The 200626-nt window shown below is 57.0% G+C and carries 164 protein-coding genes and 1 tRNA gene; 88 read left to right on the top strand and 77 right to left on the bottom strand.

Annotation, left to right across the window (positions count from 1 at the left end; translation table 11 throughout):
- The first annotated feature begins 571 nt into the window (after window positions 1-571).
- From Q4P78_RS06045 to Q4P78_RS06025, 5 genes are all read left to right on the top strand, one after another.
- Window positions 572-1309, top strand: a complete 738-nt coding sequence (locus tag Q4P78_RS06045; RefSeq protein ID WP_303339461.1) for a DsbA family oxidoreductase — start codon at window positions 572-574, stop codon at window positions 1307-1309.
- Between the two features lie 131 nt (window positions 1310-1440).
- A complete protein-coding gene (locus Q4P78_RS06040; protein WP_303339460.1) occupies window positions 1441-2136 on the top strand; it encodes a YigZ family protein in 696 nt (231 codons plus the stop codon).
- 357 nt (window positions 2137-2493) lie between these two features.
- Window positions 2494-3129 carry a hypothetical protein gene (locus Q4P78_RS06035; protein ID WP_303339458.1) on the top strand — a complete coding sequence of 212 codons (636 nt, stop codon included), beginning with the start codon at window positions 2494-2496 and terminating at the stop codon, window positions 3127-3129.
- Window positions 3130-3532: 403 nt separating this feature from the next.
- Window positions 3533-5686 carry an excinuclease ABC subunit UvrB gene (uvrB, locus tag Q4P78_RS06030; protein ID WP_303339457.1) on the top strand — a complete coding sequence of 718 codons (2154 nt, stop codon included), beginning with the start codon at window positions 3533-3535 and terminating at the stop codon, window positions 5684-5686.
- A gap of 296 nt (window positions 5687-5982) precedes the next feature.
- Complete coding sequence (locus Q4P78_RS06025; RefSeq protein WP_303339456.1) at window positions 5983-6711, top strand: hypothetical protein; 729 nt, start codon at window positions 5983-5985, stop codon at window positions 6709-6711.
- A gap of 395 nt (window positions 6712-7106) precedes the next feature.
- On the opposite strand, the gene Q4P78_RS06020 is transcribed toward Q4P78_RS06025, so the two are convergent.
- The gene (locus Q4P78_RS06020) at window positions 7107-8399 is read right to left on the bottom strand and encodes a hypothetical protein (protein ID WP_303339455.1); all 1293 of its coding nucleotides are present in this window, start codon (window positions 8397-8399) and stop codon (window positions 7107-7109) included.
- Between the two features lie 195 nt (window positions 8400-8594).
- The gene (gene pepN / locus Q4P78_RS06015; RefSeq protein ID WP_303339454.1) at window positions 8595-11243 is read right to left on the bottom strand and encodes an aminopeptidase N; all 2649 of its coding nucleotides are present in this window, start codon (window positions 11241-11243) and stop codon (window positions 8595-8597) included.
- 230 nt (window positions 11244-11473) lie between these two features.
- Between pepN and Q4P78_RS06010 the strand changes: the two genes are divergently transcribed.
- Window positions 11474-11560, top strand: a tRNA-Leu gene (locus tag Q4P78_RS06010).
- A 370-nt stretch (window positions 11561-11930) separates the two neighbouring features.
- Here Q4P78_RS06010 and Q4P78_RS06005 read toward each other — a convergent pair.
- A complete protein-coding gene (locus Q4P78_RS06005; RefSeq protein WP_303339453.1) occupies window positions 11931-12704 on the bottom strand; it encodes an MBL fold metallo-hydrolase in 774 nt (257 codons plus the stop codon).
- A gap of 105 nt (window positions 12705-12809) precedes the next feature.
- Here Q4P78_RS06005 and Q4P78_RS06000 point away from each other — a divergent pair, with 105 nt between their 5' ends.
- From Q4P78_RS06000 to Q4P78_RS05950, 11 genes are all read left to right on the top strand, one after another.
- A complete protein-coding gene (locus Q4P78_RS06000) occupies window positions 12810-13490 on the top strand; it encodes a 1-acyl-sn-glycerol-3-phosphate acyltransferase (RefSeq protein ID WP_303339465.1) in 681 nt (226 codons plus the stop codon).
- A 275-nt stretch (window positions 13491-13765) separates the two neighbouring features.
- Window positions 13766-15772 (top strand): excinuclease ABC subunit UvrC, encoded by a 2007-nt coding sequence (uvrC, locus tag Q4P78_RS05995; RefSeq protein WP_303339452.1) that lies wholly within the window; start codon window positions 13766-13768, stop codon window positions 15770-15772.
- Window positions 15773-15927: 155 nt separating this feature from the next.
- On the top strand, window positions 15928-16827 hold the full coding sequence (gene rapZ / locus Q4P78_RS05990; protein WP_303339451.1) for an RNase adapter RapZ: 900 nt from the start codon (window positions 15928-15930) through the stop codon (window positions 16825-16827).
- Window positions 16827-17858: a uridine diphosphate-N-acetylglucosamine-binding protein YvcK gene (gene yvcK / locus Q4P78_RS05985; RefSeq protein ID WP_303339450.1), complete on the top strand. Its 1032-nt coding sequence runs from the start codon at window positions 16827-16829 to the stop codon at window positions 17856-17858. Before rapZ ends, yvcK begins: the two co-directional genes overlap by 1 nt.
- A gap of 191 nt (window positions 17859-18049) precedes the next feature.
- The gene (gene whiA / locus Q4P78_RS05980) at window positions 18050-19012 is read left to right on the top strand and encodes a DNA-binding protein WhiA (protein ID WP_303339449.1); all 963 of its coding nucleotides are present in this window, start codon (window positions 18050-18052) and stop codon (window positions 19010-19012) included.
- A 496-nt stretch (window positions 19013-19508) separates the two neighbouring features.
- Window positions 19509-20513, top strand: coding sequence for a type I glyceraldehyde-3-phosphate dehydrogenase (gap, locus tag Q4P78_RS05975; protein WP_303339448.1), 1005 nt, complete (start codon window positions 19509-19511; stop codon window positions 20511-20513).
- Between the two features lie 243 nt (window positions 20514-20756).
- On the top strand, window positions 20757-21980 hold the full coding sequence (pgk, locus tag Q4P78_RS05970; RefSeq protein ID WP_303339447.1) for a phosphoglycerate kinase: 1224 nt from the start codon (window positions 20757-20759) through the stop codon (window positions 21978-21980).
- 259 nt (window positions 21981-22239) lie between these two features.
- Window positions 22240-23016 carry a triose-phosphate isomerase gene (tpiA, locus tag Q4P78_RS05965; RefSeq protein ID WP_303339446.1) on the top strand — a complete coding sequence of 259 codons (777 nt, stop codon included), beginning with the start codon at window positions 22240-22242 and terminating at the stop codon, window positions 23014-23016.
- A gap of 415 nt (window positions 23017-23431) precedes the next feature.
- Window positions 23432-23935, top strand: a complete 504-nt coding sequence (locus tag Q4P78_RS05960) for a hypothetical protein (protein ID WP_303339445.1) — start codon at window positions 23432-23434, stop codon at window positions 23933-23935.
- A 96-nt stretch (window positions 23936-24031) separates the two neighbouring features.
- Window positions 24032-24289: a preprotein translocase subunit SecG gene (gene secG, locus Q4P78_RS05955; protein ID WP_303339444.1), complete on the top strand. Its 258-nt coding sequence runs from the start codon at window positions 24032-24034 to the stop codon at window positions 24287-24289.
- A 176-nt stretch (window positions 24290-24465) separates the two neighbouring features.
- Complete coding sequence (locus tag Q4P78_RS05950) at window positions 24466-24729, top strand: hypothetical protein (protein ID WP_303339443.1); 264 nt, start codon at window positions 24466-24468, stop codon at window positions 24727-24729.
- A 180-nt stretch (window positions 24730-24909) separates the two neighbouring features.
- Here Q4P78_RS05950 and Q4P78_RS05945 read toward each other — a convergent pair whose 3' ends face one another.
- The 6 genes from Q4P78_RS05945 to tkt form a co-directional block, all read right to left on the bottom strand.
- Window positions 24910-25806 carry a DUF3800 domain-containing protein gene (locus Q4P78_RS05945; RefSeq protein ID WP_303339442.1) on the bottom strand — a complete coding sequence of 299 codons (897 nt, stop codon included), beginning with the start codon at window positions 25804-25806 and terminating at the stop codon, window positions 24910-24912.
- Between the two features lie 293 nt (window positions 25807-26099).
- Window positions 26100-27182 carry a 6-phosphogluconolactonase gene (locus Q4P78_RS05940; protein WP_303339441.1) on the bottom strand — a complete coding sequence of 361 codons (1083 nt, stop codon included), beginning with the start codon at window positions 27180-27182 and terminating at the stop codon, window positions 26100-26102.
- On the bottom strand, window positions 27175-28161 hold the full coding sequence (locus tag Q4P78_RS05935; protein WP_303339440.1) for a glucose-6-phosphate dehydrogenase assembly protein OpcA: 987 nt from the start codon (window positions 28159-28161) through the stop codon (window positions 27175-27177). Before Q4P78_RS05935 ends, Q4P78_RS05940 begins: the two co-directional genes overlap by 8 nt.
- On the bottom strand, window positions 28158-29696 hold the full coding sequence (gene zwf / locus Q4P78_RS05930) for a glucose-6-phosphate dehydrogenase (RefSeq protein ID WP_303339439.1): 1539 nt from the start codon (window positions 29694-29696) through the stop codon (window positions 28158-28160). The genes Q4P78_RS05935 and zwf overlap by 4 nt, the downstream gene beginning before the upstream one ends.
- Window positions 29697-29887: 191 nt before the next feature.
- On the bottom strand, window positions 29888-30994 hold the full coding sequence (tal, locus tag Q4P78_RS05925) for a transaldolase (protein WP_303339438.1): 1107 nt from the start codon (window positions 30992-30994) through the stop codon (window positions 29888-29890).
- Window positions 30995-31077: 83 nt separating this feature from the next.
- Window positions 31078-33183 (bottom strand): transketolase, encoded by a 2106-nt coding sequence (tkt, locus tag Q4P78_RS05920; protein ID WP_303339437.1) that lies wholly within the window; start codon window positions 33181-33183, stop codon window positions 31078-31080.
- Between the two features lie 380 nt (window positions 33184-33563).
- Here tkt and Q4P78_RS05915 point away from each other — a divergent pair, with 380 nt between their 5' ends.
- The 4 genes from Q4P78_RS05915 to Q4P78_RS05900 are packed head-to-tail and all read left to right on the top strand — an operon-like array spanning window position 33564 to window position 38895.
- Window positions 33564-37388, top strand: coding sequence for a hypothetical protein (locus Q4P78_RS05915; RefSeq protein ID WP_303339436.1), 3825 nt, complete (start codon window positions 33564-33566; stop codon window positions 37386-37388).
- A 1-nt stretch (window position 37389) separates the two neighbouring features.
- Window positions 37390-37818 (top strand): hypothetical protein, encoded by a 429-nt coding sequence (locus Q4P78_RS05910; protein WP_303339435.1) that lies wholly within the window; start codon window positions 37390-37392, stop codon window positions 37816-37818.
- Complete coding sequence (locus tag Q4P78_RS05905; RefSeq protein ID WP_303339434.1) at window positions 37818-38489, top strand: hypothetical protein; 672 nt, start codon at window positions 37818-37820, stop codon at window positions 38487-38489. Before Q4P78_RS05910 ends, Q4P78_RS05905 begins: the two co-directional genes overlap by 1 nt.
- A 1-nt stretch (window position 38490) precedes the next feature.
- Window positions 38491-38895, top strand: a complete 405-nt coding sequence (locus Q4P78_RS05900) for a hypothetical protein (RefSeq protein WP_303339433.1) — start codon at window positions 38491-38493, stop codon at window positions 38893-38895.
- Window positions 38896-39439: 544 nt separating this feature from the next.
- Here the strand turns inward: Q4P78_RS05900 and Q4P78_RS05895 are convergent.
- Window positions 39440-40453, bottom strand: coding sequence for an ABC transporter permease (locus tag Q4P78_RS05895; protein ID WP_368660897.1), 1014 nt, complete (start codon window positions 40451-40453; stop codon window positions 39440-39442).
- On the bottom strand, window positions 40450-41550 hold the full coding sequence (locus Q4P78_RS05890; protein WP_303339432.1) for an ABC transporter ATP-binding protein: 1101 nt from the start codon (window positions 41548-41550) through the stop codon (window positions 40450-40452). Before Q4P78_RS05890 ends, Q4P78_RS05895 begins: the two co-directional genes overlap by 4 nt.
- 393 nt (window positions 41551-41943) lie before the next feature.
- Here Q4P78_RS05890 and Q4P78_RS05885 point away from each other — a divergent pair, with 393 nt between their 5' ends.
- From Q4P78_RS05885 to Q4P78_RS05865, 5 genes are all read left to right on the top strand, one after another.
- Window positions 41944-42723 carry a metalloregulator ArsR/SmtB family transcription factor gene (locus Q4P78_RS05885; RefSeq protein WP_303339431.1) on the top strand — a complete coding sequence of 260 codons (780 nt, stop codon included), beginning with the start codon at window positions 41944-41946 and terminating at the stop codon, window positions 42721-42723.
- Window positions 42724-42830: 107 nt separating this feature from the next.
- The gene (gene sufB / locus Q4P78_RS05880) at window positions 42831-44288 is read left to right on the top strand and encodes a Fe-S cluster assembly protein SufB (protein WP_303339430.1); all 1458 of its coding nucleotides are present in this window, start codon (window positions 42831-42833) and stop codon (window positions 44286-44288) included.
- Window positions 44288-45562, top strand: coding sequence for a Fe-S cluster assembly protein SufD (sufD, locus tag Q4P78_RS05875; RefSeq protein WP_303339429.1), 1275 nt, complete (start codon window positions 44288-44290; stop codon window positions 45560-45562). The genes sufB and sufD overlap by 1 nt, the downstream gene beginning before the upstream one ends.
- 16 nt (window positions 45563-45578) lie before the next feature.
- Window positions 45579-46337, top strand: coding sequence for a Fe-S cluster assembly ATPase SufC (gene sufC / locus Q4P78_RS05870; RefSeq protein WP_303339428.1), 759 nt, complete (start codon window positions 45579-45581; stop codon window positions 46335-46337).
- Window positions 46338-46419: 82 nt separating this feature from the next.
- Window positions 46420-46746, top strand: a complete 327-nt coding sequence (locus Q4P78_RS05865) for a metal-sulfur cluster assembly factor (protein ID WP_303339427.1) — start codon at window positions 46420-46422, stop codon at window positions 46744-46746.
- A 209-nt stretch (window positions 46747-46955) separates the two neighbouring features.
- Here the strand turns inward: Q4P78_RS05865 and Q4P78_RS05860 are convergent, their stop codons facing one another.
- Together Q4P78_RS05860 and Q4P78_RS05855 are read right to left on the bottom strand one after the other, a co-directional pair.
- Entirely contained in the window at window positions 46956-47480 is a 525-nt protein-coding gene (locus Q4P78_RS05860) for a phosphohydrolase (RefSeq protein WP_303339426.1), read from the bottom strand.
- A 199-nt stretch (window positions 47481-47679) separates the two neighbouring features.
- Window positions 47680-47805 carry a hypothetical protein gene (locus tag Q4P78_RS05855; RefSeq protein ID WP_303339425.1) on the bottom strand — a complete coding sequence of 42 codons (126 nt, stop codon included), beginning with the start codon at window positions 47803-47805 and terminating at the stop codon, window positions 47680-47682.
- A 69-nt stretch (window positions 47806-47874) separates the two neighbouring features.
- On the opposite strand from Q4P78_RS05855, the gene Q4P78_RS05850 reads away from it, so the two are divergent.
- Together Q4P78_RS05850 and Q4P78_RS05845 are read left to right on the top strand one after the other, a co-directional pair.
- Complete coding sequence (locus Q4P78_RS05850) at window positions 47875-48108, top strand: hypothetical protein (protein WP_303339424.1); 234 nt, start codon at window positions 47875-47877, stop codon at window positions 48106-48108.
- Entirely contained in the window at window positions 48092-48361 is a 270-nt protein-coding gene (locus tag Q4P78_RS05845; protein WP_303339423.1) for a type II toxin-antitoxin system RelE/ParE family toxin, read from the top strand. The genes Q4P78_RS05850 and Q4P78_RS05845 overlap by 17 nt, the downstream gene beginning before the upstream one ends.
- A gap of 95 nt (window positions 48362-48456) precedes the next feature.
- Here the strand turns inward: Q4P78_RS05845 and Q4P78_RS05840 are convergent, their stop codons facing one another.
- The 3 genes from Q4P78_RS05840 to Q4P78_RS05830 form a co-directional block, all read right to left on the bottom strand.
- The gene (locus Q4P78_RS05840; protein WP_303339422.1) at window positions 48457-49206 is read right to left on the bottom strand and encodes an energy-coupling factor transporter transmembrane component T; all 750 of its coding nucleotides are present in this window, start codon (window positions 49204-49206) and stop codon (window positions 48457-48459) included.
- A gap of 2 nt (window positions 49207-49208) precedes the next feature.
- On the bottom strand, window positions 49209-50114 hold the full coding sequence (locus tag Q4P78_RS05835; RefSeq protein ID WP_303339421.1) for an energy-coupling factor ABC transporter ATP-binding protein: 906 nt from the start codon (window positions 50112-50114) through the stop codon (window positions 49209-49211).
- Window positions 50115-50198: 84 nt separating this feature from the next.
- Window positions 50199-50810, bottom strand: coding sequence for a biotin transporter BioY (locus Q4P78_RS05830; RefSeq protein ID WP_303339420.1), 612 nt, complete (start codon window positions 50808-50810; stop codon window positions 50199-50201).
- Between the two features lie 530 nt (window positions 50811-51340).
- Between Q4P78_RS05830 and abc-f the strand changes: the two genes are divergently transcribed.
- Window positions 51341-52939, top strand: a complete 1599-nt coding sequence (abc-f, locus tag Q4P78_RS05825) for a ribosomal protection-like ABC-F family protein (RefSeq protein WP_303339419.1) — start codon at window positions 51341-51343, stop codon at window positions 52937-52939.
- An 809-nt stretch (window positions 52940-53748) separates the two neighbouring features.
- Here abc-f and Q4P78_RS05820 read toward each other — a convergent pair.
- On the bottom strand, window positions 53749-54471 hold the full coding sequence (locus Q4P78_RS05820) for a metal-dependent hydrolase (RefSeq protein WP_303339418.1): 723 nt from the start codon (window positions 54469-54471) through the stop codon (window positions 53749-53751).
- A 349-nt stretch (window positions 54472-54820) separates the two neighbouring features.
- Here Q4P78_RS05820 and lepA point away from each other — a divergent pair, with 349 nt between their 5' ends.
- The 14 genes from lepA to Q4P78_RS05750 all read left to right on the top strand — a co-directional run bounded on the left by lepA (window position 54821) and on the right by Q4P78_RS05750 (window position 74661).
- Window positions 54821-56671 (top strand): translation elongation factor 4, encoded by a 1851-nt coding sequence (lepA, locus tag Q4P78_RS05815; RefSeq protein ID WP_303339417.1) that lies wholly within the window; start codon window positions 54821-54823, stop codon window positions 56669-56671.
- 161 nt (window positions 56672-56832) lie between these two features.
- Entirely contained in the window at window positions 56833-57906 is a 1074-nt protein-coding gene (gene trpD / locus Q4P78_RS05810) for an anthranilate phosphoribosyltransferase (protein ID WP_303339416.1), read from the top strand.
- A gap of 230 nt (window positions 57907-58136) precedes the next feature.
- Complete coding sequence (locus Q4P78_RS05805) at window positions 58137-58307, top strand: DpnD/PcfM family protein (protein ID WP_303339415.1); 171 nt, start codon at window positions 58137-58139, stop codon at window positions 58305-58307.
- A 341-nt stretch (window positions 58308-58648) separates the two neighbouring features.
- Window positions 58649-59614: a DUF6318 family protein gene (locus tag Q4P78_RS05800; protein WP_303339413.1), complete on the top strand. Its 966-nt coding sequence runs from the start codon at window positions 58649-58651 to the stop codon at window positions 59612-59614.
- 295 nt (window positions 59615-59909) lie between these two features.
- On the top strand, window positions 59910-61115 hold the full coding sequence (gene metK / locus Q4P78_RS05795; RefSeq protein ID WP_303339412.1) for a methionine adenosyltransferase: 1206 nt from the start codon (window positions 59910-59912) through the stop codon (window positions 61113-61115).
- Window positions 61116-63689 (top strand): primosomal protein N', encoded by a 2574-nt coding sequence (locus Q4P78_RS05790; RefSeq protein WP_303339411.1) that lies wholly within the window; start codon window positions 61116-61118, stop codon window positions 63687-63689.
- 251 nt (window positions 63690-63940) lie between these two features.
- The gene (locus Q4P78_RS05785) at window positions 63941-65356 is read left to right on the top strand and encodes a hypothetical protein (protein WP_303339410.1); all 1416 of its coding nucleotides are present in this window, start codon (window positions 63941-63943) and stop codon (window positions 65354-65356) included.
- A gap of 174 nt (window positions 65357-65530) precedes the next feature.
- Window positions 65531-65875, top strand: a complete 345-nt coding sequence (locus tag Q4P78_RS05780; protein WP_303339409.1) for a helix-turn-helix transcriptional regulator — start codon at window positions 65531-65533, stop codon at window positions 65873-65875.
- On the top strand, window positions 65876-66190 hold the full coding sequence (locus Q4P78_RS05775) for a hypothetical protein (protein ID WP_303339408.1): 315 nt from the start codon (window positions 65876-65878) through the stop codon (window positions 66188-66190).
- Window positions 66191-66658: 468 nt separating this feature from the next.
- The gene (locus Q4P78_RS05770) at window positions 66659-69625 is read left to right on the top strand and encodes an FAD-binding and (Fe-S)-binding domain-containing protein (protein ID WP_303339407.1); all 2967 of its coding nucleotides are present in this window, start codon (window positions 66659-66661) and stop codon (window positions 69623-69625) included.
- Between the two features lie 630 nt (window positions 69626-70255).
- Entirely contained in the window at window positions 70256-72289 is a 2034-nt protein-coding gene (gene thrS, locus Q4P78_RS05765) for a threonine--tRNA ligase (RefSeq protein WP_303339406.1), read from the top strand.
- 236 nt (window positions 72290-72525) lie between these two features.
- Window positions 72526-73407 (top strand): potassium channel family protein, encoded by an 882-nt coding sequence (locus Q4P78_RS05760; RefSeq protein ID WP_303339405.1) that lies wholly within the window; start codon window positions 72526-72528, stop codon window positions 73405-73407.
- Between the two features lie 98 nt (window positions 73408-73505).
- Window positions 73506-74039: a hypothetical protein gene (locus tag Q4P78_RS05755; RefSeq protein ID WP_303339404.1), complete on the top strand. Its 534-nt coding sequence runs from the start codon at window positions 73506-73508 to the stop codon at window positions 74037-74039.
- Between the two features lie 70 nt (window positions 74040-74109).
- A complete protein-coding gene (locus Q4P78_RS05750; protein WP_303339403.1) occupies window positions 74110-74661 on the top strand; it encodes an HIT domain-containing protein in 552 nt (183 codons plus the stop codon).
- A 338-nt stretch (window positions 74662-74999) separates the two neighbouring features.
- Here Q4P78_RS05750 and Q4P78_RS05745 read toward each other — a convergent pair whose 3' ends face one another.
- Window positions 75000-76274, bottom strand: a complete 1275-nt coding sequence (locus tag Q4P78_RS05745) for a DUF349 domain-containing protein (RefSeq protein WP_303339402.1) — start codon at window positions 76272-76274, stop codon at window positions 75000-75002.
- A gap of 405 nt (window positions 76275-76679) precedes the next feature.
- On the opposite strand from Q4P78_RS05745, the gene hisS reads away from it, so the two are divergent.
- From hisS to Q4P78_RS05590, 31 genes are all read left to right on the top strand, one after another.
- Window positions 76680-78038 (top strand): histidine--tRNA ligase, encoded by a 1359-nt coding sequence (gene hisS / locus Q4P78_RS05740; protein ID WP_303339401.1) that lies wholly within the window; start codon window positions 76680-76682, stop codon window positions 78036-78038.
- 220 nt (window positions 78039-78258) lie between these two features.
- Window positions 78259-80034, top strand: a complete 1776-nt coding sequence (aspS, locus tag Q4P78_RS05735) for an aspartate--tRNA ligase (protein ID WP_303339400.1) — start codon at window positions 78259-78261, stop codon at window positions 80032-80034.
- Between the two features lie 1786 nt (window positions 80035-81820).
- On the top strand, window positions 81821-82255 hold the full coding sequence (gene dtd, locus Q4P78_RS05730; RefSeq protein ID WP_303339399.1) for a D-aminoacyl-tRNA deacylase: 435 nt from the start codon (window positions 81821-81823) through the stop codon (window positions 82253-82255).
- Between the two features lie 208 nt (window positions 82256-82463).
- Window positions 82464-83930: a replication-associated recombination protein A gene (locus Q4P78_RS05725; protein WP_303339398.1), complete on the top strand. Its 1467-nt coding sequence runs from the start codon at window positions 82464-82466 to the stop codon at window positions 83928-83930.
- 121 nt (window positions 83931-84051) lie between these two features.
- Window positions 84052-84852: a bifunctional pyr operon transcriptional regulator/uracil phosphoribosyltransferase PyrR gene (gene pyrR / locus Q4P78_RS05720; protein WP_368660896.1), complete on the top strand. Its 801-nt coding sequence runs from the start codon at window positions 84052-84054 to the stop codon at window positions 84850-84852.
- Entirely contained in the window at window positions 84849-85847 is a 999-nt protein-coding gene (locus Q4P78_RS05715; RefSeq protein WP_303339397.1) for an aspartate carbamoyltransferase catalytic subunit, read from the top strand. Before pyrR ends, Q4P78_RS05715 begins: the two co-directional genes overlap by 4 nt.
- A gap of 72 nt (window positions 85848-85919) precedes the next feature.
- Window positions 85920-87221, top strand: coding sequence for a dihydroorotase (locus tag Q4P78_RS05710; RefSeq protein ID WP_303339396.1), 1302 nt, complete (start codon window positions 85920-85922; stop codon window positions 87219-87221).
- Between the two features lie 15 nt (window positions 87222-87236).
- A complete protein-coding gene (locus tag Q4P78_RS05705; RefSeq protein WP_303339395.1) occupies window positions 87237-87788 on the top strand; it encodes a hypothetical protein in 552 nt (183 codons plus the stop codon).
- A gap of 79 nt (window positions 87789-87867) precedes the next feature.
- Window positions 87868-89049 (top strand): glutamine-hydrolyzing carbamoyl-phosphate synthase small subunit, encoded by a 1182-nt coding sequence (gene carA, locus Q4P78_RS05700; RefSeq protein WP_303339394.1) that lies wholly within the window; start codon window positions 87868-87870, stop codon window positions 89047-89049.
- A gap of 2 nt (window positions 89050-89051) precedes the next feature.
- Window positions 89052-92357 (top strand): carbamoyl-phosphate synthase large subunit, encoded by a 3306-nt coding sequence (gene carB, locus Q4P78_RS05695; RefSeq protein WP_303339393.1) that lies wholly within the window; start codon window positions 89052-89054, stop codon window positions 92355-92357.
- Window positions 92357-93214, top strand: a complete 858-nt coding sequence (gene pyrF, locus Q4P78_RS05690) for an orotidine-5'-phosphate decarboxylase (RefSeq protein WP_303339392.1) — start codon at window positions 92357-92359, stop codon at window positions 93212-93214. Before carB ends, pyrF begins: the two co-directional genes overlap by 1 nt.
- 373 nt (window positions 93215-93587) lie before the next feature.
- The gene (gene mihF, locus Q4P78_RS05685; RefSeq protein ID WP_303339391.1) at window positions 93588-93947 is read left to right on the top strand and encodes an integration host factor, actinobacterial type; all 360 of its coding nucleotides are present in this window, start codon (window positions 93588-93590) and stop codon (window positions 93945-93947) included.
- A gap of 9 nt (window positions 93948-93956) precedes the next feature.
- Window positions 93957-94520, top strand: a complete 564-nt coding sequence (gene gmk / locus Q4P78_RS05680; RefSeq protein ID WP_303339390.1) for a guanylate kinase — start codon at window positions 93957-93959, stop codon at window positions 94518-94520.
- 161 nt (window positions 94521-94681) lie between these two features.
- On the top strand, window positions 94682-95134 hold the full coding sequence (gene rpoZ, locus Q4P78_RS05675; protein WP_303339389.1) for a DNA-directed RNA polymerase subunit omega: 453 nt from the start codon (window positions 94682-94684) through the stop codon (window positions 95132-95134).
- Window positions 95135-95257: 123 nt separating this feature from the next.
- On the top strand, window positions 95258-96682 hold the full coding sequence (locus Q4P78_RS05670; RefSeq protein WP_303339388.1) for a phosphopantothenate--cysteine ligase family flavoprotein: 1425 nt from the start codon (window positions 95258-95260) through the stop codon (window positions 96680-96682).
- Window positions 96683-97139: 457 nt separating this feature from the next.
- The gene (locus tag Q4P78_RS05665; protein ID WP_303339387.1) at window positions 97140-97748 is read left to right on the top strand and encodes a hypothetical protein; all 609 of its coding nucleotides are present in this window, start codon (window positions 97140-97142) and stop codon (window positions 97746-97748) included.
- Between the two features lie 121 nt (window positions 97749-97869).
- Window positions 97870-98178, top strand: a complete 309-nt coding sequence (locus tag Q4P78_RS05660) for a nucleotidyltransferase family protein (RefSeq protein WP_303339386.1) — start codon at window positions 97870-97872, stop codon at window positions 98176-98178.
- Complete coding sequence (locus Q4P78_RS05655) at window positions 98175-98519, top strand: DUF86 domain-containing protein (protein ID WP_303339385.1); 345 nt, start codon at window positions 98175-98177, stop codon at window positions 98517-98519. Before Q4P78_RS05660 ends, Q4P78_RS05655 begins: the two co-directional genes overlap by 4 nt.
- Before the next feature lie 160 nt (window positions 98520-98679).
- The gene (locus Q4P78_RS05650) at window positions 98680-99354 is read left to right on the top strand and encodes a hypothetical protein (RefSeq protein ID WP_303339384.1); all 675 of its coding nucleotides are present in this window, start codon (window positions 98680-98682) and stop codon (window positions 99352-99354) included.
- Between the two features lie 147 nt (window positions 99355-99501).
- Complete coding sequence (gene pafA / locus Q4P78_RS05645) at window positions 99502-100959, top strand: Pup--protein ligase (RefSeq protein WP_303339383.1); 1458 nt, start codon at window positions 99502-99504, stop codon at window positions 100957-100959.
- A 125-nt stretch (window positions 100960-101084) separates the two neighbouring features.
- Complete coding sequence (locus Q4P78_RS05640) at window positions 101085-102152, top strand: FKBP-type peptidyl-prolyl cis-trans isomerase (RefSeq protein WP_303339382.1); 1068 nt, start codon at window positions 101085-101087, stop codon at window positions 102150-102152.
- A 73-nt stretch (window positions 102153-102225) separates the two neighbouring features.
- A complete protein-coding gene (locus Q4P78_RS05635) occupies window positions 102226-102621 on the top strand; it encodes an FKBP-type peptidyl-prolyl cis-trans isomerase (protein WP_303339381.1) in 396 nt (131 codons plus the stop codon).
- Between the two features lie 195 nt (window positions 102622-102816).
- Window positions 102817-104988, top strand: coding sequence for a WYL domain-containing protein (locus Q4P78_RS05630; protein WP_303339380.1), 2172 nt, complete (start codon window positions 102817-102819; stop codon window positions 104986-104988).
- Between the two features lie 226 nt (window positions 104989-105214).
- Window positions 105215-105553: a hypothetical protein gene (locus tag Q4P78_RS05625; protein ID WP_303339379.1), complete on the top strand. Its 339-nt coding sequence runs from the start codon at window positions 105215-105217 to the stop codon at window positions 105551-105553.
- 24 nt (window positions 105554-105577) lie between these two features.
- Window positions 105578-105814, top strand: a complete 237-nt coding sequence (tatA, locus tag Q4P78_RS05620; RefSeq protein ID WP_303339378.1) for a Sec-independent protein translocase subunit TatA — start codon at window positions 105578-105580, stop codon at window positions 105812-105814.
- 108 nt (window positions 105815-105922) lie between these two features.
- Complete coding sequence (gene tatC / locus Q4P78_RS05615; RefSeq protein WP_303339377.1) at window positions 105923-106801, top strand: twin-arginine translocase subunit TatC; 879 nt, start codon at window positions 105923-105925, stop codon at window positions 106799-106801.
- 453 nt (window positions 106802-107254) lie between these two features.
- Window positions 107255-108529 carry a hypothetical protein gene (locus Q4P78_RS05610; protein ID WP_303339376.1) on the top strand — a complete coding sequence of 425 codons (1275 nt, stop codon included), beginning with the start codon at window positions 107255-107257 and terminating at the stop codon, window positions 108527-108529.
- A gap of 28 nt (window positions 108530-108557) precedes the next feature.
- Window positions 108558-111614 (top strand): RNA helicase, encoded by a 3057-nt coding sequence (locus Q4P78_RS05605; RefSeq protein WP_303339375.1) that lies wholly within the window; start codon window positions 108558-108560, stop codon window positions 111612-111614.
- Window positions 111615-111880: 266 nt separating this feature from the next.
- Entirely contained in the window at window positions 111881-113035 is a 1155-nt protein-coding gene (locus Q4P78_RS05600) for an amidohydrolase (RefSeq protein ID WP_303339374.1), read from the top strand.
- Between the two features lie 304 nt (window positions 113036-113339).
- The gene (locus Q4P78_RS05595) at window positions 113340-114074 is read left to right on the top strand and encodes a polyprenol monophosphomannose synthase (protein WP_303339373.1); all 735 of its coding nucleotides are present in this window, start codon (window positions 113340-113342) and stop codon (window positions 114072-114074) included.
- A 114-nt stretch (window positions 114075-114188) separates the two neighbouring features.
- On the top strand, window positions 114189-115682 hold the full coding sequence (locus Q4P78_RS05590; protein ID WP_303339372.1) for an NAD-dependent succinate-semialdehyde dehydrogenase: 1494 nt from the start codon (window positions 114189-114191) through the stop codon (window positions 115680-115682).
- Window positions 115683-115874: 192 nt separating this feature from the next.
- Here Q4P78_RS05590 and Q4P78_RS05585 read toward each other — a convergent pair whose 3' ends face one another.
- The 3 genes from Q4P78_RS05585 to Q4P78_RS05575 all read right to left on the bottom strand — a co-directional run bounded on the left by Q4P78_RS05585 (window position 115875) and on the right by Q4P78_RS05575 (window position 118156).
- Entirely contained in the window at window positions 115875-116225 is a 351-nt protein-coding gene (locus Q4P78_RS05585) for an RNA polymerase-binding protein RbpA (RefSeq protein ID WP_303339371.1), read from the bottom strand.
- A gap of 173 nt (window positions 116226-116398) precedes the next feature.
- Window positions 116399-117565: an SPFH domain-containing protein gene (locus Q4P78_RS05580; protein WP_303339370.1), complete on the bottom strand. Its 1167-nt coding sequence runs from the start codon at window positions 117563-117565 to the stop codon at window positions 116399-116401.
- 105 nt (window positions 117566-117670) lie between these two features.
- Window positions 117671-118156 carry an NfeD family protein gene (locus Q4P78_RS05575; RefSeq protein WP_303339369.1) on the bottom strand — a complete coding sequence of 162 codons (486 nt, stop codon included), beginning with the start codon at window positions 118154-118156 and terminating at the stop codon, window positions 117671-117673.
- A gap of 560 nt (window positions 118157-118716) precedes the next feature.
- Between Q4P78_RS05575 and Q4P78_RS05570 the strand changes: the two genes are divergently transcribed.
- Window positions 118717-119595 (top strand): DUF3097 family protein, encoded by an 879-nt coding sequence (locus Q4P78_RS05570; RefSeq protein WP_303339368.1) that lies wholly within the window; start codon window positions 118717-118719, stop codon window positions 119593-119595.
- Between the two features lie 178 nt (window positions 119596-119773).
- A complete protein-coding gene (locus Q4P78_RS05565; protein ID WP_303339367.1) occupies window positions 119774-120175 on the top strand; it encodes a DUF4870 domain-containing protein in 402 nt (133 codons plus the stop codon).
- 678 nt (window positions 120176-120853) lie between these two features.
- Here Q4P78_RS05565 and hemW read toward each other — a convergent pair.
- The 5 genes from hemW to Q4P78_RS05540 all read right to left on the bottom strand — a co-directional run bounded on the left by hemW (window position 120854) and on the right by Q4P78_RS05540 (window position 125847).
- A complete protein-coding gene (hemW, locus tag Q4P78_RS05560) occupies window positions 120854-122119 on the bottom strand; it encodes a radical SAM family heme chaperone HemW (protein ID WP_303339366.1) in 1266 nt (421 codons plus the stop codon).
- 297 nt (window positions 122120-122416) lie between these two features.
- Complete coding sequence (locus Q4P78_RS05555) at window positions 122417-122938, bottom strand: hypothetical protein (RefSeq protein ID WP_303339365.1); 522 nt, start codon at window positions 122936-122938, stop codon at window positions 122417-122419.
- A 256-nt stretch (window positions 122939-123194) separates the two neighbouring features.
- Entirely contained in the window at window positions 123195-123587 is a 393-nt protein-coding gene (locus tag Q4P78_RS05550; protein WP_303339364.1) for a hypothetical protein, read from the bottom strand.
- Window positions 123588-123838: 251 nt separating this feature from the next.
- Window positions 123839-124192, bottom strand: coding sequence for an iron-sulfur cluster assembly accessory protein (locus Q4P78_RS05545; protein WP_303339363.1), 354 nt, complete (start codon window positions 124190-124192; stop codon window positions 123839-123841).
- A gap of 260 nt (window positions 124193-124452) precedes the next feature.
- A complete protein-coding gene (locus tag Q4P78_RS05540) occupies window positions 124453-125847 on the bottom strand; it encodes a M20/M25/M40 family metallo-hydrolase (protein ID WP_303339362.1) in 1395 nt (464 codons plus the stop codon).
- Between the two features lie 153 nt (window positions 125848-126000).
- Here Q4P78_RS05540 and Q4P78_RS05535 point away from each other — a divergent pair, with 153 nt between their 5' ends.
- Window positions 126001-126612 (top strand): DUF3043 domain-containing protein, encoded by a 612-nt coding sequence (locus tag Q4P78_RS05535; protein WP_303339361.1) that lies wholly within the window; start codon window positions 126001-126003, stop codon window positions 126610-126612.
- An 85-nt stretch (window positions 126613-126697) separates the two neighbouring features.
- On the opposite strand, the gene Q4P78_RS05530 is transcribed toward Q4P78_RS05535, so the two are convergent.
- From Q4P78_RS05530 to Q4P78_RS05460, 15 genes are all read right to left on the bottom strand, one after another.
- On the bottom strand, window positions 126698-127777 hold the full coding sequence (locus tag Q4P78_RS05530) for a quinone-dependent dihydroorotate dehydrogenase (protein WP_303339360.1): 1080 nt from the start codon (window positions 127775-127777) through the stop codon (window positions 126698-126700).
- Window positions 127778-127813: 36 nt separating this feature from the next.
- Window positions 127814-128632: an isoprenyl transferase gene (locus tag Q4P78_RS05525; RefSeq protein ID WP_303339359.1), complete on the bottom strand. Its 819-nt coding sequence runs from the start codon at window positions 128630-128632 to the stop codon at window positions 127814-127816.
- A gap of 110 nt (window positions 128633-128742) precedes the next feature.
- Complete coding sequence (recO, locus tag Q4P78_RS05520) at window positions 128743-129516, bottom strand: DNA repair protein RecO (protein ID WP_303339358.1); 774 nt, start codon at window positions 129514-129516, stop codon at window positions 128743-128745.
- Window positions 129517-129633: 117 nt separating this feature from the next.
- Window positions 129634-129909, bottom strand: a complete 276-nt coding sequence (locus Q4P78_RS05515) for a hypothetical protein (protein WP_303339357.1) — start codon at window positions 129907-129909, stop codon at window positions 129634-129636.
- Between the two features lie 40 nt (window positions 129910-129949).
- The gene (locus Q4P78_RS05510) at window positions 129950-132331 is read right to left on the bottom strand and encodes a bifunctional (p)ppGpp synthetase/guanosine-3',5'-bis(diphosphate) 3'-pyrophosphohydrolase (RefSeq protein WP_303339356.1); all 2382 of its coding nucleotides are present in this window, start codon (window positions 132329-132331) and stop codon (window positions 129950-129952) included.
- A gap of 373 nt (window positions 132332-132704) precedes the next feature.
- Window positions 132705-133823, bottom strand: a complete 1119-nt coding sequence (secF, locus tag Q4P78_RS05505; RefSeq protein ID WP_303339355.1) for a protein translocase subunit SecF — start codon at window positions 133821-133823, stop codon at window positions 132705-132707.
- 1 nt (window position 133824) lies between these two features.
- A complete protein-coding gene (gene secD / locus Q4P78_RS05500) occupies window positions 133825-135528 on the bottom strand; it encodes a protein translocase subunit SecD (RefSeq protein ID WP_303339354.1) in 1704 nt (567 codons plus the stop codon).
- A gap of 84 nt (window positions 135529-135612) precedes the next feature.
- Entirely contained in the window at window positions 135613-135978 is a 366-nt protein-coding gene (gene yajC / locus Q4P78_RS05495) for a preprotein translocase subunit YajC (protein WP_303339353.1), read from the bottom strand.
- A 319-nt stretch (window positions 135979-136297) separates the two neighbouring features.
- The gene (gene ruvB, locus Q4P78_RS05490) at window positions 136298-137344 is read right to left on the bottom strand and encodes a Holliday junction branch migration DNA helicase RuvB (protein WP_303339352.1); all 1047 of its coding nucleotides are present in this window, start codon (window positions 137342-137344) and stop codon (window positions 136298-136300) included.
- A gap of 9 nt (window positions 137345-137353) precedes the next feature.
- The gene (gene ruvA / locus Q4P78_RS05485) at window positions 137354-137974 is read right to left on the bottom strand and encodes a Holliday junction branch migration protein RuvA (RefSeq protein WP_303339351.1); all 621 of its coding nucleotides are present in this window, start codon (window positions 137972-137974) and stop codon (window positions 137354-137356) included.
- Between the two features lie 244 nt (window positions 137975-138218).
- Entirely contained in the window at window positions 138219-138872 is a 654-nt protein-coding gene (gene ruvC, locus Q4P78_RS05480) for a crossover junction endodeoxyribonuclease RuvC (RefSeq protein WP_303339350.1), read from the bottom strand.
- Window positions 138873-139166: 294 nt separating this feature from the next.
- Window positions 139167-139925: a YebC/PmpR family DNA-binding transcriptional regulator gene (locus tag Q4P78_RS05475; protein WP_303339349.1), complete on the bottom strand. Its 759-nt coding sequence runs from the start codon at window positions 139923-139925 to the stop codon at window positions 139167-139169.
- A gap of 285 nt (window positions 139926-140210) precedes the next feature.
- Window positions 140211-141248, bottom strand: a complete 1038-nt coding sequence (locus tag Q4P78_RS05470; RefSeq protein ID WP_303339348.1) for a tRNA (adenine-N1)-methyltransferase — start codon at window positions 141246-141248, stop codon at window positions 140211-140213.
- 181 nt (window positions 141249-141429) lie between these two features.
- Window positions 141430-142755, bottom strand: a complete 1326-nt coding sequence (gene mshC / locus Q4P78_RS05465; protein ID WP_303339347.1) for a cysteine--1-D-myo-inosityl 2-amino-2-deoxy-alpha-D-glucopyranoside ligase — start codon at window positions 142753-142755, stop codon at window positions 141430-141432.
- 229 nt (window positions 142756-142984) lie between these two features.
- Window positions 142985-143830, bottom strand: coding sequence for an undecaprenyl-diphosphate phosphatase (locus Q4P78_RS05460; RefSeq protein WP_303339346.1), 846 nt, complete (start codon window positions 143828-143830; stop codon window positions 142985-142987).
- Between the two features lie 352 nt (window positions 143831-144182).
- Between Q4P78_RS05460 and Q4P78_RS05455 the strand changes: the two genes are divergently transcribed.
- The 3 genes from Q4P78_RS05455 to Q4P78_RS05445 all read left to right on the top strand — a co-directional run bounded on the left by Q4P78_RS05455 (window position 144183) and on the right by Q4P78_RS05445 (window position 148628).
- Window positions 144183-146078 (top strand): class I SAM-dependent DNA methyltransferase, encoded by a 1896-nt coding sequence (locus Q4P78_RS05455; protein WP_303339345.1) that lies wholly within the window; start codon window positions 144183-144185, stop codon window positions 146076-146078.
- A 20-nt stretch (window positions 146079-146098) separates the two neighbouring features.
- Complete coding sequence (locus tag Q4P78_RS05450; RefSeq protein WP_303339344.1) at window positions 146099-147181, top strand: restriction endonuclease subunit S; 1083 nt, start codon at window positions 146099-146101, stop codon at window positions 147179-147181.
- An 85-nt stretch (window positions 147182-147266) separates the two neighbouring features.
- The gene (locus tag Q4P78_RS05445) at window positions 147267-148628 is read left to right on the top strand and encodes a hypothetical protein (protein ID WP_303339343.1); all 1362 of its coding nucleotides are present in this window, start codon (window positions 147267-147269) and stop codon (window positions 148626-148628) included.
- A gap of 630 nt (window positions 148629-149258) precedes the next feature.
- Here Q4P78_RS05445 and Q4P78_RS05440 read toward each other — a convergent pair.
- The 12 genes from Q4P78_RS05440 to arc all read right to left on the bottom strand — a co-directional run bounded on the left by Q4P78_RS05440 (window position 149259) and on the right by arc (window position 164775).
- Window positions 149259-149798: a hypothetical protein gene (locus Q4P78_RS05440; RefSeq protein ID WP_303339342.1), complete on the bottom strand. Its 540-nt coding sequence runs from the start codon at window positions 149796-149798 to the stop codon at window positions 149259-149261.
- A gap of 359 nt (window positions 149799-150157) precedes the next feature.
- Complete coding sequence (gene leuA, locus Q4P78_RS05435; protein WP_303339341.1) at window positions 150158-151891, bottom strand: 2-isopropylmalate synthase; 1734 nt, start codon at window positions 151889-151891, stop codon at window positions 150158-150160.
- A 273-nt stretch (window positions 151892-152164) separates the two neighbouring features.
- Window positions 152165-153598, bottom strand: a complete 1434-nt coding sequence (locus tag Q4P78_RS05430) for an LCP family protein (RefSeq protein ID WP_303339340.1) — start codon at window positions 153596-153598, stop codon at window positions 152165-152167.
- 188 nt (window positions 153599-153786) lie between these two features.
- The gene (locus tag Q4P78_RS05425) at window positions 153787-154911 is read right to left on the bottom strand and encodes a GTPase Era (RefSeq protein WP_303339339.1); all 1125 of its coding nucleotides are present in this window, start codon (window positions 154909-154911) and stop codon (window positions 153787-153789) included.
- Between the two features lie 36 nt (window positions 154912-154947).
- Entirely contained in the window at window positions 154948-156294 is a 1347-nt protein-coding gene (locus Q4P78_RS05420) for a hemolysin family protein (protein WP_303339338.1), read from the bottom strand.
- 9 nt (window positions 156295-156303) lie between these two features.
- On the bottom strand, window positions 156304-156825 hold the full coding sequence (gene ybeY, locus Q4P78_RS05415; RefSeq protein ID WP_303339337.1) for an rRNA maturation RNase YbeY: 522 nt from the start codon (window positions 156823-156825) through the stop codon (window positions 156304-156306).
- 58 nt (window positions 156826-156883) lie between these two features.
- Window positions 156884-158035, bottom strand: coding sequence for a PhoH family protein (locus Q4P78_RS05410; protein WP_303339336.1), 1152 nt, complete (start codon window positions 158033-158035; stop codon window positions 156884-156886).
- 279 nt (window positions 158036-158314) lie between these two features.
- On the bottom strand, window positions 158315-159118 hold the full coding sequence (locus Q4P78_RS05405; protein ID WP_303339335.1) for a 16S rRNA (uracil(1498)-N(3))-methyltransferase: 804 nt from the start codon (window positions 159116-159118) through the stop codon (window positions 158315-158317).
- A gap of 164 nt (window positions 159119-159282) precedes the next feature.
- Window positions 159283-160422 carry a molecular chaperone DnaJ gene (gene dnaJ / locus Q4P78_RS05400; RefSeq protein WP_303339334.1) on the bottom strand — a complete coding sequence of 380 codons (1140 nt, stop codon included), beginning with the start codon at window positions 160420-160422 and terminating at the stop codon, window positions 159283-159285.
- A 191-nt stretch (window positions 160423-160613) separates the two neighbouring features.
- Window positions 160614-160811 carry a ubiquitin-like protein Pup gene (locus Q4P78_RS05395; protein ID WP_303339333.1) on the bottom strand — a complete coding sequence of 66 codons (198 nt, stop codon included), beginning with the start codon at window positions 160809-160811 and terminating at the stop codon, window positions 160614-160616.
- A 114-nt stretch (window positions 160812-160925) separates the two neighbouring features.
- Window positions 160926-162692, bottom strand: coding sequence for a depupylase/deamidase Dop (dop, locus tag Q4P78_RS05390; protein WP_303339332.1), 1767 nt, complete (start codon window positions 162690-162692; stop codon window positions 160926-160928).
- Window positions 162693-162876: 184 nt separating this feature from the next.
- Window positions 162877-164775, bottom strand: a complete 1899-nt coding sequence (gene arc, locus Q4P78_RS05385; RefSeq protein WP_303339330.1) for a proteasome ATPase — start codon at window positions 164773-164775, stop codon at window positions 162877-162879.
- A 207-nt stretch (window positions 164776-164982) separates the two neighbouring features.
- Here arc and Q4P78_RS05380 point away from each other — a divergent pair, with 207 nt between their 5' ends.
- On the top strand, window positions 164983-166275 hold the full coding sequence (locus tag Q4P78_RS05380) for an McrB family protein (RefSeq protein WP_303339329.1): 1293 nt from the start codon (window positions 164983-164985) through the stop codon (window positions 166273-166275).
- A 2-nt stretch (window positions 166276-166277) separates the two neighbouring features.
- Window positions 166278-167612, top strand: a complete 1335-nt coding sequence (locus Q4P78_RS05375; protein WP_303339328.1) for a hypothetical protein — start codon at window positions 166278-166280, stop codon at window positions 167610-167612.
- Window positions 167613-167648: 36 nt separating this feature from the next.
- Here Q4P78_RS05375 and Q4P78_RS05370 read toward each other — a convergent pair whose 3' ends face one another.
- The 10 genes from Q4P78_RS05370 to Q4P78_RS05325 form a co-directional block, all read right to left on the bottom strand.
- On the bottom strand, window positions 167649-168137 hold the full coding sequence (locus tag Q4P78_RS05370; RefSeq protein WP_303339327.1) for a GNAT family N-acetyltransferase: 489 nt from the start codon (window positions 168135-168137) through the stop codon (window positions 167649-167651).
- Between the two features lie 245 nt (window positions 168138-168382).
- Complete coding sequence (locus Q4P78_RS05365) at window positions 168383-169144, bottom strand: type 1 glutamine amidotransferase (protein ID WP_303339326.1); 762 nt, start codon at window positions 169142-169144, stop codon at window positions 168383-168385.
- On the bottom strand, window positions 169144-170418 hold the full coding sequence (locus Q4P78_RS05360; protein WP_303339325.1) for a Mur ligase family protein: 1275 nt from the start codon (window positions 170416-170418) through the stop codon (window positions 169144-169146). The genes Q4P78_RS05365 and Q4P78_RS05360 overlap by 1 nt, the downstream gene beginning before the upstream one ends.
- Window positions 170419-171630: 1212 nt before the next feature.
- Window positions 171631-173343 (bottom strand): formate--tetrahydrofolate ligase, encoded by a 1713-nt coding sequence (locus Q4P78_RS05355; RefSeq protein ID WP_303339324.1) that lies wholly within the window; start codon window positions 173341-173343, stop codon window positions 171631-171633.
- 349 nt (window positions 173344-173692) lie between these two features.
- Entirely contained in the window at window positions 173693-174724 is a 1032-nt protein-coding gene (locus Q4P78_RS05350) for a zinc-binding dehydrogenase (protein WP_303339323.1), read from the bottom strand.
- A 216-nt stretch (window positions 174725-174940) separates the two neighbouring features.
- Window positions 174941-175915 carry a class 1b ribonucleoside-diphosphate reductase subunit beta gene (gene nrdF / locus Q4P78_RS05345; RefSeq protein ID WP_303339322.1) on the bottom strand — a complete coding sequence of 325 codons (975 nt, stop codon included), beginning with the start codon at window positions 175913-175915 and terminating at the stop codon, window positions 174941-174943.
- 171 nt (window positions 175916-176086) lie between these two features.
- Window positions 176087-178261 (bottom strand): class 1b ribonucleoside-diphosphate reductase subunit alpha, encoded by a 2175-nt coding sequence (nrdE, locus tag Q4P78_RS05340; protein ID WP_303339321.1) that lies wholly within the window; start codon window positions 178259-178261, stop codon window positions 176087-176089.
- Window positions 178234-178758: a class Ib ribonucleoside-diphosphate reductase assembly flavoprotein NrdI gene (nrdI, locus tag Q4P78_RS05335; protein WP_303339320.1), complete on the bottom strand. Its 525-nt coding sequence runs from the start codon at window positions 178756-178758 to the stop codon at window positions 178234-178236. The genes nrdE and nrdI overlap by 28 nt, the downstream gene beginning before the upstream one ends.
- A 39-nt stretch (window positions 178759-178797) precedes the next feature.
- Window positions 178798-179022 carry a glutaredoxin-like protein NrdH gene (nrdH, locus tag Q4P78_RS05330; protein ID WP_303339319.1) on the bottom strand — a complete coding sequence of 75 codons (225 nt, stop codon included), beginning with the start codon at window positions 179020-179022 and terminating at the stop codon, window positions 178798-178800.
- Between the two features lie 815 nt (window positions 179023-179837).
- Entirely contained in the window at window positions 179838-180950 is a 1113-nt protein-coding gene (locus Q4P78_RS05325; protein ID WP_303339318.1) for an App1 family protein, read from the bottom strand.
- A gap of 204 nt (window positions 180951-181154) precedes the next feature.
- Here Q4P78_RS05325 and Q4P78_RS05320 point away from each other — a divergent pair, with 204 nt between their 5' ends.
- Window positions 181155-182225: a polysaccharide deacetylase family protein gene (locus tag Q4P78_RS05320; RefSeq protein WP_303339317.1), complete on the top strand. Its 1071-nt coding sequence runs from the start codon at window positions 181155-181157 to the stop codon at window positions 182223-182225.
- Window positions 182226-182313: 88 nt separating this feature from the next.
- Here the strand turns inward: Q4P78_RS05320 and Q4P78_RS05315 are convergent, their stop codons facing one another.
- The 3 genes from Q4P78_RS05315 to Q4P78_RS05305 all read right to left on the bottom strand — a co-directional run bounded on the left by Q4P78_RS05315 (window position 182314) and on the right by Q4P78_RS05305 (window position 183384).
- Entirely contained in the window at window positions 182314-182514 is a 201-nt protein-coding gene (locus Q4P78_RS05315; RefSeq protein ID WP_303339316.1) for a hypothetical protein, read from the bottom strand.
- Window positions 182515-182612: 98 nt separating this feature from the next.
- Window positions 182613-182978, bottom strand: a complete 366-nt coding sequence (locus tag Q4P78_RS05310; RefSeq protein WP_303339315.1) for a hypothetical protein — start codon at window positions 182976-182978, stop codon at window positions 182613-182615.
- Window positions 182979-182997: 19 nt separating this feature from the next.
- Window positions 182998-183384, bottom strand: coding sequence for a hypothetical protein (locus Q4P78_RS05305; protein WP_303339314.1), 387 nt, complete (start codon window positions 183382-183384; stop codon window positions 182998-183000).
- A gap of 66 nt (window positions 183385-183450) precedes the next feature.
- Here Q4P78_RS05305 and Q4P78_RS05300 point away from each other — a divergent pair, with 66 nt between their 5' ends.
- Together Q4P78_RS05300 and Q4P78_RS05295 are read left to right on the top strand one after the other, a co-directional pair.
- On the top strand, window positions 183451-183705 hold the full coding sequence (locus tag Q4P78_RS05300) for a hypothetical protein (RefSeq protein ID WP_303339313.1): 255 nt from the start codon (window positions 183451-183453) through the stop codon (window positions 183703-183705).
- Between the two features lie 74 nt (window positions 183706-183779).
- Entirely contained in the window at window positions 183780-183947 is a 168-nt protein-coding gene (locus tag Q4P78_RS05295) for a hypothetical protein (RefSeq protein WP_303339312.1), read from the top strand.
- 501 nt (window positions 183948-184448) lie between these two features.
- On the opposite strand, the gene Q4P78_RS05290 is transcribed toward Q4P78_RS05295, so the two are convergent.
- From Q4P78_RS05290 to leuS, 10 genes are all read right to left on the bottom strand, one after another.
- Window positions 184449-184688 (bottom strand): hypothetical protein, encoded by a 240-nt coding sequence (locus Q4P78_RS05290; RefSeq protein WP_303339311.1) that lies wholly within the window; start codon window positions 184686-184688, stop codon window positions 184449-184451.
- A gap of 268 nt (window positions 184689-184956) precedes the next feature.
- Window positions 184957-185244 (bottom strand): hypothetical protein, encoded by a 288-nt coding sequence (locus tag Q4P78_RS05285; RefSeq protein WP_303339310.1) that lies wholly within the window; start codon window positions 185242-185244, stop codon window positions 184957-184959.
- Window positions 185244-185858, bottom strand: a complete 615-nt coding sequence (locus Q4P78_RS05280; RefSeq protein WP_303339309.1) for a hypothetical protein — start codon at window positions 185856-185858, stop codon at window positions 185244-185246. Before Q4P78_RS05280 ends, Q4P78_RS05285 begins: the two co-directional genes overlap by 1 nt.
- A 76-nt stretch (window positions 185859-185934) precedes the next feature.
- Window positions 185935-186198, bottom strand: a complete 264-nt coding sequence (gene rpsT / locus Q4P78_RS05275; protein ID WP_303339308.1) for a 30S ribosomal protein S20 — start codon at window positions 186196-186198, stop codon at window positions 185935-185937.
- A gap of 141 nt (window positions 186199-186339) precedes the next feature.
- Window positions 186340-186963, bottom strand: a complete 624-nt coding sequence (locus Q4P78_RS05270) for a type II toxin-antitoxin system PemK/MazF family toxin (protein WP_303339307.1) — start codon at window positions 186961-186963, stop codon at window positions 186340-186342.
- Between the two features lie 42 nt (window positions 186964-187005).
- Window positions 187006-188013 carry a DNA polymerase III subunit delta gene (gene holA / locus Q4P78_RS05265; RefSeq protein WP_303339306.1) on the bottom strand — a complete coding sequence of 336 codons (1008 nt, stop codon included), beginning with the start codon at window positions 188011-188013 and terminating at the stop codon, window positions 187006-187008.
- Between the two features lie 29 nt (window positions 188014-188042).
- The gene (locus tag Q4P78_RS05260; protein WP_303339305.1) at window positions 188043-189920 is read right to left on the bottom strand and encodes a ComEC/Rec2 family competence protein; all 1878 of its coding nucleotides are present in this window, start codon (window positions 189918-189920) and stop codon (window positions 188043-188045) included.
- A 125-nt stretch (window positions 189921-190045) separates the two neighbouring features.
- Window positions 190046-191383 carry a helix-hairpin-helix domain-containing protein gene (locus Q4P78_RS05255; protein ID WP_303339304.1) on the bottom strand — a complete coding sequence of 446 codons (1338 nt, stop codon included), beginning with the start codon at window positions 191381-191383 and terminating at the stop codon, window positions 190046-190048.
- A 218-nt stretch (window positions 191384-191601) separates the two neighbouring features.
- Window positions 191602-192510 carry a DegV family protein gene (locus Q4P78_RS05250; RefSeq protein WP_303339303.1) on the bottom strand — a complete coding sequence of 303 codons (909 nt, stop codon included), beginning with the start codon at window positions 192508-192510 and terminating at the stop codon, window positions 191602-191604.
- Between the two features lie 205 nt (window positions 192511-192715).
- On the bottom strand, window positions 192716-195202 hold the full coding sequence (gene leuS / locus Q4P78_RS05245) for a leucine--tRNA ligase (RefSeq protein ID WP_303339302.1): 2487 nt from the start codon (window positions 195200-195202) through the stop codon (window positions 192716-192718).
- Window positions 195203-195525: 323 nt separating this feature from the next.
- On the opposite strand from leuS, the gene Q4P78_RS05240 reads away from it, so the two are divergent.
- From Q4P78_RS05240 to Q4P78_RS05230, 3 genes are all read left to right on the top strand, one after another.
- Complete coding sequence (locus Q4P78_RS05240) at window positions 195526-196524, top strand: alpha/beta fold hydrolase (RefSeq protein ID WP_303339301.1); 999 nt, start codon at window positions 195526-195528, stop codon at window positions 196522-196524.
- A gap of 1 nt (window position 196525) precedes the next feature.
- A complete protein-coding gene (locus tag Q4P78_RS05235) occupies window positions 196526-197665 on the top strand; it encodes a glycosyltransferase family 1 protein (protein WP_303339300.1) in 1140 nt (379 codons plus the stop codon).
- A gap of 75 nt (window positions 197666-197740) precedes the next feature.
- Entirely contained in the window at window positions 197741-199144 is a 1404-nt protein-coding gene (locus Q4P78_RS05230) for a glycosyltransferase 87 family protein (RefSeq protein WP_303339299.1), read from the top strand.
- Between the two features lie 117 nt (window positions 199145-199261).
- On the opposite strand, the gene Q4P78_RS05225 is transcribed toward Q4P78_RS05230, so the two are convergent.
- On the bottom strand, window positions 199262-200221 hold the full coding sequence (locus tag Q4P78_RS05225) for an L-lactate dehydrogenase (protein ID WP_303339298.1): 960 nt from the start codon (window positions 200219-200221) through the stop codon (window positions 199262-199264).
- Between the last annotated feature and the right edge of the window lie 405 nt (window positions 200222-200626).

Raw genomic sequence — 200626 nt, 5'->3', positions numbered from 1 at the left:
GGCCGCGATTGCTGCGGCGGTGTATTTTAGGTAGGTTTTCATTTCATCCTTTGGTGATCGTTATCAGCGGCTATCCCATGATTATCGGCTCTATGATTCTCTCACATACCCGCTGAATCATGCCCCCATTTCCGTCACCGTTTCCGACCGATTGTATTTCTAGCGTTGGATATTGCCGTGAAGAAGAGTAAGAATCCACACATACGACCTGCTGAGTGCGGAGGAGCGGTTGAAATTTTTCCTATAGAGAGGTGGGAGTGAATGCTTTAGCGCGTCCATCTCCACTTCTTTAGTATTACGAGCTCCTGGGAGATACTTTCCCGGATTCGCTTGCATCTCAGCCTTTCCGGGTCGTCAGAGGCTCATCCCATGTGGGTGTTTTAGCCGTAGCCTTGCCGGATTGCTGACCGTAGCCTTGCCGGATTGGATAGTAGGGGCTAGATTGAGATTGTTCAGGCAGATAACCGTGATCTGAGCAGATTGAATTTAAAAAACTGGGAATAAATCGAGTCACAGCACGTTGTAGAGTGCGTAGACGATAACCATTCGATAAGAAAAAGGATTAGTACCTATGCGTATTGATATTTGGTCTGATGTTGTGTGCCCTTTCTGCTACCTGGGCAAGCGTAATCTTGAGCTGGCTTTGGCGCAGTTTGAGCACCGCGATGAGGTTGAGGTTGTGTGGCATAGCTTTGAGCTGGATACGACTGCTCATGAGGATCCCGAGATGTCTCTGGCTCAGAAGGTTGCTTCCAAGTATGGCATGACCTTGGAGCAGGCTGAGGAGAGCCAGCGTGATATTGCGCGTCGTTCGGCTGAGGTTGGTCTGGAGTTTAATTGGGAGATTGCTAAGTATGGCAATACCTTCAACGCTCATCGTTTGATTCATTTGGCGACGAGCCAGGGTTTGGCTTCTGAGGCTCAGGAGGCTTTTAAGAAGGCGTATTTCACTCAGGGTCGTTCGGTTGAGCATCTTGATTCTTTGCGTGAGATTGCTTCTGAGATTGGTCTGGCGAGCGCTGATGTTGAGCGTGTGCTCTCTAGCGATGAGTTCGCGGAGGCCGTGCGTGCTGATGAGCGTACTGCGCGTGAGCTGGGTATTAATGGTGTGCCGTTCTACCTGTTGGAGTATAAGTGGGCTATTAATGGTGCGCAGCCGGTGTCGTCGATTTTGGCGGCATTGAATCAGGTGTGGGATGAGTTGCATCCGGCGCAGCGTTTTATGAAGCCTGTGGTGATTCCGCCGCTGCCGGGCACTGAGGATGCTGCGGCGTGCGGCCCGGAGGGTTGCGAGCCCGCCGCATCCTAAAATGATGTCGCACTAACTATATAAGGGAGCCCCCGGTACCGCCGTGTAGGTGCCGGGGTTTTCTTGTGCCCGTGTTCGGTGTCCTTGGGTGTTTCTTTTTGGGGATTTAGGGGAGGGGATACAATACCTATATGTCTATTGATGAGTCGCGCGCGAACCGCTATGTCACGTTGGCGGGTACTGAACCCTATGAGAATTTATTGGAGATTAAGCGTAGCGAGTTTATTGGGCATGTGAAGCGGGTGAGTTCTCAGGAGGAGGCTCGCGCGTATATTGAGTCTTTGCGTAAGACGTATCATGATGCGCGTCATGTGTGTTCGGCTTTTATTGTGGGTGCGGATCGTGATGTGCAGCGTTCTAGTGATGATGGTGAGCCGGCGGGTACTGCGGGTATTCCAATGTTGCAGGCGCTTTTGGCGCGTCAGAGTCGTGAGGACGGCACCACGGATTTGAGCGATATTGTGGCTGTTGTGGTGCGCTATTTTGGTGGTATTAAGTTGGGTGCGGGCGGTTTGGTGCGTGCTTATACGGATGCTGTGGTGCAGACTCTGGATGCTGCGTCTTTTGTTTCTCGCGAGCGTTTACGTGTGGGTGTGATTGGAGTATCTCACGCTCAGGCGGGTCGTTTGGAAAATGATATTCGTACCGCCGGTTTGCAGGTTTTGGGTACAGAATATGCGGATCAGGCCCTTATTTCGGTGGGTGTTTTTGACCGCCCGGAAAGCCTGAGAGAAGCGGAAGAAACAATTATTTCTATTACCTCCGGTACGGGCTCTATTGTTTGGGGCGGTACCGAATGGGTGGATATTCCATTAGCGGGTCACTGACACTCTGTCGACTGTTATTTGACACATGCTGAATTTAAATCACCAACATCCCCATGTGACCTTACTAGCACTTTAAATATCTGCGCCTCTCATACGCGCCCGGATGCCCGGCACCTAACCGGTATGCGGGGCAATAATCTACGTCTGGACGTTGATTAAAAGAGAAGCTGAACAGTGTATCCTCAGTGCATGTCTCAAGCGCCCCTTGAGAGTTTGCTGATGCACACCATGAGGTTTTGAATTTCGAGTGTGTCACGCGTATTTTGCCCGGTCAGCGCGTGCGATAATTGAACTATCTCGCTACGGCAGCGCGGTATCCACTCAAATACAAAACTCTATATAAGGACATTGATTCTCATGTTGCGCGATCTTGCACCCGCAATGCCGGGTGTCCCCTCGGCATCCACTTCTGGCGCCTTCGACCTGACGGCACCTACCCCGGAGCTACCCTCCTTCAATCAGCCCCTACGTGTTGAGCATGCTGGTGGCACTATTGTTCCCGTCCCCGTCTCTGCTCGCGGTGCTGATGCTCTGCTGGTTCAGCTCTCTTTGCGCCATAGTTCCCAGACTCTGGGCAACCAGTTCGCTCGCTCCACCGAAGAGCTGCCCGCATCCGATGGCTTGAGTGTTCCCGCGAATACTTCTGTGCGCATTGTTGTTCAGCAGTGCTCGGGTTCTATTCTCTATTCCGAGGCGACCGGCGCTAAGCTGCCCGTGCTGCAGCTCTCTGATGAATCGGTCTGCACTATTCAGTCTCGTGCTGAGCGTGTGGCTGAGCTGGATGGCTTTGCGGGCGAGGAGCTCTTTAATGGCACCGGTTACCCGGCGTGGCAGTGGCGTATGGTTACCTCTCGTGATTTGGGTTCTGATCGGGCGTTGGCTCAGCTACGTTTTGCTTTGCGTTCGAGTCTGGGTGTGAAGGATCCTTCCGCTTCCTATACTGTGACTTTTGAGTCCACCTGGGGTACTGTGGTGCACTCTGTGCAGCTTTAGCCTTTGAAGTACCCGGTGTATATACCCTGATACCATTCGGCACTAAATAATCTCAGTTCATTATCATGTTGGGCGGTGCGCTATACTCTCAGCGCACCGCCCGACATTTTAGTATATACACCCTATGTATAACGTTTTGATAACGATTTTTAGGAGAGCTGGACATCACACCCGTCTATTCGATAGGGTGGAAGTACCCCCTAAACCGGGGGATACAGTTGACTGCTTTGCAACTATATTCACCGCAACATATTCACCCCAACCACACCCAAGCTGCAGCTCGGCGCCCACAAAAGTGCCGGGCTGCCTTTATATCTGCCGCTCTACCCGTCCCTGCACGCCCATAACGAAAACCCGCCCGCGCATCCACCCCGAAAACACCTCTCGGGGTACACTTAAATCTATGAGTCACGCACCGCAGATTAACCGAACCGTTGCCCCCTTTGAAGTTATTAGCCCCTACCAGCCTGCGGGCGACCAGCCCAAGGCTATTGCCGAGCTGAGCGAGCGCATCCTCAATGGTGAAAAAGACGTGGTGCTCATGGGTGCCACCGGCACCGGTAAGTCGGCAACCAGCGCCTGGCTGATTGAGCAGCTGCAGCGCCCGACCCTGGTCATGGTGCAGAATAAGACCCTGGCGGCTCAGCTTGCCAATGAGTTGCGTGAGCTGCTGCCTAATAATGCGGTAGAGTATTTCGTTTCCTACTACGACTACTACCAGCCCGAGGCCTATGTGCCGCAGACCGATACCTTTATTGAAAAGGACTCCTCGATTAATGAGGAGGTGGAGCGTCTGCGCCACTCGGCGACGAACTCCCTGCTGACCCGCCGCGATGTGGTGGTGGTTGCGACTGTGTCTTGCATTTACGGTTTGGGCACACCTGAAGAGTATATTGAGCAGATGGTTACGGTGCGCCGCGGTGAGGAGATCGACCGCGATAAAATGTTGCGCCGTTTTGTGAATATGCAATACGCCCGCAATGATGTGGATTTCCACCGCGGTACTTTCCGTGTGCGAGGCGATACCGTGGAGATTATCCCCATGTATGAGGAGCACGCGGTCCGCATTGAATTCTTTGGTGACGAGATCGAGGCGATTTATACCCTGCATCCGCTCACGGGTGAGATTATCCGTGAGGAAGAGGAAATGTATATTTTCCCCGCCAGCCACTATGTTGCAGGTCCTGAGCGTATGGCAAAGGCGATCGAGTCCATTGAGGATGAGCTGCAGCATCGCCTGGAGAACCTGGAGGCTCAGGGTAAGCTGCTGGAGGCGCAGCGCCTGCGTATGCGCACCACCTACGACCTTGAGATGATGCAGCAGATGGGCTTCTGCAATGGCATTGAGAACTACTCGCGCCATATTGACGGCCGCGCGCCCGGTAGCGCCCCGCACTGTCTGCTGGATTATTTCCCGGATGATTTCCTGCTGATTATTGACGAATCCCATGTGACGGTGCCGCAGATTGGCGCCATGTATGAGGGTGACGCCTCCCGCAAGCGCACCCTGGTGGAGCACGGTTTCCGTCTGCCCAGCGCCCTGGATAACCGCCCGCTCAAATGGGAGGAGTTCCTGGATCGTATTGGCCAGACCGTGTATCTTTCGGCGACCCCGGGTAAGTATGAGCTTGCCCAGTCCGACGGTGTGGTGGAGCAGATTATTCGCCCGACCGGTTTGGTGGACCCTGAGATTATTGTTAAGCCCACCAAGGGTCAGATTGATGATCTGCTGGAGGAGATTCGCCTGCGCGTGGAGCGCGATGAGCGCGTGCTGGTCACAACCCTGACTAAGCGCATGGCGGAGGATTTGACTGAGTACCTGTTGCAGCACGGTGTAAAGGTTCAGTACCTGCACTCTGATGTGGATACTCTGCGCCGCGTGGAGTTGCTCAGTGAGCTGCGCATGGGTACTTTTGATGTGCTGGTGGGTATTAACCTGCTGCGTGAGGGTCTGGATTTGCCCGAGGTGTCCCTGGTGGCGATTCTGGATGCTGATAAGGAGGGCTTCCTGCGCTCGACTACTTCGCTGATTCAGACGATTGGTCGTGCGGCGCGTAATGTTTCCGGTCAGGTACATATGTACGCCGATAAGATCACGGATTCTATGCGCGTGGCGATTGATGAGACGAACCGCCGCCGCGAGATTCAGCAGGCGTATAATGCTGAGCATGGTATTGATCCGCAGCCTTTGCGTAAGAAGATTGCCGATATTACTGATGTTTTGGCGCGCGAGGAGGAAGATACTCGCGAGTTGCTTGCTCAGCGTAATGCTGCCCACCGTAAGGCGGGTAAGAAGGGCACGAAGAGCCTGGACGGTTCGCGTTCTGCGGTCTCGAATCCTGAGGCGGAGGCGGTGCTTGCGGCGGCGGCTGCGCGTTCGCGTGAGGACGGCCTGGTGGCTGAACCGGCTCAGGATTTGGAGGAGCTGATTGAGCAGTTGAGTGAGCAGATGCGTTCGGCTGCGGAGAATCTTCAATTTGAGTTGGCGGCTCGTTTGCGTGATGAGCTGGCTGATTTGAAGAAGGAGCTGCGCGCTATGCGTGAGGCTACCTCTTAGGCCCGGCTTATCAGGGGCGGTGCGAGCCCGCTCGACTGAACAATTCTCATTGATATATGTGATGTGCGCGGTATGCATCCCGGTGGGGGTGGGTGCCGCGCGCGTCATATATGCGCAGATTTGCCCTTTTGGAGCCGTGACTTGGGTAAATGTCGTATACTTATCATCGTAAAGTTTTCGCGCTGACTGGGAATAAACGCTCAGCTCGGTGCGTTATACTGTATCAGCACCCACCGGTGCGACTCACTCACCCTGTCTGGATCTCAGGCAGTTTTACTCCGGAGGAATATACATCTGTGAACGATACCCCGCGCGTTAGCCGCCGCTCCCTGGCCAAGGGTGCTGCTTGGGCTGCACCCGCTGTTGTCGTCTCTAGCGCAGTACCCGCGCATGCAGCGTCTCCCAACTGTGAACCCGTTGAGGAACGCCTCTTCACCGAACCCAACGCATGGACCATCACCAGTGAAGGTAAGTTTGTTCGTGCAGCAAGTAACGGCCCGCAGACCATCGGTGCCTCGCAATACTATAGCTCCATGACCAGCGCCTACGGCGCACCCTACGGCCAAGGCAGTGCAAAGATTACCGCGACCGCCGTGTACGTGGCCAACCAGGGGTCCGGTTCGTCCTTCGACTCCCGCTGCGGCAAGGACGGCAATAGCATGTACCAGATGTCGTTCAACGTTTCGGCCGTGAAAAGCCGTGTGAACGGTACCGGCGACCCGGTGCACCCCAAGGTTACCGTCAAGCTTCACGCACCCGACGGCACTGTCTACGACTTCTACTTCAGCTCCCAGCAGGGCAACGGCAAGTACAACTACGTAGAACCCAGCGAAGCCGGCACAAAAATCGGCACGAAATACGTGACCAAACGCTACAACTTTAAGGTGATTCCCGGTATTTACCGTTTTGAGGTGACGATCGATATCGCCTCCTCGGGTGAAACCAATAGCGCCTCGGTGATCAATAAGCACCCCGCTAACGGTATCGGCTTCACCCCGCCCACCTTCACCCCCGTCTGGTGGTAAAACGGCGCGAATAAGCCATACATACAATTCAAGGGCCAGGAAAAGAACACACGTTCTTCCTGGCCCTTGAGCAATGAGCGAATGCTATAGCGGGCGGGTCGGTCGGCAGGATGCGACTCGCGAGTTATGACAAACCCCGCGGCATAAGTACTAACCACGGCCAGCCATCTAGCCGATTGAGAGTAATTGGCTCCGCCGTCCCGCGCAGGAGATGAGGCGCGCACCCAGAGCCCGGGAGCCGATACCCGCGACTCGCGAGTTATAAAAATCCCCGGATATCTTACACATCTATCTGTATATGATGTCCGGGGATTTTTAGTGTCTGAGCTGGAGCGGGATATCGGTCCAAGGGCTCGCAACAGAACCCACAGCCCAACCAAAACTCATAAACTCAATTACTTATCTTCAGCCTCAATATACTCAACCGTATCAAAAGTACCGGTCTCAGCCTCAGGCTCATGCTGTTCATCGTCGTCCTCGTAGTCGAGGTAGTCTTCATCATCGAGCCCCAGCAGCTGGCGACCGTAGTATACGGTGACCATGAGCAGCGCGGCACCGGCTACGGCGACCAGAATACCCAAGAAAGGCATGAAGAAGATCAGAGCGATACCAACGAGCAGCACCAGGGCGCTGACTACCTTGAGCAGGGTGAGTACTCGCTGGCTTTCGTCGGGAATATCGGAGGAGGGCAGCAGCTCTTCGGCTTCCTGCGTGACGGGGGAGTCGTGACGTTCTGCCTCGGTGTGCTCGTGCTTCTCCTGCTTTTCTGCCTTGTCGCCTCCGCCGAACATGCCGGCAATAATGCCGCGCTTGCGCACGGGTGCGGGCTGTTCGTCGCGGTGTTCTTCGGCGACGGTGGGGGAGAATGCGTTGGGCACCTCGTATTCTTCGGCGACCGGCAGCAGTTCGGGCACGTTATTGGGCAGGGTCTGGTACCATTCCTGCGGGATTTCTTCGGCGCGTACTGCCTGTACGGTTAGGGAGAGTTCCAGACGGTTGCCTCGAATAGTGCCCCATGCGCTAGTCAGGCGGTTCTTGGAGAAGGCGTAGCGGATCACGGGTGCGAGCTGCTGGGACATTTGGGTGCTTAGGCGACCCACGAGCTTACGATCGTGCAGCACGTCCACGGAGTCGACTACGGTGCCGTCGGAGAGCTTTGCCTGGTTAGCTTCCAGGGTGAGGATTACTCGACCTTCGCCGCTGGGCGGCAGGATGCTGTGCAGGTATTCGGAGTGGTGCTTTTCGTCGAGCACCTTCATGGAGGCACCCTGGGGCAGTAGGGTTGCCTGGGTGGGTGCGTTGTTTAGGGGGAAGAGGGAGCCGGGGGCGGAGAGTGAGAGTTTGCCGTGGCTTTCAATGTAGCTGCCGTTTTCTCCGCGGCGTGCGGTTGCCGAGAGTTGCAGGTTAGCTACGGGTACGTAACCGGAGGCGACCACACGGGTGATGGCGTTCCAGTAGGCGGCGGAGTCTTCGGGGGACATGCGGCCGATTTTGAATTCGTCAATGTAGACGGCGATACTGCGAGGCTCGTAGGGGTTGTCGGGTTCGGGAACCAGATGTGCCGGTCCGTACCAGATGCGCTCGCGGTCGATTTGGAGTTCTTCAAAGACCTGCAGGGTCTCTGCTTCGTAGTAGTCGTCCGTGATGATGTCGACGCTACCGCGGTCGCCTAGCGCGTAATCAGCCATAGAATAACTCCTTGAGTCCGCCAAAAAAGTCGTCTTTTCTATTCTCTCATGCTTTGGGGTGTGCCGCGAACCAAAACGGCGTGATATTACACTGTGTGACATGAGTCTATAGTGGTGCAGTTTAGCCCGGTCAAACTCAGCTGACCGGGCTAAACATCCGCGATATACGGGGTCTAAACCCTCACATTACGGGGCTTAGAGGGATGCGTTATATACCTGAGCTAGAAGGGCACGACGAGCGTGATCTGCCAGTTCAAGCATCAGGCGGCGCAGTGCGCTCGGTGCCTGCTCGTGCTCATCCAACCAGGTCTGAACGGCGAGAATGACCGGGTGAGATGCAATATCTTCACCCTGTGCCTGCACGCTGGGGAATAGGCCGCGCACCACGCGCGATGCCATACCGATCGAACGCTCAGCCCAGATGCGCTCCAGAGCCTCAAAGTAGGGCTCGGTGTACGCCTCGTGCAGTTCCACACCGCCACGCTGGAAACCGCCCGCGGTGGAGGAAAGCACATCATTGGACAGGTTGGTGTCGTTCATGACCTGCTCAAATGCCTGAGCCTTCGCCTCGGGGGTGGGCAGCGCAGCGGAGGCAAAAGCGAAACCATTAGAGGAAATGGAGGAGGGGCTGTAGGCAGAAGCACGCTGCAGATCGTCCAGGCTCACGTGAGCGCGGGATGCCAAGGAGCCCAGAGCCGCCCAGCCAAGGTTCTGATCGTAGGAGATGCCGGTAGCATCGGCAATATCGCCGGTGGTGTCTTCAAAGGCGCCGCGGGAAATATCCTGGCACAGCTCCATACCCGAATCGGTGTGAGCCGAAACGGAAATCAGGGCGCGCAGCAGAATCAGCTGCTGGTCGCTACCGGGAGCCGCGGTGGACAGCGCCGCGCTAAAGGCGGAGTACAGGGTCTCGTAGAGGTCTTCACGCTGGGAGATTGCCGCGAAATGAGCGGTTGCGTACTGGGCGTTGGAGACCATGGAGCTGAGCAGGGATGCGCTGGGTTCCAGACCCACATTGCGTGCCACAGCATCCACAAAGGTGGTCACGGGCAGGCGAGCATCGCGCACGCTATCCCAGAGGGAACCCCAGATTAGACCGCGCGAGAGAGCAGACTTAACGGTAGAAACGCCGGCAATAGCGGCCTGTAGACCGTCGGCTTCACCCAGGCGAACCTTGGCGTAGGTGTGGTCTTCAGCGTTGAGCAGCAGCAAATCAGCTTCACCCACTAGGCGGCGCTGCTCATCATCCAGCGGCACGGTGTAGGAAGGTACCGGCTCGCTCGGGTATTCCAGGGAAATCAGACCGGTGGAAACCAGCTGATCACCCATGAGCTTGAAGGTCTCCAGCTTGAGCTGGTGCGGGCGGCCCAGGCCCTCAGACAGACCCACGGGCAGTTCCTGAACCAGCTTGAGTTCCTTGAGCTGACCGGCATCATCGTAGATACGCTCGGTACCCAGAGAGGACAGACCGGAGGTCTGCAGCCAGGCGCGCGACCATGCCTGCATATCGCGACCCGAAGCCTCGGAAAGAACCGCCAGGAAATCATCCAGAGTGGTGTTACCCCAGGCGTGGCGCTTGAAATACAGGCGCGCAGCCTCAATAAAGGTGTCAAAACCAACGTAAGCAACCAGCTGCTTGAGAGCGGATGCGCCCTTGGCGTAGGTGATGCCGTCAAAGTTCTGGCTTGCCGCCTCCAGGTGGGGGATGTCGGCAACAATGGGGTGGGTGGTGGGCAGCTGATCCTGCAGGTATGCCCACGCCTTGCGGCGGTTTGCGAAGGTCACCCAGGAATCCTGGAAATCATTGGCTTCAATAGCACCCAGGGAACCCATGAAATCGGCGAAGGATTCCTTCAGCCACAGGTCATCCCACCACTTCATGGTGACCAAATCGCCGAACCACATATGAGCCATTTCGTGGCAGATGGTGTTCGCGCGGCCTTCCAGGTCGCTATCGGTGGCACCAGAGACGAAAATATAGTCTTCGGTGAAGGTCACCAGGCCGGGGTTTTCCATGGCGCCCAGGTTGTACTCGGGCACGAATGCCTGCTCGTACTTGGGGTAGGGGTAGGCGTAATCGAAGAGGTCCTGGAAGAAGTCCAGACCGTTCTTGGTCACGGTGAAAATATTGTCGTAGTCAAAGTGCTGCTTGAGCGAGTGACGGCAGTACGCGACCAGGGGAATGGTACCCGAGTTAACTTTGGCGTGCGGCACGTAGGTATCGGTTGCCACGAAGTATTCACCGGCGAGGATTGCGGTGATATAGGTGGAGATACGCTCGGTGGGGCCGAAGACACGCTTGGTAATGGAGGAGTCGCTCGGGTCGACAATGGTATCTACCAGCACGCCATTGGAGCTGACCACCCAGTCCTTGGGTGCGGTCACGCGGAAGTTAAAGACAGCTTTGAGGTCCGGCTGCTCAAAGTTCGGGAAGACACGGCGGCAATCGGCGGGCTCATACTGGCTGTAGAGGTATACGCGACCATCGCTGGGGTCGAAGTAGCGGTGCAAACCCTCGCCCGAGCGGGAGTAGATGGAGGATCCGTGAATGGTCAGCTCATTGTACGCCTGCAGATTGGGCAGCAGGATGCGCGAGCCCTGAACTACATCAGCAAGGGGTAGCAGGGTGCCGTTGAGCTTCACGCGATCCACCGAGTGGTGAATATAATCGATAAAGGTGGATGCGCCCTCGGTGGCGGAGAAACGAACGGTGGTGACAGTGGGGTAGGAAGTGCGTGCAGAGTCTTTTGCGTGCGTCAGGTCGATGTGCACATCGTAGCTATCGACCGAAATCAGAGCTGATCGTTCAGCTGCTTCTTCGCGGGTTAGGTTCTCGTTGTTCATACTCTTAAGTTTACGCGTGTGCGGGAGTTTTATCCTCTTAAAGGCGGAATATGGTTCTTTGTGACGGATAATGACACGACGGGGTGGATTATGACGGTCTTGGGGTGTCTCCACTGGGTGCTTATAGCACGATTATGTGTCGAGGAACACTCTCATATGGTTTGCACTGGAGGTATGGAACCCGTATAGTAGTACCTGTTGCTTCGAATGAAATACTTCGAAAGTCACCTGCGCGGGTGGCGGAATAGGCAGACGCGCTAGCTTGAGGTGCTAGTCCTCGCATTTAGAGGGTGGGGGTTCAAGTCCCCCTCCGCGCACAGACAACCCCGGTTCTTCATGAACCGGGGTTTTTCGTATTTTCCGGCGTGTTGTATCGAAATCCGGGTGAGCACCCAAACCAATCAGGCACGCACAAGGGAAGCTATACGCAGTAATTTTCGCGATTATATTCAATGGGCTGCTGACCATGTAACCAGCAATAATGAGTTTGAGCGTCTCTTGGCTATGCAGATCATCAATAAATATGATGAGGATCTTGAGATAGAACCTGAAGATAAGAAGATGGTCTATGCTCTCAATCAGAAGCTGCATGAGCTCATCTTGAATCCGGACTCAGATGACCTTGAAGCCCGCGCGGGAATCCGCGCGGGCAATACCTTCACTATTCAATGGAAGGAATCGGCGACTCTACCAGCCGCGCTCGCCCCACTCCTCCAAATGAGGACGTTCCGCACCCAGGGTCGTAGACAGGCCGTGACCGGGCAGGACAATCGCCTCATCATCAAAAGCGCCAAAGAGCTTCTCCAGTACATTGGCAAAAAGCTCACCGAATTGCTCGCGAGACTCGGTCTTACCCACACCACCGGGGAAGAGAGAATCGCCGGTAAAGAGCAGGGTTACCGGAGAACCATCATCCCAGGTGCTCTGCAGGGACAGAACCACAGAACCGGGAGTGTGACCGGGTACCGAAATAGCGCGCAACACCGTATCGGACGCGTAGAAATCGAACTCTTCGCCACCGTGCAGAGCGTGCTCAATAGTGACACCCTGCTGCTCTGCAATAGCCTCAATATCGGCAGCGCCGGCATAGGTAATAGCGCCGGTAAATGCCTCCAAACCGGGCAGGGCGCGAATATGATCCCAGTGACCGTGAGTGGTCACCAGGGCGGTCACGCCCAGGGCACGCTGGCGGATACCCTCAAAATCGGACTCGGATTCAATAATGCGCACGCGACGGTCCGCCTCGTCGGTGAGCTCCAGGTGGGGGCAATCCTGCAGCAGGGCATCCAGGGTAAAGGCGTAGAGCTCTTCAGCATCATCGGCGGCGTCAATGAGCAGCTGCTCACCGGTGGCGCGCATGGTAATGAGATAGACGCTATTGTCCATCTCGGAGACGCTCAGGGCGCGCACCGTGAACTCTGCATTCTCAAAAATGAGGGTGGATTCGGGGTAAGTAGTCATAGGCTTATTTTAGCGCGAATGCTTAGACAGCCAGAGGCGCGCTGTGGAATAATAGAAAATGATTGAACATTGGCTAATAGCATTTACGGCTATAAGGAAGGCACTATGGGCATCTACAATATCAGCCAGAAAGCCGTCACCGGTCTGCTGCGCAGCGTCTTTCGCGCACGTATTACGGGCATTGAAAACTTCCCCATGGACGGTCCGGTCATCGTAGCATCCAACCACCTGGCATTCTTGGACTCCATTATTATTTCCGCTATGATGCCCCGCCGCGTGTCCTTCCTCGCCAAAGCCGAATATGTGAACACCCCCGGCCTGCGCGGCAAGGCTATGAAAGCATTCTTTGAGGCGGTGGATATTATCCCCGTGAACCGCACCGACCGCTCCGAGTCCTTCAAGGCGCTCGAAACCGCCCTGGGCAAGCTGGAAGAAGGCAAGGTCTTCGGTATTTACCCCGAGGGTACCCGTTCCCGCGATGGTCACCTGTACCGCGGTAAGATTGGTGTGGCGTGGCTGGCTCATATGACCGGCGCCCCCGTGGTGCCCATTGGTCTGATCGGCACTGACCGTTTGCAGAAGCCCGGCTCGAATATGGTCTACCCTCACCGTTTCACCATTCGTATTGGTGAGCCCCTGTACTTTGAAAAGACCGGTGAGAAGATGACCGGCAAGCAGCGCCGCCAGACCACCGACGTGATTATGGATCGAATTGCTGAGCTTTCCGGTCAGGCGCGTAAGCATGAATATAATGTTTCGCCCTCAGCGGCGCGAGACGCAGGCTAGGTCTGACCCGCCTATTCGCACGATACACTAGATACCGCAGCTTTTAGCCCTTCTCGGTGAAGTCACTGAGCAAAGAAAAGGGGAGAGAAGCTGCGGTATTGTGCTCTATACGAAGATGCTGCACGATATATGCCGGTTGGGGTACATCCCGGGTCGCATACGGCACCGGCACTAGGCGAATTACCGGTCGCATTCAATCGCTACCTTTAACCGCCACCTTTAGCCAGCGCACAGACCGTCAACACCACACAGGCCGCAAACACCAGGGGAGAGATATGGCAGATCCGCAGAGCTACCGCCCGGCAAACGGTGAAATTCCCACCAACCCCGGAGTGTACCGCTTCCGCGATGAAACCGGGCGCATTATCTACGTGGGTAAAGCCAAGAACCTGCGCAACCGCCTCAATAGCTACTTTGCCGACCCGGCGCGCCTGAGCCCCAAAACCTATGCCATGGTGCACACTGCAGCCAGTGTGGAATGGACCGTGGTTGGTAGTGAGCTGGAGTCCCTGCAGCTGGAATATACCTGGATCAAAGAGTTCAAACCGCGCTTTAATATTGCTTTCCGTGATGATAAGTCATACCCCTATTTGGCGGTGACTATGCGCGATAAATTCCCGCGCGCCCTGGTGATGCGCGGCGAGCGCAAAAAGGGCAACCGCTATTTTGGCCCCTATTCTCAGGCGTGGGCTATTCGTGAGACTCTGGATGCGCTCCTGCGCGTGTTCCCGGTGCGTACCTGCGCCCCCGGTGTTTTTAAGCGTGCGGAGGCCTCGGGTCGCCCCTGCCTGCTGGGGTATATTGATAAGTGTTCAGCACCCTGTGTGGGTCGCATTAGCCCCGCTGATCACCGCGCACTCGCCAATGACTTAGCGCGTTTTATGGGCGGTGGCGCAGAGAAGTTCATTGCCCAGCTGACTCGCGATATGAAGGAAGCCAGCGCCGAGCTGGATTTTGAGCGCGCCGCTATTTTGCGTGATGATATTGCCGCCCTGACCAAAGCTTTTGAACGTAATGCTGTGGTGCTTGGCCATACCGTGGATGCCGATATTTTTGCCGTGCACGATGACGATCTGGAAGCCAGTGTGCAGGTGTTCTTTGTGCGTGCAGGTCGTATTCGCGGCCAACGCGGCTGGGTCATGGAGAAGGTGAATGACAGCACCGGCGAGCAGCTGGTGGAGCAGCTGCTCATGCAGGTGTACGGTGAATTGGTCAGCACCATGGGCACCGATGATCAGGCGTCCCAATACGATATTCCGCCCTCGGTGCTGGTGCCGCAGCTGCCCGAGAATAAGGACCAGCTGCAGCAGTGGCTCAGCGGTGTGCGCGGGGCGAAGGTTGAGATTAGCGTGCCTCAGCGTGGCGATAAGGCAGAGCTGATGAAGACCGTGGAGGAGAACGCCCGCCAGGCGCTGACCCTGCATAAGAGCCGCCGCGCCGGGGATATTACCACCCGATCCGAGTCTCTGGTGCAGCTGCAGGCTGCTCTTGAGCTGCCCGATCCGCTCATGCGCATTGAATGTTACGACATTTCCCATGTGCAGGGCACGAATGTGGTGGCGTCTATGGTGGTCTTTGAAGACGGTCTGCCGGCTAAGAGCGCCTACCGTAAATTCTCCATTACCGGGGATGCGGCGCGCGATGATACCGCCAGCATGTATGACGTAATTACCCGCCGTTTTAAGCGCTATCTTGCCGAGCAAGCCGAGCGCGCTCAGCTGGCTTCCGGTGAGATTAGTGCCGAGGAAGCCTCGGAGCAGAGTGCTAAGTTTGCCTATCCGCCGAATCTGGTGCTGGTGGATGGCGGCCCGCCTCAGGTGGCTGCTGCCCAGGCTGCGCTGAGTGATTTGGGTATTGAAAATATTTATGTGGTCGGTATTGCTAAGCGCCTGGAGGAGCTGTGGCTACCCGAGGACGATTTCCCGGTAATTTTGCCGCGCACCTCCCAGGCGCTGTACCTGGTGCAGCGTATTCGTGATGAGGCGCATCGTTTCGCCATTACCTTCCACCGCTCCAAGCGCGGTAAGGCAATGGTTGAGTCGGCTCTGGATTCTGTGCCCGGGTTGGGTGCGAAGAAACGCCAGGCGCTCATTAGTTATTTCGGGTCGGTGGCGCAGGTGCGTGAGGCGAGCTTTGAACAGCTGCTTGAGGTGCCCGGTGTGGGTCCGTCCTTGGCGGCTTCTATCCGCACGGCTCTACACGGGGAGGAATCGGATAGCCGGGAAGCACCCTCCAACCCGGCGGCAGAAGATAGCGCCAAGGCACAGCAGCAGAGCATCTAGAATCTTCTAACGCGCGCACCGAGGTCGGCGCCTTGAGCGGAGTTATTCTCAGTTCGAGGCGTCGACTCGTCATATTCACCCTATTCCGTGCGGGCGCGCGGGAGTGTCTAGTATGATGGTAGAAGCATAAAGTTATGGATCGAAGGGGAACACTCGTGAGCGCTGATACCCACGCCCAGACCGGTAGCGAACGTCCGCAAATCCTGGTCATTACCGGTATTTCCGGTGCAGGTCGTAGCACCGTCGCCAATGTCCTGGAGGACGAAGGCTGGTATGTGATCGACAATATTCCGCCGCAGATGCTCGGCACTCTCACCCAGCTGGTCACCTCCGAGGGTTCTCGCGTGTCCAAGGTGGCTCTGGGTATTGATGTGCGCGCTCGCGCTCTCTTTGCCGATCTGCCCGCCGCTATTGAGGAGCTACGCAAGTCCAATGTTGACTTCTCCATGCTCTTTCTAGACGCCAAGGACGAAACCATTATTGCCCGCTACGAGGCGCAGCGCCGCCCGCATCCTCTGCAGGGTGAGGGGCGCATTCTGGATGGTATTAATGCTGAGCGCACTCTCTTTGAGGCTCTGCGCACCTCCGCCGACCGCACCATTGATACCACCGGCATGAATGTGCACCAGCTGGCGGCAACCGTACGCGAAATGTACGCCGAGGGTGTCAACGCTAAGAAGCTGAACCTGACTGTCATGAGCTTTGGCTTTAAGTACGGTGCCCCCACCGACGCCCACTATGTGGCGGATATGCGTTTTATTCCCAACCCCCACTGGATTCCCGAGCTGCGCCCGCTGACCGGTCAGGATGCCCCCGTGCGCGACTATGTGCTTTCTCAGGCGGGTACCGAGGAATTCATTAGCAATTACATTGCGGCTCTGCGCCCGGTGCTTGAGGGCTACCGCCGCGAGGGCAAGTATTATGCAACTATCGGTATTGGTTGCACGGGCGGTAAGCACCGCTCCGTGGCGGTTACCGAGGAGATTGCTCGCCGTCTTTCCGCCTACCCGGGTGTGAATGTGAACGTTCAGCATCGCGATAAGGGGCGTGAATAATGGCGGTTGAGCCCGGCCCGGTTACACGCAATATTCACCTGAACACCCGCGCTATTCCGCTCATTAGCCCCGGTTCTAGCCCGGTTAAGGTGACCGCCTTAGGTGGTGGCCACGGCTTGTACGGTTCGCTTTCGGCGCTGCGCCATGTAACCCCGGATGTGACCGCCATTGTCACGGTTGCTGATGACGGAGGATCCTCGGGTCGTTTGCGCGATGAGATGGGTATTCTACCTCCCGGGGATTTGCGTATGGCTCTCTCGGCGCTGTGCGATGACTCGGATTGGGGTCGCACCTGGCGCGATGTTATGCAGCATCGTTTCGCGCCGCCGGAGGGCTACACCGGCGAGTTTCCCCTGGATTACCATGCGATGGGTAATCTGCTGATTGCTTCCCTCTGGCAGCTACTGGATGATCCGGTGGCGGGTCTGGACTGGGTGGGTGCTCTGCTGAATGCCCGCGGTCGCGTGCTGCCCATGGCTCTGGACCCCCTGGTGATTTACGGTACCGTGTTGCGCGAGCGCGGCAATGCTATTGAGCGCGTGCGTGTGAGCGGCCAAGTGAATCTTTCCAAGGAAAAGCGCGTACACGATATCGGTCTGGAGCCGGCAAATGCCCGCCCCTGCCCGCAGGCTCTGGAGGCTATTGAGAACGCCGATTGGGTGGTTCTGGGCCCCGGTTCCTGGCGTACTTCGGTGCTGCCTCATCTGCTGCTGGATGCTCAGCGTGAGGCTCTGAGCACTACCCAAGCGCGTAAGTGCGTGGTTATGAACCTGCTGTTGGACGACAAGGAAACTACGGGGCTGAGCGCGGCGGATCATGTGGAGCTGCTGCATCGCCACGCCCCCGATATGGGTATTGACGCGATTATTGCCGATATGCAGGGCATGGGCGAGCATGAGGAGCTGCAGCGCGCTGCCGATGCTCTGGGTGCTCGCCTGGTGTGGGCTCCTGTGCGTAGTAGTCGCGAGCCCAATGTGCACGATCCGCTTAAGCTTGCCGCTGCCTATAGTGAGGTATTCCGCGGCGAGTAGGGTTTATCTGCTGTATCTTCCGCGCCGGTGCCTGTCTGCTCTGTAAACCTGCAGAATGCGGGCGCTGGCGTGGGGGATAAGCCCCCCCGTTTTTCACACACATACACATTCCACAAAGAGACTCGAACGGCATTTCACCCGTTGATCTAGCGCTCTGGTACAGCGCGTCGATTATGACAGAAAGGACCATTGTGGCACTGACCCCTCATGCCAAAGTCGAGTTGGCGGCCCTGCCTCTGGAAACTCACCAGCAGAAGCGCGCCGAACTGGCGACCATTTTGCGTTTTACTAATGCTCTGCACCTTTTGGGTGGCAAGATTGTGATTGAGTCTGAGGTGGATAGCGAACATGTGGCTCGGCGTATGCGCCATATTATTGCAACGGTTTTTGGGCATTCTTCCGAGCTGACCATTATTAGCGGCGGTCTGCGCCACGGCAGCCGCTATATTGTGCGTGTTTTTGAGGGCGGCGCGACCCTGGCGCGCCAGACCGGTCTGCTGGATGCGCGCGGCCGCCCGGTGCGCGGTCTACCGCCGATTGTGGTCAATGGTTCCAAGGCGGATGCCGCCTCCATTATTCGCGGCGCGTTTTTGGCGCATGGTTCTTTGACCGAGCCGGGCCGTTCGGCTGCCATTGAATTTACTTGCCCCAGTACGGAGGCTGCTCTGGCGCTGGTGGGTGCGGCTCGTCGCTTGAATATGGTGGCGAAGGCTCGTGAGGTGCGCGGTGTGGATCGTGTGACGGTGCGCGATGGCGATACGATTGAGCTGATGCTTTTTACGATGGGTGCCCATAATACCCTGAACGCTTGGCGTCAGAAGCGAACCTATAGGGATGAGCGCGCTACGGCTAATCGTCTGGCGAATTTTGATAATGCGAATCTGCGTCGCAGCACTCAGGCTGCGGTAACTGCCGGGTTGCGTGTGGAGCGTGCCCTGCAGATTTTGGGTGATCAGGCCCCGGAGCATTTGCGTGCGGCGGGTATGTTGCGCGTGCAGTACCGCCAGATGTCCCTGGATGAGTTGGGCCAGATGGCTCAGCCTCCGCTGAGTAAGGATGCGATTGCCGGGCGTATTCGTCGCCTACTGCTGCTGGCGGATCAGCGCGCGGAACAATTGGGTATTCCGGGGACTATGCCCGAGGGGCTTGGGTAGTTTCTGGCTGTATCTGGGCGTGGGATTGATACCGCCTCAAAGAGGTATATAACTAAGAACAGTCTCCTAAATCAAGGGGTGCATGTGGTTAAGCTGCCGGTGAATCCGGTGCTTATGGTGGGTGCGAAAAAACCCACATAAACCAACATGCACCTCTTTAGCGTGTTTAGGCTAGGCTTTCCTTGGATTTCCGGGCTTTTGAATGGTGGGTGGCGTGCGTCGGAAGAGTTATAGTCAATATTGTTTTATGTGGGTTTTCACTCAAAGGGAGTTGAAAATAGCCCGAAAATGCCCCGAAACCCACATAAAACCAATATAAAATGGGCTATTCGTGACCCAAAACACGCAAAAATCTAACATAAAACCACCCACGCACAGGGGTTTTAGGGTAGCATTGATAGCAACACAGGGTGCGCGGCACGTGCAACACAGAGTACGGAACGCCATCAATCGGTTCGCCGCCCACCACACAACGCACTGACAAGGAGAAATTTCAGTGACTGTACGCGTAGCAATCAACGGCTTCGGCCGCATCGGCCGTACCTTCTTCCGCGCAGCTCGCAAGGAAGGCGTTGGCTTCGAGATCGTTGCAATCAACGACCTGACCAACGTTGAGACCCTGGCACACCTGCTCAAGTACGACTCCATCATGGGTCGCCTGGATGCAGAGGTTGAGGTCAAGGACGGCGCACTGGTTGTTGACGGCAAGGAAATCAAGGTTCTGGCTGAGCGCAACCCCGAGGACCTGCCCTGGAAGGACCTGAACGTTGACGTCGTTCTGGAGTCCACCGGTTTCTTTACCGACGGTACCAAGGCTAAGGCTCACCTGGAAGCAGGCGCGAAGAAGGTTATCCTCTCCGCACCCGGCAAGAACATTGACGGCACCTTCGTGATGGGCGTGAACGACGACAAGTACGATCCCGCAAACCACCACATCGTTTCCAACGCATCCTGCACCACCAACTGCCTGGCTCCCATGGCAAAGGTTCTGAACGATGCATTCGGTATCGAAAAGGGTCTGATGACCACCATCCACGCATACACCGCGGATCAGCGCCTGCAGGATGCACCCCACTCCGACCTGCGCCGTGCACGTGCAGCAGCAGTGAACATGGTTCCGACCTCCACCGGTGCAGCAGCAGCTGTTGGCCTGGTTCTGCCCGAGCTGAAGGGCAAGCTGGACGGTTTCGCAGTGCGCGTTCCCACCATCACCGGCTCCATCACCGACCTGACCTTCACTGCTTCCCGCGAGGTTACCGTTGAGGAAGTCAACGCAGCAATGAAGGCAGCAGCTGAGGGCCCCATGAAGGGCATCATCCACTACTCCACCGACCCGATCGTCTCCAAGGACATCGAGGGCGAGTCCATCTCCACCGTCTTCGACGCACCGCTGACCAAGGTTATCGGTGACCAGGTGAAGGTTATCGCTTGGTACGACAACGAGTACGGTTACGTATCCCGCCTGGTGATGTTCACCAACAAGGTTGTGGCATCCCTCTAAGCCCTAATGCTTAGCTAGCATAACCCCGGCGCCTGTCCCTTTTCGGGCGGGTTGCCGGGGTTTGCTCTACCCGCACCCCTCTCCGGCTGCCGCGCGCAGCGGGCAGAGACGCAGGCTCGAAAAAGCCCGTTAGAAAAGGCTCGAAAAAGCCCGAAATATTTAGCCCGCCACCCCTGTCAAACGGGGCATTCGCGGGTATCATAGAAGTATTCTCAAATTATTACACCTATGGAGGTAAACCCCATGGCTAAGGCACTTGCAGAGCTGCTGGAAGAAGGCGTCGCAGGACGCTACGTGCTGGTTCGTTCCGATCTGAACGTACCCCTGAAGGACGGCGTGGTCACCGATGACGGTCGTGTACGCGCATCCCTGCCCGTGATTGATAAGCTTGCCAAGGCGGGCGCACGCGTAATCGTGACCGCTCACCTGGGTCGCCCCAAGGGTCAGGTAGACCCGCAGTACTCCATCGCACCGGCAGCAGCACGCCTGGCTGAGCTGGCTGAGGTTCCCGTACTGGTCTCTGAGGACCTGGTCGGCGAGGACGCCAAGGCAAAGGCAGCAGCCCTGAAGGACGGCGAAGTACTGGTTCTGGAAAACGTCCGCTACGATGCACGCGAAACCTCCAAAGATGAGGCAGAGCGCGGCGCATTCGCCGACGAGCTGGTTGCACTGACCGGTGAGAACGGCGCCTACGTTAACGACGCATTCGGTGCGGTACACCGCAAGCACGCATCCGTCTACGATGTGGCAAAGCGCCTGCCCTCCTACCTGGGCGATCTGGTGAAGAAGGAAGTAGACGTACTGGCAAAGACCATTAACGACCCCGAGCGTCCCTTCGTGGTCGTCATGGGTGGCGCAAAGGTCTCCGATAAGCTGGCAGTGATCGACAACCTGATCGGCAAGGCAGACACCATCCTGATCGGCGGCGGCATGGGCTACACCTTCGCCTACGCACGCGGCTACGAGGTGGGTCAGTCCCTGCTGGAAAAGGACCAGGTCGAGAACGTACTGCGCTACCTGAAGGAAGCACCCGAAAAGGGCACCGAGATTGTCACCGCAGTGGACGTTATCTGGGCTGATGACTTCAGCAATGACGCCAACTGGGAGGTCCGCCCCATCGAGGATATGACCGGCGGCAAGCTGGGCGCAGAGGCTGAGGGTCTGGACATTGGTCCCGAGACCCGCAAGATCTTCGCTGAGAAGATCAAGGGCGCAAAGACCGTATTCTGGAACGGCCCGGTGGGCGTATTCGAGATCCCGGCATTTGCTGAGGGCACCAAGTCCGTGGCTGAGGCTATTGTTGCTTCCGACGCCTTCTCCATTATTGGTGGCGGCGACTCCGCAGCAGCAGTGCGCACCCTGGGCTTCGAGGATGAGCAGTTCGGCCACATCTCCACCGGTGGCGGCGCATCCCTGGAGTACATTGAGGGCAAGACCCTGCCCGGCCTGGAGGCACTGGGCGCCTAAGCCCCTATAACTCTTGTCTAAGAGGTTAGATAAACCCGCGCCGCTCGCACCACTTCGTGCGGGCGGCGCGGGTTTATCTATTTCTTTATCCCGGGTTTTCTATCCTGTGTTCTTCTATCCGAGGGGTGCGCAGGATAGCTGTGGTGGATATATCCGCATATTATCGCCCCGGACGGTGTAAAAACCGCCCCAAAACCACTAAAATAGAGAGTGGAAATATTCCCGAAACATACCCTCATCGAGGGGTTAGGAGCGAACAATGTCGCGTAAGCCGCTGATTGCCGGTAACTGGAAGATGAACCTGAACCACACCGAGGCTGTGACCCTGGTGCAGAAGCTCGCCTGGACCCTGGACGACGCTAACTTTGACTTCAAGGCAACCGAAGTTGCTGTCTTCCCTCCCTTCACTGACATCCGCTCTGTGCAGACCCTGATCGAGGGCGACAAGCTGGACATCGCATACGGCGGTCAGGACCTGTCCGTACACGACTCCGGCGCATACACCGGCGAAATCTCCGGCGCATTCCTGCAGAAGCTGGGCGCTAAGTACGTGCTGGTTGGCCACTCCGAGCGTCGCGAATACCACGGCGAGAGCAACGAAGTCTGCGCAGCTAAGGTGCAGGCAGCCTACAAGTACGAGCTGACCCCCGTGCTGTGCGTGGGCGAGGCGCTGGAAATTCGCGAGGCAGGCACCCACGTTGAGTTCACCCTCGAGCAGCTGCGCGGTTCCATCGAGGGCCTGAGCGCTGAGCAGGCTGAGACCCTGGTCATCGCATACGAGCCGGTCTGGGCTATTGGTACCGGTAAGGTTGCAACCGCTGAGGACGCACAGGAAATGTCCGCAGCTATCCGCGCCGAGATCGCTAAGCTGTACTCCGCAGATATTGCTGAGAAGGTACGCGTGCTCTACGGTGGTTCTGTCAAGTCCTCCTCCGCTCCCTCCATTATGGCTAAGGACGATGTGGACGGCGTGCTGGTTGGCGGTGCATCCCTGATTGCTGACGAGTTCGCAGCTATCGCTCGTTTTGACGCCTAATATAGTCTAGGCTGTGTGCTTGCATACATAAATAGTGGGGGAGTATAGTTAAAACTATCGGGAGCAGTTTTCTCCAATGGCTGCAATCCCGAGCAAGAGATTCATCTCATCCTCCTTTCCTGATTCGACCCGTCGCATAGAAGCGGCGGGTCGAATTAGGTTAAAGTCGGGAAGTGCGAACTACGCGGGTGCGTGGTGAGTTGAGAGTGTAAAGGAGCGGGGGAGTAAGGCTCGAGCTAAACGAGCTGTGTTGCTTGAAGTGTGGCTGCTTGAACTTTGTCTGGACAAACGCGACTGACTGAATATACTTGCCCAAATATAGCTGCCCAAATGTAGCCGTCCGAATGTGCCTGCCTGAACTTAGCTGAGCGCAAAGCCACTTTTAGTCTTCAGTTCGCCTGGGTAGACTAAAACCATGAGCTTCTTGATTAACCTGGCACTTCTGGCACTCATAGGCATCGTCTTCTACACCTGGTGGCGCGCCCGCAAAGTCAACCGACCCATGCTCGGAACCCCCGGCGGCAACGATGAATTCGGCCCCATGGAAAAGGGCGCCGACAGCCCCGCCGCACAGGCACAGCAGGCCCAAGCACAAGCCATGGAGCAGGCGTTCGAAGCACGTAAAGACACGGTGCTGGATCTCATCTTTAGCCGCACCTCCAGCCCGGAAATCCCCGCGCAGCTCAAGCTCCGCGACTGGATCGATATGGGCTTCTATGTAGAAGGCGGCGCCTATTGGGCGGGTGCTCAGCAGTACACCTACTACCTGATTGAGCGCGGCTATGTGCGTGCCTTTGACACCGAGGGTGATGAGCTGACCGCCGAGCGTGTGCTGCGCGACCGCCCCGATACTTTCCAGCTGACTCCGAGCGAATATCAGCGCCGCTACCATGAGCGTCAGCGCGGCGCCTCGAACTAGGGTAGTTTAGAGCGTAATCTGAGCGCGTTACATAGCCAGGTTCGCCTTAATGCGGTAAAGTAGTAGGGTTAGTGTCAATCGAGCAAGGAGCCATCCGTGGATACTCTTATGAACGTGCTGCTGGGTATTATTGTGATCACCAGCGTTATCGCGATTCTGCTGGTTCTGCTGAACCGTAGCCAGGGTGGCGGTCTGTCCGATATGTTTGGTGGCGGTATGACCACCTCGCTGAACTCCTCCGGTATGGCGTCGAAGAACCTTGTGCGCCTGACCGTGACCGTGATTATTATTTGGGCACTGGCGATCATTGCCTACGGCCTGTGCCTGCGATTCAACGGCCAATTCGTGCTATAGAATCACAACCTGAACTTGTGAAACCCCGGTACAAACGTGCCGGGGTTTTCTCATACCGACGTAGCTTAAACTGTCCACGCGGGGTAATACAGTGGCGCTATCACGCAATCACCGGTATGAGATTACCGATGAGCAGACACAAACCACTGAATATTTACCACCGATAGAGGAGAGAAATGATACAGCGAGAAGCACAGATGCTCAGCCCTGAAGCGTTGGCAGCATGGAACGCCTATAAGGTTCCGGTAATACTGGCAGAATGGAAGCTGAGCGAAGAAGAACAGAAAGCCTTCGACGCGCTCTACGAGCAGCGTACCCTGGAACTTATGCGAGAGACTGTGTTACCTATTGCCCGTAAACACAATCTGCGTGTGGACTGGGACGGTAGCCTGGCGCAGCGTATCCATATTGATGGGCTGGTACGCATTAATATTATCTAGATGTGCGGATTGTCTGCGGCTATATGCTGTAGAGTGACGGGCTGTGAGCGTAGAAAATGCTTAATGAATCATGCAATACATGACTCAATAGACACTATCGACGCTCACAGCCTATAGAAAACCGTCAGCATATTCTGGGTACGTACATAGCGCGCTGAGTCCTAGTGCTCGGAGCAGAAACTAGTGCGCCAAACGATGCGACATGCGGTGCGCATCCATAAACGCAGCCACCGAAGGGTACACCAGCTGAGTACGCGCATCCACCAGAAGCAGAGGAACATCCTCATCAAGCATATGCGCCTCATCCTCTAAGGAACAGAGCAAACGCTGCACAGACCACGCCACAAAATCCGCGGCGCACAGACGCTCATCCTCATCCGTATGACAGTGCATAAAACGCGGCATTAAACACTGCGGGCACTGCTCATAACGCTCCGTAAGTACCCGAATATCACGGGCACTTGCGCTCTCATTCTGCTCATCAAACTCCATGCTCTCAAGCAGCGGAGCAACATGAGCGCAAAAGGCACCCAGCGTATCCAAACACTCATCTCGCGGGGGCTCATAATCCCCAAAAGACTTACCCTCAGCCACGCGCAAAGAATGCTCCACCGGGTCCTCCAGCCACACCACCACAGGGCAGAGTAGAGCATACTTTGCGGTGAGATGATGCATGCGCTGCATCATGCTCTTCTTCAGCTTCGCCTGATCCGTACCCGCACGCTGAGCATAAGGACAGGCGTGCATAACATGCTCAGGGTAGGTGTTCTTATTGCGGTTCTCAGGCACCGCCTTAAGATTGAGCGAATGAACAGCCTGGTTCAGACTATGCGCACGCTGACCCTCAGCCAGCACAGCCGCCATAACATACATAAAAGGCTGAGGCGCATCCGCATTAAAATTTACCGCGCTTTCATCCACAAAAACCTGCTGCATTTCTGCAGAAGCCAGACGGGGGAAAGAGTTCACCTCAATGGGGATGAACGCATCCGGCACGGGGCGGGTAAAACGCCCGTGCCAATCGGGCGGGAAGTACTCACGCTGCTTGCGCGTGGCACCGGAGATATAGGTAGACATAGCACACTCCTAGCGATATAGCCGGGTGGCAGCACCCGACACTGGGCATATATATTCAGCATACACCACATAGCAATAGTCGTGCGGTGTAATTCACAATATTACATATAAAAGAAGAGGCTTTGCCGGGTCTGACGAGTATTACCTCGTGCGGGAATTCACGTACTTTCCGCTTATGACACAACCCCGCACCATCTAATACCTCAGATGAGGGTATTAGACAGTGCGGGGCTTGGCGTTTGATGTGCGGGCTCTCTGCGCTCGCATCCCAACGCGCAAACGCAGGTACAGGCCTATGCCAAAGACTCAGTCGTTGCGAAAATCAGAGTCTCAATATCTCCTCGTGCACCTGCCGCCGGAGTCTCCAGAATCACCGAAGCATCAATAGCCTCGGAGTCCAGCTCAGCACCGGCAAGCAGGCGAGTCGTTGCGTCCTGCTTATCAGCGCCGGTGATCAGGAAGAAGATTCGGCGCGAATTATTCACAATCGGCAGGGTCACCGAGACACGCTCAGCCGGGGGCTTAGGCGAGTCGGTAATCATGCAGGTGACCGCCATGCCACCGTCCACCGGGTCTTCGGGCAGACCGGTACCGAGCAGCACCTGACGGCGACCGGGGAACAGGGAGGCAATATGACCGTCAGGGCCCATGCCCAGCAGGGTCACGTCGAAGTAGGGTGCGGGCCATTCGGCGGGGCCGTCGCCTCCGCAACCACCGGAACCGCAGCCACATCCGCCACCGCCGCAGCCGCCAGCTTCAGCCTCGGTCTCGGGAGCACCGCCACCGCAGCCTCCGCCGCCGCAACCGCAACCGCCGGCTGCAGGAGCAAGAGGCTCAATATCAGCGGCAGTGACATCCTTCAGCTTATCGGCACGACCGTGACCACCAGCCAGAGGCAGCTCGGAGACACCCTCGGGGATCTGCACGCGACGCTCGGGTGCTTCACCGGCAAAGTTACGCATCTCGTAGGCGTAGTGCTCGGCGGCATCGGCAACGGAGGGGAAATGATCCGCCGGGCCCATACGGTGCACATTGGAGACGGGCATGCCGTAGTCCAGCAGGTGCACCAGCAGAGCCTCAATCGCCTGGCCGTCGTTGCGCTCTTCGCTGCGCTCGGGCACGAAACGCTCATCGGAGAACCAGAAGTGCACACGCGACCAGTCAATCGAGGGCACACGCTCAGAGGCACCCCACGCTGCCAGAGTTGCTACACCCATGGTGCCGCCGGTCAGGGACACATGCGCAATTTCACGCTTCTGAAGTGCCTCTTCAATGGCGTCGAGAATATGGGTGACGGCATCTACCGCGAGGGATTCGCGGCTTTCGTGCGCAACCAGTACAGGCTTAATATCGCCAATATTGGAGATTTTAGGCATCGTAGACCTCCGGGAAGGAGTTAGGATCCAAGCCGGCTTCGGGTTCGCAGGTGTCGGTCACGAACTTCACGTGAGGCAACGCCTGCTTGAGCACATCGCCGTAGGTGTCGTCTGCATCCAGGCGGCGCAGCTCTTCGGAGATGCAATCCGCCAGGGAGCGCACGGGTAGCGCGATCTGCTGTTCGGGGCCGTAGGGGGTCTGGATGACCGCCAGGCTCTTGCCGGGGCGGAACATGATCAGCTTGCCGTCTTCACGCTCAATGGCGACGCGGTACAGGCCGCGTTCGTCGGCGCCGTCGGTTGCCAGGTGGGTTTCCACGCCGAGCTTCCAGCCGAGCCATGCGCCCAGCAGCACCACGGAGGGAGACTTATCCGAACCCCACACCGTAACACGAGTCACGGGGGAGTAGGGGACCTGCTCCAACAGAGCCGCCAACTGAGTACGCCACAGGGTCAGGCGAGTCCACGCCAAATCGGTATCACCCTGACGGTACATACCCGACAGCTTCTCCAAAACAGCCATCGGATCATAGGCGCGCGCCGAATCAGTAATACGGCGCTGAGCAATACGACCAATAGAATCCTCGGAGGGATTGGCGGGCACAGAATGCGGCCACCACACCACAATGGGCGAATCCGGCAGCAGCAGACCCGAAATCAGCGCCTCGGTGGGGGTCGAAGCCGAACCCCAGCCACGCAGAATAATCAGCTCAGAGGCACCCGCCTCGCCACCAACGTGAATCTCAGCATCCAGCTGGTCGGGGTCGAGCGGATCATGCGAAATATGCACAATAATACGGCTCGGGTGCTCATGAGAGGCACGAATCGCCGCGCGAATAGCCTCGCGGGAGTGACCCTTTTCAGCCAGTACGACCAGGGTCAGCACACGACCGGAGGAAAGGCTACCATTGCGCGCCAGCAGGTTCGACAATTCCTTAGAAATCGCCGAAACATTGGTCTCGGTCAGATGAGAAATCACGGGCGCCTCCAGGCACGATCATCACGCTCAAGCATTTCATGCGCCGAGCGCGGGCCCCACGAACCGGATTCGTAAGGCTCAGGCTTAATGGTGTTCTCTTCCCAGTACTCTTCGAAGGGATCCAGGATCTTCCAGGAAAGCTCAACTTCCTCATGGCGCGGGAAGAGTGGCGGCTCGCCCAGCAGAACATCCAGAATCAGACGCTCATAGGCTTCGGGGGATTCCTCGGTGAAGGAATGACCGTAACCGAAGTCCATATTCACATCGCGGATTTCCATCTGGGTGCCGGGAACCTTCGCTGCGAAACGAATAGTCATACCCTCATCGGGCTGCACGCGAATCACAATGGCGTTCTGGTGTGCGGTATCGCCCTCATCGCGACCGAAAAGACGATCCGAAGACTTCTTAAAGACCACCGCAATCTCCGTCACGCGGCGACCCAGGCGCTTACCGGCGCGCAGGTAGAAGGGCACACCATCCCAGCGGCGGTTGTCAATAAAGAGCTTCAGGGCTGCGAAGGTCTCGGTGCGAGAATCAGCCGGGATATCCTTTTCATCAAAGAACCCGTTCACATGCTCGCCACCCTGGTAACCGGCGGCGTACTGACCCAGAGCGAAAGACTCCTGCAGGTTCTTAATGCGCACAGCCTCCAGAACCTTCGCCTTTTCTTCACGCAGGTGCTTGGAGTCCAGGCTGAGCGGCTCTTCCATGGCGGTCAGTGCCAGCAGCTGCAGCAGGTGATTCTGAATCACATCGCGTGCCGCGCCCACACCGTCATAGTAGCCGGCGCGGGAACCAATGCCGATATCCTCAGCCATGGTGATCTGCACGTGGTCCACATAATTAGCGTTCCACAGCGGCTCGAACATCTGGTTGGAGAAACGCATCGCCAGGATATTCTGAACGGTTTCCTTACCCAGGTAGTGGTCAATGCGGAAGACAGCATCCGAGGGGAAGACCTTCTCCACAATGGAGTTCAGCTCGCGAGCGGACTCCAGGTTATGACCGAAAGGCTTCTCAATGACCACGCGGCGCCAACCCAGGTGCGCATCCTCATTGCGGGAAGCAAGGTTGTGCTCGGCAAGCTTAGAGAGCACCTGCTCAAAAGCCTTCGGGGGGATAGAGAGGTAGAATGCGTGGTTATGCTGGGCGCCACGCTCGTCCAGTTCAGCCAGGGTTGCCTTGAGCTGGTCGTAGGCGGCATCGTCATCAAAGGCGCCGACCACAAAACGCATGCCCTGAGCGAACTGGCTCCACACTTCCTCATTAAAGGGGGTGCGGGCGTGTGCCTGAACGGACTCACGCACATAGGCGCGGAAATCGTCGTCGCTCCATTCGCGACGACCGAAACCCACCAGGCCGAAGCTGGGCGGGAGCAGACCGCGGTTCATCAAATCGTACACTGCCGGAAGCAGCTTTTTCTTAGCAAGATCGCCCGTCACGCCGAAAAACACCAGGGCGCTAGGGCCCGCGATGCGGTTCAAGCGACGATCGCGCGAATCCCGGAGCGGATTCGCTTCGTGATCATTAGTCAATGTGTATCCTTTGGTTACCCTACAGCGGAGTGCAATGTGTTTACCCATTGTACCGTTTTCACCGGTACGGGCGATAGCCACCGCCCGGCGGGTGCGCACAGTGTGAGCTAAGCAAAAGGTCAGTTCAACCCATGCTTGAAGAGAGTCTCAACTATGTGCGCACCCGCCGGGTTAGCGACTGATTGAATCAATTAGCGGGAGCTCTCCAGCACGGAACGAACAGAGTCCAGCAGCTCCTCCCAGGAGGCGTCGAACTTCGCCAAACCCTCGGTTTCCAGCTTCTCAACCACCTCGGTGTAGGACACACCGGCACGCTCCACGGCGTCCAGAATCTCATTGGACTCGGCGAAAGTGGAGGTAATGGTATCGCCGGTGACCACACCGTGATCAGCCAGGGCATCCAGGGTTGCCTCGGGCATGGTGTTCACGCAGTGGCGGGCAGCCAGACCGGTCACGTACAGAGTGTCGGGCAGCTCGGGGTTCTTCACACCGGTGGATGCCCACAGCGGGCGCTGAACATTCGCGCCGTGCGCTGCCAGGCGCTTCCAACGCTCGGAAGTGAACAGCTCCTCAAAGACCTGGTATGCCAGGCGAGCGTTTGCCAGGCCGGACGCGGAGCGCAGAGCCAGCGCCTCCTCGGTGCCAATCTGCTCCAGGCGAGCATCAATTTCGGTATCCACGCGGGAAACGAAGAAGGACGCCACAGAGTGAATGGTGGACAGGTCCTTACCGGCTGCCAGCGCCTGCTCCAGACCCAGCATGTAGGCGTTAATAACCTCGCGGTAGCGGGTCAGGGAGAAGATCAAGGTCACGTTCACGCTAATACCCTCGGCGAGAGTCTCAGCAATGGGCTGCAGACCCTCAACGGTTGCGGGGATCTTAATCATGACGTTTTCGCGACCCACGCGCTCGTAGAGTTCCTTCGCCATCGTGGCAGTGCCTGCAGCGTCACGCGCCAGGCGGGGGTCCACCTCAATGGACACGGGACCGTCGTAGCCCTTAGATGCTCGGTATACGGGTGCGAAAACATCGCAGGCTGCGCGCACATCGTCGGTGGTTGCCGCGAAAACAGCCTCTTCTGCGGAGGCGCCCGCTGCGGCAAGCTCAGCGAACTGCTGGGCGTAGGCGGTGCCCTTGGTGAGCGCGCCGGCGAAGATGGTGGGGTTGGTGGTCACGCCGACCACGTTCTTGGTGTCGATCAACTCCTGCAGATTGCCGGAGTTCAGACGGTCGCGGGAGAGGTCATCGAGCCAGATGGAGACACCGGCGTCGGAAAGAGCCTGAGTAGATTCAGTCATGATTCATCTTTCAATAAAGGGGAGTGAGGGGAAGAAGTAGTGCGCGGGGCACGCGAGCGCACCCCGCGCACTATATACAACTATTAGGAAGCAGCCTTAATGGACTCCAGGGCGGCATCTACCACAGCCTCGGCGGTAATGCCGAACTCGCGGTACAGGGTTGCTGCACTTGCCGAAGCACCGAAGTGGTCAATGGCAACCGCGCGGCCCGCATCGCCCAGCAGGTCGTACCAGCTCATGGCGCTACCAGCTTCAACAGCCACGCGAGCCTTCACGGAGGCGGGGATTACCGAATCGCGGTAGGTTGCGTCCTGCTCGGCGAACCATTCGCGCGAGGGTACGGATACCACGCGGGCACCCACGCCCTGCTCGCGCAGAGCTTCACGGGCAGCCACAGCGATTTCAACCTCGCTACCGGTTGCCAGTAGCACGACATCCAGGGACAGGCCCTCGGGTGCGTCGGCAAGCACGTAGGCGCCGCGTGCAACACCTTCAGCAGAGGCAAAACGCTCACCCTCGGCTGAGGAATCAATGTCAACGCGCGGCCATACGGGCAGGTTCTGGCGGGAGAGTACCAGGCCGGCGGGCTTATCGGCACGCTCCATAATGGTGCGCCACGCGATAGAAGTCTCATTAGCGTCGGCGGGGCGAACCACATCAAAACCGGGGATTGCACGCAGGGAGGTCAGGTGCTCAATGGGCTGGTGGGTCGGGCCGTCCTCACCCACACCGATCGAGTCGTGGGTCCACACGTACAGTGCCGGGATGCCCATCAGTGCCGAGAGACGAACCGCCGGGCGCTGGTAGTCAGAGAACACGAAGAAAGTACCCGAGAATGCGCGAGTGGGCGAAGAGAGCACAATGCCGTTAACAATCGCAGCGGCTGCCTGCTCGCGGATACCGAAGTGCAGCACGCGACCGTAAGGATCAGCGGACCAGTCCTCGGTGGTACGAGAGGCAGGATTAAAGGACTTAGCACCCTTAATAGTGGTCAGATTCGAACCGGCAAGGTCAGCAGAACCGCCCCACAGCTCCGGGAAAGTGCCCGCAATAGCATTAATAACCTGACCCGAAGCGGCACGAGTAGCAATAGAAGTACCCGGCTCAAAGACAGGGAAGGACTCCTGGTAGCCCTCCGGCAACTCACCGGCAATCAGACGAGCGTAGAGAGCGGCCTGCTCGGGGTTCGCAGCAGCCCAAGCAGCGAATTTCTCATCCCAGGCGGTGTGCTCAGCAGCACCGCGCGCAGCCAGCTGACGGGTGTGCTCGAGAATATCCGCCTCCACAATAAAGGAAGATTCGGGGTCGAAGTTCAGCAGCTTCTTAGTCGCAGCGATCTCTTCAGCACCCAGCTTGGAGCCGTGCACAGCGCCGGTGTTCTGCTTGGTGGGTGCGGGGTAACCAATAATGGTGCGCAGTTCAATAAAGGAGGGCTTGTCCTTGACAGCCTTGGCGCGCTCGATTGCCTCGTAGAGCTCGGCGACATCTTCAACATACTCACCGGTCTTGGTCCAATCCACGGACTGAACATCCCAACCGTAGGAGCGGTAACGCGCCGGAATATCCTCGGTGAAGGCAACATCGGTGTCTTCTTCAATGGAGATATGGTTACGGTCCCAAATAACAATCAGGTTACCCAGCTCCTGGTGACCTGCCAGGGCGCTCGCCTCGGCGGTCACGCCTTCCTGCACGTCACCTTCAGAAGCGATCACGTACACGTGATGGTCGAAGGGGGAGGTGCCCTCGGGCGCGGTCGGGTCGAACATGCCACGCATGTAGCGCTGAGCGTAGGCGAAACCAACGGCAGACGCCAGGCCCTGACCCAGCGGGCCGGTGGTGATTTCAACACCCTTGGTGTGCTTGTATTCGGGGTGGCCGGGGGTGAGGGCACCCCAGGTACGCAGGGACTTCAGATCATCAAGTTCCAGACCGTAGCCGCCCAGGAAGAGCTGCGAGTAGAGGGTCAGGGAGGTGTGGCCGGGGGAGAGGATGAAACGGTCGCGACCCTCCCAACGGTCATCGTTGGGGTCTTGCTTCATGACCTTCTGGAAGAGCAGGTACGCTACCGGTGCCAGGCTCATGGCGGTGCCGGGGTGGCCGGAGCCGACCTTTTCCACGGCGTCCGCTGCCAGCAGGCGTGCCGTATCTACCGCGCGCTGGTCCTTGTCAGTCCACTCAAAATTAGCCACGTGAAATCCTTCTTTCAAGCTATTGTGCCTGTGGTTTATACAGGTATAACGTGGCGACTCTCGCGTCTATTCCGCGGGGGAGCGCCACCGTTATGCCGGCTTCCTTTTAAGCATAGGTTGTTTGGACTATGAACGCCTAGTTCTAGGGCGAAGTTTTTGCAGAGAGAATACAGAGAGAACATGCTGTGATGGCACAGTATGGTGAGCCTGGCTTATGAGGTGGTGCGCGTCGCTGTGTCGGTAGCTTGGGGCATGTGTGGCGGGGTTTATGGCGGTGTATCTGCCATCGTGACCTGACACAGGATTTATGAATATTGACTGTGATAGTATAGTGACTTAGGTAACTTCCGAATCTTTACCCCGACCACGAAAGGCGTCTCATGTCTTCGGTCAATGAGTCGCTTATAAGCGTCTCTGAGCATGATTATATTTTCCATCCCGCTGCTGTGATTGATCCGAGCGGTGCGCGCTGGGAGTACTATTATGCAGACCCTGAGAGTGATAGTGAACAGGCTCGGAGCTCTGTGCCGGTGAGCGTTATTGACCCCGTCGGATACACCTATACCCTGGAGTATTCGGCAGGTGGCGAGATTGCCTCTGTGACCGGTAGCGACGGTTGGTCTGTGAGTATGGAACACGATAGCTGGGGTAATATTTCCCGTATTATCGACGCGGCTCAGCGTGTGTGGCAGTACTCCTATAATCCGCTCTCTCAGGTTGAGAAGATTACCGATCCTTCGGGCGCGTACAAGAGTTTCGAGTACTCCCCGGACGGCACTCTGCGTAGCGTGATTAATGAGGAAGGGGAGCAGACCGACCTGCACTATTCGGTGTGGAATCGTGGCGCCTACACTACGCAAGGTAACTCTCGAAGTGTTGAGATTGTCGACGCGGCACGCCGTGTAACTAAGCAGCGCTTCGAGGAACTTAAGACTGCGTTCGGTGAGCTGTCTACGCCCAAATGGTCTGAGGTAAGCGAAGAAGAGATTATCTACAATTCTGCCGGTTACCCGGTAGAGTACCGAGACGCCAATAATGGCATAACCCGCTATGAATGGGACGCTGCAGGCCGCCTGGTACAGATAATCTCGCCCGCTCATCGCATGAGCACTGTTGAATACGATAGCTGCGGCCGTCCCGTGGTACTGCGTACCCGCACCGCTGCACCCTACGGATTGGAAGAGCTCACCGATTCTAATAGCCGCACGGTACGGTGCACCTATGATCTGGCGGGGCAGCTGGTGGCTCGTGAAAGCTCCGATGGGCTCAGCGAGAGCTTTGACTATGATCTGTGCGGTCGTCTGGTTCGCGCTCGTGTGGGTGAGCACGAGAGCCTGTACACCTATGATGAGTGCTCGCGTCTCATTGAAAGTTTCGATTCTTTGACCGGTACCTGTCGTTATATCTATAATGCGGCGGGTCGGTTGGTGCGCACTATTGACGCCCTGAACCAGGAGACTACTTATAGTTATGATTCTGCCGGGTACCTGGTTCAGCAGATTGATACCCGCGGAAATGTCACCGATTTTAGCCGTGATTTCGCCGGTCGTATTACCGCTGTGAGCGGTGGTGCAGCCGATATTCACTGCACCTACGATAAGACCGGTCGTATTGTGGAGCGTACTGATGGAGTGCGCAATGAATCGACCGCGTATAACGGTCAGAGCGTTGAATCGAGGGTGAATAATACGCTGAGCGCTGTCTTTGAGCGTAATGCCCTGGGTGCTGTGATTTCGGCACAGAGTGCATCGGATAGTTCAGGCAGTCTTGAACCCCGCGAAGAGTACCGTTATGACTGCTTGGGGCTGTTGATGGAAAACTATCAGCCTGAGCTGCGCCCTGTCGATACTTTAGGGGAGAGCGTTAGCTACCCCTATGATTTCGATGGCTACCGCACGAGCACTCATAGCTATTTCGGCTCTCAAACCTACCGCTACGATGGTCTGGGTGCTCTCATTGACCAGGCGCAGGCGGTGCAGTCAGTCCAGAACTCTACCCAAGAAATTGCGCCTGAGGGCTCTCGTATTGAGCGTGTCTACTATGAGATGAACGGTCGCTCCGTAATGAGTGGCGCCCGCGCGCATGATGGCTCTATTGAGTACCTCTACGATGCTGCCGGTCAGCTGCTGAGTGCTACCGCCGGTTCTGCGCGTGCCGTGTGGGTCTACTCTAACGGTGTACTCCACGCGGAGCGTATGGAACAGCGTATTGGCGGCACCTGGCGCTCCGCTATGGTGCGCGAGTATACCTATAATGACCGTGCCCAGCTGGTGGCTAGTGTGCAGCGCACGCTGGATCCGGTAACCGGCTATAGGGTAGATAATTCTGCTGTGCGCTGGGAGTACACCTATAGCGCAGCTGGTGAGCGTTTGAGTGAAACTATGAGTGGTGACGATGGTGCCCGTGTACGTCGTGAATTCACGTGGAATAATCGGGGTCTTTTGGGGTCTGTGCTAACGGTACGCGGTGTGGATTCTTTCCGCTCTGTTCTCGGTGCTGTACCTGCCTGCGCTCAGCGTTTTAGCTTTGAGTATTCTGCGCGCGGTGTGCTGCGTTCTATTCGTGATTCCGCGGGTCGGCAGGTTCAGTTGACCTGGGATTATTCTGCTGCTGTACCCGCGTTGTTGGGCGCTCGCGTTATGAGCGTAGCAGGTGAGCGTGCGGTGTCTGCTGACTCGGCTGCTACCGGCATGGTGTTGGGCTCTTATGGTTTGGATCCCTGGTCTGCTCAGATGGTGGGTCAGGAGTTGATCCCCGGCGTTGGTTTTGACGGTGAGGGTTCTATTCTGTGCGCCGGTTTGCGTCTGCTGGGTGTGCGCTGGGCTGATGGTGCTTCGCGTAAATTCTTGAGTGCTGATCCGTGGTTCTCTCCGGTGGGTGCCGCCTGGGGTGCTGATTCGTACGCGTTGCTGGGTAATAACCCGGTGGAGTGTGTTGACCCGTGCGGTTATCGTCCGCTCTCTCGTGACGCTATGTTGGATAGCAGTATTGAGGGTTGGATGAACCGCAATAGTGACACTATTTCGGCTATGGCTAAGCTGGGCGCTTTTCTGCTTATTGTTGCCACTTTCCCTTTTAGTGCTCCGGCAAGTCTTGCGGGGTATGCTGGAATGACTGTTGCTTTTGCCGGTGTGGGCGCTTTGAATGGCCTGAGCAATGGTATTGACTCTCATAAGGGATATGACGGTCGTGTGGATTGGTCGGCTGCTGCTGGTGATTCGTGGACTGGTGCTCAGGTTGGTGCCTTGGAGGGTGCTGCGTGGATGCTTGGTATGCGTGCTTTGTCTTTGGGTGGGCGTTGGTTGGCTCGTACCCCGTTGGGTGTTCGTGCCTCTAATGCTTTGTCCAATGGTGCTAGCCGGGTGATGGAAGGTATGAAGCGTTCTGCTCAGGCTGCTACTGCGTCTGTGTTGTCGTTGGAGTTGACGTTTAGGTCTATTCCTCGTTTGCCGAGGGTTCCTGGTGTGACTGCTCGTGCGGTCAGTGCTGCGCCTCGTGCGGTTGATAGTGTGATGCCGTGGGTTAGTGCGGCTGTGCGTGCTGGTGGTGTTCGTTTGGCTCCTGCTGCGCGGGCTGTTAGGGGTGCTGGTGGTTTGGTTCGTCCTGTGTTGATTCATGGTGTGCGTGGTGCTGCTGCTGGTGCTGCTGTTAATGCTGTGGCATATCCGGTGATTTTTGTGTTGAATCCTGATTCGGGTAAGCAGTGGGATTGGGAGGGGTATAAGGCGAGTACTGTGACTGCTGCTGTGGGTAATGGTTTGGGTGGTTTTGCTTCTCCTGTTGCTGGGTCGTTGTCTGCGCGATTTAGTGGACGTTGGGCTGCTGGGGTTGAGAAAGGTACTGCTGTTGTGTGGGGTATTGGATCTGGGTATGCGGGTATATATGCTGGGAATGCGTATTTTGGTCGTTCTGTTTCGTATGGTGATGTTGTGTATTACGGTGTTGCTAATGGTTTGATTGCTTATGCTTTTCCTGCTCCGCATGTGGGTTCTTTGAGTAGTTTTTCTCAGATGGGTCGTCCTGTTGGTTGGGGTGGTTATCCGAAGAGTTATAGTGTGGGTTTTGTGTCTGATGGGTCTTTGGTGTTGTATCCGTATGTGACTGCAGGATGGGCTGGCCTATCAGATTATGGTAAGACTGTGTTCGTGGATGCATACATTAATAATGTCAATCTGGACATTGAACCCTTGAAGGAAAAATTTTAGTATGAGTGGTCTATTAGTTCCTACGAAGAAGCTTCCCTTTATGTTCTATTATGGACTACTTATATTCTTATTTATGGCTTCTTTGTCCACATTCATAACGGTAAGTAATGGAATATATAAGAGGGATATACTCTTTTCGGGAAGTGTATTTCTTGAAATTCTCTATTATATATCTATCGCAGTATCTTCATCCTTATCTTTAGCATATATTTATCTGTTGAGAAATATCTCTCAGAAGTTTATGGTTTGCGCTGCGATTCCAACGGGCTTAATTATTGGTATTGCTTTCCGCTTTCCTGATATGTGGGGATATGGTATTGGATGTACAGCTAATTTTTGGATGATTTTTGGGATCTTGCCTATGGCTTGGATTCATCCAAAGGCTTATGAAGAGTATCCTGAGCGGTATCGTGGCGGATCTGAAGAATAATGTTGCATATAGATCCTTCTGTTGTGGATCGGGTTTCTCCGTGGGCGGCTGCTGCTGATCGTGCTCGTGCTGTTGGTTCGGGTGCTGTGGCTGTGGCTCGTCCTGTGGTGGTGCAGGGTGTTCGTGGTGCTGCTGCTGGTGCTGTGGTGAATGTTCCTGCGTATTTGGTGTCGTATGCGTTGACTCCTGAGGAGGTTCGTGTGTGGGATTGGAATGCGTTTGTTGGTAGTGAGGTGACTGCTGCTGTGGGTAATGGTTTGGGTGGTTATGGTTCTGGTGTTGCTCGGTTTGTGACGCGTCGGGGTGAGCCTGGGGTGTTGCGTTGGCGTGTGGCCAATGGTGTGGTTGAGTATTCGTGGGCTGTTGGGGCTGGGTATGCTGGTTTGTTTGCTGGGGCTGGGGTGTCTGGTTCTGGTGTGTCGTGGGGTACTGTGGTGTATTATGGTGGGTTTAATATAGCTAATAACTATATTGCGTCGAAGTTGAATTTTAGGTCTCCGTATGTGCAGAAGGTTCCGGGTTTGCGGAGGGTTTCTCCTGTGTATTTGGAGCCTCTTGCAACAGCTGGTTTGGCTGGTGGATCTGACATAGTTAAGACCTATGCTGACTTCAATATATATCCACTGGTTATTAGTTATCTTCATACTAATTTTTCGACGGGGGATCTTTAAGATGAAATGCAATAGTGTAGAGACTCTTAGGAAAACACCACACGTAAAATTTTACTTATCTATAATTTTATTTCTTGCTATAAATTCTATAACATATCTAGGATTGGTTCTGTTTATACTAAGAAATGATTATGGAAACTTGGGTGATTATGGTCTTGCGGTATATGTATTTGCTGGGATATCTATTCCGACTTCTGCATTTAGAACTTTAAAAGCATTCCAGCTTGTGTCTACTATTGGCATGAAGCTTTTAGGCATATTCCTTCCTTATTTTATTGCATTTATATTTATTGTTACTGGGGTGCGTGCAGTCCCGATTATTGCAATAATATTTAGTGTATTTGGGTGGGGTTGGATCCCTATGAGTTGGTATAACTTCCGTGAGAAGCGTTGGGAAGAGAAGTAGCTATGAATTTCTGGGCTGTTGGGGCTGGTGTGTCTGGTTCTGGTGTGTCGTGGGGTATTACGTTCTCCTCTTTTGCAATGGCTTATGTAATAGGGCGCATGGGACGATGCCCTGGGAGTAGCGTTTCTGGGTTCACTTACGTTGAATTTCCTGCCGTGTCTAAAAAGGATCATCCCATGCGGGATATAGCGCCCGTATCCACACAGGCAATCTTCCTTGTCTAGGTATATCCCATGCGGAGTTTAGCTGGTTGTGCATGTTGCAATCAGGCATAGGCTGCGGTTCGTTCTCGAGGAGCGCAGGGCTTGGGTGCAATGACCGCAGCCTAGCCGGATTGCTTGATGGGGCTTCATCCCATGCGGAATATAGCACCAGTGTCCACACGGACAGTCTTCGCCCTGGGAGCAGCGTTTCCGGGTTCACTTACGTTTCAGCCCTATTGCTTGATGGAGCATCATCCCACGCGGGAAGGCAGACATTTGAATCTTAAAACTAAACGGCTCGGTACTAATGTACCGAGCCGTTCGTATGTCACGAATAGGGTCTAATCAGACCACTTGAAAAGCCTAGACGCCGCAAAGCCAATCACCAGCGCCCACACAATCAGCAGCACATGCTGCCACGGGCTAAAGGAAGACTCGAAGAAATCCGCTCGAAGCGCCTCGCCCAGCGCCCCGGAAGGCAGTGCTGTCACAATAGTCTGCCAGGGCTGAGCGTAGGCCCACACAGGCACCAGCACTCCACCAATAGCAGCCAGGATCGCCCACGTAATATTCACAATCGCAAGGGTCGCCTCCGCACGAACCGTACCGGCAATCAGCAGACCCAAGGCGGTAAACGCCGCACCACCAACCCACATGGACGTCAGTGCACGCTGCAACTGGTAAGGTTCAGCCTGCCAACCAAGCCCGAAACTCACCGCACACACCAGGGCAAACTGAATACAAATCACAGCCGCCACAGCAATCAGCTTGCCCAGAATCAGGCCGTTACGCCCCAGCGGGGTAGTAGACAGGAACCTGAGCACCCCGTACCTGCGGTCAAAACCGGTAGCAATACCCTGACCCGACAGCGCCGTAGAAATCACGCACAGAGTCAAAACACCCGGCACCGCCAACTGAATACGGCTAGTGCCCAGCTGAGCGGCGTAATCATCCAAGAAAGTGGTGAATCTTAGCCCGAAGAGCGCCATTACGGGGAAAGCAATATTGAGCATGAGCTGCTCGCCATTACGCAGCATGGCTTTCGTCTCGTAGACGCCCTGGGAGAGTACGCGCACCAGCCCTGCGGAGGCGCGCAGCTCGGCAGTGGGGGAGGTGCCGCTTTCGCTGGTGTCAGCGCTTTCCGAACGTACCGTTTCCGGGCTGTCCGTTTCTGAGTTGCCCGTTCCCGAAGTTCCTGCTTCCGAAGTGCTCGTTTCAGAACCCTTAGCGACACTAGCAGTCACGGTCTTCTCGCTAGTCTGGGCACTCTCAGCGCTATCGGAAATACCGACCGCACCAGCCGCACGCCAGGGAATCAATTCTTCATCCACTACAGGGGCTTTCTGTTCGCTCATCGAATCTCCTCCCCGGAAATCTCCAGGAATACATCTTCCAAACTCTTCGCGGTCAGCTCCACATGCACGGGCATCAGGTTGCGCTGCGCCAGGGCACGGTGGAACTCCACCATATGCCGGCCGGTGATCACGCCGGTCACCTCGTATTCACCCGGCAGCAGGGGAGCGGACTCATCATAGGGTTCGCTCACGCTCAGGCTCAGACCCGCACTCAAATCATCCGGGAAAAGCTCGCTCAGCTTAGGGCAGTGCTCGCGCAGGCTAAAGCGCAGGCGCATACTACCGTCGCCGGTCAGCAGCTCCTGAATCGGTCCCTCAGAGGCAATCGTGCCGTCCTCCATAATGTAGACGTAATCGGCGAGCTTCTGGGCGTCATCGAGCAGGTGAGTGGTGAGCACAATCGCGGTTCCGGCGGCGCGCTGCTCACGAATAATATCGAAAACCACATTGCGCGATTGCGGGTCAAGACCGGCGGAAGGCTCATCCAAAAAGAGCACATCGGGTTTACCGATCAGCGCCGCAGCAAAAGCAACGCGCTGCTTCTGACCGCCCGAGAGGCGACGAATATTCGTACCGTTAAACGCCTCAATGCCCAGGCGCTCAACCAGCATGTCCACATCCATGGGGTCGCGGTACATGCTCGCCACGTGGCGCAGCAGCGGGATGGGTTTCATGGCGTTGGGCAGACCGCCGTCCTGCAGCATAATGCCCACGCGGGCGCGCAGCTCGGGGGTGGCGTGTACAGGGTTTTCACCCAGTAATTCCACACTGCCACGGGTGGGCCATGTCATGCCCTGCGCGCAGGAAAGAGTGGTGGTTTTACCGGCACCATTGGCGCCCAGCAGTACGACCACCTCGCCGGGGTAGACGTCCAGGTTCACGGAGTTGACCGCGCGGTAAAAATCCATGGGGGTGATGCGCTCGGGGTGCTTTTCCCTAAAGGAGCGCGAGGCGCGGAAATCCTTCACGAGTTTGCGGATGCGCACTGCCGGTTCGCTGGATCCGTGGGCGTGTGTGCGTGTGCTGGCGCGGCTATAGGCTGTGCGCGTGCGGTTTGCGGGCGCGGGGCTATGAGTTTCGGGTAGTTGGTGTGACACACCCCTATCTTAAGCCCTGAGCGAGGGGAGGAAAGCTAGGGGTGCTTAATAAAGACGGGGTTTGTGTGTTATTTCGCGTTAAAAACTGTGATTATTACGCTGGGAGCGGTCATACATGGCGGGATAAACGTGCCGCCCGACACTTCCGCAAAAGCTAAGAGTGTCTCTATTCACCTATCTATACTGCCCGATCGGCTACCCCAAACCGCACTCAAACCCACTCCAAACCACCCAAAAATACGCGACATATCGCGGAACTAAGGCGCTGAGCACCCCGCTGCGAAGCCCTTAAATGCCACGCTGAGGGTGCCTTGCACGAAAGTTAAAGACTCTTTGCTCACAAGTAGGAACACCTTACTAGTACCCCCACCAGAATTAGGACATACTTTAGTTGTGTATTCCGTGAACAAGACCGTAAAAAGCGCCTCCAAGGCGCCCGTGTCGAAGTCCGGCGCACGCACAGCGGAAACCGAAGAACGCACCCGAGACCGAGTGCTCCGCGGCGTTCTCAACCACGGCCCCGTCTCAGCAGCCAACCTCGGTGAACTGCTGAACCTGACCCCCGCAGCAGTGCGTCGCCACCTCGACGCGCTGGAAAAGGCGCACATGATCGAAGTCGCCTCCCTCAAACACCTCTCGGCAGGCGCAGGCCGACCCGCACGCCGCTACGTCATCGCACCCGAAGGGCACGAACGCCTAGGCAATGACTACCTAGACATTGCCCGCGACGCCCTGAAAATGCTGCGAGACACCGTAGGGGAGCAGGCACTCGAAGCCTTCGCCTCCGCACGAGCTGCCGAAATGGAGGCGCGCTACCGCCCGGTAGTAGAAGCCGCCGGTGACAGCGTCGAAGCCCGAGCCCAAGCCCTGGCAGAAGCCATGAGCCGCGACGGGTTTGTAGCCACCGCCAACCGCACGGCACCGCCCGCAGGTCGCCCCGTGCCGGCAGGAACGAACTTCCTGGCAAGCATTCAGCTCTGCCAGGGTCACTGCCCCGTACGAGACCTCGCCGAAGACTTCACGGTCTTCTGCGACCAGGAAACCGGGATTATTTCCGACCTGCTCGGCGTTGACGTACGTAGGCTCTCGACCATGGCAGGCGGCGCACATGTGTGCACCACCCACGTGCCGCTGGTACGAGATAAAGAACGACCCGACACTGACGCCTCCTAGCCTGCGCACCTCGCAAACGCTAGCGCAACAATAGTGCCGGGCACCATAGACTTCCCGGAGACAATCCGGAAGAATAAAGAATTATTCACCATCGAAGAAAGGCCGTAATGACCGAGAAAGTTGAGCTCGAAGCCAACGACACCGTCATTTCAGAGATCCTGGAGATGAACCCCGAACTCGAGGGCATCGGCAACTACGAGTACGGTTGGGCCGACTCTGACGAAGCCGGTCAGGCTGCAAAGCGCGGCCTGGACGAAGCCGTCGTGCGCGATATCTCCGCCAAGAAGAACGAACCCCAGTGGATGCTGGACATGCGCCTGAAGGCGCTGAAGTTCTTCGAGCGCAAGCCCATGCCCACCTGGGGTGCGGACCTGTCTGAAATCGACTTCGACAACATCAAGTACTTCGTGCGCTCCACCGAAAAGCAGGCGGAAAGCTGGGAAGAACTGCCCGAAGATATCCGCACCACCTATGAGCGCCTGGGTATCCCCGAAGCAGAGCGTAACGCACTGGTTGCAGGTGTTGCAGCACAGTACGAGTCCGAGGTTGTGTACCACCAGATCCGCGAAGATCTGGAAGCACAGGGCGTGATCTTCGTCGACACTGACACCGGTCTGCGCGAATACCCCGAACTCTTCAAGGAATACTTCGGCTCCATCATCCCCATCGGCGATAACAAGTTCTCCGCACTGAACACCGCCGTATGGTCCGGTGGCTCCTTCGTGTACGTGCCCCCGGGAGTACACGTGGAAATCCCGCTGCAGGCGTACTTCCGCATTAACACCGAGAATATGGGTCAGTTCGAACGCACCCTGATCATCGCGGACGAAGGCTCCTACGTACACTACATTGAGGGCTGCACCGCCCCCGTGTACCGCTCCGACTCGTTGCACTCGGCAGTGGTGGAAATCGTGGTGAAGAAGAACGCACGCGTACGCTACACCACCATCCAGAACTGGTCCAATAACGTGTACAACCTGGTGACCAAGCGCGCCGTCGCACACGAAGGCGCAACCATGGAATGGGTCGACGGTAACATCGGCTCCAAGGTCACCCAGAAGTACCCGGCAGTGTACATGGTCGGCGAGCACGCCAAGGGCGAGACCCTCTCCATCGCATTCGCAGGTGAAGGTCAGCACCAGGACACCGGCTCCAAGATGGTTCACATCGCGCCGAACACCTCCTCGACCATCGTCTCCAAGTCCGTGGCACGAAACGGCGGCCGTAGCGCCTACCGCGGCCTGGTGCAGGTGCGCGAAGGCGCAAAGCACTCCAAGTCCTCGGTGGTTTGTGACGCCCTGCTGGTGGACACCATCTCCCGCTCCGACACCTACCCCTACGTGGATGTCCGCGAAGATGACGTGACCATGGGCCACGAAGCAACCGTTTCCCGCGTCTCCGAAGAGCAGCTGTTCTACCTGATGCAGCGTGGCCTGGCAGAAGACGAAGCAATGGCAATGATCGTCCGCGGCTTCGTTGAGCCCATCGCCCGCGAGCTGCCCATGGAATACGCACTCGAACTTAACCGCCTGATTGAACTCCAGATGGAAGGATCTGTGGGCTAATGTCGAACACTGAAGAAACCCTGGGCTACCACAGCCCCATCATCCCCGGCATGGACCAGGAAGGCGAGAAGCTCGCCACCGAGTTCGCCCACGATGACACCATTCTGCGTGCCACCGAGGCAAACCACCAGGGCTCCAACCCGAACAATGTTCAGAAGATCCTGGAAGCCTCCCGAGCAGAGCGCAAGACCTCCTACAAGGTAGAGGACTTCCCCGCACTGACCGGCCGCGAAGAAGACTGGCGCTTCACCCCCCTCAAGCGCCTGGGTGGACTGCACCTGGACGCCCTGAATGGCGAAGCACCCGCAGTGCAGGTCGAAGCCCCCGAGGCTGTGGTTGTTGAAACCGTCGACCGCGAGGATGCACGCATCGGCACCGCCGGCATCCCCGAAGACCGCGTCGCAGCAAACGCATGGTCCTCCTTCAAGCAGGCAACCATCGTGACCATCCCCGCAGAGGCAGAACTGACCGAGCACGTGAACATCAGCATTCACGGCAACGGTGGCGACCCCTCCGCACAGCACATCGTTGTTGAAGCAAAGCCCTTCTCCAAGGCGCAGGTTGTTATCCGCCACACCGGCACCGCAACCGTTGCACAGAACATCGAATTCGTGGTCGCAGACTCCGCACAGCTGAACGTGATCACCGTGCAGCAGTGGGATGACACCGCAATCCACGCCTCCGCACAGTACGCAAAGCTCGGCCGCGACTCGCGCTTCAAGCACATCTGCGTCTCCCTGGGCGGCGACATGGTACGCGTGACCCCCTCCACCAAGTTCACCGGCCCCGGCGGCGAAACCGAAATGTACGGCCTGTACTTCGTAGACGCCGGCCAGCACATCGAATCCCGCCTGTTCGTGGACCACTCCGTGCCCAATTGCAAGTCCCGCGTAACCTACAAGGGCGCGCTGCAGGGCAAGGGTGCACACTCCGTATGGGTCGGCGACGTGCTGATCGGTAAGGAAGCAGAAGGCACCGACACCTACGAGCTGAACCGCAACCTGCTGCTGGAAGTTGGCCCCCGCGCCGACTCCGTGCCCAACCTGGAAATCGAGACCGGCCGCATTGAAGGCGCAGGTCACGCATCCACCACCGGCCAGCTGGACGCAGAACACCTGTGGTACCTGCAGGCACGCGGCATTCCCGAAGCAGAAGCACGCCGCCTGGTCGTGCGCGGCTTCCTGAACGAAATCATTCAGCAGATTCGCGTACCCGAACTGGAAGAGCAGCTCACCGAAGCCCTCGAGGCAGAGCTGGCGATCAGCAACAACTAAGCTTTTAGGAGAAACAATGTCTACCCTTGAAATCAAGGACCTGCACGTCTCGGTCATCCTCGACGACGAAAACACCAAGCCCATCCTTAAGGGCGTGAACCTGACCATTAACTCCGGTGAGATCCACGCAATCATGGGCCCCAACGGCTCCGGTAAGTCCACCCTGGCATCCACCATCGCAGGCCACCCCAAGTACCAGATCGACTCCGGTCAGATCCTGCTCGACGGTGAAGACATCACCGAAATGAGCGTGGACGAGCGCGCACGCGCAGGCCTGTTCCTGGCAATGCAGTACCCCGTGGAAATCCCCGGCGTGACCATGTCCAACTTCCTGCGCTCGGCAAAGACCGCAGTGGACGGCAAGGCACCGAACCTGCGCACCTGGACCAAGGACGTCAAGGCAGCTATGAGCCAGCTGGAAATCGACCCCGCCTTCATCTCCCGTAACGTGAACGAAGGCTTCTCCGGCGGTGAGAAGAAGCGCCACGAGATCCTGCAGCTCGAACTGCTCAAGCCCAAGTTCGGTATTCTCGACGAGACCGACTCCGGCCTGGACGTTGACGCACTGAAGATCGTCTCCGAAGGCGTGAACCGCGCACACGAGCAGAACGACATGGGCGTTATGCTGATCACCCACTACACCCGCATTCTGCGCTACATCAAGCCCGAATTCGTGCACGTGTTCGTTGACGGCAAGATGGTAGACCAGGGTGGCCCCGAGCTGGCTGACCGCCTGGAAGAAGAAGGCTACGTAGCATACACCGGCAAGAAGTAAACTTTCCGGCAACACACTGAATCCCCGACCCGAAGCTCACAGGTAGCGGGTCGGGGAAACGGACAACAAAGAAGGTGAACAAGTGACTGATGTTGCTTCCCGCCCCTCCCAGGAGCAGATTGAAGACGCCCTGGCAGAGGTAATCGACCCCGAACTGGGTGTGAACATCGTTGACCTGGGCCTGCTCTACGGCATGCGCTGGGACGACGACGGTGTACTCATCCTCGATCTGACCCTGACCACCGCAGCCTGCCCCCTGCAGGAAGTTATCGAAGAGCAGGTGCAGGAAAACCTTAGCCCGCTGGTTGATGAATGGCGCGTGAACTGGGTTTGGATGCCGCCGTGGGGTCCGGAGCGTATCACCGACGACGGTCGCGATATGATGCGAGCCCTGGGCTTCAATATCTAATACCACTGGGTTAGATAGCTCAACACTCAGCCGGTACTCGAATATTTCGGGTACCGGCTGAGTGCTTTTAATATACTGGGTTTATAGCCCGTGTTGTAGGGGCCGGGCTGTACAGGCAGGGCTGTGATAGCGCGGTTCAGCGCGGGCTGCACGAGCCGGAAGGCGCGAGGCGGGGCTTAGTGTGCTGTCTAAGTGGGAGCCTGTCAAAACTACGCCGGGATACGGATCTTCTCCAGCAGGCTCTCATGCGTGGGCGCCGCCTCATTCAGGTAGGCGAGCGCGTACTCGTACTTAGCTAGCAGAGCCTCGCGGGTTTCCTCATTCAGGTGAGCCAGGCGCTCCGGGTCGGTATTATCGGCAATATCCGCACGCTTAACCCACACGGCAAGCTCATTGGAGGCAACACGCTGCAGATAGGATTCGTAGTTCTCGCCCTCGCGGCGGGTGAGCGCATCAATCGCATCAATCATGGGTGCGGCGAATAGGCGAGCCAGATAGGGTAGGGTGACCGGGGTGTCTTCGACCGTATCGTGTAGCAGCGCCACAATGTAGAGCATGGGTAGCTTATCGGTCAGGTGCGGGTATTCGCGGGTAAGAGACCGCAGGCGGAATGCCACGCGGCGCACATGCGTAATGTACGGGCGGCCAATCTTATCAACCTGCCCGGCGTGTGCTTGTTCCGCGATGCTATCGGCAAGGCGGATCATTTCCTTATCGTAGTGGGTCAACGACATCGTTTCCTCCTGTTCCACGGTGAATATTTACCCCAGTCTACGCCTTAACCCCCTTGTCAGACAAGAGTGTGACAGACCCTTTCTCCGTTTGGGCGCAATTTGTTGCTTTGGGCGCAGGAAATTTGCGCCCGTTGTTACTTTTTGCGCCCAAAACGATACACCCCAAAACTGGAGGAAGTGGGTAGGGGGCGGTTAAGGATCACGGGTCAAGCTGGTTGAGGCGGTCAAGGCCGCGGGCAGTGAGCGCGTCCCCGGTTGCGTGAGCATAGGTCACCGTCTGAACCACCAGGGGACCATCATCCTCCAGCGCGCCATGCCAAGGCATAACGTCAATATTACGTCCCTGGCATGGAGAAATATGTTAGGGTAAAACTACAGACCAAAGGAGAAGACAATGTCACCACGATACATTGAGATGACACCCCGTTTGGAAGAGCTTGCGCAGCGTGCAGAACGCCAGGGTATTGACGTGAACGATCCGGGTCTCATGGAAAGCTTCGCTGAAGCGATGGAACGCTATATCTGGGAGCAGAACATTCTGCGTATCTCGGCGCGAGTTAAAGCTGGCGAAGAAGAAACCTATACCCTGGACGAGATGAAAGCCATGATCGATGACATGGACGATTAAATTCACCTCTTCGTTCGCCAAAGAACTAAAACGTTTAGATAAGCCAACACGGCTCAGGATTCTTAAATATTTTGACGACTTACAAACTATAGAAGATCCGCGAGTCCGAGGTAAGGGTTTAACGGGGAACCTGAGCGGTTACTGGCGGTATCGTATTGGAGATTACCGTGTAGTTGTTGAGCTGATAGATAATCAACTGGTTATCCTGGCTATCGACCTGGGGCATCGACGAGAGATATATAAGCGGTACTAAGTACACGTTTTATGACGTGAGCACAGTTCTTTGTTGGAGCGCGAATTTTTAGCGCTCAAACAAAGAAACTGCGCTCACACTGTAGGTGGGTGGTACTAGAGGCGGTCAAGGCCGCGGGCAGTGAGAGCATCCCCGGTCGCGTGAGCATAAGCCACCGTCTGAACCACCAGCGGGATCAGCAAACGCCAGCGCGAACGGCGAGACATGCCACGCGCATCCGCCGCTCGGGATAGAGACGACCAAATAGTTAGCACCTGCGGCACCGAACGAATCAGCAGAGCAATAGCCAGACCAACACGCTGCGGCGACACGCCCACCAGGCGTAGAGGTGCGCAGGCACGTACCGCACCATCCAGCAGCACCGGCAGGGGAGTTGACGTGAGCACAGCGCGCGACAGCATAAACGCCGACAGCATCGTACACAGCACATCAACACCCGTGGCCACGCCACCCCAGAGCACATAGTAGGCAACCAGAAGCAGCAGAATCCAGCGCAGAGAATAGAGGATGCGCCCCATATCGCGCGCGGTCACACCCGATAGGCTTGCCAGAATAATCGAGAGAACAGCCAGACCCAGCGCCCACTGCCAACCGGTCAGAGCAAAAGCCACACCCAGCCCCACGAAGATCAGCATTTTGAGCCACAGGGGAGTGCGATGCCCAAGAGTGGCGCCCTCACGATAGGAGCCCAGAAGTAAGGATGCACCATCTGCCGGCAGGGAAGCGGCACGCGGGCGCGCATTGGGTTCACCGGCAGGGGTAGCGGGAGAAGCAGTTACTGAGCCGGGTCGCTGATTTGCCTCACCCGTGGGCATGGTGGGCATAGAAGAATATACGGGTTCCATGACTAATGTTCCGTATTCTGCGTAAAATTCTGCCCAAAATTAGGGGTAGAAACATCAGGCGCAGACTCACCCGGAAAAGAGCTCGCGCAATAGTGCTCATAAAGATCCACCATATCGGGCGCAGCACCCCGAGCAATGATACGACCGGAGTGAATAATAATCGCCTGCTGGCAGGAGCGCGCCAAATCCATATCGTGGGTGCTAATCACCAGTTGCTGAGGCAGAGACTCCAACAGAGAAATCAATCGGGAGCGATTGCGCGCATCCAGTAGAGTGGTTGGCTCATCCAGCAGCAGCACGCTCGGCTCAACCGCCAATACGCTAGCAAAAGCAACCAGCTGGCGCTCGCCTCCGGAGAGGGAATATACGCTCTGGTGAGCCTTATGTTCCAGACCATATTCGCGCAATATACGTAGTGCACGCTCGCGGCGCTCAGCGCGGGAGAGCACGCGACCATCCGGTAGCACCAGGCGGCGCAGGCTCATTTCAATATCTTCCACGGGGGTGGGCATGAGCAGCTGCGCGGCGGGGTCGGAGAAAATCATTCCGGCGTATTTCTTCAGCGCATCAGTGCTAGTCAGGGCATTATGATCGTGCACCATAATAGTGCCGTAATCGGGAAAAGTGAGCGCATTAAAGAGACCTAAAAAGGTGGATTTTCCGCTGCCATTAAGCCCCAGAATCGCAGTGGATTGGGCGCTCATATCCACGCTAATATCGCTGAGAATCGGGGGTGCCTGGCGGTTGCCTTCGGGGTATACCCAGACATTGCGCGCGCTGATAAGCCCGGCGCGAGTAGCTGCGCCGCTATGAATAGTACCGCCCGCCGAGCCGCTCACGCTAGGCACGCTAAATTCTGCGGGTGCATTAAAGCCCCCGGGCTCACCGGTTGCGCGGCGTATGGTCATGGTTCCTCCTTAGGCTTCTATCTTAAAAGGAAAACGGCGCCGGTCACCACCGGCACCGTTTTCGCGGGTTCTCATCAATAAACGTTAGAGTCGCGCCAGCGCAGGGAATGCGCGGTGCACCGAGAGCGCCACCAGCACCGCCAGAGTAGACTTGACCAAATCCCAGGGGACAAAGGCAATGGCAACAACCCACGCCTTTTCAAAGGGCATGTGTGCATTGACCATTAGGCCAATAATGCCGCAGGTGGTCAGTAGCGCAAAACCGATCAGGTTCGCACCCAGGCGCGCGCCGAAAATCGCGGCGGTGTTGCTTAGCTTGCGGGTGAATAGGTAGCCCAGGCTGCCGGCAACAAAAGCAAAGGGCAGGAAGCCCAGCAGGTAGCCCGCGCTGGGGGAAGCAAAGGCAGCCATACCTCCGCCTCCATTGGCGAAGATGGGCAGACCCGCGAAACCAGCTAGCAGGTAGAGGGCTACGGATGCGCTGGCTCGCACGCCGCCAAGCACCTGTGCGGTGATGTAGATGGCGAGGGTTTGGAAGGTGAAGGGTACCGCGCCGCTGACGGCAATGGAGGGCAGGATCGACAGTGCGCCGATGAAGGCGGCGAAGACTGCGATGAGCGCCAGGTCGCGGCCGGCGTTGCCGCGGGGGCGTTCATTGAGCTGAGATGCGCTCAATTGATAAAGATTATTAGTCATGTGAGCATGATAAATCACAGATAGTGAGATATGCAAGGTTACACGCCGTTCAATATTTTCTATTAACGAGTACTCGTAATATTTGACGTACTACGTTAGATAGCATAGATAGAGGGGAATATACGGTAGTCAATAAATATATACACTGTTTAGATACTAGATGCAGCAGCAGTATATAGGTCAACCGATGCGCGAGTGAACGGACAGGGTGAATGGACAGAGTGAACGGATAGAAAAAGACGCAATACACTCCGGTGTGGAAAGGAATATACCGTCCGCACATAACGGCAGTGCTGGGCCGGGGCAGCGGGTCAACAGCGCCAGGCGCAGGTATCACAAGCACATAGGGTAAAGAACCCCCTGTGATAGATAGCAAAGCTAAGCCACTTGGGTGTTAGAGCCCTAGCACTTAAAATAGAAAATTGGTGCCTTCTGCTGTAGAGACCACACGGGCTTGAACCATTCCCCGGGGCGTATTCTTCCCGGCGCACGGCACCGTACTAATCGCCTCAACACAGGACAGGACTCCCATGATTGCCGTTTCTAACCTTGAACTCCGCGCGGGCGCTCGCCTGCTCATGGAAGAGGTCACCTTCCGCATTGATAAGGGCGATAAGATCGGTCTGGTCGGCCGCAATGGCGCCGGTAAAACCACTATGACCAAGGTGCTCGCCGGCCTGACCCTGCCCGCGGACGGCCAGGTGACCCGCAGCGGCACCATCGGCTACCTGCCTCAGGACCCGAAGGTTGACGATATGAGCCAGCTGGCGCGCGACCGTATTCTCTCCGCGCGCGGTCTGGATGGCGTGGCGCGTAAAATGCGCCAGGCGCAGGTGGATATGGCGAGCGAAGACCCGGCGGTGAGCGCTAAGGGTATGCGCCGCTACGACCGCCTGGAGGCTGAATTCATTGCCGGTGGCGGCTACGCTGCCGAGTCAGAGGCGGCGGTCATTACCTCTAATTTGGACCTGCCCGAGCGTGTGCTTTCTCAGCCCCTGTCTACCCTCTCGGGTGGCCAGCGCCGCCGCGTGGAGCTGGCGCGCATCCTCTTCTCCAATGCCGACACCATGCTGCTGGACGAGCCCACCAACCACCTGGACGCCGACTCGATTCTGTGGCTGCGCGAATTTTTGAAGAATTTCTCCGGCGGTCTGCTGGTCATTAGCCACGACGTTGAGCTCATGGAACTGGTCGTCAACCGCGTGTTCTACCTGGACGCCAACCGCTGCGTGATCGACCAGTACAATATGGGCTGGAAAAACTACCTGCTGCAGCGCGAGCAGGACGAGCACCGCCGCAAGCGTGAGCGCGCCAATGCTCAGAAGAAGGCGAGCGCCCTGCTGGAGCAGGCGAATAAGATGCGCGCTAAGGCGACCAAGGCTGCCGCGGCTCAGCAGATGATTAAGCGCGCCGAAAAGCTCATGCGCGGTCTGGAAGAGGAGCGTCAGGCGGATAAGGTTGCGGCGATTCGCTTCCCGGATCCGGCACCCTGCGGCAAGACCCCGCTTTCTGGCGAGGGTCTGTCGAAGTCCTATGGTTCCCTGGAGATTTTCACCGATGTGGACCTGGCGATTGACCGCGGTTCGCGCGTGGTGGTGCTGGGTCTGAACGGTGCCGGTAAGACCACGTTGCTGCGTATGCTTGCCGGTACCACTCAGCCCGATACGGGTGAGGTGGTGTATGGTCACGGTGCGAAGATTGGTTATTTTGCGCAGGAGCACGAGATTCTGGACGGCGAGCGCACTGTCTTTGAGAATATGAAGTCTGCTGCCCCGGATTTGGACGATACGCGCGTGCGCACCATTCTGGGCTCCTTCTTGTTCTCGGGTGATGATGTGGATAAGCCTGCTGGTGTGCTTTCCGGTGGTGAAAAGACCCGTTTGTCCCTGGCGACCCTGGTGGCGTCGAGTGCGAATGTGCTGCTGCTGGATGAGCCGACCAATAACTTGGACCCTGCCTCGCGTGAGGAGATTCTGAATGCGTTGAAGGCGTATCAGGGTGCGATTGTTATGGTGTCTCACGATGAGGGTGCTGTGGAGGCGCTGGATCCGGAGCGTGTGCTGCTGCTGCCGGATGCGGTGGAGGATCTCTGGTCGAAGGATTATCAGGATTTGATTTCGCTTGCCTAGTACACGGTGTAGTACGTCGGTGCAGTGCTCTGCATAGTTTTGCGTGCTGGGTGCTGATAAAAGCTATGTGAACTGCCCGCCCATATGTTTGTGCATATGGACGGGCAGTTTTTCTATGCTCTTGCGTCCCATGGTGTGGTGTACGGGGTGCTTGCACCGACTGTTTTGAGAGCTGCGGGAGTCCGAAAAGACCCTGCGTTTACCCAAAAAATGTGATGCGAGTCGTGGGTTTGTGTGGTTTTATGAGGGTTTGAGTGCCCTGTGAGTGTGGCTTTTGAGGGCGCTCGATCGGGTTCTGCATTCGTGACGAAATATGACGCCCTGAAGCATGTGTGTTTTGTGGGTTTTAAGGGGCTGTTTTGTGGCTTTTCCTGTTGGTTTTCGGGTGTAAATGTGGGTTTACGTGGGGTGGACTGTGTGAATACCGACAAAGTGGGATTTTAAGTAGAAAACCAATATCTAGCCCGCGTAGACTATAAGTGTTCCCGGGAAATGGATGACCTAGGAACACCAAAGAATTATTCATTGCAAAGGATGTTTACCCTTCCTCGAGTGAACACCCTGGCGGCGAGCGGAAACTCGCTCGCTGTACAGACAAGGAGCATGCCAATGCACAACACTGAATACGAAAAGTACCCCACCTCCGGTGAAGAGAACGTCGAGGTTGACGTCTTCTGGCCCATCCAGGACGCTTAATCACTTCACCACCCACACGGGTACATAAGGATTATAAGGAAACCCTCCCGGGATACCGAGAGGGTTTCCTTTTGCCTATATTCACTCTATTAGCGCATTGACGCGCGAAATAGCTATACGTGGAATGAGCCAATCACAGCACTGGGCGCAGCCCACATGCCCAGCACACCACCGGCAACCCACACAATATAGCAGGTGAGTACCAGGGTCAGAGCCTTCTCTCGCGCACTACCCGCATCGCCCAGAATCGGCAGAGCCATATAACCACTCTTTTTCCATAGGAGCGAGGGCACCACGGGTTTAATCGTGATGGGGTAGAAGGGGTTCACTCCGCGCGTGGTCAGCGCATCACCAATGAGGTGAATGGTCGCGCCGGCTGCAATAGCCCAGGGGAGCAGGCTGAGCGAATCGGTGGTATAGGCTGCCCAGCCCAGGGCGAGAGCTCCCAGCCATCCGCCCGGAGCACCCAGCACATGCAGCGCCAGACCGCCGGAAAACATAGCCAGTAGCAGCGACGCCCAGGGGATTCCCTGATAGCTGAGCATACTCGCGAAATAGGCGAGGGCCCAAAAAACCACCAGTCCCAGAATGGAGTGCGTGCCCTTGCGGTGGCCGCCGCTTATAGCACCCACAAATCGCGCTATCCAACGCGAAAAGGGTGGAATGGTATTGGCAATGGAGCCATTATGGTGGTCAATATCGGGTAGCATACCGGCGCCCGCGCATGCCAGGGTGGTGACCACCAGAGTGGGTGTGTCGGGCACGTGCACGATCCCGGTTTCTACCAGTGCCAGCCAGCCCGCGGCTGCACTGACAGTGTGGCTATAACCCATCATGGGCGGCTCCTTCTCTGCCGGGACGTGTCCGACGGATAGCACTCGGTGCGTTCGAAACTATTCGAAGATTTTCGATATATTTTCGAGTATATCAGAAAAACGTTCGAGAGTTCTGCTATATTTAACCTAAAGCTATTCGAAGACACTAGCCCGACAATTGCATCCGGGTGCTGTGGGACAAGGAACCGTCATCTCACACGCACCCAAGCGAGCTTTTAGACCCTCTTTATAGCCTCGATAGAGTAATTTGGTGATTATCCGGGGTACGGGTTCGCGTATTGGGGTGCACTATGGGAAAATGATAGGTAACTATGCCCATAGACCTACGACGCCTGAAAGGATGACGTTCGTGGCACCCATGTCGAAAAATCCGCCCGTTGCGGCGGCAACCGACCCCGCGATTATCCGCAACTTCTGCATTATCGCGCATATTGACCACGGCAAGTCCACCCTTGCCGACCGCATGCTCCAAGCCACCGGCGTGGTTGCTGCGCGCGATATGAAGGCGCAGTACCTGGACCGTATGGACATTGAGCGCGAGCGCGGCATCACCATTAAGTCGCAGGCTGTGCGCATGCCCTGGGATGTTGACGGCACCTCCTACGCGCTGAATATGATTGACACCCCCGGTCACGTGGACTTCACCTATGAGGTGTCCCGCTCCCTGGCAGCATGTGAAGGCGCACTGCTGCTGGTGGACGCCGCACAGGGGATTGAGGCTCAGACCCTGGCAAACCTATACCTTGCCATGGAAAATGACCTGACCATTATCCCGGTGCTGAACAAGATTGACCTGCCCGCCGCAATGCCCGATAAGTATGCGGAAGAACTGGCGAACCTGATCGGTTGCGAGCCTGAAGATGTGCTGCGCGTATCCGGTAAGACCGGCGAGGGCGTGGAGGAGCTGCTGGACCGTATTGTTGAGCAGATTCCCGCACCCGAGGGCAACGCAGACGCCCCGGCACGCGCCATGATTTTCGACTCGGTGTACGACTCCTACCGCGGTGTGGTCACCTATGTGCGTGTGGTGGACGGCAAGCTGGAACCGCGCCAGAAGATTAAGATGATGTCTACCGGCGCCGAGCACGACCTGCTGGAAATCGGTGTGATTTCCCCCGAGCCGGTGCCTTCTAAGGGCCTGGGCGTGGGCGAAGTGGGCTACCTGATTACCGGCGTGAAGGATGTGCGCCAGTCCCGTGTGGGTGATACCGTCACCAGCGCACACCGCCCCGCAGAAGAGTCCCTGGGCGGCTACGAGGACCCCAAGCCCATGGTGTTCTCGGGTCTGTTCCCCATTGACGGCTCCGATTACCCGGCGCTGCGCGACGCCCTGGATAAGCTCAAGCTTAACGACGCCGCACTGATTTACGAGCCGGAAACCTCCGCCGCTTTGGGCTTCGGTTTCCGCTGTGGTTTCCTGGGTCTGCTGCACCTGGAAATCGTGCGTGAGCGCCTGGAACGCGAGTTCAACCTCGACCTGATTTCCACCGCCCCGAACGTTATTTACGATGTGGTGGACGAGACCGGCACCGCACGCCGCGTGACCAACCCGAGCGAATTCCCCGAGGGTAAGGTCGCTGTTATTCGCGAGCCGATGGTTGCCTGCACCATTATTGCGCCCAGCGATTACATTGGCGCGATTATGGAGCTGTGCCAGTCTCGCCGCGGCCAGATGAACGGCATGGACTACCTCTCCGAGGAGCGCGTGGAAATGCGCTACCGCCTGCCCCTGGCTGAGATTGTGTTCGACTTCTTCGATCAGCTCAAGTCCCGTACTCGCGGTTACGCTTCCCTGGATTGGAAGTTCGACGGTGAGGAAGAAGCTGACCTGGTCAAGGTTGATATTCTGCTGCAGGGCGAGAAGGTGGATGCGTTCTCGGCGATTACTCACCGCGATAAGGCGTACTCTTATGGCGTGATGATGACCGGCAAGCTGCGTGAGCTGATCCCTCGCCAGCAGTTTGAGGTGCCGATCCAGGCTGCTATCGGTTCTCGTATTATTGCGCGTGAGAATATCCGCGCTATGCGTAAGGACGTGCTCTCCAAGTGTTACGGTGGCGATATTTCGCGTAAGCGTAAGCTGCTGGAGAAGCAGAAGGAAGGTAAGAAGCGCATGAAGATGGTCGGTCGCGTGGAGGTTCCTCAGGAAGCGTTCATTGCGGCTCTGTCTTCGGGCGAGGAGAAGGAAAAGAAGAAGTAGCCTTCGCCTGCCTGTGCTGTGGGGGTCCCCGTTTCGGGGGCCCTCCTGCTGTTTAAAATGTGCCGTTTAAAGCTCGTGCCGTGTAGGGGTGGTTGGTGTGTTTGGGGTGGATGGGTGCTTCGGTTGGGCATGTGGACTTGTGTCACGTTAGAATCGTTAGTATGAGCACTGAAGAGTACACCTGGAAGCAGCTGCTGAACCTGCTGGTTCGCGGTAATGAGCTGGATAGCGCGCAGATTACCTGGGCGATGGATCAGATTATGACGGGCGCGACGGAGGAACCGATTATCGCCTCGTTTTTGACCGCTCTGCATACGCGCGGCGAGTCCCCGGCGGAGCTGGCGGCGTTGGCTGCCGGTATGCTCGCGAAGGCTCAGCCTGTTGATATTGACCCGAATGCGGTTGATATTGTGGGCACCGGTGGAGACCAGCAGAATACCGTGAATATTTCGACTATGGCTGCGCTGGTGATTGCCGGTGCGGGCATGACTGTGGTTAAGCACGGTAATCGCGCCTCGACCTCGAAGTCTGGTTCGGCGGATGTCCTGGAGGCTTTGGGTATTCGCCTGGATATGCCGGTGGAGCGTGTGGCGCAGTGCGCTCGCGAGACGGGTATTACGTTCCTGTTTGCTCAGGTGTTCCACCCGTCTATGCGTTTTGTGGGTCCGGTGCGCCGCCTGCTGGGCATTCCCACGGCGTTTAATTATTTGGGTCCGATGACGAACCCGGCGCGTGTGCACCATTCGGCGATTGGTGTGGCGAATGAGCGTATGGCTCCGAAGATCGCGCAGGTTTTTGCTGACCGTGGCGATCATGCCCTGGTGTTCCGCGGCGATGACGGTCTGGATGAGCTGGCGATTAATGGCACCTCTCGTGTGTGGGAGGCTGTGGATGGCAGTTTGACCGAGTATGTGTTTGATCCTGCGGATTATGGTGTGCCGTATGCGCCGTTGGAGGCTTTGCGTGGCGGCGATGCGGAGCATAATGCTGGCGTGTTCCGCGCGATTCTTTCCGGTGCGGGTGCTGGCGGTTCGGCTGAGGATGCTGCGTTTGCGCCGATTCGTGAGGCTGTGCTGATTAATGCTGCTGCGGCTCTGGTGGCGTCTCGCCCGGTTGCCGGCGAGGAGTTCAGCGTGCGTTTTGAGCGTGCCTTGGCGGATGCGCACACCAGCATTGATAGCGGCGCTGCTGCTGATGTTCTGCAGAAGTGGATTGACTTCTCGAACGCTGAGTAGATTTTAGGCGGTCTAGCACCGAATGCACGAAGCCCCGCGGGTATTCACACCCGCGGGGCTTTGTGTATGTTGAGTGTGTTTTAGTATGCGATTTTATGCTAGGATCGATCGCGCTAGAGTGGGCGTATTGGTTTAGTTATATATGCGGATAGTTTTAGCATATTACCTTAGCTTATACGGGCTAGTGACACCAATCGAGTGTATTTGAGTAAATTGTGAGTAGGGGAGTTGTGGCTATTTTTCGTGTGGAGATTACGGAAATATTGAGTCGGGTTATTGAGGTTGAAGCTGATTCACCCGATGCTGCTCGTGAGCAGGCTTGCACAGCCTATTCTGCTGAGGATATTGTCCTTGATTCTTCCGACTACAACGATACTACGTTTAGCATTGTGGAAGATTAAGGCAGTATAAAAAGGCGGTGGTTACGGGGTGCCATATTCTGCAGAACAGGTCTTCCCTATAAGTCCCAATAAAATTCCTTAATATATTTTAGGTACATATAAGGGGTTGCCTTGTGATGTAAACCTTCAATCTGAGGAAGTAGCTTATTCCACAATTCCTTCATGTGAGCCCAGGTCTTTACTCGTTTGAGCTTACGCTGATACTTATTTATCGGTATTGAGAGTAATTCATCTATAGCTTTACTGCAGGTTCATGGTTCAGCTATATCCAGAGTAGAATGGGTGTACCGATAGATGCGGTGTGTGATACACGCCGGCAACCCAACCACGAAGGGACGAGCATGTCCACCACCTCCCGCAGCAGCAGTGCGCCCGCACCCGCACAGCAGCACGTATACCAGTGCGCGCACCGCCTCGAAACCGACCCGGCGAGCGCATCCGCAGGCGCTGCATTCACCGCCCCCACCATCCCAAACGCACCCCTCACGCTCACCCGCCGCCGAGCACTCAGCGCAAGCCTGGCAACCCTCGGCGGTGCAGCACTGACCCTGGCGCTCGCATCCTGCGGCACCGACAGCACCAAACCCCTCGCGGAACGAGACAGCTACACCGGCCCCATCGACCTGAGCGTCATCAGCTACGAACGTCCCGGCAACTACGAACCCGCCACTGCCGAGCGTCCCGCCCGTAACGCACCCAAACCCCAGTCGCCCGCAGCCCTGAGCAACCAGAGCATGGAAGGCAGCTACCGCGCGCTCGCCTACTTCGTCGCCGCCGTCAACTACGGCATGCTCAGCGGCACCGTGGAACCCCTGCAAGAGATCACGCTCAAAGACTGGGCGCCCGGCTCCGACGCCTTCGAAAAAGACATCGAAACCATCGGTGAGGACACCTGGGCGGTCGGATTCGACTACACTCTGAGCATCACCGCTGACAAACCCGAAAAACTCGCCGACGACCAATACCGTTGGCCCATCAACCAGACCACGCACCTAGAAGGCAGAATGCGCGCCGGCGTATACACGAAATCTGCCGATGCTGCGGCAGGGGATAACGCGAACGGTTCCGCTTCTGGCGGCGCGAATGCTTCCGCTAGTGCGGCACGTGCCGGAAGTTCCGCACCTGCCGGGAATACAGCAAGTGCCCGAAACTCGACAGGTGCTAAGACCGCTAGCGCGAGCGCCCGCGCAAACACGGGTGCCACTGCATCTGTCTCGAGCGCGCCCTTTACTGAACCCACCCCGGAACCCCAAACCGCCCTGATGGTCTACACGAACGGCTCCTGGAAACTCAAAAGCATTAGCTAGCCTCTAACTCGCGGCCTAGGGACGGCATCTGACCCTGTATGCTTCAGACGCTAACCATGTGGATGAAGCTTCAGTCAGGGAATATCCGCTATTTTGAACGGAAAGTTGTGTGGGTTGCCGGGAGCGTTTTGGGTGTTTTCTGGGCCTGTTCCTTGATGTACCGCGGCTAATGGGGTGGTTCGGGAAATCAAAGGGAATGTTACAGCCGGACGTAACAATTGGTAAACTAGGTAGTAATTGGTAATGAAGCGTAGCAATGTCACGCCAGCACCCCAAAGCAAGTAAAGTAGGATTTGTGAGTACTAATTCCCATCTGCGCCTGTTCACCAGCGAATCGGTGACCGAAGGCCACCCCGACAAGATTTGTGACCAGATTTCCGACGCGATCCTCGACGGCATTATCGCCCAGGATCCCCAGGCAAACGTCGCCGTAGAGACCATGGTAACCACCGGTCAGGTGCACGTTGCCGGCGAGGTAACCACCTCCAGCTACGTAGAAATCCCCGCGCTGGTACGCGAGACCATTCTCGGCATCGGCTACGACTCCTCCACTCGCGGCTTCGACGGCGAGTTCTGCGGCGTGTCCGTCTCCATCGGTGAGCAGTCTCCCGATATTAACTCCGGCGTGTACGAATCCCTCGAGACCCGCCAGGGTATCGCGCAGGATGAGTTCGACCGCCAGGGTGCAGGCGACCAGGGTATCATGTTCGGCTACGCATCCAATGAAACCAACGTGCTCATGCCCGCACCCATCTGGCTGGCACACCGCCTCTCCGAGCGCCTGACCAATGTGCGTAAGGACGGCACCCTGACCGAACTGCGCCCCGACGGTAAGACCCAGGTGACCCTCGGCTACGACGGCGACAAGCCCGTCTCCGTGGACACCGTGGTTGTCTCCACCCAGCACACCGCACAGTACGACCTGGCGGACCTGGCAGCAGACGTGAAGAAGCACGTGATTAGCCCCGTGCTGGACGGCCTGGACCTGGACACCTCCAACACCAAGTTCATTATTAACCCCGCCGGCCGTTTCGTGCAGGGTGGCCCCGTGGGCGATGCCGGTCTGACCGGTCGCAAGATCATTGTGGACACCTACGGTGGTATGGCTCGTCACGGCGGTGGCGCGTTCTCCGGTAAGGACCCCTCGAAGGTGGACCGCTCCGCAGCCTACGCAATGCGCTGGGTTGCAAAGAACGTGGTCGCAGCCGGCCTGGCAGACCGTGTAGAGGTTCAGGTCGCCTACGCAATCGGTCAGGCAGCACCCGTGGGCCTGTACGTTGAAACCTTCGGCACCGAGCACGTTGACCCGGTCAAGATTGAGCAGGCAATTCGCGAGGTCTTCGACCTGCGCCCGCTGGCAATCATCACCGACCTGGACCTGCGCCGCCCGATCTACAAGAAGACCGCAGCTCACGGCCACTTCGGCCGCACTGAGCCGGAATTCACCTGGGAGCGCCTGGACCGTGTCGAGGCTCTGAAGTCCGCGGTGTCCGCTTCCTAAATGACTCAGGTGTCGAGCAACCCGCCCGAACACATTCAGCAGGAATCCCTGCAACAGCCCGATCTGTTGCAGGGATTTCCTGCCCTTGAGGCTACCCTCACGCAGCCGCCCCTTGCTTCCTCCCATGCACACACAGGGGTGGATGGTGCGGATGTGCCGGACCCAAACGCTCTACTTGCAGCGACCGGTGTGCCCAACCCCGTAGCACGAATCTGTGTTGATACCACCGTGCCGCATTTGGATCGCCCCTTCGATTACGCTGTGCCGCCTGAGCTCAGTGAACAGGCGGTCATTGGTGCACGCGTGCGTGTTGCCTTTGGTCCGCAGCGAGTCACCGGCTACATTCTCGAGCGCGTGGAGCGCACCGACTACGCCAAGCCCCTGGCGCCCATCCTCTCTGTGCTTTCTGCATTCCCCGCGGTAGCGCCCGAAACCTTTGAGCTGGCAGAGGATGTTGCCGCTCGTTTTGCTTCGACGCGTGCAAATGTTCTGCGCCTGGCGCTCACCCCGCGTATTGCCGGAGTGGAGAAAAAATACGCTGCCGCATTCCCTAGCTATAGTGAGTATTGTGGTCTGACAAGGGAAAACACCAACTCTGATTTAGAAAATGAGTCAACTAAGAACGTGGTTGAAAAAACCAATCAAGCTGAATCAGGTGCTGAAAATGACCCGGAAAATCAATCGCTAGTATCGAGTGGTTCTCATAGTGAATCACTGGGTGAATCGGGGTCTACTGCACGTACCGAGAGCAGCTTGGCAGGCTCTGAAGCTACCTCCCTCGCAATCGGCGATACGACTGAAGGTAGTGCTGAGCACACTCTCGGTACCGGAGCAGCCACTGAACCCGCCACCGAAACCTCCGAAACCGCCTCAGAAACGGAACCTGCACTCAATTGCACCGACGAAGCAATCCGCTCCTACCTGCTGGGCGGATTCGCGCCCTTCACCCTCAACCCGGCAGTAGCAGTCCCCGATACGAGCGCCTACACACCCTATATCAACGGCAGTGAATTCCTCGAAGATATTGCCGCCGGGCACGCCGCCCGCGCCGTGATGAGCGTGCTGCCCTCAACCCCCGACACCAGCTGGGCGGATCTACTCGCCATTGCCCTGGCACAAGCTGCCGCGCACGGCAGGGGAGCTATCGCCGTAGTACCCGACTCCAAATCCCTCGATACGCTCGAAGAAGCCCTGCGCGAGCGTGTGAGCGAGAACGACTACACGCGCATCTCCTCCGACCAGAAACCCTATAGCCGTTACCACGGCTACCTCAAAGCCCGTCTGGGACTGGTGCCCATCGTTATAGGCACGCGCGCCGCCGCCTACGCACCCGTCGCCAACCTCGGGTTTATCGCCTGCTGGGACGACGGCGACAGTAACCTGATCGAACGCCGCGCACCCTATTGCCACGTGCGCGATGTACTGCTGCTACGCGCTCAAAAAGCCAAAGCTGCCGCGCTCTTCGCCGGCTACTTTATGAGCATTGAAACCGCGCGCCTGGTCAACACCGGCTGGGCAAGCTATGTGCACGCCGACCGTGCCACCGTGCGCGCATTCACCCCGCAGGTGCTCTCCACGGGCGACGACTACCAGCTGGCACGCGACCCCCTGGCGCGCATCGCCCGCATACCGCAGCTTGCCTTTATCCAGGCTCGCAAAGCGCTCGCCGCCGGCCCCGTGCTGGTGCAGGTTGCCCGCGGAGGCTACCTGCCTACCCTGCGATGCCAGCGCTGTTTCATGCCCGCCCGATGCACCGAATGCCGCGGCCCGCTCGAAATTGTCGCAGGATCCTCCCTGCCCAGTTGTACCTGGTGTGGCCATTTGGCGAGCACCTGGTCCTGCGCCGAATGTGGCAACCGCACCTGGCGCGCCGGAACCATCGGTGCCACGCGAACAGCCGAGGAGCTCGGTCGAGCCTTCCCAAATGTGCCCGTGATTTCCTCCTCGGGCGACCACGTGCGCGCCCATATTGGTTCCGAACCGGCACTGGTCATTGCCACGCCGGGGGCTGAGCCGCGCGTGCCCGGCGGATACGCTGCCGCCCTGCTGCTGGACGCCGACTCTATGCTGCGATTCGACTCTTTACGAGCACCCGAAGCTGCCCTGCGACGCTGGATGAATGCTGCCGCGCTGGTACGTAGCGCCTCTGTCGGAGGTGTGGTGGTGACAACCGCCAGCTACTCGCCCGTGGAGCAGGCGCTGGTGCGCTGGGACCCGGGCTGGTTTGCGCGCTACGAGCTGGAGGAACGCTTCGAGGTGGGACTACCCCCGGCGGTGCGCAGCGCCGCAATTACCGGCGCCCGTGAGGATGTGCAGGCATTTATTGATGCGTGTTCCTTGCCCGAGACGGTGCGTATTTCCGGGCCGATTCCGGTTAGTGCGCACGGGCTCAACGAGCTGGACTATGAGGAAGACCCGCAGGTTGTGGCGGGGGATTGGCGTGTACTGCTTTTCTTTGGCTACCCGGTGGCGGCGCAGGTGACTGCGGAGTTGCGTGCGGTGCGTGCGGCTCATTCGGCGATGCGTTCGCGCGGGCATGTGCAGGTGCTCTGCGACGGGTTGGATATTATTTAGCGCTCTTTTGTGAGTATTTTCGGTCGAGTAGGTGTCGGTATCACCTGCCCTGTCCGCATCGCGAATACTTATTGCCGTCGCGAGGGGTGTCTTCCCTCGCGACGAAAAATACTATTCGCGACGCGGAGGGGTTTGGTGTGTCATCCCTTGAGTATCGCTTGCCCTGTCCCATGCGCCTTGATCTGCCGAAAATGTAATAACTAAAGCGTGTAAAACACTATCAAAATACATCAAATACATATAATAAGAGTATGGACCTACCCAACCTGTTAGAAAACGCCCTCACAATGTACACCTCCACTCGTGCACGCACGTACCGTGGCGGTGTGCATGAGCCTATCCGTGGCACTGGCAATGTTGCCGCTACTTCGGGTGAGTCAAGCGGTATTGAGCTCAGTGATGGCTCACTCTATCCGGGGCACGCACCCGCGCTCATCTGGCGTGATGTGCACTGGGTGGACCGCCGACCCGTGCTTGAATTAGAGCCGGTCATTATTAAATTCGGTGCTTCCGGGGTATCTGAATCTAGCGAATCTGACACAGTCAATACCGATTCGCAGCAGTCTAGCCAGAACCCTCATAGATACCCCGAAGAAATGATGCTAAGCGGTCAGCGCCTGCGTATTCCGCTAACGCCCGGGGCTTTTCTGGGTGCTCGCGTGCTGCGCGATAGCAGCGGTGAGCCCTATACATTCTGTGGTGGATTCACGATCGCTTTAGATAGTGAGCAGAACAGTGCTGTGGCGCATGACGGGATGAACAATAGTCAAGCTCAGAGTACAGGTGCCCACACGCCCGCGCAGCATGTCAATGATCACCTCTATCTAGTCGCCGAAAGCGCCACCGCCGCAGCGCACGAGCAGGAACGCGCGGCACATCGAGCCGCACACGGGGTGCGCATCCAGCGCGTGCCATGCCCCGAGAATACACGCATCACCCGCGGTAAACAGTGCGAGAGGTGCGCCGCGCGCGATGAATTTACCGCCATTCACGGGGTGCATCGCGGGGCGACTCTGAGCGCCGGAATGCGCGCCTACGCCGCCCAGGAACACAGTCTATATGTGGCGACTTTCCCGGACGGCAGTTCCAAGGTGGGCACCGTGAGCGCGCGATCGAACCCGCGCCGACTGGATGAGCAGGCGGTCGCCACCGCAACCCTGATTGCTCATGCGAGTAACGGCGCCGATATTCGACGCGCCGAGGACGCGGTTAGTGAGAATACCGAGCTGGTGCAGGTCAAACAGCTGGCGTCGAAGTATCGCGCCTGGCTCAACCCGCTACCGGGCGTTTCGCTGCGCGCAGCCCATGAGCAGGCGGTTATTGCCGCTCGTGAAGCACTGCTAAATTCCGGGCTCATGGGTGCTGTCGGTCAGTCTCACTCCTATGCGGTGGAACCCTTGGAGCAGCCCTGGATCCCTTCGCCCGCCATGACTCGCCCCTATGCATCGTTGCGAGCGCAATCACCCGAGCCGCTGGGGGAGTTTCCCTCACTGCTGGAGTCGGAGGGGTTCGGCTTTTTCTGCACCGGTGCCACGGGTAAATTCCTGAGCGTGCACACCGGAGATGCCGATGCGGCGCTACTTGCCAATGCCGGAGTGCTCGCGAATAAATTGCTGGTGCTTGAAGATTCACTCAGTAGGGTGGAAACCCAGGCGGCACTCTTTTAGACGGTTCTATGGGATGCCCGAAACAGTGACTCCTATCACTGGTATCTTCTAAGTCGCCATTAAGTAACCCTGTCAGGTTGTCTAACTGGCGCGCGTGCCTGGCAAGCACGTAATATTTTCGTAAATAGCTATATCGTATTGATATATAAATAATCCTTTATGTATGGTGAGGTTATGGACAAGAGTTCGCCGCAGGCAAACCCGGAACAGGTCATCCAGGTCGACGAAAGCAAAGACTGGGCCCAAGAATTTGGCCCCTCCGTCGAAATTTTCACCGCCCTGGCGCATCCGCTCCGCCTGGCGCTCGCATACCACCTCATGGATCGCGAGCACAGCGTCAGCGAATTGCACACCTGCCTGGGAGTCTCGCAGCCGCTCGCCTCGCATCACCTGCGCATCCTATTAGACGCCAATGTGGTCGAGCGCGAAACGCACGGGCGAGTGAATGTCTACCGTCTCAAAGACCACCATATTAGCCACATCATCGCTGATGTCTATACTCATACAAAGGAGCACTAAATGAGCACCCACGTACACTCCGAGGCACACGCCCACACCCACGGCCCCTCCTGCGGCCACCCCGCAATCATTCACCTGGACCACGTGGACTACCTGCACGACGGCCACGCACACCGCGAGCACGACGGTCACTACGACGAGTGCACCACCTGCTCCTGCGGTGATTGCAACGACCTGTGCGTAAACTGCGTATGCGAGTCCTGCACCTGCCCCACCTGCAACCACGCCGTATGCCAGTGCGAGCACTGCAGCGACTCCTGCGCTAACTGCGCATGCGACACCTGCACCTGCGCAACCTGCCAGCACGCAGCCTAAATTTCACGCCCCTGATACGGTGCCTCTTATAGGGTGTCGATCCTGGATAAATTTCTTTCATAGCGTCGGTTGATCTACAGCTATGAGGGTATCAGTTCGCTCTTTTTGGAATCATGCCGATATTGTGGGGGAATCTGATGTCCGCAGGGGACAGGCAGTACACAAGCGGAGGGTATCGCTCTACACCGAGTGATACCCTCCGCTTTTCTGCGCCTTACCCCCGCTCCGGGCGGCGCCCCACAGTACTAAGAGACTAAAGAGGTGTTTTTATGGTGCCCTATCCTTAGCTGACAGAGTGAGGCATGCTACCTAGTATGGAAAGAAAGATATGTGCACACAGCGCCACGAAGCGCGCGCCCGCACATTCCTAGCTATATCCGACCCCGCCCCATCAATCGGGTGAGCGAAAACCCTCCGGAATAGCTCGGTATATCGAGACAATACCCCAGGACATTATCAAGGAAGACCATGAACCTCACCCACACTCGGCACCATCAGCATCAATCCCCGGTCACCAATGCCGCCGCCGCACTGCACAGCCCCTATGAACACACCATGGAGCGTCTGTTCGCCGAAACCCGCGCAGGCGCCATGGAAAACACCCGCAGCGCCCTCGACCGCCTAGCCCTTTCACACGACGCCTCCCACTACCAGCTAGTCCCCGCCGGAATCCTGCGCCCCGCCAGCACCGAAGCGGTTGCCGATATTTTCCGTGCCGCCTCCGCCCTGAATCTACCGCTCACTTTCCGCTCCGGAGGCACCTCCCTCTCCGGCCAGGCAAGCACCGACGCCCTGCTCGTTGATACCCGCAAGCATTTCCGCTCTATCGAGGTGCTCGATGAGGGCCGCCGCGTGCGCGTGGGCCCCGGTGCCACCGTCATGGCGGTCAATAATCGGCTGGCAGCCTACGGGCGTAAACTCGGCCCCGACCCAGCCAGCTGGTCAGCATGCACCATTGGTGGTGTGGTTGCCAATAACTCATCCGGCATGTCCTCGGGCACCGAATACAACACCTACAACACCCTGGAATCTATGGTGTTTATTCTGCCCAGCGGTACCGTCATCGACACCGCCGACCCCAATGCTGATAGCCGCCTCAAAACCCTGGAACCTGAGATTCACGAGGGTCTTGTGCGCCTGCGCCGCCGGGTGCTGGACAACCCCGAGTCCATGGCAATAATCGCCCAACAATACTCCATGAAGAACACCATGGGTTACGGTTTGAACTCTCTGGTGGATTACGAGAAACCCGTGGATATTCTGGCGCACCTGATGATTGGCTCCGAAGGAACCCTGGGCTTTGTTGCCTCGGCAATCTATCGCACCCTGCCCATTTTCAAAGCCGTCTCTACCGGCCTGCTGGTCTTCGATAACCTCATTGACGCGACCCGCTCCGTACCCGAACTGGTTGCCCATAAACTGGCAACCGTTGAACTGCTGGATGCCACCAGTATCTCCGTTGCCCAGCGTACCGGTCAGGCGGCCCAGGCGCTCGCCGCCATTGACGTGCGTGACCACGCCGCGCTGCTCGTCGAATTCCAAGGAAACACCCAGGAAGAATTAGCGGAACTTGCCCACGAAGCAGCGCCCATGTTTGCATCCCTGCCGGTGGTTTCTCCTGTGGAAATGACCTCGCAGCTTGCCGAACGTAACGCCCTGTGGCAGGCGCGCCGCGGCCTGTACACCACGGTCGCCGGTAACCGCCCCACCGGCACCAACGCCCTCCTTGAAGACGTCGTGGTACCCGTGGATGTTCTGGGTGAAACCTGCCAAGAACTCACCTCCCTGTTCAATGCGCACGGCTATAAGGATTCGGTGATTTTCGGTCATGCCAAGGACGGAAATATTCACTTTATGCTCAATGAGCAATTCACCGACCCCAAGCAGCTGGTGCGATACCGCGAATTCACCGAGGATATGGTGCAGCTGATTCTTGGTGCTCAGGGCTCCCTGAAAGCTGAGCACGGTACCGGTCGTATTATGGCGCCTTTTGTCCGCCGCCAATTCGGTGACGAACTCTACTCGGTGATGGAAGAGATTAAGCGCCTCATTGATCCGGTAAACTTCCTGAACCCCGGCGTGCTCATTGCAGATCAGAGCGACTACGCCCAGGATCTAAAGGTTGCCGCGCCCGTTGAGGAAGAGATTAACTCCTGCGTGGAATGTGGCTATTGCGAGCCCGTCTGCCCCTCTAAAGACCTCACTCTGACTCCGCGCCAGCGCATTGTGCTGCGCCGAGAAATCAATGCCGCGCGCCTGGCAGGCAATACCGAGCTTGCCGAGCAGCTGGAACGCGAATACGAGTACTACGGCATCGACACCTGCGCGGTGGATAGCATGTGCGCCACTCGCTGTCCGCTGGGTATCGACACGGGTAATTTCGTGCGCACGCTCCGCGCTCAGAACCAGGATGCGCTGGGTTCTCGTGCCTGGTCTCTCGCAGCAAAGCACTGGTCGCTCATGGATCGCGGTGCCGGTGTGGCGCTCAGCGTTGCCAAGCATCTACCCGCTGGCGCGGTGAAAAGTGCTGCCGAGGTGGCTCGCGTTTTCTTCGGTGAAGACCTGGTACCCACCTATAAGCGTGAGCTTTCTGCAGGAGGCGTACCCCGTCGCCCTCACGCAGATTCCGACCCGGAGATTGTCTTCTTCCCGGCGTGCGTTAACGCCATGTTCGGGGGAGTAGACGATTCCGGTACGTCCGATAATATGAATGCCACCCGTGCCTTTATGACCCTGTGCGATCGCGCCGGAATTGGGTACGTGATTCCCGAGGGCATTTCCTCGCTCTGCTGTGGAACCCCCTGGAAATCTAAGGGATACACCGAGGGTTATAGCGCGATGAGTGATAAGACCCTCGCGGCCCTATGGGAAGCCAGCGATCACGGCCGACTGCCTATTGTCTGCGATGCCTCCTCATGTACTGAAGGATTGCAGGTCATGCAGGCTAAGGTTGCTCATGCGCTCGCTGAACAGCTCGGTCGCGATGCCGCCGGAATTGCGCGCGGTGATTCTGAGCCTGATTACGCCTCTTTGGTGATTATCGATGCTGTCTCTTTTGCTGCGGATAATCTATTGGAGTGTTTGGAAGTTACGGCACCGATTGAGTCTCTGGCTGTACACCCGACCTGTTCTATGGTGCACCTGGGAATTCAGGGTGATTTTGAAAAGCTTGCCGCCGCTGTCAGCGATGAGCTCTATGTCCCCGCCGGGTGGGGTTGCTGCGGTTATGCTGGTGATCGCGGCCTGCTACACCCCGAGTTGACGGCGAGCGCTACCCGTGCGGAAGCCGCTGAGATTAGTGCTGCTGAGCAGGCACGCTCCGGTCGTTATCGTGCGTATGCGTCGAGTAACCGCACCTGCGAGCAGGGTATGAGTGAAGCAACCAGTCGTAGCTATCAGAATATTCTGCAGATTCTGGAGCGCGCTACACGCTAGGTACCCTCTCTCTATTTACCCGAAGGTTTGACCAGATTGGGCTGTACCGTGCAACTCTGAGGAAAAATTTGTGTTGGACACGTGCAGATTATTTTCCGTGGATTTTTCTGTGTAGATTAGACTCATTGAGGTATTTATACTGGTCAGAGCATTATGCGGGTCTTGGGAAACAGGTTAGAAGGCAGAATATGGGCGGGAGTGTCAAAGAAAAAACCGAAATGTTACGTAACATTTCGGTCAGTACTTTGAACTTTCGCGTATATGCGCTTTAATAGTTACATGCGGTTGACAGAACGTTCTTACGTTCTAAAACTCCTGACGGCAACCGCATACGGAAAGAGCCTCCGGGGGAATCCTTCTTGGTTCCCCCGGAAGTGCTTAATACAGTAACCCGCAGGTTGAGGTGCAAGTCCCTGCGGGTTACTTCCGTTTAACGCTCCTATGTCTACACCCCCACACCAACCCCTACTTCTTCTCACATTTTCCCCTTCGCGCGGCGGCGTAAGGGCGAACAGACGTATACTAGAAAGTGCCCGTGCACCCGTATAGTGCGGGTAGAGATCGTGCCGCCGGCACACCTGGCCCTGGTATCGCCGGGAACCGTGCGAGCACCCAACCCAAAGGAGACATATGTCTGCCGCTGACAATTCAGCAAAAAACATTACCGTTGCAGGCGAAACGCAGCAGGTCACCGCTGCAACCGCCGCAGAGCTCTTCGCGCACGACCCGCAGATCGTGGTCGCACGCGTGAACGGCACCCTGGTCGACCTCTCCCACGCCCTCGAAGATGGCGATAGCGTAGAGCCGGTCTACATTCACGAACCCGACGGACTGAACGTGCTGCGCCACTCCGCAGCTCACGTCATGGCACAGGCAGTGCAGCAGTACCGTGAAGACGCCAAGCTGGGCATCGGCCCCTACATCACCGACGGCTTCTACTTCGACTTCGATGTGAACGAACCCTTCACCCCGGAAGATCTGAAGAAGATCGAAAAGTCGATGATCAAGATCATTAAGTCCGGTCAGCAGTTCCGCCGCCGCGTGGTTACCCACGAAGAGGCAGTGGCCGAAATGGCAAACGAGCCCTACAAGCTGGAGTTGCTCTCTCTGAGCCAGGGCCCCGGCTCCGGTGCAGATGCAGCCGAGGGCGCCTCCGTCGAGGTTGGCGAGGGTGAAATCACCATCTACGACAACGTCAACCCCAAGACCGGCGAGATCGTCTGGAAGGATCTGTGCCGCGGTCCGCACCTGCCCCACACTAAGCTGATTGGCAACGGCTACGCACTCATGCGTGCCGGCGGCGCGTACTGGCGCGGTTCCGAGAAGAACCCCATGCTGCAGCGTATTTACGGCACCGCATGGCCCACCAAGGAAGAGCTGGTCGCCTACAAGGACCGCATTGCCGAGGCTGAGCGTCGCGATCACCGCCGCCTGGGTAAGGAACTGGATCTGTTCTCCTTCCCGAAGACCATTGGCCCCGGTCTGCCCGTGATTCACCCCAAGGGTGGCGTGCTCAAGCGCGAAATGGAAGACTATGTGCGCGCTCGCCACATTCAGGAAGGCTTCCAGTATGTGGGTACCCCGCATATCTCCAAGGAAGACCTGTTCTACACCTCCGGTCACCTGCCCTACTATGCGGACGGCATGTTCCCCTCCATGGAGCTGGACAACGGTAACTACCGTCTGAAGGCAATGAACTGCCCCATGCACAACGAGATTTACCGTTCGCGTGGCCGTTCTTACCGTGAGCTGCCGCTGCGTTTCTTCGAGTTCGGTACCGTGTACCGCGACGAGAAGTCTGGCGTGCTGCAGGGTCTGACCCGCGTGCGCATGATCAGCCAGGATGACTCCCACTCGTACGTAACCAAGGAGCAGGCGCCGGACGAGGTGCGCCACCTGCTGAAGTTCATGCTCTCCCTGCTGGAGGACTTCGGTCTGACCGACTTCTACCTGGAGCTGTCCACTCGCGACACCGAGGGTGAAAAGAAGGATAAGTTCATCGGCACCGATGAGCAGTGGGAAGAAGCCACCGCAATCCTGGAGCAGGTCGCGAAGGAAACCGGTCTGGAACTGGTACCCGACCCGGGTGGAGCCGCATTCTACGGCCCGAAGATCTCGGTTCAGGCTAAGGATGCGATCGGCCGTACCTGGCAGATGTCCACCGTTCAGTACGACTTCAACCAGCCTTCGCGTTTCGGCCTGGAGTACCAGGCAGCGGATGGCACCATTCAGGAACCGGTGATGATCCACTCGGCTAAGTTTGGTTCCATTGAACGTTTCATGGGCGTGCTGACCGAGCACTACGCGGGTGCGTTCCCGGCGTGGCTGGCCCCGGTTCAGGTGATTGGTGTGCCTGTTGCTGAGGCGTTCAATGACTACATGGGTGAGATTGCCGCTAAGCTGCGTGAGCACGGCGTGCGCGTTGAGGTTGATTACGGTTCGGATCGTTTCACGAAGAAGATTCGTACCGCCTCGACCGAGAAGGTGCCGTTCATTCTGATTGCCGGCGGTGAGGACGCAGAGAATAATGCTGTATCCTTCCGTTTCCGTGGCAATAAGCAGGAGAACGGCGTGCCCGTGGATGAGGCAGTAGCGCGTATTGTGGAGCATATCCGCAACCGTGTGAATGCTGACCCGGCACCCTCCGCTGAGGCTGCTGAGTAATTTTATCCGGTAGTTTTCTCTACCTGTTGTGGCCTGTGAGCCCCCGTGCCCGCCCTCGTGGCGGGTGCGGGGGTTTGCTGTATCTGCCGAGGCTTTTGAAGGAGGCGGCGGGTATGCTGCGGCGGGGGCATTGCGGACGGGGTGCACAGTGCGCGGGTAGGTTGCCCGTACTGGGGTGCGGCGGGTGCGCGCGAGTACAATGGGGGTACGGTATGGTTTACGTCGAGGAGGAGAGTATGCCCGATACGTCCAGTGCCCGCCGGGGTTTTCGTTTGCCTGGGGGTTTTCGTTTGCGTCGGGGCGATGAGAATCTGAGACTGTGGGAAGAGAAGCTCAACACCCCGCTTTTTGTTGCGTCGCTGATGTATCTGGTGGTGTATGCTGTACCGATTTTGAGTTCTTCGCTGCTGCCCCAGGTGGAGCTTCTTTTTCTTTTCACGCAGGTGCTGCTGTGGCTGGTGTTTGCGGTGGATTATGCGGTGCGCCTGTATTTGAGCCCGCAGCGTTTTTATTTCGTGACCCATAATCTGCCGAATTTGGCGGTGGTGTTGCTGCCGGCGTGGAGGATTGTGGGCCTGTTGGCAATGATCAATATTACGGCGACCAGGCAGTATAAGCGCCTCTCTGAGTTTGTGATGCGCATGCTGGGGTACACGATTATTTTTATTATTGTGGCTGCCTTGGGCGTGTATGCGGTGGAGGATGGTGCCCCGGGTGCGTTGATTACGGACGTGTGGGTGGCGTATTGGTGGGTGATGTGCACCCTGGCGACGGTTGGGTACGGGGATGTATACCCGGTGACGATTGCGGGGCGTATTCTTGCGGCCCTGGTGATGGTGTACGGGGTGGGCATGTTCGGTATGGTCATCGGTACGATTTCCACCTGGATTATTGAGAAGATTAGCGGTATTACGGAGGAGGATCACGCCGCCACGAAGTCGGATGTGGCGGAGATTGAACGTGAGGTGACGGAGCTGAAGCAGATTATTATGCGTCAGGATTTTTTGATTCAGCAGCTGGCGGCGGCGCATTTGGAGAGCGTATCGCAGGGTGATGATATAGCCCAGGGTGATGATATGGAGCAGTATAGCCGGGCGGATGGCGCGGCGGGGGAGTAACGCCTTGAGCCTCGCTCGCAATGACGGCGAACCTGCGGGAGGGAGCACATCGGCGCTATAGTAGGAGTGTTATCACTCAACGACAGATGAAAAGAGCAATGATGTTTACTTCTTCGGCTTCTATGAAGGTTTTTATTTCCGCTGCCCTGGTGGCGACCCTGGGTTTGAGCGCCTGCGCATCGCAGTCTTCCTCAAGTCAGTCCTCGTCGAGCCAGTCGGCCTCCACTGAGTCTGCGTCGGCTGGCGCATCCTCTACTAATGCTGCCGAGGCACCTGCGGCGGATAAACCCAAGGCGCAGAATGAAGAGAGCGTAGTGGTGCTGGACGGTGAATGGGTTCAGTCTAATCGTTCTGATGATCAGAACTATATGACCGCCACGATTGAAGACAACACCATGACGATCACCTACCACCTGGGTGATGATACGACCGCGACGTTCTGGACCGGCACGGTGGCCAGCGGCAGCGGTAATTTCTCGTGGGAGTCAGAGAGTATCGCCACCGAGGAGCAGCAGGCGGAGCTGCTCCGTTCGCTGGATAAGACCAAGCATTTTACCTATGAGGACGGTACGATTTCGTTCCCGATGACCATGATGGGGGTAACGCGCACGATTAAGCTGGTGCGCGCCTAGGTTCTCCTATGGTGGTGTTCGCCCGGCGCGGGTACTAGATGATGCGCCGGGCGGGCGATACACTAGAAGTATGAGCGAACATGTACCCGTCACAGATGACTTTGAACTCCCGGCAGCTCCCGACTCTTTCGGTCGCCTGTGGACCCCGCACCGCACCGCCTATGTGAGCGGCGGTCAGAAGGACCATACGGAAGAAACCTGCCCTTTCTGCACCGCGCCCACTCGCAGCGACGAGGATTCGCTGATTGTCTACCGTGGTGAGCACGCCTTTGTGGTGCTCAACCTCTACCCCTATAATCCGGGTCATCTGCTGGTGTGCCCCTATCGTCATATCCCGCTCTATGATGAGGCGACCCCCGAAGAAACCATTGAGATCGCGCAGCTGACCCAGCGGGCAATGCGCGTGCTGCGTGCTGTGGCGCGTACCGACGGGTTCAATATTGGTATGAATCAGGGTAAGGTGGGCGGCGCCGGAATTGCCGATCATCTGCACCAGCATGTGCTGCCGCGCTGGAGCGGGGATACGAATTTCCTGCCGATTATTGCTCAGACCAAGACCATGTCCCGCACTCTGGATGATATGCGCCGTGAGATTGCGCGCGGCTTTGAAGAGATTGACTAATCTGGGCTAAAGCGCTGCTGGGAGATATAGGGAGAGTTGATTCGAGATTTATCTAAAGAGCCACCTAGGGAGCTTTCGAAAACGGTAGCTCAAGTGGCACCGAAATAAGTCGGGTATCTCGCATAGACCGTATCTTTCACATCAAAGAGCCCGGTGCGTGGGGAAGAGTGTTCGTTCTATCCCCACACACCGGGCATTCGTTTATTCTACCGCACAAAGCTATGTTTAAACTGTGAAGAACGAATATATGCATGAAAAAAGGTCAATAATCTACCTGATTAGGTAGATTATTGACCTTCAACTATACGTTTAAAGTATAGATATACGTTACTGGGGGGTTACTTAACTTCAAAGCCCTGCAGGGTAGCAGCCCACGCACGACGAGCCTCAAGAGCCTCGGTGGCCTTGGCAATCTTCTTGGCGTCACCGCTAGCCTGTGCAGCAGCCAGATCAGCCTCAAGAGCCGCCAGGGACTGCTCAATCTGAGCCAGCAGGGAGTTCGCACGAGCGGTCTTTGCCGGGTCGGTGCGCTTCCACTTAGCCTGCTCGGCGCCGTCAATCTCAGCCTGAATCTTCGCCAGTTCAGAGTTGACGCGACGCACATCGTTACGGGGCACCATGCCGGCTGCGTCCCAACGATCCTGAATCTTCGCAAAAGCAGCCTTGGCGGCCTTGGGATCCTCAACCGGCAGCAGAGCACGAGCCTCAACCAGGAGAGCTTCCTTCACAGCCAGGTTCGCAGCGTACTTTTCATCCAGCTCGGCCTCAGCAGCGGCACGAGCGTCAAAGAAGACATCCTGAGCGGCACGGAAACGAGTCCAGAGTGCATCATCACTCTGGCGAGAACCACGCGGAATCTCACGCCAGGAGCGCATCAGAGCCGCGTATTCACGACCGGTCTCAGCCCACTCGGTGGAGTGCTGAATCTGCTCGGCGCGCGCAATAATCTCTTCCTTAGCGCGCTTGACGCGATCATTGTGCTCATCCATTTTGCTGAAATGCGCGCGACGATTACGCTCAAAAGCGGTACGAGCCGCACGGAAACGAACCCACAGCTCATCCTCCAGAGCCTTGGGCACGTGCACGGTGCGCTGAGCCTGCTTCCACGCGTTGAACAGCTCACCCATGCGAGAGAAGGAATTACGCCAATTAATCTGATCCTCGGGGGTAGCGACAATCTTCTCCGCCTCGAGTACGATCTCTTCACGCAGCTTCAGGCCGCGCTCACGCTCAGCCTCGCGGCGCTCACGCTGAGCCACGCCCAGGGAAGAAATCTTCTCGTGAATGGTGGTCAGGCGCTGCTGCAGGGAGGCGTAATCACCCACCATATTGCGCACAGCCACCATAGACGCCAGGGATTCCAGGTTCTTCTGCAGCTCGGCAGCCGGGGCGTTATTGGCAACGCGCGACTCCAGCAGAGTCACCTGCGCCTGAACATTTTCAAACTTGCGGGCAAAGTATGCCAGAGCCTCGTCAGCAGAAGCATTCGGCAGCTGGCCCACAGCGAATTCCTCGCCATCTACCAGTACAAAAACGTGGCCGTCGTCGGATACGCGACCGAACTTGCGTGCCTGCTCGAGGTTTACTGGCATGTCGTCGGATTTAGTAGTCACCGCTATAACTCATTTCAATCGGGTGCGGGTAGATTGACACCGCACAGGGCAAAACCGCGCCCGGTCCTAAACCGGCGCAGTCCGTTACATAAGGATACCCGTAAAACAGGATTTAGGGTACGTGTGCGGGGGCGTTAGTAGATGAGGGGAGTAGTGTAAGGAGGCAGGGGCGGTGCTAGGGCAGGCAGAGGGCAGGGCGCCCCCCCCGCTGAGTGCCACCCCGGTGCCTGTACCCGTGAGCCCCGCATCCGCTGGCACATATATACCGTGATACGTGACCGTTCGACTAGCACCGCACTGCCGCCGCGCGGTATCCTTAAAGGGAATATGCGCACGCACACCCGCGTGTCGCTCCATCGCGCCCGGCAGCCCACAGGCACCACGGCGCCCAATCCAAGGAGAACCATGGCTCGAAAGGCATCGCTATCCGGCTTCCCGGAATACCTCCCGGCAGAACGACTGGTTGAAAACCATGTGCTGGATACCCTGCGCACCACCTTCGAGCTGCACGGCTTCTCGCCCATTGAAACCCGCTCCGTAGAAACCATCGACCAGCTGCTGCGCAAGGGCGAAATCGATAAGGAAGTCTACGCAATCTCCCGCCTGCAGGAAGAAGAAAGCTCCAAGAAGGAAAAGCTCGCCCTGCACTTCGATCTGACCGTGCCCTTCGCGCGCTACGTGGTCGAAAACGCCGGCTACCTCTCCTTCCCCTTTAGCCGCTACCAGATTCAGAAGGTCTGGCGAGGTGAGCGCCCCCAGGAAGGCCGCGCCCGCGAATTCACCCAGGCAGATATTGACGTAGTGGGCGACGGCGACCTGCCCTTCCGCTACGACGTCACCCTGGCACTGGTGGTAGTCGATGCACTCTCCAAGCTGCCCATCCCCGCCTTCAAACTGCGCGTCAACAACCGCAAGCTCGCCGAAGGCTTCTACCTGGGCCTGGGCCTGACCGACACCGCAGGCGTGCTGCGCGAAATCGACAAGCTCGAAAAGATTGGCGCCGAGGCAGTAGCCACCAACCTGCGCGAGAACCTGGGCGCCACCGATAACCAGGCAGCAGCAGCGCTCGCCCTGGCACAGATTGTCACCGAGGATGTATCCTTCGCTGACCGCGTGCGTGAACTGGCAGCCCAGTACGGCGCCGAGCACGAACTGCTCGAACAGGGTCTGGCTGAACTGACCGAGGTTATTGCAGAGGCATCCAAGCGCGCACCCGGCAATGTGGTCGCTGACCTGTCCATCGCCCGCGGCCTGGACTACTACACCGGCACCGTCTACGAAACCGTGCTGGTCGGTCACGAAAAGCTCGGCTCGATCTGCTCCGGCGGCCGCTACGAAAAGCTCGCCTCCAATGGCAAGAAGACCTACCCGGGCGTTGGCCTGTCCATCGGTGTGACCCGCGTGGTGGCGCGTATCCTCTCCCAGCAGTTCGCGACCGCCTCCCGCGCGGTACCCTCGGCAGTGTACATTGCACTGACCAACGACGAAGGCTGGTCGGCAGCAAACGATGTCGCCGACGCCCTGCGCGCTCGCGGTATTGCCTGCGAGGTTTCCGCTACCGCCGCGAAGTTCGGCAAGCAGATCAAGTACGCCGAAAAGCGCGGTATTCCCTTCGTGTGGTTCATCTCCGAGAAGGACGGCGCGCTAACCCACGAGGTAAAGGATATCCGCTCGGGCGAGCAGGTTCCGGCAGACCCGCAGACCTGGGAGCCGCCGGCTGAGGATCTGCACGTGCGCATTATCCCCGCCGAGGATTTGGCATAATATAGTTTTCCTTTGACGTTCCCCGGTGCGCTGTCTGTGATGGTGCACCGGGTGGGAACGGGCAAAGGGCGGTTTCTCGATACTTGTAGTGCGCGTGGTTTATACAACGTGTACAGGGTAATACGAGAAACACATCAGGCGGGTGCGCAGTGTACCCGCAAGGACACCGTAGAGCACGGCTACTGTCTATAGTCGAGCCCTACGCAATGAAAGGAATGAAGTGCTCCGCACCCATACCAACGGCGAATTGACCGCCGCAAACATCTCCGAAACCGTGACCCTGACCGGTTGGGTGGCACGCCGCCGCGACCACGGTGGCGTCGCATTCGTCGACCTGCGCGACCGCGCGGGCGTCACCCAGTGCGTCTTCCACAACGAGGCAGACTTCGAACACCTGCGCAACGAATACGTGCTGCGCGTAACCGGTGTTGTGCGCAAGCGCCCCGAGGGCAACGAAAACCCGAACCTCGCCACCGGCGAAATCGAGGTTGAGGTCAGCGATGTTGAGGTGCTGAACACCGCCGCGCCCCTGCCCTTCCAGATCGACGAACACGTAGAAGTCGGCGAAGAAGCACGCCTGCGCTACCGCTACCTGGATTTGCGCCGTCCCGAGCCGGCACGCATTATGCGCCTGCGCTCCGACGCAAACCGCGCAGCACGCGAACTGCTCGCAGCAGACGACTTCATCGAGGTTGAAACCCCCACCCTGACCCGCTCCACCCCCGAAGGTGCACGCGACTTCCTGGTGCCCGCACGCCTGGCACCCGGCTCCTGGTACGCACTGCCGCAGTCCCCGCAGCTCTTCAAGCAGCTGCTGCAGGTCGGCGGTATCGAAAAGTACTACCAGATTGCACGCTGCTACCGCGACGAAGACTTCCGCGCCGACCGCCAGCCCGAGTTCACTCAGCTGGACATTGAGGCATCCTTCGTGGACCAGGAAGACATTATCGACCTGGGCGAGCGCATTGTTGAGGCAGTGTGGAACCTGATTGACGTGCAGGTGCCCCGCCCGATCCAGCGCATGACCTACAAGGACGCCATGGAGAAGTACGGTTCGGACAAGCCCGACCTGCGCTTCGGCCTGGAACTGACCGAACTGACCGAATACTTCGCCAACACCCCCTTCCGCGTGTTCAAGGCACCCTATGTTGGTGCAGTGGTCATGCCCGGCGGCGCCTCGCAGGCACGCCGCACCCTGGACGCATGGCAGGAATGGGCAAAGCAGCGCGGCGCTAAGGGCCTGGCGTATGTGCTCATTCAGGAAGACGGCGAGCTGACCGGCCCCGTGGCGAAGAACCTCTCCGAGGAAGAGCGCGCAGGTCTGGCTGAGGCAACTGGCGCGAAGCCCGGCGACTGCATCTTCTTCGCAGCAGGCGAGCCGAAGGCAGCACGCGCACTGCTCGGTGCTGCCCGCGTGGAAATCGGTCACCGCACCGGCCTGATTAAGGACGGCGAGTGGGCATTCGTGTGGATCGTGGACGCACCGCTGTTTGAATCCGCAGCAGACGCCACCGAATCCGGTGATGTGGCACTGGGCAACTCCGCATGGACCGCCGTGCACCACGCATTCACCTCGCCCAAGCCGGAGTTCATGGATACTTTTGACACGAACCCGGGTGAGGCCCTGGCGTACGCATACGATATCGTCTGCAACGGCAACGAAATTGGTGGCGGTTCTATCCGTATTCACCGCCGCGACGTGCAGGAACGCGTATTCGCCGTCATGGGTATTGGTGAGGAAGAAGCGCAGGAGAAGTTCGGCTTCTTGCTGGATGCATTCCAGTACGGTGCACCGCCCATGGGTGGTATCGCGTTCGGTTGGGACCGTATTGTGTCCCTGCTGGCGGGCGTGGACTCGATCCGTGAAGTGATTGCGTTCCCCAAGACCGGCAACGGTTTTGACCCGCTGACCGCAGCACCGGCGCCGATTACCCCGCAGCAGCGTAAGGAAGCCGGCGTGGACTTCAAGCCCAAGAAGAAGGGCGAAGACGACTAGTTCGTTTTTCTGTTGTATAGGCTTGTAATCGTGTAGGATTGCTAGTTTTGAGGCTAGTAGTCTTGCTGGCTGAATGATGAGTTGACGGCCTGGTTCGTTAGCTGAATATTTAGTCGATGCGCTTACTTATTGGCTAGCGGAGAAACTCCCTCACTGTACGGTGGGGGAGTTTCTGTTTGTATGCTGTTTCGCAGTATTGCCGCCACACACAACTGTGTCATCAGACAGGTTATGCACAATCAGACACCTTATATACGCACATAACCTGTCTGATTGCATATAAGGTGTCTGAATAGGGGTAGATTTATGGATGGGTGCGCTGAGTGCTAAGGAACGTAAAGAGTGCGCTGATGAGTTGAATGAGGCTGCGCGCTTGGCGATTAGTCAGCCGGGCAGTTTGTCTTTGATGTATGCACTAGCCGGGTGGCGCGAGACGGCGTATGCACACGCTCTACTGTGCGCCTGAGCGGTGATGAGAATGCACTGGCTGAGCCTATTCTTGTGGAGCGGCCTTAGCCAGCACGATGTGTCTATACATAGACAGGTTATGCGTAAACAGGCACCTTATGTGCATAACCTGTCTGAATGCACATAAGGTGCCTGACTTAGAAAATATACCTTCCTGAAATTAAGAAATTACTAAGCCGTTAGGTCAACCTTAATTTTATGTTCCTTGTTCTTCTTGCAGGTGGCAGATATTTCCCATGACCCTGGAAGTAAAGGATTCTTCCTATTATATTTTTGCTTAAATTTCATATCTCCACCGCATTTTGAGCAATTGGCTGAAACTTCTCCAGCTGCTAGAAATTTCCCATCTTCTCGACCTTTGAAGGCATTTTTCCCAGCTTTCCATATAATGTTTTGCTTGAGAAGCAGTTTTTCATGCCTGCAGGCAGTGTATTTGCGGTAGGCTGGGTGGATAAATAATATCCAGAGAGAAAAGAATATAAATAAAATTATTGTTGCTATAATAATGGTGGATGCTAACTGTCCATTAAGCGATTTTCCCGATCCCTTCTGGGTTGATGCAAAAATGTATTTAAATATATCTGGCGATTCAGAGACAGCATAAACCTCCGAAGTGATGAAACTTGCAATGATTGCTACTGCCTTTAGTATAAGAGTTGCCAGTAATCCTTGCTTGCTTTTTTGCCCCTGTTTCCATCTTCCTTGAAGTAATATCCTAAATTAGGTTCTTTTGTGCGATAATTATTAGTTATATTATTAATTGTATTACCGTGCCCAATATTTGATCCCCTAAATGAAATGTTGTTACTTTTCTTTCCGTTACTGTTGTGAGATCCTATATTTATATTACTCATGGATTTTCCTGCCGTACATATTATTTCCTTTTTACTGACCTCCACCTTGGAGGGGTGTATGAAAGGATTCTCTCTCTCTCTCTCTCTTCAAAGTCAAGTATTTGGCGTGCCCGGCGTGTCGCGAGGTAGGGAAGATGGGAGTGGAGATTGGGGTGCTAGAAAAGAGAACGGGGTGAGTCAGTAGGTGCTGGTTTACTGAGAGAAGTCTATTAAGGCGCATAGGACGATGCCTCTGGGGTGGCGTTTCTGCGGGCGCTTGCGTGAGCTTCTTACCTGGCCTAAAGAGGCTCATCCCATACGTCTATAACCGAGTCTGCAAGACGGAATGCCGTCCCAAACGGAAGAAACACCTCTGTCCGGGGTGTTATAGGCGCATCATCCCATGCGGGGTGGGGTATCTGTGTGGAGAGGTAGAGTCTTGCGATAGGATTAGGGGAAGAAAAACCTGAACCTATAGGGGAGAAATGCGCGTTATTCTGCAGCGAGTGAGCCACGCATCCGTGAGCGTTAACGGCGAAACCATCGGCGCCATCGACCGCACCGGGTACCTTGCCCTGGTCGGCATCACCCACGACGACAGCCTCGCACAAGTGGTCAAATGCGCCGAAAAAACCGCCAATCTGCGGCTCTTCGACGGCGAAAAATCAGCCCTCGACATTAACGCGCCCGTGCTCGCCGTCAGCCAATTCACCCTCTACGGCAACCCCCAAAAAGGCCGCCGTCCCTCCTGGAGCGCAGCAGCACCCGGCGCGCACTCCGAACCGCTCTTCAACGCCTACGTCGAAGAGCTCAAAAAACTCGGCCTGCACGTAGAAACCGGCCAATTCGGCGCCGATATGCAGGTGGAACTCGTCAATGACGGCCCCGTAACTCTCATCCTCGACACCGATACGCTCTAAACACTCAGGATGTGATAGGGAGAGCGTGGCGGGGTAAAAAGACCCCGCTACATACCCCATGCATTCAACATTTGGACGCAGTAACGTGCGTTTGGGCGGTACCCGGTACCGTCCAAACGCACGTTACTGCGTCCAAACTCAGTACCCAAGCTTGTTCCCGCATCGGCTCTTTCCTGTTGAAGTGCGAACCACCCGATACACTGGATGTATGGCCGAATCCCTCTTTGATATGACCGATGATAGCGAACGCGTGCAGCTAGCCCACGCGCCCGCAAGCACCGCCGCCCGCACCCAAGCACCCCTGGCGGTGCGCATGCGGCCACGCCATATCGACGACGTCCTCGGCCAAAACCACCTGCTCACCCCCGGCTCCCCGCTACGTGTGCTCGCAGGAGCCGAAGATTCCGGCCCGGCAGGCCCCGCCAGCGTGATCCTCTACGGCCCGCCCGGCACCGGCAAAACCACCCTGGCGCACGTGATCGCCCGTGCTCCCGGCCGTAAATTCGTGGAGCTCTCCGCCATTACTGCCGGAGTTAAAGACGTGCGTGCCGTCATGGACCAGGCATTACTCGACAAAGACATGTACGGCACGACTACCGTGCTCTTCCTGGACGAGATACACCGCTTCACCAAAGCTCAGCAGGATGCGCTCCTGCCCGGCGTGGAAAACCGCTGGGTGATTCTCGTGGCAGCAACCACCGAAAACCCGTCCTTTAGCGTGATTGCGCCCCTGCTCTCTCGCTCCCTGCTGCTGCGCGTACATTCCCTGGAGCAGACCGATATTGAGCAGCTGATCGACCGCGCCCTGGCGGATGAGCGCGGTTTTGCTGCCCGTGCCGTGATTACCGATGAGGCGCGCGAACATCTTGCCGCCGTGAGCGGGGGAGATGCGCGTCGTTCCCTAACCGCTCTGGAGGCTGCCGCAGCCATTGCCTTTAGCGAAGCTGCACGTAGTGATTCGAGTAATAGCGCCGATTCTGAAAATAACGACAGTTCGAGCGAGGGGGGCATTGAGACCGCCGCGGAAGAAAAACCCGTCACCATTACTCTCGCGCACGCCACCGAGGCGGTAGACCGTGCCGCCGTGCGCTACGACCGCAATGGCGACCAGCACTACGACGTGGTCAGCGCCTTCATTAAATCCATGCGCGGATCCGATGCAGACGCCGCCGTGCACTACCTGGCGCGCATGCTCGAAGGGGGAGAAGACCCCCGGTTCGTGGCGCGGCGCATTATGATTCTTGCCGCCGAAGACATAGGTCTGGCAGACCCGCAAGCGCTGCAAGTGGCCACCGCTGCCGCGCAATCCGTGGCGCTAGTCGGCATGCCCGAGGCTCGCATTATCCTCTCACAGGCGGTGATTTATTGCGCCCTGGCCCCCAAATCCAATGCTGCCTATATGGCAATCAATGCCGCAATCAGCGATGTGCGAGCCGGTAAATTCGGCCAGGTTCCGGTGCACCTGCGCGACGCTCACTATGCGGGTGCCTCCGCCATGGGGCACGGTGCGGGCTATATTTACGCCCATGATGCGCCCGGTCATGTTGCCGCCCAGCAGTACCTGCCCGACACCCTGCTCGGCACCGAATATTACACGCCCGGCAGCCACGGTTTCGAAGCGACCCTGAGCCAGCGCAAGGAACGTATTGGGCGTATTCTGCGCGGGGAATCCTAGGGTGCTGGGACTCCCCGCGCGCGAGGTGCCCCTGACCGGGCATGATGGTGCCGAATATGGTAATCTTGAACTAAGCATGAACCTTTAAATCCGTCCCGTGAGGCGGGGAAGGAGAAACGCTGTGAACGGGATGAGTGTATCCACAGCCAACGCGGCAGCCGAGCGAGGCTCCGCACCCCAGAACACCGCAGGTGCTCAGCGCACCCCGGCGACTGGCACTCATGCGCCCGCAGCTTCTCCGGCAAATCAGGGTCATGCTTTTGCTGTACAGGGCCGAATTATCCTCAACGCTGACGAAATCCGACGAGCCCTCACCCGCATTACCTACGAAATCCTGGAAGCCAATAAAGGCTCCGAAAACCTGATGATTATTGGCATTCGCTCCCGTGGCCTACCCCTGGCACAGCGCATTGCCGAGCGAATCGCTCACATCCACCCCGAATTTGATGTTCCCAGCAGCCTGGGTGCCCTGGATATTACCGCCTACCGCGACGATCTGACCGAGGAAGAAATGCAACGCCGAACCCCCGGCGAGACCCTCATCCCCGGCAGCCTGGACGGTAAAAACGTGGTGCTGGTTGACGATGTACTCTACTCCGGTCGCACCGTGCGCGCCGCCCTGGATGCGCTCAACGCCCACGGCCGCCCCGCCACCGTGCGCCTGGCGGTTCTGGTCGATCGCGGGCACCGCCAACTGCCCATTCGCGCCGACCATGTGGGTAAGAATATCCCCACCAGCGCCAGCGAAAATGTGCGCGTGTACCTGGAGGAAATCGACGGGCAGCACAGCCCGCCCGGCACGGCGCCCGGCGCGACCGGATACTCCGGTACAGACCCCGGCACCTTAGAGAACTCACAACACACCGCAGCTTTACCCACCGATAGGGTAGAAATCATCCAGCAGGGAGGAAACCCCGAATGAAGCATCTGCTCGACACTCGCGAACTCACGCGAGAAGAAGCCATCGACATCCTGGACATCGCCGACTACATGGCGCAGGTCAAGGCAGAGAACAAGAAGCTCTCCCTGCTCAAGGACAAACTGGTCGTCAACCTCTTCTTCGAGGACTCCACCCGCACCCGCCTCTCCTTCGAAAGCGCCGAAAAGCGCCTGGGCGCGGACATTATGAACTTCGCCGCTAAGGGTTCCTCAGTCTCCAAGGGTGAATCCCTCAAGGACACCGCGCAGACCCTCGCCGAATACAATGCGGACGCTTTCGTGATCCGCCACAGCGCGGACGGCGCACCCTACCGCCTGGCAACCGCCGGCTGGACCAATATCCCCGTACTCAACGCGGGCGACGGCACCCACGCGCACCCCACCCAGGCTTTGCTGGACGCCATGAGTCTGCGCAAGTTCAAGGCTGCGCGCGACGGCGTGGACTCCCGTGGCACCGATCTGGCGGGTCTGCGAGTGCTGATTGTGGGCGATATTCTGCACTCTCGCGTGGCACGCTCGAACCTGTGGCTGCTGCGCACCCTGGGCGCGCAGGTTGCCTTTGTGGCGCCCCCGACCCTGCTGCCCCTGGACACTCACGCCTGGGATGCTGAAATCTTCCATGACTTTGACGAAGCAATCGCCACCGCGCCCGACGCCGTCATGATGCTGCGCATTCAGAAGGAACGCATGAACGCCGCATACTTCCCCTCGGCTGAGGAATACACCGAACTCTGGGGTCTGACCAAGGACCGTTTCGAGGCCCTGGAAGAGATGGGCAAGCCCTTCGCGATCCTGCATCCGGGTCCCATGAACCGCGGCCTGGAGCTGTGCAGCGAAGCAGCTGATGCGAACGAATCCTGGGTTCTGCGCCAGGTCAGCAATGGTGTGGCGGTACGCATGGCGGTACTCTACCAGCTGCTCTGCGATGGCACCGCAGCCAAGCTCTACGCCGAGAATCCCGGCAACCTGGAGCTGTAACAGCCCATCCTAGACTTCCCGGCTGAACACCGGACACACACTTAACCACCGTGACACGAGAGGACACACACCGTGAGCACCTACCTGATTAAGAACGCGAACCTGCTCGGTGAGCGCGTAGCCGACATCCTAATCCAGGACGGCAAGATCGCAGCCATTGGCGAGAACCTGAACGCAGAGGGCGCGCAGATTATCGACGCAACCGGCCAGATTGCACTGCCCGGCCTGGTGGACATCCATACCCACCTGCGTCAGCCCGGCTACGAAGCCAGCGAAACCGTCGAAACCGGCACTCGCGCCGCAGCACTGGGCGGCTACACCGCTGTGTTCGCCATGGCAAACTCCAACCCCGTCGCCGACACCGCTGCCGTAGTGGAGCAGGTTGATCGCCTGGGCAAGGAGTCCGCATGGTGCCGCGTGCAGCCCATCGGCGCCGTGACCGTGGGTCTGAAGGGTGAGCGCCTCTCCGATATTGGTTCCATGGCAACCAGCACCGCCAATGTGCGCGTGTTCTCCGATGACGGCATGTGCGTGTACGACCCCGCCGTGATGCGCCGCGCCCTGGAATACGTCAAGACCTTTGACGGTGTGATTGCTCAGCACGCGCAGGAGCCTCGCCTGACCGAGGGCGCTCAGATGAACGAGGGCGAGGTGTCCGCTGACCTGGGCCTGCCCGGCTGGCCTGCAGTCGCTGAGGAAGCTATCATTGCCCGCGACGTGCTGCTGGCTAAGCACCTGAACTCCCGCCTGCACATCTGCCACCTGTCCACCAAGGGTGCTGTGGAGGTTGTGCGTTGGGCTAAGAGCCAAGGTGTGAACGTGACCGCCGAGGTCACCCCGCACCACCTGATCCTGACCGATGAGAAGGCACGCACCTACGACCCGGTCTTCAAGGTCAACCCGCCCCTGCGCACCGAAGAAGACGTGCTGGCACTGCGCGCAGCAGTCGCCGAGGGTGTTATTGACGTGATTGGTACCGACCACGCACCGCACCCGGCTGAGTCCAAGGAATGCGAGTGGGCGTGCGCTGCTAACGGCATGACCGGTCTGGAGCAGGCGCTGTCCATTATCCAGATGACCCTGGTCGATGAAGGCCATATCACCTGGGCTGATGTTGCGCGCATTATGAGCGAGAACCCCGCCAAGATCGGTAACCTCTCCCATGAGCAGGGTCGCCCCCTGGCTGAGGGCGAGCCGGCAAATATTGTGCTGGTTGACCCGGCTGCACGCCGCCTGATCAAGCCCGAGGAGCAGGCAACCAAGGGCAAGAACAACCCCTACAAGGGCATGGAAGTGCCCGGTGCGGTGCGTGCGACCTTCTACGAGGGCCACCCGACCGTGCTGAACGGCGAACTGAACACCCCTCGCCGATAGGAGAGTAGGAGAAGTATGGAAAAATTTCTCCCCGGTACTCTTATTTGCCTGTGCCTGCTGCTGCTGGTCTTTTTGGGTATGTACTCCGGTTGGCGTTCTCGTCTCAAGCGCCAGGGTAAGGTCTTCGGTTCGCTAAAGGATGTGCCCGAGCGCTACGAGAATATGGTTGCCACTCACGCCTTTGAAGGTGAGTATGTGAGCACCACCCTGTACGGCGATTGGCTTAACCGCGTGGGTTTTGACCGTCTGGGCTTCAAGTCTAAGTCCACTTTGCTGGTGTACAGCGACGGTATTATTTTCACTCGCGATGGCGCTAAGGACCTGTGGATCCCGGCGAAGAAGCTTGCCGTGATTACTACCGATCAGGGTATGGCTGGCAAGGTTGTGGAGCGTGACGGTCTGGTTGTGATTGGCTGGACTTTGGACGGTCAGCGTGTGCAGACCGGTTTCCGCACCCGCTATGCAGACGAGAAGAAGCAGGCTCTTGAGGCTCTGCGTGAGATTGCTCCCGAGCAGGCGAGTGATCAGCTGCAGTACTGGCCGGCTGATATGATGCCCGCTGCCTAGAGCATTGCCTGTGCGTTACCCTTGATAGGGCGCGAATTAGATTTTATATAGTTGTGAATAACAAGTGAAGGAAAAGAGCATGACTGAGAAGAACGGTGCCCTGCGTACCGACCGTGCGCTTCTGGTGCTGGAAGACGGCACTATCTACCGTGGCTACGGCTATGGCGCAACCGGCGCCTCCCTGGGTGAGGCTGTGTTCTCCACCGGTATGACCGGTTACCAGGAGACCCTGACCGACCCCTCCTACGCAGGTCAGATCGTGGTTCAGACCGCGCCGCATATTGGCAACACCGGTGTGAACCGTGAAGACGCCGAGTCCCGCAAGATTTGGGTAGCCGGTTATGTCGTGCGTGACGCTGCGCGCGTTGCCTCCAACTGGCGTTCCGAGCGTAGCCTGGACGAGGAACTGATTGAGCAGGGCATTATCGGCATTCAGGGTATTGATACCCGCGCGCTGACCCGCAAGCTGCGTTCCTCCGGTTCCATGCGTGCCGGCGTGTTCTCGGGCGAGGCGGCTCAGCGCCCCGAATCCGAGCTGCTGGAAGAGGTTCGTTCCTCCGAGCAGATGGCTGGCCGTAAGCTGGCCGACTCGGTCTCCACCCCCGAGGCGTACGTGGTTGAGCCGCACGAGCACGGCTGGTTCGCTGCTCCCGTGGCTACCATTGTGGCTCTGGATCTGGGTATTAAGGCGATGAGCCCGCAGCGTTTTGCTGAGCGCGGTGTGCGCGTGCACGTGCTGCCCGCTAACGCTACCCTCGAGGATATTAACGCGGTTAAGCCCGACGGCGTGTTCTTCTCCAACGGCCCCGGTGACCCGGCAACTGCGGATCAGCAGGTTGAGCTGCTGCGCGGCGTGCTGCGCCAGGGCACCCCCTACTTCGGTATTTGCTTCGGTAACCAGCTGCTGGGCCGCGCCCTGGGCTTTGGCACCTACAAGCTGCCCTTCGGTCACCGCGGTATTAACCAGCCGGTCATGGACCGCACCACCGGCAAGGTGGAAATCACCGCTCAGAACCACGGTTTCGCTGTGGATGCGCCCCTGGATCAGGTGGTGACCGTACCTCAGGCTGAGTTTGGTCGCGCCGAGGTGTCCCATGTGGGTCTGAACGATAATGTGGTGGAGGGCCTGCGCTGCCTGGATATCCCCGCATTCTCGGTGCAGTACCACCCCGAGGCTGCTGCCGGTCCGCACGACTCGGCGTACCTCTTCGACCGTTTTATTGACCTGATGACCGCATCTAAGACTGCAAAGGAAGCCTAAGAATGCCTAAGCGTAATGATCTCAACAGTGTGCTGGTGATTGGCTCCGGTCCGATTGTTATCGGTCAGGCAGCTGAGTTTGACTACTCCGGCACCCAGGCGCTGCGCGTGCTCAAGGAAGAAGGCGTACGCGTTATTCTGGTGAACTCCAACCCGGCAACCATTATGACCGACCCGGAATTCGCCGACGCAACTTACATTGAACCCATCACCCCCGAGGTGATTGAGAAGATTATCGCCAAGGAAAAGCCGGATGCAATCCTGCCGACCCTGGGCGGCCAGACCGCACTGAACGCCGCGATCTCCCTGGATGAGCGCGGCGTGCTCGAAAAGTACAATGTTGAGCTGATCGGTGCAAATATTGAGGCTATTAACCTCGGTGAGGACCGCGAGGCATTCAAGGGCGTGGTGGAGCGCGCCGGCGGCGAATCCGCACGCTCGGTGATTGTCCACTCCATGCCCGAGGCTCTGGAAGCCGCTAAGGAACTGGGCTACCCGATGGTGGTCCGCCCTTCCTTCACCATGGGTGGTCTGGGTTCCGGTATGGCGTACAACGAGGAAGACCTCTACCGTATTGCCGGCGCGGGTATTCAGTACTCGCCCACCAGCGAGGTGCTCCTGGAGGAGTCCATCCTCGGCTGGAAGGAATACGAGCTGGAGATGATGCGCGATAAGAACGACAACGTGGTTGTCGTTTGCTCCATCGAGAACTTCGATCCCGTGGGCGTGCACACCGGCGACTCCATTACCGTCGCCCCCGCACTGACCCTGACCGACCGCGAGTTCCAGAAGCTGCGCGATATCGCAATCAACGTGATTCGCGAGGTCGGCGTGGATACCGGTGGCTGCAATATTCAGTTCGCTATCGACCCGAAGACCGGCCGTGTGATCGTCATTGAGATGAACCCGCGCGTGTCCCGCTCCTCGGCGCTTGCGTCGAAGGCAACCGGCTTCCCCATTGCTAAGATCGCAACCAAGCTCTCCCTGGGCTACACCCTGGACGAGATCCCCAACGATATTACCCAGAAGACCCCGGCGTCCTTCGAGCCGACCCTGGACTATGTTGTGGTGAAGGTTCCGCGCTTTGCGTTCGAGAAGTTCCCGGCTGCTGACCCGACCCTGACCACCACCATGAAGAGCGTGGGCGAGGCTATGGCACTGGGCCGTAACTTCACCGAGGCTCTGCAGAAGGCAATGCGTTCCCTGGAGCAGAAGGGCGCCTCCTTCTCCTTCGAGCCGCTGGAGCTGTCCGAGGCTGAACTGGCTGCCCTGATTGAGCAGACCAAGGTTCCCACCACCCAGCGCATCTACCAGGTGCAGCAGGCTCTGCTGGCGGGCGCTACCGTTGAGCAGATGTACGAGGCAACCGCTATTGACCCCTGGTTCCTGGACCAGCTGGTGCTGCTGAACGAGGTCGCTTCCGTGGTGCGTGCACACCGCGACCACCTGGATCCGGAGACCCTGCAGTTGGCTAAGCGCCACGGCTTCTCCGACGCTCAGATCGCTGAGATTATTGGCTCCACCGAGGCTGTTGTGCGCGGCGTGCGCCACGCCCTGGGTATCCGCCCGGTCTTTAAGACCGTGGATACCTGCGCGGCTGAGTTCGAGGCGTTCACCCCGTACCACTACTCCAGCTACGATCAGGAAGACGAAGTCGCTCACCACGACAAGCCCTCCATTATGATTCTGGGCTCGGGCCCGAACCGTATCGGTCAGGGTATTGAGTTCGACTACTCCTGTGTGCACGCATCCATGGTGCTGCGCGAGCTCGGCTACGAGACCGTTATGGTCAACTGCAACCCCGAGACCGTCTCCACCGACTACGATGTCTCCACCCGCCTGTACTTCGAGCCGCTGACTCTGGAAGATGTGCTCGAGATTGTGGAGTCGGAGCGCCGCACCGGCGGTCTGCTGGGTGTCTTCGTGCAGCTGGGCGGTCAGACCCCGCTCAAGCTCGCTCGTGAGCTCAAGGCTGCTGGCGTGCCGATTCTGGGCACCACCCCCGAGGCTATTGACCTGGCTGAGGACCGCGGCGAGTTCTCCCGCGTGCTGGAAGAAGCCGGTCTGATTTCCCCCAAGAACGGCACCGCCTTCACCTTCGAGGGTGCTAAGCGCATTGCTGACGAGATCGGTTACCCCGTGCTGGTTCGCCCCTCCTACGTGCTGGGCGGCCGCGGCATGGAGATTGTCTACGACGAGGCTAACCTGGCTCGCTACCTGGAGAACGCAACCGAGGTTTCCCCCTCCCAGCCGGCTCTGATTGATAAGTTCCTGGAAGACGCGATTGAGATCGACGTTGACGCTCTCTTTGACGGTGAGGAACTGTACCTGGGCGGCGTCATGGAGCACATTGAGGAAGCCGGTATTCACTCCGGTGACTCCTCCTGCACCCTGCCCCCGATCACCCTGGGCCCGGATGTTCTGGAGAAGGTCAAGGTCGCTACCGAGCAGATCGCTCGCGGCACCGGTGTGCGCGGTCTGATCAACATTCAGTTCGCGTACGTCTCTGAGAACCTGTACGTGATCGAGGCTAACCCCCGCGCATCCCGCACCGTGCCCTTCGTGTCCAAGGCAACCGGCGTGCAGCTGGCTAAGGCTGCTGTGCTGATTGGTCTGGGTAAGAGCATTGCCGATCTGAAGGCTGAGGGCTACCTGCCCGAGTCCATGGATGGCGCATCCCTGCCCACCGATACCGCTATTGCTGTCAAGGCTGCGGTTCTGCCCTTTAGCCGTTTCCGCACCCCCGAGGGCGTTGTGGTTGACTCTCTGCTCAGCCCCGAAATGCGCTCCACCGGTGAGGTCATGGGTCTGGATAAGCACTTCGACACCGCTTTTGCTAAGGCTCAGGCTGGCGCGGGCTCCCCGCTGCCGACCGAGGGTAAGGTCTTCATCTCCGTGGCTAACCACGATAAGCGCAATGTGAGCATCTACGCTAAGATGCTCGAGCAGCTGGGCTTTGAGATTATCTCCACCGGCGGTACCGCTCAGGTGCTGCGCCGTAACGGTGTGAACTCCGTGGTGGTTGCCCCCAAGCACGCCGAGGCACAGGACGGTAAGTCCATTGTGGATATGGTGCGCGAGGGTGAGATCGCCCTGCTTCTGAACACCCCCGCTGGCGGTGCGGCTCGTAGCGATGGTTACGAGATTCGCGCAACCGCAACCAGTGTCGGCTGCCCGGTGATGACCACCATCTCCGAGTTCGCTGCGGCTGTTCAGGCTATTGGCGCTCTGCGTGAGCACAGCTGGGATATTATGAGCCTGCAGGAGCACGAGGTGCAGCTGCGCGAGGCCGCTAAGGCAGGCAACTAATGGCTAGCTTTGGCGATCAGCTCTTTGAGGCTATGGCTGAGCGTGGTCCGCTGTGCGTGGGCATTGACCCGCACCCGAACCTGCTGGCCGCATGGGGTCTGGAGGATAATGCGCAGGGTCTGCGTGCCTTCACCACCGCGGTTTTTGAGGCATGCGCACCTTACGCTGCAGCCCTTAAGCCCCAGGTTGCTCTCTTTGAGCGTCACGGTTCTGCCGGTCTTGCGGTGCTTGAGGAGCTCTTTGAGCGCGCGGCTCGCGAGAAGGTCCTGATTATTGCTGACGCTAAGCGCGGCGATATTGGTTCGACCATGAAGGCCTATGCCGACGCATGGCTGGGGGAGAAGAGCCCCCTGGCTACCGATTCGGTGACCCTGAGCCCCTATCTGGGTTTTGAGTCTCTGCGCCCGGCGCTGGATTTGGCGGCTGAGCAGGATCGCGGCGTGTTTGTACTGGCGCTGACCTCCAACCCGGAGGGTCAGAGCGTGCAGCATGTGGGTGCTTCTGAGTCGCAGGGCGCGGTAGCTAAGCAGATTATTGCCGCCGCTGCCGCTGAGAACGCAGCGCACGCCTCCGAATGGACCCGCATGGGTTCGATTGGTCTGGTGGTTGGCGCGACCGTGGGTGAGGCTCTGAAGAAGCTCGATATTGATTTGAGCTCTTTCAACGGCCCGATTCTTTCCCCCGGTTACGGTGCTCAGGGTGCGACTGCCGCTGACCTGTACGCCGTCTTTGCCGGTGTGGAGGATAAGGTTCTGGTCAATTCCAGCCGTGGTGTGTTGGCTGCCGGCCCGGATCAGCAGGCTCTGGCGGATGCCGCCCGTGCCGCTCGCGATGATTTGATGGCAGCTCGCGGCTAATAACCCTATGTGTTGGGGGAGAAGCCCTGACTATTAATCTGCACTGCAGATAGTGCCCGGTAATGGGTGTAGCTAACGGCGGTGTCCACTGTGTGAAATCTTCGGGTTTCGCTGCGGTGGGCACCGCCGTTGCACTGTATATTTCTTGCGTGAACCATGCAGATTTTCTTCAATAGCTATCGAAATGTTCCTTCAAGTTCATCTTGAAGATACTTTTATGCATATGATGAATCTTGCTCACAAGGCTAAAGGCATGTGAGCACTTGCACGCGTAACACTGCACTATATTGCCTAATCCAGGGCATTCGTGTGCTAGTTTTGTTACAACACCATAAATCTCACTCTAACTAATGATTTCGAATAGGAGCACCGCATGCCGCTCTCGCCCCTGACTGAACAGGCGCGCGCCGTCGCGCGAGAAAAAGCTGTCGCAGCCCGAACCCACCGCCAAGACATTAAGCAGAAGCTCTCCGACCGCACCCTGAGCGTACGCGAAGTACTCGATATGGTCGACTCCGACCCCGTACTGGCAAAAATGCCCGTGGATCAGATGCTCCGCGCCCTGCCCGGTATCGGTGCCGTACGCGCCCAGAGCATTATGAGCGATCTGGATATTGCACCCTCCCGCCGCCTGGGTGGCTTGGGCGTGCACCAGCGTCGTAAAATGGTTGAGTTCTTTAACCGCAATGCGCGCCTGCTAAACCGCGCGCGCCGTAACCGCCCTCAATCCTAAGGATTCCTTATGAGCACCCCCACCTTGACCGTTCTTGCCGGCCCGACCGCTGTGGGCAAGGGTACCGTCTGCCAGTACCTGCGCGAAAACTACCCGCAGATTTGGTTCTCGGTCTCGGCAACCACGCGCGATCCGCGCCCGGGCGAGGAAGAGGGCGTGCACTACTACTTCGTATCCATGGAAGAGTTCGACTCCATGATCGAGCAGGGCGATATGCTCGAATACGCGGTGGTGCACGGCAAGAATAAGTACGGCACCATCCGCTCCAAGGTGCAGCAGGCACTGGACGCCGGCCGCCCCGTGATCCTGGAGATTGACCTGCAGGGCGCTCGCCAGATTCGCGAAACCATGCCGGATGCGCGTCTGGTATTCCTGGCGCCTCCGAGCTGGGATGAGCTGGTTGCTCGCCTGGTGGGCCGCGGCACCGAAAGTGAAGAGGAGCAGGCTCGCCGCCTGGAAACCGCGAAAGTTGAGCTGGCTGCCGAGGGTGAGTTCGACGTGACCGTGGTGAACGATACGGTTGAGCGTGCCGCGCGTGAAATTGCGCGTCTTGTGGGCGCTGAGCAGGAGTAATATCCTTCGCTTAGCCGGTCTATACTGCCGTGGGTAGATGAATTTTTGGCTTAAACACGGTAATATAGTTTTTTAGTCTTGACTGTACCTGCCTTTGGCGTACCGAGCGTGCGCCACGCGGGGCAGTATTTCAAAGAGTACGCAACATAATTGGAGTTTCTGTGGCAAACGAAAGCAAGCACGAAGACTACAACTTCGTCGACGGTGTAGCGCCGGAAGGTATTGTCAGCCCCAGCGCCGACGCGCTGATCGAGAAGGCTGAGTCGAAGTACGGTCTGGTGATTTTCGGTGCTCGCCGTGCCCGCCAGATTAACGCTTACTACGAGACTCTGCAGGAGAGCAACAACTCTACCTTCGACGCTCCTCTGGTTGACGCCGACCCCACCGAGAAGCCCCTCTCCGTGGCAATGCGCGAAATCATTGATGGCCAGGTGTCCGCTACTCACATTCCTGATGGTCGTTTCAACGAAAACGGTCTGCTGGTTGCCGAAGAGCCGACCCTGACCGAGATCAGCCTGGATGACCCCTACGCCGGCGCTATTGAGGAAGAGTACATTCCCGCCGAGCAGGTTGTCGAGATTGAAGAAATCGACTTTGAGGATGTTGCTGAGTAAGCACCCCTAAACCATTGCGGACCGTCTCGGTTCGCCCCAGCATTGCCGCGCCTCACCACGGGTGCGGCTTTGCTGTATCCGGATTCTGCGCTCACGAAGCGTACAGGAGGGTAAGAGGAAACTATGCGTATTATTATCGGCATCGGTGGCGGTGTCGCCGCCTATAAGGCAACCGGTCTGATTCGTCTTTTCGCCAAGGCGGGGCACGAGACGGTGGCGATTCCCACCGCCTCGGCTCTGGAGTTCGTGGGTGCGCCCACCCTGGAGGCGCTGAGCGGCAACCCGGTGACCGCCGATGTATTCGACCGTGTCCCCGAGGTGAACCATGTGCGTCAGGCTGAGCTCGCCGACGGCGTGGTGATTGCCCCCGCGACCGCTGATCTGCTGGCTCGTTTGGCGGCCGGTCGTTGCGATGATCTGCTGACCACCACGGTGCTGACCACGCACGCGCCGGTGGTGCTGGCTCCGGCTATGCACACTCAGATGTGGGAGCACCCGGCAACTCAGGCGAATGTTGCAACCCTGCGTGCGCGCGGCGTGCACGTGATTGAGCCGGCTATTGGTCGTCTGACCGGTAAGGATTCCGGCGCCGGTCGCATGCCCGAGCCGGAGCAGATTTTTGCGGCTGCGAGCGCTATTTTTAATGCTCTGCCCAAGGGCGATACCCACCCGGTGTACGATGAGCGCTATAGCCTGCCCACCGAACCGGTGTATGCGGTTAGTGAGGATGAACGCGCGGCTCAGGCTGCGAGCGCAACTATTGGTACTGCGGGCGTGAGCCTTGGAGGCACCTCTGCCGGTGCATCCTCGGCTGGTGAGTCTGTTGCGCACGCGCCCGAAAATGCCATAGGGGAGAGCCTGCCTCTTGCCGGTCGCCGCGTGGTCATTACCGCCGGTGGCACGCGCGAAATGCTCGACCCGGTGCGTTTTTTGGGAAATCGTTCCACCGGTAAGCAGGGTGTGGCTCTGGCTGCAGCGGCGCGTGAGCTGGGTGCGCAGGTTCATCTGATTGGTGCGAATCTTGAGGTGCCCGCCCCCGAGGGTGTGCAGCTGACCCGCGTGGTTTCTGCCCGCGAGCTGCGCGATACGGTGCTGTGTTCTGCGATGGATGCCGATGTGCTGATTATGAGCGCGGCGGTGGCTGATTTCCGCCCGGCTGAGTACACCGATTTTAAGATTAAGAAGACCGATAACCCGGATGAGGACCCGGTGATTCATCTGGTGCGTAATCCGGATATTTTGCGTGAGGTGGTTCAGCGTCGCGAGGACGGTGAGCAGGCTCCTGGCGTGATTGTTGGTTTTGCTGCCGAGACCGGTAGTGAGGATACCTCGCCGCTGGAGTTTGGTCGTGCGAAGCTGGCGCGTAAGGGCTGTGATTTCTTGGCGGTGAACACTGTGGGTGTTTCTCAGGGCTTCGGTACCGATGAGAATACGATTACTTTGCTCTCCCTGGCTTCTGATAAGGCGCCGGTCTTTACCGGTTCTAAGCGCGAGGTATCCGAAGAGATGCTGCGCGCGATTGCTCCGACCCTCGCACCCCTTTCTTAACCGAACGGCGACGTGTTCCTTCCTTTGGACAAAACACATCGCCGTTCGTGGATACGGGTGCCGGTGTTGCAGGCGCGGTGTGGCTTGCGGGGGGGGGGTAGCTTTTTGTTATGGTGATTTTTAGTAACCGATAATAGCTCCACAAGCAGATTCATCTGTAATGCATACCAGGATGTATGCGTTACGGAGTGCTTGACCTTCCGAAAAGAGGAATACTGTGCCTCGTACCTCTCAGTTTTTAATGCCCGCGCTGTGTGGTGTGTTGCTTCTTGCTGGATGCGCTAGCGATACACCCGCACCCCGTAGCGAAAGTAAGAGTACTCCCAGCACCTCGGCGTCTAGCTCTGACCTTGGGTTTTTCCTGACCCCAGAGGAAAGCTCATCATCCAGTCCTTCTAGTCAGAGTAGGAGCGCTCATGCTTCTGCTTCCCCCACACATTATGTTGACCCGTCTAGTATGACTGTTACCCCGTTACCGGCAGGATGGCGTACCTCTGGCGTGTCGAGTGTGGATTCTTCGGGGCGTGCTAAATGCGTAGATATAACTGTTCCTGCAGATAAAGTATCTAGTGACCAGGCTCCGGTTCCTAGTGATATGGCTTGGGATACGACTGCCAATAGTGCGCTTACCTTTCCGCTGAGCCGTTCTCAAGGTCCGATGTACCGCCCGAAATTTGCAGGACAATGCTATGCCCACACTCCTATAGGTGCAGTATTTGCGGCTATGAATTATATGGGTTCTCTGGCAGATGGTCGTGTGTCGCGTTCAGAAGTTGCAAATTTGTTGGTCAAGAGTGAATCTCATGCCAATCTATTTGTACCTCCTACTGGTACGAGTGATTTAAGACTTCGCTTCATTGGTTATACCGTTGAGTCATATTTAACGGATGAGGCTAAAGTGCTTATCTACGCTTATGCTCAAGAACCTGGTGCTCGAGATAATTTACTGGCCTTTGAACTATCTGTGGTGTGGGAAGACGGAGATTGGAAGGCCAAAACTCCTGCTGCACAACGCCGTAGCGCCAAAGATAAGCCTCAGTACTACTTGAAGTGGAAGAGTTCCTAGGCTGGGTTTAGAGCGGTAGTAGAATCGACTGCTATGTATACTCTCTGAACGGCGACGTAAGAATGTGCCCGCCATTGGACAAAACACGTCGCCGTTCCTCGTGAAATGGTAGAGTGAGACTATGAGTACACCGCAGATTGTCGTGCAGAGCCTCATTCCTCATCAGGAACAGGCTCTGGATGTGCTACGCGCCTACGGGGTACAGCAGGCGTACCTTTTTGGTAGTGCGGCACGCGGTGAGCTTACCGAGAGTAGTGATATTGATCTGCTGATTACTATGCCGACAGGTCGGGGGCTCTCTGCTTTTCGTCGTGTGGCTCTTAAACTTGAGCTGGAGCGCGTGATTGGTCGCCCGGTTGATGTGCTGGATCATCTGAACCCTGTTTTTGAGCCCTATATCCGCGCCGATATGGTGGAGCTGCCACTATGAATAAATCACCGAACCCGCACGGTCTTTTAGCTATCACTGCTCTTGAACGTGTTTTGATGTACGCCCCAGATACCTACGAAGAATTTGAATCTTCACTATTGGTTCAGGACGCTATTGCTATGAGACTTCAGGAAGCAGGAGAGAACCTCTCAAAGGTTAGACGAAATTTCCCCGAGTTCTTCACTGCACATGCAACCCAGGACTGGGTGGAACTGATTGGCGTCAGAAACATTATTAGCCATGGATATGATGGGCTAGACTCGCATTCAATATGGCTTGCTATACAGGAAGATGTTCCCCGGACTCTGGACGGGCTGAGACAAGTTTTCCATACAGAATAATTCTCGAACGGCGACATGTTTCGCATGAGGTAGGGTGCATTTTGCCTAGGAGGCGGTGCCTAAGGCAGCGCATCATCGGGCTTTTCTATGGCATACTGGGTGTATTCACCGTGGATGTGCACGTCACCGAGTGCCGAGTCTAGTAGTCAAGGATGCACCTATGAGCCAGTATCCTCAGCAGCCTTCGGGCGTACCGTACTTTCAGCCGCCCGCCATGTATCCTCAACCGCCGTACCAGCAGGGACTGCCCGCACCTATCCCGGGCGGGGTGCGTGCCCTGGCGGTAACTCATCTGCTGTGCGTGGCGGTGCTGGCGATTGAGACGCTGGGTTCGGCTCTGTATTACGGGCTGTTTAACCCGTGGCTGGTTCTTTCGGTGGTGATTTCACGCCTGGTGTGGTACAGCATCCTATGCAATCTGGCGGTGCGTGCTTTCCGTAAGGTTTCTAGCGGTGACTACTCCGGGTATAGAAGCACACGTCATATTATGGCCCTCTGGGTGGTCTTCATCTTCCTTTTTGCGTTGTTACGCTCCGCCTTCTTGAACATGCAGGGTGTGCTAGTACTCAATATGTATAACCCGTTGGGTGGACTTTTGGTTTTTATGTATTTCTTCACCGGATTCAACCCTTTTAAGCCTTTTATGCACGGGAACTCAGATGAAGATAATGTGGCGCTATCGCAGACCATATTCTCGGTGTTCCCCTCCGGGTGGATTGTTCTGGGCTTGCTGATCCTGCTGATAATTATGTGGTGCCTGATGCGCTCGGCGCAGGTGCGCGACTACTACCGGTCGAGGGCGCCCTTCCCCGGTTTTTACGGCTTCTACCGTTAGCGCCGGTCGCGCGCACGCACGCCAGTGGCACACAAAATGTGAGAGACGCCCACAACAGCACACGAAAATCGGCGGCCCGCGCGCACTAGCGTACACTAGAAAGAGCGCCAGCGAACGCAGCGTACCCGGCACAGTGGAAAGAAAACTATGGAACAGCGAATCTACGGTATTGAAAGCGAATACGGGCTGAACTTCATCCCCGACTCCTACGGGCGTCTCAGCATTGAAGAAGCCGCCCAAGCACTCTTCAAACCCGTACTGGACCAGTGGCGCTCCACCAATGTCTTCCTGCCCAACGGCGGCCGCCTCTACCTGGATGTGGGATCGCACCCCGAATACGCCACCGCCGAATGCGGCAGCATTACCGAACTCATCGCCCAGGAACGCGCTGGTGAGCTGCTCTTTGCCCGCCTGGCACGCCAAGCACAGCAGCGCCTCGCCTCCGAGGGAACCAGCGGCCAGCTGTACCTGTTCAAAAATAATGTGGACTCCGCCGGCAACTCCTACGGCAGCCACGAAAACTACCTGATCAGCCGCAAACTCGAATTCAACGCCCTGATTGCTCAGCTGGTGCCTTTCCTAGTCACCCGCCAGATCCTGGTCGGTGCGGGCAAAACCCACCCTCAGGGCGGCCCGGTTATGACCGCCGGCAAGGTTGAGGGCACCGGAACTACCGGCGTACCCAGCTACTCCTTTAGCCAGCGCGCCGACCATATTTGGGAGGCGGCAAGCACCTCCACCTCACGATCGCGCCCGCTGATTAACACTCGCGATGAGCCGCACGCCGACGCCTCCCGCTTCCGCCGTATGCACGTCATTAATGGTGACTCGAATATGGCGGAGCCGACCATTCTGCTCAAGATTGCCTCCACCGATGTGGTGCTGCGCATGCTTGAGGATCACTTCCCGCTCACCAGCCTGGATTTGGCGTCTGTTCCGAATGCTCTGCGCGCCATTAGCCATGATCTTTCGGGCCGGGCGACCTTCCAGACCACCGACGGCACGCACTACACCGCCCTGAGCGTGCAGCGCCACTACCTGGATGCTGCCCGCCAGTACGTGCAGCAGCACGGCGCGCACCACGAGCACGTGGATTACGCCCTGGATTTGTGGCAGCGCACCCTAGACGCTATTGAAAGCGGCGACTATAGCAGCATTGACACCGAAATCGACTGGGCGATTAAGAAGAAGCTACTGGATAGCTATATTGCCCGCGCCCGCGCCAAGGGCGAAGCAGCCGATTACTCCAGCCCGCGCATTCGTCAGCTGGATCTTGCCTACCACGATATCGACCCGCAGCGCAGCATCTACTACGCCCTGGTGCGTCGCGGAGCCATTAAAACCATTCTGCCTGCAGACGCAGCGGAGGCAGCAACCGAGCAGCCCCCGGCAACTCGCGCGGCTCTGCGCTCGCGTTTTATTCGCGCGGCTCTTGCGGCGGGGGAGCAGTTCACCGTGGACTGGGTGCATCTGAAGCTGAACCTGTACCCGCAGCACCCGGTGGTGTGCAAGGACCCCTTCCAGACTGAAAGCGCCGAGGTGGATCAGCTGATTTCCATGCTCCAGGGTAAGGAACCGGCACCCGCCACCCCTCCGCTGATCTAGCGCCTGTCTAATGCCTTGTGGGCGTCATAGTAGCGCGCATATAGGATTCACACAGCTTGATTAGGTAGCATAGTACTAACTCACCTGTACGCCCTGCTGAGGGCACTGACCGAAAGGCCAACACTGTGGCAAAGAAACTTATGACTCTTACCGCCGGCGCAAGCGTGCTGGCTCTAACCCTGAGCGCATGCGGCACCTCCAACCCGCTGGACCATGTAAAGGTCACCACTCACGGCACCACCGCAGCCCCTGAGGCTGAATACAAGGCACCCTTCGCAGTCGCCAGCGAAAAGGTTCGCGTGATTGAAGAGGGCGCGGGCGAGCAGATTAAGGACGGCGACTTCCTGATCGTTCAGGTGAGCGTATTCGACGCCTCCAAGGAGAATACCCTCAAGGACTCCACCTACACCGGCTCCCAGGGCCCGATTATTGTGCCCATTAATGATCGTCTCAAGCAGCTGGCACCGGAAATTTACAATACTTTCACCAAGCTGAAGGTCGGCGGCACTTTCGCGCACGCCACCAACCAGGACCAGCAGGCAGCCGCTAAGGGTGTCACCAATGCGACCCTGGCGCCGGGTACCGCCACCGACTTTGAGGTGTACACCGTGACCAAGAAGCTGCCCGGCTATGTTGAGGGCTCCCAGGCACCGGCGGAGGCACCCTTCCCCGCCTTCACCCTGGATAACGGCAACGCTTCGCTGAAGTTCGAGGATAACCGTGGCGACGCCCCGACCGAGCTGAAGACCAAGGTGCTCATTGAGGGTAATGGTGCTACCGTGAAGGAAACCGACACCCTGTACGTGCGTTATATTGGTGCCCAGTGGTCTGACGGCCAGGTCTTTGACGGCAACTACAACACCCAGCCGATTTCTTTCTCCCTGCAGGGCGTTATTAAGGGTTGGACTCAGGGTCTTGCCGGTCAGAAGGTCGGCTCCCGTGTTGAGCTGGTCATCCCGGGCGATCTAGCGTACGGTAACGAGGCTGTTCAGGGCCGCCCCTCCGGCACCCTGGTGTTCGTGGTCGATATTCTGGATGCAGCCCCCCAGTCCGAGGCTCAGGCTAAGCTGATCGAGCAGCAGAAGGTACAGGCAAGCGCAGCTGCCAGCGCCAGTGCCTCCGCTACGGCAACTCCGGCTGCTAGCACCAACCCGGCGGCAGCTACTGCGACCGCCACCGTGAGCGCATCCTAAGCTACACTAGTACTAATGCGCCCATGAGGGTGCCCCGTCATACCGCCCGTAGGGGCGTGAAAAGGAGAACATAATGTCTTTTGGTCAGCGTAATCTGGACCGCGAGAAGCCCGAAATCGATTTCCCCGAGGGTGAGGCTCCCACCGAGCTGATTATTACCGACCTGATTGAGGGTTCCGGTGCCGAGGTTGTTCCCGGCTCCCAGGTGCTCACTCACTATGTGGGTGTTGCATTCTCCACCGGTGAAGAGTTCGACGCTTCCTGGAACCGCGGCGAGCCCCTGCCCTTCCGCGTGGGCGTTGGCCAGGTTATCCGCGGCTGGGATGAGGGTCTGCTGGGTATGAAGGTCGGCGGTCGCCGTCGCCTGGAGATCCCCTCGGAGATGGCGTACGGTGAGCGTGGCGCCGGTGGCGTGATTAAGCCCGGCGAGTCCCTGATTTTCGTGGTGGACCTGCTGGACGTTCGCTAAGTCCTTGACCGCTCTAAGAGCGTAGCACTCGTGAGGCGACTCGAGCCTTTCCCCGCGCGCACTGTGTTTTTGTAGGCATGGTGCGCTAAGGTAAGGACCGGGTCGCCTTTGCTATATCCGAAAATGCTCTGAAATATCCGCTATCGGCGCCGTGCAATATCGTAAGCACCACCACACGCCGGGTATGATTAACCTATGTCTCTAAGCACCGCGCAGTTGCTGCACCTCTACCAGACGCTGGCAGCCAAAGCAGAAGCCAAGCACCACGGCATTACCCGTGCCGAATTCCTGACCCTGCTGGATGTTGCCGACCCCTCCGCACTGAGCGAGGGCGAAGAAAAAGACTTCTCCCGCGCCAAAAAGACTCTGCGCGACGCCGGTCTGAGCCTGGGCCACCGCACTGTTGAAGGCACGGACTACTACTACCTGGACCCGCGACCGAACACCCTGAAAACCTGGGATATGGGCGCCGAAGAGTACCGCCTGGTCGCGGCTCTGTGCGCCGCCTGGTACGGCACCGAACTGGACGATAGCGCTCGCCGCATTCTGCGTAAGCTCTCGGTGCAGGTGCCCGGTTTCGCCACCCTGGCTAAACAGCACACGATCACCGAGCCGCTGCAGCGCCTGCATTTTACGGACGATAAGTTCCTGGAGGAAACCTTCACCGCCTTGGCGCGCCATAGCGAGCTGGATATCCGCTACCGCAATGGTAAGGGCGATAATAAGCAGGCAATGAACCTGTGGATTTGGGGCATTGCCTACCGCCTGGGTAACTACTATGTGACCGCGGTGCGCCCGGATAAGATTGAGCCCGGCCAGGATCCCAAGGCCTTTGTGTACCGTTTGCCACGCTGGTCCTGGGTGAGCATTGGACGCGCCTACCGCGCCACCAAAGCGCCCCTGGATTTCTCCGTGGCACAGCATTTGGATGAGCATTTGCACGGCCACGAGTCCACGATTTGGGTGCACCATCGCACCGGCCATACTCCCTTTGAGGTGGCCAGTTACGGCGTGATGGAAAGCGCAGTGCAGGCTATCTGCTCGGATTGGGTGATTTTGCCTCCGGCTGCCTGCTCGAACCCCACGGAGTTTCAGCAGGGCGCCTATGATGCGCAGAAGAACCTCCTGAAAAGTCTGCAGGCTCAGCAGGCGGCAGCCCCCGTGGCGCCCGCCCTGGGCAAGAGGGATGTGCGTGACCGTTCGGATAATATTGACGAACTCACCGACACCCTGCTGGGACTCTATGCCCTCAATAGCATGTCTGTTGAGGCTGAAGGCACCGCCCAGGCAAATGAGGATATTCCGCTCAAAAAGATTGCCACGCGTTTTGGTGTTGAGAACCAGGATAAAATGCGCAAGCAGCTCAAAAAGGTACTCGGAAATGTGGATGATTACTATAGCATCCAGCTGCCCGATAGTGCCTACTACCTGGGACGTCACGAGCAGGCACCCGCAAGCCCCCTGGAAGATACCGGTCAGAGCCACGTGAGCCTGAAGGATCTTTCGGGCACCAAGGTGTACCTGTACCCGAATAGCGATTACTCTAAGAGCCACACCATTTTTGACGGTGTGAACCTGAGCCGTGTTGAGATCGCCATGATGCTCTTTTCCCTCTCTGCGGCGCGCCTGCTCTGGGCGGGGGATGAACGCGTGGAGCGCATCGCACAAGCACTGCGGCAATCCTACCCGGCACTGTGCGAGCAGATGGAGGGCGGCTTGAGCTTCTACCCGGATCTGAGCCTGCTGCAGCCCTCTATTGACGCCGTGCGTGCCGGTGGTGCCTGGGATATTACCTACGGTGAGAATGACCATCGCGTGATCGAACCCTACGCCCTGGTTTTTGAGAATAACCAGTTCTATGTGCACGCCTACTACCCGGACGCGCCGGGGGAGAACCACTGGCGTAATTTCCGCCTGTCCAATGTGCACTGGAATGAGCGTATTGGTGAAGGTAGTGTGCACGAGCACCCCAATGGTGACACCCCGGCGGTGTGGGGTCGCAGCCAGGCGCTGGACCCGGAGAACCCCTCCATTACGGTGCATGTGGACGATGACCTCCTAGAAACCGAGCCCTTTAATGCTCTCATTGAGCGTTTGAAGAAACAGAGCCTGGAGTCGGCACGCACACCCGGTGCGATTAGTTCCGCACCCAAGACCTTCTACCGTGTTCACTACTACGGTGGTCACGATCAGATTGAGCGCGATGCGAGCGCCGCTGCCGGGGTGGATAGCCCTTGGTTTAGCCGTATGCTGCGCCTGCTGGTGGAGCAGGAGGGCGCGGTTCAGCTGCTGGGCCCGCAGGCTATGCGCGCAGGCTACGAGCAGCGCCTGGAGGATTTAGCGCAGCAGCTGCGCGATGAAGTGTAGGGGGCGCAACTTCCGCCCGTCGTACCAAGCCGCCGTCCGCATGTATACCGCGGGCGGCGGCTTGGCTGTACCCGCGCCTCCTTCATTCATGACGCGCTCGCCTGCGTCCTGCGCCCGCAGCCGTATCCTCTTAGCTCATAGCTAAAGAGTGTTCAAACTTCGGTTGGAAGGGTGATTTTAGTGGATTCTGCACGTAATATCTTTTCAAAACCTATATACTGGTTGTATGCCTTGGTGGTTTTGGGTTTTGTTATGGGGCGCTCTGATTGTGAGCGCCGTGGCGTTCCTGGCGGTCATTATCCTGCCAGCGCTCAAACGTGGCTTGACTCTGCTTGATGAGGCGTTCACTCTCGTTGAAAATGTGGAGGACGCTGTTGAGCGTGCCAATGAAAGCACAAAGCGCCGTGTTCGACGTGAACCGCAGCTGGGTGTCTTCACTCCGGTGCCCGAGGCGTACAATAACTACGAACAAGGTAAACAGACACGCAGGTCTGAGCGAATCAAGCGACGGGTCTCCCGACGAGATCGACTCGGTCAACCTCAGAATGTTGGAGACCTGCTCTAAACTGCACAGAAAGGTGTTTCACTCATGGGTAACGTTTTCTCTCACCCGGCAACCATTATTGTCGTTATCATCCTGATTATCCTGCTCTTCGGCGCTCCGAAGCTGCCGGGTATGGCTCGCAGCCTGGGTCAGTCCATGCGTATCTTCAAGTCCGAGGTCGAGGGCATGAAGAACGATGCCAAGAAGGACAAGGAAGAGAACGAGCAGAAGACCGAAACCGTAACCGCTGAGGTTGTCGACAACGGTAAGAGCGAGAAGTAAGACTTCCTAATTCCCGGCCCGCGCATCACTTCCGGAGTATTTTCTGGGTGAGGCGCGGGTCGGGTTGTCCTACAGTAGGGCGTGAGCCTTCAAGTTAGTGAGGATTTAATGGCTAAACCGGATCAAGAGGTCCGCATTCGTAAGCTCAACCCCGAAGCACGTATGGAGCTCAAGGAGCACCTGCGCGAGTTCCGTGACCGTCTAATTAAGTCGGCAATTGCTACCGTGATTACCACGATTATTGCCGCCGTGTGGTTGTACAATCCGTTTATTCAGGCGATTACCGAACCGATTCACGCGATGGCTCGCGAGCAGGGTCGTGAGGCGACACTGAACTACTCCTCGGTTATCTCGCCTTTTGACCAGCTGATGCGCGTGGGTCTGTATATGGGTCTGGCATTGGCGGCTCCGGTGTGGATGTATCAGGCGCTGCGTTTTGTGCTGCCGGCTCTGCACGCTAAGGAGAAGAAGTACCTATTTGGTTTCCTCTCCGGCGGTATTTTCGCTTTTGCCTGCGGTGTGTTCATTTCCTGGTGGACTTTGCCGGGCGTGGTGCATGCGTTCTCGACTTTTGCACCTCAGGGTACTGCAAGCTTTATTCAGGCGGAGACCTATATTCCCTTTGTCGTGAAGTTCATGTTCACTTTCTCCATGTCCTTCGTGATTCCGGTGATTCTGGTCGGTATTAATATGATGGGTCTGATTCGCGGTAAGACGATCCTGAAGTCCTGGCGTATTGTGGTGGTTTTGGTTGCGTTGATCGCGGCGATGACCGCCCCGGGCACCGACATTATGATGATGTTCTACCTGATGGCGCCGCTGCTGATTTTCTTCTTCCTGGCGATTGCTATCTGCCTGGTGAATGATAAGGCGCGTGACCGCCGCGATGCCAAGCTTGCGGCTGGTTTGTCCGAGACGGAGCTGAATACCGCAACCAGCGCTGAGGACCTTGCAACCATGGGTTATGTGGCTGAGGAAAAGAACTAAATAGCTTTGTAGCTCAACGGCATGAAGGGTGTCTGTGTTAGATGAGGAATCTAGCGCAGGCACCCTTTTGGTTTGCCCGGCTGAGTGTTCGGGTGGCTGGGTTATGTAGCGGCGGGGCTATTGGGTAGACACGCCATCAGACAGGTTATGCGCATTCAGACACTGTATTTACGTGCATAACCTGTCTGAGGACACATAAGGTGTCTGCTCGCGGACAGCTCCTGATGATGGGACGTGTCTGATTGCAGACAGCACCCGATGGAAAACAGGGGAGTGTCGCACACAGAAAAATTTGCATGAACCTGACATAATTAAAACGCACCTCACCCCGCCCCGACCCACAGCCTGCGGCACGGAAAAAGGGCGAACAGCACCAACCGAAGAAAACCCACCGGAGGTGCACCGGCATTCACCCGCCAAACAACCATACTCAACCACCAGCGAAAGAACACCATGCACCGCTGCACCATCATTGTCGACACCCAAAACATCGCCAAACGCACCAAAGACCTGCTCGGCTTTAAAAAGAACCTCTCCGCCGCAGGAATCCGCACCTTCTTTGAAACCCTCGGCTACGACATCGACGCGCTCTACATGGCAGCCGCTACCAAACCCAAAGGCGATATCGCCCGCGTAGAAAAAAGCCTGAAACACAATAACGACCGCGCCGCCAAATGGGAAGCAGAAGGCGCCACCATCCTGCCCGGCTACCTCGCAGCCCGCAATGAGCGCACCCCCACGGGCGAGATCGAAGTGAGCATTGAAGAGAAACAAATCGACGTGCTCTGCGCCCTCGCCATTATCCAGGCAGCCCTGGATCACGCCAACGACCCGCACCACGTAATCTTTATCCTCAGCAACGACTCCGACCTACAACCGGCAATGGACATGGCGGCGAGCCTGGGCGCTCGTATTATTCACGCTCGCACCGCCGAATACCGCGCCCTGGACACCTCAACGGCCCATAGCTGGATGGCGCTCACCTGCGAAGACCTCGCCACCATCTCCCACGCCCTGCCCGAGAAGAGCTATAGCGGCATGCGTGCCAATATTGCCGAGATTCTGAGCAATCCGAGCACCGCTCAGACCTATAATTTTGGGCGTACCAGCAATAACGGCAGCTATATGTTCAAATCCCTCGCCGGGCTGGATGTGCGCGGAAACGCCACCGACATCGCCCGCCAAGATAGCTACACCTATAGCCTGTACCCGCGCAGCCTGTGGGTCAAGCCCCGCTACTTCCCGGCGCTGAGCGTAGCCGACACTCCCGGTCTTGAGGCGCGCACCCGCACCTCGCTCTACACCGGCACTGTGGAGTATTGGCGCAATAACTACACCATCGGTGTGATCCTGGAGGGCACCGGCGAGGAACTGTCCGTACCCGTACCCACCGGCGAATCCCTGCTCGTGGGCGATCGGGTTATGCTCGCAGCCACCGGGCCCCGTACCGATACGGACTGGTGCTATCTGGGGCCGCTCGGCACCGTCCGGACCGCAAGCGACACCGTGCTGCTGGCGCAGGTTACCCACATGGACGAACGCTATATCTACCTGGAGGCAGACTTCCGCCCCTCCGGCGGTGCCGTAGAGTACTTCCGCATCCCCCTGCGCGGCAGCGGGAACCTTAGCTGCGAGCCCGGGGCGTGGATGCGCATTATGCGCACCGGCCTGTTCCAGGACGGTTACGAGTTCAGCTATGCGCTCAGCAGTGACCTGCACCGCGACTAAAAAAGCCCGTACAGCGTAAAATGGAGGAATGAACGAAAAAAATACGACACAGGACAGTACCAATGATGAGCAGTACCTGAGCCCGGCAGAACGATACGCCGCCGCCAAAGCCGCAGCAGCACACGCAAAAACTCGACTTGCCTCCTTCGAAAAGAACCCCGGGTTCGCCCTGGATGACTTCCAGCGTCAAGCCTGCACCAGCGTAGAAAACCAGCGCTCGGTGCTCGTTGCCGCACCCACCGGCGCCGGCAAAACCGTCGTCGGCGAATTCGGTATCTACCTGGCTCTAGCCACCGGCAAAAAAGCCTTCTACACCACGCCCATTAAGGCACTGAGCAACCAGAAATACCACGACTTTGTGCGCGCCTACGGCGAAGAATCCGTCGGCCTGCTCACTGGCGATACCAGCATTAACACCGAAGCACCCGTGGTTGTTATGACCACCGAGGTGCTGCGCAATATGCTCTACGCCGCCTCACCCACCCTGGAAAACCTGGGCTATGTGGTCATGGATGAGGTGCACTACCTCGCCGACCGTTTCCGCGGCGCCGTATGGGAAGAAGCCATTATTCACCTGCCCGAGCACGTGACCGTCATATCCCTATCGGCAACCGTATCCAATGTGGAAGAATTCGGCGCCTGGCTCGATACCGTGCGCGGCGGCACCGACGTGATCCTCTCCGAAACCCGACCCGTACCCCTATGGCAGCATATGATGGTCGGCTCGCGCATTGTGGACCTCTTCGTACCCCTGGAAGGCATCCGAGAGGACACCGAGAGCGATAATAGCGTGGCGCTCTCCAAAAAGCAGGCGCGTAAAGCCGGGGAAGCCTCGGTACGCACCGGTCGCGACGCCAAACGAGCAGCACGCGGCAAAGACCCCAAAAAACGCGGCCCCAAGGGCGTCTCGGCAACCTTTAGCCGCGGCGAATCCTACGCTGATAAAATCATTAACGCTCCCGAAGGGCTGCGATTCAACCCGCTACTTAAGCAGCTGAAGCCCGGATTCCGCCGCTATAACGGTGGCGAGCGCTATAGCTCCAAACGCGAAAAGTTCTCCCGCGGTCGCGGAGGCGGCGGATACGCGGCACGCCACGGCATCCAGCACGATAGTCGGGCTGAGACCGTGCAGGATATTCTGCGCCCGCACCGCATTAGCCGCCCCGAGATGGTGCGCTCGCTGGATAAGGCGGCGCTACTGCCGGCTATTTGCTTTATTTTCTCCCGTGCCGCCTGTGATGATGCGGTCGCCCAATGCGTGGACGCCGATATTGTGCTCACCACCGATGCTCAGGCGCAGACCATTCGCGCCTATATTGCCGAGGCTACCGCACACCTGGACACCCGCGATCTAAATGCCCTGGGCTACTATGAGTGGCGTGAGGGCCTGGAGCGCGGTATTGCCGCCCACCATGCCGGCCTGCTGCCCCTGTTCAAAGAAGTGGTGGAGGCTCTCTTCGCCCAAGGTTTGGTGAAGATTGTTTTTGCTACCGAGACCCTGGCGTTGGGTATTAATATGCCCGCGCGTACCGTGATCTTGGAGAAGCTCACCAAGTTCAACGGTGAGGGTCATGTGGATATCACCCCGGGTGAGTACACTCAGCTGACCGGTCGCGCCGGCCGCCGCGGTATTGATATTGAGGGCCATGCGGTGGTCATGTGGCGCCCGGGCATGATCCCCGAGCAGGTGGCTGCCTTGGCGTCCACTCGCACCTACCCGCTGAATTCTTCCTTCCGCCCCACCTACAATATGAGCGCGAATCTGATTGCCTCCTATGGTGCTGAGCGTACCCGTAAGATTCTGGAGTCCTCTTTTGCGCAGTTCCAGGCGGATAAGTCCGTGGTGGGTGTTGCTTCCCGCGTGCGTAAAAACGAGAAGGCAATGGAGGGCTACCGCGAGTCTTTCGCCTGCCATCTGGGCGATTTTGGTGAGTATTTTAGCCTGCGCCGCCGCGTGAACCAGCTGGAGAAAAAGGCTGCGCAGTCCAATCAGAGTCATGCGCGTACTCAGGCTCATCAGAGTCTGCAGGAGCTGGCGCCCGGCGATATTATTTTCATTCCGCACGGTCGTTCCAGCGGTTACGCTGTGGTGCTCACCCGCGCCGAGTCCAATGTGGATCCGCGCGTGAGTATTATTACCGAGGACGGTCATTTGCGCACCGCCTCCACGCGTGATTTTGAGGGGCAGATTGACCCGGTCTCGCATATTAAAATCCCGCGCAAGGCGACCTTTAAGACCCCGAAGGATCGTCGTGATACCGCCTCGCGTATGCGTCAGGCGCTCATTGACGGCAAATCCCCGCGCCATATGGGTCACCGTGCCGCGCCGAGCAAGAATAACTCCCTGCTGATGCAGCTGGAACAGGCTCAGGCGGAACTGCGAGCGCACCCCTGCCACGGCTGCTCCGAGCGTGAGGCACACGCCCGCTGGGCTGAACGCTGGTACTCCCTGAACCAGGAGACCGATGCTCTGCGCCGTCAGATTGCGCGCCGCACTAATACCATTGCGCAGGTCTTTAACCGCATTGCGCAGCTGCTGCAATCCTACGGCTACGTCAAGGAAGAAGAGGGTCAGCTGCGCCTGACCGCCTCGGGTCAGAGTCTGCGCCGTATCTACGGTGAGAAGGACCTGCTGACCTCCCTGGCGCTGGGTGACGGTCTGCTGGAGGGACTCACAGCCCCGGCGGTGGCGGCAGTGGTAGCTGCCCTGGTGTATCAGGGTCGTCGTGACGGTGTGGAGCACCTGGCTCACTACCCGGAACCGGCGGTACGTGAACGCCTGGGGGCGCTCTCCCGCCTGCTAGCTGATCTCAACGCCGCAGAAAGCGAACACCGCCTGGATCAGACTCCGCCCATGGATTTGGGGCTGGTGAACCCGATCTACACCTGGGCTGCCGGGGCTCACCTGGCAAAAACCTTAGAAGATAGCGATTTGGCTGCCGGTGACTTTGTACGCTGGGCTAAGCAGGTAGTGGATACCCTGGATCAGATTACCCATATTGGGCAGGTGGACCCGGGCGTGCGAGCCGTCTGCCAGGAAGCTATTGAGGCGGTTCGTAGGGGAGTTGTGGCGCTGGATATTTAGCGCTCGCCCCCTGTACCACGAGCTGGCAGTATAGGTTCGGGCCGGTAGGTGAAATTACCTACCGGCCCGATGTTTTAACAGGTTTTTAGGTGGTGCTTTTTATCAACGCTTTTTATCAACACTCCACGCTACGGGGCATGTAGCGGCACCTAAAAGCCACAGCATGCGTACCCTAAACCCAATCAGGCTCAAGCGCACGGTAGAATGGACACACAAGCTGGCAGCGACTGCCCACTGACCGACTACGCTCGAGCTAAGGAGAAGCATTGAGTATCCGCATTTTCACCGACGGTAGCGTATACACGCCCATCGACCCCTACGCCACCGCCCTACTCACCGATAACGGTGTAACCGCCTGGGCAGGCTCGGATGCAGGCGCCGCCTCCATCGCCGATGACCGCATGGAGCGCATCAGCCTGGACGGCAAACTCATTACCCCCACTTTCTCCCGCGCTTATGCACCGGTGGGCGCCGATTCCGGGCAGCTATCCACCTATTTCATGCGTTACGCCGCCAACGGCTACTACACCCATGTGCTCGGCACCAGCGCACAGCAGCTGCCCGAGGTAATAACCGGCATTAATGAGAGCGAAACCGCAGTGGATGCGCGTATCCTACTGCACCTGGACAGCGTGGAAAGCGTAAGTGCCGAGTCCATTACCGAAGCTCTGGATGCAGCCCATGCGATCATCAGCGCACCCGGGTCTCGCCTGCACACTGAAACCGGCTACACCGCCCGCCTTGTCGGCGTGCACCTGCACAGCGCGCAGATCGCCTCCATTGCTCCCGAGAGCTTCACCGCCCTGGTCACTGTCCTGGCAGAAGCCTACCTGGTACTCTCCCTGGACGCCACCTCCTTCAACCCTGCCCTTGCGCTCGCCGATACGGCACGAGAGGCAGAACGATTCCTGACCATCCGCCTGGATATGGTTCAGGACAGCCATGAGCACCCCATCACCGACGAACAGCTGCAGCACGCAGCCGACCGACGCTACCACCTGGGACTAAACACCACCGGCACCCAAGAGATGGTCAAAGCCAATGCGAAGCTCATGCGCCGCGCCAATAGCATCGGTGTCTCCGTAGCGTTAGGCTCGGATACAACCCTGAACACCCCTAACGGATGGGAGCTGGCGCGTTACTTCGTCACCGCACCCGAGGGAGTCTCAGCACGCAGCGCTTTTGCCGCCCTGACCCGAGGCACCTACCGCTCCATCGCCGAAGATAACCCCTTCACCGGCACCCTGACCGTGGACACCCCGGCAACTATCGCCCTGTGGAATATTACCGAGCTCATGGTTCAGGCACCGGATTCGCGCGTTGCCTCCTGGAGTACCGACCCGCGCGCTCGCATTCCGCTACTGCCCGTGCTGGAAGAGGATGTGCCCCTGCCGGTGCTGGATCGTATCTACGTGGACTAGGCTCAAGCCTGTGCGCTAGCACCGCTTTGTGAATGCCCCGCCGGGCGCGTAATGGTTTTATACGTGCTCGACGGGGCTTTGCTGTACCTGCGTGCTGTATCTGCCTGTGGCTACCTCATAGGGTAGGGAGCATATCAACACCGTCACGCCTGAGAGGGGAGTAACAGCAGCGCTAAACCTCAGCTTTAAATACACCTGAAAATGCGCCTTCGGGAGCGCACAATGGCTCAATAGAGCGCGAAGGCACGGTATACTATAAAGAATCTAGACACTATTGGAAAGAGCGACCCCGAGGGAGCCCCTAATGCGAGTACTAACCATCATCCCCACCTACAACGAAAAGGAAAACCTCCCCATCGTTGTCGGTCGACTGCGCGCAGCAGCACCCGATGTTGACATTCTCGTAGTGGACGACTCCAGCCCTGACGGCACCGGCCAGATCGCAGACGATATGGCAGCCATCGACCCTCAGATCCACGTTATGCACCGCACCGTCAAGAACGGCCTGGGCGGCGCATACCTGGCAGGCTTCGACTGGGGTATTGAAGCAGGCTACGACGTGCTGATTGAAATGGACGCCGACTGCTCCCACCAGCCCGAGCAGCTGCCCTCCCTGGTAGAGGCAATCCGCAACGGCGCCGATCTGGCTATTGGTTCCCGCTACGTGCCCGGCGGCAAGATTGAAAACTGGCCCCTGCACCGCGAAATCCTCTCCCGCGGCTCCAACCTGTACACCCGCCTGGTACTGGGCACCAAGATTAAGGACATCACCGCAGGTTTCCGCGCCTACACCCGCGATGCACTGCAGCGCCTGAACCTGGACGGCATTGACTCCAAGGGCTACGTATTCCAGGTGGATTTGGCGTGGCGCTCCGAGCAGGCAAAGCTGAAGATTGTGGAGGTGCCCATTACCTTCGTTGAGCGCGAGATTGGCGCTTCGAAGATGACCGGCAATATCATTAAGGACTCCATGGTCAAGGTCACCACCTGGGGCCTGCAGGCTCGCGCAGCTCAGATTAAGAAGCTGCTGGGCAAGTAAACCCCTCGATACCATATCAGCAAAAGCCTCCGGGTACCCACAACGGGACACCCGGAGGCTTTTATATACCCATCTATCACCGGCTGGATAAAGGGCAGAGGATATACTGAACATATGAACAGCACTGACTACACCGAAGTACACGGCATCACCATACCCACCGGGCTCTACATCAACGGCGAACACACACCCGCACACGCCGGCAACACCTTCGCCATCACCAACCCCGCCACCGGTCACACCCTCGCACACCTGGCAGACGCCAAAAGCACCGACGCGCTCGCAGCCCTCACCTCCGCACACAACGCCCAAGAAACCTGGGCACACACCACCACCCGCCACCGCGCAGAAATCCTACGCGAAGCATACACCCGCACCCAAGCCCACGCTGAAGAACTAGCAACACTCATCACCCTAGAAATGGGTAAAAACCTCACCGAAGCACACGCCGAAGTACGCTACGGCGCCGAATACCTACGCTGGTTCAGCGAAGAAGCACCCCGCCACTACGGCAACACCCTGCCCACCCCCGAAGGCACACACCTCATCACCACCATCCACAAACCCGTAGGCCCCAGCCTGCTACTGACCCCCTGGAACTTCCCCCTGGCAATGGCAACCCGCAAACTCGCCCCCGCCATCGCCGCCGGATGCACCAGCATCCTCAAACCCGCAGAACACACACCCCTAACCCTGCAATACTTCACCCACCTCATCGCAGACCTACTGCCGGCAGGCGTGCTCAACACCCTACCCACCAGCACCCCGGCAGACATCTCCGAACCACTACTTGCCGATGCGCGCCTGCGCAAAATCTCCTTCACCGGCTCCACCCGCGTGGGAAAACAGCTCGCAGCAGCAGCCACCAAACACCTACAGCGCACCAGCCTAGAACTTGGAGGCAACGCCCCCTTCATCATCTTCGAGGACGCCAACCTGGATGCAGCCCTCACCGGAGCCACCGCAGCCAAACTACGCAATATCGGCCAAGCATGCACCGCAGCCAACCGCTTCATCGTACACGAATCCCTACTCGAAGAATTCTCCACCCGCCTAGCAGAACTCTTTAGAACCCAGCGCCTAGGTAATGGCCTAAACCCCAACACCGATCTAGGACCGCTCATTACCCCCACCGCACGCGAGCGCATCCACACCCTAGTCACCGACGCCATCTCACAGGGCGCGCAACTACTTGCCGGAGGATACATCCCCACCAACCCCGAACTAGCAGAAGGCGCCTACTACCCGGCAACCGTACTAAGCAACGTCACGCCCGACATGGATATTGCACGCACCGAAATCTTCGGACCCGTAGCACCTATCCTCAGCTTCGCAACCGAGAACCAAGCCTACGCGCTCGCTAACGATACAGAATACGGACTCGCCAGCTACGTCTATACAGCAGATACCGCCCGCGCCCTACGCGCCGCAGGGCACCTACACTACGGCATGGCGGGACTAAATATGGGCGTCATCTCCAACGCAGCTGCCCCCTTCGGAGGCATCAAATCCTCAGGACTGGGACGAGAAGGCGGCGCCGAAGGCATCGAAGAATACACCGAAACCCAGTACATCACCCTACCCAACCCCCACGTGGCAACCCCCTAAAACCCCAACGGGGCACAGCCAACAACGAGAGGGGTATGCAAGGCGCAATAGTGGCGCTCGCATACCCCTCTCGGGCTTTATCCCCGGTACACAACCTATAAACACATAGGGCACGAAAAGCCCCGTAACCGAACACGATTACGGGGCTTTAATCACCGGGGTAAAAACACCCCTCACAATCCTAAACGCCGATTACTCAGCAGACTCCACAGCATAATGGCTACGGTAGTACTCAAGACGCTCCTGCAGAATCTGCTCCAGCTCCTCAACACTACGACGCTCCATCAACATATCCCAATGGGTACGAGGAGCCTTATCCTCCTCAGGAGCCGCCTGAGAATCACCATTCACCAGGTACGCTTCCTTACCGCTCTTAGCAGTCCACACCGGCGGAATCTCAGCCTCAGCCGCAAAAGTCACAAACACACGGTCACCATCAGCAGTACGATACTCCACACGCTGACGAGCTGCCGGCTGCACATTCGACTCAGTCTCCATAGACTGCGAACCCAAACGCATACCACGCAAACTACGATCGCTCATAACTTCCTCCAAACCTCGAACTAAACCACCGCGCCAAACGCCACGGCACCTGCACCCACACACGCAGGCACAAATATCAAACAACCATTATAGCACCCGCCCCCGCACGCAACAGCGCACGGGGGCAAGCAAGCTCAGGGCATAACCCTATAACACCGGATACATCCGGGCAACTAACCCTGAACACCATAACCGGGAACAGGCGGCGGAGTCGGAGCAGACACCGACTTAAACTCAGTCGACGCCGAAATAACCTCACCGGTCACCTGATCATCAACCACCACACCGGGCTCAACAGACTCAGCCACCTTAGCCGAATCACCTGCAGAGACGGACGCAGAGGCGCTCGCCGCCTCTACACCGGAGACAGCAGATTCTGCGGCATCCTCAGGAACCGCGGCAGCTGCAGGCGGCGCAAAAGCAGGCAGGGGAGAAGAGGGCAAATCACCAAAAGCATTACCCAAACCACGCAAAGCATCGCCCAACTCGGTCGGAATAAACCACAGCTTATTCGCATCACCCTCAGCCAACTTCGGCAAAGTCTGCAAGTACTGATAGGTCAGCAGCTGCTGGCTCGGGTTCGAACGATGAATAGCCTCAAACACGGTCTTGACCGCAACAGCCTCAGCATCCGCACGCAGCACCTGCGCACGCGCCTCACCCTCAGCAGCCAAAATCTGAGCCTGCTTAGCAGCCTCCGCACGCAAAATCGCAGCACGAGACTCGCCCTCAGCCGTCAGAATATCCGACTGCTTCTGACCCTCAGCATGCAAAATAGCCGCACGACGATCGCGCTCAGCGCGCATCTGCTTCTCCATGGAATCCTGAATAGAAATAGGAGGCTGAATCTCCTTAATGTCCACACGAGAAATACGCAGACCCCAACGGCCGGTCGTCGCATCCAGCACGCCGCGCAACTGAGCATTAATCTGATCACGACTGGTTAGAGTCTGCTCAAGATTCAAACTACCCACCACATTACGCAGGGTCGCGCTAGTCAGCTCATCCACCGCACGAATATAGTTCGTAATCTCATAGGTCGCAGCCTTCGGATCAGTCACCTGAAAATACACCACGGTATCAATACCAACCACCAGGTTATCCTCAGTAATCACCGACTGCGAGGGGAACGACACAACCTGCTCACGCAAATCAATCGTGGGCAGCAGACGGTCAATAAAAGGAATCACCAGGTGCAAACCCGGGTTCAGAGTCGAATGATAACGACCCAGGCGCTCCACAATACCGGCACGAGCCTGCGGAATAATACGCACCGCACGCGCCAGAGTCACCACCACAAAAATAATGAGTGCAAGACCCAAAATACTCAACGTAGGCATACAAGCCTCCTATCTATCGGACAAAAATCGAACACATCTTTGGGTCATTCGATAGCGCACGCCGGAAAGAAAACACACACCCGACAACCCAACACAATGGGGGAGTTACACCGCCTGAACGGGCACCACAGGAACAACCACAGCCGTCGCACCCTCAATCGCAATAATCTGCACGCGCTCGCCGGCAGCAATCGCACCGGTCACACCGTGATTCTGTGCATTCGGTGCCAGGCGCGCGGTCCAGGGCTCACCTTCCAGACGAACCAAACCGGGCTGGGTGGAGCTTACGGGCTCGAGCACCTCAACCTGCTGACCGACCAGGGCATGCACATTGGTCGCAGAATCCGGGGTTGAACGGTTCAAGCGAGCCAGCAGACGCGGACGCAACAGGGTTACTAACAGAATGCTCAGTACGCAAAAGAGTACGCACTGACCGATCAGACTCTGATTAATGGGGGTTGATGCGCTGGTTAGTGCCGCCGCCAGACCCAGCATGAGAAACACCAGATCCAGTGAGAGCACCTCAATGAGTGCAAGAATGATTCCGGCAACCAGCCAGGCTGCCCAGGGTGTGGCAAGTAGCCATTCCATATGTCCTCCTAAAGTTCGGGGGAACTCTTGAGCATACGTGGCGGAAGAGCCCGCCGTATCGCGGTATCTCAAGAATCTGAGGCGACATGACCTCATCTCCAGTATCTCATGGGAGTGTTCAATACTGCAGGCTTTTCGTTATTAATCTCGCGTCATGGTAGGCGGTGGTTGCTCTGGGTGGGCACGAATCGGGTATTGAGCTGAATGCGGTGGCTCTGTCTGGGGTTTGGGGCGGTTATGAGGTGATATATCTGAGAATCTGCACGTCAAAGTGTTAGCGTGTACGGGGTTTATCCGATAACCTACCTAAAACGCCGATAATATACATTATGTAAAGTAATCATATTTTTGGCTACCCTACTGAGTTAGCTACCGCGACATGGAGCCTGAGCTCCTTATGTACAGTAATCATATTTTTCCCTACCCGCCGTAGGTGTAACCCTGCTTGCGGGCGCCAACCCGCTTAGCCCAGCCCTGGCTTACAATAGCTACTGGTATCTCCGTTTCCTGTCTTGCGCAGATGCCCCAAACCAGTCGCCACCGTTTTCCAAGGAGCCGCTTTGAGCAATCAGCCCATTGACCCCTATGCCTGGGGCGCTCAGGATCTTAATGCATCCGCACGTTCGCATCGCCCGGCTCCCGCACCCACAGTTGAACTCAAACGCGGCATGCTGCTTGAAGATCCCGCCTCCGGGTGGGTCGGCGAAGTTGTTTCCGCGGAGCGTATTGGTGGCGTCCTTTATTTCACTCTGGAAGACGCCAAGCTGCGCCGTAAGAAATTCCCCCTGGGTCCTGGCTATTTGCTGGAGGGTCAGCCTGTGGAAATCATTGCCCCGGCGCCCCGAAAGGCTGCTAAGCAGGTCTCTCGCTCCGGTTCCTATGCGGTAACCAACTCCCCTGCCCGTGTGGCGCGCGCCTCACGAATTTGGGTTGAGGGTCTGCACGATGCGGAACTCGTGGAGAAAATCTGGGGTCACGACCTGCGCGTTGAGGGCGTTGCTGTGGAACCCCTACACGGCATTGATGATTTGGCGGGTGCCCTGCGCGCCTTTGAACCCACCGATAATGCCCGTATTGGCGTGCTGGTGGATCATCTGGTGCCTGGAACTAAGGAAGAACGCATTGTGCGCGAAGCCCTGGCGAGCCTGGGGCCTGCGGCGCGCCATGTGAAGGTGGTTGGTCACCCCTTTATTGATATTTGGCAGGCGATTAAGCCCGAAAAGCTGGGGCTCAAGGCGTGGCCTCAGGTGCCTCGCGGTGAAGATTTCAAGAAGGGTACTCTGGCGCGGCTACAGCAGCCCCATGAGACTCAGGAAGATATTGCGCGCGCCTGGCAGCTGATTCTATCGCGCGTGGATTCCTATAAGGATTTGCAGCCGAGCCTGCTGGGGCCGGTGGAGTCTCTGATTGATTTTGTGACCGGCATGGTGGATGAATAGGCACTGATTTAAGGGGAGTTACTCCCCCGCTATTTGCGCTAGTCAGAGCCTCAAATGTGGCGTGCAGCGCAGTGAAAACGGTTCTGGTCGCAGCTGCCGCGCGGTACAATAGAAATGCTGCGTGCATGCGCGTGGCGACTCACTCACCCCTATTCATTTCGAGACATTCAGGATTGTCGTGACTACCAACCCCGTAGCTGAACAGACTCAGGCAGCGCCTCAGCCCGTGAAGCCCGCCAAGCGCATTTCGGTGATTCAAGACCGCAATTCCGCTACTTTTGCACACTTTAGCGGCATTATGGGCGTTGTCCCGCCCGCCCTGGTGTACTACCTCAAGCGTAAGAACGCACCCTTTACCGAGCAGGAATCTCTGGAGGCAGTGAACTTCACCCTGATTCCGAGCATTGCGATTGCGGTGTGCATTGTGCTGAGCATTATCCTGCCGGGTTCGGCGAGTGGTTTGATGCTGGCTGCCGCGCTCGTGTGGCTCTTTATGGCGATCGGTGCTATGCGCGCCGGTGTGCATGTCAATAGTGGTAACCCCTATCGTTACCGTTTTGTGGTGCGCCTATTCCGCTAAACCACTGAGGTTTTGAGGGTTGCTTGCTGATGTGTAGTGACCTGAGCGGCGCAAAGACACGAAGCCCGTCACGTAGGTGGCGGGCTTTTCTTGTGCCCGCCATTGGATAAAACACGTCACCGCTCGGATTAGTAGAGTGGTGTTAAATGACTGTGGACCCCCAATTACTTGGAGGTCCACAACCATATTCACTCAACTTCAGCAAAGACGAAAACATGCTGTCGACATAGAAACGTCTTGCCGGTTACTACTATACCGGCTGCCGGGTGCATATGTCTACTTTAGGTAGAGACTTATCAATCCATCAAGAGGCAGTTGAGGGTTTATGTTGGCTTGGATTCTCGAGACCAACCCTCGTAATCAACGTGCAGAGTTTGATTTTACACCCGTATAATGTGACATATTTAACAAAATTAACTATGGGGTATATACATAGTGTTACGAAAAACGCTATGACCAGGTGTAATACTATCACGTTCACCCGACACTTGAGGGTATAACAGTCCGAAAAATGGACTAAAATCCGCGTGGGTTCTTGAGACCGAGCGAGCCCAAACCCACACACTCCCCCACCTCGTTGCGCGGCGAGCAACACTCTCGTACTGCTCGCCGCGAGCGCCCGAGTGCAGCCTTTACAGGGTGCATCCCGTGGGAGGCGAGGACAATGGATCTAGCGGTCTAGAGGTCCGGGAGTAGCTCGCGCGTCACGGCGTCCCCCAGCAGTCGGCCCTTGAGCGTTAGGCGCACGGTGGAGTCGGCGAGCGCCTCACCCGCCGGATTGAGCACGTCTGCCTCAATGAGTCCCTGGGATACGAGCCAGCGCAGGGAGACGTCTAGGGCGGGCGCCTCGTGTACCTGTAGCAGGGTGTGTACGGGCAGACCTTCTTTGACGCGGATCATGAGCATGATTTCTTCGAAAATGCGCGTGGTGCTGTCTAGGGTTTCGCGTGCTGCGGCTGGGGATTGTCCGGCGCGTACCCGATTGGTGTAGGGTACGGGGTGCTTGAGGTTCCACCAGCGGGTGCCGTTGATGTGGGAGTGTGCGCCCGGTCCGATGCCCCACCAGTCTTGGTTGCGCCAGTAGGCGAGGTTGTGGGTGCTGCGGGTGTGTTCGTCGCGGCTATAGTTGGAGACTTCGTACCAGTGGTATCCGGCTGCGGTGAGTTTGTTTTCGGCTGCCAGGTACATGTCTGCCATGAGGTCGTTGTCGGGCATGGTGTATTCGCCACGGCGGATTTGTGCGGCGAGTTTGGTGCCTTCTTCGACAATCAGTGAGTATGCGCTGATGTGGTCGGGCTGGTAGCTGATGGCGGCGTCCAGGCTGTTTTCCCATTGCTGCAGGGTTTCGCCGGGGGTGCCGTAGATCAGGTCTACGGATGCTTGTAGGCCTGCGTTGTGTGCCCAGGTGATGACTTTGGGGACGTTGGCGGGTTCGTGGGTGCGGTCGAGGACTTTGAGTACTGCCGGTTCGACGGATTGCATGCCGAAGGAGACGCGGGTGAATCCGCCCTGTGCGAGGGTGTATAGGTCTTGTTCGGTGACGGAGTCGGGGTTGGCTTCGGTGGTGATTTCGGCGCCTTCGTGGATGCCGAAGATATCGCGTGCTGCCTGCAGGATGGCGACGAGGTCGCGGGCGGGTAGTTTGGTGGGGGTGCCTCCGCCGAAGAAGATGCTGTGCAGTTTGCGCGGTGCTACTCCGGAGGTCTGGAGGGTTTTGGCGGCGAAGATGATTTCTGCGATGGCGTCTTGGGCGTAGGTGGTGATGCCGATATTGTTGCCGAAGTCTTCGGTGGCGTAGGTGTTGAAGTCGCAGTAGCCGCAGCGGATGGTGCAGAAAGGTATGTGAATGTATAGGCTGAAGTCGCGTTCTGCGGTGCCGTGCGCGCTGTGTGCGGGGATGATGCCGTCTAGGGGTGCGGTGTCGCCGGTGGGTTGTTTGGGCATGGTGTTTCTCCCCTGTGGGTGTGGACGGTGGTGCTGTGCGAGCGCCTGTAACCGGTCTATTATACCGGGTGTGTTTGGTGACTGGTGGATAGGTCGTTTGAGCGATCATGTGTCGGGTGTGTGTTGAGTATTTTATGGGGTAAACACCGGGCATTTGACCACCGCTCGTACAGTGGAAAACTCAAAAGGAGTATAGTAAAGTCCCGCACACGCACACCGAGCACGCAAGGCGCAGGATTCCGAATAAATGGAGAATCCCCACGCACTCTACAGTGTGTGGGGACTCTTCTATGCGGTTTAGCGGTTAAGCTGAGCCCTGTCGGCGCTAAGAGGCTGCACCTTCAGGCTGCGTGCCGGGGCGACAGTCTCAAAATGAACCGTCGACACCCACGCCTCCAAAGTACACACATCAGAACCATCAGCACGCACACCCTCAACAAAAGCAATAGAGAAAACACCATTCTCCTCGCTAAAAACCCAACGCAACTGAGTACAGCTACGATCACTAGGCTGAACCTCAAACGTCAGCTCATGCTCACCAGTCACACGATACGTATACTCAAGCACACGCTCCTGAGTTCCAGCACTATGCCGAGCATCATTACCCTCACGACGGGCAGCCGTGCCTGAGGATTCTTGTGCGGTCGATGCAGCCCTCGCGCTGAGGGATGCGGATGCATTCCCTGCCCCGGTGCTCGGAGTGGATTCTGAAGAGCATGCACTGAAGGTTGCAAGCGCTACGGGAATGAGTAGGGCGCAGCAGGTACGGCGTGAGATGGTGTGTTCTGCGCTGGTGGGCATGGCGGTCTCCTTCGACATAGTAATGCTATGATTCGCCGCGAGAACGCTATATGGCGGTATTCTTCGGCGAATACATGGTACTTATACTAACCTTAGCGCGCAGGGCGGGTGCGTGTCTACATCCCTCTATACCATGATGCCGCGGGTGCAAGCGCACTGTATATGTGCCTGCACCCGCGGCAGGGTACGTGTAGCCTCGTGAATCCCACGCCCGGACGGGACGCGAGTACCGCCCGGGCCCTCTTTAGGCACCGGGTGAGGTATCGCGCAGGGGTTAGTTATCGTTTATGGGTACAGCGGAAGGGTCAATTGCCTCAATGGTCAGATTCTTGGCGGGCTGAACAGTGGAGACCGTGTAGGTGCGTCCGCCGCGGATTGCGTTTGCGCAGAAGTCGGGTGCACCGGAGCGTTCTCCTGCAATCAGCGCCACGCGCACAACGCCTTTGGATTCTTCCTGTACGTGACGGATACTCACGCACTGCCCGGGTTTCTCCACAACGGTGAACACGATTTGGTTCGGGGCGGATACTTGGGCGTCTTCCCAAGCGATAACGTGTTCGTTTTTGATTTTCTGGCTGCTGGTATCTTCCGCGCAGGAGGTCAGGGTGAGTGAGGAGATGCCTGCGAGCGCGAGGGCTGCGGCGCGGCGGAGCTGTGATGCGTTCATAGTGTTTTCTTGGTGCGTGAGTGGGTCAAGGGCTGTGTTGAGTGTATGATTCCAGGGTATCACGCCCGATACGGTTGAGGTGTTCTCATATTCCTCTCGAAGGTTTCTGCATGTGTGCCCTATGTGCGTACCGGTAGGGGTGTTTTTCCGCGTGCTGATAGACCTACTGGGAACGTAAAACCGCGGTGCCACTGCCTCCTGCACAGGAGAGAGCACCGCGGTTTGAGAGTGTTTAGGCTATAGGGTGATCTTTAGTTGAAGGAGTCACCGCAAGCGCAGGAGCCCTGAGCGTTCGGGTTGTCAATGGAGAAACCCTGCTTCTCAATGGTGTCCTCGAAGTCGATGGATGCGCCATCCAGGTAGGGTGCGCTCATGCGGTCCACGATAACCTCAACGCCGTCGCCGAAGTTGCGCACTGCGTCGCCATCCAGGGTACGCTCGTCGAAGTAGAGCTGGTAGATCAGGCCGGAGCAGCCGCCGGGCTGCACAGCAATGCGCAGGCGCAGGTCGGTGCGACCCTCCTGCTCGAGTAGGGTGCGAACCTTGGTCTGTGCAACTTCGGTCAGTTCAACGCCGTGGGTGGGCAGTTCGACAGTTTCAGTCATGATAGTTGTCCTTTCGTTCCCCCGCATGAAAATCCTGTATGGTTCATACGAGTTTTATGGTCTAGGCTTAACGTTACGCCCATTGCGCCCGGCTATCAACCCAGGGCGACCGTAGTGTCGTACACGTTCGCCCTGGGCGTGCGATGCGCTCACTGCCCCTAGGGGCAGTGCTGCGGGCATACTCTTATGCTGTAGAACAGATATTGCGCTCGGGTTATTCCCGCACACACACTGTTCTTCATTGCTATGTGTCGGTTACTTTACTTACTCAGCTCGGAGAGAACCAGAGCCTCCGCCACAATACCGTGCAGCAAATCTGGTACATATAGCGACTCATTAGCGCTATGAGCGCGAGTATCCGGATCCTCAATACCGGTCACCAGAATCTGAGCCTGCGGGAACACCTGCTTCAGGGTTGCAATGAACGGAATGGAACCGCCCATACCCGCCTTAACCGGCTGCACACCCCAGGCACGCTCAAAAGCAGCCAACGCCAGGCGAGCGCCGTAGGAGTCCACATCAATATCAAAAGGCTGACCCGAATCCTGCGGGCTGTAGGTAATCTGCGCATTCAGCGGCGCGTGCTGCTGCAGATGCGCCTCAATGGCCTGATGAGCTACCTGAGGGTCGGTGCCCGGCGCCAGACGCACACTAATAATCGCGCGTGAAACCGCCGCCAAAGTATTAGAAGAATGAGCCACCGAGGGAATATCCCAACCGATGACCGAAACAGCCGGCTGGGTCCACAGGCGGGAGGCAATGGAGCCGGTACCCGCCAGGCTCATCTGCTCCAGGGCGCCGGAGTCTGCGCGGAAATCAGCCTCGGCGTATTCAATCTGCTGATCATCGCGACGACTCAAACCCTCAATAGCTACCGAACCCTGAGCATCATGCAGGGTAGCGATCAGGCGCGCCAGGACGGTGTGCGCATCCAACAGCGGGCCGCCAAAGACACCCGAATGCAGGGCGTGAGAGCCCACGCGCGCCTCAATCACGCCGGAAGCCACACCGCGCAGGGAGGTGGTTAGTGCGGGCACACCGGCACGCCAATTCGAAGAATCCGCCACCACAATATAGTCAGCGTCCAGCTGCTGGCGGTAGGTGTTCACAAAGGACTCAAAGGAGGGGGAACCTGCTTCTTCCTCACCCTCAATAAAGAGCTTAATGCCGAGCTTAAAATCATCGCCCAGCACAGTCGAAACAGCCTCCAGGGCGGCAAGGTGCAGCAGCACGCCCGCCTTATCATCGGCAGCGCCGCGACCGTAGAGACGATCGCCCTTACGCACGGTCTCAAAGGGCGGGGTGTCCCACAGGGACTCATCCCCTGCGGGCTGCACATCATGGTGTGCATAGAGCAAAATGGTCGGGTAACCTGCCGCAGCCGGGCGGGACGCAAGAACCGCGGGCATGCCGGTCTTGACGGTGCCGTCTTCAGCAGTGTACTCGGCAGTGTACAGGGCAGCATTCTCAAAACCTGCGGCGAGCGCCAACTCACGCACCTTCTCGGCGCTGCGCTGCACCTGGCTCAAATCGTGGCTTTCCCAGGCAACCGAAGGAATGGCGACCAATTCGCTCAGTCGCTGCAGGGTCTGGTCAAAACGCTGCTCAATTGCCTCTTTGAGGGCATCAGCGTGGCTAAATTCAAAGGTAGTCATGTCTCTATCATAGTCCCGTCGCGTACTTTTATGCGCTTGTGCACACTCTGATCGGACGCTTATGAAACGGCTCGGGCTCTGCAGGGCGTGATATCTGTTTGAAATACGGTACACAATACCGGTTGACGCCCATGATTGGGTATGATGGGAGGTATGTTTGGCAAAAAGAAAGAAGCAGTAGAGCCCGAAACCACCGCGGAGGTGATTGAGGTTGAGGTAGAAGAGCCCACCAACCCCAAATTCACCCCTAAGAAGGGCAAGCCCACCCCTAAGCGTGACGCTCAGGTTGCCGCACGTAAGCAGCCTCTGGTAAACGCTGACCGTAAGGTGGCAAAGGAGCGTGAGCGTGAAGAGCTGCGTGAGGCGCGCGCCCGCCAGAACGAGGCAATGCGCACCGGTGATGAGCGCTACCTGCCTGCCGTGGATAAGGGTAAGGACCGCCGCTATATCCGCGACTACATTGATGCGCGCCGCAACCTGGGCGATTACATGCTCTACGCCCTGATGGTTGTGTTCCTGGTCAGCTTCCTGATTCCGGTGCTGGCTCCGGGACTATACGGTTTCATGGTGTACGCAATGTACGGCCTGATCGGTCTGTGGCTGATTGACTACTTCATCATGTGGCGCAAGCTCAAGAAGAAGCTGATTGATAAATTCGGTGGCTCCGGTCGCGGTAATGGCATGTACGCCTTTAACCGTGTGATGGTTCCTCGTCGTTTCCGCCGCCCCGACCCGCAGGTTGAGTACGGTCAGTACCCGAAGTAAATCACTGTATCTTTCATATGCACTAATCCCCCGCTCTCTACGGAGGCGGGGGATTTTTGAGTGTTTGAATGATTTTCGAGAAGAATTATCGGCGCAGCTTCGCCAGACCGCGGTTAATACGAGCAACCCAGAACGGACCCTCATATAAGAACGCAGTGTAACCCTGCACCAAATCAGCGCCCGCATCCAAACGCTCCTGCACATCGCGAGCATCGGTCACGCCACCCACAGAGATAATCGCTAGCTCGTCCCCAATCTCCTTCTTCAGCAGGGACAGAACCTCCAGCGAGCGCGGCTTCAAAGGCGCACCGGACAGACCACCGGCACCAATATTCTTCACCTTAGACATATCCGAGCGCAGACCCAGACCCTCACGTGCAATGGTGGTATTGGTAGCAATCACGCCGTCTAGCTTCAGTTCCTTCGCCAGGCGAGCCACCTCAATCACGTCTTCATCCGCCAGATCCGGTGCGATCTTCACGGTCAGCGGCACGTGACGGTTCGGCACGACCTTATCCGCCTCGGCGCGCACGGCAGCCAGCAGCGGGCGCAGCGCCTCAATGGACTGCAAGGAACGCAAACCCGGGGTGTTCGGGGAGCTCACGTTCACGGTCAGGTAGTCCGCCTGGGGCGCCAGGGTGCGAGTAGAAATCAGGTAGTCGTCAATAGCGTTTTCCAGCTCAACGACCTTGGTCTTGCCAATATTCACACCAATGACCGGGCGGGAGGAAGCAGGGTATTCCGCCTCCAGATCGGCGCGGGCAGCAGCCACACGCGGACCGGCAGCGGCGGCACCGTCATTATTGAAACCCATACGGTTAATCACGGCGCGATCCTCCACCAGGCGGAAGAGGCGCGGCTGCGGGTTGCCCGGCTGAGCTTGACCGGTAATGGTACCAATCTCAACATGGCCAAAGCCCAGAGCCGCCAGAGCAGCAATGCCCTTACCGCCCTTATCGAAACCAGCCGCCAGACCAAAAGGCGAGGGGAAATCAATGCCCATGACGCGGGTGCGCAGGGAAGCGTCCGGCTGCAGGTAGGAGCGCAGAGCGCGAGAAATACCCAGGGACTTCAGAGTCTGAACACCCCAGAAGCCAATGTGGTGAGCCTTCTCGGGGTCCATCTTTTCAAAAACCAGCTTGAAAATCGTGGGGTAAATACGCATGGGCGCTCCTCAAAATATGTGGGTTATAGGTCTATATTAAGCGTTATCTGCCGGGTCTAGGGCGTCGGCGGGGTTCTGCGGGTCGGTATTGACCGCATCCACCGCGCCACCGTAGCGGCGGTCTCGGCTGGCGTACTCCAGCACCGCACGCCAGAGGGTTCGACGGTCAACATCGGGCCAGAGTACATCCATAAACACGAACTCGGCGTACGCACTCTGCCAGAGCAGGAAGTTCGAAATGCGCTGCTCGCCCGAAGAGCGCAGGAAAAGGTCAACATCGGGCATATCCGGCTCGTCCAGGTACTTGGCGAAGGTCTTCTCATCCACCTTGGAGGGCTTCAGACGCCCGGCGGCAACATCCTCAGCCAGTGCTGCGGCGGCGTCTGCGATTTCGGCGCGGCCACCGTAGTTCACGCACATGGTCAGGGTGCATACGGTGTTATTAATGGTTTCGCGCTCGCACTTTTCGAGCATCTCAATCACGCTCTTCCACAGCTTGGGTCGACGACCCGCCCAGCGGATACGCACACCCCACGATTTGAGAGTTTCCAGCTGGCGCGCGAGCACCTCGGTGGAATAGCGCATAATAAAGGCGACTTCACTGGGCGAGCGCTTCCAGTTCTCGGTGGAGAAGGCATAGGCGCTCACATAGGGAATGCCCATTTCAATGGCGCCGGCAACAACGTCCAGCAGTGCCGCCTCGCCCGCGCGGTGGCCCTCGGTGCGCGGCAATCCGCGTTCATTGGCCCAGCGGCCGTTGCCGTCCATAACCACAGCCACGTGCTGAGGGATGAACTTGCGGGGAATCGCCGGGGCGGTAGCTCCCGAAGGATGCGCATAGGGTTTGACGGGCACGATAAACCTTTCACGGGGATATATCCGAGGATAGAGTTCCCTACCATTCTACCGCCTTGAGCGGGGCGTGTGGCTATGCGCAGGCTGTGCAGCGGGTGAAAATTATGCCCCTAGGCTTCGCTTTCCAAAGTCAACGCGGTTTTTAGCGGTGCTTCCAAGAGATTCTGGGTGGTGGTTAGCACCAAATCCAGCAGCTTAGCGCACTCGGCGGGTACGGCAGGATCAACCGCAGCCCAATCCCCTCGCAATAACGCCAGCAGCAGGCACAGACGAGAAGCGGGCAAACGAACCAGGGGCACCTCCACTCCAGCGGCGTGATCGGCACAGAGCAAACCAAACTCACCGTACACACCCGCCGTGTGGAAAGCACCGCGCGAGTCATCCAGCAGGTTCCTACCGCACACGGTGCAACTCTCAGAAACCATCTGCCAACCCGCCAGAGCCAGGGCGCGCATCATATAGCTGGCAAGGATCCGTTGAGGCACATGCTCCCCGCGCGCCAGTGCCGCCATCGCCCCGTGCAGCAGGCCAAAATGCGGATGCGTATCCTCCAGGGGGCTGTCGGTGCACAGCTTCTCCGCCAGCTCCGCCATAAGCGCCGCGCAGCCAAAACGCGCATAATCGGCAACAATCGCGCTGGAATAAGGGTGCACCGTAACCGCCTGAGTGACCGTGTACAGGGATCCGCGGCCGGTGTTTAGCGCCAGCGAGGAATGCATAAAAGGCTCCAGGCGAGCGCCGAACTTCGAATTGGGTTTGCGCACGCCCTTAGCCACGGCGTGGATCATGCCGTGTTCGCGGGTGAGCATAATAATGATGCGGTCGGTCTCTTTGAGGTTTTGGGTGCGCAGAATCAGGGCGTCGTCGTTGAATGCGGGAGCCACGGTTCATCCTTTCTCTGGGTACCCGTCATGCGTGCGGTAAAAGCGCGCCGTCAGTGAGATAATCAGCAGACGCAAAAGCGCCCGGGTACAATACCCGAGCGCCCTAAGCGTCAAAGATTAGTCGACGTACTCAATATCGTCGTCGTCTTCCTCGTCATCCTCGGGGAAGAACTCTTCATCCTCATCGTCTTCATCTTCAATGAAAACATCCAGAGGGGTCACCTCATGGTAGGTGTCGAAGAGAGCATCCTCGTACGCTTCAAAAGCGTTGGCAATAGCAACATACGCCTCATCCACGGCGGGGTCCTGCTCACCGCGGCGATTCTCCACAGCGGTCAGATGCGCGCTCAAAGCGTCCAGCAGGCGAGTTAGTTCAATACGAGGTTCAGTCATATCTCAATTGTACCGCACCGGGTGCCGGGCGCGCAGAGATTTAGGCGTCCGCAGGCTTAGAACCCGTGAGGCGATACGCCTTATACACGCCAGCCACATTATGAATCACGTTCAATACATACTCCAGCATGAAACGATCCGCCAGCTCCAGGGTGAAACGATCCACCGCAATACGATCCTCGGAAGTGTACACGCGAGCATCCAGGATATTCACGCCAGCCTCAGAAATCACGCGAATCAGGTCATTGAGCAGGCCCTTACGATCCAGACCTTCAACCTGCACCTGCACGCGGTACGTCGTATCCGACGAGGGCGCCCAGGCAACTTCAGTCATGCGCGGCTCCTCATCAGCATGGCGCATATTCGGGCAATCCTTACGGTGTACACTAATACCCGAACCACGAGTCACAATGCCCACAATCTCATCCGGCGGCACCGGAGTGCAGCAGCGCGCAATACGAGTCAGCACGCCCTCAGCACCGGGCACAATAATGCCGTTATCGCTCTCCGGGCGGCGAGTCTGCTTCAGTAGAGCCTCATCAAAGGTACTAATATCCTCGCTCGACTGCGGAGAGGTGTCGCCACGGTAAATCTCCACCATGGCATCCACAACATCGCGCGCAGCCAGCTCAGAATCACCAATCGCACGATACAGAGCAGCCACATCATTCTTATGGAAATGCTGAGCGGTCTGCAACATCAAATCAGCGCTCATCATCTTCTGCAGAGGCAGCTCATTATGGCGCATACTCTTAGTCAAAGCATCACGGCCGCGATCCAGCGCCTCTAGGCGACGCTCCTTCGCAAAATGCTGACGAATCTTCGTACGAGCACGCGAAGAACGCACAAACTTCAACCAGTCCTCACTGGGCGAAGCATCCTCATTCTTCGTAGTCATAATCTCAACCGTGGCACCGGTCGGCAGCACAGTATGCAACGGCACCAAACGGCCATTAACCTTAGCGCCCACCGTGCGATTACCCACCTGCGTATGAATCGCATAGGCAAAATCAACCGGGGTGGAACCGGCAGGCAGAGCAATAGCCTGACCGGTCGGGGTCAGCACCACAATCTCATCAGTATCCAGAGTGTCAGCCAGAGACTCATAGAACTTCTCAGACTCAGGATTAGAATTCGAAATCTCAGCAATAGCCTGCAGAATACCCACATTCATGGCGGCGGTCTGAGTACCCGGCTCACGCTTAACCTCAGCAACCTTCTCACCGCGAGAAGCCGCCTTATAACGCCAATGCGCCGCCACACCGTACTCAGCCTCTTCATGCATCTTAAAGGTGCGGATCTGAATCTCCAGCGGCAAACCACCAGGACCCGCAGCCGTCAAATGCAGCGACTGGTAATGGTTATTCTTCGGGTTCTTAATATAATCCTTAAAACGACCCGGAACCATCGGCCACAGGGAGAGCACATGGCCAAGAACCGTATAACAATCGTTCTCTTCCTCAACCATAATGCGCACCGCAAGGATATCGTTAATCTCCTCGAAACTGCGGCCCTTAGTCTTCATCTTCTGATGAATCGAATAATAATGCTTCGGGCGGCCCGTCACGCTCGCCTCAATACCCATCTGAGTCAGACGCTCAATAATCGTGCTCTTCGCCTGCTCCAGGTACTGCTCAAGCATAGGAGTGCGCTCGCCGACCATGCGCACCATCTCGGCGTAAATCTCCGGGCTCATGGCAGCAAAAGACAGGTCCTCAAGCTCCCACTTAATCGTGTTCAAACCCAGACGATGCGCCAAAGGAGCGTAAATCTTCAGCGTCTCCTCAGCCTTCTTCGCAGCACTCTTCGCCGGAACAAAACGCCAGGTACGCGCATTATGCAAACGGTCAGCCAGCTTAATGAGCAGCACACGAATATCCTTGCTCATGGACAGCACCAGCTTACGAACCGTCTCAATCGAGGCGTTCTCGCCGTAGGTCATCTTATCCAGCTTAGTCACGCCATCGACCAGATAGGCGACCTCTTCGCCGAAATCCTCAGTGAGCTGCTCCAGAGTGTACTCGGTATCCTCCACCGTATCGTGCAGCAGACCGGCAGCCAGAGTCGGGCCCGTCGCACCCATCTCGGCAAGAATAGTCGTCACAGCCACCGGGTGAGTAATATACGGGTCACCACTCTTACGTTTCTGACCCACATGGTAACGATCCGCCACCTCAAAGGCACGCTGCAGCACCGTAACATCCTCATTCGGATGGTACTTACGCACCGCGCGAATCACCGGCGCCAGCAGAGGCGAAAAACGCACACCCTGCTCAGAATACCCGGCACCAGTACGACCAAAAACCAGACGATCAGGAACACGCTGACCCGCAGCCATCACACGATGCGAACCGCGCACCGGCTTAGACTCCTGCGAAGAATTAGGCATAGAACCATCAGGAATCACATGCGAACCGCTCATAGCACACTCCTTGAAACACTGATTATGCAACGCCGCCATGGCGTTACCGGAATGATTTATATCCTACGCTCTGTGAAGCACAACGCAAAATTTAACACTCCGCCGTGTGAATATTGAGTCGATGGTATAGATTCTGGATGCGTATGCGACGGTTGGGTAGAAATACCCGCATGGGATGCAGTTCTAACGAACCGCTTGTGACACTTTGTGACGGTCTGTGAGCGGTCAAAGTGTCTATTGAGCCATGCATTACATGACTCAATAGACACTATCTACACTCACAGTATGTCAACACCAGAAATTTAAACCTGAATACACTAAAGGGTGAGTAGTGTTTACACTACTCACCCTTTAGACAGAATCGAGTCAGATACTAACCGGTGACATTGACCAGGTTAATCTCCACACGAGGCGCACGCTTCGGCTTAGACTCAGCCGGTGCATCCTCATCATCCTCAGAATCGCTATCAGAGTCAGAAGAGTCAGAGCCCTTCTGTGCACGAGCTGCCTCAACACGAGCAGCCTGCTCAACAATGGGCTTCTCCCCCAGTCGCAAAGCGCCATACAACGGAGCCGAAACGAACAGGGTACCGAACATGCCGACCAGAATACCCACGAACAGCGACAGAGACAGATCCTGCAGAGTACCGGCGCCCAGAATAAACGCACCGATGAACAGGATCGAACCGACCGGCAGCACACCCACGATTGCGGTGTTAATGGAGCGAACCAGGGTCTGGTTGACCGCCAGGTTCGTTTCCTCTTCGAAGGTGTAATCCTCACGCTCAAACACGGTTTCAGTGTTCTCGCGGATCTTATCGAAGACCACCACGGAGTCATAGAGCGAGTAGCTCAGAATAGTCAAGAAGCCGATGATCGCACTCGGGGTAATCTCGAAACCAAAAGCTGCGTACAGACCCACGGTCACGACCACGGTGAAGAGCAGACCGGCGATAGCGGCAATCGACATCTTCCAAGTGCGGAAGTACAGTGCCATACCGATCAGCGCGAAAATCACGAAGGCGACCAGACCCCAGAGCGCCTGGTTGGTGACATCCGCACCCCAGGTCGGGCCCACGAAGGAGGAGGTCACATCGTCGCTGGTCACGCCGTAGCCGTCCTGCAGCGCCTGCTTAATCTTCAGGGTCTCGTCATCGCTGAGGGTGCTCATCTGTGCGCGCATAGTGCCGGGGGCAATATTGGTTACGCGCACATCGGTGGCGTTCGGGGCGTTATCGTGAATGATCTTGGTGCCGGTGGCAATATCGGTGTGTTCGGTCTTAGAGACCACGAACTCCGAACCGCCACGGAAATCAATACCCAGGTTAAAGCCGGGGCCGAGCACGGGAATCAGCACGCTAATTGCCATGAGCAGCGCGGCAAGACCGAGCCACAGACGGCGCTTACCCAGGAAGGGGTAGGAACGCTTGCCGGAGTGCAGGTCGTTACCAAAACGTGCGAATACATTGGGCTTGACGGTGGTTTCAGCCATGTTACGCCTCCTTCGCTACAGTGTCGGATGCACCCTGCTCTGCGGCTTCTGCCTCGGCGGCTGCTTTACGCTCGGCTGCCTTGCGCTCTGCCAGGGTCTGCTCCTTCTCCTCAGGCTTGCGGGTACGACCCGCGCCACGGTAGAAGGGCACAGCCCCCAGGGATTCGGGAGACAGACCGGAGTGGCGGCGACCCTCACCGAAGTAGCGGGTGTTTGCCAGCAGGGTCAGCACCGGGTGGGTGAATAGGTACACGACCACCAGGTCGGCAATTGCGGTCAGACCCAGGGTGAAGGCGAAGCCCTTCACCGAGCCCACGGAGACCACGTAGAGCACCACTGCGGCGAGCAGGTTCACTGCCTTGGACGCCAGGATGGTGCGCGATGCACGCTTCCAACCGTGGTTGACCGCTGAGGGGATGGTGCGTCCGGCGCGAATCTCGTCACGGATTCGTTCAAAATACACGATGAACGAGTCGGCGGTCGCACCGATCGCCACAATCAGACCGGCAACGCCCGCCAGGGACAGGCGGTAGTTCATTGCCCAGCCCAGCAGCACGATTGCCTCATAGGAGATAATGCCCGCAACCACCAGCGATGCCATGGTGACAAAGCCGAGCAGTCGGTACTGGAACAGGGAGTATACGAACACCAGCAGCAGACCGATCAGGCCGGTCAGCAGACCCACGCGCAGCTGCTCGCCACCCAGGGTTGCCGAAATTTGCTGCTCGGATTGGATGGTGAAGCTAATGGGCAATGCACCGTACTTAAGCTGGTCTGCCAGCTGCTTAGCTTCCTGCTCGGTGAAGTTACCGGTGATCTGCGGCTTGCCGTCGGCGATTACTGCCTGGGATACCGGGGAGGAGAGCACCTTGCCGTCGAGCATAATTGCAAAGCGTGCGCGAGGATCAGAGGGGTTGGTGCCTCGGATCTCGTTCAGACGAGCAGTCACGTCACGGAAGGTGTCGCGTGCCTCGGAATTAAATTCAATATTCACAGCCCAGCGACCGGTGGTCACACCATTACCGGTGGTTTCCTGAGAATAGCTGGCGTTAGAAATCGAGGAGCCATTCAGCTCAACCGGACCCAGAATGTACTTCTCGGTGCCGTCCTTGGAACATGCCACCACAGCCTTGGAAGGATCTTGAGCAGCCTCTTCATTGGAGACAGCGGTGCAGTCCTTAGCTTCGTATTCGCGCCAAAGTTCCGCGGTGATCCAGTTGGTGTCCGAACCATTGGTCGGTTCGGCGGTGGGCTTGGGCAGCTTATCATCTGCCAGGCGCGCATCCTCAGTCACAGCCGCCGGGGCGCCGGAGGTCAGCACCGCACGGAAAGTCATATTTGCCGACGCCTGAATCAGGGAGCGAGTCTCGGAGCTAATGGTGCCCGGAACCGAAACAACCACATTGCTGCCGGAGCCGAAAGAGGTGGTCACCTCAGCCTCGGACACGCCGGCACCGTCAACACGCTGACGGATAATCGCAACGGCCTGTTCCAGCTGCTCCTGAGAAACCGAGGAATCGGTGGAGCCATTGACCTTGGGCGCCAGAATCATCTGGGTACCACCGGAAAGGTCCAATGCTAGTTTTGCTGCCCACGAGCCGCCGGCAAAGGTGGAACCAAAAATGCCACCCGCCAGAATAACCATGAGCAGGATCATCGAGACAAACGCGCGGCGCGCGCTGGCAAGCGGTGAACGCTGAGCCATTCTTGTCCTTTCTACCCGTTAGCCGCAGCACCGGCACTCTTCACCGTCCGATGGAGAGAGCCTGCGCTGCGGCATGCACATTATTTAGTTCTGCTTCGGCTCGGTTGCCGAAGTTTCAGCGGTCTCTGCCGGCTGGTCGGAATCCTCAGAAACCTGCTCGGTCTCTTCGGCCTCGGCTGCTGCCTGCTCGCTACCGGCAATGGTGGAGATAGCGCTCAGGTGGTAGGTCACGACAACACCTTCGGAAACTTCCAGGTCGATGGTGCCCTCTTCACGGTCAATATCAACCACGGTACCGAACAGGCCGCCGGTAGTCATGACGCGGTTGCCGGGTGCCAGGTTAGCGCGCATCTGCTGCTGCTGGTTGAAGCGCTTCTTCTGGGTGCGGATCTGGAAAAACATCATCAGACCCAGCAGCGCGAACATAATAAGCAGTACGGCTGAATTCATCACATCTCTTTTCGTTCATGTGCTTTCTACCCTATGGTTGGCGCGGGTGCGCGAGGGTAGAGTGCAGGTAATGTTACCTATCCATCCTACGTGAGGAGGGGGCTAATCCCCTACCGAATACGCTCAATGCACAAAAATTTCTCAGGTACGCCTTAGTTTTTGCGTGTTTTTCGGGACGGAGAGGTTATGTGAACACTTTATGACGTGGGTTTTAAGTATTAAATGTGATATTGGATATAGCCGTGCCCCGGTACAGTGCCTCCCCTGTTATCGGAAAGCACTGCACCGGGGCACGCCTATATGAAATTTTGGATGAACCCTAGAGGGAAATTTCCGGAGGCTCAAGCCCCAGATGTTCCCATGCCGCCGGTAGCGCCACACGACCGCGAGGAGTACGACCAATCAGACCCTCACGCACCAGGTACGGTTCGGCAACGGTTTCCACAGTCTCGGTCTCTTCACCCACAGCAATAGCCAGAGTGGACAGACCCACCGGGCCACCACCAAACTTGTGAATCAGAGCCTCCAGCACGGCACGGTCCAGACGATCCAAACCGCGGGAGTCCACCTCATACATATCCAGAGCGGTTGCTGCATCATAAGCGTTGACATAGTCCACGCCGTTCACCAGAGCCCAGTCGCGCACGCGGCGCAGCAGGCGGTTAGCAATACGCGGGGTGCCGCGAGAACGACCGGCAATCTCGGTAAAGCCCTCGGAGGTAATCTTCATATCCAGCAGACCGGCGCTACGGCGCAGCACCAGCTCCAGCTCAGGAACCGAATAAAACTCCAGGTGACCGGTAAAACCGAAACGGTCACGCAGGGGGCCGGGCAGCAGACCCGCGCGGGTGGTTGCACCCACCAGGGTAAATTGAGGCAGTTCCAGCGGAATAGAGGTCGCACCGGCGCCCTTACCCACCACAATATCCACGCGGAAATCTTCCATTGCCATATAGAGCATTTCCTCAGCGGGACGGCTCATACGGTGGATTTCATCCAAGAAGAGCACCTCGCCGGGGGTCAGGGAAGACAGGATTGCTGCCAGGTCGCCGGAATGCTGAATAGCCGGGCCGGAGGTAATACGCAGGGGCGCCTCCATCTCGGCGGCAATAATCATTGCCAGGGTGGTTTTACCCAGACCGGGAGGGCCCGAGAGCAGCACGTGGTCGGCGCTACGGCCGCGCATTTTCGACGCCTCCAGCACCAGGGAGAGCTGCTTGCGCACGCGGGACTGACCCACAAAATCATCCAGGGATTTGGGGCGCAGGGCCGCCTCAATCATCTTCTCTTCGGGCTCTTCTTCCATGGCGACCAGGCGCTGAGCCGGGGCGGGGTTCACCGCCGAAGTATAGGGATCTTCGCTCATAGGCTTTCCTTAGTGTCGACCAATCGTATTCTGAGTACCCAGGGAGGCAAGTACACCGCGCAGAGCCACCGCCACGGCAGCGGATTCGGACTCCGGGTGGTGCTTGACATAGTTGTCAATGGCGGCGGTTGCGTCCTTCTCACTCCAGCCCAGGGAGACCAGAGCATCCAGCACCTGAGGCTTCCACACCACACCCTGAGCCAGGGGCAGCTCATCGCTCTGACCATCCGCCAGGATCAGCTTACCGGCAAGCTCAAGCACCAGGCGACGCGCACCCTTAGGACCAATACCGGGCACCTTGGTAAAGGCCTTATCGTCACCGGTGGCAACCGCACGCTCAACATCGCTAGCGGTGTGAACATTCAGCACAGCCATAGCAATACGCGGACCAATACCCGAAACAGAAATCAACATTTCAAACACGGCACGCTCGGCGGGCTCGGCGAAACCGTACAGGGTCATGGACTCTTCGCGCACGATCATTGCGGTCAAAATGGTGGTTTCCTGGCCGGTGCGCAGAGTTGCAATAGTGCGCGGGGTGGCGTGTACCAGCATGCCGAAACCATTGACATCAATAATCAGGTGATCGAGCCCCAATTGGCTGATTCTACCGGTCAGGGAGGCAATCATGCGCGGTCCTTTCGTGAAGTACTTAGACCCAGTATATTAGAACATCTTTACAAAAATCAAACATATTCGGCGTGTTGCGTCGAAAATAATCGAAAATCTCTGCTAAGTTTGGGGTATCAGCAATCGATCGGGTCAGGGCAGATACCGGCTATCCAACTATTTCACAGCAGAAAGGAGAGATTATCGATAGCACAATACTCCCCTAGCGAGAGCGCTATCCAGAGGTTGATATGGCGAGGTGACTCTAGCGACGGGCGCGAGCCTCCGCCTCCATCCAAAGCTTCTGTGCCGGGGTCAAATTCGACGCGCGGGAGGCAACCGGGCGCGAACCCTGGTGCGTCTGAGTCTGCGCCGCCATATTCACACCCGAACCAATGCCACCGCCACGCCAGCCGTGACAGATAGCAATGGCGAGCGCATCGGCAGCATCGGCAGGCTTAGGCATACGCTCCAAACCAAGAATACGCGTGACCATACGACCCACCGACGCCTTATCCGCACGACCCGAACCGGTGACCGCCGCCTTCACCTCCGAGGGCGTATGAAAGAAAACCGGCACACCGGCAGAAGCCGCCGCAGCAATCACCGCACCCGAAGCATGGGAGGTACCAATAACCGTATTAACCTGCTCCTGAGCAAAAACACGCTCAATCGCCAGGGCATCGGGGCGGTACACGCGCAGCCACTGCTGGGTTGCATTAAAAATCTTGAGAATACGCTGGTCCAGGGACTCGGCAGGCAGGGTTCCGGCAATACCCACATTGACAAAGTGCGCCTTGCGGTTTGCGGTCATATCCACCATGGACATACCGCAGCGCGTAAGACCCGGGTCCACACCCATAATGCGGGTGGAGCCGGGAATGCGCTCCTGTGCGGTGAGCGGGTGATGTTCGGTCATATACCCTACCAATCCTAAAGGCTGAAGAGAGGTGAACAGCTGCGAATCAACGAATACTAACGAGGAGTGAATACACTATGCCCTATACGCGCTGTCTTATATGCGCCGTATACACAGAGTGCCCCGGTACAGGTGAAAGCCTTAAAAGACTCAACCCGTACCGCATACTAGAGTACACGGTACGGGTTGAAGATAAGAGCCGCACGGGCAGATATAGCCACTAGCTTAGTGCAGAGTGAGCAAAACGCCCGGTCAGAGGCTTAATTACTCAGCTTCCAGCTGTGCTGTGCTTATTTACTCAGCTTCCAGCTGTGCCATAACCTCAGCGGGTACGTTTGCGTTGGAGTAGACGTTCTGCACGTCGTCCAGCTCTTCAATAGCGTCTGCCAGCTTCAGGAACTTCTTAGCACCCTCTGCGTCCAGGTCAACCTGCATGGTCGGGCGGAAGACCGGATCGTCGTTGTTGTACTCCAGCTCAGCCTCGTCCAGAGCCTTACGGATCTCGGGCAGGTCGGTTGCTGCGGATACAACGGTGAAGATATCGCCCTCGTCGATAACTTCTTCAGCACCGGCGTCCAGAACAGCCATCAGCACGTCGTCTTCGGTCAGACCGTCGGTCTTGGTCACCTCGGCAACGCCCTTGCGCTCGAAGAGGAATGCCACGGAGCCCTGGTCAGCCATGGTGCCGCCGTTGCGGGTCACAGCCAGGCGCACGTCGGATGCTGCGCGGTTACGGTTATCGGTCAGACACTCAATGTACAGTGCGGTACCCTGCGGGCCGCGTGCTTCGTACATGATCTCGGTGTAGTCAATGGTCTCACCGGTTAGGCCTGCGCCACGCTTGATTGCGCGGTCAATGTTATCGTTGGGAACCGAGTTCTTCTTCGCCTTGGAAACAGCCAGATCCAGTGCGGGGTTACCTGCGATATCGGCACCGCCCATACGAGCTGCAACTTCAATAGCCTTAATGAACTTAGCGAACGCCTTTGCGCGCTTCGCGTCGATGGCAGCCTTCTTGTGCTTAGTGGTTGCCCATTTAGAGTGACCCGACATGCGGTATCCTCCCTGCTCGTTCCTCACGCCAACGGCACGCGGGTGACCGCACAGCCGGGGCGTCTTTACACATACTCATCTATTATAGCGCGGGTCTTTGGGGCACAGCTATATAGGCTCAGGAAACGGGGCGTTACTCCCCCGGCGCGCCGCCCGGAATGCACACTATACACACAATCCTCCGAAAAGAATACGCAATAGTAAAAGCCCGGGTCTCATCTGCTATACCAAATATGTATAACAGATGAAACCCGGGCTTTTCACTCAACTATGTAGCTAAACTACTTAGCCAATGTCCTCAGGGTTCAGACCGTTCTGTTCCAGAGCGATCTCGTGAGCGCGGGCGGCGTGGGAGGCGAGGTTCTTCGCGTCACGCACCGCACGGCGTGCCTTCTTATCGGTCACTTCGCGCTCACCCACATTCATGGGAATCCACGCATTCATATCCTCTTCGGAGAAGTCAGTCTTGGAGGCGCGGCGCTTGGGAGCCAGGCGCACGGCACCGTCTGCCAGGCGGCGGGCAACCACCAGGAACGCGGTGTGCGCAACCATACGGTGGTCGGGGCGAACCGCCAGGCCCTCAACATGCCAGCCGCGCACCATGGTTTCGTCAGCCTCCGGCTCGGTGAAACGGCCGTCCAGGCGCAGACCCTCCACCAGGCGGGACATCTGGGTGACGGTGGCAACGTAGCAAATCAGCACGCCGCCGGGTGCCAGTGCCTCGGCAACTGCGTCCAGGCATTCCCAGGGGGCGAGCATATCGAGCACCACGCGGTCCACGGAACCGGGCTCTTCAACCTGCGGCAGGGTGTCCTGCAGGTCGCCAATGCTCAGCTTCCACGCCGGGTGGGAGCCACCGAAGAAGGTTTCAATATTGCCGCGTGCCACATCGGCGAATTCTTCGCGGCGCTCAAAGGAGTGCACGCAACCGTAGTCGCCCACCGCACGCAGCAGCGCAATGGAGAGCGCGCCGGAACCGACGCCTGCCTCGACCACGCGGGCGCCGGGGAAAATATCAGCCTTAACAACGATCTGTGCAGCATCCTTAGGGTAAACCACAGCGGCGCCGCGCGGCATGGACAGCACAAAATCCTTATACAGTGGGCGCAGAGTCTGGTAGAGCACGCCGTGGGTGTTGGCAACCACGGTGCCTTCGGGCGCACCGATAATATCGTCGTGCTTCAAAAAGCCCTGGTGGGAGTGGTATTCTGCGCCCTCAACCAGGGTGATGGTGGTGATGCGGCCGCGCTCGTCGGTAATCTGCACGCGTTCGCCGGGGCGGAAGGGGCCGCGGCGGTTAATGGCGCCGGTGGGGGTGGTCATGAGGTGCTCCTTGCATAGGGTTCGCTTGGGGTACCGACCGTAGCCGGTGCTGTGCGTGGATAATATCCAAAAATTACTAAGACATTATACGGCACCATGCCGCCTCGCGAATAGCTATCGCCGTCGCGAGTGGTGACACCACTCGCGACGGCGATAAGTATTCGCGACGTGAAATAAGAGTTTACAAACTAATACCAAAACGTGCCGAGAGAACATCAGTAATCAGGGCGCCGCCACCAATACGCTCACCCTCGCCGGCCTCTGCACGCTCAGCGGCAGTCAGAGCGTCTTCAGCCCAGAGCTGCAGCTCATCCAAGGCTGCGGGGGCGTCCAGGTCATGAGCCAGCAGGGCGCGGGTACGGTCCAGTGCCTGCAGAGCGGCGGAATCATCGCTACCGTCAGCTACAGCCACGGCGCGGCGGAATACATCCAGACGCTCAATAGCGCGCTCCAGCAGCTCATCGGTCCAGAACCAGTCGGAGCGGTAGTGCTGGCTCATAATCGCCAGGCGAATCGCCGCGGGATCAACACCGGCGGCGCGCAGCTTGGAGACCAGCACCAGGTTGCCGCGGGACTTGCTCATCTTGTGGCCGTCCAAACCGACCATGCCGGTGTGCGCATAGTGGCGCGCGTGCGGGCGGTTCGCCACAGCCCAGGAATGACCGGAACCCAAATCGTGGTGCGGGAAGGTCAAATCGCTACCGCCTGCCTGCACGGTCAGGGCGCCGTCGACAAAGTGGCGGGCAATCATGGTGCATTCAATATGCCAGCCGGGGCGGCCGGGCCCCAGGGAGCCTGCCTGCCAGGATGGTTCGCCCTCGCGAGCGGCACGCCAGAGCAACGGGTCCAGGGCGTCACGCTTGCCGGCGCGCTCGGGGTCACCGCCTCGTTCAGCGAAAATTTCGAGCATTTCTTCACGGCTCATGTGGGAGACCTGACCGGGCTCCCAGGAGTAGCCGGCCTCGTTGGCGGGCAGTGCGCGCACGGCGGCAAGGTCCAGGTAGATATCACCGTCGGGGTGCACCACGCCCTGCTCGTCAGTGTAGCCGTGTACACGGTACGCCAGGCCGCGTGCCAGCAGGTCTTCAACGATCGGGAAGAGCCACTGGATGGATTCGACCACACCCACATAGTGCGCGGGCGGCAGCACCTGCAGGGCGGACATATCGGTGCGGAAAAGTTCGGTTTGGTCTTCGGCGAGCCACTGCCAGTCAACGTTGGTGGCGGTTGCGCGCTCGAGCAGCGGGTCGTCCACGTCGGTCACGTTTTGTACGTAGGTGACGGTCACGCCGGCGTCACGCCAGGCGCGGTTGAGCAGGTCGAATGCTACGTAGGTGGAGGCGTGACCCATGTGGGTTGCGTCGTAGGGGGTGATGCCGCAAACGTACAGGCTTGCCGCCTGGGATTCTTCGATGGGAACAATAGTTCCTGCGGCGGTGTCGTGGATACGCGGCAAGGGTGCCTTGCCGGGCAGGGTGGGGACGGCGGGTACTTCCCAGGCGCGCATTGGACGGTCCTCTCGAAGAAAATAGTGACTGTATAAGAATACCCGCTCCCCTTGTGCTCGGAGGCAGGTATACGCTCAGGGGTGTAAAAGTGTGACCTAAGTGTCGGTGTTTTTTAGAGGCTCTCTGAGAGAAGCTCCGCAGCGGGCGGGCGGGTACAACTGTTAAAAGAAATGTGCCCGCCCGGGAGTATTCCCGAACGGGCACAGATGAGTGAGTTGAACCGGTGTCTTAGAAGCTGCCGGTTGCGTTGAGCACGCCGGTACCCAGGCCGATAAAGATCAGCGCACCCAGGGCGATACGGTACCACACGAACACGCTGTAGGACTTGGTGGTCACGTACTTGAGGAACCAGCCGATCATGGCGTAACCAACCACGAACGCAATAATGGTTGCCAGGATCGTGGAGGGCAGTCCGTAGTAGCCGCCCGCCTCCGCGCCGGTAATGACCTTGGCGGTCTTGTACAGGCCGGAGATGAACACGGCAGGCAGTGCCAGCAGGAAGGAGTAGCGGGCGGCTGCCTCGCGAGTGTAGCCCATGAACATACCGGCGGTGATGGTGCCGCCGGAGCGGGACACACCGGGGATCAGCGCCAGCGCCTGAGCAATGCCGTAGAGCACGCCGTGACGTACGGTCAGGTCTTCAAGCTTGCGCTGCTCCTTGCCCACGCGGTCGGCGATACCGAGTAGCACGCCGAAGACGATGAGCATGGTTGCGACCACCCACAGGGAGCGGAAGGTCGAGTCAATGTACTTTTCCAGCAGCAGGCCCAGGATGCAGATAGGCAGGGAGCCGATGATCACGTACCAGCCCATGCGTGCGTCCGGGTCGTTGCGCGGTACACGGCCGGTCAGGGAACCGAACCATGCTTTAACGATGCGTACGATGTCTTTCCAGAAGAAGATCAGGACGGCGGTTTCGGTGCCCAGCTGGGTGATAGCGGTGAATGCCGCACCCGGGTCGTGCTTTTCGGGCAGTAGCTGACCGACGATATTCAGGTGTGCCGATGATGAGATCGGCAGAAATTCTGTCAGGCCCTGTACCAGGCCCAAGATGATTGCTTGTATCCATTCCACGCCTTCTAGGATACCGCACCACTCCCCCGCATGTTTAGGTGACTTTTCCGTGTTTGGGCGAACTTATATCGCGCCCAAACGAGGAAAACTCGCCCAAAACCTATGGTGTGGGGTGATGAACAGGGGCGCGGTGACGAAAACCTCCCCGATAGCTGCCTTGCCTATGCTACGGTAGGGATGTCCTAATAATTCTGCCCACGTATCCCAAGTGCGCAGATATACCTATGGAGGTAGATAATGGCTGGTTCACAGTCGATTGAGCCCTACATTGCCGAGTTGGGCAATGGTTGGCTTCGCGAGGCGGGTCTCGATTATAAGCTCGAGCAGGACACTCTCAATACTGAGATTGATAATGCTCTATCCGCATATTCCTCGAAGTCTGGCGGGGGGGGGTGGCAACCGTCCCGATGCTAAGCTTCTCATCGACTACCTCGGTAAGACCTACCCTGTACTTATTGAATACAAGGGTCATAATGGCAAGCTTGTAAAGCTCGACAAAGACGGCAAGGTAGATAACAGCAAGCAGGCTAATATTGTTGGCTACGCAGTGAACGGTGCAGTTCACTATGCAGATGCTCTGCTGCATTACACCCATTACACCGATATTATCGCTATCGGCATGACCGGTTTCCGCAAGGCGGATGGCAGTATCCAGCATGAAATCGGCGTGTACCTTGTATCAAAGGACGCGCTGGGCGCTCCCCAGAAGGTTGGTGACTACACTGACTTCTCCTTCCTCGCACCGAAACACCGTACTTCCTTCATCGAGAAGGTTGAAAATCTTAAGCTCTCCCCCGAAGAACTGGAGCGTATTCGCGAGCTGCGTGAACAGCAGATTGATGATGCTCTGGTTAAGCTCAACAACCATATCTATAAGTCTGAGCAGGGTCTGAATGAGCAGGATCGTGTCAATCTTGTCGCTGCGAGCATTATGGCGACCTTGGGCGAAGACCCCCTTCCAAAAGATGATCTGAAGGGTAAGACGGGTAGCAATACCGATGGTCATGTTATTTCTCGCAAGGTGAATGACTATCTAAAGGAACGTCAGATTCCTGAAGAGAAGCGTGAGAGTATTATGCGTATGCTTGATAATACTCTGCTGAACCAGAGGCTCAGTATCGTAGAAGATGATGAAACCCCTATTAAGCGTATCTTCACCCGTATTGTTGAAGACCTCGGATATTATTATAAGATCGGTTTGACCACCGATTTTACCGGAAAGCTGTTCAACGAGATGTACTCCTGGATGGGCTTTACCCAGGATAAGCTGAATGATGTGGTCTTGACTCCTTCGTATGTAGCAAAGCTTCTGGTCAAGCTGGCACGTGTGAATAAGGATTCCTATGTTTGGGACTTCGCGACCGGTTCCGGTGGTTTGCTGGTAGCTGCAATGAATGAGATGCTTGAAGACGCTCGTACCCGCATTAGCTCTCCTAAGGAACTTCAGGCGAAGGAAGAACAGATTAAGGGTAGCCAACTCATGGGTATTGAGCATCTGCAGAGCGTCTATATGCTCGCTATCCTGAATATGATTCTCATGGGTGACGGTTCCTCGAATATTCTGCATGATGACTCGCTGAAGTTCGATGGTAAGTACGCCTACGGTCCTGCTCTAAAGACCGTCTTCCCCGCAAATGCTTTTGTGCTGAACCCTCCCTATTCCGCAGAGGGTAACGGCATGGTCTTTGTAGAGAGGGCACTGGACTACATGGAACGCGGTTGGGCGGCTATTATTATTCAGAGCTCTGCCGGTTCGGGCAAAGCAAAGGATATTAACCGGAGTATTCTTGAAAATAATACTCTGGTCGCAAGTATCAAAATGCCGGATGATCTTTTCCTCGGTAAGTCTTCTGTAAACACTCGTATCTACGTGTTTGAGGTTGGTATTCCGCACCAGGAGTCTTACCCGGTGAAGTTCATTGATTTCTCCAATGATGGCTATACTCGCGGTAACCGCAAGAAGGCAAAGAAGAGCGTTAACCTACGTGATACCGGCAATGCAAAGGAACGCTACGCGGAACTGGTACGCCTTGTACAGCACGGTCAGTCCCAGCTAAACATCTTTACTACCAATGAGTATTATGAGGGTACTATTGACCCCACCAGCGGTGAAGACTGGAACCAGAGCGCACCGATCGATATTACCCCTACCCTGGAAGACTTTAAGAATACTATTAGCGAGTACCTCTCTTGGGAGGTCTCGAAGATTCTTAAGGGCACTGTGGGAGATGATAGCCTGGGAAAATAGATGCCCGCTTGGAGAAGCTTTTGGCTTCTGCCAAGTGGGAGGAGTTTGAGATTGGATCACTATTCGAGTTCCAAACCTCAGCTAAGCGTTTCGATGCGAACAAGGTAAATATTCTTACTTCGGGCACTAAGCCGTATGTTGTTCGAACCTCACAGAATAATGGAGTCCGCGGTTATCTGGATGAAGACGATGAGTATCTTAACCCGGGTAATACTTTCTCCTTTGGTCAAGACACCGCCACTATTTTCTATCAGGCAGACCCGTACTTTACCGGAGACAAGATTAAGGTACTTATCCCTCGTTTTAAGGGATTGACGGCAGATAACGCACAATTCTTCAAGATTTCTCTCACGAAAGCATTTTCCGGTTTTTCATGGGGCAGTTCACGTTACACAGTATCTACACTTGAAGTAGTTCCAGTGCTACTTCCTGCCAATAACGGAGAGCTAGACTTTGAGTTTATGGAGAAGTTTGTGGCGGAGCTAGAGGCGCAGCGTCTAGCGGAGCTAGAGGCATATCTTGAAGCTGCTGGATTGAAGGACTACACCCTCACCCCGGAAGAAGAGGAAGCTCTGCAGGAGCTCAACACTACTAAGTGGGGAGAGTTTAATCTGCTAGATCTTTTCGGTCCTTCCACCCGTGGCAAGCGTTTGAAATCTGCGGATCGTGTAGACGGCACCCTTCCTTTCGTTACTGCAGGTGAGAAGGATACTGGTGTGTCCGCACATATCTCAAACGATGTTGAGGTATTCGAACCCCACACTGTCACGATCGACATGTTTGGCTCCGCTAAGTATCGTCCTTATGAGTATGGCGGCGATGACCATGTTGCAATCGTACATACGGAATCGATTCCGCCTATGGCTGCTATATTCATAGCTTCTGCTTGTCACAAGGCAGCACATACGGGCGAGTTTAACTATGGCAGGAATTTCTACGCTAAAGATGCAGATGCTCTTTGGATTAAACTTCCTGTCAAAAATGAAATTCCGAACTACGGATACATGGAGACCCTTGTATCTGCAGTTCAGAAGCTTGTGATTAAAGATGTAGTTGAGTATGCAGATCGTAAGATTTCTGCAACTCACCAAGTCATAAGCTAAGACCGCTACTGAGTGTGGGTGGGGATAGAGTGAGGCTCTATCCCCACCCACACACTCCCCTCTCCCCAACAAACATAAGGAAACTATGAATAAGGTATATAAAAATCGTTGGTCCTACCTCCTGTTGAAACCTATAGATAAATTCATTACTATTAATGGATTTATCTTTTTTGCAGTTTTCATAGCATCTATTATATCATTTCCATTTCAAAACAATTTATACTCGGAAAATTACCGAGGCACCCCAGAATATATTAACAGGAAAGGAGCATGGATATTTATCCACCGTTGTTATGAATTGCTAAATTATATTATGGTTTTCAAAATTAACTGGGGCGCAATCCCAGTTATCATGGCAATCATTGGCGGTGCATACTGGGCAACCCGCAAAGATTATGATTCTTTATCTAAATACTCAAAAATTGAACTAGAAAAATCTGATGCCTTAAATTTCTTTACTAAATGGGCAACATATATAACATCCTGCTATCTTTATATATATTCTATCTATATGATAACTAACTGGAGATATGTATATAGAGAATCGAATTCATCCGACACCGTATCAGCGAGCGCCATAAAGTATATAGAGCAAGGTTGGTATATGCCCCCTGAAGATATCAGCCTTTTTATCACAATACTCATTATTTCATATACGCTTTTCATCTTTGCTCGACTTGGTTGGGATAATCCATATATTACGAAAGAGAAAATAAGACTAGCAGAAATAAAATTAGATAAATACAAGAGGAATCTTGGGCGATATAAAACAAATAACGATTATATTATTACTTTCGTAATAAATTACACCCTTAGGCCAATTATTATATTTACATTTACGTGGCAGATATTACTATATATACGACTTGTGATCCAAGTGCTTCGTGGTACATCTAGTATAGAAAATATATTTGACTTTCGCTCGTTTCAATCAGGAATTTACCTGGTAAGTTTCTTATTGTTTATAATGACATGCCTGATGTTCTTACTGAGATTCTTCTATTGTTATATAATGGGGTTCATACTAATTAGAGAATCTACCCCTCTAATTCGAGATATCTTTAACATACTATCCATAGCTTTCGAAAGTGTATTAATATTATTATTAAATAAGATTATGCTCGAGATCCTTAATATCAAAGATTCACTATTTAATGGTTGGGCTGTTTTATCTACCACTCTATATATCCTAATAATCATCCATACCGCGCTCCACCCATTTCCATTCAAAATCTTTAGATGGAGCATCAAAAATATTTCGTCAGGGATAAATCCTGAAAAATTTAAATATGCTTTATTAGGTGAAAAGGTTGAAAATCTGACCAATTTTTGTGAAGATGCCAAAACAAAATATAAGGAGCAGAAGACTAGTGATGGAACTGAATCACTTCAATCAAAATTAAAGATTTCCCGCTCCGTTCATTCATACAGAATAAAAGGAAAATAAGAAAAATAGATACGGTGGGCTGAGTATTAGTACTCAGCCCACCACCTTTTAAGAATGAAAACCGGCCCTTGGCTCCCTCCCGAAGGAGGACGGCGGAACCAGTTGTAATATATATAAGTCTACACTGTTATGTTGGGGTATTCAATCCCCTACATGTGATGCTGTGGACTTTGCAAGTCACACGGCACCCGGACTGGCATCCTGAAAAAATTAATTCCACCCTCACCATTTTTTGCACAGTCCTCGAGGAATTAATTTTTCAAGGTTCTCCGCGTTCCCAACAGACACGGGAGCGGCGGGGTGACTGTACAAGTCACCCCGCTACCCTTGTATTTAATGAAACAGATCCGTGTATACCGTGGGAGGTATGCACGGATCTGAGTAAATGAGGACCGGCCCTGGCTACCTTTAACAGGTCGGCGGTGCCGGTCATGTTGCATACAAGTCTACACTGCTAAGTTGGTGGCGTTCAACCCTCCATAGGTGTTAAACGCATGGGACGAGCCCCAGGGAGTTGCCTTCCCGAGGGCACTTGCGCGAGCTTCTTACCTGATCTAAAGAGCATCATCCCATGCGGAATCTTATACGTCGGGCGTTAACGGGCATGCAGATGTTATAGACGTGTAGCGCTCAGGGACGGGAGCGCTTGAGGATTGTGATGCCGGTGTCTTCCACCAGGACGAAATACTCGCCATCATAGCTAAAACCGCAGACGTAATACCCCAGATGCGCATACATCAGCTGCTCTGCAGGTTCAGAAAAAGCCTGCCTCAACCTCGCCAGCGCACCCTTCGGCCGCGGCGGCGTATAGAACACAACATAGCGGTTAAAACGGAAGTCATAGTTAGGATCCGGAAGAGCCTCAACCCTCACCCTATCCCCCGCCTCCGTAGACAAAGGTAAGGCGCCACCATACTGGCCCGCCAAAGAAATAAACTCATCCGGCAGCAAAGTACAGACAGCCGTTAAACTATCCTCGTCATACTCACATTCGCAAGGACGCACCTGCCCCGTCGCACAATCAACCAGCGTGACCTTCTGAGAAGAAATCACCAGCAGCTGATGAGGCTGCGAGCGCGAGAACCCAATCCACTCCAGACCGCCCACACCAAAAGAAGTGCTCAGCTCCCAGCCAGGGGGCGCCTCTAAATCCTGATGTGCAGAAGGCATGGGGCTCCTTAAAAGTGGGGTGTTCTTTTGATATATCTATCTTATACAGCGCATGGGGTGATGCTCTGAATGTGTCAGAGTAAGGCGAATACAAAACGCATGGGACGAGCCCCAGGGAGTAACGTTCCCAAGGTCGCTTGCGCGAGCTTCTTACCTGAGCTGAAGAGGCTCATCCCATGCGGAATCATATACACCGAACGGCCAAGAGGCGCCTCTCATGCGGGTGTTGTATCGGCATCGGTAGTGTTAAACAAAGCAATCCGGCATATGCTGGGGATTTCTATCAGGCCTGTGCCAAGCATCGGCCGGATAGAAATCCGCAGCATAGCCGGATTGCAGTCGACTACACAGAGTAATATTTAGCGCAGGGCGCGGTTGACCGCAGAGACCATAGCCTTCAGCGAGGCACGAGTGGTCGAATCGTCAATACCAATACCCCAGAGCACACGGTTACCCAGAGCGATCTCGATATAACATGCCGCCTGAGCCGCAGCATTCGAAGACATGGTGTGCTCGGAGTAATCCAGCACGCGCAGGTCCACACCATCCGCCTCGAAAATATTGCGCATAGCGTCCACAGGACCGGTACCGGTACCCACGCTCAGTACACTCTGACCGTTCACATTCATGCGTACGCGCAGGCGAGTCGCGCCGGTATCGGCAGACTCGGTCGCAATGGACTCAATGCGGTAGCGGCCCCAACGATCCCCCGCCTCATTGGTCGGCAGGTATTCATCAGAGAAAATGTTCCAAATAGCGCTCGGGCTCAGCTCACCACCGGATGCATCCGTGCGCTCCTGAACCAGCTGCGAGAACTCCTGCTGGGCACGGCGCGGCAAATCCAAACCGTAATCGCGCTTGAGCAGGTACGCCACGCCGCCCTTACCGGACTGCGAATTCACGCGAATAATCGCCTCGTAGGTGCGGCCGACATCCTTCGGGTCGATCGGCAGGTACGGAACCTCCCAATAGACCTCGTCAATGCTCTTACCCTCCGCAGCGGCGGTACGTTCCAGAGCCTCCAGACCCTTCTTAATAGCGTCCTGATGCGAACCGGAGAACGCGGTGTACACCAGATCGCCGCCGTAGGGGCTGCGCTCGGGCACGGACATCTGGTTGCAATACTCAACCGTGGAGCGAATCTCATCAATACGCGAGAAGTCAATCTGCGGGTCAATGCCCTGAGTGTACAGGTTCAAGCCCAGGGTCACCAGGTCAACGTTACCGGTGCGCTCGCCGTTACCGAACAGGCAGCCCTCAATACGGTCAGCGCCCGCCAGGTAGCCCAACTCAGCCGCCGCAACACCGGTGCCGCGGTCATTATGCGGGTGAATGGACAGCACCACATGCTCGCGATGGTTCAGGTGACGATCCATCCACTCAACGGCGTCCGCGTAAACATTCGGGGTTGCCATTTCCACGGTTGCGGGCAGGTTAATCACAATCTCGCGACCGTCAGTGCCGATCTCGAGCTCATCCATGACCGCATTGCAAATACGCGCGGCGAACTCAAGCTCGGTACCGGTGAACGACTCGGGCGAGTACTCGTACATAACCTTAGTGTCGCTGGTCATCTGCTCTTCGTACTTGCGGCAGAAACGAGCACCCTGCAGCGCAATATCAATCACGCCCTCTTCATCCAGGTTGAAGACCACGCGGCGCTGCAGCACGGAGGTGGAGTTATAGAAGTGCACAATGGCGCGCGGTGCGCCGTCAATCGCCTCAAAGGTGCGGGCAATCAGGTGCTCACGCGCCTGCACCAGCACCTGAATGGTCACATCATCGGGGATGTGGTTGCCCTCAATCAGGGTGCGCACAAAGTCAAAATCGGTCTGGGATGCCGAGGGGAAACCCACCTCGATCTCCTTATAGCCCATGCCGACCAGCAGCTTGAACATGGTCAGCTTACGCTCGGAATCCATGGGGTTCACCAGCGCCTGGTTACCATCGCGCAGGTCAACGGCGCACCAGCGCGGCGCCTTGGTGGCGACCTTCGTGGGCCAGGTGCGGTCGGGCAGGTCAATAGACAGGATGTCATGGAAGGGGCGGTATTTGTGGACCGGCATGCCGCTGGGCTGCTGTTTGTTCTCCAAGACTTCCTCCTCGGGAGTATCGTATGTGTAGGTTCGGTGATGCGCCCGTGGCAGGATCTACTGCTCGATTCTCCGGGCGCATAATTCCATTGTAGATGTGCACGCTGGAAGGTTGCGGAGGCGCAGGCTCGCTTTCCATGATGTGGACGTTATCCGGAATGTGGACTTAAAAAGCACCGGGTGCTCACACGGTTATCCCGTAACGGAAACGTGAGCACCCGGTGCTTATATTCAATGATTGATAGGGGCTACTCCCCCGGCGCTAGAGCGATACTAGCCGAAGATCGAAGCGTGCTGACACTTGACCTGATCAGCGGTCTGACCCGAAGCGCTACCGGCGATTTCCGCCTCCTGCTTAGGCAGAGCCTCACCCTCGGTAAAGTCAGTACCCACGGTCACGGCAACACCGGCAATACCCTGCAGCGGCAGAACATTGGTAATGTTCATCTTCGCCGCAATATCGCGGGCTTCCGCTTCGTAACCATCAGCGTAGAAGACCGTGGACTTGGCAATGAGCTCCACGCCGTTCATGGGCGTTACGTTCTCATAGCCGGCATTGGACACCACGCTAGAAATAGCCTGCGCGCGACCGCTCACGCCAGAAGCGTTGGTCACGGTCACCGCCACGCTCTTATCCAGAGTTACCGCGGGAGCGGCGGGGGCAGCAGCAGCCTCTTCAGCGGGGTCGACCTTCAGGGATTTATCGTCCTGCAGGCGCTTGAACACGGCGTCCGCATCCTTGGTTACCTGCAGACGGTTAGCGTCCTGAACCCAGGGCTCGGTCGGCACGGTCGCAAACACAACATTCTTCAGGTCTACACCCGAGAGGGTCGAACCCACGCTCACCAGGGTGGAAACGTTCGCCAGATCCTTATCCACGGTGGTGTTCTCAGTCACCGCGTTCGCAATATTAATCAACTTGCCGGGGTTGCTTAGAGTACCCTCAGCCTTAACCTTGCGCAGCAGAGACGCCAAGAAGCTCTGCTGAGCCTGAATACGACCAATATCCGAGCCGTCACCAAAACCGTGACGCGAGCGCAGGAACGCCAGCGCCTGCTCACCCTGCACCGAGGAGGTACCGGCGGGAATATCCAGACCCGAGGAGGGGTCGTCAATCGCTTCGTCCACGCAGACTTCCACGCCGCCGACCACATTGGAGAGTGCCTTTACAGCGTTAAAGTCGACCAGCATAAAGTGGTCAATCTGCACGCCAGTCAGCTTGGAGACCGTTGCCACGGTGCAGCCGGGGCCGCCGTGGGAGAGGGACTCGTTGATCATGTTCTCTTCTTCGGGGTAGTCCACGCCGTCGTCACCGTGACATTTGGGAATGGTCACGATCAGATCTCGCGGGATGGAGAGAACATTTACGTTTTTCTTGTCTTTGCTGATTTGCAGCAGCATCATCACGTCGGAGCGTGCTGCGGAGGCGCGGTCGTTTTCATCACCGTAGTCGCCGTTGGCGCCCTGGCGGGTGTCCGAACCGATAATCAGGATATCCAGCGCACCGGATTCAATACCGTTGTAGTCGCTGCTATTGAGCGTGCCGGTGTGCAGGTTGGATTGCCAGCGCATGGTGATTGCGTAACCAAAGCCGAGCACGATGACCATGCACAGTGCCATGCACATGGCGATCCATTTATTGCGTGCTGATTTGACCACGCGGTTGCGCATATGGCGGCCGCTACTTCGCATCTGAGGTTCCGTCATCCTCATAAGCCTTTCAGTCGAGAAATATACATCTAAGCTAGCAGTTTATAGGGTTATACTGCTAGTTTTATCCACACTATGACATTATCCCGGTATAGTCCCACGCCCCGCATAGCGGAAACATAGAAACCTATACCGGGATAGTCAATGCACCGGTACCGGGCTCTCCGAGAGAAACCCTCTAGACCCTAGAAGCCCAGGCGGTTCAGCGCGCGCGGGTCAGACTGCCATTCCTTAGCAATCTTCACGTGAATATCCAGGAAGATACGCTCACCCAGCAGCGCCTCCATCTGGGCGCGGGCGCGCATACCAATCTTGCGCAGATTCTGACCGCCCTTACCGATCACAATCGCCTTCTGAGACTCACGCTCAACGTACAGGCTCACGTGAACATCCAGCAGCGGCTTATCCTTGGGGCGACCGGCGCGGTAGTTCATTTCATCCACAGTCACCGCAATGGAGTGAGGCAGTTCGTCACGAGCGCCCTCCAGAGCCGCCTCGCGCACCAGCTCAGCGATCAGGGTTTCTTCCGGCTCGTCGGTCAGCTCACCCTCGGGGTACAGCGGCGGGGAAAGCGGAATGTACTGGGAGAGCAGGTCGGCGACCGCCTCCACCTGGAAGAACTGCACGGCAGAGACGGGAATGATCGCTGCCCAGCCGCCCTTGCCGTCATTGGGCATGGGCTCGTCAATATCGTGACCGGACTCGCGCTGAGCCGCAGGTCCCGTACCCTTAGCAAATGCAACGGGCTTTTCGTTCTTGACCTTCTTACCGGCGGCGCGCTGCTTAGCACGGTGCTCGGCACGCTTGGCGCGGGCTGCACGCTCGGCGCTCATGACCTCTTCACCCAGGGCGGCAACAGCCAGCAGCTGCTCGGAGAGCTGCTCAGCATTGACCTTATCCGCCTTGGTCACAATAGCAACCACGGGCTTATTGCTAGATGCCACCAGCTGGGATGCAATATAACGGTCACCGGGGCCAATCTTCTCGTCCGCAGGGATGCAGAAACCGAGCACATCCACCTGGGAGAGGGTACCCGCCACTAAATCGTTCAGACGCTCGCCCAGCAGGGTGCGGGGGCGGTGAATACCGGGGGTGTCCACCAGGATTAGCTGGTAGTCATCCTTGTGCACAATGCCGCGGATGGTGTGACGGGTGGTCTGGGGTCGGTTGGAGGTAATAGCCACCTTCTGACCCACCAGGGCGTTGGTCAGCGTGGACTTACCGGCGTTGGGACGGCCGACCAGGGAGGCGAAACCCGAACGGAAATCCGGCGGGAACACCGGCAGCGGAGTGCTGAAATCAATTTCCATAATATATTCCTTAACTCGTGAAAACGTGAGCTGCACCTAGGCGCTAGGCTCAGTCTCCTGTGAAAATTCTTCGATAGTCTGTGTATTCGGGGTGCTCTCCCCCGGGCTGAGATGGGCGCTACGATCCACGCTGGCAATAATGGTCTGCACGCGGTGGCGACGGCCGCCCGCACCGGTAGCGCGCAGGTGAATACCCTCCACGCTGACCTCGGAGCCGACAATGGGCACACGGTTTAGGTGCTTAGCCATCAGGCCGCCCACGGTATCGACATCTTCATCCTCAAGGTCAATACCGAAAATCTCGCCCAATTCTTCAATACCCAGTCGCGCCGAAACCCTAAAGCTGCCGTCTTCTAGCAGTTCGTATTCGGGGCGTTCCTGATCGTACTCATCGGCAATATCGCCCACAAGTTCCTCGATCAGATCTTCCAGGGTGATCATGCCGGCGGTTCCACCATACTCATCGACCACAATTGCCACGTGGCTGGCTTCGCGCTGCATTTGGCGCAGCAGCTCCATGACGGGGCGGGATTCCGGTTCGAAACGTGCCGGGCGCATGAGCTGCTCAATGGGAGTATCCGGGCGAGCATTCGAAGTCACCAGGGCGCGCATGGTGTCTTTCAGATACAGCACACCCAAAATATCATCCGAGGATTCACCAATCACGGGCATGCGGGAGAAACCCGAGCGCAGGAAGATCTGCAGTGCCTCTTCGCAGCCGGTGCCTGCCTCCACCGAAAGAATATCGGTGCGCGGAACCATCACGGAACGAATGCGCGTATCGTCCATTTCGAATACGGACTGTACGATCTGCGCTTCGTCGTCTTCAATGGTTTCTGCCGCTTCGGCGCGCTCCAGGAATTCGCGCAGCTCATCTTCCTCAAAGACACCGGCGGCGCGCTCCACCTCGCGATTGGGCGCCAGGCGGGATGTTAGGGCATCCAGGGCACCGGTCACGGGCGAAAGAACCGCAGCATTGAGAGAAATCGGGCGGGCAAAGAGCGCAATCATGGTCGCGGCACGATTACGACCGGCAGAGCGAGCCAGTACATGCAGCAGCGGGTAACCCACCAGCGCCAGCAGCACCAGGGTCAGGGCGAGCGCCAGCGGATGCGAAACCCAGCTTTCAAAAGCCAGCAGGGTTGTCGCGGTTGCGGCACCGGCAGCCAGCACGCGCGCCAGGCGCAGGGGGTGCGTATAGCGTTCGCTCTGACCCTGCACGGCGTGCTCAAGCACACGCTCAGCCACGGTCCCCGGGTGCTTGGCGGCAATCTCTTCCGCCTCGGCGTGAGGCAGGTAGGTAAACGCTGTCTCGGCAATCGCAATCATCACCGCAAAAGCGCAGCACAGCAGAGCAATGGCCAGCAGTAGAAAACCAGTCACGCGCGCGCCCTAGTGCTTGGTCTCAACCGGTGCCGGGCGACCCAAAAACGCCTCGAGGATCGAGCGCTGAATGCCGAACATTTCAGCCTCTTCCTCGGGGGTGTGGTGGTCGTAGCCCAGGCAGTGCAAAATACCGTGCACGGTCAGCAGGCAGAACTCGTCCATGGTCGAGTGGCCAGCCGCCGCGCCCTGGCGTGCAGCCACGGGCGGGCAGAGCACAATATCACCCAAGAAGCCCTCGGTCAGATTGTCCTCGGTACCCGGGCTCAGCTCATCCATGGGGAAGCTCATGACATCGGTCGGGCCGGGCAGGTCCATCCATTCAATGTGGATTCGTTCCATTTCCTCTTCGTTGACCACGGAAATGGACAGCTCGGTTTCCTGGGAGAGGTACATGCGGTCAAAGGCGAAAGCGACCAGGCGCTCGAGTACCTCAACGTCTAGCTCGGCAAAGGACGCCGCAACAAAGGCGTCTTCCTGCTCGCCGGCGCCGGTTGCCGGGTCTTCTACCTCAAGTTCAATCTGTGCCACGGGGGCTCCTTAGCTGGTTGATGTGGGCGAATATGGGCTGTAGGCATGTGTGCGCGGTTTAGGCGCCGGTTTCCTTGGTGGAATTTTCCGTGCCGGAGGCGCGCTGCACAAAGCCTGCCGCTGCCTGTTCCTTGCTTACTTCGTCCTCGCCATTGATACCGGCGCGGTCGAGCAGGCGCAGGGCTGCTGCCTCAATGGTTTCGCGCTTGACCTTGCGGTTACGCTTGCGTTCCATGGCCTTCTGGTCCTCGCCCCAGCGGTCGTATGCGGAGACAATATTGGAAACCAGGGAGTGGCGCACCACGTCGGTGGATTCGAGAATACTAAAGTGGATATCTTCCACGCCCTCGAGAATATTACGCACCTGCTTCAGACCCGATGCCTGACCGCCGGGCAAATCCACCTGGGTCACGTCACCGGTAATGACCATTTTCGAGCCGAAGCCCAGGCGGGTCAGGAACATTTTCATCTGTTCGGCGGTGGTATTCTGCGCCTCGTCAAGAATAATGAAGGCGTCATTGAGGGTGCGACCGCGCATATACGCCAGGGGTGCGACCTCAATAGTGCCGGCTTCCATCAGTTTGGGGATGGTTTCGGGCTCGAGCATATCGTGCAGGGCATCGTAGAGCGGGCGCAGGTAGGGGTCGATCTTATCGTTCAGGGTGCCGGGTAGGAAACCCAGGCGTTCACCCGCCTCCACCGCAGGACGCGTCAAGATGATACGAGACACTTCGCGTGATTGCAGTGCCTGAACCGCCTTTGCCATTGCCAAATAGGTTTTACCCGTACCGGCAGGACCAATACCGAAAATAACGGTATTGTCGTCAATGGCGTCCACATATTTCTTTTGGTTAACGGTCTTGGGGCGAATAGTCTTACCGCGCGTCGACAAAATACTGGTGGACAGCGCCGTGGAGGCAGCCAGCTCATCGCCCAGCATGCCCATCAGGCGGTGAATGAGCTGGGTGGTGATCTGCGTATCGTGGCTGGCGAGCACGCGCAGCTCCTGCAATAGTTTCGCGGCGGTGGTCACCGATTCGCTCGGGCCGGTTACCAGCAGGTCAAGGTCCTTAGGGATAATCTGCAGACCCTCAAAATAGTCCTCAATAATGCTCACATGAGCATCCGACGGGCCGAGCACCGCGATCATTTCAGCTGCGCTCTTGAAGCTGACGGTGCGTGCCGTGGCAAGCGGTCGTGAGGTAGACATAAAAGCTCCTAGGCTAGTAGGTGAGCGGTTTCCGCCCTAACGCTCAACCCATTGAACGTTACGATTCTGCGAGGCAAACGGGCACTACACCGGGTGCGCGAGGTTGGGAAAAACCCGCAGAATATAGGGAAACCGTAGCACCATTATACCGCCCGGCAGCACCCAACCGAATATCTATGAGCATAAAAGTATGGTTCTTATGCTCTAGACACAATAGGTACTATGGGCGCGGGCGGAGCATAACGAGGCGCGGGGCACGCAGGGCGTGGAACGGTGCTTTTAGAAACGCCCCGTGACGGTGTTCAGCACGCACAGAGCCGCCGAGCCCGCGGTGGAGGCGCGCAGCACCTCCGTACCCAGCAGCGCCAAGCGTGCACCCGCCTGGGTAAAGAGCTCTACTTCGCGCGGGGCAATACCGCCCTCGGGTCCGACAATCACATAGATTTCTGCGGGTAGGTTCTCACTGGAAACTAGAGCCGAAAGTTGGGTGGAGAGGCGCTCGGTGGCATTTTCATGCAGAATAAAAACAGCGGCTTCCGGGATAGCAGAATCGGACTGTTCAGAACCCTCAGCCGGAGCGGTGACCTGCGCAATAAACTCCGCCAACTCCACCGAAGAATGCAAATCGTACACGGTAGGAATCAGCGCGCGACGGGACTGCTTAGCCGCAGCATAGACCGTGTTTTCCCACTTGGCGTGAGCCTTCGCGGCGCGGTCGCCCTTCCAACGCACAATGGAACGGTCCGCACTCCAGGGCACCACGCCCGCCACACCCAACTCGGTAGCGGTCTCAATACCCAGCAAATCGCGACCGTCCTTTGCCAGAGCCTGCACCAGGTAGGTTGCCGGGGCGGGCACCTCGATACCCAGAGTTTCAACGCGAACCGCCACGCCATCGGGCAGGATCGCATCCACCGTGCCGTGAGCGTAGGCGCCGGAACCATCACCCAGAGAAATCTCCTCGCCCAGCTCCATGCGCTTGACCAGGGCGTGCTTACCCTCGGCGCCGCGCAGCTCAAAAACGGAGCCTGCGGCTAGCGCCTGCATCTGCTCGGCAGAAATATAAAACATGGGGGCGGTCATGACTACCTCATTTATTCTGAAATGTATCGGACGGGCTAAGTGCTAGCACGAATAAAACACGAGTCACATAGAGCCCGAATATGCCCGCAGGGCGTGTACTCCCCCATTCTACGGGAAAAATACACGCCCTGCGGCTATATCACTCAAGCTCTAAGCTCAGCTATTTACTGGAAAGAATCCTTCAAACGCGAGAAGAAACCCTGCTTCTGCTTAACATGCTTAACCTCGGTCAGAGTCTCACCGCGCAGCGACGCCAGCTGACGCAGCAGATCCTTCTGCTCCTTGGACAGATCGGTCGGGGTAACCACCTGCACGCGCACCAGCAGATCGCCGCGGCGCTCCTCATGCAGCACACTCGCGCCCAGACCCTTCAGAGTCAGCACATCGCCCGCCTGCGTACCGGCAGGAATCACCAGCTGCTGCGGGCCGTCAAAAGTCTCCAGGGTAATCTCGGTACCCAGAGCCGCAGCGGGCATGGAAATCTCCACGCGAGTGGTCAGATTATCGCCCTCACGCTCAAAGTGATCATCGTGCTTAATGTGCAGGTCAATCAGCAGGTCACCATTCGGACCGCCGTGAATACCCGCCTCGCCGCCGCCGCGAATACGCATACGCGCACCGTCGTGCACACCGGCAGGAATATCGAAGGTCTGCTCACGCTCGCTACGCACACGACCGGCACCCTGGCACTCGGGGCAGGGAGTCTCAATGCGCACGCCCTCGCCACGGCAATCCGGGCAGGGAACCTGCTGCACAATATTACCCAGGATGGAGCGCACCTGACGCTGAACCACGCCGTGACCGGCACAGGTGGAGCAGGTCACCGGCTCGGTGCCGGGAGCCGCACCCGAGCCCTCACAGGACTGACAGGTGGTTGCGGTACGCACATGTACGGTCTTGGTGGTACCGAAAACAGCGTCCTTGAGGCTAATGGAGACATTAATCAGCTCGTCATTACCCTGGCGCTCGCGGGTGGTCTGGCCGCCGAAACCACCACCAAAGCCGCCGCCGGTGAACATATTAATAATGTCCTCAAAGCCGCCGAAACCACCGGAGAAGCCACCTGCGCCGCCGGGGTAACCGCCCGCACGGCCCTGCTCATCGCCGGTCATGTCATAAATGCGACGCTTTTCGTTATCCGAGAGCACCTCGTAGGCCAGGGTCACGCGCTTGAACTCTTCAGCTGCCTCTTCACTCGGGTTAATATCCGGGTGCAGCTGGCGAGCCTTCTTGCGGTAAGCCTTCTTAATTTCCTCACCGCTGGCGTCTTTGGAGACACCCAGAGTTTCATAATGAGTAGCCACAAATTTCCTTTGGGTTAGCAATAAATCTAGGAAAAAATTTTAGCCCCAAACGCGCGCACCTGCGAGTTTGGGGCTACTATGTTCGCTAGCTGGGGAAGAGGCGGAGCCGCTGTACCGCCCGCGCCGAGATTTATCAACGGCGAGGCGGCACCTGAAGGCGGCGCCCGCCCTCACACAGCCGGCGTGGGAGCCTACTGACCGCCCTTCTGCACGAAACCGGTCACGAAGTCCTCGGCGTTTTCAGCCAGCAGACCGTCAATTTCGTCCAGCAGGTCGTCAACATCGGTCACGTCCTGAGCGGCAATGGTATTGCTAAAGGTCAGTTCCTGCTCAGCCGGTGCCTGCGCCTGTTCAAAGGATGTCTGCTGCTGAATGCGTTCCTGTGCCATAATTTTCTCTCTTTCGGGGTCTATATAAGTCTATGTACTAGTGTAGGGTGTGAGTTGCTGCTTGAGCTCTCGTGCGGAATCTTTAGACGCCGCACTCTACTTCTCATGCAAAGTCTAGCGCTGGTTACCTCGCAGCGCCTGCAGCAGCTGATCGGAATGATGCACTCGCGCCAGTAGGGGCTCCACCTGCTCGCGGGTGTAGGCGGCGGGCTCGTCCATGACCAGGCGGGTCAGCTCGCGCGAGTAGCGGCCGCGCGCCGAAACCGAATCCCAGTTAATGCCGATGATTTCGTGGCCGAAACGGTGCATGAGGGTACCGCGCAGATAAGCGCGAGTATCGGCGGGCGGCTCAATAATTGCCTGCTCAATCTGTGCAGAATTGAACATGGTTCGCATGCGTCCGCGAGCCACCAGGCGATGGTACAGACCGCGCTCGGGATCAATATCGGCATACTGCAAATCCAGGGCAGCAAGCTTGGGGGAATCGGCGGGTACACCCTTAGCCATATAGCCGCGCACCAGGGAGTACTTAGCCACCCAGTCCAGACGATCCGCCAGAGAGAGCGGGTCGGTTTCCAGGGCGGTGAGAACTTCATCCCACAAGTCCAGCACCTGGCGGGTCTGCTGATCCAAACCGGCGGGATTACTCTCTTCATGGGCACGGCAGGCGTCCAGGAAAATACGCTGAACCTGCAGGGCGGTCACACTCTCACCCAGGTTCAAATCCGCGTCAGCATAGGCAAGAGGCAGCTGCACGCTCAGGCTCAGATCGTGGCTGACCTGCTGGAAAGCATAGACCGGATCAGAGAGCTGAATAAAGGGCGCCTTGGAAGACTCAACCAGATTCAGTACCAGGGCGGCGGTACCAAACTTGAGGAAATTCGAGTAGTGCGAGAGGTTCGCATCCGCCGGAATCACGTGCAGACGACGGTACTTGGCGGGGTTTGCGTGGGGCTCATCGCGAGTATTAATCAGCGGGCGGCGCAGGGTGGTTTCAAGACCCACCAGGCGCTCAAAGAAGTCCGCGCGGGAGGAAATCTGGAAGCCCGGCTGCTCGCCGTGGCGGCCGATGCCTACGCGTCCGGCACCGATCATAATTGAACGGGTGGCAAAGAACGGCAGGAGTGCCGACACAATATCCTCAAACTCGGTCTCGCGCGAGAGCATATAGTTCTCATGCGCACCGTAGGACTGACCCTTAGAGTCGGTATTGTTCTTGTACAGGCTCACCGGCGGCAGCTCACTATGGGCGGCAATTTCACGGCAGGCGCGGTAGGCAATCACATCACCGGCAGCGTCATAGAGCACGGCCTCCAGGGGCGAGCGGGTCTCGGGCGAGGAGTACTCCGGGTGCGCGTGGTCCACGTATAGGCGCGCACCATTGGGCAGGATCGCGTTCATGGTCATGGCGTCCCAGTCCAGGCGCTCGGGGTAGCCGCCGCGGCCGTGAATGGTTGCAGCCTGGTCAATGCCCGCCTCGCGAAGAACCTCCAGAGCAATATCTTCACTGGTCAGCTCACGACGAGTGTGAGTCATCTGGGAAGCGTGGGCATCCTCAGCGCTCATGGTCTCACCATAAGCATCGGTGAGGGGGCTTTCGGATTCGCTGGACCATACACCCTGGCGCTGCTCACCGCGCGCAACCGTGTCGGCGTATTCTTCCGCTTCGCCGCGCTGTGCCAGCTGAGCCGCGTGGGCTGCGCGCTGCACCTGCTCGCGCAGTGCCTCGCCACTCTTGGAGGCAAGCTGCGCATAGGTATTGACCACCATGGCGGAGAGCACCGTGGGGTTAGTACCCGGCTGGGTGGGGGCAATCACGCCGTATTCGGTTTCGGCGCCCATAATGCGGGACACGCCGTACACCTGCGGGTTATCAGTCACGATTTTCTCCTTGATCCATGGCTGGTGCGCATTGATTTCTATGTATTTAACGCGCATGTGACACGTATATATTCCACTCTACTCCGCACGATTGGCCAAGACCAGGGCTGGCATGGGAACAAATATAGAAACTATTGCGCGAAATAGCTGCTGCGAGCATATTTACCGGGGTTTTAGACGGGCTTTAGAAGGCACCCGCGGGAGGCAACACAGCCACCAGGCGACCGTGTACGCCGGCAACCGCAAGGGCGTCTTCAACATCCGGGGTGGGAGGAAGCTCCACCTGATCCTCAAACTCGGCACGGACCGCCTCGAGCAGGTGAGCTGTGGAGATACCCGTAGCCACGCGCCCGGTAGCGCCGGTGTTTTCGGCAGCGGTGAGCGCCTGCAGTTGCTCCTTAATTGCCTGTTTCTTGGCACGGTCCACAATATTGCGAATCACCGCGCCGGAGACGAAATCTCCGCGGTAGAGCAGGTGTTCGCTCAGCTGCGTCTGGGTGCCTTCGTAGCCGGGTGCGCCGAATCCGCTCGCTACCTTTGCCAGGGCATAGGCGTTACGCGGGCTGCGTTCATAGAGTGCGGTAACCGCCGAGGCGATCATGGCGTCAATGGCGGGCTGTACTCCCCCGTGAGCCGTGACTTCTTCCGGGCTATAGGGCAGCGTGTTGTTCAGATACAGGCGGAAGATTTCGGCAGCTCCCGCGGCGTCCGGGCGGTTAATGCGGATTTTCAGGTCCAGTCGTCCGGGGCGCATTACGGCGGCATCAATCAAATCTTCGCGGTTAGTGGCTCCAATAACAATCACATTATGCAGGGATTCCACGCCGTCAATTTCAGCCAGCAGCTGCGGCACAATAGTCGTCTCAATATCCGAGGAGCGACCCGTACCACGCGTACGGAATAGAGACTCCATTTCATCAAAGAAAACCACAACGGGGTGACCGGCACGCGCCTTATCGCGGGCTGCGGAGAAAATATCGCGAATCTGACGTTCGGTCTCACCCACGAATTTATCCAGCAGCTCCGGGCCCTTAATATTCAGGAAGTAGCCGCGAGTGCCCGCACCCGGATTGGAGGCTGCCGCGCGCTGAGCCAGGGAGTGAGCAACCGCCTTGGCAATCAGGGTTTTACCGTTGCCGGGAGGGCCGTAGAGCAGAATGCCCTTGGGCGGTGCCAGGTGGTACTCTTCGAAGATTTCGGGGTGCAGGTAGGGCAGCTCGACCGCATCGCGAATCTGTTCAATCTGGGCACCCAGGCCGCCGATCTGGGAGAAGGTAATATCGGGTACTTCTTCGAGCACGAGTTCCTGGCTGCGCGCTGCGGGCACGCGGAAGGTAATCATGCGGGAACGGGAGTCCAGGGTGACCGCATCACCCGTACGCAGGGTGGCGGGGTCAATGGATCCGGCGGCGCGCACAATCTGACTGGAGCCATTGGGCAGGTCAATCAGTACTCGGGTGAGCGGTGCGCCGGTGCTATCAGCACCCTGTTCTTCGAGAACTTCGCGCACGGTGACCACATCGCCATTGGTTTCGTAGCCCAGGGATACCACGGCTTCCATGGTGTCGGTGAGTAGCACGGTCATGCCGGGCTTGAGCTCGTTCATATCGAGCAGTGCGGAGGCGGGCACGCGCACCAGGCGTCCCGAGGAGAGCACGTCAATGAAGGGTTCGGCTTCGGCGGGGGTTTTACCTTCGGCGAGCTGGTCGTAGGTCATGCGGTTAGTACCGACGGCGAGCACGACAGCGGAGTTGAGCGGGGGTTGTACGTCCTTGGCGAGGGATACGCGCAGGCGCTCAATTTCGGCTTTGGTGCGGGTGAGTGCGTCGACGAGTTTCTGGTTTTTCTGGGTGGCGCTGCGCAGCTGGCGATCCATATTGGTGCGCGTGGTTTCTGCTGCGGCGAGGCGTCGTAGGATCGCTTCGTATTCTTGGGGTGAGGGCGGGGTGGTGGTGATACGTGCCGCCGCGGCGCTATTGGGGTCGTTGGGGTTATCTGCGGTGTTGTCAATGCCGGAGGCGGTGACCGGTGCCGGGCCGGTGTAGCGTGCGGAGTAGTGCGGTGCGGGGCTAGTTTCACTCATACACCCATTTTACCGCTTTACCGCCACTACTCCCCTATGATTCCGCTCTGCACCGCAACACTCTCACCCCATGCGTTTAGGCGAGTTTCCTCGATTGGGCAAACTTATATCTCGCCGAAACGAGGAAACCACGCGCAAAACGATTACATACCGTGAGTCCCTGGGTGTACACTATGGGTGAATTATTCACTCACACACAAAGGTTTAATGATGGCCGATTCCCCTAAGAGCACCACTCAGCCCAGCGTTAAGGACTACGCAGATAAGCTGCTTGCCTCACGCAATATTATTCTTCACGGTGCGCCCGGCACCGGTAAGACCTATTTAGCAAAGCAGATTGCTGCCCATCTGATTACTAATGGCACCACCGATGACTACGCTGATCTAACTCCCGAGCAGCAGGAGCAGTGTGGCTTTGTGCAATTCCATCCCAGCTACGACTACACCGATTTTGTAGAAGGTCTACGCCCTATTAAAACATTCGAGAATTCTATTGGCTTTGAGCTTCACGATGGATTATTTACAAAATTCTGCAAAAATGCACAAAAAAATTTATTAGACAATAATTCAACTCCGGACAACTCTTCCTATATCATCATGGAAGACATTGATCAATACGTTGAAGAATGCCTAGACAAGTGGGTAAATTACTCATTTCTTAAGACCAAGACAGGTAATGCATTTACAATTAAAGAAGTCGAGGGATTAAACGTAATTTTAACTGCACCCAAAAATCCTAAATCAAATAGAATAGTAATAAAGAAAGATCAAATCAAGAAAGCCGCACGACATTACAATACAAAAGATTTCGGCATTTCTTTTCTTGAGAAAGATCTTGGATTTGGACACAATCAACAAAATTCATATATTGTACCAATTGTTGACGCCGTTTATAAAACACTCAATCCTAAAAATATTGATAAAATTCAAAAATTAAAATATAATAAATATATTTTTATTATTGATGAGATTAATCGCGGTGAAATTTCTAAGATTTTTGGCGAACTCTTCTATTCTATTGATCCGGGATACCGCGGCCCAGCCGGTGCTGTGAGTACCCAGTATTCCAATCTCCATAAAGACCCCAGCGAGAAGTTCTATATCCCGGAGAATGTCTATATTATTGGCACCATGAATGATATTGACCGTTCGGTGGATACCTTTGACTTTGCTATGCGTCGCCGCTTCCGCTTTATTAATGTGGATGCTAATGAGCATATTTCTATGCTTGATGCTCTCGATACTCTCGGTTCTAAGGTTAAAGAGCAAGCTATTGCCCGCATGCGAAGCCTGAATTCTGCTATCGATACTATTGATGGATTGAACCAAAATTACCACGTGGGTGCGGCATATTTCCTCAAGCTCAAGGATATTAATAATAATTTCAATATCCTGTGGTCAGATTATCTTGCCCCGCTTCTCCAGGATTATGTCCATGGCCTGTACAGCGAGCAGGAATCTATGAGTCGCCTTGAACAAGCTTATAATCTGCAGGATTAATAATGGCGGATATTCAATATCTTCGCGATAATTCCGCGTATCCCCTAGGCTCTCTGCAGAAATCGCACCCTCAAAGTGTAGATTATTTACTGAATCAGACTCTAGATTCCCTCGAAGAGAAGGGTCTTTTTCTCTTCCCTCCGACTATTCGAGAATCTGAAAACCTTGATCGAGATTCCTATATTCTACGTTCCAGAGGTGGAGATATCTGGACATCAAATCACGTGGGTTTCTTGGGGGTGGGATCTGAGAATCTCAGTATTAGATCCCGCTTCTCGGATTCGCAGGATACAGACTTTTTCTTTCGCTATATGATTGAAAAAGTACTGGATATGCCCGATGTCCTCAACCAGAGTACCACGGCACAGGATAGCACTGCCCGCCTGAATCTCTATATGCTACTCTTTCCGGAGTACCTACAGAGTGCCCTGCGTAAGGGCATCTATAAAGAGTATCGGGTATTTACTCATAATGATATGAATATTCGTGGCTCTCTTGATCTTGCACGGCACATTAAGGAGAACACACCCTTTAGAGGAAAAATAGCCTATTCCACCCGAGAGTTCTCCTACGATAATCCGCTCATGCAGCTTATTCGCCATACTATCGAGTATATGCAGAGCACTTATATGGGGCACCTGATTCTTGGGAAACATCGCGATGATATAGATACAATTATCTCCCACACTCCTAGCTATGTGCAGCGGGATCGTCACGCTATTATTCTGGAGAATCAGAAGAAGCCCCTTCGTCACGCCTACTATCGCGAGTATAGGGAGCTACAGCGACTCTGCCTGTATATTCTGACCCATCAGAATCACTCCCTGGGCTCGGGTAATCGCACCATGCACGGTATTCTTTTTGATTGCGCCTGGCTCTGGGAAGAGTACATTGCTACTTTGATCTCCGAGTATTTCTACCACCCCGAAAATAAGAATAGAATCGGCGAACACTATCTCTTTGATAAATCTCGAGGAAAAATCTACCCCGATTTTATCTCGAAGACCAAAGAACCCCGCTCTGTTGCCGATACTAAGTACAAACCTCAGGGCAATATTAGCGGTCGTGACTATCAGCAGCTACTTGCCTATATGTTCCGTTTTAATGCGTCACAGGGGTACTATATTTACCCCGAGCAAGATACTACCCAAAAGGCAAAACAGCTAAACCTTATGCAGGGTACATCCTATGAAGGGAATCTTGAGTCTCGAAACGATGTGTGGGTTAAGAAACTCCCCTTCTATATCCCGCAGGGGTCAAGCAAGTACATAGAGTTCAGCGCCGCTATGGAGCAGAACGCGAAGACATTCCTATCTTCTCTCGGTCTCACTGCTTAACCCGGTTTGGGCAAACTTTGATCTCGCCCAAAAGCATTAAAGGTTGAGGGACATGGCGATGTGGTCAATGCCGGCTTCGGGGTAGACGTCACCGCGTTGGGTGAAACCAGCGGAAGCGTAGAGAGTATCCGCCAGGTACAGCTGCGCGCTAATCACAATCTGAGGTGCATTCGTATGCTCACGAATCCAGTCCACACACGCTGCCACCAGAGCGCCACCCAGACCCTGACCGCGTGCCGAGGCATCCACCGCCACGCGACCAATACTCCACGCCCACGCATCAGCCCATGGGTGAGCATGCTCCCCATCAGCCGCCGCGGGAAACACACGAGCATACGCATCCACAGCACCAGACTCAGCCACATGGAACACATGAATAGCGCTAAAGTCCAGCTCATCCGGCTCCTGCTCCGTAATCTGCTGACCCACCGTAAACACACGCGACCGCAAAATATGGATCCGCTGCAACTGCTCCAGGCTCAGCTGATCAAAGGGCAAAACCTCAAAAACGGGTGACATACTCATACACCCATTCTAGCCTCTCACAGAGTTACTCCCCTATAGGCTTCACCCCATGAGACACTCTCACTACAAAATGTGGGCGACTTTTCCTCGTCTGGGCGATATAAAAAGCGCCCGAACGAGGAAAAGTCGCCCAAACCAGTAGGTACACAAGGGTTAGGCTACCCGAATGACATTCACTCTTCACCCGAATAACCTAACCCTGTCACAGAGCTAAAGCCTATACACTTATCAGTACTTCAAGCACCCTAGCGCGGTCGTGAAGACGCCGACGCGCGCGCCTTCTCCACCAGAGAATCATCAATGGCAGCCGGCTCAAAAGAACCGTACTTACGCTCAGCAGCCTTAGCAATCAGGTAGTCAGCAATCGCCGGGTTCTTCGGCAGCAGCGAACCGTGCAGGTAAGTACCAATCACATTGTGCACGCGAGCACCCTCGTACTCATCACTCTGATTATTACCCTCGCCCTTAGACACGCGCGCAAAAGGCTTGCAGCCCTCACCCAGATAGGTCAGACCCGAGTGGTTCTCGAAACCAATCACGGTGCCGAACTCTTCAGAGTCCTCCACAATATTGCCAATCAGGCGCTCCTCGCCGCCGACAGTGTGCGCATCAAAAATGCTAATGCCGCGCAGCACCTCGCCCTCGCGAGTGCGGAACTCCTTACCGAAGAGCTGGTACAGGCCGCAAATAACCAGCATGGGCGCGCCGTCCTCAGCCAGCTGGTTCAGGGTCCCAGCATTGGCGTGCAAATCGTCCTGAATCACCGACTGACCGGAATCCTGACCGCCACCGCCAAGCACAATATCAACATCGGCGGGGAAAGACTGACCGGGGTTGTGATCCAGAATCTCAACCTCAAAACCGTGCTTATAGGCACGACGAGCCAGAGCCAAAGTATTACCCCAGTCGCCGTAAATATTCATATCCTGCGGGTAGAGCTGCAGAATACGCAGACTCTTGCCATTATTATGCGTTACGGCAGGAGAGCCCGGAATCACATGGGACATTAGGACACCTTCTCAACATCGGTAATCTTCGACAATTCTTCACGCAATGCCAACATTGCAGTATAGGTGCAGAAAATACGCAGCGGACGACCCGGATTATCAGTAATAAACTGCTTGAGCGCCGCCGCAAGATTCTCATTCACATCCTGCACATCAATCGCGTCGTGCTCCAGGCGCAGAGCCATATCCCAGGCGCGCACACCCGAAATCATCTGCACACCCGGTTCGCGCAGCACATCAAAATCAACATCCCACAGCCAGGACACATCGCGACCGTCAGCGTACTGGTCATTAATGGTGATCATGGTGGCGTAATCATCGGCGTTTGCGCTTGCCAGGGAGAGGCGGAAACCGCTCGGGTTCTTCACCAGCAGCAGCTGCAGAGGCTGACCGTTCACGCTCAGAGTCTCACCGCGACCAAACGCCGGGGTGATACGCTCCAGCTCAGAGACCAGCTTCTCTTCGTTCAGATCCTCGCCCAGCACGGCGCGAGTCAAAGCCATAGCCGCCGCGGCATTGAAAATATTGTAAATACCGTAAAGGTTAATGGTGCCCTGCACGCTACGACCCGCCAGGTCAAAGGTCGCGGTGGAGCCAGAGAAGGCAGTCAGCGTAACATCGGCAGCCGGCAGGTTCTCCTGCTTGCGGGTGCCGCCGCGCAGCTCATCATCGCTGGGGAAATATGAGCGCAGGCTCTGATCCAAACCGTAGTAGTCAATATCCACGCCGGGCTGCACAACCTCCGCCAGGGAGCGGATGCGCGGATCCTCGCGGTTAAGCACCACGGTACCGGTGGTAGCCTCGGCAACATGGGAGAGCATACGGCGGGTAGTATCAATCTCGCCGAAACGGTCCAGCTGATCACGCAACACGTTCAGCAGCAGGGAGTAGTTGGGCTTGACCGCCTTAACGAAGTGCACGGCGTGCGCCTCGTCCAGTTCCAACACAGCAATATCGGCGTCCAGGCGACCGCGCAGGTCCATTTCACCCAGCAGCGCCGCAGCCACACCGCGCACAAAGTTCGAGCCGGTGCGGTTGGTGAAGACCTTCAGACCCTGAGCTTCAAGCAGCTGCACCGCCATTTTGGTGGTGGTGGTTTTGCCGTTGGTTCCGGAGACCACAACCACGCCGTAGGGCAGCTTAGCGAGCTCCTCGGCGACAAAGCGCGGGTGGAGTTTTTCCATAACAAGGCCGGGGAATGCAGAGCCGCCGCCGCGCAGTGAAGATGCGTAGCGCACGCCCTGACCCAGCAAACGAATGAGCGGTCGAGACATGACACTATTATATCGTTTACCCTTCCCACCCCTATAGTTTCTCCCTATGCTTTCGCCGAAGGCAGGTGTTGATGGATGGAGGGGTGAGGTTTTTCAAGGCGGCATACGTGGGTACGTCAAGCGCATGGGACGATGCCCTGAGAGTTACGTTCCTGGGTTCGCCTGCGTTCCAGCCCTGCCGGGTCTAAAGAGCATCATCCCATGCATTTATCGGTACGTGCATCCCATACGGAAGAGAATAAAAAAGAACCGGTCATGCATCCTCACATGACCGGTTCTTTGACACCCAAAGGTATCTATCACTCACTCAAACACAAGCAAATTTAGATTCTCACATCTGCTGTTCACTTGCTAATACAAGTCTATCGCATCAGAAGAGGGCATTTTGGTTCAGAAATCGAGTCATTTACGCTTGGCGGCACACTGTAATCGTATCGTTAGATTTCTAGGCGCTTAAAGGGGTGAATTTAAGTACCAATCCAGATTTTAACACCCATAACTATGGTGTATTTCACAGGTGTTTCTCTATGTGTCCAACACCCTTTGAAAGCCTCATATGACCTCAGAGAAGCATGGAAAATAGCCTAAATTTCCGCGGAAAATCAAGGAAGTAGGGGTATATGCACAGTGCTCAACTCAAGCGATCCATGATGGCCTTTCTCTTCTGCAGGGCGACCAAACGACTCAGAAACGCTCTCAGAGCCCAATCGGAGTGGTATTTTTTGGGCTCCGAATCTAACGAAAATAACGCTTTTCTAACGATTTCCGTTAGATTTCGAGAGAAAACCGTGCCATCAGACCCAAAAACACCCGCGAGAGGTTGCATTCTACGCACGAACACTCGAGGTGCCCGCTGCAGAAATAGCTCACACTCCCCTGTTCTATCGCACTAAAACACCTAGTCAGAGCCTTAAAAGAGCCCTGCTGCCGCATGCTATCAAGCGCACACGCCCTTGAGGAGCCCCGAGCGCAGGATTTTTAAGAATTAAGCAGTGGTACGCACCTGAGAGTGAGTCATTTTAAGCCCCCATGACCCCTTTAAGGGCCCAAAACGCTAGAAACTCTCCGTCACAGTGGCTTCTTATCCGGCTCTATCGACGTCCACCCCTCAGCCGCAGCCAGAATAGAGAAAGCCGGGGCGCGCATCCTCGAGATCCATACTAGAACCCGAAAATACGCACCCCGGCGTTTCAACGCTTAGCGAAACAGAGACTAGCTCAAACCAACCATGGTGCCATTCTCATCGAAACCAATACGCTCAGCCGCGGGGCTCTTGCTCAAACCGGGCATGGTGCGCATGGTGCCGCAAATCGCGTACACATAGCCAGCGCCGGCAGCCAGGCGCACCTCGCGTACCGGCAAAGTCCAACCGGTCGGAGCACCCTTCAGGGATGCATCCGAAGAAATCGACAGGTGAGTCTTCGCAATCACCACAGGCAGATGGCCGTAGCCCAGCTCAGCAAAACGCTTGAGCTGCTTAGCCGCTGCCGGGGCAATGGTAATACCGTCCGCACCGTACACCTTGGTGGCGACCTTCTCCAGCTTGGTCTCCAGGGAGTCCTCCAGCTCGTAGGTGTAGCGCAGCTCGGAAACATCATCGCATGCCTCAACCACAGCCTGAGCCAACTCAACGGTACCCTTACCGCCCTCAGCCACACCGCGATGAATAGCCACGCGAGCGCCAGCCTCCTGAGCAATACGGCGAATGGTGTCGTGCTCGGACTCAAAGTCGCTCGGGAAAGCATTAATAGCCACCACAGGCTGCACACCGAAATCGCGCACAATCTGAATGTGCTTAATCAGGTTCGCTGCACCCGCCTCGACATCGCTGGGGCTCTCCTGCAGCATGCCCTCGGGCAGGGGCTTACCCGGAACGATCTTGTACAGGCCGGAGTGGGACTTCAGGGAGCGCACGGTCACGACCAGCACAGCAGCGTGGGGCTTCAGACCCGAGACGCGGCACTTGACGTTGAAGAAACGCTCAGCGCCCATATCGGCGCCAAAACCAGCCTCGGTAATGACATAGTCGGAGTACTGCAGACCAACGTAGTCAGCCACAACCGAGGAGTTACCGGTGGCGATATTGCCGAAGGGGCCGGCGTGAATCAGAGCGGGAGTGTGCTCCAGGGTCTGCAGCAGGTTCGGGTTAATGGCGTCGGCAAGAATGACCGCCATGGCGCCGTCAGCCTTCAAATCGGCTGCGGTGACTGCCTCGCCGTCATAGTTCAGGCCAATCACGATCTTTGCCAGGCGCTCGCGCAAATCCTCAAAGCTGGTTGCCAGGGAGAGAATCACCATGATTTCGGAGGCGCTGGTGATATCGAAACCGGTTTCGCGCACCACGCCGTCCATGCGCTCGCCCAGACCAATCACAATATTGCGCAGGGAGCGGTCGTTAATGTCGATCACGCGGCGCCACTCAATAGCGCGCGGGTCAATGCGCAGCTCATTGCCGTGGTGCAGGTGGTTATCGATCATTGCCGCCAGCAGGTTGTGCGCTGCGGTGACGGCGTGGAAGTCGCCGGTCAGGTGCAGGTTCAGCTTCTCCATGGGCACAATCTGGGAGTAGCCGCCACCGGCAGCGCCACCCTTAATGCCGAAAGTCGGGCCCATAGCGGGCTGGCGCAGTGCCAGGGTTGCCTTCTTGCCAATCTGAGCGAAGCCCTGAGCCAAGGAGACGGAGGTTGCGGTCTTGCCCTCGCCCAGCGGGGTGGGGGTCACGGCGGTGACCACAATGTACTTGGAGCCGCGCTTGGCAGCGGTTTCGGCGTTGGTGTTTTCGTCCAGCAGCACCTTAGCGACGTACTTGCCGTAGGGCTCGAGGCGCTCCTGGTCAATACCGTTCTGCGCGGCAATCTGCGCGATCGGTTCCAGGGTTGCTGCCTGGGCGATTTCCAAATCGGAGGGGAAAGGCTTGGTCATCATTGTCCTTTTCAGGTTGTGCCGATAATTCCTCTCTCAGTCTATCCTGTGACTATGGGTTAGCTCACGCATTACACGCCCTTTGGGAATATTTTACGGTTTTTGAGAAAACTCTTGTCTTTTCAGGTGCTACTGGTTTAGCGCCGGTTTCTGGGCTGGAATCTATACCGGGAACTGTGCTCTGAACTCTGCCCTGATGTACATCCAGCCTATGCCGGAGAGCAAAAGAATCACAAAGAATCACGCGGGCGGTATATGCTGTACCGCCCGCGTGATTTGTATTCTATAGGGGTTATAGGGGCTTACTCCCCCATAGGTTCTTGACTCTGGTGCCCTACTAGAAGGTAACCTCTTAGAAGGTCAACATGACCTTGGTAGCCACACGCTCATCCATTGCCTTATAACCCTCGGCAGCCTGCTCAATGGGCAGAACCTTATCGAAGACCTTACCCGGCGCAATCTCACCGGCGTAAATCAGCTCAATGAGCTTAGGCAGGTAGCGGCGTACCGGAGCCGGGCCACCCTCCAAACGAACCTGCTTGCCAAAGAGCGCACCCAAATCAACGCTCACACCGTGAGGCACACCCACCGAACCAATACGACCCGCCGGGCGCACGCAACCGAGCGCCTGGTCGAAGGACTGCTGAGTGCCCACTGCCTCGGCAACACCGTCCGCGCCCTTGCCATCGGTCAGCTCGAGCACCTTAGCGATGCCCTCTTCGCCGCGCTCAGCCACAATATGGGTTGCACCAAACTCGCGAGCCAGCGCCTGACGCTCCGGGTTACGAGACATAACAATAATCTTCTCCGCGCCCAGCTGCTTAGCGCCGATCACGGCACCCAGACCAACCGCGCCGTCACCGACGACCACAATGGACTTACCCGGTGCTGCGCCCGCAGCGTCAGCTGCGTACCAGCCGGTACCGAGCACATCCGAGGCAGCCAGCAGATGAGGCAGCTGCTCTTCGGTGGGCTGTGCGGGGGTCTTGACCAGGGTGCCGTCAGCCCAAGCAATACGCGCGTATTCCGCCTGGGTGCCGGTCTCATTGCCCGCGCCCACGAAGGTTGCGCGCTCGCAACGGGAGGGGTAGCCGGAGCGGCAGGTTTCGCATTCGCCGCAGGAAATGCAGAAGGAACCGACCACAAAATCACCGGGCTGTACGCTCTTAACATCGGAGCCGATTTCTACAACCTCGCCGATATACTCGTGGCCCATACCCGAGTGGTGCTGCACCGGCTGCAGGCCGCGGTAGGGCCACAGGTCAGAGCCGCAAATGCAGGTGGCGGCAAGCTTAATGATCGCGTCGGTGCTTTCTTTGATCTCCGGGCGGGCGACCTCTTCAACGGTGACTTCGCCGGGAGCGTTCATAAATACAGCGCGCATGTCTGTCCTTTCATCTGTGCTATCTCTCTTAGCTTAGGGGGTGGATGCGCGCCCGGCTAGGCTTTTCAGCTGAAAGTATAAACATTTCTTGATATACCGGTTCTCAGGCGCGGCTTATCGCTTTAGATATTCCGGGTACAGCACAGCCCCGGCACTCCCTGCGGAGTACCGGGGCATATATGCTTAGCCTAGAGTCACTGGCTTAGAAATACTGGCTTAGAAATCCCAGTCCTCATCCTCGGTGTTCACAGCCTTACCAATCACATAGGAAGAGCCGGAACCGGAGAAGAAGTCGTGGTTCTCATCGGAGTTCGGGGACAGAGCCGAAAGGATCGCCGGGGACACATTAGTCACGCTCGCCGGGAACATCGCCTCATAGCCCAGGTTCATCAGAGCCTTATTTGCGTTGTAGTGCAAGAACTTCTTCACGTCCTCGCTCAAACCAACACCGTCATAGAGGGAGTGAGTGTACGCAACTTCGTTCTCGTAGAGTTCGTACAGCAGGTTGAAGGTGTAATCCTTCAGCTCCGCCTGACGCTCCGGGGTCTCCTTCTCCAGGGCGCGCTGGAACTTGTAACCAATGTAGTAGCCGTGCACAGCCTCATCGCGAATAATCAGGCGAATCAGGTCAGCGGTGTTCGTCAGCTTCGCACGCGAAGACCAGTACATGGGCAGGTAGAAGCCCGAATAGAACAGGAAGGACTCCAGCAGGGTGGAGGCAACCTTCTTCTTCAGCGGGTCATCACCGGTGTAGTAGGACAGAACGATCTGCGCCTTCTTCTGCAGGTACTCGTTCTCAGCGGACCAGCGGAACACCTCGTCAATTTCCTTGGTGGAGGCAAGGGTCGAGAAGATCGAGGAGTACGACTTTGCGTGCACAGACTCCATGAACGCAATATTGGTGTACACAGCCTCTTCGTGCGCGGTCACGGCGTCCGGCAGCAGGGAGACAGCACCCACGGTACCCTGAATGGTGTCCAGCAGGGTCAGACCGGTGAAGACGCGCATGGTCAGCTGCTTCTCTTCCTCGGTCAGGGTCTTCCAGGAGGGCACATCATTGCTCAGCGGCACCTTCTCAGGCAGCCAGAAGTTAGCGGTCAGACGCTCCCAAACCTCAAGGTCCTTTTCGTCTTCAATACGGTTCCAGTTGATAGCCTCAACGTGGTTGACGAGCTTTACTTTTTCACTCATTGCCTAGTCCTTAGTGTGTGCACGCCCGAGGTGAGAAACGGGCGCCAAAGCAGCCGCGCGAAACACGCGACGATAATCCTTATCCATCATAGAGCATGATGCGCAAACGCCGGGCACGGGGTGGGGTTCCACGCCCGCACCCGGCGAACACATTAGCGTAAGATTACATGCTTAGAGCATGCAGGAGACGCAACCTTCGACCTCGGTGCCCTCAAGAGCCATCTGACGCAAACGAATGTAGTAGATGGTCTTAATACCCTTACGCCATGCGTAAATCTGGGCACGGTTAATATCGCGAGTGGTCGCAGTATCGTGGAAGAACAGAGTCAGCGACAGACCCTGATCCACGTGCTGAGTAGCCACGGCGTAGGTGTCGATAATCTTCTCGTAACCGATCTCGTAAGAGTCCTGGTAGTACTCCAGGTTATCGTTATCCATGAAGGGTGCCGGGTAGTATACGCGACCCAGCTTACCTTCCTTGCGGATCTCGATCTTGGAAGCGATCGGGTGAATCGAGGAGGTCGAACCGTTGATGTACGAGATGGAACCGGTCGGAGGCACAGCCTGCAGGTTCTGGTTGTACATACCGTACTGCGCAACATCTGCAGCCAGCTGAATCCAATCCTCACGGGTGGGGATGTGGTGCTTAGCGAACATTTCACGCACGCGCTCGGTCTCCGGAGCCCACTCCTTCTCGATGTACTTAGCGAAGAACTCGCCGGATGCGTACTTGGAGTTTTCGAAGTTCACGAAGCGCTCGCCGCGTTCCTTAGCCAGCAGCATGGAGGCGCGAATCGCGTGGTAGGTCACGGTGTAGAAGTAGATATTGGTAAAGTCCAGTGCCTCTTCAGAACCGTAGTACACGTGCTCGCGAGCCAGGTAACCGTGCAGGTTCATCTGACCCAGACCCACAGCGTGGCTCATGGAGTTACCGCGCTCAATGGAGGGCACGGAGCGAATATCGGACTGATCCGACACGGAGGTCAGGGAGCGGATCGCGGTTTCCACGGTCTTGCCCAGGTCCTCGCCGTCCATGGTCAGCGCAATGTTGAGCGAACCGAGGTTGCAGGAAATATCCTTACCGACCTCTTCGTAGTTAATATCCGCGTGGTACTTGGAGGGCTGGGAAACCTGCAGAATCTCCGAGCAGAGGTTAGACATAATGATCTTGCCCTCGATCGGGTTCGCGCGGTTCACGGTGTCCTCAAACATCACGTAGGGGTAACCGGACTCGAACTGAACCTCAGCGATGGTCTGGAAGAACTCACGCGCGTTGATCTTGGTCTTGCGGATGCGGGCATCGTCAACCATCTCGTAGTACTTCTCGGAAACGTTAATATCCGAGAAGGGTACGCCGTAGACACGCTCAACATCGTAGGGCGAGAAGAGGTACATATCCTCGTTCTTCTTCGCCAGCTCGAAGGTGATATCGGGGATCACAACACCCAGGGAGAGGGTCTTAATGCGGACCTTCTCATCAGCGTTTTCTCGCTTGGTGTCCAGGAAGGCGTAAATATCGGGGTGGTGTGCGTGCAGGTACACGGCACCGGCACCCTGACGAGCACCCAGCTGGTTTGCGTAGGAGAAGGAGTCTTCCAGCAGCTTCATCACGGGGATAACGCCCGAAGACTGGTTTTCAATCTTCTTAATGGGCGCGCCCGCCTCGCGCAGGTTGGTCAGGGCAAATGCCACGCCACCGCCGCGCTTGGACAGCTGCAGTGCGGAGTTAATGGAGCGGCCAATGGACTCCATATTGTCTTCAATGCGCAGCAGGAAGCAGGAGACCAGCTCGCCGCGCTGCTTCTTGCCCGCGTTCAGGAAGGTGGGGGTTGCCGGCTGGAAACGACCGGAAATGATCTCGTCCACAATGGACTCAGCCAGTTCCTCATTGCCCTCTGCCAGCAGCAGAGCCACCATGCACACGCGGTCCTCGAAGCGCTCCAGGAAACGCTGACCGTCGAAGGTCTTCAGTGCGTAGGAGGTGTAGAACTTGAAGGCGCCCAGGAAGGTCGGGAAGCGGAACTTCACGGCGTAGGCACGCTTGAACAGGGACTTCACGAAGGAGAAGGAGTACTTCTCGAAAAGCTCAGACTCGTAGTACTGGTTCTCGATCAGGTACTCAATCTTCTCTTCCAGATCGTGGAAGAACACGGTGTTGTTGTTTACGTGCTGCAGGAAGTACTGGCGCGCAGCCTCACGGTCCGCGTCAAACTGAATCTTGCCGTTCTCATCGTACAGGTTCAGCAGTGCGTTCAGCTCGTGGTAGCTCAGCCCCTGAAACTTTTCGGGCAGCTTCTTGGCGCTAGCACCCAGGGTTTCTAGCGCTGAAGGGAGTTTTGCGTCCAAAATTCTTCCAATCCTTCGTTTACTTTTTCAACATCTGCGGGGGTGCCCATCAACTCGAATTTGAAGAGCACCGGGACATCGCACTTGCGGGAGACGATGTCGGCGGCAATTCCAAAGAGCGGACCGAAGTTCGTATTGCCCGCCCCGATCACTCCGCGCAGCTGAGCGCGGTTTTCGGGGTTATTTAGGAACTTCACGACCTGCGGAGGCACATTGCCCGCGCCGTCCGGCTTGCCGTAGGTGGGCACAATCAGCACGAAAGGCTCGGTGACCGTCGGGGATTCCTCTTTGGTGTGCAGGGGCAGGCGCACTAGGCGTGCGCGCAGCTTCTGCACGAATTTGTGAGTGTTGCCCGAAATGGAGGAGAAATATACCACCAGGGGCGAGTCATCGCTGACGGTCGCTCGGCTCACGGTCGCGTCGCGTGCGTCCAGGATAATCTGGCGAATCTGCGCGTTTTCGTCCGTGGCGGATGTGGTACCGGGTGCGGTGCTCACGTTTACTCCTTGTGTTCTCTCTTTCCGGGCTCTACCGGGTTACGCTGCGAGGGCGTTAATCTTATCGGGCTGGAAACCGCTCCAGTGCTCGTCACCGGCGACAACAACCGGTGCCTGCATGTAGCCCAGGGACTGAACCATTTCCAGTGCCTGTGCATCCTGGGTGACGTCAACCGTGGTGTATTCGATACCCTTAGCGTCCAGCGCGCGGTAAGTCATATTGCACTGTACGCACTGCGGCTTGGTGTACACCGTAACTGCCATCGTAGTTTCTCCTCGTAATGCCTGTAGGGGCGTTTTCGCGCCCGGTAGGGCGTATTGTGAATGATCCTTGTGCGGCGAAAAGCGTCTAGTGCGCTTCCGCCTTACTAATACTACATCTAGTGGTGGCGATTTTTCTAACCACTAGATGATGTGGTGAAACAGGCATGCGAGTCGAACAAAACCCACATAGACCCACTCTGTTAAGGGCACTCACGCATTTAATCCACAGCCCAGATAGGCGGAATTCCGGCGAAGGGGCGGGCTTAATCCACAGGTGGGTTCCACTGTTTGACAAATAGGCTTGATGCTTAACTCCCCCGCCCGTGTTCGCTACTGGTTGCAGAGCTTGCACTGTGAGATTTAAATCAGTTCGAAAAGCACCGCGGAGCTTGATTTTAAGAGCGGGAGTGTACTCGCCCGGAATGGCGCGGGAGGCGGCAGACATTTCAGAGGTCGCCACCGCATCAAACGGAAAAATTTCTACCCGGCGGGAGGTGCAGGGCACATTTAAGCCCCGTTCGATTCAGATGCACGAAAAATTTACCGTCCTGCGTATCGCGGGAGTGTCGCGCCCTTAATGTGGTTAACCGGCCGCCAATCCCCAAAACCCACATTAAGATGCTCTCACTAGGGATAATACCCTGTGGTCTCCACAGGCTGCGATCCGCCTTCCCAGCGCTTTAGAGGCAGTCAACCGGCAGAGGCTGAGTGGACTAAATAGCCGCAGATACAGGCGCAGATACAGCAAAGCCGGGTGCGCATCCTTAACATGCAGATGCACACCCGGCTTCCCTATATATACGACAGAGCCCCCGCTAGTAGTCCAGCAGACCACGCTCACGCAAGGCACGGCTGAGCGTATCGCCATCATTAGCCTCAACCCACCACTCGGAGCCGGTCAGCTGCTTAGCGCGCTTATCGCCCCAGCGGCGCGTAGGATCAGAAAGCACGCTCTCACCCACCGTCAGATTACGAATAACCACAGCCGCCGTGTTCTGCGGGTAGCGCAAAGCAAAACCGTTATAAATCTCCGGGTCGTGCTGACCGTCATCACCAATCATAATCCAGCGCATCTGCGGGAACTCAGCAGCCAAGCGCTTGAGCGACTCCACCTTATGCTTGCGACCCGAACGGAACCAACGATCCGGAGTCGGACCCCAATCAGTCAGCAGGAAAGTACCGCGCGGATAACCATTACGGGTCAAAAAACGGCGCAGAGTCGGGGTAATATTCCAGGCGCCCGTCGACAGGTACATAAAGGGCGCCTGCGGGTGCGCGCGCTGAATACGATCCATGAGCACCGACATGCCCGGGGTGGGGATACGCGCATGCTCATTGAGTACAAAAGAGTTCCAAGCGGCAAGTAGCGGGCGAGGCAGCATGGTCACCATGACCGTGTCATCCACATCGCAAATCACGCCAATGCGCTGCTCCTGCGGCACCACGTACACGCTGGTGGCAACCGCACGGCCGCCGGGCACATACATGACCACTTCGTGCATGCCGGCGGGCAGGTCAATATCGAGTTTGACGTCCAGCACGCCGCCGGCATCAGTGTAGTATTCGTAGGTTTTACCGGCGATCACAATGGTGACCGGAGCGGCGGACATTGCCACGGAGGTAAAGGCACGCCAGCCGCGCATGGGGTTCGCGGTGTCTTGGGTGCCTTCGACCACCTGCAGCAGGCTTTCGAGCACATCGTTTTTATACAGGGCGCGACCAATAATGCGCACCCAGCCGGGATTATCGTCGGTAGCAACCGAACCGTAGCCTTCAGAGGGCACAATAATCGGTTCGGCGTCGCGCGCCTCGGCACGGCGAATACGCCAGCGGTGAATAGCTGAGCCCACGCGGTAGCCGAGGTTGACCGCCTCGTCGGCTACTTCGGTGACCGCCGTGCGGATGTCCTGCGCGCCTAAAGTTTCCATACCTTCTATCTTCCCATAGTTTCGCCCGAATGTGGCGGTTTTTAAGGCTGGGGGCGCTCAAACTCACGCGAAAAAATGGGTACTGTCTATCTGCGGGGTGTTTTGCTCACATCTACCCGATTATCGTGACGTCATATAACGGTTACAAGGGTTCGAACCAGTATGATGGAAAGGTCCCATCCGTGCACCGAGAAGGACTTTCCTATGACCAACCCCCTGACCCCTCAGGATCTGAGCCGACGCACCCTGCTAATCGGCTCCCTGCCGCTACTTCTTGCCGCCTGCTCATCGAGTAATGCCAATACCGCAGAAAGTAGCGCCAGTGCGAGCGTGACGGGAAGTGCCAGCGCCTCGGCGAGCGCGAGTGTTGCCCCCTCGGCAAGCGCCACCCCGAGCAAAATTCCGGTCAGCCGCAACCCCATTACTAAGCGCACCCCCTGGCCCGGCACCATTCACTACACTCTGCCCGGTGAGGGTAACTATGTTGCATGGACCGTGGATGACGGTGCCAGCCCCGAGTGCGTGCGCGCCTATTGTGAGTTCGCCAAGCGCACCGGCACGCGCCTGACCTTCTTTATTAATGCCTCCTACACCTCTTTTAAGCAGAATATTGATCTGCTCAAACCGCTGGTGGACTCCGGTCAGATTCAGATTGCGAACCACACCTATAACCACCCGGATCTACTGACCCTGGACAAGGCCGGAGTGATGAAGGAACTAACCCAGAATGAAGAGGCCATTAAGGAGCTCTTCGGTGTGTCCTCCAAACCTTATTTCCGCCCGCCCTTTGGCCGCTATAGTGCTGATGTGCTCAAGTGGGCCGGGTACGCAGGTTTTACACGCCCGGTGCTGTGGAACGGTACCCTGGGCGATGAATACCGCACCTCCCCGCGTGTGATTGATATGCGCTCGAACCAGTACCTGCGCGCGCAGGCGATTGCTCTGGGCCACCTGAACTACACCACGATTATTCCCCTGCTGGATGATCTGAAGGCGCTACTGGATGAGCGAGGCCTGGTGACCGTAACCCTCAATGACTACTATGAGGCGGCGAAGGAAGAAGAATATAAGAAGGCGGAGGAGCCCCCGGCACCCTCGCCCAGCCCGAGCGAGTCGGCAAAGCCTTCCGCTTCGGCAAGTGCTTCTGCGAGCGCACCGGCTCCTGCGGCGAGTACTCCCGCAGCCAACGGTCTGAACCCCGGTGGTGCTGTTGCCCCGACCGCCGGTGTTGTTCCTGCCCCGGTTGTTACCACTGCTACCACTGTTCGACGATAAGTTTAAGATCGCCCGAAGAATATAGCATCAATGCCCCGGTTACCTAGGTAGCCGGGGCATTACTATCTGGTCTTTTAGCGCAGGCTTTTCAGCAAGCGCCTAGGCGTTCCTTCAGCTTCGCATTATCAGCACGCAGCCCCTGAATAAGCTTCCAAGCGCGCTCGGGGCTGAACTCTTCACCGTTCTCTTCCCAGGGTGCCTTGGTTTCTTCTTCCTGCACTTCGCTCAAGACCTGCTTCTTATCCTCAGCAGTAGTGCTGGTGGGGGTAGTTTCGTCTTTTACACTCATGTGTTCCTCCGACCTTTTCGGGTACACAAAAGCACCCTCACCCCGAAAACCCGGGGCAGGGTGCTTTCTCTTACGTAACAATATTCAGTTATCTAAGCTTATCCAGCATAGCGGTCATTGCCCAGAACACGAGGAGGGCGACCGTATACTTTATCCAGCCATACATAGGACTCGTTACTCTCAACAGGAGGGATCTCCCACTCCTTATAGACAGCCGCAACATCAGGACGCTTATTAATCTCCCGAATACTATCGGTCATTGTGCGTTCTTCTTCGTCTTCCCAATCAAGACGAACAGATACAGCAAAATCAACAAACGCCTCTGCATCCAACGGAATAGACGGATTCTTAGCCAAAATTGGCAAATCACAAGTCAGAAGCTCATACGGACCTTCATCATCAAGAATCAAGCCAGGGTACTCAGTATCCGTAATGCTATCTACCAGCTGATTAATATAGTTCATACCATGGTCGCCCTCAAGGTCACTCACGATATACATTCTGCCACCCCTCTCCTTTCATCTTGATTAAAGGAACCCTAGCATATGCTCCATCTCTCTCCAGATTACCATACACCCCTCTACCCTGCTCAGGATACGCTGAGTGAAACTGCCACTCACCCCGCTCTGACTTCTGCAGCCTACCCTTGATAAGCACATCGTCCACCAGCTTCAAATATTCCATAAAGCCGTTTACCTCACGCACAAAATCTGGGTTATTGAACGTCTCTTGTACTGCGTCTAAAGCTTTTGTACGGCTCCAGGTCTCAGGAAATTCACTCTTGTTTTCATTCCCCCGCCCTGATTTGTGGCCACCTGCTTTTCGGTTTTCTTCCCCGTCCCAGATATGACGTTTGTTCCCCTCAGACAACACAAACCCAGGCACATCAGCAGCAGAGACACGCCCGGTAAACCGACACATGATATTATTGTCTATGTGGAAAAGATTATTATTGGTAAGCGAGAGGCGGCACGCTTCCTCGGCATGACCCGCCAGGCATTCTATCATCGTGGAGAGATGCCTCCGGCTGACTTCGAATCCATAGAGGGTAAACAGGCATGGCTGCCCGCCACCCTAGAAGAATGGAATAAGGGCTTTAGCCGCGGTCGCCCCAAGGGATCTAAGAATATTAAGAAGACCCTCGAAGTGGAACCCACCACCAAAGCAGAACCCAACGAAGACCTTTTATAATCTCCAAACGCTTCACTATATCCTAAGCACCTCAAGCTTCTCCCCCAATACACCCGTACCGAAAGGATTACACTATGCGCCACACGGCACTCGTGTTCATTGCCCTAGCTTTTGCCCTGCTCGTCACCCGTTTTGCGACCGGGTTGGAATGGCTAACCACCGTCAGCATGCTCTTTAGCACCTGCGCAGCGGTACTGTTGTTCCTGCACAGCCGCGCTCAAAAGAAGTCTCCGAGCGCCTAAATCCTGCACCGCACCGTCAATGTAGCCTCATGGTGGACACATTATTTTAATGTCTCTTACTGAAATTCTTGCCATTATCCCCGCGTGGGTAGATGCAGTAGCCGGCATTGTAAGCGCATGGTATGCATACAAGGCAAGGAAAAAGTAAAGAAGGCATGGTCGTCCTGGATAGGCTTATTACCCAGGGCGACCCGCCCTCACTCTCTAGTATAGGAGAATAACCGTGCAACGTCAGATAGGGCTCGTGCTTTGCTTCATCTCTATCCTGTGTCTTGCAATCGGGCTCTTTATGCCTCACCCGCTTTCTATATACCTTCTGAGCTCTGCTGCACTCCTGGGTGCAGCGAGCTCACTATTTAGCTGGATGAGCACCCGCCCCAAGGCATAAAAAGTAGTGCCCCCGAGCGTGTCATTACGACATGCCCAGGGGCACTACTCTTGTGCATCTACTCAAAGGGGAAATCCCTAACCTCAGAGACGCTAGACGGCTCCCTCGGAGCATCAGGCGGCGACTGCGGGCACACCGTACTCGGTAGCGGCTTCAGCACGCCAAGCACGCATCTGGTTCTCATGCTCCACAGCGCTCAAACGAGCTTCTGCACTCTCTGCACGCTCAACGAGCTTGTCCCAACCAGCCACACGCTCCTTGAGCTGAGCATAGTCGGAGTACTTCGCGCGCTCACGCGCCAAACGAGCATTGAGTACCTTATTGAGCTGCGCCTGGCTGGGTAATAGGCTCAAAGCCGTTAGTGGGCTCAGTGGGCGTTTCTACGCCTTCCTGGACGCTTTCAACCGCAGCGCTCTCAGTGCTGTTGCTGTTCTCTTCACTCATACAAACCTCCAAAGGGGGGTACACCAAAACCCCACCAGCACATACACTCGTGGGGTTTCGTCAATGGATAAACACCGGGCATTTCACCACCGCCCGTACAGTGGAAAACTCACAAAAAAGGGGTACGGCAAAGCCCTGCACACGCACACCGTGCACAGGGCTTCTGTCTCTATACATCTAACGCTCTAGGAGGTCTAGATGCTCTTGGTAATCGAAGTCTTCAGTAGCGAACTGACGAATCAACTTCGCTTCCTCATCATCGAAATACTCAAAATCTAGTACTTCTGACACCTCAGCAGGCATATGTATCCCTTGCTCTGCTAGTGACCAAACAGGAGCAACCATAGCCTCTTCCCATTCGTCACCTTCCAAATACCGCAGAGCAGTCTTACGAGCTCCTTCAGAAATAGGCAAATCAAGCAAATAATATGAAAGGATATGTGCCTTTTCTTCTATATCCATCATTACCTCTTAATCGGGAACATCGATACAACTTCCAATTTACCAGATTCTTCCGATGCCCGCGATTGACGCATTCCAACACGTACCTTCCCGTACCAAGGCACTAATGCGTCGCATGAGTATTGGTGTTTGCTTTCTTCTATTACTTCTTCGCTATTTTTCACAGCGTACAGAAGAATCTCTGCAATCTCATCAGGAGACAAGCCAGTAAATTGCGTGTGCCCTGTCCCGTTATCACCATGGCGCTTTAGAATATGCAACCACTTCTTAGAACGCAACGGAGCCAACTCAGACGGCCACAAAGCCCGCACATGCTCAGGAATACTGAAAGTCTCAGGCTCCAAATTCAAATCCTTCTTCATCTGAGACGCAATCTCCGCATCCGACGGCGAATATGCCACCTTACCCTGCTTACGAGCAATCACAGCATCACGCGCCGCCTCATACTGCGCATACAACGCCGCAGGATCATACTCTGCAATCTTCGGAGTTTTCTTACCCCACGCCGGCACAATCTGACAATCACAATCACCATGCCACTGCCGAGCAGCACCAGCCGACTGTGCGTCCAAATACACCCAACCACGCGAAGCCCAACCGAGTACCCACATGAGCATATGAAAATCCCCCGTCGTTTAGAGATACGACGGGGGATTTCCTCACTTAATTGTAAAGCCGGTAACCGGCGCTACATTAGAAAGCCTTGTTAACCAGTGCAGCCAGACCGGACTTCTTGTTAGCAGCGGTCTTCTTGTGCAGAACACCCTTGGTAACAGCCTTGTCGAACTTACGGTTAGCCAAACGCAGTGCCTCAACAGCTGCTTCCTGCTCCTGAGCCTCAACAGCCTTCTTGACCTTACGTACGTAGGTCTTCAGCTCGGACTTGACTGCGTTGTTACGCAGGCGAGCCTTCTCGTTGGTGAGGATGCGCTTCTTCTGGGACTTAATGTTAGCCACAATTAAACTTTCTGTTTGTCTTTATTGGTCGGTGAGGGCGACGCTGGACGATCATCGACTGAGCGGCGTGGGGATGCCTATGGCAACCGTCCAGCAGTGCCTGATGACCATCAGACACTCAACCACAAATTCTAGCAGAAACTAGCCGTGCAGTCGAGTATATGCGCGCTCAATCACGCGGAAGGTTTCCTGCGGCATAATCGAACCCTCACGGCGCATCTGAGACGGGATTACACGAATCACACGGTTGAGCTTCACCTCGGAGGCGCGACCCTGCGGATCCCACGGGCCGGAACCAATATCCAGGTAGTTGCTATCGGCGTGGTCGCGGTTATTGTGGTCCTTGCTGGTCATCATAAGCGCCAGCAGGTACTCACCGTCACGACCGACCAGAATCACCGGGCGGTCCTTACCCTGAGAGTGGTCCTCCTCGAAGGGCACCCAGGTCCAGACAACCTCGCCCGGGTCGGCGTCGCCGTCCATGCTCGGGGAGTATTCGAAATCGATCGAGCCGCGGTAATCCCCCGGGTAGCCGCTGCTATCTGCACTGCTAGAGGAGGCGCTTGCTGCGGGCTTCGGGGCTGCCGGCTTGGGTGCGCTACTCTTTGCGCGGGGCTGGTTACTCTGCTGATCCTTGCGGGATTCTTCCTGCTGGAACTGCTCGGAGTGCTGGGAGTTCGCGCCGGCATTATCCAGCGCTTCCTCTGCTGCCTTCTGTAGGAAGGGTAGCAGGGCAATGAAAAACTTTTTAAGAGCTTCAAACATGAGAATAATTGTACCTTTGCCCGGATAGTGCTTGTGAGCCGGTTAGTCGCGACCGGGCACAGCAATAGCCAGCACGGCACGCTCCAGGGCGTACACCGGGTCGGCACCTTCACCCTTAAGCTGGGCGTCCGCATCGGCAAGATTAGAAATAATAGCCGCCAACTGCTCGGCACTAAAACGACGCCCCTCACGCTTAGCCTGATCCACCTGCCAGGGCGCCATACCGGTCGAAGATGCCAGCTCAGCACCCGAACCACGTACACCGTACACGCGCGCAATATTACGGATACGCATAGCCAGCGCACCCAACAGCGGAATCGGCTCGGTGCCGGTTGCCAGGGAGTGGCGCAGCAGGCGCAGAGCCTGTGCCGCCTGACCGGCAATAGCGGCATCGGCAACACGGAAAGCATTCACCTCGGTGCGGCCGCCATAGTAGCGGTTCACGCCCTCTTCGGTAATCTCACCGGGAATATCCGCCATAAGCTGCGCGCAAGCACTGGCAAGCTCAGCAGTGTCGGCGGTCGCCACCGCCAGCAGCTGCACCGCGCCCTGAGTAATGCGACGGTCCGCGGCGTGAAATTCCTGCACAATGAACTCGGTTTTTTCACGATCGTTTTTGAGTGCCTTGCAGGAAATCAGGGTAAAGCGTGAGCGCACCAGGTCAATCAGTTTCTTACCGCGGTTACCGCCGGAGTGCTGAATAATGACCATAATATCCGACTCGGGTGCGGCGGCGTAGCTGAGCATATCTTCCAGGAAATCATCGCTCATACTCCCGGCGTTATCCACGCTAATGATTTTTGCCGACCCGAATAGTGAGGGGCTGGCGTTCATCAGCAGCTCACCGCGCGTATAGGAGGCGGCGTTAAGCTGCACATAGTCGTAGTCGCCAAAATGCTGCCCGAAGAGCTGGCGCAGGCGCGTGCGGGCGCGGGATGCGAAGTACTCTTCCGGGCCGTAGAGCATGACAATGGGGCCGGGGTTGACCGTGCGCCAGGCGGTGTCAATGCCCGCATTTTTAGCGCGGTAGGATGAGTTTCGCTGTGCCATGCTCGTACCTTTCTTTTAGTGCCTTTTAATCATACGGGACTCTTGCGGGCTTGGGGTGCGTGAGGGTGCTCTTCGATACTGTCATTATCAGGGAGGAGGCGCTGCGGTTCTCTATGCTCCCGGGCATAGTACATGCGCCTAAAGAGGCACCACTCCCCCACCCAGATCGCCGCCGAAACCAGTACCACCGCGCACGCAACCAGCGCGATAGATCCGGGTGAAGACTCCAGAACCAGAGGATTACCCGGAGCGCGAGCGCAGGCGGTTGCCACTGCCTCCAGAGCACGGGCGGGCAGGGCGCCAAGGTGCAGGAACATATCGCTGAGGAACCCAAGCCCGGTAGCCCACGCAAGCAGCGCCAGCAAACCGGCACACAGAGTCAGTGCAGCCAGGGGCTGAGCGAGCAGATTCGCCGGAATGGTGTACAGCGGAATATTGCCCGATAGACCGGTAAGAATGGGGGCGCACCACAGCCCGGCGCAGGTGCAGGCGGCAATCATCTGAGCTAGGGTGAGCGGTAGCGCCGCCTGAAGTAATCGGGTCAGCGGCGGAGCCACAATCATCAGCGAGGCGGTAGCACAGACAGAAAGCCCGAAGCCTATATTGAGTGCCAGGCTCGGCTGGTAGTACAGACACACCATAATACCGGTGCTCAGGATCGCCAGGGCATGCCTGCCGGTGCCGCGCAGCATGGCGAGCGCACCCAGCAGACCCATAGCGACGGCGCGAATCACCGAACCTTCAGCGCCAAGTAGAACAGTGTATAGCCCAACCCCGACAACACCGGCACCGATCAGAGCTGCGCGCGGCAGTCGTACTCTCAGCCCGGCTCTATAGGCGAGCATAAACACCAGGGCAATATTGGCACCCGATACGGCGGTCAGATGGCTGAGCCCGCTGAGTTTATAACTATCACGGGTGCTGCGCAGCATAGTGGAGTCATCCCCGTAGGCGGTGCCCAGAATCAGCGCGGTTTCATCGGATCCGACCAGGGGCGCGGCGTGGGATCGCAGCTGGTTTTTCAGCCGTGATACCGCCGATTCTTGGGTATTTGCTTGCCCGGGTGCCGGGTAGATGGTTGCAGAGCTAAGACTAAAAGAACCGCCGCGCGATTGCACGATGCCCAGGGCAATAATGCGCATACCGGTCACCACACTGACTGAGGAGGCGGTGGCTCGGCGTGATCCTCCCGCCAGCTTTTGGGCTGTATTCTGTCCTGCGCCCTGAGGCGTGGTAGAGGCGCCCTGTTCCGAGCGTCTAAAGAGAGAAATCTGCTCATTAAGGGGCGCTTTTTTATCCCGATATTGAACACTATCCAGATGAATAAAAAGCTGCTCGGTGCGGGAATCCACGGCACGTATTTCTTCAACCGTGCCGCCCATACGCGCAGAAACTCCCTCCAGCTGGCGCAGCGCCAGGCGACTATCATCCACCCCGCGGGCAACCATACTGAGCCCCTGTACCAGGCATAGCAGAGCAATCAGGGAGAGGATTACAATCGCCTGGGCGAGCATGCGGGCGGGCAGGGATTGAAAATCGTATCTATGCATCGGGGTGCGGCTGGCGGGCATATATCCGCTATGCACCGCATACTCGCGCTCTATTATGTTTGTGGTTCGTAGTTTCCGCGCGTTGTGTGTGCCGCAGGTGACCCAATAGAGCCCGGCCGCACAGAGCAGCAGAGCGGTGGATAGCCAGAGAGTCAGCGGGCGGAAAATATCCACCACGGGTATCTGAAGCACAGCAATTGTGAATCCCCACAGGCACAGCACCGGCAGCACCAGACGAATATCCCAGCTAAAAAGCCCCAGCACGGTACGGCGATGTTCCGGGGCGCGATACTCATACACCCGAGCAGTCCACTCGAGCAGGGCGTTCTTGACCGCAAGCGCGCGCCGGAGAACCACAGTGAAAAAGTCACCAGGTGTGCATTCGACACCTTGCGTTTGAGCTTCCCCGTGGATACACGATGCTCGACGTGTGTACCTTTCTCGGCGAGTGCGTGAATTATGAGGGTAGTTCATCGCTCCCCCTAGACCGTAACCAGCGGGCGTAGCAGATTCATGGTCGCAGGCCCTATGCCGGGCACCGAGTCTAGCTCCTCCACGCTGGAGAAACCGCCGTGCTCGGTGCGCCAATCAATAATGCGCTGAGCCAGCGCGGGCCCGACTTTGGGTAGGGTTTGCAGCTCTTCCAGGGTGGCGGTATTGAGGTTTACTTTGCCATTCTGAATTCCCGATGAGCCCTGAGAGCCGGAGCCGCCCTTAGCCTGGGATTGAGCACCTTTCTGCGATGTAGGCCCCTGGGCCCCGCCCTGAGCAGAACCATTCTGCGCACCAGTTTGAGTGGCAGGAATAGCCTCCCCCTGAGCGGGAATATATAATTGCATACCGTCGCTCAAAGGAGCGGCAAGATTAACCCTGTTCAGGTCTGCCTCCTCGCGGGCGCCACCGGCAGCAATGAGCGCATCCTGAGCGCGCGCATCGGCAGGCAGAGAATACACCCCGGGAGCCTGCACCGCCCCGGCAACATGCACGCGTATACTCGCAGTTTTAGAGGCGGAGGCACTGGCGCTCGCCCCGCCGCTGGCTTCAGTGCCCGCTTCTGTACTGGTGCGCGCTCCCGGTACGGGCATGGTTTGGGCGGGTTCGGCGTGCGGGGATCCCAGCACCGCCCAGAGCAGAATCAGCCCGCCCAGCAGACAGAGCGCCATTACGGCACGCGGGTTAATGCGCCAGCGCAGTGAGCGCAGACCCCTGCCGACGGGTCGGTCCTCCCAGAATTCGGGAATGTGTTTGCGGCGCAAAGTGCCGGGTTTCTCCCCTGCCCTATAGGGTTCATTCCTATACACGCCGTCTCTATATGAACCGGGTCGCGAGCGCGCCTCGGTCTCTTCCACTTCCTCAAGAGCGACATCGAAGTCTTCCTCAGAATCCAGGGCGGCAGAGCGAATATCTTTCAACCTGCGGGCGCGCAACTGCTGTGCCAGCACCTGCCCCATATCCTCACGCAGAATCTGAGTATCCGGCTGGGTATCCAGCTGTGACTCGGGCTCTGAAGCGCTATCTATTTCAGGCTCATCCAGCGCGGGATCTATCATGCCATCCGGGTACGCTTGGCTCTGTGTATCCGCTGATTCATGGATTGAATCACCGGTGCCTATAGCGTGCAGGGGTACCGTGGGATCATTATCGTAAGCCTCGTAACCGTAGCCGCTGGAATGCTCACGCAGGCTCTCCGGGCTCTGAGAGTGCAAACTTTCGGGTACCGCGCTCTCGAGACTCGGTTCATCGGGCAGATACTCCGGAGGGTGCTCATAAAGTTCAGAGTTCAGGCCATTTAATACTGTGTTATCGGGTAGTTCTTTCATGGCTTTAGGGTAGGCTCATTAGCCAACGCCCCGCAGGCATTAAATACAAAACTGTGGATAAGTGCGGTGAAAACTATCAAACCGCCACATATCCACAGTTTTGCCCGACTGCACCCCGACAATATCACCCGCTAAGGGTTGATAACACCGGGCTGCACACGCCACTATTTCGTCATATTCCGGCTACTAACCGCAATATGACAGCGCCCCCTCAGCGGCTAATACACCACCACAGCCAGGGCGCCCAGCCCCGCGTGAGCACTGAGCACCGGAGGCAGAGCCGAAAACATCGCCTCGCGAGCAATAGCACCCAGCGCTTCCTGCAGCTCATAAGCCTCACGCTCGGTAGCACTATGGTGAATAGCCACCACCCGGCCATGGGGCACCAGCGTATCCAGCAGCTCCGGGGCAAAAGAGCCCAGGCTCGCATGATCGGCGCTCGCCTGGCGGCTCAACTCCACCAGACGCTCCTTAGCGCGCGCAGTCGTGCGCGGACGATCCACATAGGTCAGTGTGCCCTCCTCGGTAACCGTCCCAATGGGGCGAATGCGGAACATCTGCCCAACCATCGCCAACGCCGGGGAGACACGCCCACCGCGACGCAGCGCATCCAGGGTAGGAATCATAAAGTAAATTGTCGTCTGCTCAACCATAGCGCGAGCGCAATCCACCAGCTGCTCGGGAGTATATTTTTCCTGGGCCGCCAGCTCGTGCAGAGCCAACACAATATGTCCGTAGGCGCCCGCCACCGTGCGGGAATCCACCACGCTCACCGGCACGCTCACCAGGCGGGCTGCGGCGCGCGCCGACTCCACCGTGCCCGACAGAGCACCGGAGAGGTGAATAGAAATAATGTGCTCATATCCTTCGTCCGCCAGCTGCGTATAAACCTGCGCGAAGGAGCCGGGCGCGGGGCTGGAGGTGCCCACCGTATGACCCATGACATGGGCAATGGTAATATCGCGGTCGATCTCATCGGCGCTCAGACCCAGCAGTTCACGGTCGCCGCTGCCGTCATTAATGCGGACGGGCATGGGCACAATGGCGAACCCGCCCTGTTCTTCCGCCGCCTGTGCGTAATCGGGGGCGATAGCTGCGGCGCTATCGGTGACAATGGCTATGCGCATATTATTCCTTCCGTCCCCTTTAGTCTATCGGATGTGATGCTCATAAGTGTGCCGCGCGACAATAACATAGAGGTGGCGCTCGTTTCCAGTTTCGCTGCTATAACACTAAGCCCAATACACCGACGACCCCGCTGTACTCTCATACAACGGGGTCGTCGGTCAATATATTAGAGCGGTATTCAATTACCTATCGACATGAAACCGATTAGATAACGAAGTTCACCAGCTTGGGCGCACGCACAATCACCTTACGGATCTCAGCGTCGCCCAGGGCACGCTGCACATCTGCATTGGAGCGAGCAGCTGCCTCCAGGTCGGCGTCGCTAATATCCTTAGCGACCTCCAGGCGAGCCTTGACCTTGCCCTTAACCTGCACAATGGCGGTGACGGTGTCATCCACCAGCAGAGCGGCGTCTGCCTCGGGGAAGCCCGCTGCGAGCACCGGCTGGTCGTAGCCCAGGGTGTGCCACATATCCTCAGCGGTGTAGGGTGCGTACAGGGAGAGCAGGATTGCGATGGTCTCTGCTGCCTGGCGCACAGCCGGGTCGTTTGCGCCCGCGCCGGAGTCAATGGCCTTGCGGGTTGCGTTGACCAGCTCCATGGTCTTTGCGACGACCACGTTGAACTTGCCGTTATCCAGCAGCTGCTTGACCTCGTGTACGGTGCGTGCCACGAGCTTCTGCATCTCCAGATCGCCTGCGGTTGCGTCTGCGCCGGGTTCACTGGTGATGTCCTGAGCAACACGCCATGCGCGTGCCAGGAACTTCTGCGCACCCGCGGGGGAAACGTCAGCCCAGTCAACGTCATCTTCGGGCGGACCTGCGAAAATCATGGTGGTTCGAATCGCATCCACACCGTACTCGTCCAGCTGCTCACCCAGGTTCACGCCATTACCCAGAGACTTAGACATTGCCTTGCCGCCGTTGAGCACCTGACCCTGGTTCATCAGAGCCTTGAAAGGCTCATCGTGCTGAATCAGACCCAAATCACGCACAACCTTGGTGAAGAAACGAGCGTAGAGCAGGTGCAGAATTGCGTGCTCAACACCGCCGACGTACATGTCCACGGCGCCCCATTCCTTCATAGCCTCCGGGTCGAAAGGACCCTCGGTGTAGTTGGGGGAAACATAGCGCAGGAAGTACCAGGAAGAATCCACGAAGGTGTCCATGGTGTCCGAGTCGCGGCGTGCCTGCTTGCCACAATTCGGGCAGGGCACGATCGCCCAATCATCGGCTGCAGCCAGAGGCGACTGACCCTTAGGAGCCAGCTGCTCACCGCGCAGATTATCGGGCAGCAGCACCGGCAGCTGCTCCTCGGGAACCAGCACCTCGCCACAATCCTCACAGTGGATCACGGGAATGGGGGTGCCCCAGAAACGCTGGCGGGAAAGCAGCCAGTCACGCAGACGGTAAATGACCTTGCCTTCGCCGGTGCCGGCAGCCTCGACCATTTCAATGGCCTTCTTCATAGCTTCTGCCTTGGGCAGGCCGGTCAGCTCGCCGGAGTTAATCAGGGTGCCGTCGCCCGCAGCGGCGATACCGGTCTCGATCGGGTCCTCGGCGCCCTCAACATCGAGCACCTGAACGATGGGCAGATCGAACTTCTTCGCGAAATCCATATCGCGCTGATCGTGCGCGGGCACAGCCATAATCGCGCCGGTGCCGTAATCGGAGAGCACGTAGTCGGATGCCCACACCGGGATCTGCTTGCCGGTCAGCGGGTTAATGGCGTAACGGCCGGTGAACACGCCGGACTTCTCACGATCAGAGGACTGGCGGTCGATATCGGAGAGCGCCTTAATCTCTTCGCGGTAGTCAGCCAGAGCCTGAGCCTGCTCCTCGGTGACAATCTCTGCCGCCAGGGCAGCGTCCGCAGCGACCACAATAAAGGTTGCGCCGAAGAGAGTGTCGGGGCGGGTGGTGAACACGGTAAAGGAGCGTGCGTCCTGGGTATCGGTTGCGGTGATTTCGAAGCGCACCTCGGCACCCTCGGAACGACCGATCCAGTTGCGCTGCATGAGCAGCACGCGCTCGGGCCAGGAGCCTTCCAACTGCTCCATATCGTCCAGCAGCTGCTGCGCATAATCAGTAATCTTGAAGTACCACTGGTTCAGGGACTTCTTGGTTACGGTGGTGCCACAGCGCTCGCAGGCACCGTTGACAACCTGCTCATTCGCCAGCACGGTCTGGTCCTTGGGGCACCAGTTCACGGGCGAGTCCTTGCGGTACGCCAGGCCCTTCTTGTAGAACTGCTCAAAGAGCCACTGGGTCCACTTGTAGTACTCCAGGTCGGAGGTGTGCAGGCGGCGGGACCAGTCGGCAGCGATACCGTAGCGCTTGAAGGACTGCGCCTGGGTCTCGATGTTCTTGTAGGTCCACTCCTTGGGGTGGGTGTCGTTCTTAATCGCAGCGTTTTCTGCGGGCAGACCGAAGGAGTCCCAGCCGATGGGGTGCAGCACATCGTAGCCGCTCTGCTTGAAGTAGCGTGCGTTCATATCGCCGATTGCGAATGCCTCGGCGTGACCCATGTGCAGGTCACCCGAGGGGTAGGGGAACATGTCCAGCACGTAGCGGCGGCCCTTGGGTGCGTTGCCGGTGGGCTCGAAGATTTTGGTTTCTTCCCAGTAGGGTGCCCATTTGGCTTCCATGGCGCGGAAGTCGTACACCTTCTCGTTGTTTTCCTCAGTGGACACTGCGGTTTCCTTCGGTTTGCTTAGACTGTGCGGTCTGGGGAACGGGTAGAGTTCACCCAGTGTGTAACCTATCCAGTGTACCGTGTTTGCACGGGCAATACATAAAGAGGAGTGCATACTTCTTGAGGCACGGACTCGAGATGCGCGTCGCGGTCGGGCGCGTAATTCTCAGCGTAAATACAGCTGAGCGGGGTACTCTAGAGGGTGTATATTTCGCGCGACCCGCGGCAATAGTGTGTTGCCCGGTCTTGCGCAGCGCGGGCGTTTATTTTCATGGGCCCCGTATGTATATGTATCCGGCGCATCCGGCGAAAGGTTGTATCATGGCGTCTATTCTTGAGGCAGTCCCCCAGCGAGTGAATCCCGGGCATGCCCACGAGGGTTCTTTTGCGGCTGTGCAGACCGCCTATTGGCATTATGGTGCCGGTGAATCCTTGCCGGTTTTTCCTGAGAAGTGTTTCGAGTCTCAGGGGCTTTCGAGCGATTCTCCCGCCATTGTTTTAGTGCACGGTTTCCGTGGGGATCACCACGGTTTGGAGCTTATTGCTCATTACCTGCTACAGGAAATTCCGGGCGCCCATATTATGATTCCCGATGTTCCCGGTTTTGGTGCCAGCGACACCCTGCCGGGTAATGTCACTATTGACGCCTACACCAGCTGGCTGCATGAATTTATTGCGCAGGTGAGTAAATACCGGAATTCTCAGGTTCTGGTGGTTGGTCACTCTTTTGGTTCCATTGTGTGCTCGGCCTACGCCGCACGTTTTAGCACCTCTCTGGCAGCGCTGAGCCTGATTAATCCCATTAGCGAACCGGCCCTGAAGGGTAAGCAGCGCGTAGGTTCCCTGCTGGCTTCGGGCTACTATGCTCTGGGTGCCGCCCTGCCGGAGGAGCTAGGCTATCCCCTGCTGCGCTCCCAGGCGGTTACTCGCCTGACTTCCGAGTTTATGATGCGCACCAAGGATCGTGAGCTGCGCCGCTTTATTAACGGCCAGCACGCCTCCTATTTCGGCTCTTTTAGCTCTCGTCGCGCGGTCCTGCAGGCCTATAAGGTCTCCATTGAGCGCACCGCCGCGGAGTTCGCCCCCGAGGTGAGCGTGCCGACCCAGATGCTGGTGGCTGCCAAGGATGATTTGGGTACTGTTGGGACTGCGAGCGCTATGTATGCTGCCCTGGGTTCCCACTCTGCGGGTCATGTTACTCGCATGGATATTATTCCCGAGGTGGGTCACCTGATTCACTATGAAACCCCGCGCTATGCAGCCTATTTGCTGCGCTCTTTTATGGATCAGTTGAGCTTTGTGCAGAAGAGTCGAGGATAGTATGAAACTTTTTATTGATGCCCGCTATACGCGTATTGGTTTTCACGATGGTATTAGTCGCTATACCGCCTCTCTGATTGCAGAGTTAGCACGGTTGATAGACGAGTCACATCCTGCTGTACGCGATATTGAACTCACCCAAATTATTAGCGATGAGCGTCAGCTGGATATGCTGCCGAATGTACCGCATGTGAAGATTTCCTCTCCCACCGGCCCGTTAGAACCTACCGCCGCACTGCAGCTGAATAAGTTCTCCCCGGATGTGGTGTTCTCACCCATGCAGACCATCGGATCGGCGGGTCGCAGGTTCAAACTGATTCTGACCCTGCACGATCTGATTTACTATGCGCACCCGACCCCGCCGGGCTTTTTGCCCGCGCCCGTGCGTTGTGGTTGGCGTCTATTCCACACCTCCTACACCCCGCAGCGTCTGCTGCTCAATCGCGCCGACGCGGTGGTGACCGTTTCCGAAACCACCGCGCGCCTCATGCGTGAGCACCGCCTGACCCGCAAGCCCCTGCATGTGGTGCCCAATGCGCCTCAGCCGGGCAGTATTGTCTCTGCCGATACGGCTCTGGAGCGAGATGCGGCGCGCCAGGCGGCGTGGGATGCCGGGGCTCCGCGCGACCTGGTGTATATGGGTTCTTTCATGCCCTATAAGAATGTGGAGACTCTGCTACACGCTATGCGTTCCCTACCCGGATACCGCTTGCATTTGCTGTCGAAAATGCCGGATGCGCGCTATGCGGAGCTCGAGTCTGCCGGTCTGCTGGGTGAGAATATTGTGGTGCACAATGGCACTAGCGATGAGGAATACGCTTCTCTGCTGGAGGGTGCTCATGCGCTGGTGACTGCTTCCCGTGCTGAGGGCTACGGTCTGCCGGTGGTTGAGGGTCAGGCTGCGGGCACCCCGGTGGTGCTCAGCGATATTGAAATTTTCCGTGAGATTGCCCCGCATGCCTCTTTTGCGCCGGTTTCCGGTACTGCCGAGCAGGATGCACCCGCCTGGGTTCGGGCTATTCTCGCCCTGGAGGATCCCGCCGAGCGCTGCACTCATTTTCTGCAGGGTTTGGGGGATGCCTCCCACTACTCCTGGCATGACTCGGCTCTCAAGCTTGTGAGCATTGTGAAGGGTCTGTAATTGAGTATTTCTTTAGGAAAAACTAAAGCTTTAGGGGAAAAGCGGGCGGATACTTTCGAGACGCACGGTTCTCGTATGGGTCGGTCTAATTCTAAAGGAAGGCCCGCTACCTTTTATGCGGCTCTCCTAGGTTCTCTGCTGCTCTTTATCGCCTCGGCATGGGGTAGCTATCTATTCACTGGACCGATTTTTATTGATTACCTGGTCTACTATGCCGGTGGCGCTGCGGTTAATCCCTTCATTGATTATCCGCATGCCCTCTATGACACGGATATGATGAGCACCCTGAGCCTCAACCTGGGCTACGGCTATGTGTTCAACCAAAATGGGGATTGGCTCTATTTCACCTATCCTCCCTTTGCGGCTCTTCTCTTTTCGCCGGCGGCTCTTTTTAATCATGATTTAGCGCGCTATGTTTTTATTGGTGTGTACTATGCGCTCAGTATTTACTGCGCTTGGGTAACTTCAAAGGCGCTCGCGCAGCTCTCCCGACGCTACGCACCCGTGCACGCTCAGGTGGGTCCCATTGTGGCTCTGCTGATTGCTGCACTAATGATGTGGAGTAATGCCTGGGCTCACGGTGCTTTCTACGCCCAGATTAACCCCTATATTCTGGCGCTCGTGCTCTATGATCTAACCCGCCCGGCATCCAAGATACCGCGCGGCGTGTTCATTGGTATTGCCGCCGGCATTAAGCTCACTCCCCTGGCGGTACTGCTGCTCTGGTTGATTCGCCGGGATTGGCGATCCATTGTTACGGCGATTGCTTCTTTTGTGGGAACTATTGCCTTGGGCTTTATTCTTCTGCCCAGTGAAAGCGTTATTTTCTGGACCTCGGCACTCTGGGATTCATCCCGCGTGGGATTTACGGATATTTTGAATAATATTTCCCTCAAGGGTTTTGTGGCTCATACCTATACGCCCGCCCCCGTGCAATCTGCGCTCTGGCCGCTATTGGTACTGGTGTGCATTGCGGTGATGTCATATCTGCTCTATCAGCTGGATAAACACTATCCGGGAAAGAATGCAGCCCAGGCGCTGATTGTCTCGGCGCTACCGGTATATATTTCTCCGATTTCTTGGGACCATCACGCCATTATGGCTCTGCCTGTTTTTATGATTTCGTGTGTGGGTGCCTTGTGGATCTACCGTTCTTCGAGGATACGCGGCATACTAGCATTCGCGCTGGTGCTACCCGCGATTATATGGGCAATGGATAGTTACGGTGTTATTGCTCAGGATCTGATTCGTTGGGCTGACTCTGTAGGTATCTACACCCTGGCGGATCGTTCCGACGACTACCTCTGGCATTTGAGCAATGAGAGCCCGGTGGGTCTTGCAATGTATATACCTTCCCTGCTGCTCATGGGCTTCTGGATGCTCTGGGCGCGAGAACTAGCGAGTCAACCGATTAATGAAAGCGCAGAATCGGTTGAGCTGGGCAAACCGGGTGAATTGAGCCGAAAGGCGCAGGCTTAAGCTGACCTCTCGCGCTAGCGGTTGAATATAAACCGACTGAATATAAAACGCCGCGTGTATCATCCCGTATAACGGGAGACACACGCGGCGTTTTGCTATATATCTAATGCCTTAGATTTAGAAACCCAGGGAATTTAGCGACGCACGAATAGCCTCAGCCGAAGCGTGCAGCTGAGCCAGTTCAGCCTCATTCATGGGAACCTCAAGTACACGAGAAATGCCCGAACGGTTCACAATGGTCGGCAGGGACAGAGCCACATCCTTCAGGCCGTACAGGCTGCCGTCCATAATCGTGGAGACAGGCAGAACCGCATTCTGCCCCTGCAGGAACGCCTCGGCAATACGGGATGCCGAGACACCAATCGCGTAGTTGGTCGACCCCTTACCCTCAATCACCTTGTATGCGGCGCGCATAGCCTCATGAGCCAGCTCAGCGCGAACCTGCTCGGTAAAGAGCAGCTTGCCGTCCTGTTCCCACTCGGTCAGCGGAACCATACCAATATTCGCAGCCGACCACACCGGGAACTCAGAATCGCCGTGCTCGCCCACCACATTCGCGTGCACGCTCTTCATCGAAACACCCGCCTTGCGCGCAATCAACCAGCGCAAACGCGAAGAATCCAGCACGGTACCTGAAGAAAGCACGCGGTTGCTGGGCAGACCGGTGATCTTCTGAGCGACCACGGTCAGCACATCGCAGGGGTTGGTGACCAGCATGTAAATTGCGTTCGGGGAGACCGACATGAGGTTCGGCAGCAGCTTCTCCAGGATGCGCACATTCGCACCCGCCAGAGCCAGACGAGGCTGACCCGGCTCCTGACGCGCACCGGCGGTAATAATGATCATGTCGCAATCGCGCAGCAGCTCAATATCGTCGCCGCCGACCACATTCGCTTCGGAGGCAAACATGGTGCCGTGGGCAATATCCAGGGCCTCCGCTTCGGCGCGCTTACCGTCAATATCGTAGAGGACGATCTCGTTAGCGGTGCCGCGCAGGGTCGCTGCGTATGCGGTTGCGGAGCCGACGCCGCCTGCGCCGATAATGCCGAGCTTGGTGGGGGTGTTTGCGTTGCTCATGGTCGTTTCCCTATCTTGGTCGGGTTATTGGGTTGTATTCACACGGTGCGTAGTGTGCGGATAGTAAATGCAATCTGCTCACATGCTTGTGATGCGAGTAGCTACTATTTCTATCCGGTCTGTCTAACACTTACCGCTCTTTCAGCATACTCCTTCAGATAGATAGGGTACAAGAGGAATTTTGTGGTTTTCTGTGGTTTTTATATAAATACATCCTGACCTTATCTTTGTTTTAGGAACACAACGTCACACAAAACCACACACTCAACCTACCTCACAAGCTATCACCACCCCAGTCTCAAGCTATCACTGCCCAAGTCTACAGTCATAACATTGAACCTAATCCCCTACCCCTATCCCCAATCCGGCAAGGCTGCGGCTGGCTATCCGGCAAGGCTGCGGCTG

This window comes from Rothia sp. (in: high G+C Gram-positive bacteria), assembly GCF_030540545.1.
Lineage (GTDB): Bacteria > Actinomycetota > Actinomycetes > Actinomycetales > Micrococcaceae > Rothia.
This window is presented reverse-complemented; position numbering and strand designations above follow the sequence as displayed.

Bases quoted from the DNA above. Each gene is read 5' to 3' on its own strand.
- Q4P78_RS05410 (WP_303339336.1), bottom strand. From the start codon at position 158,035: ATGTCTACCTCACGACCGCTTGCCACGGCACGCACCGTCAGCTTCAAG.
- holA (WP_303339306.1), bottom strand. From the start codon at position 188,013: ATGGCACAGCGAAACTCATCCTACCGCGCTAAAAATGCGGGCATTGAC.
- Q4P78_RS05850 (WP_303339424.1), top strand. From the start codon at position 47,875: ATGTCACCACGATACATTGAGATGACACCCCGTTTGGAAGAGCTTGCG.
- pyrF (WP_303339392.1), top strand. From the start codon at position 92,357: ATGGCTAGCTTTGGCGATCAGCTCTTTGAGGCTATGGCTGAGCGTGGT.
- Q4P78_RS05325 (WP_303339318.1), bottom strand. From the start codon at position 180,950: ATGGAAACTTTAGGCGCGCAGGACATCCGCACGGCGGTCACCGAAGTA.
- Q4P78_RS05395 (WP_303339333.1), bottom strand. From the start codon at position 160,811: ATGGCACAGGAACGCATTCAGCAGCAGACATCCTTTGAACAGGCGCAG.
- Q4P78_RS05835 (WP_303339421.1), bottom strand. From the start codon at position 50,114: ATGACCATACGCCGCGCAACCGGTGAGCCCGGGGGCTTTAATGCACCC.
- Q4P78_RS05790 (WP_303339411.1), top strand. From the start codon at position 61,116: ATGACTCAGGTGTCGAGCAACCCGCCCGAACACATTCAGCAGGAATCC.
- Q4P78_RS05375 (WP_303339328.1), top strand. From the start codon at position 166,278: ATGGCGGATATTCAATATCTTCGCGATAATTCCGCGTATCCCCTAGGC.
- sufC (WP_303339428.1), top strand. From the start codon at position 45,579: ATGTCTACCCTTGAAATCAAGGACCTGCACGTCTCGGTCATCCTCGAC.
- Q4P78_RS06035 (WP_303339458.1), top strand. From the start codon at position 2,494: ATGTTGCGCGATCTTGCACCCGCAATGCCGGGTGTCCCCTCGGCATCC.
- thrS (WP_303339406.1), top strand. From the start codon at position 70,256: ATGTCTGCCGCTGACAATTCAGCAAAAAACATTACCGTTGCAGGCGAA.
- Q4P78_RS05585 (WP_303339371.1), bottom strand. From the start codon at position 116,225: ATGAGCGATCGTAGTTTGCGTGGTATGCGTTTGGGTTCGCAGTCTATG.
- Q4P78_RS05650 (WP_303339384.1), top strand. From the start codon at position 98,680: ATGAGCCAGTATCCTCAGCAGCCTTCGGGCGTACCGTACTTTCAGCCG.
- Q4P78_RS05595 (WP_303339373.1), top strand. From the start codon at position 113,340: ATGCGAGTACTAACCATCATCCCCACCTACAACGAAAAGGAAAACCTC.
- Q4P78_RS05470 (WP_303339348.1), bottom strand. From the start codon at position 141,248: ATGACCACCCCCACCGGCGCCATTAACCGCCGCGGCCCCTTCCGCCCC.
- Q4P78_RS05240 (WP_303339301.1), top strand. From the start codon at position 195,526: ATGGCGTCTATTCTTGAGGCAGTCCCCCAGCGAGTGAATCCCGGGCAT.
- Q4P78_RS05270 (WP_303339307.1), bottom strand. From the start codon at position 186,963: ATGTTTGAAGCTCTTAAAAAGTTTTTCATTGCCCTGCTACCCTTCCTA.
- Q4P78_RS05775 (WP_303339408.1), top strand. From the start codon at position 65,876: ATGAGCACCCACGTACACTCCGAGGCACACGCCCACACCCACGGCCCC.
- tpiA (WP_303339446.1), top strand. From the start codon at position 22,240: ATGTCGCGTAAGCCGCTGATTGCCGGTAACTGGAAGATGAACCTGAAC.
- Q4P78_RS05295 (WP_303339312.1), top strand. From the start codon at position 183,780: ATGCGCCACACGGCACTCGTGTTCATTGCCCTAGCTTTTGCCCTGCTC.
- ruvB (WP_303339352.1), bottom strand. From the start codon at position 137,344: ATGAGCGAAGATCCCTATACTTCGGCGGTGAACCCCGCCCCGGCTCAG.
- Q4P78_RS05625 (WP_303339379.1), top strand. From the start codon at position 105,215: ATGCCTTGGTGGTTTTGGGTTTTGTTATGGGGCGCTCTGATTGTGAGC.
- Q4P78_RS05960 (WP_303339445.1), top strand. From the start codon at position 23,432: ATGAGCTTCTTGATTAACCTGGCACTTCTGGCACTCATAGGCATCGTC.
- Q4P78_RS05940 (WP_303339441.1), bottom strand. From the start codon at position 27,182: ATGCCTAAAATCTCCAATATTGGCGATATTAAGCCTGTACTGGTTGCG.
- Q4P78_RS05515 (WP_303339357.1), bottom strand. From the start codon at position 129,909: ATGACTGAACCTCGTATTGAACTAACTCGCCTGCTGGACGCTTTGAGC.
- nrdF (WP_303339322.1), bottom strand. From the start codon at position 175,915: ATGAGTGAAAAAGTAAAGCTCGTCAACCACGTTGAGGCTATCAACTGG.
- Q4P78_RS05905 (WP_303339434.1), top strand. From the start codon at position 37,818: ATGTTGCATATAGATCCTTCTGTTGTGGATCGGGTTTCTCCGTGGGCG.
- Q4P78_RS05355 (WP_303339324.1), bottom strand. From the start codon at position 173,343: ATGATGACCAAGCCTTTCCCCTCCGATTTGGAAATCGCCCAGGCAGCA.
- sufD (WP_303339429.1), top strand. From the start codon at position 44,288: ATGTCGAACACTGAAGAAACCCTGGGCTACCACAGCCCCATCATCCCC.
- Q4P78_RS05800 (WP_303339413.1), top strand. From the start codon at position 58,649: ATGTCCACCACCTCCCGCAGCAGCAGTGCGCCCGCACCCGCACAGCAG.
- Q4P78_RS05545 (WP_303339363.1), bottom strand. From the start codon at position 124,192: ATGACTGAAACTGTCGAACTGCCCACCCACGGCGTTGAACTGACCGAA.
- Q4P78_RS05255 (WP_303339304.1), bottom strand. From the start codon at position 191,383: ATGAAAGAACTACCCGATAACACAGTATTAAATGGCCTGAACTCTGAA.
- Q4P78_RS05705 (WP_303339395.1), top strand. From the start codon at position 87,237: ATGGAAAAATTTCTCCCCGGTACTCTTATTTGCCTGTGCCTGCTGCTG.
- Q4P78_RS05365 (WP_303339326.1), bottom strand. From the start codon at position 169,144: ATGTCCCATGTGATTCCGGGCTCTCCTGCCGTAACGCATAATAATGGC.
- Q4P78_RS06005 (WP_303339453.1), bottom strand. From the start codon at position 12,704: ATGACTACTTACCCCGAATCCACCCTCATTTTTGAGAATGCAGAGTTC.
- Q4P78_RS05575 (WP_303339369.1), bottom strand. From the start codon at position 118,156: ATGGAATGGCTACTTGCCACACCCTGGGCAGCCTGGCTGGTTGCCGGA.
- tal (WP_303339438.1), bottom strand. From the start codon at position 30,994: ATGACTGAATCTACTCAGGCTCTTTCCGACGCCGGTGTCTCCATCTGG.
- hemW (WP_303339366.1), bottom strand. From the start codon at position 122,119: ATGCCCAAACAACCCACCGGCGACACCGCACCCCTAGACGGCATCATC.
- mihF (WP_303339391.1), top strand. From the start codon at position 93,588: ATGCCGCTCTCGCCCCTGACTGAACAGGCGCGCGCCGTCGCGCGAGAA.
- Q4P78_RS05535 (WP_303339361.1), top strand. From the start codon at position 126,001: ATGTTTGGCAAAAAGAAAGAAGCAGTAGAGCCCGAAACCACCGCGGAG.
- Q4P78_RS05250 (WP_303339303.1), bottom strand. From the start codon at position 192,510: ATGCGCATAGCCATTGTCACCGATAGCGCCGCAGCTATCGCCCCCGAT.
- Q4P78_RS05855 (WP_303339425.1), bottom strand. From the start codon at position 47,805: ATGCCTTGGCATGGCGCGCTGGAGGATGATGGTCCCCTGGTGGTTCAG.
- Q4P78_RS05660 (WP_303339386.1), top strand. From the start codon at position 97,870: ATGAGTACACCGCAGATTGTCGTGCAGAGCCTCATTCCTCATCAGGAA.
- secF (WP_303339355.1), bottom strand. From the start codon at position 133,823: ATGGCTGAAACCACCGTCAAGCCCAATGTATTCGCACGTTTTGGTAAC.
- arc (WP_303339330.1), bottom strand. From the start codon at position 164,775: ATGAGTGAAACTAGCCCCGCACCGCACTACTCCGCACGCTACACCGGC.
- carB (WP_303339393.1), top strand. From the start codon at position 89,052: ATGCCTAAGCGTAATGATCTCAACAGTGTGCTGGTGATTGGCTCCGGT.
- Q4P78_RS05760 (WP_303339405.1), top strand. From the start codon at position 72,526: ATGCCCGATACGTCCAGTGCCCGCCGGGGTTTTCGTTTGCCTGGGGGT.
- Q4P78_RS05425 (WP_303339339.1), bottom strand. From the start codon at position 154,911: ATGGAAATTGATTTCAGCACTCCGCTGCCGGTGTTCCCGCCGGATTTC.
- Q4P78_RS05820 (WP_303339418.1), bottom strand. From the start codon at position 54,471: ATGATGGGTTATAGCCACACTGTCAGTGCAGCCGCGGGCTGGCTGGCA.
- Q4P78_RS05770 (WP_303339407.1), top strand. From the start codon at position 66,659: ATGAACCTCACCCACACTCGGCACCATCAGCATCAATCCCCGGTCACC.
- Q4P78_RS05510 (WP_303339356.1), bottom strand. From the start codon at position 132,331: ATGAGCGGTTCGCATGTGATTCCTGATGGTTCTATGCCTAATTCTTCG.
- Q4P78_RS05430 (WP_303339340.1), bottom strand. From the start codon at position 153,598: ATGACGGAACCTCAGATGCGAAGTAGCGGCCGCCATATGCGCAACCGC.
- Q4P78_RS05315 (WP_303339316.1), bottom strand. From the start codon at position 182,514: ATGAGTGTAAAAGACGAAACTACCCCCACCAGCACTACTGCTGAGGAT.
- mshC (WP_303339347.1), bottom strand. From the start codon at position 142,755: ATGCGCGCCTGGGAAGTACCCGCCGTCCCCACCCTGCCCGGCAAGGCA.
- abc-f (WP_303339419.1), top strand. From the start codon at position 51,341: ATGATTGCCGTTTCTAACCTTGAACTCCGCGCGGGCGCTCGCCTGCTC.
- Q4P78_RS05370 (WP_303339327.1), bottom strand. From the start codon at position 168,137: ATGAGTATGTCACCCGTTTTTGAGGTTTTGCCCTTTGATCAGCTGAGC.
- Q4P78_RS05405 (WP_303339335.1), bottom strand. From the start codon at position 159,118: ATGACCGCCCCCATGTTTTATATTTCTGCCGAGCAGATGCAGGCGCTA.
- Q4P78_RS05670 (WP_303339388.1), top strand. From the start codon at position 95,258: ATGCGTATTATTATCGGCATCGGTGGCGGTGTCGCCGCCTATAAGGCA.
- Q4P78_RS05380 (WP_303339329.1), top strand. From the start codon at position 164,983: ATGATGGCCGATTCCCCTAAGAGCACCACTCAGCCCAGCGTTAAGGAC.
- Q4P78_RS05360 (WP_303339325.1), bottom strand. From the start codon at position 170,418: ATGTCTCGACCGCTCATTCGTTTGCTGGGTCAGGGCGTGCGCTACGCA.
- Q4P78_RS05785 (WP_303339410.1), top strand. From the start codon at position 63,941: ATGGACCTACCCAACCTGTTAGAAAACGCCCTCACAATGTACACCTCC.
- Q4P78_RS05945 (WP_303339442.1), bottom strand. From the start codon at position 25,806: ATGTCTACCTATATCTCCGGTGCCACGCGCAAGCAGCGTGAGTACTTC.
- Q4P78_RS05830 (WP_303339420.1), bottom strand. From the start codon at position 50,810: ATGACTAATAATCTTTATCAATTGAGCGCATCTCAGCTCAATGAACGC.
- Q4P78_RS05860 (WP_303339426.1), bottom strand. From the start codon at position 47,480: ATGTCGTTGACCCACTACGATAAGGAAATGATCCGCCTTGCCGATAGC.
- Q4P78_RS05225 (WP_303339298.1), bottom strand. From the start codon at position 200,221: ATGAGCAACGCAAACACCCCCACCAAGCTCGGCATTATCGGCGCAGGC.
- Q4P78_RS05445 (WP_303339343.1), top strand. From the start codon at position 147,267: ATGAATAAGGTATATAAAAATCGTTGGTCCTACCTCCTGTTGAAACCT.
- Q4P78_RS05780 (WP_303339409.1), top strand. From the start codon at position 65,531: ATGGACAAGAGTTCGCCGCAGGCAAACCCGGAACAGGTCATCCAGGTC.
- yvcK (WP_303339450.1), top strand. From the start codon at position 16,827: ATGGCGGTTGAGCCCGGCCCGGTTACACGCAATATTCACCTGAACACC.
- uvrC (WP_303339452.1), top strand. From the start codon at position 13,766: ATGGCAGATCCGCAGAGCTACCGCCCGGCAAACGGTGAAATTCCCACC.
- Q4P78_RS06045 (WP_303339461.1), top strand. From the start codon at position 572: ATGCGTATTGATATTTGGTCTGATGTTGTGTGCCCTTTCTGCTACCTG.
- Q4P78_RS05895 (WP_368660897.1), bottom strand. From the start codon at position 40,453: ATGAGCGAACAGAAAGCCCCTGTAGTGGATGAAGAATTGATTCCCTGG.
- ruvC (WP_303339350.1), bottom strand. From the start codon at position 138,872: ATGACCGAACATCACCCGCTCACCGCACAGGAGCGCATTCCCGGCTCC.
- ruvA (WP_303339351.1), bottom strand. From the start codon at position 137,974: ATGATTGCCTCCCTGACCGGTAGAATCAGCCAATTGGGGCTCGATCAC.
- tatA (WP_303339378.1), top strand. From the start codon at position 105,578: ATGGGTAACGTTTTCTCTCACCCGGCAACCATTATTGTCGTTATCATC.
- carA (WP_303339394.1), top strand. From the start codon at position 87,868: ATGACTGAGAAGAACGGTGCCCTGCGTACCGACCGTGCGCTTCTGGTG.
- Q4P78_RS05555 (WP_303339365.1), bottom strand. From the start codon at position 122,938: ATGTCGAAGGAGACCGCCATGCCCACCAGCGCAGAACACACCATCTCA.
- Q4P78_RS05455 (WP_303339345.1), top strand. From the start codon at position 144,183: ATGCTCTATCCGCATATTCCTCGAAGTCTGGCGGGGGGGGGTGGCAAC.
- Q4P78_RS06040 (WP_303339460.1), top strand. From the start codon at position 1,441: ATGTCTATTGATGAGTCGCGCGCGAACCGCTATGTCACGTTGGCGGGT.
- tatC (WP_303339377.1), top strand. From the start codon at position 105,923: ATGGCTAAACCGGATCAAGAGGTCCGCATTCGTAAGCTCAACCCCGAA.
- Q4P78_RS06020 (WP_303339455.1), bottom strand. From the start codon at position 8,399: ATGGCTGATTACGCGCTAGGCGACCGCGGTAGCGTCGACATCATCACG.
- Q4P78_RS05750 (WP_303339403.1), top strand. From the start codon at position 74,110: ATGAGCGAACATGTACCCGTCACAGATGACTTTGAACTCCCGGCAGCT.
- Q4P78_RS05320 (WP_303339317.1), top strand. From the start codon at position 181,155: ATGACCAACCCCCTGACCCCTCAGGATCTGAGCCGACGCACCCTGCTA.
- Q4P78_RS05950 (WP_303339443.1), top strand. From the start codon at position 24,466: ATGATACAGCGAGAAGCACAGATGCTCAGCCCTGAAGCGTTGGCAGCA.
- hisS (WP_303339401.1), top strand. From the start codon at position 76,680: ATGGCTCGAAAGGCATCGCTATCCGGCTTCCCGGAATACCTCCCGGCA.
- Q4P78_RS05580 (WP_303339370.1), bottom strand. From the start codon at position 117,565: ATGCCTACGTTGAGTATTTTGGGTCTTGCACTCATTATTTTTGTGGTG.
- Q4P78_RS06000 (WP_303339465.1), top strand. From the start codon at position 12,810: ATGGGCATCTACAATATCAGCCAGAAAGCCGTCACCGGTCTGCTGCGC.
- Q4P78_RS05845 (WP_303339423.1), top strand. From the start codon at position 48,092: ATGACATGGACGATTAAATTCACCTCTTCGTTCGCCAAAGAACTAAAA.
- dtd (WP_303339399.1), top strand. From the start codon at position 81,821: ATGCGCGTTATTCTGCAGCGAGTGAGCCACGCATCCGTGAGCGTTAAC.
- Q4P78_RS05230 (WP_303339299.1), top strand. From the start codon at position 197,741: ATGGGTCGGTCTAATTCTAAAGGAAGGCCCGCTACCTTTTATGCGGCT.
- sufB (WP_303339430.1), top strand. From the start codon at position 42,831: ATGACCGAGAAAGTTGAGCTCGAAGCCAACGACACCGTCATTTCAGAG.
- Q4P78_RS05715 (WP_303339397.1), top strand. From the start codon at position 84,849: ATGAAGCATCTGCTCGACACTCGCGAACTCACGCGAGAAGAAGCCATC.
- gmk (WP_303339390.1), top strand. From the start codon at position 93,957: ATGAGCACCCCCACCTTGACCGTTCTTGCCGGCCCGACCGCTGTGGGC.
- uvrB (WP_303339457.1), top strand. From the start codon at position 3,533: ATGAGTCACGCACCGCAGATTAACCGAACCGTTGCCCCCTTTGAAGTT.
- Q4P78_RS05900 (WP_303339433.1), top strand. From the start codon at position 38,491: ATGAAATGCAATAGTGTAGAGACTCTTAGGAAAACACCACACGTAAAA.
- Q4P78_RS05310 (WP_303339315.1), bottom strand. From the start codon at position 182,978: ATGAACTATATTAATCAGCTGGTAGATAGCATTACGGATACTGAGTAC.
- Q4P78_RS05915 (WP_303339436.1), top strand. From the start codon at position 33,564: ATGTCTTCGGTCAATGAGTCGCTTATAAGCGTCTCTGAGCATGATTAT.
- Q4P78_RS05440 (WP_303339342.1), bottom strand. From the start codon at position 149,798: ATGCCTTCTGCACATCAGGATTTAGAGGCGCCCCCTGGCTGGGAGCTG.
- Q4P78_RS05635 (WP_303339381.1), top strand. From the start codon at position 102,226: ATGTCTTTTGGTCAGCGTAATCTGGACCGCGAGAAGCCCGAAATCGAT.
- Q4P78_RS05840 (WP_303339422.1), bottom strand. From the start codon at position 49,206: ATGGAACCCGTATATTCTTCTATGCCCACCATGCCCACGGGTGAGGCA.
- Q4P78_RS05590 (WP_303339372.1), top strand. From the start codon at position 114,189: ATGAACAGCACTGACTACACCGAAGTACACGGCATCACCATACCCACC.
- Q4P78_RS05610 (WP_303339376.1), top strand. From the start codon at position 107,255: ATGCACCGCTGCACCATCATTGTCGACACCCAAAACATCGCCAAACGC.
- Q4P78_RS05550 (WP_303339364.1), bottom strand. From the start codon at position 123,587: ATGAACGCATCACAGCTCCGCCGCGCCGCAGCCCTCGCGCTCGCAGGC.
- Q4P78_RS05655 (WP_303339385.1), top strand. From the start codon at position 98,175: ATGAATAAATCACCGAACCCGCACGGTCTTTTAGCTATCACTGCTCTT.
- Q4P78_RS05235 (WP_303339300.1), top strand. From the start codon at position 196,526: ATGAAACTTTTTATTGATGCCCGCTATACGCGTATTGGTTTTCACGAT.
- Q4P78_RS05530 (WP_303339360.1), bottom strand. From the start codon at position 127,777: ATGCGTATTTACCCCACGATTTTCAAGCTGGTTTTTGAAAAGATGGAC.
- nrdH (WP_303339319.1), bottom strand. From the start codon at position 179,022: ATGGCAGTTACGGTGTACACCAAGCCGCAGTGCGTACAGTGCAATATG.
- Q4P78_RS05475 (WP_303339349.1), bottom strand. From the start codon at position 139,925: ATGTCGGGTCACTCTAAATGGGCAACCACTAAGCACAAGAAGGCTGCC.
- yajC (WP_303339353.1), bottom strand. From the start codon at position 135,978: ATGAATTCAGCCGTACTGCTTATTATGTTCGCGCTGCTGGGTCTGATG.
- Q4P78_RS05350 (WP_303339323.1), bottom strand. From the start codon at position 174,724: ATGCGCGCTGTATTTATGAACGCTCCCGGCGAAGTCACCGTTGAAGAG.
- trpD (WP_303339416.1), top strand. From the start codon at position 56,833: ATGAGCACTGAAGAGTACACCTGGAAGCAGCTGCTGAACCTGCTGGTT.
- pafA (WP_303339383.1), top strand. From the start codon at position 99,502: ATGGAACAGCGAATCTACGGTATTGAAAGCGAATACGGGCTGAACTTC.
- pepN (WP_303339454.1), bottom strand. From the start codon at position 11,243: ATGAACAACGAGAACCTAACCCGCGAAGAAGCAGCTGAACGATCAGCT.
- secD (WP_303339354.1), bottom strand. From the start codon at position 135,528: ATGGCTCAGCGTTCACCGCTTGCCAGCGCGCGCCGCGCGTTTGTCTCG.
- pgk (WP_303339447.1), top strand. From the start codon at position 20,757: ATGGCTAAGGCACTTGCAGAGCTGCTGGAAGAAGGCGTCGCAGGACGC.
- Q4P78_RS05725 (WP_303339398.1), top strand. From the start codon at position 82,464: ATGGCCGAATCCCTCTTTGATATGACCGATGATAGCGAACGCGTGCAG.
- Q4P78_RS05605 (WP_303339375.1), top strand. From the start codon at position 108,558: ATGAACGAAAAAAATACGACACAGGACAGTACCAATGATGAGCAGTAC.
- Q4P78_RS05285 (WP_303339310.1), bottom strand. From the start codon at position 185,244: ATGATGGATATAGAAGAAAAGGCACATATCCTTTCATATTATTTGCTT.
- Q4P78_RS05665 (WP_303339387.1), top strand. From the start codon at position 97,140: ATGACTGTTACCCCGTTACCGGCAGGATGGCGTACCTCTGGCGTGTCG.
- Q4P78_RS05630 (WP_303339380.1), top strand. From the start codon at position 102,817: ATGTCTCTAAGCACCGCGCAGTTGCTGCACCTCTACCAGACGCTGGCA.
- Q4P78_RS05280 (WP_303339309.1), bottom strand. From the start codon at position 185,858: ATGCTCATGTGGGTACTCGGTTGGGCTTCGCGTGGTTGGGTGTATTTG.
- Q4P78_RS05540 (WP_303339362.1), bottom strand. From the start codon at position 125,847: ATGACTACCTTTGAATTTAGCCACGCTGATGCCCTCAAAGAGGCAATT.
- Q4P78_RS05755 (WP_303339404.1), top strand. From the start codon at position 73,506: ATGATGTTTACTTCTTCGGCTTCTATGAAGGTTTTTATTTCCGCTGCC.
- Q4P78_RS05910 (WP_303339435.1), top strand. From the start codon at position 37,390: ATGAGTGGTCTATTAGTTCCTACGAAGAAGCTTCCCTTTATGTTCTAT.